164 protein-coding genes, 1 tRNA gene, 1 rRNA gene, 7 pseudogenes and 1 riboswitch (1 of these 174 cut by a window edge) are annotated in these 230,686 nt (G+C 64.5%); of the genes and pseudogenes, 78 read left to right on the top strand and 95 right to left on the bottom strand.

Going from position 1 to position 230,686, the window contains the following annotated elements; translation table 11 throughout:
- Nucleotides 1-281 carry the final stretch of a DEAD/DEAH box helicase gene (locus QM615_RS00865; protein ID WP_149405777.1) on the top strand. Its footprint begins 2,494 nt before the window's first position, so 281 of the gene's 2,775 nt are visible here — the last part of the coding sequence; its start codon lies beyond the left edge, outside the window; its stop codon occupies nucleotides 279-281.
- Nucleotides 282-375: 94 nt separating this feature from the next.
- Nucleotides 376-1,287: a DUF4333 domain-containing protein gene (locus QM615_RS00860; protein ID WP_149405776.1), complete on the top strand. Its 912-nt coding sequence runs from the start codon at nucleotides 376-378 to the stop codon at nucleotides 1,285-1,287.
- Between the two features lie 19 nt (nucleotides 1,288-1,306).
- Here QM615_RS00860 and QM615_RS00855 read toward each other — a convergent pair whose 3' ends face one another.
- A complete protein-coding gene (locus tag QM615_RS00855) occupies nucleotides 1,307-2,284 on the bottom strand; it encodes a 5'-3' exonuclease (protein WP_149406012.1) in 978 nt (325 codons plus the stop codon).
- A 27-nt stretch (nucleotides 2,285-2,311) separates the two neighbouring features.
- Between QM615_RS00855 and QM615_RS00850 the strand changes: the two genes are divergently transcribed.
- Together QM615_RS00850 and QM615_RS00845 are read left to right on the top strand one after the other, a co-directional pair.
- The gene (locus QM615_RS00850) at nucleotides 2,312-3,454 is read left to right on the top strand and encodes a M24 family metallopeptidase (protein ID WP_149405775.1); all 1,143 of its coding nucleotides are present in this window, start codon (nucleotides 2,312-2,314) and stop codon (nucleotides 3,452-3,454) included.
- Nucleotides 3,451-4,047: a nucleotidyltransferase family protein gene (locus tag QM615_RS00845; protein WP_149405774.1), complete on the top strand. Its 597-nt coding sequence runs from the start codon at nucleotides 3,451-3,453 to the stop codon at nucleotides 4,045-4,047. Before QM615_RS00850 ends, QM615_RS00845 begins: the two co-directional genes overlap by 4 nt.
- On the opposite strand, the gene QM615_RS00840 is transcribed toward QM615_RS00845, so the two are convergent.
- Nucleotides 4,044-4,457 carry a TIGR03618 family F420-dependent PPOX class oxidoreductase gene (locus tag QM615_RS00840; RefSeq protein WP_068050764.1) on the bottom strand — a complete coding sequence of 138 codons (414 nt, stop codon included), beginning with the start codon at nucleotides 4,455-4,457 and terminating at the stop codon, nucleotides 4,044-4,046. The two genes, QM615_RS00845 and QM615_RS00840, sit on opposite strands and share 4 nt — an antisense overlap.
- Nucleotides 4,458-4,502: 45 nt before the next feature.
- On the opposite strand from QM615_RS00840, the gene dprE2 reads away from it, so the two are divergent.
- Genes dprE2 through QM615_RS00825 form a run of 3 tightly spaced genes read left to right on the top strand, consistent with a single transcriptional unit; the run spans nucleotide 4,503 to nucleotide 7,212 of the window.
- Nucleotides 4,503-5,261 carry a decaprenylphospho-beta-D-erythro-pentofuranosid-2-ulose 2-reductase gene (gene dprE2, locus QM615_RS00835; RefSeq protein WP_149405773.1) on the top strand — a complete coding sequence of 253 codons (759 nt, stop codon included), beginning with the start codon at nucleotides 4,503-4,505 and terminating at the stop codon, nucleotides 5,259-5,261.
- Complete coding sequence (gene cbiE / locus QM615_RS00830; RefSeq protein ID WP_149406011.1) at nucleotides 5,261-6,484, top strand: precorrin-6y C5,15-methyltransferase (decarboxylating) subunit CbiE; 1,224 nt, start codon at nucleotides 5,261-5,263, stop codon at nucleotides 6,482-6,484. The genes dprE2 and cbiE overlap by 1 nt, the downstream gene beginning before the upstream one ends.
- The gene (locus QM615_RS00825) at nucleotides 6,463-7,212 is read left to right on the top strand and encodes a cobalt-precorrin-6A reductase (RefSeq protein WP_149405772.1); all 750 of its coding nucleotides are present in this window, start codon (nucleotides 6,463-6,465) and stop codon (nucleotides 7,210-7,212) included. Before cbiE ends, QM615_RS00825 begins: the two co-directional genes overlap by 22 nt.
- Here the strand turns inward: QM615_RS00825 and cobJ are convergent.
- From cobJ to cobG, 3 genes are read right to left on the bottom strand one after another with little or no spacing between them, the layout of a single operon-like run.
- Nucleotides 7,209-8,702: a precorrin-3B C(17)-methyltransferase gene (gene cobJ / locus QM615_RS00820; RefSeq protein WP_149405771.1), complete on the bottom strand. Its 1,494-nt coding sequence runs from the start codon at nucleotides 8,700-8,702 to the stop codon at nucleotides 7,209-7,211. The two genes, QM615_RS00825 and cobJ, sit on opposite strands and share 4 nt — an antisense overlap.
- The gene (locus QM615_RS00815; RefSeq protein ID WP_068050694.1) at nucleotides 8,699-9,325 is read right to left on the bottom strand and encodes a precorrin-8X methylmutase; all 627 of its coding nucleotides are present in this window, start codon (nucleotides 9,323-9,325) and stop codon (nucleotides 8,699-8,701) included. The genes cobJ and QM615_RS00815 overlap by 4 nt, the downstream gene beginning before the upstream one ends.
- Nucleotides 9,326-9,379: 54 nt before the next feature.
- Nucleotides 9,380-10,510 carry a precorrin-3B synthase gene (cobG, locus tag QM615_RS00810; RefSeq protein ID WP_149405770.1) on the bottom strand — a complete coding sequence of 377 codons (1,131 nt, stop codon included), beginning with the start codon at nucleotides 10,508-10,510 and terminating at the stop codon, nucleotides 9,380-9,382.
- 247 nt (nucleotides 10,511-10,757) lie between these two features.
- Between cobG and cobN the strand changes: the two genes are divergently transcribed.
- The 3 genes from cobN (at nucleotide 10,758) to QM615_RS00795 (ending at nucleotide 15,273) form a co-directional block, all read left to right on the top strand.
- Nucleotides 10,758-14,363, top strand: a complete 3,606-nt coding sequence (gene cobN, locus QM615_RS00805; protein WP_149405769.1) for a cobaltochelatase subunit CobN — start codon at nucleotides 10,758-10,760, stop codon at nucleotides 14,361-14,363.
- 18 nt (nucleotides 14,364-14,381) lie between these two features.
- Nucleotides 14,382-14,765 carry a PPOX class F420-dependent oxidoreductase gene (locus QM615_RS00800; RefSeq protein WP_149405768.1) on the top strand — a complete coding sequence of 128 codons (384 nt, stop codon included), beginning with the start codon at nucleotides 14,382-14,384 and terminating at the stop codon, nucleotides 14,763-14,765.
- Between the two features lie 82 nt (nucleotides 14,766-14,847).
- Nucleotides 14,848-15,273 (top strand): VOC family protein, encoded by a 426-nt coding sequence (locus QM615_RS00795; protein WP_149405767.1) that lies wholly within the window; start codon nucleotides 14,848-14,850, stop codon nucleotides 15,271-15,273.
- A gap of 43 nt (nucleotides 15,274-15,316) precedes the next feature.
- On the opposite strand, the gene QM615_RS00790 is transcribed toward QM615_RS00795, so the two are convergent.
- Genes QM615_RS00790 through QM615_RS00780 form a run of 3 tightly spaced genes read right to left on the bottom strand, consistent with a single transcriptional unit; the run spans nucleotide 15,317 to nucleotide 18,986 of the window.
- On the bottom strand, nucleotides 15,317-16,684 hold the full coding sequence (locus QM615_RS00790; RefSeq protein WP_149405766.1) for a metallopeptidase TldD-related protein: 1,368 nt from the start codon (nucleotides 16,682-16,684) through the stop codon (nucleotides 15,317-15,319).
- Nucleotides 16,681-18,207, bottom strand: coding sequence for a TldD/PmbA family protein (locus QM615_RS00785; RefSeq protein WP_269594097.1), 1,527 nt, complete (start codon nucleotides 18,205-18,207; stop codon nucleotides 16,681-16,683). The genes QM615_RS00790 and QM615_RS00785 overlap by 4 nt, the downstream gene beginning before the upstream one ends.
- Before the next feature lie 11 nt (nucleotides 18,208-18,218).
- A complete protein-coding gene (locus QM615_RS00780; RefSeq protein WP_094641790.1) occupies nucleotides 18,219-18,986 on the bottom strand; it encodes a TSUP family transporter in 768 nt (255 codons plus the stop codon).
- 17 nt (nucleotides 18,987-19,003) lie between these two features.
- Here QM615_RS00780 and QM615_RS00775 point away from each other — a divergent pair, with 17 nt between their 5' ends.
- From QM615_RS00775 to QM615_RS00745, 7 genes are all read left to right on the top strand, one after another.
- Entirely contained in the window at nucleotides 19,004-20,161 is a 1,158-nt protein-coding gene (locus tag QM615_RS00775; RefSeq protein ID WP_094641788.1) for a sensor histidine kinase, read from the top strand.
- Nucleotides 20,162-20,177: 16 nt separating this feature from the next.
- Nucleotides 20,178-20,834, top strand: a complete 657-nt coding sequence (locus tag QM615_RS00770) for a response regulator (RefSeq protein WP_269594096.1) — start codon at nucleotides 20,178-20,180, stop codon at nucleotides 20,832-20,834.
- A gap of 81 nt (nucleotides 20,835-20,915) precedes the next feature.
- Nucleotides 20,916-21,440 (top strand): FxsA family protein, encoded by a 525-nt coding sequence (locus tag QM615_RS00765; protein ID WP_094641784.1) that lies wholly within the window; start codon nucleotides 20,916-20,918, stop codon nucleotides 21,438-21,440.
- 59 nt (nucleotides 21,441-21,499) lie between these two features.
- Nucleotides 21,500-23,053 (top strand): amidohydrolase, encoded by a 1,554-nt coding sequence (locus tag QM615_RS00760; protein ID WP_502941863.1) that lies wholly within the window; start codon nucleotides 21,500-21,502, stop codon nucleotides 23,051-23,053.
- Nucleotides 23,054-23,111: 58 nt separating this feature from the next.
- Nucleotides 23,112-24,635 (top strand): apolipoprotein N-acyltransferase, encoded by a 1,524-nt coding sequence (gene lnt, locus QM615_RS00755; RefSeq protein ID WP_149405761.1) that lies wholly within the window; start codon nucleotides 23,112-23,114, stop codon nucleotides 24,633-24,635.
- Nucleotides 24,636-25,293: 658 nt separating this feature from the next.
- Entirely contained in the window at nucleotides 25,294-52,131 is a 26,838-nt protein-coding gene (locus tag QM615_RS00750) for a non-ribosomal peptide synthase/polyketide synthase (RefSeq protein WP_149405760.1), read from the top strand.
- 100 nt (nucleotides 52,132-52,231) lie between these two features.
- Nucleotides 52,232-52,828, top strand: a complete 597-nt coding sequence (locus QM615_RS00745; RefSeq protein WP_149405759.1) for a DUF8020 domain-containing protein — start codon at nucleotides 52,232-52,234, stop codon at nucleotides 52,826-52,828.
- A 55-nt stretch (nucleotides 52,829-52,883) separates the two neighbouring features.
- Here QM615_RS00745 and pabB read toward each other — a convergent pair whose 3' ends face one another.
- The 3 genes from pabB to QM615_RS00730 form a co-directional block, all read right to left on the bottom strand.
- Nucleotides 52,884-54,956, bottom strand: coding sequence for an aminodeoxychorismate synthase component I (pabB, locus tag QM615_RS00740; RefSeq protein ID WP_149405758.1), 2,073 nt, complete (start codon nucleotides 54,954-54,956; stop codon nucleotides 52,884-52,886).
- A 10-nt stretch (nucleotides 54,957-54,966) separates the two neighbouring features.
- On the bottom strand, nucleotides 54,967-55,362 hold the full coding sequence (locus QM615_RS00735; protein WP_082898863.1) for a chorismate mutase family protein: 396 nt from the start codon (nucleotides 55,360-55,362) through the stop codon (nucleotides 54,967-54,969).
- A gap of 280 nt (nucleotides 55,363-55,642) precedes the next feature.
- Nucleotides 55,643-55,981, bottom strand: a complete 339-nt coding sequence (locus tag QM615_RS00730; protein ID WP_027497120.1) for an RNA polymerase-binding protein RbpA — start codon at nucleotides 55,979-55,981, stop codon at nucleotides 55,643-55,645.
- 192 nt (nucleotides 55,982-56,173) lie between these two features.
- Here QM615_RS00730 and QM615_RS00725 point away from each other — a divergent pair, with 192 nt between their 5' ends.
- From QM615_RS00725 to QM615_RS00715, 3 genes are all read left to right on the top strand, one after another.
- Nucleotides 56,174-56,506: a hypothetical protein gene (locus QM615_RS00725; RefSeq protein WP_149405757.1), complete on the top strand. Its 333-nt coding sequence runs from the start codon at nucleotides 56,174-56,176 to the stop codon at nucleotides 56,504-56,506.
- A gap of 91 nt (nucleotides 56,507-56,597) precedes the next feature.
- The gene (locus QM615_RS00720) at nucleotides 56,598-57,053 is read left to right on the top strand and encodes a tellurite resistance TerB family protein (RefSeq protein ID WP_032398482.1); all 456 of its coding nucleotides are present in this window, start codon (nucleotides 56,598-56,600) and stop codon (nucleotides 57,051-57,053) included.
- 211 nt (nucleotides 57,054-57,264) lie between these two features.
- Nucleotides 57,265-58,938, top strand: a complete 1,674-nt coding sequence (locus tag QM615_RS00715) for a cation:proton antiporter domain-containing protein (RefSeq protein WP_149405756.1) — start codon at nucleotides 57,265-57,267, stop codon at nucleotides 58,936-58,938.
- 452 nt (nucleotides 58,939-59,390) lie between these two features.
- On the opposite strand, the gene QM615_RS00710 is transcribed toward QM615_RS00715, so the two are convergent.
- The 5 genes from QM615_RS00710 to QM615_RS00690 form a co-directional block, all read right to left on the bottom strand.
- On the bottom strand, nucleotides 59,391-60,230 hold the full coding sequence (locus QM615_RS00710) for an SDR family NAD(P)-dependent oxidoreductase (RefSeq protein ID WP_149405755.1): 840 nt from the start codon (nucleotides 60,228-60,230) through the stop codon (nucleotides 59,391-59,393).
- Complete coding sequence (locus QM615_RS00705) at nucleotides 60,227-60,571, bottom strand: nuclear transport factor 2 family protein (protein WP_262498328.1); 345 nt, start codon at nucleotides 60,569-60,571, stop codon at nucleotides 60,227-60,229. The genes QM615_RS00710 and QM615_RS00705 overlap by 4 nt, the downstream gene beginning before the upstream one ends.
- Before the next feature lie 75 nt (nucleotides 60,572-60,646).
- Nucleotides 60,647-61,798 carry a GNAT family N-acetyltransferase gene (locus QM615_RS00700; protein WP_149405754.1) on the bottom strand — a complete coding sequence of 384 codons (1,152 nt, stop codon included), beginning with the start codon at nucleotides 61,796-61,798 and terminating at the stop codon, nucleotides 60,647-60,649.
- Between the two features lie 47 nt (nucleotides 61,799-61,845).
- Nucleotides 61,846-62,430, bottom strand: a complete 585-nt coding sequence (locus QM615_RS00695) for a hypothetical protein (RefSeq protein WP_149405753.1) — start codon at nucleotides 62,428-62,430, stop codon at nucleotides 61,846-61,848.
- A gap of 185 nt (nucleotides 62,431-62,615) precedes the next feature.
- Nucleotides 62,616-63,089: a hypothetical protein gene (locus QM615_RS00690; protein ID WP_068047269.1), complete on the bottom strand. Its 474-nt coding sequence runs from the start codon at nucleotides 63,087-63,089 to the stop codon at nucleotides 62,616-62,618.
- A gap of 80 nt (nucleotides 63,090-63,169) precedes the next feature.
- Between QM615_RS00690 and QM615_RS00685 the strand changes: the two genes are divergently transcribed.
- From QM615_RS00685 to helR, 4 genes are all read left to right on the top strand, one after another.
- Nucleotides 63,170-63,658, top strand: coding sequence for a hypothetical protein (locus QM615_RS00685; RefSeq protein WP_149405752.1), 489 nt, complete (start codon nucleotides 63,170-63,172; stop codon nucleotides 63,656-63,658).
- A 2-nt stretch (nucleotides 63,659-63,660) separates the two neighbouring features.
- Nucleotides 63,661-64,050 carry a transcriptional regulator gene (locus tag QM615_RS00680; RefSeq protein ID WP_149405751.1) on the top strand — a complete coding sequence of 130 codons (390 nt, stop codon included), beginning with the start codon at nucleotides 63,661-63,663 and terminating at the stop codon, nucleotides 64,048-64,050.
- Nucleotides 64,051-64,653: 603 nt separating this feature from the next.
- The gene (locus QM615_RS00675) at nucleotides 64,654-66,849 is read left to right on the top strand and encodes a sensor domain-containing protein (RefSeq protein ID WP_149405750.1); all 2,196 of its coding nucleotides are present in this window, start codon (nucleotides 64,654-64,656) and stop codon (nucleotides 66,847-66,849) included.
- Nucleotides 66,850-67,074: 225 nt separating this feature from the next.
- Nucleotides 67,075-69,252: an RNA polymerase recycling motor ATPase HelR gene (gene helR / locus QM615_RS00670; RefSeq protein ID WP_149405749.1), complete on the top strand. Its 2,178-nt coding sequence runs from the start codon at nucleotides 67,075-67,077 to the stop codon at nucleotides 69,250-69,252.
- On the opposite strand, the gene QM615_RS00665 is transcribed toward helR, so the two are convergent.
- Entirely contained in the window at nucleotides 69,213-70,112 is a 900-nt protein-coding gene (locus QM615_RS00665; protein ID WP_149405748.1) for a LysR family transcriptional regulator, read from the bottom strand. The two genes, helR and QM615_RS00665, sit on opposite strands and share 40 nt — an antisense overlap.
- 72 nt (nucleotides 70,113-70,184) lie before the next feature.
- Between QM615_RS00665 and dapA the strand changes: the two genes are divergently transcribed.
- The 5 genes from dapA to QM615_RS00640 all read left to right on the top strand — a co-directional run bounded on the left by dapA (nucleotide 70,185) and on the right by QM615_RS00640 (nucleotide 76,606).
- Nucleotides 70,185-71,129 carry a 4-hydroxy-tetrahydrodipicolinate synthase gene (gene dapA, locus QM615_RS00660; RefSeq protein WP_149405747.1) on the top strand — a complete coding sequence of 315 codons (945 nt, stop codon included), beginning with the start codon at nucleotides 70,185-70,187 and terminating at the stop codon, nucleotides 71,127-71,129.
- A 6-nt stretch (nucleotides 71,130-71,135) separates the two neighbouring features.
- Nucleotides 71,136-73,520, top strand: coding sequence for an ATP-binding cassette domain-containing protein (locus QM615_RS00655; protein ID WP_149405746.1), 2,385 nt, complete (start codon nucleotides 71,136-71,138; stop codon nucleotides 73,518-73,520).
- Nucleotides 73,521-73,603: 83 nt separating this feature from the next.
- The gene (locus QM615_RS00650) at nucleotides 73,604-74,281 is read left to right on the top strand and encodes a GAP family protein (RefSeq protein ID WP_149405745.1); all 678 of its coding nucleotides are present in this window, start codon (nucleotides 73,604-73,606) and stop codon (nucleotides 74,279-74,281) included.
- 23 nt (nucleotides 74,282-74,304) lie between these two features.
- A complete protein-coding gene (locus tag QM615_RS00645) occupies nucleotides 74,305-75,105 on the top strand; it encodes a HugZ family pyridoxamine 5'-phosphate oxidase (RefSeq protein ID WP_149405744.1) in 801 nt (266 codons plus the stop codon).
- Nucleotides 75,106-75,202: 97 nt separating this feature from the next.
- Nucleotides 75,203-76,606: an NAD(P)/FAD-dependent oxidoreductase gene (locus QM615_RS00640; protein ID WP_149405743.1), complete on the top strand. Its 1,404-nt coding sequence runs from the start codon at nucleotides 75,203-75,205 to the stop codon at nucleotides 76,604-76,606.
- 88 nt (nucleotides 76,607-76,694) lie between these two features.
- On the opposite strand, the gene QM615_RS00635 is transcribed toward QM615_RS00640, so the two are convergent.
- The 8 genes from QM615_RS00635 to QM615_RS00600 all read right to left on the bottom strand — a co-directional run bounded on the left by QM615_RS00635 (nucleotide 76,695) and on the right by QM615_RS00600 (nucleotide 83,940).
- On the bottom strand, nucleotides 76,695-77,363 hold the full coding sequence (locus tag QM615_RS00635; protein ID WP_149405742.1) for an urease accessory protein UreD: 669 nt from the start codon (nucleotides 77,361-77,363) through the stop codon (nucleotides 76,695-76,697).
- 6 nt (nucleotides 77,364-77,369) lie between these two features.
- Entirely contained in the window at nucleotides 77,370-78,074 is a 705-nt protein-coding gene (ureG, locus tag QM615_RS00630) for an urease accessory protein UreG (RefSeq protein WP_149405741.1), read from the bottom strand.
- Nucleotides 78,075-78,113: 39 nt separating this feature from the next.
- Nucleotides 78,114-78,770: an urease accessory protein UreF gene (locus tag QM615_RS00625; RefSeq protein WP_149405740.1), complete on the bottom strand. Its 657-nt coding sequence runs from the start codon at nucleotides 78,768-78,770 to the stop codon at nucleotides 78,114-78,116.
- Complete coding sequence (locus QM615_RS00620) at nucleotides 78,770-80,491, bottom strand: urease subunit alpha (protein WP_149405739.1); 1,722 nt, start codon at nucleotides 80,489-80,491, stop codon at nucleotides 78,770-78,772. Before QM615_RS00620 ends, QM615_RS00625 begins: the two co-directional genes overlap by 1 nt.
- Nucleotides 80,491-81,123, bottom strand: a complete 633-nt coding sequence (locus tag QM615_RS00615; protein ID WP_149405738.1) for an urease subunit gamma — start codon at nucleotides 81,121-81,123, stop codon at nucleotides 80,491-80,493. The genes QM615_RS00620 and QM615_RS00615 overlap by 1 nt, the downstream gene beginning before the upstream one ends.
- Nucleotides 81,124-81,208: 85 nt before the next feature.
- Entirely contained in the window at nucleotides 81,209-82,489 is a 1,281-nt protein-coding gene (locus tag QM615_RS00610; RefSeq protein ID WP_149405737.1) for a DUF6986 family protein, read from the bottom strand.
- A gap of 5 nt (nucleotides 82,490-82,494) precedes the next feature.
- Nucleotides 82,495-82,911 carry a PaaI family thioesterase gene (locus QM615_RS00605; RefSeq protein ID WP_255183164.1) on the bottom strand — a complete coding sequence of 139 codons (417 nt, stop codon included), beginning with the start codon at nucleotides 82,909-82,911 and terminating at the stop codon, nucleotides 82,495-82,497.
- Between the two features lie 267 nt (nucleotides 82,912-83,178).
- Entirely contained in the window at nucleotides 83,179-83,940 is a 762-nt protein-coding gene (locus tag QM615_RS00600; RefSeq protein WP_149405735.1) for a hypothetical protein, read from the bottom strand.
- A 181-nt stretch (nucleotides 83,941-84,121) separates the two neighbouring features.
- Between QM615_RS00600 and QM615_RS00595 the strand changes: the two genes are divergently transcribed.
- The 3 genes from QM615_RS00595 (at nucleotide 84,122) to QM615_RS00585 (ending at nucleotide 87,560) form a co-directional block, all read left to right on the top strand.
- Nucleotides 84,122-85,597 carry a FecCD family ABC transporter permease gene (locus QM615_RS00595; RefSeq protein ID WP_149405734.1) on the top strand — a complete coding sequence of 492 codons (1,476 nt, stop codon included), beginning with the start codon at nucleotides 84,122-84,124 and terminating at the stop codon, nucleotides 85,595-85,597.
- An 83-nt stretch (nucleotides 85,598-85,680) separates the two neighbouring features.
- Nucleotides 85,681-86,694 carry a FecCD family ABC transporter permease gene (locus QM615_RS00590; protein WP_231893713.1) on the top strand — a complete coding sequence of 338 codons (1,014 nt, stop codon included), beginning with the start codon at nucleotides 85,681-85,683 and terminating at the stop codon, nucleotides 86,692-86,694.
- On the top strand, nucleotides 86,691-87,560 hold the full coding sequence (locus QM615_RS00585; protein ID WP_149405733.1) for an ABC transporter ATP-binding protein: 870 nt from the start codon (nucleotides 86,691-86,693) through the stop codon (nucleotides 87,558-87,560). Before QM615_RS00590 ends, QM615_RS00585 begins: the two co-directional genes overlap by 4 nt.
- 9 nt (nucleotides 87,561-87,569) lie before the next feature.
- Here QM615_RS00585 and QM615_RS00580 read toward each other — a convergent pair whose 3' ends face one another.
- Together QM615_RS00580 and QM615_RS00575 are read right to left on the bottom strand one after the other, a co-directional pair.
- Nucleotides 87,570-90,137, bottom strand: a complete 2,568-nt coding sequence (locus tag QM615_RS00580; protein ID WP_410482234.1) for a bifunctional lysylphosphatidylglycerol flippase/synthetase MprF — start codon at nucleotides 90,135-90,137, stop codon at nucleotides 87,570-87,572.
- 68 nt (nucleotides 90,138-90,205) lie between these two features.
- Nucleotides 90,206-91,507 carry an alpha/beta hydrolase gene (locus QM615_RS00575; protein ID WP_149406006.1) on the bottom strand — a complete coding sequence of 434 codons (1,302 nt, stop codon included), beginning with the start codon at nucleotides 91,505-91,507 and terminating at the stop codon, nucleotides 90,206-90,208.
- A gap of 200 nt (nucleotides 91,508-91,707) precedes the next feature.
- Between QM615_RS00575 and QM615_RS00570 the strand changes: the two genes are divergently transcribed.
- The 4 genes from QM615_RS00570 (at nucleotide 91,708) to gnd (ending at nucleotide 96,711) form a co-directional block, all read left to right on the top strand.
- Nucleotides 91,708-92,124 carry a BlaI/MecI/CopY family transcriptional regulator gene (locus QM615_RS00570; protein WP_094641733.1) on the top strand — a complete coding sequence of 139 codons (417 nt, stop codon included), beginning with the start codon at nucleotides 91,708-91,710 and terminating at the stop codon, nucleotides 92,122-92,124.
- 23 nt (nucleotides 92,125-92,147) lie between these two features.
- Complete coding sequence (locus QM615_RS00565; protein ID WP_094641731.1) at nucleotides 92,148-93,104, top strand: M56 family metallopeptidase; 957 nt, start codon at nucleotides 92,148-92,150, stop codon at nucleotides 93,102-93,104.
- Between the two features lie 277 nt (nucleotides 93,105-93,381).
- Nucleotides 93,382-95,094, top strand: coding sequence for a DEAD/DEAH box helicase (locus tag QM615_RS00560; RefSeq protein ID WP_410482229.1), 1,713 nt, complete (start codon nucleotides 93,382-93,384; stop codon nucleotides 95,092-95,094).
- 165 nt (nucleotides 95,095-95,259) lie between these two features.
- Entirely contained in the window at nucleotides 95,260-96,711 is a 1,452-nt protein-coding gene (gnd, locus tag QM615_RS00555; RefSeq protein WP_094615060.1) for an NADP-dependent phosphogluconate dehydrogenase, read from the top strand.
- A 70-nt stretch (nucleotides 96,712-96,781) separates the two neighbouring features.
- Here the strand turns inward: gnd and QM615_RS00550 are convergent, their stop codons facing one another.
- A complete protein-coding gene (locus QM615_RS00550; protein ID WP_149405731.1) occupies nucleotides 96,782-97,252 on the bottom strand; it encodes a DUF4262 domain-containing protein in 471 nt (156 codons plus the stop codon).
- Nucleotides 97,253-97,316: 64 nt separating this feature from the next.
- Between QM615_RS00550 and QM615_RS00545 the strand changes: the two genes are divergently transcribed.
- From QM615_RS00545 to QM615_RS00505, 9 genes are all read left to right on the top strand, one after another.
- On the top strand, nucleotides 97,317-98,702 hold the full coding sequence (locus QM615_RS00545; RefSeq protein ID WP_262498326.1) for a DEAD/DEAH box helicase: 1,386 nt from the start codon (nucleotides 97,317-97,319) through the stop codon (nucleotides 98,700-98,702).
- On the top strand, nucleotides 98,699-99,598 hold the full coding sequence (locus QM615_RS00540) for a DMT family transporter (protein WP_094671513.1): 900 nt from the start codon (nucleotides 98,699-98,701) through the stop codon (nucleotides 99,596-99,598). The genes QM615_RS00545 and QM615_RS00540 overlap by 4 nt, the downstream gene beginning before the upstream one ends.
- A gap of 11 nt (nucleotides 99,599-99,609) precedes the next feature.
- Nucleotides 99,610-101,046: a GuaB1 family IMP dehydrogenase-related protein gene (locus tag QM615_RS00535; protein WP_149405730.1), complete on the top strand. Its 1,437-nt coding sequence runs from the start codon at nucleotides 99,610-99,612 to the stop codon at nucleotides 101,044-101,046.
- 347 nt (nucleotides 101,047-101,393) lie between these two features.
- A complete protein-coding gene (locus QM615_RS00530) occupies nucleotides 101,394-102,773 on the top strand; it encodes a hemolysin family protein (protein WP_149405729.1) in 1,380 nt (459 codons plus the stop codon).
- The gene (locus QM615_RS00525; RefSeq protein ID WP_149405728.1) at nucleotides 102,766-103,902 is read left to right on the top strand and encodes a hemolysin family protein; all 1,137 of its coding nucleotides are present in this window, start codon (nucleotides 102,766-102,768) and stop codon (nucleotides 103,900-103,902) included. The genes QM615_RS00530 and QM615_RS00525 overlap by 8 nt, the downstream gene beginning before the upstream one ends.
- Nucleotides 103,903-104,817: a 3-methyladenine DNA glycosylase gene (locus tag QM615_RS00520; protein ID WP_068047392.1), complete on the top strand. Its 915-nt coding sequence runs from the start codon at nucleotides 103,903-103,905 to the stop codon at nucleotides 104,815-104,817.
- Nucleotides 104,818-104,882: 65 nt separating this feature from the next.
- On the top strand, nucleotides 104,883-107,057 hold the full coding sequence (locus tag QM615_RS00515; protein ID WP_149405727.1) for a malate synthase G: 2,175 nt from the start codon (nucleotides 104,883-104,885) through the stop codon (nucleotides 107,055-107,057).
- Between the two features lie 67 nt (nucleotides 107,058-107,124).
- A complete protein-coding gene (locus tag QM615_RS00510) occupies nucleotides 107,125-108,783 on the top strand; it encodes a substrate-binding and VWA domain-containing protein (RefSeq protein ID WP_262498325.1) in 1,659 nt (552 codons plus the stop codon).
- A gap of 3 nt (nucleotides 108,784-108,786) precedes the next feature.
- The gene (locus QM615_RS00505) at nucleotides 108,787-109,926 is read left to right on the top strand and encodes a metallophosphoesterase (RefSeq protein ID WP_149405726.1); all 1,140 of its coding nucleotides are present in this window, start codon (nucleotides 108,787-108,789) and stop codon (nucleotides 109,924-109,926) included.
- A 61-nt stretch (nucleotides 109,927-109,987) separates the two neighbouring features.
- On the opposite strand, the gene gcvP is transcribed toward QM615_RS00505, so the two are convergent.
- From gcvP to idi, 12 genes are all read right to left on the bottom strand, one after another.
- Nucleotides 109,988-112,879: an aminomethyl-transferring glycine dehydrogenase gene (gene gcvP, locus QM615_RS00500; RefSeq protein ID WP_262498324.1), complete on the bottom strand. Its 2,892-nt coding sequence runs from the start codon at nucleotides 112,877-112,879 to the stop codon at nucleotides 109,988-109,990.
- Nucleotides 112,880-113,023: 144 nt separating this feature from the next.
- A riboswitch (glycine riboswitch) is annotated at nucleotides 113,024-113,121 on the bottom strand.
- 12 nt (nucleotides 113,122-113,133) lie between these two features.
- Nucleotides 113,134-113,691, bottom strand: a complete 558-nt coding sequence (locus QM615_RS00495) for a MerR family transcriptional regulator (RefSeq protein WP_094642346.1) — start codon at nucleotides 113,689-113,691, stop codon at nucleotides 113,134-113,136.
- Nucleotides 113,692-114,089: 398 nt separating this feature from the next.
- Complete coding sequence (locus tag QM615_RS00490) at nucleotides 114,090-114,563, bottom strand: bifunctional nuclease family protein (protein ID WP_149405724.1); 474 nt, start codon at nucleotides 114,561-114,563, stop codon at nucleotides 114,090-114,092.
- 100 nt (nucleotides 114,564-114,663) lie between these two features.
- Nucleotides 114,664-115,401 carry a transcriptional regulator FtsR gene (ftsR, locus tag QM615_RS00485; RefSeq protein WP_037189245.1) on the bottom strand — a complete coding sequence of 246 codons (738 nt, stop codon included), beginning with the start codon at nucleotides 115,399-115,401 and terminating at the stop codon, nucleotides 114,664-114,666.
- On the bottom strand, nucleotides 115,398-115,895 hold the full coding sequence (gene odhI, locus QM615_RS00480) for an oxoglutarate dehydrogenase inhibitor Odhl (protein ID WP_032377955.1): 498 nt from the start codon (nucleotides 115,893-115,895) through the stop codon (nucleotides 115,398-115,400). Before odhI ends, ftsR begins: the two co-directional genes overlap by 4 nt.
- Nucleotides 115,896-116,108: 213 nt before the next feature.
- Nucleotides 116,109-116,513: a glycine cleavage system protein GcvH gene (gene gcvH, locus QM615_RS00475; RefSeq protein ID WP_068047421.1), complete on the bottom strand. Its 405-nt coding sequence runs from the start codon at nucleotides 116,511-116,513 to the stop codon at nucleotides 116,109-116,111.
- A 41-nt stretch (nucleotides 116,514-116,554) separates the two neighbouring features.
- Nucleotides 116,555-117,304 carry a DUF881 domain-containing protein gene (locus QM615_RS00470; protein ID WP_149405723.1) on the bottom strand — a complete coding sequence of 250 codons (750 nt, stop codon included), beginning with the start codon at nucleotides 117,302-117,304 and terminating at the stop codon, nucleotides 116,555-116,557.
- A 3-nt stretch (nucleotides 117,305-117,307) separates the two neighbouring features.
- Nucleotides 117,308-117,736, bottom strand: coding sequence for a small basic family protein (locus tag QM615_RS00465; protein WP_149405722.1), 429 nt, complete (start codon nucleotides 117,734-117,736; stop codon nucleotides 117,308-117,310).
- On the bottom strand, nucleotides 117,733-118,548 hold the full coding sequence (locus QM615_RS00460) for a DUF881 domain-containing protein (RefSeq protein WP_262498323.1): 816 nt from the start codon (nucleotides 118,546-118,548) through the stop codon (nucleotides 117,733-117,735). Before QM615_RS00460 ends, QM615_RS00465 begins: the two co-directional genes overlap by 4 nt.
- A gap of 56 nt (nucleotides 118,549-118,604) precedes the next feature.
- Nucleotides 118,605-119,207: a CDP-alcohol phosphatidyltransferase family protein gene (locus QM615_RS00455; RefSeq protein WP_149405720.1), complete on the bottom strand. Its 603-nt coding sequence runs from the start codon at nucleotides 119,205-119,207 to the stop codon at nucleotides 118,605-118,607.
- A gap of 61 nt (nucleotides 119,208-119,268) precedes the next feature.
- Nucleotides 119,269-119,904 carry an NUDIX hydrolase gene (locus QM615_RS00450; RefSeq protein WP_188078612.1) on the bottom strand — a complete coding sequence of 212 codons (636 nt, stop codon included), beginning with the start codon at nucleotides 119,902-119,904 and terminating at the stop codon, nucleotides 119,269-119,271.
- A 27-nt stretch (nucleotides 119,905-119,931) separates the two neighbouring features.
- The gene (gene idi, locus QM615_RS00445; RefSeq protein ID WP_149405719.1) at nucleotides 119,932-120,540 is read right to left on the bottom strand and encodes an isopentenyl-diphosphate Delta-isomerase; all 609 of its coding nucleotides are present in this window, start codon (nucleotides 120,538-120,540) and stop codon (nucleotides 119,932-119,934) included.
- Nucleotides 120,541-120,584: 44 nt separating this feature from the next.
- On the opposite strand from idi, the gene QM615_RS00440 reads away from it, so the two are divergent.
- The 3 genes from QM615_RS00440 to QM615_RS00430 all read left to right on the top strand — a co-directional run bounded on the left by QM615_RS00440 (nucleotide 120,585) and on the right by QM615_RS00430 (nucleotide 122,363).
- Nucleotides 120,585-120,743, top strand: a complete 159-nt coding sequence (locus QM615_RS00440; RefSeq protein ID WP_188078611.1) for a hypothetical protein — start codon at nucleotides 120,585-120,587, stop codon at nucleotides 120,741-120,743.
- A gap of 103 nt (nucleotides 120,744-120,846) precedes the next feature.
- Nucleotides 120,847-121,104 carry a hypothetical protein gene (locus QM615_RS00435; protein ID WP_032398144.1) on the top strand — a complete coding sequence of 86 codons (258 nt, stop codon included), beginning with the start codon at nucleotides 120,847-120,849 and terminating at the stop codon, nucleotides 121,102-121,104.
- A complete protein-coding gene (locus QM615_RS00430; protein ID WP_149405718.1) occupies nucleotides 121,101-122,363 on the top strand; it encodes a cupin domain-containing protein in 1,263 nt (420 codons plus the stop codon). The genes QM615_RS00435 and QM615_RS00430 overlap by 4 nt, the downstream gene beginning before the upstream one ends.
- A 3-nt stretch (nucleotides 122,364-122,366) precedes the next feature.
- Here QM615_RS00430 and QM615_RS00425 read toward each other — a convergent pair whose 3' ends face one another.
- A complete protein-coding gene (locus tag QM615_RS00425; protein ID WP_149405717.1) occupies nucleotides 122,367-123,128 on the bottom strand; it encodes an SDR family NAD(P)-dependent oxidoreductase in 762 nt (253 codons plus the stop codon).
- A gap of 26 nt (nucleotides 123,129-123,154) precedes the next feature.
- Nucleotides 123,155-124,951 (bottom strand): acyl-CoA dehydrogenase, encoded by a 1,797-nt coding sequence (locus tag QM615_RS00420; protein WP_149405716.1) that lies wholly within the window; start codon nucleotides 124,949-124,951, stop codon nucleotides 123,155-123,157.
- 316 nt (nucleotides 124,952-125,267) lie between these two features.
- Here QM615_RS00420 and car point away from each other — a divergent pair, with 316 nt between their 5' ends.
- Nucleotides 125,268-128,795, top strand: coding sequence for a carboxylic acid reductase (gene car / locus QM615_RS00415; protein WP_149405715.1), 3,528 nt, complete (start codon nucleotides 125,268-125,270; stop codon nucleotides 128,793-128,795).
- A gap of 42 nt (nucleotides 128,796-128,837) precedes the next feature.
- On the opposite strand, the gene QM615_RS00410 is transcribed toward car, so the two are convergent.
- The 4 genes from QM615_RS00410 to QM615_RS00395 are packed head-to-tail and all read right to left on the bottom strand — an operon-like array spanning nucleotide 128,838 to nucleotide 133,701.
- A complete protein-coding gene (locus tag QM615_RS00410) occupies nucleotides 128,838-130,418 on the bottom strand; it encodes a regulator (RefSeq protein ID WP_149405714.1) in 1,581 nt (526 codons plus the stop codon).
- 8 nt (nucleotides 130,419-130,426) lie between these two features.
- Nucleotides 130,427-131,140 carry a cysteine hydrolase family protein gene (locus QM615_RS00405; RefSeq protein ID WP_149405713.1) on the bottom strand — a complete coding sequence of 238 codons (714 nt, stop codon included), beginning with the start codon at nucleotides 131,138-131,140 and terminating at the stop codon, nucleotides 130,427-130,429.
- Nucleotides 131,137-132,969 carry an allophanate hydrolase gene (atzF, locus tag QM615_RS00400; RefSeq protein ID WP_149405712.1) on the bottom strand — a complete coding sequence of 611 codons (1,833 nt, stop codon included), beginning with the start codon at nucleotides 132,967-132,969 and terminating at the stop codon, nucleotides 131,137-131,139. The genes QM615_RS00405 and atzF overlap by 4 nt, the downstream gene beginning before the upstream one ends.
- Nucleotides 132,970-133,026: 57 nt before the next feature.
- Nucleotides 133,027-133,701 (bottom strand): GntR family transcriptional regulator, encoded by a 675-nt coding sequence (locus QM615_RS00395; protein ID WP_068047468.1) that lies wholly within the window; start codon nucleotides 133,699-133,701, stop codon nucleotides 133,027-133,029.
- A gap of 103 nt (nucleotides 133,702-133,804) precedes the next feature.
- Here QM615_RS00395 and QM615_RS00390 point away from each other — a divergent pair, with 103 nt between their 5' ends.
- Nucleotides 133,805-134,101: a DUF503 domain-containing protein gene (locus QM615_RS00390; protein WP_149405711.1), complete on the top strand. Its 297-nt coding sequence runs from the start codon at nucleotides 133,805-133,807 to the stop codon at nucleotides 134,099-134,101.
- Between the two features lie 16 nt (nucleotides 134,102-134,117).
- Here QM615_RS00390 and QM615_RS00385 read toward each other — a convergent pair whose 3' ends face one another.
- Nucleotides 134,118-134,681, bottom strand: coding sequence for a dihydrofolate reductase family protein (locus QM615_RS00385; RefSeq protein WP_149405710.1), 564 nt, complete (start codon nucleotides 134,679-134,681; stop codon nucleotides 134,118-134,120).
- A gap of 81 nt (nucleotides 134,682-134,762) precedes the next feature.
- Between QM615_RS00385 and QM615_RS00380 the strand changes: the two genes are divergently transcribed.
- The 5 genes from QM615_RS00380 to QM615_RS00360 all read left to right on the top strand — a co-directional run bounded on the left by QM615_RS00380 (nucleotide 134,763) and on the right by QM615_RS00360 (nucleotide 137,508).
- Nucleotides 134,763-135,914 carry an NAD(P)/FAD-dependent oxidoreductase gene (locus tag QM615_RS00380; RefSeq protein WP_149405709.1) on the top strand — a complete coding sequence of 384 codons (1,152 nt, stop codon included), beginning with the start codon at nucleotides 134,763-134,765 and terminating at the stop codon, nucleotides 135,912-135,914.
- A gap of 19 nt (nucleotides 135,915-135,933) precedes the next feature.
- Nucleotides 135,934-136,224 (top strand): hypothetical protein, encoded by a 291-nt coding sequence (locus QM615_RS00375; RefSeq protein WP_149405708.1) that lies wholly within the window; start codon nucleotides 135,934-135,936, stop codon nucleotides 136,222-136,224.
- Nucleotides 136,225-136,274: 50 nt separating this feature from the next.
- The gene (locus QM615_RS00370) at nucleotides 136,275-136,694 is read left to right on the top strand and encodes a hypothetical protein (RefSeq protein ID WP_149405707.1); all 420 of its coding nucleotides are present in this window, start codon (nucleotides 136,275-136,277) and stop codon (nucleotides 136,692-136,694) included.
- Nucleotides 136,691-136,987, top strand: coding sequence for a transcriptional regulator (locus tag QM615_RS00365; protein ID WP_149405706.1), 297 nt, complete (start codon nucleotides 136,691-136,693; stop codon nucleotides 136,985-136,987). Before QM615_RS00370 ends, QM615_RS00365 begins: the two co-directional genes overlap by 4 nt.
- 98 nt (nucleotides 136,988-137,085) lie before the next feature.
- On the top strand, nucleotides 137,086-137,508 hold the full coding sequence (locus QM615_RS00360) for a VOC family protein (protein ID WP_068047305.1): 423 nt from the start codon (nucleotides 137,086-137,088) through the stop codon (nucleotides 137,506-137,508).
- Between the two features lie 18 nt (nucleotides 137,509-137,526).
- Here the strand turns inward: QM615_RS00360 and QM615_RS00355 are convergent, their stop codons facing one another.
- The 4 genes from QM615_RS00355 to QM615_RS00340 are packed head-to-tail and all read right to left on the bottom strand — an operon-like array spanning nucleotide 137,527 to nucleotide 142,486.
- Nucleotides 137,527-138,798: an MFS transporter gene (locus QM615_RS00355; RefSeq protein ID WP_149405705.1), complete on the bottom strand. Its 1,272-nt coding sequence runs from the start codon at nucleotides 138,796-138,798 to the stop codon at nucleotides 137,527-137,529.
- 13 nt (nucleotides 138,799-138,811) lie between these two features.
- Nucleotides 138,812-139,444 carry a GyrI-like domain-containing protein gene (locus QM615_RS00350; RefSeq protein ID WP_149406002.1) on the bottom strand — a complete coding sequence of 211 codons (633 nt, stop codon included), beginning with the start codon at nucleotides 139,442-139,444 and terminating at the stop codon, nucleotides 138,812-138,814.
- A gap of 23 nt (nucleotides 139,445-139,467) precedes the next feature.
- Nucleotides 139,468-140,988, bottom strand: coding sequence for an amidohydrolase family protein (locus QM615_RS00345; protein ID WP_283346912.1), 1,521 nt, complete (start codon nucleotides 140,986-140,988; stop codon nucleotides 139,468-139,470).
- Nucleotides 140,989-141,028: 40 nt separating this feature from the next.
- Complete coding sequence (locus QM615_RS00340; protein ID WP_283346911.1) at nucleotides 141,029-142,486, bottom strand: purine-cytosine permease family protein; 1,458 nt, start codon at nucleotides 142,484-142,486, stop codon at nucleotides 141,029-141,031.
- A 128-nt stretch (nucleotides 142,487-142,614) separates the two neighbouring features.
- On the opposite strand from QM615_RS00340, the gene QM615_RS00335 reads away from it, so the two are divergent.
- Nucleotides 142,615-144,123 carry a PucR family transcriptional regulator gene (locus tag QM615_RS00335; RefSeq protein WP_283346910.1) on the top strand — a complete coding sequence of 503 codons (1,509 nt, stop codon included), beginning with the start codon at nucleotides 142,615-142,617 and terminating at the stop codon, nucleotides 144,121-144,123.
- An 18-nt stretch (nucleotides 144,124-144,141) separates the two neighbouring features.
- On the opposite strand, the gene QM615_RS00330 is transcribed toward QM615_RS00335, so the two are convergent.
- A complete protein-coding gene (locus QM615_RS00330; protein WP_149405701.1) occupies nucleotides 144,142-145,686 on the bottom strand; it encodes an alanine/glycine:cation symporter family protein in 1,545 nt (514 codons plus the stop codon).
- A gap of 92 nt (nucleotides 145,687-145,778) precedes the next feature.
- The gene (locus QM615_RS00325) at nucleotides 145,779-147,032 is read right to left on the bottom strand and encodes an EAL domain-containing protein (RefSeq protein ID WP_149405700.1); all 1,254 of its coding nucleotides are present in this window, start codon (nucleotides 147,030-147,032) and stop codon (nucleotides 145,779-145,781) included.
- Nucleotides 147,033-147,175: 143 nt separating this feature from the next.
- On the opposite strand from QM615_RS00325, the gene QM615_RS00320 reads away from it, so the two are divergent.
- The 5 genes from QM615_RS00320 (at nucleotide 147,176) to QM615_RS00300 (ending at nucleotide 155,419) form a co-directional block, all read left to right on the top strand.
- Entirely contained in the window at nucleotides 147,176-148,534 is a 1,359-nt protein-coding gene (locus QM615_RS00320) for a serine/threonine-protein kinase (protein ID WP_262498322.1), read from the top strand.
- Nucleotides 148,535-148,564: 30 nt separating this feature from the next.
- On the top strand, nucleotides 148,565-149,905 hold the full coding sequence (locus QM615_RS00315) for a flavin monoamine oxidase family protein (protein WP_149405699.1): 1,341 nt from the start codon (nucleotides 148,565-148,567) through the stop codon (nucleotides 149,903-149,905).
- Nucleotides 149,906-150,010: 105 nt separating this feature from the next.
- Nucleotides 150,011-151,477, top strand: a complete 1,467-nt coding sequence (locus QM615_RS00310; RefSeq protein WP_094688591.1) for an alanine/glycine:cation symporter family protein — start codon at nucleotides 150,011-150,013, stop codon at nucleotides 151,475-151,477.
- Nucleotides 151,478-151,564: 87 nt separating this feature from the next.
- Nucleotides 151,565-153,169, top strand: coding sequence for an SLC13 family permease (locus QM615_RS00305; protein ID WP_149405698.1), 1,605 nt, complete (start codon nucleotides 151,565-151,567; stop codon nucleotides 153,167-153,169).
- A gap of 186 nt (nucleotides 153,170-153,355) precedes the next feature.
- On the top strand, nucleotides 153,356-155,419 hold the full coding sequence (locus tag QM615_RS00300; RefSeq protein ID WP_149405697.1) for an AMP-binding protein: 2,064 nt from the start codon (nucleotides 153,356-153,358) through the stop codon (nucleotides 155,417-155,419).
- Nucleotides 155,420-155,422: 3 nt separating this feature from the next.
- Here the strand turns inward: QM615_RS00300 and QM615_RS00295 are convergent, their stop codons facing one another.
- Nucleotides 155,423-156,352 carry an SDR family NAD(P)-dependent oxidoreductase gene (locus QM615_RS00295; RefSeq protein ID WP_149405696.1) on the bottom strand — a complete coding sequence of 310 codons (930 nt, stop codon included), beginning with the start codon at nucleotides 156,350-156,352 and terminating at the stop codon, nucleotides 155,423-155,425.
- Nucleotides 156,353-156,487: 135 nt separating this feature from the next.
- On the opposite strand from QM615_RS00295, the pseudogene QM615_RS22405 reads away from it, so the two are divergent.
- The 4 genes and pseudogenes from QM615_RS22405 (at nucleotide 156,488) to QM615_RS00270 (ending at nucleotide 159,328) form a co-directional block, all read left to right on the top strand.
- Nucleotides 156,488-157,307, top strand: a pseudogene (locus QM615_RS22405) (helix-turn-helix domain-containing protein).
- 401 nt (nucleotides 157,308-157,708) lie between these two features.
- On the top strand, nucleotides 157,709-157,936 hold the full coding sequence (locus QM615_RS00280; protein WP_149405695.1) for a hypothetical protein: 228 nt from the start codon (nucleotides 157,709-157,711) through the stop codon (nucleotides 157,934-157,936).
- A gap of 79 nt (nucleotides 157,937-158,015) precedes the next feature.
- Nucleotides 158,016-158,459, top strand: coding sequence for a carboxymuconolactone decarboxylase family protein (locus QM615_RS00275; RefSeq protein WP_149405694.1), 444 nt, complete (start codon nucleotides 158,016-158,018; stop codon nucleotides 158,457-158,459).
- Between the two features lie 50 nt (nucleotides 158,460-158,509).
- Entirely contained in the window at nucleotides 158,510-159,328 is an 819-nt protein-coding gene (locus QM615_RS00270) for an Fpg/Nei family DNA glycosylase (RefSeq protein ID WP_149405693.1), read from the top strand.
- A 295-nt stretch (nucleotides 159,329-159,623) separates the two neighbouring features.
- Here QM615_RS00270 and QM615_RS00265 read toward each other — a convergent pair whose 3' ends face one another.
- Nucleotides 159,624-160,088: an SRPBCC family protein gene (locus QM615_RS00265; protein WP_149405692.1), complete on the bottom strand. Its 465-nt coding sequence runs from the start codon at nucleotides 160,086-160,088 to the stop codon at nucleotides 159,624-159,626.
- A gap of 274 nt (nucleotides 160,089-160,362) precedes the next feature.
- On the opposite strand from QM615_RS00265, the gene QM615_RS00260 reads away from it, so the two are divergent.
- The 7 genes and pseudogenes from QM615_RS00260 to QM615_RS00240 all read left to right on the top strand — a co-directional run bounded on the left by QM615_RS00260 (nucleotide 160,363) and on the right by QM615_RS00240 (nucleotide 178,003).
- Complete coding sequence (locus QM615_RS00260; RefSeq protein ID WP_149405691.1) at nucleotides 160,363-161,307, top strand: methionyl-tRNA formyltransferase; 945 nt, start codon at nucleotides 160,363-160,365, stop codon at nucleotides 161,305-161,307.
- Entirely contained in the window at nucleotides 161,304-163,016 is a 1,713-nt protein-coding gene (locus QM615_RS00255; protein ID WP_149405690.1) for an ABC transporter ATP-binding protein, read from the top strand. The genes QM615_RS00260 and QM615_RS00255 overlap by 4 nt, the downstream gene beginning before the upstream one ends.
- Nucleotides 163,013-164,773 carry an ABC transporter ATP-binding protein gene (locus tag QM615_RS00250; protein ID WP_149405689.1) on the top strand — a complete coding sequence of 587 codons (1,761 nt, stop codon included), beginning with the start codon at nucleotides 163,013-163,015 and terminating at the stop codon, nucleotides 164,771-164,773. The genes QM615_RS00255 and QM615_RS00250 overlap by 4 nt, the downstream gene beginning before the upstream one ends.
- Nucleotides 164,727-165,767: pseudogene (locus QM615_RS22400) on the top strand (condensation domain-containing protein); the annotation flags it as partial. The gene QM615_RS00250 and the pseudogene QM615_RS22400, both read left to right, overlap by 47 nt.
- 27 nt (nucleotides 165,768-165,794) lie before the next feature.
- Nucleotides 165,795-167,858 (top strand): annotated as a pseudogene (locus tag QM615_RS22395) (non-ribosomal peptide synthetase); the annotation flags it as partial.
- Nucleotides 167,859-167,948: 90 nt separating this feature from the next.
- Nucleotides 167,949-171,602 (top strand): non-ribosomal peptide synthetase, encoded by a 3,654-nt coding sequence (locus QM615_RS22390; RefSeq protein ID WP_502941862.1) that lies wholly within the window; start codon nucleotides 167,949-167,951, stop codon nucleotides 171,600-171,602.
- Nucleotides 171,599-178,003 carry a non-ribosomal peptide synthetase gene (locus QM615_RS00240; RefSeq protein ID WP_188078608.1) on the top strand — a complete coding sequence of 2,135 codons (6,405 nt, stop codon included), beginning with the start codon at nucleotides 171,599-171,601 and terminating at the stop codon, nucleotides 178,001-178,003. Before QM615_RS22390 ends, QM615_RS00240 begins: the two co-directional genes overlap by 4 nt.
- A gap of 66 nt (nucleotides 178,004-178,069) precedes the next feature.
- Here QM615_RS00240 and QM615_RS00235 read toward each other — a convergent pair whose 3' ends face one another.
- From QM615_RS00235 to QM615_RS00215, 5 genes are all read right to left on the bottom strand, one after another.
- Nucleotides 178,070-179,104, bottom strand: a complete 1,035-nt coding sequence (locus QM615_RS00235; protein ID WP_188078607.1) for an ABC transporter substrate-binding protein — start codon at nucleotides 179,102-179,104, stop codon at nucleotides 178,070-178,072.
- A gap of 279 nt (nucleotides 179,105-179,383) precedes the next feature.
- A complete protein-coding gene (locus QM615_RS00230) occupies nucleotides 179,384-180,172 on the bottom strand; it encodes an amino acid ABC transporter ATP-binding protein (protein WP_283346909.1) in 789 nt (262 codons plus the stop codon).
- Nucleotides 180,169-180,909 carry an amino acid ABC transporter permease gene (locus QM615_RS00225; RefSeq protein WP_094614187.1) on the bottom strand — a complete coding sequence of 247 codons (741 nt, stop codon included), beginning with the start codon at nucleotides 180,907-180,909 and terminating at the stop codon, nucleotides 180,169-180,171. The genes QM615_RS00230 and QM615_RS00225 overlap by 4 nt, the downstream gene beginning before the upstream one ends.
- 30 nt (nucleotides 180,910-180,939) lie before the next feature.
- Complete coding sequence (locus tag QM615_RS00220; protein ID WP_149405685.1) at nucleotides 180,940-181,800, bottom strand: ABC transporter substrate-binding protein; 861 nt, start codon at nucleotides 181,798-181,800, stop codon at nucleotides 180,940-180,942.
- A gap of 227 nt (nucleotides 181,801-182,027) precedes the next feature.
- A complete protein-coding gene (locus QM615_RS00215) occupies nucleotides 182,028-183,032 on the bottom strand; it encodes a LacI family DNA-binding transcriptional regulator (protein ID WP_149405684.1) in 1,005 nt (334 codons plus the stop codon).
- A 172-nt stretch (nucleotides 183,033-183,204) separates the two neighbouring features.
- Between QM615_RS00215 and QM615_RS00210 the strand changes: the two genes are divergently transcribed.
- Genes QM615_RS00210 through hydA form a run of 4 tightly spaced genes read left to right on the top strand, consistent with a single transcriptional unit; the run spans nucleotide 183,205 to nucleotide 187,090 of the window.
- Nucleotides 183,205-184,167: a dihydrodipicolinate synthase family protein gene (locus tag QM615_RS00210; RefSeq protein WP_149405683.1), complete on the top strand. Its 963-nt coding sequence runs from the start codon at nucleotides 183,205-183,207 to the stop codon at nucleotides 184,165-184,167.
- Nucleotides 184,157-185,305, top strand: a complete 1,149-nt coding sequence (locus tag QM615_RS00205) for an NAD(P)/FAD-dependent oxidoreductase (protein WP_149405682.1) — start codon at nucleotides 184,157-184,159, stop codon at nucleotides 185,303-185,305. The genes QM615_RS00210 and QM615_RS00205 overlap by 11 nt, the downstream gene beginning before the upstream one ends.
- A 13-nt stretch (nucleotides 185,306-185,318) precedes the next feature.
- Complete coding sequence (locus QM615_RS00200; RefSeq protein ID WP_149405681.1) at nucleotides 185,319-185,705, top strand: allophanate hydrolase-related protein; 387 nt, start codon at nucleotides 185,319-185,321, stop codon at nucleotides 185,703-185,705.
- Nucleotides 185,675-187,090, top strand: coding sequence for a dihydropyrimidinase (hydA, locus tag QM615_RS00195; protein ID WP_262498319.1), 1,416 nt, complete (start codon nucleotides 185,675-185,677; stop codon nucleotides 187,088-187,090). The genes QM615_RS00200 and hydA overlap by 31 nt, the downstream gene beginning before the upstream one ends.
- A 56-nt stretch (nucleotides 187,091-187,146) precedes the next feature.
- Here the strand turns inward: hydA and QM615_RS00190 are convergent, their stop codons facing one another.
- Nucleotides 187,147-187,569, bottom strand: a complete 423-nt coding sequence (locus tag QM615_RS00190) for a phosphate acetyltransferase (protein ID WP_149405680.1) — start codon at nucleotides 187,567-187,569, stop codon at nucleotides 187,147-187,149.
- A 564-nt stretch (nucleotides 187,570-188,133) separates the two neighbouring features.
- Between QM615_RS00190 and QM615_RS00185 the strand changes: the two are divergent.
- Nucleotides 188,134-189,336, top strand: a pseudogene (locus QM615_RS00185) (IS110 family RNA-guided transposase).
- 461 nt (nucleotides 189,337-189,797) lie between these two features.
- Here QM615_RS00185 and istB (QM615_RS00180) read toward each other — a convergent pair.
- From istB (QM615_RS00180) to QM615_RS00110, 14 genes and pseudogenes are all read right to left on the bottom strand, one after another.
- Entirely contained in the window at nucleotides 189,798-190,640 is an 843-nt protein-coding gene (istB, locus tag QM615_RS00180; protein WP_149405679.1) for an IS21-like element helper ATPase IstB, read from the bottom strand.
- A gap of 142 nt (nucleotides 190,641-190,782) precedes the next feature.
- Nucleotides 190,783-192,027 (bottom strand): annotated as a pseudogene (locus tag QM615_RS00175) (IS21/IS408/IS1162 family transposase); the annotation flags it as partial.
- Nucleotides 192,028-192,507: 480 nt separating this feature from the next.
- A complete protein-coding gene (istB, locus tag QM615_RS00165; RefSeq protein WP_149405678.1) occupies nucleotides 192,508-193,362 on the bottom strand; it encodes an IS21-like element helper ATPase IstB in 855 nt (284 codons plus the stop codon).
- Nucleotides 193,359-194,726 carry a Mu transposase domain-containing protein gene (locus tag QM615_RS00160; RefSeq protein WP_149405677.1) on the bottom strand — a complete coding sequence of 456 codons (1,368 nt, stop codon included), beginning with the start codon at nucleotides 194,724-194,726 and terminating at the stop codon, nucleotides 193,359-193,361. The genes istB (QM615_RS00165) and QM615_RS00160 overlap by 4 nt, the downstream gene beginning before the upstream one ends.
- A 433-nt stretch (nucleotides 194,727-195,159) precedes the next feature.
- Nucleotides 195,160-195,915: an IS21-like element helper ATPase IstB gene (gene istB, locus QM615_RS00155; protein WP_149405676.1), complete on the bottom strand. Its 756-nt coding sequence runs from the start codon at nucleotides 195,913-195,915 to the stop codon at nucleotides 195,160-195,162.
- Between the two features lie 58 nt (nucleotides 195,916-195,973).
- A pseudogene (istA, locus tag QM615_RS00150) lies at nucleotides 195,974-197,311 on the bottom strand (IS21 family transposase); the annotation flags it as partial.
- Between the two features lie 75 nt (nucleotides 197,312-197,386).
- Nucleotides 197,387-198,193, bottom strand: coding sequence for an IS21-like element helper ATPase IstB (istB, locus tag QM615_RS00145; RefSeq protein WP_149405675.1), 807 nt, complete (start codon nucleotides 198,191-198,193; stop codon nucleotides 197,387-197,389).
- Nucleotides 198,190-199,741: pseudogene (istA, locus tag QM615_RS00140) on the bottom strand (IS21 family transposase). The gene istB (QM615_RS00145) and the pseudogene istA (QM615_RS00140) overlap by 4 nt, the downstream one beginning before the upstream one ends.
- Nucleotides 199,742-199,840: 99 nt before the next feature.
- Nucleotides 199,841-200,116: an integrase gene (locus QM615_RS00135; RefSeq protein WP_188078606.1), complete on the bottom strand. Its 276-nt coding sequence runs from the start codon at nucleotides 200,114-200,116 to the stop codon at nucleotides 199,841-199,843.
- 685 nt (nucleotides 200,117-200,801) lie between these two features.
- Nucleotides 200,802-205,625, bottom strand: a complete 4,824-nt coding sequence (locus QM615_RS00130) for a hypothetical protein (RefSeq protein WP_149405674.1) — start codon at nucleotides 205,623-205,625, stop codon at nucleotides 200,802-200,804.
- Nucleotides 205,622-208,729: a hypothetical protein gene (locus QM615_RS00125; protein ID WP_283346908.1), complete on the bottom strand. Its 3,108-nt coding sequence runs from the start codon at nucleotides 208,727-208,729 to the stop codon at nucleotides 205,622-205,624. Before QM615_RS00125 ends, QM615_RS00130 begins: the two co-directional genes overlap by 4 nt.
- A complete protein-coding gene (locus QM615_RS00120) occupies nucleotides 208,726-209,550 on the bottom strand; it encodes a hypothetical protein (RefSeq protein WP_149405672.1) in 825 nt (274 codons plus the stop codon). Before QM615_RS00120 ends, QM615_RS00125 begins: the two co-directional genes overlap by 4 nt.
- Before the next feature lie 534 nt (nucleotides 209,551-210,084).
- Nucleotides 210,085-210,540 (bottom strand): creatininase family protein, encoded by a 456-nt coding sequence (locus QM615_RS00115; RefSeq protein ID WP_262498353.1) that lies wholly within the window; start codon nucleotides 210,538-210,540, stop codon nucleotides 210,085-210,087.
- Nucleotides 210,541-210,706: 166 nt separating this feature from the next.
- Nucleotides 210,707-211,237, bottom strand: a complete 531-nt coding sequence (locus QM615_RS00110; protein ID WP_149405671.1) for a hypothetical protein — start codon at nucleotides 211,235-211,237, stop codon at nucleotides 210,707-210,709.
- 121 nt (nucleotides 211,238-211,358) lie between these two features.
- Here QM615_RS00110 and QM615_RS00105 point away from each other — a divergent pair, with 121 nt between their 5' ends.
- Nucleotides 211,359-211,664, top strand: a complete 306-nt coding sequence (locus QM615_RS00105; protein ID WP_283346907.1) for a hypothetical protein — start codon at nucleotides 211,359-211,361, stop codon at nucleotides 211,662-211,664.
- Nucleotides 211,665-212,492: 828 nt separating this feature from the next.
- Here QM615_RS00105 and QM615_RS00100 read toward each other — a convergent pair.
- The 20 genes from QM615_RS00100 to rrf form a co-directional block, all read right to left on the bottom strand.
- Nucleotides 212,493-212,633, bottom strand: coding sequence for a hypothetical protein (locus tag QM615_RS00100; protein WP_188078605.1), 141 nt, complete (start codon nucleotides 212,631-212,633; stop codon nucleotides 212,493-212,495).
- Nucleotides 212,634-212,882: 249 nt separating this feature from the next.
- A tRNA-Pro gene (locus QM615_RS00095) sits at nucleotides 212,883-212,956 on the bottom strand.
- An 85-nt stretch (nucleotides 212,957-213,041) separates the two neighbouring features.
- A complete protein-coding gene (gene der, locus QM615_RS00090; protein WP_149405670.1) occupies nucleotides 213,042-214,490 on the bottom strand; it encodes a ribosome biogenesis GTPase Der in 1,449 nt (482 codons plus the stop codon).
- On the bottom strand, nucleotides 214,487-215,170 hold the full coding sequence (gene cmk / locus QM615_RS00085; RefSeq protein WP_094668760.1) for a (d)CMP kinase: 684 nt from the start codon (nucleotides 215,168-215,170) through the stop codon (nucleotides 214,487-214,489). Before cmk ends, der begins: the two co-directional genes overlap by 4 nt.
- Nucleotides 215,170-216,366, bottom strand: coding sequence for a pseudouridine synthase (locus tag QM615_RS00080; protein ID WP_094668761.1), 1,197 nt, complete (start codon nucleotides 216,364-216,366; stop codon nucleotides 215,170-215,172). Before QM615_RS00080 ends, cmk begins: the two co-directional genes overlap by 1 nt.
- Nucleotides 216,367-216,378: 12 nt before the next feature.
- Complete coding sequence (gene scpB, locus QM615_RS00075; RefSeq protein WP_094668762.1) at nucleotides 216,379-217,062, bottom strand: SMC-Scp complex subunit ScpB; 684 nt, start codon at nucleotides 217,060-217,062, stop codon at nucleotides 216,379-216,381.
- Nucleotides 217,059-217,895, bottom strand: coding sequence for a segregation and condensation protein A (locus QM615_RS00070; protein WP_094668763.1), 837 nt, complete (start codon nucleotides 217,893-217,895; stop codon nucleotides 217,059-217,061). Before QM615_RS00070 ends, scpB begins: the two co-directional genes overlap by 4 nt.
- The gene (locus QM615_RS00065; protein ID WP_068051009.1) at nucleotides 217,892-218,854 is read right to left on the bottom strand and encodes a ParA family protein; all 963 of its coding nucleotides are present in this window, start codon (nucleotides 218,852-218,854) and stop codon (nucleotides 217,892-217,894) included. Before QM615_RS00065 ends, QM615_RS00070 begins: the two co-directional genes overlap by 4 nt.
- Nucleotides 218,855-218,963: 109 nt before the next feature.
- Nucleotides 218,964-219,878: a site-specific tyrosine recombinase XerD gene (gene xerD / locus QM615_RS00060; protein ID WP_094641577.1), complete on the bottom strand. Its 915-nt coding sequence runs from the start codon at nucleotides 219,876-219,878 to the stop codon at nucleotides 218,964-218,966.
- Nucleotides 219,879-219,883: 5 nt separating this feature from the next.
- Nucleotides 219,884-220,516 carry an NUDIX domain-containing protein gene (locus QM615_RS00055; protein WP_149405669.1) on the bottom strand — a complete coding sequence of 211 codons (633 nt, stop codon included), beginning with the start codon at nucleotides 220,514-220,516 and terminating at the stop codon, nucleotides 219,884-219,886.
- A complete protein-coding gene (pyrG, locus tag QM615_RS00050; protein ID WP_149405668.1) occupies nucleotides 220,513-222,243 on the bottom strand; it encodes a CTP synthase in 1,731 nt (576 codons plus the stop codon). The genes QM615_RS00055 and pyrG overlap by 4 nt, the downstream gene beginning before the upstream one ends.
- A 150-nt stretch (nucleotides 222,244-222,393) precedes the next feature.
- Nucleotides 222,394-223,341, bottom strand: a complete 948-nt coding sequence (locus tag QM615_RS00045) for a copper transporter (RefSeq protein WP_149405667.1) — start codon at nucleotides 223,339-223,341, stop codon at nucleotides 222,394-222,396.
- Nucleotides 223,338-224,522 (bottom strand): putative cytokinetic ring protein SteA, encoded by a 1,185-nt coding sequence (gene steA / locus QM615_RS00040; protein WP_149405666.1) that lies wholly within the window; start codon nucleotides 224,520-224,522, stop codon nucleotides 223,338-223,340. Before steA ends, QM615_RS00045 begins: the two co-directional genes overlap by 4 nt.
- A gap of 84 nt (nucleotides 224,523-224,606) precedes the next feature.
- A complete protein-coding gene (recN, locus tag QM615_RS00035) occupies nucleotides 224,607-226,376 on the bottom strand; it encodes a DNA repair protein RecN (protein ID WP_188078604.1) in 1,770 nt (589 codons plus the stop codon).
- Nucleotides 226,377-226,378: 2 nt separating this feature from the next.
- Complete coding sequence (locus QM615_RS00030) at nucleotides 226,379-227,344, bottom strand: NAD kinase (protein ID WP_149405664.1); 966 nt, start codon at nucleotides 227,342-227,344, stop codon at nucleotides 226,379-226,381.
- Nucleotides 227,341-228,162, bottom strand: coding sequence for a TlyA family RNA methyltransferase (locus QM615_RS00025; RefSeq protein ID WP_149405663.1), 822 nt, complete (start codon nucleotides 228,160-228,162; stop codon nucleotides 227,341-227,343). The genes QM615_RS00030 and QM615_RS00025 overlap by 4 nt, the downstream gene beginning before the upstream one ends.
- Before the next feature lies 1 nt (nucleotide 228,163).
- Entirely contained in the window at nucleotides 228,164-228,406 is a 243-nt protein-coding gene (locus QM615_RS00020; RefSeq protein WP_068050998.1) for a hypothetical protein, read from the bottom strand.
- A gap of 77 nt (nucleotides 228,407-228,483) precedes the next feature.
- Complete coding sequence (locus tag QM615_RS00015) at nucleotides 228,484-229,473, bottom strand: HAD-IIA family hydrolase (protein WP_149405662.1); 990 nt, start codon at nucleotides 229,471-229,473, stop codon at nucleotides 228,484-228,486.
- Nucleotides 229,470-230,351, bottom strand: coding sequence for a tetratricopeptide repeat protein (locus tag QM615_RS00010; RefSeq protein WP_094641563.1), 882 nt, complete (start codon nucleotides 230,349-230,351; stop codon nucleotides 229,470-229,472). Before QM615_RS00010 ends, QM615_RS00015 begins: the two co-directional genes overlap by 4 nt.
- Before the next feature lie 72 nt (nucleotides 230,352-230,423).
- Nucleotides 230,424-230,540 (bottom strand): 5S ribosomal RNA (gene rrf, locus QM615_RS00005).
- Nucleotides 230,541-230,686: the final 146 nt, after the last annotated feature.

Here is a 230,686-nt window from a genome sequence, read left to right as displayed (position 1 = left end):
ACGAGGTGCGACACAAGCTGCCGCCGACGAGAGAACCCGACATGGGCTTCGTGAAGGCGATCTACAAGTGGGCGTCGAACCATTCGTTGGTCGATGCGCTCGTCACCGCGGGTGACAACGGCAAAGCACTCTCGGGTGGAGACTTCGTGCGCTGGTGTCGGCAGGTGATCGACCTGTTGGACCAGGTTCGGCTCGCGGCCCCGGAGCCGGAACTGTCGCGAACTGCGGCGCGCGCGATCGCGGCCTTGCGCCGCGGCGTGGTCGCCGTAGATGCCGCATGACGGCACCGAATCGGACTGCCGGGTCGGTACAGCAGAGAGTCGTACGGGCGGGTTACTGTACCCCCGACGAATCCGAATTTTCAGTGGAGGCGAGATGAGCGGCCCATACGGTCCGACCGATCCGGACAACAGCTGGTCGCGCACGCCCGATCAGCAGGACGGTGCCGCGAACGACACACCGGACACGCAGCCTGCTCCTTCCGCCGAGTCACAGACTCCGACGCCGTCGGCGTGGGGTCAGTACGGACAGCCGCAGGCCACGCCGTACGGCGAACCCGGTCAGAGCTACGGGCAGAACCCGCAACAACCCGGCGGCCAGTACCCGCAGGGGCAATATCCTCAGGGTCAATACACACAGGGGCAATATCCTCAGGGTCAGTACCCCCAGGGCCAGTACCCCCAAGGTCAGTACCCACCTGCCGGCTATCCGCAGGGGCAGTACCCCTCGGCCCCGAATGCACAGGGCGGCTACCCCCAGGGGCAGAACCCCACCGCGCACTACCCCGCCGGTCAGCAGTACGGCGCGCCTGCATCGGGCGATGCGGGGTACCAGAATCCGTACGCACCACCGCAATTCGGTGGTGGGCAATACGGGCCGGGTCCGTCCGGCCAGCAACCACAGCAGCCGTGGAGTCCCAACCAGCAGTATCCCAACCAGCAGTATCCGAATCAGCAGGGGCCAGGGCAGGCCGGGGCTCGATCGAAGAAGCCCCTGATCATCGCGGGTGCCGTGGTCGCAGTGCTCGCCGTGATCGCTGTGGTGTCGTTCTTCGCTTTCGGTCGAACGACCACCCTCGATACTGCGGCGGCCGAGGAGGGTGTTCGCACGGTCGTCACCGAGTCCTACGGTGCGTCCGACGTCTCCGGTGTGTCCTGTCCCCAGGACATCGAGGTCGTGGCCCAGACCAGTGTCGAGTGCACCCTGACTGTCGACGGTGCGTTCAAGACCGTGACGCTGACCTTCCTCGACGACGACGCCAACTACGAAATCTCCCTGCCCGAGTAGACCCGCTCAGGTCACACGATCAGGTCGTCGACGCCGTGGCCGCCATCGCAGCGACGAGGCGGGCCACGGCGTTCTCGATGCCGAGAGTCTCGGCGAGCGAGTTCAGTGCATCGACGTCGGCGGGCTCGGCGGGAATCTCGTCGGACTTCGACAGGACGACGTCGGCGTCGGTGACGACTCGGACAACCGGCAGCGCCGCGTCCAGGTAGTCGCTCGCATTGGCCAGTTTCGCGCGGATGCCCTTGGCCATGTCCGACGACGGGTCGAGTGCAGCAGCGCGCAACGCTTCCACGGATTCGTACTGCAGCATCAGCGTCGACGCGGTCTTCTCCCCGATGCCCTTCACTCCGGGCAGACCGTCCGAGGCATCGCCGCGCAGCAGGGCGAGTTCCGCATACGCCGCGCCCGCACGATGGAGCGGCACCCCGTAGCGCTCGGAAACCATTGCGGGATCGAACAGTTCGGCTTTCGCCAGGCCGCGTCCCACATACAGAACGCGCACCTCGTTCGGCTCGTCGGCGGCAACTTGAAGCAGGTCTCTGTCTCCGCTGACCACGACCACCGGGTCCTGACGCTCGCGCGCGGCCAGGGTTCCCAGCACATCGTCGGCTTCGAGACCGTCTGCGCCTGCAGTCGCGATCCCCAACGCGGCGAGCACATCCATGATCATGTCCACCTGTGGTGTCAGCGTTTCCGGCACCTCTTCGCTCTCGGCGACCTCCGGCGTGGCCTCGGCAACACGATGCGCCTTGTAGGACGGCACGAGGTCGACGCGGAACTGTGGCCGCCAGTCCAGATCGAGACACACTGCAAGTCGGCCGGGTTCGGTGCGCGCAATCAACGCCGAGATCATGTCGAGGAAGCCGCGCACGGCATTGACGGGTCGCCCGTCGGGGGCCGTAATCGACTCGGGCAGTGCGTAGTAGGCCCTGAACCACAGGCTCGCACCGTCGAGGAGCAGCAACGGAGACTTTCCGGGGGCGGTCATGGGGCTCATCTTGCCGTACGGCATTAGCCTGAAGGTATGAGTGTCGATTCTTCGGTCAGTTCCTCACGTTTCTCCAGCGATGTCTACGCGTCCAGACTCGCCCGCGCGGCTCGCCTGACGTCGGATGCAGGCCTGGATGCCCTGCTGATCACCCCGGGGCCGGATCTGCAGTACCTGATCGGGTCGAAGGCCAGCTCGTTCGAGCGGCTCATCGCGCTGGTCGTTCCGGCGGACGGCAGCACCCCCACGGTCGTCGTTCCGCGGCTCGAGCTCGCCGCACTGGGCGATTCCGCAGCGCAGGAACTGTCTCTGACTCTCGTCGACTGGGTCGACGGTGTGGATCCGTACGCACTGGTGGCAGCAGCAGTTCCCGGCGGAACGAGAACAGCCGTTGCCGACGCCATGCCCGCCCTGCATTTCGTGCCGCTTGCGGGTGTCTTCGGCACGGTCCCGGTTCTGGCCACCGACGTGCTTCGCGAACTCCGAATGGTCAAGGATGCGGCCGAGATCGACGCGTTGCGGCGAGCCGGATATGCCATCGACCGCGTGCACGCCCGGATGGGCGAATGGCTTCGGGTGGGCCGAACGGAAGCGCAGATCGCCGCGGACATCGCTGCCGCGATCGTCGAAGAAGGCCACACTGCACCGGAATTCATCATCGTCGGTTCCGGGCCGCACGGTGCCGATCCACACCACGAGGTATCCGATCGAGTCGTCGAGGCAGGAGACATCGTGGTGATCGACATCGGCGGACCCGTCGCACCAGGATACAACTCCGACTCGACCCGCACATACAGTCTCGGCGAACCGTCGGCGGAGATCGCCGAGCAGTACGCGGTACTCGAGCGGGCGCAGCAGGCGGCTGTCGACGCGGTGGTGCCCGGTGTCACGGCGCAGTCCATCGACGCGGCCGCCCGCGACGTCCTGGTCGACGCCGGTCTCGGCGAGGCGTTTCTGCACCGCACCGGTCACGGGATCGGCCTGTCGGTACACGAGGAGCCGTACATCGTTGCGGGCAACGACATCACGCTGACCGAGGGGATGGCGTTCAGCATCGAGCCGGGAATCTATTTCCGCGGGCAGTGGGGTGCACGCATCGAAGACATTGTCGTGGTCACCGCAGACGGGTGCGAGTCGGTCAACCTCAGGCCTCACGCTCTGGCCGTCCTGCCGGTGTGACGCGTCCGGGCGAGGACGAGTTCGTCTCGGTCGTCAGGTCCAATCCGGCTGTCGCCGAAATACTGAGGCGCGCGCCGCAACTCGGGCTTCCCGGGTGGTATCTGACGGCAGGTGGCCTCTTCCAGACTGTCTGGAACCACCTGGCCGGCCGGGACCTTCGTGCCGGCATTCGGGACTACGACTTCTTCTACTTCGACGACTCCGACCTGTCCTACGACGCGGAGAACGAGGTGATCGAGCGCGCGGCCTCGGTGTTCGACGACCTCGGGGTGGACGTCGAAGTGCGCAACGAGGCGCGCGTACACCTGTGGTACGAACAGCATTTCGGCACTCCGATCGCGCCGTACCGAAGTACCGAGGATGCGATCGATCATTTCGTGTCCACCACGTGCTCCTTCGGCATCACCACCGACCAGGGCGGAACCGATGTCGTGTACGCACCGCACGGATTCGACGATCTGTTCGGGGGAATCGTGCGGCCGAACCCGCGGCTGCCGATGCGACACGTGTACGAGGCCAAGGCTGCCCGGTGGACGACGGAGTGGCCGAACCTGACGGTTCTGCCGTGGCCGACGGAGCCGACGACGCGCTAGCGGTTCAGCAGAGAACGGCTACCCAATACACGCTGCACCTGTATCTCGATGACGACTCGGGTGGGGTTCTCTCTGGGTACGCGGTAGCGCTGCGCATAGCGGTTCTCCGCATCGACGACCGATTCACGGTCGTTCCGGACCGACGCGGGCCCTTCCAACGTCAGCCAGCGGGCACCGTCGATCTGAGTGACGGCGGCGTAGGCACCGCGGCCGGCGTTGATCGCCTTCTGCGACACGTCGTTGGTGATCACCCGAGCACACCGGGCCTCGGCGTCGTAGGTGAAGCCGACGGCGACGACGTGCGGGGTTCCGTCGGGTCGCAGTGTCGTCAGAGTGGCGAGGTGCCGCTCGGCAAGGAACTCGAATGCGTCGTCGGCGAGGGCAGTCGCGTCTGCGGGGATGGCGGCCATGCCCCGACTGTAGTGAATGCGATTTCATCGGCAAGACTGGTCGTCGTGAGCAGACGAGCAGAACCCGCGGCCGGAACGCTGTTGCTGTTGGGCGGGCGCAGCGAGATCGGACTCGAGGTCGCCACCCGACTCGCCTCGGGGCGAACCGTCGTACTGGCAGCTCGGCGCAGTACCGACCTCGATGCTCAGCAACGACGAGTGGAGCAGGCAGGCGCGGACGCCGTTCACACCGTCGAGTTCGACGCGAACGAGATGGACACTCACGCCGAGCTTCTGAGCCGGGTGGCCGAGCGATACGGCCCGATCGGGATCGTGGTGCTGGCGTTCGGGATCCTCGGGGATCAAGCACGCGCCGAGGACGACGCGCAGCACGCTCTCGACGTCATCACCACCGACTTCCTGGCTCAGGTTTCGGTGCTGACGCACGCATCGAAGATCCTCCGAGCACAGGGGAGTGGCGACCTGGTCGTGTTCTCGTCGGTCGCGGGGGTTCGAGTGCGACGCGCCAACTACGTGTACGGATCCGCGAAGGCCGGTCTCGACGGCTTCGCCAGCGGACTGAGCGACGCACTGCACGGTAGCGGAGTGCACCTCCTGCTCGTTCGTCCCGGATTCGTCATCGGTTCGATGACCGAGGGGATGACCCCGGCACCCATGTCGAGTACGCCGGATCAGGTGGCCGACGGCGTCGTCGCTGCGCTGCGCACGCGTCGGGCCACCGTGTGGATCCCCGGCACGCTGCGACCGGTGTTCTTCGCCATGCGTCTACTGCCGCAGTGGCTCTGGCGCAGGATGCCGCGCTGATGGTGGCACCCGTGCCCACTCCGATCGTGGTCGTGGGAATCGGTGCGGACGGCTGGGACGGACTGCCTCTCGCGTCGCGCAGGGCCGTCGAGCAAGCAGATGTGGTGTTCGGCTCCGCGCGCCAGGTCGCTGGAGTACAGGAGCACTGCAGCGAGACCAGGACATGGCCCAGTCCGTTGGTGCCGAATCTGCGGCCGATGATCGACGCCTGCACGGGTTCTCGCGTGTGCGTGCTGGCCAGCGGGGATCCGATGTTCCACGGCATCGGAGTGACGTTGGCGCGGGAGTTCGGTGCCGAGCGCTTGCGGGTGTACCCGGCCCCGTCTTCGGTGTCGTTGGCATGCGCTCGCTTGGGCTGGGCGCTCCACCACACCACGACGGTGTCGCTGGTGAACAGCCCGGCCGAGACGGTGTTGCCCGAGTTGGCCGACGGTCGTCGGATACTGGTGTTGAGCCGGGGCAGCAGCACTCCTGGTGAGATCGCGGTGATGTTGTCCGCCAACGGTTTCGGGGCGAGCGAGATGACGGTCCTCGAGCAGCTCGGCGGACCGGCCGAGCGGGTCGCCCGCGGGATCGCCGGAGAGTCGACGTTCGAAGGCGTCGATCCACTCAATGTCGTTGCTCTGCTGTGCGTCCGGGATCCCGACGCTGCCCGCCACACCCGCATTCCCGGCCTGGCCGATTCCGCGTACACCGGAGACGGTCAGATGACCAAGCGGGAGGTTCGAGCATTGACGCTCAGCGCGTTGGCACCGGTGCCAGGAGAGCTGTTGTGGGACATCGGGGGCGGATCGGGAACCATTGCCATCGAATGGATGCGGACCGACGAATCCTGTCGTGCAGTGACGTTCGAGAGTTCGCATGCGCGCCGTGAGCAGATCGAGACCAATGCACGGCTTCTGGGAGTTCCGGGCCTCGTTGTCCACGGCGGCGCCCCGGAAAGTTTCGCGGCGGTCTCGGACGCCGTACCCGATGCAGTGTTCATCGGTGGCGGGTTGACCGGTACCGACATGCTCGAGGCCTGCTGGGACGCGGTGCGGAACGGTGGGCGAGTGGTCGCGAATTCGGTGACGGCCGAATCGGATTCGTTGTTGCTGACCGCCGCGGCGAAGTACGGCGGCGAGCTCCGCAGGTTCCAGATCTATCGCGGCGAACCGCTCGGCACGTTCACGACGTGGAGACCGCAGCTGCCGGTCACACAATGGAGTGCGACCAAACGGTGAAGGTCCTGATTCTCGGTGGTACGACGGAGTCGAGGGCACTCGCGGCCGCTCTGGACACGGTGCAGGGGATCGAGACCGTCACCTCACTGGCCGGCCGGGTCGCCGAGCCGAAATTGCCCGTCGGCGAGACTCGCATCGGCGGATTCGGAGGTCCGGATGCCCTTGCAGTGTGGCTGCGAGACAACGCAATCGACGTGGTGGTGGACGCGACGCACCCGTTCGCCTCCACCATCGCCGCTCACGCCGAGCAGGCCACTCGGGCAACGTCGGTCGCGCTCCTGGTGCTGACGCGGCCACCGTGGACCGCGGGCGAGGGTGATCGATGGACCTCGGTTGCCTCACTGCCCGACGCGGCGTCGGCGATCACCCCCGGCAGCCGGGTGTTCCTCACGACAGGCAGGCAGGGTGTTCACCATTTCTCGAGTGTCGATCACTCGTGGTTTCTGGTCCGGGCGATCGACCCTCCGACCGGTGCGGTGCCGCCGCACATGACGCTGCAACTGAGCCGTGGCCCCTTCGACGTCGACCACGAGTCGATGATGCTGGCAGAGAACCGAATAGACCTGCTGATCACCAAGAACAGCGGCGGCGACATGACGCGAGCCAAGCTCGATGCCGCCCGAGCGGCATCGATTCCGGTTCTCATGGTCGACCGTCCCACGCGAACCGGCTCGACACCGACGGTGTTCGACGTCGCAGCCGCCGTGGACCGGTTGACGGATCGCTAAGAACTGCCTGCCGACGGATAACGCCTGGAGGTGAACACCTTCGGCCCGCTTCCCGTCTCGACCACCGTCGTCATCGACGATCCGATGATGAGCAGGCATCGCATGTCGATCGACTCGGGGTCGAGTTCGCCCAGCGCCACGGTGCGAACGGATTCCTGCGGGCTGCCCACCGCGCGTCCGATGACCACGGGTGTCTGTGGCGAACGATGCTCGAGCAGAATCTCTTTCGTTGCCGCAACCTGCCAGGTCCGTGACTTCGACGCGGGGTTGTAGATCGCGATCGCCATATCGGCTCCGGCGACCGCCGAGAGCCGCGCTGCCACGACGTTCCAGGGCTTGAGGCGGTCGGACAGAGAGATGACGGCGTAGTCGTGTCCGAGCGGTGCGCCCACCCGACTGGCGACGGCGTTGGCTGCCGTCATCCCGGGCACCACCCGCACCGGGACCGAGCTCCACTGCTCCTCGGCCGCGACCTCGATGACCGCGGTTGCCATCGCGAACACACCGGGATCACCCGAGGAGACCACGGCGACGCGGCGACCCTGTTTGGCGAGATCGAGAGCGAACGCCGCACGTTCCGACTCGACCTTGTTGTCGCTCGCGTGCCGGATCTGACCGGGGCGCTGCGGTACCCGATCGATGTAGGTGACATAGCCGACCAGATCGGTGGCGGCGGCGAGTTCGGCGCGCACTTCGTCCGTCGTCCATGCATCGTCCCCGGGTCCGAGGCCGACGACCACCACTTCACCGGCGCAAGTAGGTGTTTCGGTTCGATTCGAGGGACTCGGTACGACGATCATCGAGAAGTATGGAACGTTGTCTGCGTCGACGGCGTCGAGCACCCGCTGCTCGGGTGTGCTGGCCCGTTCCACGTAGCGCGCTTCACCCAGCCGACCGGAACGTTCCAGGGCCTCGAGCACCGTCGGGTAGGTCCGGCCCAGTTTCATGATGACGGCCGCGTCGGTGCCGCGCAGTCGCCGAGTGAGCTCGTCTGCCGGCAGCGTGCCGGGCAACACGGTGAACACCTCGTCGCGCTCCACGAGCGGGGTGGCCAGCGCAGCCGAGGCGGCACTGACCGAGGTCACGCCCGGCACGATCTCGACCTCGAAGCGGTCGGCCAACCGCTTGTGCATGTGCATGTAAGAGCTGTAGAACAGCGGATCACCCTCGGCGAGAAGCACTACGGAGCGTCCCGCGTCCAGATGAGCCGCCAACCGCGAAGCGGCGGACTCGTAGAACTCGTCGATCGCACCCTGATATCCACCGGGGTGCGCCGTGGTCTCGGTGGTCACCGGGTAGACCAGATGTTCCTCGAGCTGCCCGTCCCGCATGTACCCGGCTGCCAGCCCGCGGGAGATGCTACGACCGTGCTGTGCACTGTGGAAGGCAACCACATCGGCCTCGGCGATCACGCGAGCGGCCTTGACGGTCAACAACTCCGGATCGCCGGGACCGACTCCGACTCCCCACAGCTTTCCGGTGCCGGTCATTCTTGTTCGCTCGCAATGGCATTGACGGCGGCGACGGTGATGGGGCTGCCACCACGCCTACCGCGGACCACCAGGTACTCGACGCCGAGGCCCGCGGCGATCAGATCTTCCTTCGACTCCGCCGCCCCGATGAATCCGACCGGGCCGCCGACGATCGCTGCGGGTTTCGGTGCCCCTGCCTCCAGCATCTCCATCAGGTGGAACAGAGCGGTCGGAGCGTTTCCGATGGCGACGACGGCACCGCCGAGCTTGTCGCCCCACAACTCCAGTGCGGCAGCGGTTCTCGTGGTGTTCATACTTCGAGCCAAATCCGGTACCCGAGGATCGGACAGGGTGCACAGCACCTCGTTGTCGGCCGGAAGACGGCGACGAGTGATGCCGGCGGCGACCATGTTGGCGTCGCACAGAATCGGCGCGCCCGAGTTCAGTGCCGCGCGAGCGGAGGTCACGACTGCTGGGGTGTAGCCGATGGTCTCGGTCAGATCGATCTCTCCGACCGCGTGAATCATGCGCACGACGACCTGTGCGACGTCCGGTGCGAATCGAGACAGATCTGCTTCGGCTCGGATGGTCGCGAACGATTGTCGGTAGATCTCCGCGCCGTCGCGGACGTAGTCGTGCATGCGTGTCACGATAGGGGAGAGGGACCCCTCAGTCGGAAGCCGGTATCGTTGTGCTCAGGAGACCCGGTAGCCGATTCCCGTGGCGATGACGTCGGTGACCTCGCCCTTGGGTCGCCCACAGCGCCGCTCGCACCCGGACCAGTGTTGCCGTTCGTCGCGCGGGGTCATCCGGGCATCGACCGCGGCGGAGAGGTCGGCTCGTACGTCGGCCAACGACTTCTCGCACCCCGGCGATCCGGTGCATGCGCTCACTCGAATCCACGGCGATGCCGCGTCGAAGATCAGTCCCATCGGGGCGAGCACGCGGACGACCTGTTCGGCCGGTTCCTCGTCCAGATCACACACGATCAGCGATCGCCACGGGGTCATGATCAGCGGGCGGTCGATCGCCGCGAGGAACTCCGCGAGCCGCGCCCCGAGAACACCGTTGGCCAGTCCCGCCGCCAGCGCCACCAGGCCGTCGTCCTGATCGAGCCAACCGATCGGTGGCACCTCCACGGGTGCGGGCATCGGCAGGACAGGGCCGGCCGCGAGACCGAGTCGGTCGAGGATCCGGGCCGGGCCGTCGTCCATTTCGGCTACCCGCCACTGGGACTGCCGAAGTTCCACGAAGGCGCCCGCGCAGTTCAGCAGCATCGACACGACACTGTCGCGGTCCACGCGCACGCCACTGTCCCGGCCTGCCAACAGCAGTGCGTACGACCCGTCGGATTGGGCGTAGGCGCCGAAATCCGATTCGAGTCCGCACAGGTCGCCCCGGCCGTCGTCTAGCGCGAACAGCGTCCTACCCGGCAGGTGTGCCAGATCGGGTCGTGCACACAGGCCCTCGTCCAGCGCACCGACCAGCGCGCGCACGTCGGTGAGACCTCCCACCCGGCCCGAGAGGGGAGAGGCAAGGATGTTGCGGACACGCTCGTGCGTCGAGGACGGAAGCAGCCCGGCGTCGGCCAACCTGCGCGCCAAGTCGTCCGGGTCCGACACCGCCCGCACCTGCATATTGCCCCGCGAGGTCAGCTCCAACGTGCCGTCACCCAGCTCGGCAGCGGCCTGCGCCAACACCTGCATCTGCCCCGGCAACACGACGCCACCCGGCAGCCGGATTCGTGCCAGCGGCCCGTCCGCCGCCAGATGGGTCGTCAGCGCCCCTGGGCAGCCGTCGGGCACCGACCTCTCTGGCGAACTCATGGTCACCAGGCTACAAGCGCAACGGGTGGCCCGATTCCCCGCTCGCCCCGGTAGCATTCGATGTCCACGGCTCCGGCCGAGAGGAAACCGGCGAGAATCCGGTACGGTCGCGCCACTGTGACGGCCTTCGATCCTTCGGGTCGGGGCTGGAGTCAGACCCTCTCTCCGACGAGTCGAAGAGCAGTTTTCACCGATCATTCGAACCACCGAAGTCAGGGGCGCGAAACCCCCGAGGAGGGCGTTACCCGTGTTCTTGTTGCTGTCCACGTCGGACACCGATCTGCTCAGCGCCCGCGCCAGCGGAGCAGACTTCACCTGGGGCAACCCTTCCCGGCTGCTCGCCGCGGACATTCCGGCGATGGCCGAATCGGCGGAGTTGATCATCGTGCGCATCCTGGGGTCGAGGCGATCGTGGGAGTCGGGCATCGACGCGGTTCTGGCCACCGGACTGCCGGTCGTCGTGCTCGGCGGTGAACAGGCACCCGACGCCGATCTGATGGAGATTTCGACGGTGCCTGCCAACGTCGCGGCGCAGGCACACAACTATCTGGCCGAGGGCGGATCGGACAATCTTCGTCAGCTGTACAACTTTCTCTCCGACACGGTGCTGCTGACCGGGCACGGTTTCGATGCACCACGGCACCTGCCGACGTGGGGCCACCTCGAACGAGTCTCCGCTCCGCAGTCCGCGGGGCCGACGGTCGCGATCCTGTACTACCGCGCCCAGCATCTGGCCGGAAACACCACGTACATCGATGCTCTCGCCACGGCTGTGGAGAACGCCGGGGCCACCGCGCTTCCGATCTACTGCGCCTCCCTGCGCACCGCGGAAGCCGATCTGCTCGAGACCCTGAAGTCGGCGGACGCCCTGATCGTGACCGTGCTCGCGGCCGGTGGCACCAAACCTGCCGGCGCGTCTGCCGGCGGCGACGACGAGGCCTGGGACGTCGCCGAGCTCGCCGCGCTCGATGTGCCGATTCTGCAAGGACTGTGCCTGACGAGTTCTCGCGCGACGTGGGCCGAGAACGACGACGGACTCTCCCCTCTGGACGTCGCCACGCAGGTCGCCGTTCCGGAGTTCGACGGCCGCCTCATCACGGTCCCGTTCTCGTTCAAGGAGATCGACGACGACGGCTTGACCACGTACGTGCCGGACCACGAGCGGGCCGCTCGAGTAGCAGGCATTGCAGTACGGCACGCGAGGCTGCGGCACATTCCGGCCGCCGATCGCCGTATCGCCCTGATGTTCTCGGCCTATCCCACCAAGCATGCGCGGATCGGTAACGCTGTCGGCCTCGACACTCCGGCCAGCGCGATCGCGTTGATGTCCGAAATGCGCACCGCCGGCTACGACCTCGGTCCCCTCGACGGCCCGGACTCGGTGCCGGGTCTGGCTGCCCGCGACGGTGACGCCCTCATCCATGCGCTGATCGCCCGCGGCGGCCAGGATCCCAACTGGCTCACCGATGCCCAGCTCGAGGGCAATCCCATTCGTATCTCGGCCGCGCAGTACGGCCGGTGGTTCGAGAAGCTTCCCGCGGATCTGCGCGACGGCGTCGTCGAGCACTGGGGCCCGGCACCGGGTGATCTCTACGTTGATCGATCTGCCGATCCGGACGGTGAGATCGTCATCGCTGCAATGCAATTCGGCAACGTGGTGATCATGGTGCAACCGCCGCGCGGATTCGGCGAGAAGCCGGTTGCGATCTATCACGACCCGGACCTGCCGCCGAGCCATCACTATCTGGCGGCCTACCGGTGGATCTCGGCCACGCAGGCCGACGGCGGCTTCGGTGCCGACGCCATGGTGCACCTGGGCAAGCACGGGAACCTGGAATGGCTGCCGGGCAAGACACTCGGTATGTCCGCTTCCTGCGGAACCGATGCGGCCCTGGGAGACCTGCCGTTGATCTACCCGTTCCTCGTCAACGATCCGGGGGAGGGCACGCAGGCCAAGCGTCGAGCGCACGCCACCCTCGTCGATCACCTGATTCCGCCGATGGCGCGCGCGGAGAGCTACGGCGACATCTCCCGCCTCGAGCAACTGCTCGACGAGCACGCGAACATCTCGGCACTCGACCCGGCCAAGCTGCCCGCCATCCGCCAGCAAATCTGGACCCTGATGACGGCGGCGCAGATGCACAAGGACCTCGGGCTCGAGGAGCGCCCCGACGAAGAAGTGTTCGACGACATGCTGCTGAACGTCGACGGGTGGCTGTGCGAGATCAAGGACGTACAGATCCGCGACGGACTGCACATTTTGGGCCAGGAACCCGTCGGAGACGCCGAGGTCGAACTGGTGCTCGCGATGCTCCGAGCTCGGCAGATGTGGGGTGGAGAACAGACGGTTCCCGGTCTGCGAGAAGCACTGGGGCTCAGCGAGGACGGCGACGAGGACCGGACCCGCGTCGACAGTATCGAGGCCGTGGCCCACGGGTTGGTCGCGGCGATGCAGGCAGCGCAGTGGGATCCCGCAGCTGCCGCACGGGTCGCGGGTGAGCACGGCGGCGTGGTCACCCAGATTCTCGAGTTCGCCGCAGCCGAGGTCGTTCCGCGTCTGCGCGGAACCTCACGCGAGATCGCTCAGGTGCTGCACGCGCTCGACGGCGGGTTCATCGCGGCCGGGCCGAGCGGTTCCCCGCTGCGCGGGCTGATCAACGTTCTCCCCACCGGCCGCAATTTCTACTCCGTCGACCCGAAGGCCGTGCCCTCGAAGTTGGCCTGGGAGACCGGGCAGGCGATGGCGGAATCACTTCTCGCTCGCTACCGCCAGGATCACGGCGAGTGGCCGAAATCCGTCGGACTCTCGGTGTGGGGTACCTCGGCCATGCGCACCTCCGGCGACGACATCGCAGAAGTGTTCGCTCTGCTGGGGGTCTCGCCGGTGTGGGACGAGGCATCGCGCAGGGTGACGCGGCTCGAGGTGATCGACCTCGTCGAGCTCGGCCGTCCCCGCATCGACGTGACGGTCCGGATCAGCGGCTTCTTCCGCGACGCGTTTCCCCACGTTCTCGCGTTGCTCGACGATGCGGTCCGGATGGTCGCCGCGTTGGACGAGCCGGCCGAGCAGAACTACGTGCGAGCCCATGCGCAGGCCGATCTGGCCGAGCACGGCGACGAACGACGTTCCACGACGCGCATTTTCGGATCGAAGCCGGGCACCTACGGTGCCGGTTTGCTCCAGCTGATCGACAGCAAGACCTGGCGCAGCGACGACGACCTTGCGCAGGTCTACACCACCTGGGGTGGCTTCGCGTACGGCCGCGGTCTCGACGGCGTTCCGGCCTCGGACGACATGCGCACCGCCTACAAGCGCATTGCCGTCGCCGCCAAGAACACCGACACGCGTGAGCACGACATCGCCGATTCCGACGACTACTTCCAGTACCACGGCGGCATGGTCGCGACCGTGCGCGCGTTGACCGGAAAGTCGCCCGAGGCGTACATCGGTGACAGCACACGGCCGGAATCGGTTCGTACGCGGACACTGTCGGAGGAAACCGCACGAGTCTTCCGCGCCCGGGTGGTGAACCCCAAGTGGCTCGACGCCATGCGCAGGCACGGCTACAAGGGCGCGTTCGAGATGGCGGCGACCGTGGACTACCTGTTCGGCTACGACGCGACGACCGACGTGGTTCAGGACTGGATGTACGAGAAGCTGGCCGAGACATACGTGCTCGACGAGCAGAACAAGAAGTTCATGCAACAGTCCAATCCGTGGGCCCTGCACGGTATCGCGGAGCGACTGCTCGAGGCCGCGGAGCGAAAGATGTGGGCCGAGCCGAACAAGCAGGTTCTCGACGGCTTGCGCCAGGTGTATCTGGAAACCGAGGGCGAGCTCGAAGGGGAGTAGCGACGTACTCTGAGCGGTATGGCTGCCACCTTCGAAGACATTGCCAAGGGCAAGTACGTACTGCTGACGACGTTCAAGAAGGACGGCACCGGGGTACCGACCCCGCTGTGGGGTGCCCTCGACGGGGATCGGCTGCTGGTCTGGACGGTATCCGATTCGTGGAAGGTCAAACGGATTCGCCGCAACTCCGCAGTCACCCTGGCACCGTGCGACATGCGCGGCAATCCTCAGGGCGAGGCGATCGACGCCACCGCCGAGATCCTCGATGCCGACGGAACCGAGAAGGCCCGGGCAGCCATCGCTTCGAAGTACGGAATTCTCGGGTGGCTCACCGTCAAGGGCAGTGTGCTGCGCCGGGGCAAGAGCGGTTCCGTCGGACTGGCGATCACCGCCGCCAGGTAGCGAAAGTCGGCACCATCGCTAGTATGCGCAGTTCCGAATGCTTCGTGAGGCAGCTTCCCCTGCTGCCGGAATGGAGCACCACGTGCCTATCGCAGTGACCGATTACAACCATGTTCGCCTCACCGTCAGTGACATCGACCGGTCCCGGTCGTTCTACGACTCGGTGTTCGGCTTCGACGTCGCCTACGCCTGGGATCCCGACGCGGACGAAGAGACCAAGAAGGCCCTGTGGTTCCTCTTCGGCGGCGTCATCTACAAGTTCGGCGGCGGGCTGCTCGGGCTGCGCCCGGTCGCACCGAAAGACGACACCTTCGGCGAGGACCGGTGCGGACTGGATCACCTCAGCTTCACCGTCGACACCCGAGCCGCACTCGAGGATGCCGTCAAGACGCTCGACGAGTTGGGCATTGCACACGAAGGCATCAAGGACGCGGGCCCCGGCATGTCCATCGTGGAGTTCCGAGACCCCGACAACATCGCCCTCGAGCTGACCGGTCCCGACAAGTAGGCCGGGCAGGAGTGGAGCCTGCAGGAACGACCAGAATCCGGCCCTACTGTGCCGCGCTGACCGACGACATGTGAAAGTCGGGAACGCGTAGCGGTGGCATCGTCGTGCGAGTGAACCAGTCCTTCCACTCGCGCGGCAGTGTCGCCTCGGTTGCGCCCGCCTCGGTGACGCGTCGCAGCAGATCCAGCGGGCTCTCGTTGAAGCGAAAGTTGTTCACCGCACCGGTGATTCGACCGTTCTCGATGGCATAGACGCCGTCTCTGGTCAGCCCGGTCAGCAGCAGCGAGGTCGGATCGACCTCACGGATGTACCAGAGCGTCGTCAGGAGCAACCCGCGTTCGGTGTCGGCAACCATCTTGTCCAGACCGACGTCCGTGCCGCCCGTCAGAACGAGGTTCTCGCCCGGGACCGCGACGGGAGCTCCGAACTTCTGCGCCGTTGCACGTGGGTAGGCCAGGGCGGAGACCGATCCGTCGCGGATCCAGTCGACGCGCTCGATGTCCATTCCATTGTCGAACACCGACACCGAATCACTCGACGACCCGGCCACCACGAACGGTGCGTACTCGAGTCCGGATGCGTGTGGATCGGAGTACAGGGTGAGCGGCAGGTCGGTGAGTTTCTCACCGACTCGCGTTCCACCTGCCCGCGAGAGTGCGGTGCGACCCTCCTGCGCTCCGCGGCCTTCCATGGTCCACATCAGGTAGATCATCAGGTCGGCCACCGCCGACGGGGGCAGCACAGTCTGATAGCGACCGGCGGGCAGTTCGACGGTGTTTCGGGCCCACTTGAGTCGGGTGGACAGCTCCGCCAACATCGTCTCGGCCGACACGTTCTGGAAGTCGGTGGTGCCGGTGCCCACCCAGGCGCTCGCCCCGGATCGCTTTCCATTGATCTCGACCGATCCGGTGGGCTGTGTGAAAGTACGACGCACACCGGTCGAGGTTCCGAGCCAGACGTTGTCGACGGTGTGCTGCGCGAATCCGTACAGCGCGTCCTCACCATCGAATCCGACGTTCAATTCCGTTGCCAGCGAGCCGAACACGTCGATCGACGTATGTTGTGCTCGGCGGTCCCAGTCGTGCGGGTCCGAGACCGACGCGCGAGGCAGCAAGGGCATCGCGTCCTCGGCGGGCTCTGCCGATCGCGCCGCCGCCTCGCTCGCCCGAACCACTGCCTCGATGTCCTCCGGATCGACACTCGTCGACGACACGGTGCCGACGCGAACGACGTCGGCCTCTCGCACGATCGAGATCACTTCCCAGCGCCTGGAGGTGGCAATTCCGTTGGTGGTCATGGAGTTTCCGGCCCACCGCAGTGTTGCATCGCTGGAGTCGGTGACGATCACGATGGTGTCGTCGACACTCGCGCAGGCGAGTGCACGTTCGATCACGAGCTGCGGCGCGATCATCGACCTGCCTCCGATCGGGTGTTGAGGACGTTGACGCCGCGGAACAACGCGACGGGGCACCCGTGGCTTACGGCGGCCACCTGCCCGGGTTGGGCCTTGCCGCAGTTGAATGCGCCGCCGAGTCGCCACGTGGACGGTCCGCCGAGCAGTTCCATCGAGCCCCAGAATTCGGTGGTCGTCGCCTGGTACGCCACGTCACGCACCTGGCCGTCGAGCACGCCGTTGCGGATTCGGTAGAAGCGTTGGCCGGTGAACTGAAAGTTGTAGCGTTGCATGTCGATCGACCAGGATTTGTCTCCGACGACGTAGATACCGTCCTCCACCTCGCCGATGACGTCGGCGGTGGATCGATCGACATCGGGGTCGGGCTGCAGCGATACGTTCGCCATCCGCTGGATCGGAACATGATGCGGAGAATCGGCGTACGAACATCCGTTGGACCGCTCGAGACCGAGTTTGGGGGCGAACACTCGATCGAGTTGGTAGCCGACCAGTGTGCCGTCGCGGACCAGGTCCCATCTCTGCGACGCCACTCCGTCGTCGTCCCAACCGATGCTGGCCAGGCCGTTGATCTCGGTCCGGTCGGCGGTGACGTGCATGATGGGCGATCCGTAGCGCAGCGTCCCCAACTGGTCCGGGGTCGCGAACGACGTGCCGGCGTAGGCGGCCTCGTAGCCGATGGCGCGATCGTATTCCGTTGCGTGCCCGATCGACTCGTGAATGGTGAGCCACAAATTGGTCGGGTCGATCACCAGATCCGTTGGGCCTGCCACGACGGACGGCGCCTTCACCTTCTCGGCCAACCAGTCCGGGATCCGGGCCAGCTCGTCGGCCCAGTCCCACGTGCTGTGCTCACCCAGGTACTCCCAGCCTCGACCGACGGGTGGAGCGAGGGTGCGCATGGTCTCGAACGCACCGGCAGATCGATCCACCGTGGTGGCCTCGAATTGTGGATGCAGTCGCACCCGCTGCTGAGTGATGCTGCTGCCGGCCAGATCCGCGTAGAACGACTGCTCCTTGACCTGCAGAACCGAGGCGGTCACGTGATCGACGCCGTCCGACGCCGCCAGCCGGGAGGAGTACTCCGCCAGTAGTGCCACCTTCTCGGTGGTGGGTACCTCGAACGGGTCGATGTCGTACTCCGACGTCCACGTCGCGTTCGAGTACACCGGCTCGGCGGCGAGTTCGACGCGTTCACGATTGAGCGCACGCAGTGCCGTGGCCACCTCGACAGCTTTACGCGCTGTCTCGGCCGCTGCGTCCGTGCCGAGTTCGGCGTGCGATGCGAAACCCCAGGTGCCGTCGACCACGACTCGTACGGCGAGGCCAATCTCCCCGGCGTCGATTGCCGATTGAACCGAGCCGTCGCGCAGCGAGATCGACTGAGTCGTCAAGCGCTGCACGCGAACATCGGCATGCGTTGCCCCGGCGGATCGAGCCGTGCTCAGGGCGGCGTCCGCGAGGGCCTGCAGGGGCAGAGCCAGGAAGTCGGCGTCGACCGACCGATCCGATTGTCTCGTCACGCCTGAAGACGCTAGCCGAATTGTTGCCAGCCGAGTCGAACGACCATCCCCACGACCACGACCAGCAGGACGATTCTCACGAATCCGGCACCGCGGGCGACCGCCGTTCTTGACCCGAGGACGGCACCGAACACGTTGCACACCGCCATGACTGCTCCGAGTTGCCAGTAGACGCTGCCGGTGACGGCGAAGAAGGCGAGGGCACCGACATTGGACCCGACGTTGATCACCTTGGCCATCGCGGCGCTGCGCACGAACTCGGTGCCGAGCATCGTGGCGAAGACGATGATGAGGAACGTTCCGGTGCCGGGCCCGAGAATGCCGTCGTAGAAGCCGATTCCGGCGGCTGCACAACCGATGACGATCAGAACCTTGCGATGGGTCGGCGGCGACGGCGCCGCGGTCAGGCCGATGGTCGGACGGCAGGTGACCAGTACTGCCACACCCACGAGAACCACCATGATGATCGGGATGAACAGCTCGCGATCGATCAACGACACCGCAGCAGCGCCGGCCGCCGAGGTCACGGCGGCGAGGACGCCGGCCGGAACGAGCACCGCCCAATTCAGCGAAACCTTCCGTGCGAAGGTCACGACGGCGGCGACGGTACCGAACACTGCAGTCGCCTTGTTCGTCGCCAGCGCTGCCTGCTGCGTCAGCTGAGGTGCCACGAGAAGAATCGCCGGCAACAGGATGAGGCCACCTCCGCCAACCACTGCGTCGACCCAACCGGCGGCCGTGGCCGCGACCATCAGCAATCCCCAGTCGGCGGCAGTCATACGGCAAACTCAATCACATGCGTCGATTCAGTCTGTGGCTCCGTGGGCAGCCGTTCGTGGCCGATGCTCTGCTGGCCGTCGGGCTGTTCGTCGTCGACATTCTGGTGTTCGTCAGCTCGGTCGACGGTCTGAACGGGCCGTTGTTCCTGGTCTTCTCGGTCGTGCTGACGATTCCCGTCGCGTGGCGGCGGCGTCTGCCCCGCACGATCGCAGCACTGACTCTCGTCACCACGCTCAGCTCCGACATAGCGGGCAGCCTGGTGGGCGATGCGTACAACGGTCACCCGGCAGCGCTCGCCCTGCCGATCATGCTCTACACGCTGGTCGCGTACGTCGGTCGAGTTCAGGGCGGCGTCTATGCCGCCGCACTCGCCGTGTACACCGCCGCGAACCTGCTTCTGTTCGCCCAACCGGTGTTCACGACACTGCTGTTCAGCGCGCTGATGTACGCCCTGTCGTGGGTTGCGGCGGAATTTCTCGGTGCCCGCCGGGCGTACGACGAAGCGACTCAGGCCCGGCTCGTCGTGGCCGAGTACGACAGGGACCGACGCGCCGAAGAGGCCGTGCTCACCGAGCGCACTCGCATTGCACGCGAACTGCACGACGTCATCGCCCACAGCGTCAGTGTCATGGTGGTGCAGGCCGACGGTGCCTCGTACGCCATCAGGCGCAATCCCGATCGCGCCGAGCAGGCCGTGGCCAACATCTCCGCAACGGGCCGTTCGGCATTGGCCGAGCTCCGTCGAACGGTCGCGTTGCTGCGAACCTCGCCCGACTCGGACGACATGCCCCAGTACGGCACCGCCGGTCTGGCCCGTGTCGTGGAGATGATGGGTCGCGCCGGATTGAACGTCGAGCTCGAACAGACCGGAAACCTGGACGACATCAGTCCGGCGATCAGCCTGGGAGTGCACCGGTTGGTGCAGGAATCGCTGACCAACGTCCTCCGCCACGCCGGTCATGCGCCACGCGCTGTGGTCAAGGTGGTTCGCGGAGAAGATGCGGTCACCGTCGAGATCTCCGACAACGGCTCCGGCGCACCACCGTCCGAGGACGGTGGTGGACACGGACTTCTCGGAATGCGCGAGCGAGTAGCGGTGCTTCGAGGCACCCTGCACGCCGGGCGGACGCCGCACGGCAATTGGCTCGTGCGGGCAACGCTGCCGATCGAGTGAGGGCTAGGTTGGGTCGGTGCCGATCACCGTTGTCGTCGTGGACGACCAGGAACTCATGCGCATGGGATTGAACATGGTGCTCGAGGCGCAGGACGACATCGAGGTGGTGGGGGAGGCCTCGGACGGGGCGGGTGCCGTCGAGGCCGTCGCCAGACTGGCACCGGCGGTAGTGCTGATGGACGTCCGCATGCCCGGCATCGACGGCGTCGCCGCCACCCGCAGCATCACCGAATCGGGTTCGGACGCCAACGTTCTGGTGATGACGACCTTCGATCTCGACGAACACGTCCTCGGGGCACTCCGGGCAGGGGCCAGTGGATTCCTGCTCAAGGACACTCCACCCGAGGACCTGGTCTCCGCGATTCGCAGCGTCGCCGCAGGCGATGCCGTCGTCTCGCCGAAGGTCACCAAGCGTTTGCTGTCGAGGTTCGTCGAGCAGTCCGTGTCGACCACCGATGCCGCCGTTCTCGATGCTCTCACCGGACGCGAGCGCGAGGTGCTGGTGCACTTGGCTACCGGCTTGTCCAACGCCGAGATTGCGGCCGCCCTGCATCTGTCCGAGGCGACGATCAAGACTCACATCGGCCGAATCCTGACGAAGTTGGACGTCCGCGATCGAGTCCAGGCCGTCGTCGTGGCGTACGAAACCGGCCTCGTCCGGCCGGGTTCCTGAGAATCTGCCGACAAACACGGCAAGTCGGGAGCTATTTCGATGCCCCGCGCGTTGTACCGGTGAAGCGAAGAAAGGACCGTCATGCTCGCTCTGTTCGTACTCTATGTCGTGGTCGAGGTCGCAGCGCTGGTCGCCGTAGGAAGCGCGCTCGGTGTGCTCTGGACCGTCGTGCTGCTGATCGGTGGATCGCTGGTGGGGTCACTCCTCGTGCGATCGCAGGGCAGACGTGTGTTGGACGGTCTGCAGCGGGCATCGCGAGGCGAGCGATCGGCCGGCGGTGCCGTGGCCGACGGCGCTCTCTTCGCCGCAGGGTCGGTCGCGATGTTCGTGCCCGGCCTGGTGACCACGGTGATCGGGTTGCTGCTGTTGATCCCGCCGACCAGGTGGCTACTGCGCCCAGCGGTGATGTGGGCCGCCGCGCGCTGGTTGCCACAGGTCGCTACCGCCACCCGGCGCATGCGCCCCACCGTCATCGACGGTGAGATCCTCGACGACAGCACGCGAGCACCGAATGCATCCGGTTCTGCGCCGATACTCGAGGGACAGGTGATCGAGGCCGACCGCTTCGATCCCGCAGCCGGGGATTTCCGGAAGCCACACCGGTAGGGGCAGACTGGTCGTTCGTGACCACCGAATTGTTCTGCGGCGGACGGATCTACAGTCCGATGGCCTCCGACGCCACCGCCATGGCCGTGACCGATGGAATCGTCAGCTGGATCGGTGAGGACCGCACCGGGCGAGCGCTCCATCCAGGAGTCCGCATCACCGACTTGGCGGGCTCCTTCGTGGCACCGGCGTTCGTCGACACTCACGTGCACGTCACCGATCTGGGTCTGTCGCTGATCGGACTCGATCTGTCCGGCTGCACTTCGCTCGAACACTGCATACGGGTGCTCGCCGAACACGCATCATCGTCCTCGGACGCACTGATCTGGGGACACGGCTGGGACGAAACCGGGTGGCCCGAACATCGTGCACCGTCCACAGCCGACCTCGATGCGGCAGCTCCTGGTCGTCCGGTGTATCTCACTCGCATCGATTCGCATTCGGCCGCCGTCTCGACGCCGTTGCGCGTCGCCGCGACCGGTATCGAATCCGTCACCGGCTTCTCGGAGCAGTCCCCGCTCACCGCTGCCGCGCATCACCTCGCGCGGCAGACAGCGCGGTCGATGATCACGCCCGATACCCGCGCTCGGGCACGAACGGCTGCGCTCGACAGTGCTGCGGCGCAGGGAATCGTCGCAGTCCACGAATGTGCCGGTCCGATCGTGTCGGGTATCGACGACTTCCGCGAACTGATGGCCACCGAACACGGGGTGGAGGTTCGCGGATACTGGGGCGAGCTGGTCGAGACGGCCGAGCAGGCGCGGCAGCTGCTCGGCGACACCGGTGCCCACGGACTGGCCGGCGACATCTTCGTCGACGGCTCGCTGGGGTCGCGGACCGCGTGGCTGTCGTCGCCCTATGCCGACGGCTCCGGATCGGGCGTCCAGTACGAGGACGTCGATGCGATTGCCGCACACATCTCGGCGTGCACGACCGCCGGGACACAGGCGGGTTTCCACGTCATCGGCGACGCGGCTGTGTCGGCTGCCGTCACAGCGTTCGAGCGGGTGGTGGCCGAGCTCGGAACTCCTGCCGTCGCCGCGTGCGGGCATCGGCTCGAACATCTGGCGATGGTCGCACCCGAACAGGCCGACAAATTGGCCTCGTGGGGCGTCATAGCCAGCATGCAACCGATGTTCGATGCCCTGTGGGGTGGTTCGGACGGGCTGTACTCGGCGCGACTCGGCGCAGATCGTGCGTCGGCGCTCCATCCGTTCGCGCGCCTGGCGTCGGCGGGGGTGGCGCTCGCATTCGGTTCGGATGCGCCGGTCACCCGACTCGATCCGTGGGCGACGATCAGAGCCGCGGTCAACCACCGCACGCCGGGCAGTGCCATCTCGCCTCGGGCCGCTTTCTCTGCCAGTACCCGCGGAGCGTGGCGTGCGGGCGGAGTCCGAGACGGATTGGCGGGAACGTTGGTGCCGGGAGCGCCCGCGTCCTTCGCGGTGTGGGAGGTCGACGAACTCGTCGTCCGAGCGCCCAAGGACAGCGTGCAACGCTGGTCGACGGACCCCCGTGCGGGGGTATCTCCGTTGCCGGGTCTCGACCCGTCGTCCACGAGCCCACAGTGCTCGATGACCGTCCATCGTGGGCAGGTCATCCATGAGAACTGAGTCCACCTCGGGTGTCGGGGCCGGGGCCTCGTCGGCGGGGCGACTACGACGAGCCTCGATGTCCACTGCACTCTCCGTTGCCGGTGGTGCCCTGATATTTGCGAGCTTTCCTCCGCGAACCCTGTGGTTTCTGGCACCGCTCGGAATCGCGCTGCTGGCCCTCGTCCTGACCGGCTTCGGCGGCCGAAGTCCGCTGTCGCTGAAAGCGGGATTCGGCTACGGCTGTGCCGCCGGACTCGGATTCTTCGTTCCACTGCTCCCGTGGATCGGTGTCTACGTGGGACCGATGCCCTGGCTGGCGCTCGCCGCCGCCGAGTCCGTCTTCGTCGGCTTGTTCGGAGTGCTCGGTGTGGTCGCAGCACGGAGTGCCTGGTGGCCCGTGTCGATGGCATTGGCCTGGAGCCTGACCGAGTGGCTTCGGTCCAGTGTTCCCTTCGGCGGTTTCCCGTGGGGCCGGTTGGCGTTCGGACAACCCGAGGGCTGGCTGCTTCCCTTGGCGAGCATCGGGGGTGCACCGTTGCTCGGTTTCGGTGTGGCACTGACCGGAACCGGAACGGCCGCGCTGCTGGTCGCGGGCACTCGGCGCGACGGAGTGCGTTCGTTCCTCGGGCCGGTCGCCGCCACGACGGTCGCGTCCATAGCGGCCGTGGCGCTGCTACCCACGCTGCACAGCAACGACGCACCGGAAGGCGACGAACGGACCGTGACGATCGCAGCCGTCCAGGGAAGCGTTCCGCGTCTGGGTCTGGACTTCAACGCCCAGCGGCGAGCGGTGCTGGACAATCACGTCCGTGAAACGATGAGTTTGGCCGCCGACGTCGAGGCAGGCATGCAACCTGCCCCGGATCTCGTCGTGTGGCCCGAGAATGCCTCCGACATAGATCCATTGAGAAATGCCGACGCTGCAACTCTCATCACGCAGGCGTCCGTGGCTGTGGGGGCTCCGATTCTCGTCGGGACCGTACTCGTCAATGCCGATGGCACGAACACGAATTCGGTGATTGCGTGGAACGGTACGGACGGGCCCGGTGAGCGGCACGACAAGAAGATAATTCAACCGTTCGGCGAATACTTGCCATTCCGAAGTTTTTTTCGATTGTTCTCGGAATATGCCGACCGAGCGGGTTATTTCGTTCCCGGTAACGGAAACGGAGTTGTCCGCGCCGGGGGAATAGCAGCCGGAATAGCGACCTGCTACGAAGTCGCATTCGATCGCGCCCTCGAGGAATCGGTCCGATCGGGCGCGGAGTTCATTGCAATTCCAACCAACAACGCGACCTTCGGCGACACCGAAATGACCTACCAACAACTCGCGATGTCCAGGGTGCGCGCCGTCGAGCACGGCAGAACTGTCGTGGTGGCCGCCACGAGTGGTGTGAGCGCGATCGTGGCGCCGGACGGAGAGGTTCTGCAGGATTCGCCGCTGTTCACTCCCGACGTGCTGGTTTCCAGTGTTGTACTGCGACAATCCCTCACCGTCGCGACACGAATCGGCTTCGGATCGGAACTGGTGCTGTGTCTGGCGGCAGTCGGAGCCCTCGGCGCGACGCTCGTGGTCGGGCGCCGCCGCTCCGCCTCCTGAAACAATCGTCGAGTCGGTAAACGGTGGGTCGATCACAACGACAGGTTCGATACGGGTCGGACAATGCTGTGCGACGCGGCGTGGGCAGTCATTCGTTCGACCGAATAGCGCCTGTTCGGGTAGCACTCGGGGTCACTTCTGTAACAGGCTGGAGTTGGCGATCGATGGTTCTTATGATTACCGCACAAAAGAATCCTGCCGATGTTGTATCTTTGTAAGCCGCTGGGATGCTCGACGCTGAATTTCGGGTCGGCTTTCGGCGGTTGGCCGACGGTCTCGCGTGTGCATGTGAGTGCAGCACGAACGCCGACGTGGTCGAACGTGTCGTACGCCTGGTGGGGAGGGGAGTTCATGTCGGACAGGACGTCGAATTCGAGAGTCACCACACACTCGGTTCGCGAACTCGAGGTTGGTTCTCCTCGGTAGAACCGAACCATTTCCCTGTTTCAATCCAGTGGGCCGTGCGCGACGAATCGATACGACGGCATATCACCACCGAACGTGTGTGAATCGACACGAACGCAGACCAGAACGGAAGCCAGAATTGCTCAATCGCGCGCACAGGCCGCCGCGGCTCGACAGTCCGAACCAAACCGAGGTCTCCGGGTCCACCGACCCGATGTCGGCCATCGTGACCGTGCCGTCGAAGGGCAAGTGAATGCGCGCAGCAATTTCCGGTGGATCTCAGACGCCCCCGACAGGCCCCGGCTTCGAGAACGGTTTCCCGCTGTCGTCCGCTCAGCGCGGCATGTGGTTCGCTCAGCAGCTTGCCCCTGACGTCCCGGTCTGTATCGCACAATATGTCGACCTTCGCGGCAACCTCGACATCGGCGTTCTGCAAGAGGCCTCGGCTCAGGCCGGACACGAGTTCCAGTCCGCATATCTCCGACTGGCCGAGGTGGACGGCGAACCCGTACAGCTGGTCGATCACTCCATCGACCAGTCGGTGCACTACCTCGATCTGCGTGATGCCGAGGACCCGATGGCGTCGGCGCTGAGGTGGATCGACGAGAACTACGTCAAGCCCGTCGACATGGAACACGATCCCCTCGTCGACAGTTGGATCATTCAGGTCGAGGACGATCGCAACCTCTGGTACAGCAAGATTCACCACGTCGCACTCGACGGCTACGGTGCCATGACTCTCGTCAACCGGACCGCCGCGTTGTACACAGCGGCCGTCGAACACGTCGAGCCTGCTCCCAACAAGGCGGCCGAGCTTCGCCGACTCTACGAGCTCGATCAGGAATACCGGACGTCGTCGCGCTTCGAGTCCGACAAGGCGTACTGGACTGCTCGCGCCGCGGATATCCAGGACGGAGCTTCTCTGTCCAACACGGCCGGTCGCACGATTGCTGCCAGCAAGTTGCGCAGCGTCGCTCTCCCGGAGGACGTCGTCGCCGAGCTCGAGGCGTCCGACGCGACCAAGGGTGGAACCGCGGCTGCGGTGTTCATCGCCGCTTTCGGCTGCTACCTCTCGCGAATGACCGGCCGAGAAGACGTCTCGGTCAACATCCCGGTATCCGCGCGCACCACCGCGCTGCTTCGCCGATCCGGCGGAATGCTCGTCAACGTCGCCCCCATTTCGATCCACGTGCCCCAGGACGCGACCGTCGGCGAGCTGGTACAGCAGGTGCAGCTCGAACTGATGGGAGCGCTGCGGCACCAGCGCTTCAGCATCGAGGACATTCGGCGCGAGCTGGCGGCCTCGGGTAGCGACAAGCAGCTGTCCGGCCCGATGGTCAACATGATGCTGTTCCATCAGCAGATCGAACTCGGGTCGATCGTCGGCGAGTTCAACATCGTGACCTCGGGTCCGGTCGAGGATCTCCTGGTCAACGTCTATCAGAGCGGATCTCCGGCCCGGACGTTCGTCGATTTCAGGGCCAACCCCAACCGGTACGACGACGACGACCTCACCGCGCACCACTCGAGCTTCGTCGACATGGTGGAAGCCTTCATCGCGGCCGGGCCCGAGACTGCTGTTCTGGACGTCCATCCGGTCAGCGCACGCGAGGGCCAGCGCCGGCGGCGCGCTGCAACCCAGCTCGCCTACTGGACCGACCGGCTCGCCGATGCCCCCGATCTCCTCGATCTTCCGACCGACCGCTCGCGCGCCTCGCACATCGGTCACGTTCGCGCATCCCACGAGGTGACGATCGGATCCGAAACGTGGTCCGGAGTGACTCGATTGGCGGCAGAACGTTCCACGACGCCGTTCGTGGTCCTCGAATCTGCTCTCGCCGTGTTGCTTTCGCGACTGGCGAACACCGACGACCTGGTGATAGCCGTACCCGCGGGTCACGGAAACACCGTCGCGCTAAGAAGCCGACCCGACGTTCGGCAGTCGTTCACCGAATTCGTCGATGCGTCCGCAGCCGACTTCGATGCGGCGATGGCACACGGTGACACGTCGTTCGACGACGTCGTTCAGGCCTTGAATCTGCCTCGAACGGAATCGCACAGCCCCCTCGCTCAGGTTGCGCTCCGGTTCGGTCCGTCCGCACTGCCGCGTGGCGGAGTCGGCATGGATCTGGTCGTGACCGTCGACGAGTCCGATTCTGGCACCGTCGTTTTCGATTACGCCACAGAACTGTTCGATGCCGCGAGCACGGCTCAACTCGCCCGCCGCCTCGTCCGCGTTCTCGACACATCGACCGACGAGCCCGATCTGCCGATAGGCGATGTGGATCTGCTGTCCACCGCCGAGCGAGCGCGCCTGGCTCCGGTTCGTGGTCCTCGGTCTGTGGTGGGTGTGGTGTTGCCGGAGTTGTTGGCTGGTGCGGTGGGTGTTGCTGGTGTCGGTGGTGTTGCGGTTGTGTCGGGGTCGCGGTCTGTTTCGTATGGTGAGTTGGATGCGGCGTCGTCGCGGTTGGCGCGGATGTTGATGTCGTGTGGGGTGGGTCCGGGGTCGTTCGTGGCGTTGGCGTTGTCGCGGTCGGTGGAGTCTGTGGTGGCGGTGTGGGCGGTGGCGAAGGCCGGTGGTGCGTTCTTGCCGGTGGATCCGAATTATCCGGTGGATCGGATCGAGCACATGTTGGTCGATTCGGGTGCTGTGGTGGGTGTGACGTTGGGTGCGGATGTGGGTGCGCTCTCGGGTGTGGGTGGGGTGTCGTGGGTGGTGCTCGATGATCCGGATGTGGTGGCGGATCTGGCGTTTCGGTCGTCTGCTCCGGTGTTGGATGTGGAGCGTTCGGGTGTGTTGCGGCTCGATGATGCGGCGTATCTGATTTACACGTCGGGGTCGACGGGTGTGCCCAAGGGTGTGGTGGTCACTCATCGTGGTGTGGGGAACTTGGCTGCCGAGGAGCGGGTTCGGTTCGGTGTGGGTCCGTCGTCGCGGGTGTTGGCGTTCGCGTCGCCGAGTTTCGATGCGTCGATTCTCGAGTTCGTGTTGGCGTTCTCGGGTGGGGCGACGATGGTGATCGCTCCGCCGTTGGTGTTCGGTGGGGTGGAGTTGGCGTCGTTGCTCGCCGAGGAGCGGGTCTCGCATGCGTTCGTCACGCCTGCGGCGTTGGCGTCGGTGGATCCGGTGGGGTTGGACTCGGTTCAGGTGGTGGTGACCGGTGGTGATGTGTGTGCGCCGGAGTTGGTGGCGCGGTGGGCGCCGGGTCGGCGGATGTTCAATGCGTACGGTCCGACGGAGGCGACGATTTTCTCGTCGATCTCGTCGGCGTTGGTGGTGGGGGAGTCGGTCGATATCGGTTCGCCGACGATCGGTTTCGCTGAGGTGGTGTTGGATTCGCGGTTGAATCCGGTGCCCGTCGGTGTGGTGGGTGAGTTGTATCTGGCGGGTCCGGCGTTGGCTCGTGGGTATCACGCGCGGTTGGGTTTGACGGCGGAGCGGTTCGTGGCCGATCCGTTCGGTGCTGCGGGTTCGCGGATGTATCGCACCGGTGATGTGGTGCGGTGGAATGCCTCGGGTGCGTTGGAGTATGTGGGGCGTAGCGATTTTCAGGTGAAGGTGCGTGGTTTCCGGATCGAGTTGGGTGAGATCGATTCGGTGTTGGCTGCGGTGCCCGGTGTCGATTTCGTGGTCACCATCGGGCGTGAGAGGGCGGCAGGAGCGGAGCCTGCAGGAGCGACCGGAAGAGCCGCCAGTACGGTGTTGGTCTCGTATGTGTTGCCGGTGGCCGGTACGGTTCTCGAGGTCGATGCGTTGCGTGAGCATGCCGGTTCGATGCTGCCTGCGCACATGGTGCCCTCTGCGTTCGTGATGTTGGAGTCCATTCCTCTGACTCCGGCAGGCAAACTCGACCGCACCGCACTCCCCGAACCCGAACTCGGTTCACAGGGTGCATTCGAGGCCGCGGAAACGGAATACGAGGCCGCGGTGGCGTCCGTGTTCTGCGACGTTCTCGAGGTCGATCGGGTCGGTGTCACCGACAGCTTCTTCGATCTCGGCGGAAACTCCCTCGTGGCCACGCGTTTGATCGCACGGGTCAATTCGGCTCTCGGAACCGATCTGAAGGTGCTGGATCTGTTCGAGGCATCGACGGTTCGGACTCTGGCGGAACGTGCCGAAGCCAAGGGCGCGTCGCTGCATCGCCGCCCGGCGCTCGTCCCCGTCGACCGGCCCGATTCCATCCCGCTGTCTCTCGCGCAGCAGCGGATGTGGTTCATCAACCAGTTCGATGTGTCCTCGCCCGCGTACAACATTCCGCTCACCGTGCGCCTGACCGGTCGTCTGGACGTGAGTGCGATGGCTGCTGCCGTCGGCGACGTCCTGTCCAGGCACGAGTCGCTCCGCACGGTGTTCCCGACTGTGGGCGATCTGCCGAACCAGGTCATCGCACCCGTCGAGGACGTCACCGGATCGAAGCTCCCCCTCGACGTGGTCGACGTCGACGCCGGTTCGGTCGATGAGCTCGTCCGTGCTGCTGCGACAACAGGATTCGACGTCACGGTCGATCTTCCGTTCCGCGCGGTGCTGTACCGGACCGGCCCGGAGAGCTTCGTGCTCTCCATCGTCGTCCACCACATTGCGGCTGACGGTGCGTCGATGGCACCGCTGGCCCGAGACGTGATGGTCGCCTACGGCGCCCGCTCCGCCGGTTCGGTTCCGGCGTGGGAGCCACTCACCGTTCAGTACGCGGACTTCGCACTGTGGCAGCACGCCGTTCTCGGCGACGAGAGCGACTCCACGTCGGTGGCGTCGCGGCAGATCGAGTTCTGGCAGACGGCTCTGGCAGACCTGCCGGACGTGCTGCCGATGCCACTCGATCGCCCGCGGCCCACCCGGCAGTCGATGCGTGGCAGCGTCACCCCGTTCACGATTCCCGCCGATGTCGCCGCTCGGTTGAGTTCGGTTGCTGCCGAACACGACTCGACGCTGTTCATGGTCGTACATTCCGCGCTTGCATTGCTGCTCGCGCGGCTGAGCGGCACTCAGGACATCGCTGTCGGCACTCCGATCGCGGGTCGCGGCGACGCGGCCCTCGACGACCTCGTGGGCATGTTCGTCGGGACCCTCGTGCTGCGAACGCAGGTAGAGCCTCGAGCGACCTTCGCCGAACTGCTCGCCGACACTCGTCGCTCCGACCTCGCCGCCTTCGACAACACCGACATCCCGTTCGAGCGACTGGTCGACGTACTCGATCCGGTCAGGTCGACCGACCACTCGCCGCTGTTCCAGGTTCTCCTCGAGTTCCAGAACAATGCAGCTGTCACGTTGGAGCTACCCGATCTCACCGTCGATTTCGAGGAGATCAGCACCGACACAGCCAAATTCGATCTGCAGCTGCGCGTGGATCAGGAGCCCGTGGATCCGTCCGGGGCACTGTCGGCCTCGTTCACCTACGCCACAGATCTGTTCGACCCCGAAACCATCGACCGGTTCGTCGATCGCTTCCTGCGGATCGTGTCGACCATCGGGGCGTCGACGGACGTACGCACCGGTGACATAGACATCCTGTCCGCCGCAGAGCGGGAACTCGTCCTGTTCGAGTGGAACGACACCGCACGGCTGATCGAACCTCCGGTCCACCAGCACATCCCGGCCGGCGACGTCGACATGACGCTCAGCAGTCTGTTCGACCGACAGGTGCAGCGCAGCCCGTACTCGACCGCGTTGGTGTTCGAGGACGAGCACATCACCTATCTCGAACTGGACGAACGTGCGAATCAGCTCGCGCGACATCTGATCTCGCTCGGCGTGACGACCGAATCGCACGTCGGCCTCGCGATCCGACGGTCGATCGACCTGCTCGTCGGCATGTACGCGATCGTCAAGGCCGGTGGTGCCTATGTGCCGATCGACCCGGACCATCCGGTCGAGCGTTCGTCCTACGTCCTCTCCAGCGCCCAGCCTGTGTGCATCCTCACCACGAGCCGCGACTGGATCAACATCCCGGTCGCAACTCCGGTCCTCGCCGTCGATCTGCTCGACGTGTCCGATCGCGACCACACCTCTGTCACCGATTCGGATCGACTGGGAAGACTGCACGGCTCCAACACCGCGTACGTCATCTACACCTCCGGTTCGACCGGTCGACCCAAGGGTGTTGCAGTCACGCACTCGGCCATCGTGAATCGGTTGCTGTGGATGCAGCACGAGTATCACCTCGAGCCTGCGGACACCGTTCTGCAGAAGACACCGGCCACGTTCGACGTCTCGGTGTGGGAATTCTTCTGGCCCCTGCAGGTCGGTGCCAAGCTCGTCGTGGCCGAACCCGACGGACACCGCGATCCGGTCTACCTGTCCCGCATCATCGCGGACGAGCACATCACCACCGCGCACTTCGTACCGTCCATGCTCGCGGTGTTCGCGGCAGGTGGACGAGCTGCGGAATGTGTCTCGCTCCGACTCGTCTTCTGCAGTGGCGAGGCACTTCCGCCTGCCACCGCGGCACAGTTCGCGCAGTTCTCCAACGCAGAACTGCACAACCTCTACGGCCCGACCGAAGCGGCCGTCGACGTCAGCTACTACCACGTGACCGGCCGCGACGCCGTCTCGATCCCCATCGGCGCACCGGTGTGGAACACACGCTTGTACGTGCTCGACGCCTCGTTGCGACCGGCTCCCATCGGTGCTCCCGGCGAGCTGTATCTCGCCGGCGTGCAACTCGCTCGTGGGTACGTCGGTCGCGGCGACCTCACAGCGGATCGCTTCGTCGCGGATCCGTTCGGCGAGCCCGGCGAGAGGCTCTATCGCACAGGCGATCTGGTGCGCTGGCGCGCCGACGGCGAACTCGAGTACATCGGCCGAACGGACTTCCAGGTCAAGCTGCGCGGCCTGCGCATCGAACTACCCGAGATCGAATCGGTTCTCCTTCGATCCGAGTCGGTCGCACAGGCGGTCGCGTTGGTGCACAAGGACCCGAACACCGGTGAGACCCTCGTGGCCTACGTGGTCGGTGCACCCGGCTCCGCCGTCGACCCCGCACAGCTGACGGCCGAAGCCTCGCGCCGCCTGCCGGGGTACATGGTGCCCTCACACGTGGTGGTACTGGACTCGCTGCCGGTCAACGCCAGCGGCAAACTCGATCGCAAGGCATTGCCTGCGCCGGAATTCACCGTCGCCGCGTCGGAGTTCTTCGGCCCGGAGAACCCGGTAGAAGAGATCGTCGCCGGTGTCTTCGGTGATCTACTCGGTATCGCTCAGGTCAGTGTCACGTCGAGTTTCTTCGAGATCGGTGGCAACTCGCTGATCGCGATGCGTTTGGTCGCGCGCGTCAACGCGGCCCTCGGAACGGACATCGGCATCAGGGATCTGTTCGACGCCCCCACGGTGCGAGCGTTGTCGGCAGGCATCGACATCGGCGAGCACGACGCTGCGGCTGCCCCTCGACTGGTTCCGCAGGAGCGCCCGGATGTGGTGCCGCTGTCGCTCGCGCAGCAGCGAATGTGGTTCATCAATCAGTACGACACCGAGTCGGCTGCCTACAACGTCGCATTCGCCATGCGCCTGAGTGGTGTGCTCGATGTCGACGCGATGCACTCGGCCATCGGTGACGTGTTGAGCCGGCACGAGTCGCTGCGCACGATGTTCCCGCTGACCGACGACGTTCCCGCGCAGTCCATCCTCGACGTGGCATCGGCACTGCCGGATCTGACGCCGATTCACGCGAACGACGAGCGTCACGTTCTCGAGTTGATCGCCGACGTCGCCGGCTCGGGTTTCGACGTCGTGGCGGATGTTCCGCTGCGGGTCCGACTGGTTCGGGTTCGCGAGAACGAGCACGTGCTCGTGATGGTGGTGCACCACATCTCCTCCGACGGGTTCTCCAGCGCTCCGCTGGCCCGTGACTTGATGGTGTCCTACAGCGCCCGCGCCGCAGGACACGCACCGAGCCAGGAACCGTTGCCGGTGCAGTACGCCGATTACGCGCTGTGGCAGCGCCGGTTCCTCGGTGCGGAGTCCGATCCCGAGTCGATGATGGCCAAGCAGCTCGCCTACTGGGTCGACACACTGTCCGGCAGCCCCGAGGTCCTGGCGTTGCCGACCGATCGCCCGCGTCCCGCGGTCGCATCCCTGCGTGGCGACAGCGTCTCCTTCGAGATCGACGCCGCAATCCATGCTCGTCTTGCTGCTGTTGCCGCCGAGCACAATTCCAGCGCGTTCATGATCGTGCACGCGGCTCTGGCCGTCCTTCTGGCCCGACTCTCGGGCACCGAGGACATCTCGGTCGGAACGCCGATCTCGGGCCGAGGAGACGCCGCACTCGACGAGCTCGTCGGCATGTTCGTCAACACCCTCGTTCTGCGCACCCAGGTGCCCGGCTCGACACGGTTCGAGGACCTGCTCTCGGAGGTTCGCTCGGTCGACCTGGCCGCGTTCACTCATTCGGATGTCCCGTTCGAGCGAGTGGTCGATGCGGTCGATCCCGCGAGGTCGACTGCCCATGCGCCGCTGTTCCAGGTGATGCTCGAGTTCCAGCAGACCGACCGACCGACGGTGACGTTGCCCGGACTGTCGATCGAGAGCATCGAGCTACCCAACGACATTTCCAACTTCGACCTGCAGTTGACGGTCTCGGAAGAATTCGACAGTTCCGGCGCACCGGTCGGCATGGAAGCCGGATTCCGCTACGCCACAGAACTGTTCGATGCAGACACCGTCCGGGTTCTCGCCGATCGCCTCGTACGGATCCTCGACGCCGTGACAGCAACGCCGTCCATCCGAGTCGGTGACATCGAGATTCTGTCTGCCAACGAGTACGACTCGTTGGCTCCGGTTCGTGGTCCGCGGTCTGTGGTGGGTGTGGTGTTGCCGGAGTTGTTGGCTGGTGCGGTGGGTGTTGCTGGTGTCGGTGGTGTTGCGGTTGTGTCGGGGTCGCGGTCTGTTTCGTATGGTGAGTTGGATGCGGCGTCGTCGCGGTTGGCGCGGATGTTGATGTCGTGTGGGGTGGGTCCGGGGTCGTTCGTGGCGTTGGCGTTGTCGCGGTCGGTGGAGTCTGTGGTGGCGGTGTGGGCGGTGGCGAAGGCCGGTGGTGCGTTCTTGCCGGTGGATCCGAATTATCCGGTGGATCGGATCGAGCACATGTTGGTCGATTCGGGTGCTGTGGTGGGTGTGACGTTGGGTGCGGATGTGGGTGCGCTCTCGGGTGTGGGTGGGGTGTCGTGGGTGGTGCTCGATGATCCGGATGTGGTGGCGGATCTGGCGTTTCGGTCGTCTGCTCCGGTGTTGGATGTGGAGCGTTCGGGTGTGTTGCGGCTCGATGATGCGGCGTATCTGATTTACACGTCGGGGTCGACGGGTGTGCCCAAGGGTGTGGTGGTCACTCATCGTGGTGTGGGGAACTTGGCTGCCGAGGAGCGGGTTCGGTTCGGTGTGGGTCCGTCGTCGCGGGTGTTGGCGTTCGCGTCGCCGAGTTTCGATGCGTCGATTCTCGAGTTCGTGTTGGCGTTCTCGGGTGGGGCGACGATGGTGATCGCTCCGCCGTTGGTGTTCGGTGGGGTGGAGTTGGCGTCGTTGCTCGCCGAGGAGCGGGTCTCGCATGCGTTCGTCACGCCTGCGGCGTTGGCGTCGGTGGATCCGGTGGGGTTGGACTCGGTTCAGGTGGTGGTGACCGGTGGTGATGTGTGTGCGCCGGAGTTGGTGGCGCGGTGGGCGCCGGGTCGGCGGATGTTCAATGCGTACGGTCCGACGGAGGCGACGATTTTCTCGTCGATCTCGTCGGCGTTGGTGGTGGGGGAGTCGGTCGATATCGGTTCGCCGACGATCGGTTTCGCTGAGGTGGTGTTGGATTCGCGGTTGAATCCGGTGCCCGTCGGTGTGGTGGGTGAGTTGTATCTGGCGGGTCCGGCGTTGGCTCGTGGGTATCACGCGCGGTTGGGTTTGACGGCGGAGCGGTTCGTGGCCGATCCGTTCGGTGCTGCGGGTTCGCGGATGTATCGCACCGGTGATGTGGTGCGGTGGAATGCCTCGGGTGCGTTGGAGTATGTGGGGCGTAGCGATTTTCAGGTGAAGGTGCGTGGTTTCCGGATCGAGTTGGGTGAGATCGATTCGGTGTTGGCTGCGGTGCCCGGTGTCGATTTCGTGGTCACCATCGGGCGTGAGAGGGCGGCAGGAGCGGAGCCTGCAGGAGCGACCGGAAGAGCCGCCAGTACGGTGTTGGTCTCGTATGTGTTGCCGGTGGCCGGTACGGTTCTCGAGGTCGATGCGTTGCGTGAGCATGCCGGTTCGATGCTGCCTGCGCACATGGTGCCCTCTGCGTTCGTGATGTTGGAGTCCATTCCTCTGACTCCGGCAGGCAAACTCGACCGCACCGCACTCCCCGAACCCGATTGGTCCGCTCAGGTCACGTCCGGTCGCGACGCGGACAATGCGGTCGAGAAGACGTTGGCCGGACTGTTCGCCGAGGTGCTTCGACTCGACCGTGTCGGCGTCGACGATTCGTTCTTCGCCCTCGGCGGCGACAGCATCATGTCGATTCAGTTGGTCTCGCGCGCCAAGGCGGCCGGACTGTCTCTGTCGCCACGAGATGTCTTCGAGCACAAGACGGTTGCGGCGCTCGCCGAGGTGGTCGCGTCCTCGGACGGCACCGCACCTCTCGTACTGGAAGAGTTGCCCGGCGGCGGCGTGGGCGATGTACCTCTGACTCCGATCGTGGCGTGGATGCTCGATCGGACGGACGTTCTCGACAAGCACACGCAGACGGCGGTTCTCACACTTCCGGTCGACATCGAACTCGATGTGCTCGAAGCCACCGTCCAGACGGTCCTCGATCACCACGACATGCTTCGCGGTGTCCTGCACCGGGGTGAGCACCCCGCGATGGAGGTTCTTCCCGTCGGATCGGTCTCGGCGAACTCGGTCGTGCACCGCGTGACCTCGACAACCGTTCGGGGACAGGAGTTCTCGGAGCAGGCAAACGCCGAGGCAGAAGCAGCAGTCGGCCGGCTGGCACCCGATGCCGGTGTCATGATCCAGATGGTGTGGTTCGACGCCGGCTCCGAGGGGAGCCGTCTGCTCGTCGTCGCCCACCACCTGGTCGTCGACGGCGTGTCCTGGAGAATCCTGGTTCCCGACCTCGCGTCGGCGTGGGCCCAGATCATCGGCGGAAGCACTCCCGAGCTGGCTCCGGTCGGCACCTCCATGCGTCGTTGGTCGCACGGTTTGCGTGAGGTCACCGCCACCCGCGGCGACGAACTGGCGATCTGGCGCGACGTTCTGGCACAACCGGATCCACTCATCGGATCACGAGCACTCGATCGCGAGATCGACGTCTACCGAACAGTGGACAAGGTCGAAATGACACTGTCCACCGACGTCACCGAGGGGCTACTGACGGCACTGCCCGACGCGTTCCACGGCAGCGTCAACGACGGCCTGCTCGCGGCTCTCGCCCTCGCCACGGCGGTATGGCGACGTGGTCGGGGAGTGGTCGTCGACGACGCTCTCATCTCGCTCGAGGGTCACGGCCGCGAGGACCACGTGGTGCCCGGTGCAGATCTCGGCCGGACCGTCGGTTGGTTCACCACGATCTACCCGCTCAGGCTGACCCTCGCCGATCTGGATCTGGACGACGCACTCGCAGGCGGCGTCGACGCAGCGCGTCTGATCAAGTCGGTCAAGGAGCAGCTGCTGGCCGTTCCGGACCACGGTATCGGCTACGGCATGCTCCGCTACCTGGACGAGGACGGTGCCGCTGCACTGCGTGACTTCCCGGCTCCCCAGATCAGTTTCAATTATCTCGGGCGCTACAGCACCGATGTTCCCGACGAGCTTCGCGGACACGGCTGGCTTCCGGTCGACGACTCCGGTGTCGGCGATTCGCAGGACGAGGATCTGCCGGTCGCAGCCGTTCTCGACATCAATGCCGTCACCACCGCAACGCCGACCGGCCCGCGGCTCGAGGCGACGTTCGCTTTCCCCACCGGTGTGCTCGACGCGGACGAGGTCACCGAGCTGGCGGAGCTGTGGCGTCAGGCCCTGACCTCGCTGACGCAGCTGGCCCAGCGACCGGGGGCCGGTGGCTTCACGCCCTCCGACCTCGATCTGGTGCGGCTCGATCAGAGTTCCATCGACGACCTCGAACGGGTCTATCCCACGCTGGACGACATCTGGTCCATGACGCCGCTGCAGGCCGGATTGCTCTTCCACGCCGAGCTGTCGGATCAGTCCGTCGACGCCTACATCGTCCAACTGGTGCTGGAGTTGCGCGGAAGCGTCGACGAGGCGCGGTTCCGGCGTGCTGCTCGGGGGCTGCTGCGTCGACACGCGAACCTGCGGACCGCTTTCGTGCACAACAGCGACGGCGAGTCGATTCAGATCGTCCACCACGACGTGGATGCCCCCTGGTCGTCGATCGACCTGACCGGACTGGATCCGGAGGATCGAGCCCTCGAGCTCGATCGCATCGAACACGAGGACCGTGCCACTCGATTCAACATGGCACAGGCACCTCTGTTGCGCTTCATGCTCATCACCGTGGCACCGGGCGAGTGGCGCCTGGTGATGACCAACCACCACATCCTGCTCGACGGCTGGTCAACGCCGCTGTTGCTCAAGGACCTGCTGACGCTCTACGTGGTCGACGGTGACGAGACCGTGCTCCCACGAGTTCCGGCCTACCGCGACTACCTGTCGTGGCTGGCCAAGCGTGATCGCTCGTCGGCTCTCGAAGCGTGGACGAACGCTCTCGCCGGTTTGTCCGAGCCGACGCTGTTGACGCCGGTCGAGAGCCGACGCCAGGAATCGACGTTGGCGGGCCGCTCGTTGGTCTCACTCGATGTGGAGCAGACGAACCGCTTGCGCAGCGTCGCTCGCGCCCGTGGCGTGACGATCAACTCCATGGTCCAGGCGTCCTGGGCGCTGGTTCTCGGCACTCTGACCGGACGCTCCGACGTCGTGTTCGGTGCCACCGTGTCCGGACGCCCGCCGGAGGTCTCCGACATCGAGTCGATGGTCGGGTTGTTCATCAACACTCTGCCGGTCCGGATCGTGCTCGATCCGTCGGAGACACTCGGTGAGTACCTCGAACGGGTGCAGTCCGAACAGGCCACGCTACTCGATCACCACTACCTCGGCCTCACCGACATTCAGCGAGCAGTCGGACCGGCCGTCTCCTTCGACACCCTGACGGTGTTCGAGTCGTACCCGATGGACCGCGCGGGGTTGTCGGCGGAAACCGACCTCGCCGGAATGCGGGTGCACGACGTACACGACGGAAGCGACACCGCGCAGTATCCTCTGACCTTGGTCGCCATGGTCGACGACCGGCTGCACATCGAGGCGAAGTACCTGCCGGAGTTGTTCGAGCACAGCGTCGTTGCGGCGACGGTCGACAGAATCGTGCGTGTTCTCGAGGCCATCGCAACCGACACCGGTCGACGCGTCGGATCGCTCTCGTTGCTGTCCGAGGACGAATTGCGCCGGGTGGCACCGGTTCGTGGACCGGCATCGTCGGATGCTCGACTGCTTCCCGATATCTTCACCGACGCTGCCGCAGTCGACCCGCAGGGCACCGCTCTGTGGAGCGACGGCCGCACCGTGGACTATGCCGAACTCGACGCGCAATCGTCTGCTCTCGCCCGAACATTGATCGCTCGCGGTGCCGGCCCGGAAACTGTCGTTGCACTGGCTCTGCCACGGTCCGTCGAATCCGTACTCGGCATCTGGGCAGTCGCCAAGACCGGGGCGGCATTCCTGCCGATCGATCCGAGCTACCCGCGCGATCGCGTCGAACACATGCTCGTCGACTCGAACGCGTCGATCGGTCTGACCCTGTCCGAGCACGAGGCCGCGGTCTCCGGTCTCGGCTCTGCTCGGTGGACCGTGCTCGACCACGACGACACGCGCACCGAACTCGCCGGTCACTCGACCGCCCCGGTTCGCGACGGCGACCGAATTCGCCCGACGCACATCGATCAGCTCGCGTACCTGATCTACACCTCGGGCTCGACGGGTGTTCCCAAGGGCGTCACCGTCACCCACCGCGGGCTGGCGAATCTGGCCGAGGAGGAGCGGACTCGCTTCGAGGTGACCCCGGGTGCTCGGGTTCTCGCGTTCGCGTCTCCGAGCTTCGATGCCTCCATCCTGGAACTGCTGATGGTGTTCTCCGGTGCCGCGACCATGGTCATCGCGCCGACCTCCGTCTACGGCGGCACCGAGTTGGCCGAACTGCTCGCAGCACAGCACGTCACGCACGCGTTCGTCACGCCCGCCGCGCTGGCATCGGTGGATCCGGACGGCCTGACCGAGTTGGCCGTGGTGGCCACCGGTGGCGACGTGTGTCCGCCCGAGCTCGTGGCTCGCTGGGCACCGGGCCGTCGGATGTTCAACGCGTACGGTCCCACCGAGGCGACGATCTTCTCGTCCATCAGTGATCGACTCGACGTCGACTCCGCCATCGACATCGGTTCTCCGACAATCGGTTTCAGCGAGGTGGTCCTCGACGCACGACTGCATCCCGTTCCGGTCGGGGTCGTGGGTGAGCTCTATCTCGCCGGCCCGGCACTGGCTCGTGGCTACCATTGCCGATTCGGTCTGACCGCAGACCGTTTCGTCGCGAATCCGTTCGGCGAGAGCGGCTCCAGGATGTACCGCACCGGCGACGTGGTGCGGTGGACCGAGTCGGGAACGCTCGAGTACGTCGGACGCAGCGATTTCCAGGTCAAGGTGCGCGGCTTCCGCATCGAACTGGGCGAGATCGACGCCGTCCTGACCGACCATCCGATGGTCGAGTTCGCCACCACCGTGGGTGTCGACGGTCCGACGGGCAACACCATTCTGGTCGCCTACGTCCTCCCGAGGTCCGGTGAGCAGGTCGATGCAGCAGCTCTGCGCACTCATGTCTCGAGTTCTCTACCGACCCACATGATCCCGACGGCCTTCGTCGCACTGGAGTCGATTCCGCTGACACCGGCAGGCAAGTTGGACCGCAATGCCCTGCCTGCACCCGATCTCCATCTCGGGGGCGACTCGCGTGCACCGCGGAACGACACCGAGCAGGTCATCGCCGATATCTTCGGCGAGGTACTGGGGATCGACGGCGTCGGAATCGATTCGAGCTTCTTCGATCTGGGTGGCGACTCGCTCAGTGCCACCAGACTCACTGCGCGCGTCAACTCCGCCCTCGGCACCACGATCAGCGTCCGCGCATTGTTCGAGGCTCCCACCGTCGAGTCACTTGCGGTGCGAGTGCTCAGCAACCCGGTCGGCACCCTTCGCCGTCCCGCACTCGTGGCGAAGCCGCGACCGGATTCGATTCCGTTGTCGCTTGCGCAGCAACGAATGTGGTTCATCAATCAGTTCGACGTGACCTCGGCGGCGTACAACATCCCGCTTGCGGTGAGACTGACGGGTCGACTCGACATCGCCGCGATGAGCGCGGCCGTCGGGGACGTTCTGGAACGTCACGAGTCGCTGCGCACGGTGTTCCCCACCCGCGGGGATCGTCCTGAGCAGAAGATCCTCGACGTGCAGGCGGCGAGAACCGAACTCGCCGTCGTCGATCTGGACGCCACCGAGGTCGTTGCGGCCATCTCGGCCGCTGCCGCAACAGGATTCGATGTCTCGACCGATCTACCGTTCCGCGCGGTCCTGTACCGGATCGCACCGGACGAGTTCGTGCTCTCGATCGTCGTGCATCACATTGCTGCCGACGGCGCATCCATGGCACCCCTGGCGCGAGATGTCATGGTCGCCTACGGCTCTCGCGCGGCTGCCGGCGCTCCGATGTTGACACCGCTCGACGTTCAGTACGCGGACTTCGCACTCTGGCAACGCACCGTCCTCGGCGACGAGTCCGATCCCGCGTCCCTCGCCGCGCAGCAGTTGGACTTCTGGAAGACCGCCCTGGCGGATCTTCCCGATGTTCTGCCGCTACCGCTCGATCACCCGCGGCCCGCTCGGCAGTCCATGCGCGGCAACAGTGTTCGGTTCGAGATCGACCGCACCACTCATGCCGGGCTGGTCGACCTCGCGCGTGCCAACGAGGCGACCGTCTTCATGGCCGTCCACGCGGCGTGGTCGATCCTGATGGCGCGCATCAGCGGCACCGAGGACATCGCTGTCGGAACGCCGATCGCCGGACGAGGTGACGCCGCACTCGACGATCTGGTCGGCATGTTCGTCGGCACCCTGGTTCTGCGCACGGAGGTGGCACCGCAGCTTTCGTTCACCGATCTGCTTCGGGCCACGCGCACAGCCGATCTCGCAGCGTTCGAGAACACCGATGTGCCGTTCGAGCGGTTGGTCGACGTTCTCGACCCCGCTCGTTCGACCGACCGCTCGCCGTTGTTCCAGGTGCTTCTCGAGTTCCAGAACAACACGTCCGCGACGCTCGAACTGCCGGACCTCACGGTCGAAGCCGTCGACATCGACGCTCACATCGCGAAGTTCGACCTGCAACTGACCGTCGCCGAGGAGTTCGACGAGGCCGGTGCACCGGCCGGGATGAGCGCCGCGATCACCTACGCCACCGACCTGTTCGAGGAATCGTCCGTCGAGGAGTTCTCGGCACGATTCGGTGCCGTGCTCGCCTCCGTGACGAGCGATCCCGAGCGCGCAGTCGGCGATATCGATCTGCTCCTGCCGGGTGAGCTCGACGCCATGACGCATGACTGGAACCACGCTGGCCGGGTGGCATCCGATGCGACGCTGGCCGATCGATTCGCAGCTGCCGCAGCGCGATTCCCCGATTCGCGCGCCGTCGTCTTCGGAGATCACACGCTGACCTACGCCGAGCTCGACGACCGCTCCAGCCGCCTCGCACGGCTTCTCGTACAGCGCGGTGTGACCTCGGAATCGCTGGTAGCGGTCGCGATGCCTCGCAACGAGGAGCTGATCGTCGCGCTGCTCGCGGTGATCAAGTCCGGTGGCGGCTACCTTCCGATCGACGTGTCCTACCCAGCGGACCGGCTGGCGTTCATGCTCGAAGACGCCTCGCCCGTCTGTGTGATCTCCACTGTTGCCGACAGTGCGGCGGTGCCCGCCTCGGATCTCGATGTCCTCGAGATCGATTCGCCCGAGCTGATCGCGGAGCTGGCCGGCATGTCGGGTGCCCCGCTGACCGACGCGGACCGTTCGGGTGGCACCAGCGCCGATTCCATCGCGTACGTGATCTACACCTCGGGCAGCACCGGTCGCCCCAAGGGCGTGCAGATCGCGCACCGCAACGTGGCGACGCTGTTCGCGAACACCGCTGATCTCTTCGACTTCGACGATCGTGACGTCTGGACGATGTTCCACTCGTACGCGTTCGACTTCTCGGTGTGGGAGCTGTGGGGACCACTGCTGCACGGCGGAACACTCGTGGTCGTCGACTACTACACGGCACGCTCTCCGGAGCTGTTCCGCGAGTTGCTGGTTCGCGAGCGGGTCACGGTGCTCAACCAGACACCGACGGCGTTCTACCAGTTCGCGGAAGCCGATCGTGTGGCCACCGGAAACCTCGCCGGCACCACGGACTCCGATCTCTCGCTGCGCTACGTGATCTTCGGCGGCGAGGCACTCGATCTCGGGCAGTTGGCTCGCTGGTACGCCCGGCACGACGAGTCCGCCCCGACTCTGGTCAACATGTACGGCATCACCGAGACGACAGTCCACGTGAGCCACCTGGCCTTGACCGAGCAGTTCGCGGCATCGGCCTCGGCCAGCGTCATCGGTCAGGCCATCCCCGCACTGCGCGTCGCCGTTCTCGACACGCGTCTCAATCCGGTACCACCCGGCGTCACCGGTGAAATGTACGTCTCCGGGGCACAGCTCTCTCGCGGATACCTGGGCCGGGCCGGCCTGTCGGCCACCCGTTTCGTGGCAGATCCGGCCGGAGAAGCCGGTGCCCGGATGTACCGCACCGGTGACACCGCACGGTGGAATCGTGACGGCGCGCTCGAGTACCTGGGCCGCAGCGACATGCAGGTGCAGCTGCACGGCTTCCGTATCGAACTCGGCGAGATCGAAAGCGCGCTGTTGGCGTTCGACGGTGTCGCGGCGTCCGTGGTCTCGGTTCGAGACGACGGATTCGGTGATCGACTGATCGGATACGTCGTCGCCGAGGCGGGCCGAACACTCGACCACTCCGCCGTTCTCGAATTCGTCGGACACTCACTGACGTCGTACATGGTTCCGGCCGCTTTGATCGTGCTGGACGAGCTGCCGCTCACCGCCAACGGAAAGCTCGACCGCCGGGCATTGCCGGCTCCGGACTTCTCCGCCAATGTCACCGAGAGCCGTTTGCCGGCAACCGAAGTCGAGTCCATTCTCGCCGGATTGTTCGCCGACGTCCTCGGCCTCGACACCGTCGGCGTCGACGACTCGTTCTTCGCGCTCGGCGGCGACAGCATCATGTCCATCCAGCTTGTCTCACGCGCCAAGGCGGCCGGTCTGGTCCTGGCTCCGCGCGACATCTTCGAGCGCAAGACCGTCGCGGCATTGGCCGAGGTCGTGGTCCTCGGAGGCGACGTCGTCGTACTGGAAGAACTCGACGGTGGGGGAGTCGGCCCGCTGCCCCTCACTCCGGTCGTGCGTTGGATGTTGGAGCGCAGCACCGACTTCGGGCGCTACACCCAGACGGCACTGCTTCAGCTCCCGGTCGGTATCGAGAGCGTCACGCTCGAGCGCACCGTGCAGGCCGTGCTCGATCGTCACGACATGCTGCGATCGCGACTGTTCCAGGACACGGACGGAATCTGGCACGAGGAAGTAACTCCGATCGGCACTGTGTCCGCCGCGTCGGTGATCCACGCGGTCTCGGTCGATTCCGTGGACGGTCCCGAATTCTCCTCCCGTGCCGCAACGGAACTCGACGCTGCAGCAGATCGACTGGTCCCCGCCGACGGGGTCATGGTGCAGATGGTGTGGTTCCAGGCCCCGAACGGGTCCGGCCGACTGCTCGTCGTCGCACATCACCTCGTGATCGACGGCGTGTCGTGGCGCATCCTCGTCCCGGATCTGGCGACGGCCTGGAGCCAGATCGTCGCGGGCGACACGCCTGCGCTGGCACCGATCGGCACATCGATGCGACGGTGGTCCACCGGTTTGACCGAGGTCACCGCGGGCCGCGCCGACGAAATCGGCCTGTGGCAGCGCATTCTGAACGGTGACGATCCGACGATCGGTTCGCGACCACTGGACAAGCGCGTCGATGTCGACGCGACCGTCCAGCGCCTCCGCACATCGCTCCCGGTCCAGGTGACCGAGCGACTGCTGACAGCGGTGCCGAATGCCTTCCGCGGCAGCGTCAACGACGGTCTCCTGGCCGGGCTGGCATTGGCACTGACGGCGTGGCGTCGCGAACGGGGAGCCTCGGTTCGCAGTGCGTTGATCACACTCGAAGGCCATGGCCGTGAAGACGCCGTGGTGCCCGGAGCCGATCTCGGCAGAACCGTCGGCTGGTTCACCACGATCTTCCCGGTTCGACTCGATCTCGGCTCCCTGGACATCGCCGACGCGTTGTCCGGTGGCGACTCCGCTGGAGCCTTGATCAAGGCCGTCAAGGAACAGCTGCTCGAGATCCCCGATCACGGAATCGGCTACGGCATGCTGCGGTACCTGGACTCCGACGGGACCGAGGCACTGTCCGGTTACGCCGCTCCGCAGGTCAGCTTCAACTACCTCGGGCGCTTCTCGACCGGATCGTCCGAGGGCATGGAAGACGTGGGCTGGATTCCTGTGGCCGACGCCGAACTGGGCGACGCACAGAACCCGGACATGCCGGTACCGGCCGCGCTGGACATCAACGCCGTCACCACCTCGACACCCGACGGGCCCCAGCTCGACGCCACCTTCGCGTTCCCGGCCGGCATCCTGGATGCGGACGAGGTCGATCGGTTGATCGAACTGTGGACGCAGGCACTGACCGCGATCACCGAGCACGCCTCGACCGAGGGCGCGGGCGGCTTCACCCCGTCCGACCTCGAGCTGGTGGACATCGATCAGCGTTCCATCGAGGTGCTCGAGAAGAAGTTCCCCGATCTCGACGATGTGTGGTCGATGTCGCCGCTGCAGGCCGGACTGCTCTTCCACGCCCGTCTCGCAGGCGAGGTCGGCAGCGACAGTGCGGGAGTCGACGCCTACATGGTGCAGCTCGGTCTCGAGCTGCGCGGCGTCGTCGATGCCGAGCGGATGCATTCCGCCGTGAACAAGCTCGTCTCTCGTCATCCGAACTTGCGAGCAGCGTTCGTGCACAACAGCACCGGCGAATCTCTGCAGATCGTGCAGAGTTCGGTCACGGTTCCGTGGTCCGAGGTCGATCTCCGCGGCGAGGCCGATGTCGATGCGGCCCTGGAAGCGGTCCTCGCGGCCGATCGCGGCGTGCGATTCGAGATGGACTCGGCACCGCTGCTGCGGTTCACGCTGATCACCCTCGCCGACGATCACTGGCGACTGTTGCTGACCAACCACCACATCCTGCTCGACGGCTGGTCGACGCCGCTGGTGGTCAAGGAACTGATCACCCTCTACGTCACCGAGTCCGACGATTCGATGCTGCCGCGAGTTCCCGCGTATCGGGACTACCTCGCGTGGATGCGGCAACGCGACGTCGCCATCTCCACCGCGCAGTGGGTCAGTGCGATGGCCGGCGTCGAGGAGCCGACACTGCTCGTCACCGGTGACCGGGGTCGTCAGTTGTCCACTGTCTCGAGCGAGACCGAGCGGTCGTTGTCGATCGAGACCACAGCGGCGTTGCGCGATTTCGCGGCGCGTCGCGGGTCCACTCTGAACACCCTCGTTCAGACCGCGTGGGGCATCGTGCTCGCCACTCTGACCGGTCGCGAGGACGTCGTCTTCGGTGCCACGGTGTCGGGTCGTCCGCCCGAGGTTCCGGGCATCGAAGGCATGATCGGGCTCTTCATCAACACGCTTCCCGTTCGGGTCACGCTCGATCGGGTCGAGACACTCGGCGCTCTGGTCGATCGTGTGCAGGCCGAACAGGCAGCGCTGCTCGATCACCATTACCTCGGTCTGACCGACATCCAGCGCGCGGCCGGAGCCGGCGTCGCGTTCGACACGCTGACGGTGTTCGAGTCCTACCCGGTCGATCGCGCCGGAGCCTCCGCTGCAACGGATTTCGCAGGTATGCAGGTGACGGACATCCTCGGCACCGACGCGGCGCACTATCCGCTGACACTGGTGTCTTCGGTCGACGAGCGCCTGAACCTCAAGGCCAAGTACCTGCCCGAACTCTTCGAGCTAGAAGACGTGCACGCCATCGTCGATCGGGTCGAGCGGGTGCTCGACGCAGTGCTGGCAGACGAGCAGCAGCCACTGGCTCGGCTGCGATTGCTGGCCGACACCGAATTCGCTTCTCTGGCTCCGGTATTCGGCCTCGAAGGCCGATCGACTCGATTGCTACCGGAGATCTTCTCCGACGCAGCTGCCGTCGACCCGGACGCCATCGCAGTGCGCAGCGTCGACGGTGAGTTGACGTACCGAGAGCTGGATCGACAGTCGAACCGGCTCGCTCGCATACTGATCGGCCGCGGTGTCCGCACCGAAACGTTCGTCGCTCTCGGGATCGCACGATCCATCGAGTCGGTGTTGACCGTCTGGGCCGTCGCGAAGTCCGGTGCTGCCTTCGTACCGGTCGATCCGAACTACCCGGCCGATCGCATCGAGCACATGCTGGCCGACTCCGGAGCAACCTTCGGTGTCACCACCCGCACTCACCTCGACGACCTGCCGTCGACCGTGCCGTGGATCGTCCTGGACGACCTCGCCACCGACGGTCCGAACGCGGTGAGCGACGAGCCCGTCGCCGATGACGAACGCCATGGTCGCATCACCCTCGCGAGTGCGGCGTACACGATCTACACGTCGGGTTCGACGGGTGTACCGAAGGGGGTAGTGGTCACCCACTCCGGCCTCGACAACTTCGCGACCGAGCAGCGCGAGCGCTATCGAGTCACGAAAGACTCACGCACGCTTCATGTTTCGTCGCCCAGCTTCGACGCGTCCGTACTCGAGTACCTGCTCGCGTTCGGCGTCGGTGCCACGATGGTGATCGTTCCACCCACGGTGTACGGCGGAGCCGAGCTGGCGTCGTTGCTGGCCGAGGAATCGGTCACTCACGGCTTCATCACCCCGTCCGCCCTCGCCTCGGTCGATCCGGCCGGTCTCGACACGTTCGCCGATGTCGTGGTCGGCGGCGAGGCCGTTCCGTCCGAGTTGGTCACCAAGTGGGCTCCCGGTCGCAACCTGTTCAACGGGTACGGACCGACCGAGGCCACGATCATGTCCAACATCAGTGCACCGATGGTCGCCGGCGAGCCGGTGTCGATCGGTGGGCCGGTGCGGGGTGTGTACGAGGTGGTACTCGACTCGCGACTGCAGCCGGTTCCCGTCGGGGTCGCGGGTGAGCTGTATCTCGCAGGTGTCGGCCTGGCCCGCGGCTACCACGACCGGATGGGGCTGACGGCCGAACGATTCGTCGCCGACCCGTTCGGTGCTCCCGGTGCCCGCATGTACCGCACCGGAGATGTGGTGCGCTGGTCGCCGGATCTGACCATCGAATACGTCGGTCGCAGCGACTCGCAGGTCAAGGTCCGCGGCTTCCGCATCGAACTCGGCGAGATCGACGCCGCCCTCTCGGCACATCCCGCGGTGGATTTCGCAGCCACCTTCGGAACTCCCGGGCCGACCGGTGCCACTGTTCTCGTGGCGTACGTGCGCCTGACGGGGGACGACCCGGCACACGCGGTCGACACCTTCGACACGGCGGTTCTGCGTGACCATCTCGCCGCCGCGCTGCCGTCGCACATGGTGCCCAGCGCCATCGTCGTGCTCGAGTCGATTCCGCTCACTCCGGTGGGCAAGCTCGATCGCGCCGCACTGCCCGTACCCGAGTTCGGCTCGGCCACCTCGTACCGAGAGCCGAGCACGCCGGCCGAGCTGACGGTCGCGGCGGTCTTCGCCGAGATTCTCGAGGTGGATCGAGTCGGTGCCGACGACGGATTCTTCGAGCTCGGTGGTGACTCGCTCAGCGCAACGCGGGTGATCGCTCGCGTCAACGCCGAGTTCGGTACCTCCATCGGTGTCCGCACGATCTTCGAGACCCCGACGGTATCGGGACTGGCGAGCGCAGTCGGCACTGCCGACACTCGCGCGCAGCGCCCGGCTCTCGTTGCGGCGGCGCGCCCGGAGCACATCCCGCTCTCGCTCGCTCAGCAGCGGATGTGGTTCATCAACCAGTTCGACACCTCGTCGGCCGCGTACAACGTGCCGCTGGTCGTCAAACTGACCGGGCGGCTCGACACCGCTGCTCTGGCTGCCGCGGTGGTCGATGTTCTGGGACGCCACGAATCTCTGCGCACGACCTTCCCCGACGGTCCGGAATTCCCGGTGCAGCTCGTGCACCCGGCTGCCGAGGTCGCGCCTGCGGTCGAATCCGAACGGATCGATGCCGCTGTTCTGACCGATCGCGTCGCTCAGTTGGCCGGTCGAGGATTCGACGTCACCACCGAGATCCCGGTGCACGTCGAGCTGTTCGAGGTGCTCGATGCAGGCGTCGACGCGTCCGAGGATCCCGTCTTCGTACTCGCCATGGTGGTGCACCACATCGCCGCCGACGGCGCGTCGATGGCACCTCTCGCTCGCGACGTCGTGCTCGCGTACTCGGCGCGCAGCGCAGGCAAGGCACCGAACTGGCAGCCGCTGCCCGTCCAGTACGCCGACTACACGATCTGGCAGCGTTCGCTGCTCGGAGACGAGCAGGACCCGTCGAGCGTGGCAGCGGCTCAGCTCGAGCACTGGTCCACCGCGCTCGCGGGTCTTCCCGACCTGCTGCCGTTGCCGACGGACCGACCGAGGCCGACCACTCAGGACTTCCGCGGTGGCCGAGTTCGCTTCACCGTCGACGCCGACATCCATCGGACGCTCGTCGACATCACTCGCGAACAGAACGTCAGCATGTTCATGGTGCTGCACGCGGCGTTCGCGGTCGTTCTGGCTCGTTTGAGCGGCACCGACGACATCGCGATCACCACCCCGGTGGCCGGGCGCGGAGACGCGGCTCTCGACGACCTCGTGGGTATGTTCGTCAACACGCTCGTGCTGCGCAGCCGAGTCGACGAGTCCGCGACGTTCGACGATCTGCTGAACCAGGTCAAGGCACACGATCTCGACGCGTTCGATCACACCGAAATGCCCTTCGAGAGAATCGTCGAGGTTCTCAATCCCACCCGGTCGACGGCATACGCTCCGCTGTCACAGGTCGCGCTGTCGTTCCAGAACAACGAGAAGGCCTCGCTCGAGCTCCCGGACCTCCGCGTCGAAGGCTTCGACTTCGACGTTCCCGTAGCCAAGCAGGATCTTCAGTTGCTGCTGTCCGAGACCTTCGACGAGGCGGGACGTCCGTCCGGCTTCGAGGCCGCATTCGACTACGCCACATCGCTGTTCGACGCGGCCAGCGTCGAGGCCATCGCGTCGCGACTGATTCGAGTTCTCGATGCCGTCGGACGCGACCGGCACGCGGTGGTCGGAGACATCGAAATTCTGGGCGCCGACGAGCAGCGCGCGTTGGTGCCGGCGCGAGGAAACCCGGACGCAGCAGTCCGGACATGGCCGGAGTTGCTCGCGGCGGCGGTCGCGCTCGACCCGTACGCAGTGGCCGTCACCTACCGAGGCATCAGCCTTTCCTACGCCGATCTGGACAGCTGGTCCAACCGAATCGCTCGAATGCTGATCGACTACGGCGTCGGGCCCGAGACGTTCGTCGCCTTGGCTCTGCCTCGATCGATCGAGTCGGTGCTGTCGGTGTGGGCCGTGGCCAAGACCGGTGCCGCATTCCTGCCCGTCGATCCGAACTACCCGGCGGACCGAATCGCGCACATGCTCGAAGATTCCCATGCCGCAATGGGTCTGACCGACATCGACAGCAGGGGATCGCTGCCCGACACCGTCCCGTGGCTGGTTCTGGACGATCCGGAAATTTCCGCGGAGTTGTCTCGCTACCCGGCAGACGCGGTGACCGATGTCGAACGTACGGCGACCCTGCACATCGACCACCCCGCCTACCTGATCTACACCTCGGGTTCGACCGGTCGCCCGAAGGGCGTTGCAGTGCGGCACCGTGGCTTGGCCAACCTCCAGGCCGAGGTGCTCGAGCGATTCCGCCCCACTCGGGATTCGCGTGTTTCGCACATCGCATCACCGAGTTTCGACGCATCCATCTACGAGCTGACGATGGCGTTCGGCGTCGGTGCCACCGTGGTGATCGTGCCGCCGGGAGTCTTCGGCGGCGGCGACTTGGCCGACCTGCTCGAATCCGAACACGTCACGCATGCATTCCTGACGCCCGCGGCGCTGTCGTCGATCGACGAGACACGTCTGGGCAACGTTCGGGTCCTCGCCGTCGGAGGTGAGGCCTGTACTCCGGAGTTGGTGGCGAAATGGGCACCGGGCCGCCAGATGTTCAACGGCTACGGTCCGACCGAGACCACCATCCAGGCGAGTGTCGGTGGACCGTTGGTGCCCGGTGGCACAGTGGACGTCGGCAGGCCTGGAACCGGATTCCGGTTCCAGGTGCTCGACGCACGACTGCGGCCGGTTCCGGCCGGAGTGTCGGGCGAGCTCTACATCGCCGGTCCCGGTACCGCCCGTGGATACCTCGGTCGTTTCGGGCTGACATCCGAGCGTTTCGTCGCCGATCCGTTCGGCACTCCTGGCGACCGGATGTATCGAACCGGTGACGTCGTGCGCTGGGGAAGTGCCGGGGCCGTCGAGTTCGTCGGACGCAGTGACTTCCAGGTCAAGGTGCGCGGTTTCCGCATCGAACTCGGTGAGATCGACTCCGCCCTCACCGAGAACGACCAGGTCGGATTCGCCGCCACGATCGGGCACACGGCGGCGTCGGGTGACACCGTCCTCGTGTCCTACGTTCTCGCGGCCGACGGCGAATCGGTCGACACCGAAGCACTTCGAGACCGAGTCGCCAAAGTGCTTCCGCGCCATATGGTTCCGTCGGCGATCATCGAGCTGGACGACATTCCGCTGACGCCTGTGGGCAAGCTCGATCGGCGGGCCCTGCCGGTTCCGGAGCTGACGACGTCGACAACTCCGTACCGGGCACCGGCCACCGACGTGGAAGCTGCGATCGCCGATGCGTTCGCGCAGGTTCTCGGAGTCGATCGGGTCGGCATGGACGACAACTTCTTCGAGCTGGGCGGGACGTCGCTGGTGGCCACGAAGATCGTGCCTGCCATCGAGAACGCCATCGGAGTGCGGGTCCCGCTGCAAGCGCTGTTCGTCGATCCGACACCGGCAGGGTTGGCAGCGCGGGTCGCCGCGGATGCCGAAACCGGGGGCGCGGATCTCGATTCGGTGTTCGGGGTCGTGATTCCGCTGCGCGGCAGCGGGTCCAAGGCACCGTTGTTCTGCGTTCACCCGGGAATCGGGTTGTCGTGGGGCTACGCCGGTCTCGTCTCGCATCTGAGCGACGACCGTCCCGTGTACGGCCTGCAGCTGCCGAGCATCGTCGAAGGGTCGACGTTCGGGTCCATTCGTGATCTCGCGCACCGCTACGCCGACGAGATTCGCGCTGTCCAGCCGGTGGGTCCGTACCACCTGCTCGGGTGGTCGCTCGGCGGCTCGCTCGCTCATGCGATAGCGGTGGAACTGCGCAGCACCGGCAGCGATGTTCGCACCCTCGCACTGTTGGACAGCTACGTCGACGGCCACGACGGCGAAGCGGTCGAGGGAGCGTTGAGCGTCGAGAACCTGCTTGCGGGATTGGGGCTCGATCTGACGGCTCAGCACTCGACCGAGCCGTTGACCTACGAACGGGGCGTCGAACTACTCGACGAGTCGTTGGGACAGACGACCGGCGTTTCCGCCGATCATCTGCGACGTATCAATGCGGGATTCGAGAACTCGACTCGAATAATGGCCGAGTTCATCCCGGACGTGTTCGACGGAGATGTTTTGTTCTTCTCCGCAACGAAGGGTGCGAGCGATGGAATTGTTCGATCCCCGCAGGAATGGCGGCCGTATGTGACAGGAGATATCGTCATCCACGATGTCGACGTTTTCCACAACGAGATGACCAATGCAGATGCAGCCACTGTGATCGGCCCGGTCGTCGATTCTCATCTCGGGAATACACCTGAATAACAATTGATGTGTTCTTCACATCGCAGGGCACATCTACGAATACCATCGGCACTCCAGACGAATGCCGTCGAATACGAATCACTACCATCAGGGGACAGAAGTGAAACTGATCAGAACAGCAACGGTAGCGGTGGCGTTGACCGCTGCGGTGGCCACCGGAGCAGGCCATGCTGTGGCAGACCCGTCGTCGGACCCGGTGAACTACGAGACTTCGGTCAACCCGGACGGCACGGTCACCACCATCCTCGATGCCGGGCAGTTCCGGGTCGACGCCACGAGCGAGAACGTGTCCGTCATCGACCAGGCCGGTGCCACGCTCGCAACTGTTCCGCTGGAATACACCATCAACGGCACCGTCTACTCGATCGCACCGCTGATCGGTGCCGAAGGTCGCGAACTGACGTTGACTCCGCAGACGGTTCCCGTCGCCGAGGTCGCAGGTCCGCGGACCAAGCAGCAGGCATTCGACAACATGGTCAACCAGCTCGCAATCGGCTGGAACAACGGTGGCGGTGTCGGCACGGCGATCGGCGCAGGCCTCGGTTTCGCCATCGGCTGTGTGTCGATCTTCCCGAACTTCATCTCCGGGTGCATCATCGGAACCGTCATCGGTACGGTTGCCGGCGCGGTCATCGGTACGTCCAACGGAAACCCGCAGGCTCAGCCTGCCGTGTTCGAGTACTTCACCACTCCGTAAGGCAGAACGGCCTCGAGCCGACGGAGGTCCGAACAGCGGGTGGAGCGCGTGCGCTCTACCCGCTGTTCGCTGTTCGCCCGGTCAACGCCCGGCGCATCGACACAGCCTTGACCATCGTCTCCTCGAACTCCTCGTCGGGATCCGACAGTGCCACGATTGCACCACCCACTCCGTACGTCACTTCGTGCTCGGTGGCCACGATCGTGCGAATGACGATCGAGAAGTCTGCGGTGCCGGTGATCGAGAAGTAACCGATGGCACCCGAGTACACCCCGCGCGGTCCGTCTTCGAGCTTGTCGATGATCGCCATCGTGCGGATCTTCGGCGCTCCTGTCATCGATCCACCGGGAAACGCGGCACGGATACAGTCCGCCGCGGATGCGTCCTCGCGCAGGCGGCCACGAACGGTCGAGACCAATTGGTGCACAGGAGCGTAGGTTTCGACATCGAACAGCTTCGGTACGTGAACCGACCCCGGCACGCAGACCTGGGCGAGGTCGTTGCGCACCAGATCCACGATCATCAGATTCTCGGCCTTGTCCTTCTCGTTCGCGACGAGATCGGCCTTGAGCGCGTTGTCTTCTTCCGCAGTGGCTCCGCGGGGACGCGTCCCCTTGATCGGCTTGGACTCGACTACGCGGTCGGCGTCGATGCGCAAGAAGCGTTCCGGAGACGCACTCAACACCGACAGCTCGGGAAACTTCAGCAGCGCACTGTACGGAGTGGGGTTGATTTCACGCATGTACGAGTAGGTGGCGGTCGCGTCGATGGAACCGGCTACGGTCGCCGTGTTGGTCAAACAGACCTCGTACGTCTCACCGGAGCGAATCTCGGCGAGGCACTGGGAGATCAGATCGAGGTAGTGGGCACGGTCGTGGCGTAGACGGGGCTCGAGCGATCGATCGGCTCCGAGCAGGGGAGTGCCCGACGCTGGCGCACCCGCACGGTCGTTCGGGACGGCCTTTCGCGACAAGCCACGCAGGGTCTCGGTGACAGAGTCGAACCACTGCGCCAACACAGGATCCCCGGGGGTGGTGGCCAACCCCATCAGATACAGGGTGCCGGCTTCGTGGTCGAACACCAGCGCGCGATCTGCGAAGACCATCGACGCGTCGGGAGTCGAGGCCGTGTGAACCAGTTGGCCACCGGTATCGGCCTTGAGTTCGTATCCCAGATACCCCACGTAGCCGAGTCCGAAAGCAAACGGTAGGTCGTGTCGAGGGGGAGTGGACCGCTCTCGCAATCGCTCGTCTATGTAGTCGAAGAATGTCGAGTGGATGCGCTCGGTCGTACCGTCGGCACCTTGCACGGTCACCGTGGTCTCGGCAACCGAGTAGGTCACGTACTCCGCGTGGGGACCCGAGCAGTCGCCCATGACGGTGAATCTGCAGTCCGGTTCGAGAGCCGCGCTGCCGTCAAGCCAGAAACTCTTCGAGCCGTCCGCGAAGAGAGCCTCGAATACCTGCTCGGAGTCGAAAGCCTCGTCGAGCGAACGTGTTTCGATGGTGAAGATCGAATCCTGAGTCCGTGCGGCGCTCGATGCGGCCGATTGAGCCAGTGTCAGATCGCGGAAGTTGGCGAGTAATTCGCGGCCGTATTCGGTACTGATCGACTCGGGATGGAACTGAACGCCCCACATGGGCTTGCTCCGGTGCCGCACGGCCATGACGAGACCGTCGGGCGTCCATGCGACTTCCTCGAAGTCGGCAGGGGTGCGGGTCACCACGAGCGAGTGATACCGCACCACCGAGTAGGGCGAGGGGATTCCGGCGAACAGGTCAACGCCGGAATGAGTGATGTCGGTGATCCTGCCGTGCATCGGCGCGGGCGCCAGATCGACACTGCCACCGAACAGATGGCACAGACCCTGATGCCCGAGGCACACGCCGAGTATCGGTAGACCGGACTCGAGTATCACGCGAGAACTGATCCCGAAGTCCTGCTCCACATCGGGCCGCCCTGGACCGGGTGAGATCACGACGTTGTCGAAGGCCTCGAAATCCAAGGACGTCCACTCGACGTCGTTCTTGACCACCGTCGGCGGCCGTCCGTTCACCTCGGTGAGAAGGCTGTACAGGTTGTAGGTGAACGAGTCGTAATTGTCCACCAGGAGCGTATGAATCGTCATCGGCGTGCTTCTACCGTTTCCTGTCGAGGCCCGGCCCGGGCGTCGGAGAATCGATGATCGAATCCTCGACGCGACATGCCTCTGCGATCATCGTTCGGTACAGATCTTCGAGAAAGTCGGGGGACATCCCATTCGCCGACGCGAATTCTCTCGCTCGCTCTGTCACCAATCCGACACGGCCTGGTTGCATCATCGGAATAGCGTGTTCTCGTTTTACGTGTGCAACACGTACACACACATCGATGCGGTCTCGAATTGCAGCGCGCAGAACTTCGTCGATTCCGTCCAACTCGCGCCTCAACTCCGCAAGCTTCTGCTCGCCGACTGCGCGATGACCTTCCGATTCCGCTTCGGAGGCCGCCGTGCGCAAAGCGTCGGTCGAGCGCTGATCAGAATCCTGGCTCACGAGTTATTGCCCCCTGATTTTTCGAGTGCGATGCCGCTGTTTATCGGTATTCTCCGACAACTGTTACGGCGACCGTTCACGAATCGTCCACTTGTGTGACAACCGATACTCGATGATGGCACCTCGGACAGCCACCTCGCCACTCGATCGTATTGGAATACCTGGTCAAGCGACAATGAATGCAACAAAGGTCCGCGAAAACATCCGACAAGTTCGATATACATAAAAAAACTGCACCGCCGGATTGTTTCCAATCAGGCGGTGCAGTGAACGGCGACCATCATGCGCCGCGGCGCTTGACCTTCAGCAGGTCCAAACGCTCTTTGAGAAGTTCTTCGAGCTCGTCGACCGAACGACGCTCGAGCAGCATGTCCCAGTGGGTACGGGGAGGCTTGACTTTCTTGGCCTCCGGCGCGGTTCCCTCGATCAGCGACCCTTCCAGACCGTTGCGGCAAGCCCAGGTTCCGGGAATCTCGGCATCGTCGGCGAACGGTACGTCGAACTCCTCGCCGTTGTCGCACCGGTAGCGCGCAACGCGGCGGGGTGCCAGGTCGTGATCACGGTCGGTCTCGTAGCTGACCGCTCCCAGTCGGCTACCTCGAAGTACACGATCTGCCATGGTGAAGTCCTCTCCATCGATAGTAGGTACGTGCGTCGAAGCCATTCGTCGACATCGAACTACACCGTCTACCCACTGATCTACAACGTCGCCGCGCGTCGGTTCGTTCCCGGGCCGATGAGTCCCGGTGCGATCCCATCGGCGCAGCTTATCGGGCGATCTTACCTCGCGGCCGCAGTAGGCTGAACGACCATGTCCGCCAGAACCCGCCGCGACCAGGCATGCGCCTGGTGCGGGCGCCCGGTCGCCGATACAGGAACCGGCCGTAAGCGGCGGTACTGCCGTCAATCGTGCCGTCAGCGAGCCTACGAGCAGCGCAGCGCGACGAAAGGGACGTCGATTCCCGACGACGCCGTCGTGCTGACAGCGGAGGAAGTGTCGGCCGTAGCAGACAGAGCGTTCGAGGTTCGGTGTGCCGCCGAGGACGTCAGCACGGCGGTGGCGGAAGGTGCCGACGCTGCGGAACTGCACCGACTGTGCGCCGAGCTGTTGACCAAAGCTCACGACGCAGAGCGACTGCGCTGAACTGCGGTTCCTTACTCGTCCACCGAGTCCATGGACAATGGTCGTACCGCCCGCGCGACTGCGCAGGCGGTACGACCTAGTGAGGAGCTCCATGGCGTTCTGGGATCAACTCAAATCCAAGGCACAGGAATTGAACGGCCAGCTGCAGACCAAGACCAGCCAGTTCAAGAACAAGGAATTCGCCAACGGCAGCATGGCCATGTGTGCCCTGATCGCGGCGGCGGACGGCACCATCGATCCTGCCGAGCGCCAGAAGACGGCATCTCTGATTGCCGGCAACGAGGCTCTGAGAGTGTTCGAGCCCGACGAGCTTCGGCAGAAGTTCGACTGGTACTGCGACAAGCTGCAGGGAGACTTCGACTTCGGGAAGGTCGAGGCGACAGCCACGATCGGCAAGCTGAAGTCGAAGCCCGACCAGGCACGGGCCGTCATCCAGATCGGCATCATCATCGGCGGCGCGGACGGCCACTTCGATGATCACGAGAAGGCTGCCGTGCGCAATGCGTGCTTCGCAGTCGGAATCGATCCGGCCGAGTTCGAGCTCTGAGTCCTTCCGTACGGAAGGACCGCGGTAGTCGATCGTGCTGACGGCGATCGACGAAGTCATCAGGCGACTTCGTCGATCGCCGTTCTCGTCGGCAGTCGTCCGCTGTGAAATGTGGCGTATGCCGGGATACTAGGGGCACTCCGACGGCATGTGCCGACGTCGAAAGATCCGTTGGAGATCCGGTTGCAGCCCACCAGCAAAGGGACCGTGCATGACAGTTGCCGCGATCTACCTCGTCATCGCCTTCGGTCTGGGCGGACTTGCCATGGTGGTACGGCTACCTCCCTTGGTCGGGTTTCTCGCTGCCGGTTTCGTCATCAATGCGCTCGATGTCGGTGAGGTGCCCCAGCTCGAGCTGATCGCCGACCTGGGTGTGACGCTGCTGTTGTTCGCTATCGGTCTCAAGCTCGACGTTCGTATTCTTCTGCGCCGGGAGGTGTGGTTGACGACGTCGGTGCATCTGGTGGCGAGCATCGTGGTCGGTACCACCGTGCTGTGGCTCGCCGCCGTCGCCGGGTTGGCCATGCTGTCAGGCCAGAGCCTGACGACGATAGCGTTGCTCGCCTTCGCGATGTCGTTCTCGAGCACAGTGTTCGTGGTCAAGGTTCTGGAAGAGCGAGGGGAGTCGCACGCCCTCTACGGACGGGTGGCGATCGGCGTCCTGGTCATGCAGGACATCGTTGCCGTGGTTTTCCTCACCATAACCAGCGGCTCGCTGCCGAGCCCATGGGCGGTGGCGCTCGTACTGCTGTGGCCGGTGACGCGGATCCTTCGGAGGATCTGGAGCGGACTCGGCCACGGCGAGATGCAGTCACTGTTCGGCATCGTGATGGCGCTGGTCCCGGGTTACGCCTTGTTCTCCGCCCTGGGTCTCAAGGGGGACCTGGGCGCACTGGTCATCGGCGTGTTGCTGGCATCGCATCCGGCCTCGTCGGAACTGTCACGATCGCTGTTCCACATCAAGGAACTGCTCCTGGTGGGCTTTTTCGTCTCGATCGGTTTGTCCGGGCTGCCGGACCTACCGAGTCTCGGTGTGGCCCTCCTCATGGTGCTTCTCCTGCCACTCAAATCCGTCTTGTACCTGGCGCTGTTCGCCCTGATGAAGTTGCGGTATCGGACCGCGCTCCTGGCCGGACTGAGCCTGATGAACTATTCCGAATTCGGCTTGATCGTCGTGTCGGTAGGAGTGACGACCGGCCTACTCGCACCGGCCTGGCTGGTCGAGATGTCGATCGCCGTGGCTTTGAGTTTCGTCGCGTCGGCTCTGGTGAACGGCCGTGGCCACCTGATGGTCGAGAAGATCGCGACACGTCTACCCGAGCAGGACGAGTCGAGCCTGCATCCCGAGGAACGCTCCGGCGATGCCGGCGACGCCGAGGTGGTCGTGATCGGAATGGGGCGTGTCGGGTTCGCGGCATATCAGCGGCTCACCGATCACTACGGCCTCGATGCCGTAGGAGTCGACTACGACGGGCCTCGCATTCGTCGCCTGGCCGATCAGGGATTACGAGTCATCGAAGGGGACGCAACCGATCTCGATTTCTGGCATCAACTACGGCATTCCGAGTCGGTACGCATTGCCGTGCTCGCGATGCCGCGTCACGGTGCCAATGTCACAGCACTCGCCTGTCTGCGCGAATCCGGGTTCAGCGGAACAGTTGCGGCAGTGGCCCGCTACGACGACGAAGTGCAGTGGGCCAAGGAGCACGGTGTGGACATCGCGTTCAATGTCTATGCAGGTGCGGGGTTGGAATTGGCGGATCAGGTGGCCACCACTTCGCCCGATCCCGTCGGCGACGAAAGCGACTCCGACCTCGGCACCTCGCAGTCCGAGAAGGTCCCTCGGCCGACCACGAAACCGGTACCGCTCGACGAGCATCCCTGACCGATCCCGCCTGGAATATGGGAAGGCCAGGGGAGAGACACCGACTCGGCCACTGGACCGCGGTCTGCTCGTCCCCGCTCCACCGTTCCGAATCGTCACTGTGACGATTCGGAACGGTGGAGCGGGGACGAGGGGAATGCAAGAGAGTGGCGCAAGCTCCATCGGATCCACACTGTTCATCCGAATCCACACATTTCAATCAACCGTCGCGAGGAGCTGCCCGTTGGACAACAGCGCCGAGTGTCCGCCGCAGCGTTCGTGGGACGTGCACACAGCGTTCGACGCGGAAGCGTTGTGAATAGGTCGGCCACAGGAATCGAACCGCCGCAGCGTCCGTCGACACCCCTGAACTGCTGCTCCATTTTGCCGATAATCAACATTATGTCAACTAGACGGAACTCCCGGCTCTACGTCAGTTGCAGCGCAATACCTCTCTGTTTCAGCGGGCCTGGCTAGGCGGGGAAATCCACGCTGCGAGACAGTGTTTCGTTCGACCGGATGTCGCTCAGATTTTGTTCCAGCGCGTCGATCACGGCGTCGTATCCGCTGTTGCCCAGGATCAGCCGGTGTGGCGGTGGGTTCTGGGCCATCGCTGCGACCACTGCACGGGCACCGCGATGCGGGTCTCCCGGTTGCACCCCGTTCATGTCGACGAAGTCGGCCCGCACCTGTTCCAGCATCTCGCGGTATTCCGGAATGGCCTCCGCGATGGGCTCGTCGGCGAATCCGGCGTAAGCGTTCGTGCGGAAAGCGCCCGGTTCGACTGCCAACACGGAGATGCCGTGCTCGGCAACTTCCTGGCGCAGCGCGTCGGTGACGGCCTCGATCGCGTATTTCGTGGCGCTGTAGTAGCCGAATCCGACCGCCGCCAGAAGCCCGGCCACCGAGGACACGTTGACGATCCACCCGCTTCCGCGAGTGCGCATACCTGGTAGCACTGCGCGCGTGACGGACAGCACGGCGAAGAAGTTCAGCTCGAACATCGCCCGTATCGAGGACTCGTCCATTCCCTCGATCGATCCGTACCAGCCGCGACCGGCGTTGTTGACCAGCACGTCGATACCGCCGAAATGCTCCTCGGCCGTGTGTACCGCGCGGAGCACCTGCGCCGCGTCGGTGACATCCATGGGCACGACGAGAACGCGGTCACCGTAACAATCGGCCCACGACGCCAATTCCTCCGGACGCCGGGCGGTGAGTACCACGCGGTCCCCCGCCTCCAGCGCCACCTCGGCGTACGCCATGCCGAAACCGCCGGGTGTGCCACCGGTGATGAACCATCGCTTGCTCATGGCTCGATCACCAGCCGCTGAATCAGCGCGCCGTCGAGCGTGAAGCGGTAGTGCAGGTCGACGACTCCCCCGGGGAAGTTGCCTTCCAGATGCTGCTCGACGTCGACAGTTGTGCCGGACGTGGTCGCTTCGGTGAACTTGCTCGTGTAGGTGTACTCACTCTCACTGACCGAGGCGATCAGCCAGGCCTCGATCTCGTCTCGGCCCGAGTAGTCGTGGCCCTCATCGGTTACCACGGCATCCGCGGTGAATACGGAGAGCCCGCGAGCGCCTTGCTTGGAGTCGAGTGCGGTCATGAACTTCTTCACGTTGTCCGGGAGTCCATCCCATTGTGTGGTCATGACCCCACGGTGATGCCTCCCCCAAGGGGAGTGTCAACACCAGGTCCACCCGGGTAAAACACTCCTCGCAAATATTCAGACGGATCGTAGAAAACAGCGAGCAGACTCGAGCCGATCGGCGTCGTAGTCCTCCCACTTCGCTGCAGGCACATCCTGATGCCCGACCTCGACGAAACTGCGTTTGGCGAAGAACTCCGCGGCCTCACCGCTGACCGTGACCGCGAACAGGGTCGAGATGCCTTTCGTGCGGCAGACCTCCAACAATCCGTCCATCAACAAGCCGCCTGCTCCCAGTCCGGAGAACTCGGCAACGGTGATCAAGCCGGACACTTCGCCGAATCCGGTTCCGGCGTAACGGTCCACCTCGAGTCCGACGATGCCGGCGAGGTGCCCCGTGCGCAGTACCCGAGCACCGAGCCCACCGACAGCCATCCTGGCAATCTCGATCCGACTGCGCTGCTTGAGAACCCCTTCTCGCACTCCCTGTGCCACCAAAGCCTCTATCGCCGGGAAGTCGTCCACCTGTAGCGAGGCCAAGTGCAGGTAGCGGCCTTGGGTCAGGACGGTCCCTCGGCCGTCGAATGTGAACAGCTCGAATTCGAGATCCTCAGCACGACAGAGGTTTACGCTGTATGCACCACCGGCAAGTGCTGCCTCGGCGGCTGGGGGGAAATTGTCGAGCCCCCGTTCGGCCAGGTGGGCGACCAGGCGCTCGCGGTGCAGGTCGATGTCGGCGAAGCTACGAGGAGGATTACCCCAACCCCCGCCCGGATCGGTCAGGACCATTTTCGATGCCCGCACGCTCGCAGACACGGTGCCGGCAGTGCGCGCGACAGCGGCCGCCTCCGCCCCGATCACGACGCATTCCGAGTCCGCGATTGCGAGCCACAGACGGGCGACGGACTCGTCGTTCCAGACAGTCGCACCGGCCATGGCCACACCACCGACTGCAGCGGTGACTTCCGGAGCATGGTCGGCCGGAACCACGAATATGAATCGCGTGTCGCCAGTGCCGAACTCACCGACCGTCCGTTCCACTGCTTCCAGAGCCGCGACGCTCACCATGGGAAGGGCGATCACGATCGTGACCCCGCGGAACTCCTCGACGAAGAAGTCGCGCTCGGCAACAGGCACCCCGCTGGACGTCAGCTCGACCGCCACCTCGCGCGGGACCGCTGGCCGCGGCCGCAATTTCCGTGGGTTGGCGCGCAGATCGTAGTTCGTCATGGTGGGTCCAAGTGTGGACTGTCGACTCACACCCCGCAACGTCCGAATCAGTAGGTGTAGTTGATACCTCGGGAGAACGTGAATCCGCCCGTGGGTGCGGTACACCCGATTATGTCGTCGGGCCCGGACCGGCACACCACGTCCTCGACCGACAGCACCTGGCCGAACTCGAGTATTGGGGCGTTCGCATCCACGTAGATGCCCTGTGTCGTGCACATGCTTTCCGAGCCCGCCGCGGTTACGCGAACAGCGACCTTGTCGTTCTCGGCGTTCGAGCATTGCGGTCCGTCGAAAGGATTTCTGCCGTCCACGGCCTGACATCCCACTCGCCCCTCGGGCCCGTCGGCGTCCCAGATGCCGCAGTGAATGTTGCCCGTCGGCGACGTGAAGTTGTATTTGTCACTCCCCGTCCGGAACGTCACGGGATCGACGTTGCCTGCTTCGTCTCCCGACGGCTGCAAGATCGCACCACCACCACCCGGCACCAGGTCCGCTGCTTCCTCCGGCGTTCGCGTCGACGGAGCGACTGCAGATTTCTGTGGGGATTCGGCCTCGAGCCGAGTCGGCGGCTCGGCCACAACCGACGACTCGGTGCTCGTCCCCGCGGCCGACGTCGTCGTCCCAGCGGGCACACGTGTCGTGTCCGGCGCGGCACTGGTGTCCGAATCGCCACTCGCACAACCACCTAGGGCCAATCCGCACACAGTCGCGACCAGAACAACTGACTTCCGAGCAATTGTCACGTTTTCTCTTTTCTCTTTCGAGTCGACATGAAGACGTCACGGCTCTCGCCCGCCGGAAGCCGGTTCGGCGCTGTTCAGCGGGCCGGCACCTCGAAGGTGGGGCTCGGTGTATGCGCGGCACTCGTTCTGAAGGTGACCGTAAGCGGCCCCTCCCCTGTCTCGATGTCCACGTAAGGGTTTGCCACATTGGGGCCCTGGAACCGCCAGCTCGCCACCCGCTGCTCGGCGGTTCCGCTGAGTCCTGTGTCGTGGTTACGCCAATCCGCATAGATGCTCAGATAACACTCGTAGTCGGCTGATCCGGCCCATGCCGGGCTGTACAGGTGGGTGGTGAAATTCGCACGAATCTCGTTGGGCGCGTAGCCGCTCTGGACATTCACATCGACGGTACCGCCGAGACATTGGGGAACCTCGGCGAGCGTGTAAATCCGTTGTTGCGGCGAGAAGTATCTCTCCTGGGCACCGGCTTGCGCGGCGCTGGTACCGATCACGGCTGTGAGCGCGCTGGCGAGGACGAGTGAACGAGTGACGACCGGATGCTTCTTCATGACCCTCCATGGATGTGCGCGGTGTACTTTCAGGATTCAACGTAACACTTGCCTAGACGGAAAGTGTTAGAGTTGCCAACATGGAAAGCAATCAGTCGCCGGACGACGTGCGCGATCTTCTGGATGCGCTCCACGCCGATCGCGTCTCCCTCGCAGATCGTCTCGCTGCACCGTCCTGGTTCTACCCGGTCTTCGCCGCCGTGACCGCTCTGCACGTAGGAACGCCGGTATTGCCGGACAGCAACGTGGGTGCCGCATTCGCCGCTCTCCCGGTAGCGGCAGCCGCGACATTGGCTCTGCTCTACCCCCGGATATCCGGGGTGCGACCGGCGGCAGTAGGCATGGTGGGATGGGGTGTTCTCATCGGGCTCCTGGTGAGCGTGCTCGGCTTGTTGAGCGTGTCCTACGGTGTGGTGGCGTCACTGTCTGCGTGGTGGGTACTTGTGCCGCAGGCCGTGTGCTTCGTCGTCGTGCTGTTCGGCGGTCGTCTGTTCGACGGCGTGTACCGAACCCATCTGCACGCTGGAGGCGTCCGGCAGCTCACCGGCCGCCGGTCCAGGAGTAACTGATCGTGACCGAAGATCCCGGTTTCGGGCCGAAATTCGATTCCGTCATACATGCTCCAATCCGCCTGCGCGTCTGCGGAATTCTGCGGCGAATCGACGAAATCGACTTCGCGGTCATACGCGACACACTCGAGATCAGCGACGCGTCGCTGTCGAAACATCTCAAAGCGCTCTCCGACGCGGGCTACGTCTCGATGAAGAAGACTGCGTCGCTGTCACGTTCGGACTCGAGGAGAGTGACGTGGGTGAAGCTGACAGGTGCCGGACGGGAGGCGTTCGATGCTCATATCGCCGAACTTCATGTCATCGCCCACGGCCACCCGGAACCATCGCCGTCGCGACCGCCCCTCATGACGTGGAGTCCGACCTTCGGTGCCACACCCGAATTGGGCTGAACTGCATGTCATCGGGTGCAATTTCCACCACCCAGCATCCGAACGAATCGCCGCTGTACCGGCGACGCCGAGCCTGAATCCGATCACCGCCATCGGCGACAACAGACTGCCCGTTGTCCGACCGACACAGCCATCAGCTGGGGTCGGCCGCACAACGACGAATCGACCTCACTCCCCTGCACTCTGCGCTCACTTCCATCAGATGACCGTAATCATCAACGGCGACAACCATTTTCGGGGACGACGTCGCATCCATTCGTCGGTCGCGTTCGTGCCGGACAGCGTTGGTGCCGGACTGCGGACGGTTGTGCGGTGCCCGGGTTGTTCGGATCGCCAGCGATCGGCGTCGAACAGACGTACAAGGCGTGCGGTGAACGGCGCGACGATCTGCCTGGCTTACGAGAAGTCCTGGCCGACAGATTCGAGCAGGTAGAGGTCACGATGGTGGGAAATATGGCGCTCTTCGTCGCTCGACATACCGTCGAGGCACGACAATGGACAGACTGATACCCGGCACGGGCTGTTCGGGCACACTGGCCACGAACGACGAATAACATGGACCCGGAGCCGCACGTATCCCGGGCGACACGGATCGGAGGGCCGATGTTCGATCTCCCGGGCGATCCGGTGAGTCTTCGATCCTTTCTGGAACGCTCCCCTGATTTCGTTGCGCTGTCCGATTTCACGGGGAAGATTCTGTACATCAATCCGGCGGGTTCGGAGCTGATCGGGGTCTCGGACGTGGCCGATATCGGCCAGCTGTCGGCCTTGGATCTGCTGACTTCCGACGGACTCGATCTCACCGACGACATCGCCGCCGGTCTGCTCTCCGAAGGCAAGTGGGAGGGCTACTGCGAGCTGCGCCACCACGTGACCGGTACCGGCATGCCGGTCGTGGTGTCTTCCTACGTGATCAGTCGTGACGACGGTGGCCCCGACGTGGTCGCATCCACCATCAGGCACCGACACACGGTGGAACAGCGCAGTGCCAGGATGGCGGCCGACGCGGTGATCGCCGGTCGTCACGCGCTGGAGCAGAAGGCTCTCGCCGATCTGAGCCGATTCGCCGTCATCGCCGAGCTACCCAGGTTGCTCACCGCAGCAACCGACACAGCCGCCACCTTGATCGGCGTGGGCAACTCCGCCATCGCCCATCTCGAGCACCCGGCCGATCCGTACTTGACCATGGACGCGGCCAGCGGTGCACTCGGCTTGCGTCAGAACGTTCCGTCCGGGAACGGTTCGTTGGTGGGATTCGTCCTGACGCTCTCGGAGCCTGTCGTGTGCAACGACAGTCACGCCGAAAAGCGTTTCCGTACCGACACGATGATCTCTCTCGGCCTCCGCAGCGGCGTCGGAGTCCCCATCTTCACCGCCGCCGGAAAAGCATGGGGAGTTCTCTCCATCCACAGCGCCGAGGCCCGCCTCTATCGTGACGAAGAAGTATCGTTTCTCAGTTCGGTGGCCGGCATCGTATCCGCGGCGATACGACGCATCGACCTCGAACTCCAACTGCGACGACGTAGCACGCACGACGCCCTGACAGGTCTGCCGAACCGCACCCTCGCGTACGAGGTCATAGATTCGGCGTTGGACCGCGCCAGACAACAGTCAGGCACCGTAGCACTGCTTCTACTCGACATCGACGACTTCAAGATCATCAACGACAGCCTGGGACACGACGCCGGGGACAGAGCGTTGGTCAAGTTCGTCGAACGGCTCGCCTCGGCCATCAGAGACGCCGACACCATCGCGCGCCTGGGCGGAGACGAATTCTTGATCGTCTGCGAAGGCGTCGACAGCGTTGCTCACGCGGAGGAACTCGCTCGACACATCTCGAGTTCCATCGCCGTTCCCTTCTCCGCCGAAGACGTGCCCATCCCCTTGAGCGCCAGCATCGGTATCGCGGTGTCCGAACCGAATTCGAGTCGGCACGAGCTGATCCACCGCGCCGACTTGGCCATGTACCGCGCAAAGGACAGTGGTACCGGTGGGCATGCAGTGTTCGATCCCACCGATCTCTACGACGCGGATCGCATCAGGTCACTGTCGATCGATCTCCGAGCGGCCCTGCTCGCCGATGAACTCACTCTCGCCTACCAACCGTTGGTGGACATCGCCACACGGAAGATCGTTGCCGTGGAGGCGCTCGCCCGCTGGGATCACCGCGAACTCGGGCCCATCGACCCCAGCGAGTTCGTCGGAGTCGCCGAAAGAACTGGTCTTGCAACTCCTTTGGGCGCGTGGGCGCTGCGTACCGCATGCACGGCCGCGGCGCGGTGGCGAACGTTCTCCGACATCGTGGTCCGCGTCAACGTCAGCGCGCTTCAACTCCGCGATCCCGATTTTCCCACCGAGGTCGCCTCGGTACTGAAAGAGACGGGACTGCCCGCCTTCGCTCTCGGCCTCGAGGTGACCGAAACCGTGTGGGTCGCCGACACCGAACGGGTCGCCGACACCGTCTCCGCACTGCACGCCATGGGGGTGGCTCTCCTACTCGACGACATGGGCAAAGGCCACAGCTCCATGTCGTATCTCGACCGCTACCCCATGTTCGAGTGCTTCAAGATCGACAAGTCGTACATAGCCCGGCTGCCGGCCCCTCGGGCACGTGCGATCGTCTCGGCAATCGTCTCGCTCGCCCGCGCGTTCGACGTCACCGTCGTCGGCGAGGGTGTCGAAACCGAGGAGCAACTCGACGCACTGGCCGCCACCGGCTGCGACTTCGCGCAGGGATACCTCTTGGGTCGGCCGGTCGGTGCCGGAGCCATCGCCGATCTGCTTCTCGGCGATCGATGAACCCCGACCACGAGGGCAAGTTCGCCGGACCCGTGGCCTGATCTCGATTCCGAATCACTTGATTCACAGCCGGTTTCGTCGGCACCGATGATCGCGGACGGGATCGAGAGCGACTGTTACTTCTTTTCCCCTTTCAATGTATAGCGCACCCAGGGGCTTGCGGCAAGACCCCGTACAGGGCTCAGAATTGCACGCTGCAGCCACGTAGCAATCGATCGGAGTCCCGTGAAACATGCGTACCCGAGTGTTTTCGACCTACCCGACAATCTCGCGCGCAAGCGTGACTCGGCATTGATCGGCCAAGACGAGCAACACTTTTCAGCTATTCGCTCGAGTATCGAGAAGTCTCGTCTCGACACGTCGGCACGGCTGGAGGCAGCGCAGAAGTCGTCGGGCCGTATGGGCCGAGAAGTGATGGAACGCGACTTCGAGATACACCGCTTGGGCGGCCGTCTCCGTTCACTGCGTCGGTACGGAGTCGATCTGTGCCTGGGTCGCGTCGTGACCACCGACGCGGAGGAGCCGGTATACATCGGACGACTCGGACTGCTGGGAACTGCAGGCGAGCAACTCCTCGTCGACTGGCGCTCCCCCGCAGCCGAACCCTTCTTCGGCGCCACTCACGCCAATCCCATGGGGCTGCGAAGTCGTCGTCGATACAGGTGGACGAACGGCACCATCACCGACTACTGGGACGAGGTGTTCGATCTGACCGAACCGATCACCGAAGCTGCGCTGGACGATCAGTCCGCCTTCATCGCCAGTCTGGGTACGGCACGTTCACCGCGAATGCGTGACGTGCTGAGCACCGTTCAGGCAGATCAAGACGCGATCATTCGAGCGGACGCCCGCGGCGCGCTGGTCGTCGACGGTGGTCCTGGAACCGGGAAAACCGTGGTCGCACTGCATCGCACCGCGTATCTGCTGTATGCGGAGACGCGTCTCGGACACAGCCGCGGCGGCGTGCTGTTCATCGGCCCACACGAGCCGTACCTCGCCTACGTTTCCGACGTCCTACCGAGTCTGGGCGAGGACGGTGTGCAGACCTGTACTCTTCGAGATCTCGTCGCCGAAGGAACGAACGCGATCGACGAGACGAATCCTTCTGTGGCGCAATTGAAGGCGACCGAGAGCATGAGCGTGGCGATCGACGCGGCCGTTGCGTTCTACGAGCAGCCACCGACTCGGACCATGATCGTGGAGACCGAATGGGCCGATCTGACATTGACTGCGGCCGATTGGGCCGAGGCCTTCGAGGCACCCGACCCCGGCACTCCACACAACGAGGCTCGTGAACAAGTTTGGGAATTGCTGCTGACGATTCTGATGGACCGCCACGACGGCGACGAGGCCCCGACCGACATACGAAAGTCACTGCAGAACAACGAGTCTCTACGCGCGGAGCTGCAAAGATCCTGGACGATCATCGATGCTCCCGACCTCGTCGCAGACCTGTGGAGCGTGTCGGCGTACCTTCGCTCGTGCGCACCCTGGCTCGCCCCCGAGGACGTCCACGCACTACAACGACCCGATCCGACGCGATGGACGGTGGCCGATCTCCCGCTGCTCGACGCCGCACGAATGCGGCTGGGAGATCCTGAACATGCACGGCGCACTCGGCGTCGGGATCTGGCAGCTGTACACGAACGCGCGCGAATGGACCGCGTCGTCGATGAACTCATGGCCGCCGACGACGACGAGATGATGGCTGCGCAGTTGCGGCAGGACGGAATTCGCGATGCGCTCGTCGATTCGGCGGGCTTCGAGCAGATCCCGTCGGACCCCTTGGCGGGGCCGTTCGCACACATCGTCGTCGACGAGGCGCAAGAATTGACCGACGCGCAATGGCACATGGTCCTGCGCCGGTGCCCGTCGGGCAGCATCACCATCGTCGGAGACCGCGCGCAAGCGCGTCTGGGATTCGCCGAGTCCTGGCGCGAACGACTTCGACGGGTCGGACTCGACCGGGTCAGGATTGCCACCCTCGGTGTCAATTACCGCACCCCGCAGGAAGTCATGGCCGAAGCCGAGCCGGTGATCCGTGCAGCGCTACCGGACGCGAACGTCCCGGTCTCCATCCGCAGTACCGGAGTGCCCGTCGAGTACGGAGACGCGGCGCAGCTGGCGTCGATACTCGATCGCTGGGTGGAGTCGAACATCGACGGAATCGCCTGCGTCATCGGCGATCCCACGTTTGTCCCGTCGGAGCGCATCCGCTCGCTGACACCGCAGTCGTCGAAGGGCCTCGAATTCGATCTGGTCGTGCTCATCGACCCGGATTCGTTCGGATCAGGAATCGCCGGTGCCGTCGACAGGTACGTGGCCATGACGCGAGCGACCGGCCAGCTGGTCGTTCTGACCACTCAGCGCGAGGCCGCACCGAGGACGCCCAGCACGGCATGAATTGCCGGGCTGGCATCGGCGCTGCGCCGCCACGCGGCCTGCACCTCACGAGCGGGAGCGCGCTCGAGCGGAACCGCGACAAGACCGGCACCGAGCACCGGACGCGCGAGGCGAGGCACGAGAGCGAGCACGTCGTCCGCTTCGACCAGCGAAAGTTGCGTGGAGAAATCGTCGACGAGATGGCGAACATCGATCTCGGCGGATGTCTCGGCGAACAGCCGCCGAAACCACTGGTGACAGACCGTCCCGGCCGGGCTCGTCACCCACGGGTACCGCGCGAGTTCGGCATGGGTCAACGCGGTCTCGCGTCGGGCGAGAGGGTGGGTTCGCTTCATGATCACGTCGCCGAAGTCCAGGTGAATGGGTTGTCGAACGACCGAGGGAGGAGCGGGTGCCGATACCCCGTCTGCATCGTGCACCAGCGCCAAATCTGCGGTCCCGGCATAGACGCTGTGCAGTGCACGATCCGGATCCTCCTCGCTGATGTGCACCGTCAGATCGGGATACCGTCGATCCAGCTCGATCAGCGCGGGAGCCACCAATCCACGCACCGCGGTCGAGAAGCCGACCAACCGAACGACCCCACGAGCGACGCCCCCGTCGGCGGATCGAGCGGCCTCGACGCAGCGTTCCAGAGCGGCGAACACCTCCCCCGCGGACTCGACCACCGCCCGACCTGCGGGGGTGAGCACCACGCCTCTGCCGGCCGGCGCCAGTACCGGGGTGCCGATCTGCCGTTCGAGTCGTTTGATCTGCTGAGAGATCGCCGAGGAGGTGTAGCCGAGCTCGTCGGCGGCCCGCGCAAGAGTGCCGAGTGCCGCCACAGCGCGCAGTGCGTGCAGGGCGCTGGTATCGATCATGAAGGAACAGTACGCAGTAATGCCGCAAATGCATCGCTGGACCTCAGGTATCGAGCGGTCCACACTCGGAGCATGAACACCAATCGGTCGCCGGCCTCGACGATCTTCGGTACGAACCTCGTCGCCATGGCGACCCCGATGCACCCCGATGGTTCACTCGACCTTGCGGGCGTCGATGCTCTTCTCACGCACCTGTCGGCCAGGCGATGCGATGGCGTCGTGATCGCCGGAACAACCGGTGAAGCACCGACCTTGACGGGCCACGAGATCTCGCAGCTGATCGCTCGCGCCTGCGGGCATCGCGATCACGCTCTTCGCGTGATCGCTGGAATAGGCACCAACGACACCTCCACGGGGATGGAGATGGCTCGGTCCGCAGCGGCAGCCGGTGCCGACGCCCTGCTGATCACCGCTCCCTACTATTCGCGCCCCACCCAGGCCGGCATTGCGGAACACATCGTCGCCATCGCCGAGGCAGGTGGGCTACCGGTCATGGTGTACGACGTCCCGGCGCGCACAGGTGTGGCGATCGAGGCGTCGACGCTCGTCGAGCTCTCTCACCACTCCCTCATCGCTGCCGTCAAGGACGCCAAGGGTGATCTGTACGAGGCCATGACCGTCATGTCCTCGACGGATCTCGCCTACTACTGCGGAATCGACGAACTCGCACTGCCCTACCTCGCCTCCGGTGCAACAGGATTGGTCAGCGTCACCGGAAACGTCGTGGCAGACCGCTACGCCGAGCTGATCGCGGCAATCCGCGTCGGCGACCTGGACCGAGCGAACGCAGTACAGCGATCGCTCCTGCCGTTGACCGACGCCGTCATGCGCACGACGCAGGGGGCCATCATGGCCAAGGCCGCGCTCGCCAGGATCGGCGTCATCTCCGACGCGACCGTGCGACGCCCACTTCTCGCATCCTCGGCGGCCGACCTGAGCCGACTCGACGCGGCCCTGTCGGCCACCGGATTCGATCAGGAATCGAGAAGCGAGCACGTTTCGGTACGACTAGCGTGACTGCTCATGGCGACGAAGAAGGTCTCGGAGGGCTCGGCACGGCATGCTGCCGACAGTCACGATTCGATTCGTGTTCAGGGGGCGCGGCAGAACAATCTCCAGGACATCGATGTGGAGCTACCCAAGCGGCGACTGACCGTGTTCACCGGGGTCTCCGGGTCAGGAAAGAGCTCGCTGGTCTTCAGTACGATTGCGGCCGAATCACAACGCATGATCAACGAGACCTACAGTGCCTTCGTACAAGGATTCATGCCCACGCTCGGCCGCCCGGATGTCGACGTCATGGACGGACTCACAACGGCCATCATTGTCGATCAACAGCGCATGGGCACCAATCCTCACTCCACCGTCGGCACCGCAACCGATGCCAACGCCATGCTGCGGATTCTGTTCAGCCGAATCGGAAAGCCGTACATCGGCTCCGCACAAGCCTTTTCGTTCAACGTCGCGTCGGTGTCCGGTGCAGGTGCGTACAAGGTGGACAAGGGCGGCAGGCAGACCACAGAGAAGAAGTCCTTCACCGTGACCGGTGGCATGTGCCCACGCTGTGAGGGCAGAGGCTCCGTCAGCGACTTCGATCTCACTGCTCTCTACGACGCGAGCAAGTCGCTCAACGAGAGCGCGATCACGATCCCCGGCTACAGCATGGAGGGCTGGTACGGCCGAATATTCCGCGGCTGCGGGTATTTCGTCCCGGACAAGCCCATCGCGAAGTACACCAAGAAGGAACTCGACGACCTGCTCTATCGCGAACCGACGAAGATCAAGGTCGACGGCATCAATCTGACCTACTCGGGGCTCGTGCCGCAGATTCAGAAGTCGTTCCTGTCCAAGGACGTCGACGCCATGCAGCCCCACATCCGCGCCTTCGTCGAACGTGCGATCACCTTCACCACCTGCCCGGACTGCCTCGGAACCAGGCTCAACGAAGGTGCTCGGTCGTCGAAGATCAAGGGCGTCAACATCGCCGACGCATGTTCGATGCAGATCAGCGACCTGGCGAAGTGGGTGAGCGGCCTGAAGGAACCGTCGGTGGCACCACTGCTGACCACACTCGGCGAGACTCTCGACTCGTTCGTCGAGATCGGGCTCGGCTACCTGAGCCTGGATCGTCCGTCGGGAACGTTGTCCGGTGGAGAGGCCCAGCGCACCAAGATGATTCGCCACCTCGGATCCTCGTTGACCGACGTGACGTACGTGTTCGACGAGCCGACCACCGGTCTGCATCCCCACGACATCGAGCGGATGAACAACCTGCTGCTTCAGTTGCGCGACAAGGGAAACACCGTACTCGTGGTCGAGCACAAGCCCGAGACGATCTCCATCGCAGATCACGTCGTCGATCTGGGCCCCGGTGCGGGAAGCGCGGGCGGGCACGTCTGTTTCGAGGGCACCGTCGACGGATTGCGGCAGAGCGACACCGTCACCGGTCGGCATCTCGACGATCGGGCATCATTGAAGCAATCGGTGCGCGAGTTCTCCGAAGTACTCGAAATCCGCGGCGCGGACTCCCACAATCTGCGCGACGTGGACGTCGACGTTCCACTCGGTGTACTGGTTGTCGTCACCGGCGTCGCAGGCTCGGGCAAGAGTTCGCTCATTCACGGATCGCTCTCGGGGACAGACGATGTGGTGTCGGTCGATCAGGGGGCGATACGCGGGTCGCGGCGGAGCAACCCCGCGACGTACACCGGGTTGCTCGAACCGATCCGCAAGGCGTTCGCCAAGGAGAACGCCGTCAAACCCGCGTTGTTCAGCTCGAACTCCGAAGGCGCGTGCCCGACGTGCAACGGCGCTGGTGTCCTCTACAGCGACCTCGCGATGATGGCCGGGGTGGCCACGACGTGCGAGGAGTGCGAGGGCAAGCGATTCCAGGCATCGGTACTCGAGTACCACTACGGCGGGCGCAACATCGACGAGGTGTTGTCGATGTCGGTCGCAGAGGCCGAGGAGTTCTTCTCCGACGGGCCGGCGAAACTGCTCCCGGCACACAGGATTCTGCAACGCTTGAACGACGTCGGATTGGGCTACCTGAAGATCGGCCAGCCGTTGACCACGCTGTCGGGTGGAGAACGCCAACGCCTCAAGCTGGCGACGCACATGGCCGACAAAGGCGGGATCTACGTTCTCGACGAACCCACCACCGGATTGCACCTCGCCGATGTCGACAAGCTCCTCGGGCTGTTGGACCGGCTGGTCGACTCCGGCAAGTCCGTGATCGTCATCGAGCATCATCAGGCCGTCATGGCCCACGCCGATTGGATCATCGATCTCGGTCCCGGTGCCGGACACGACGGCGGACTGGTCGTGTTCGAGGGCACGCCGTCCGATCTGGTGGCGGACGGTTCGACCCTGACGGGCAAGCACTTGGCCGCGTACGTGGGGAGCTGACGTGCAACCGATTCCCGGCCGGACCGCCGAGGCCGTCGTCACCGAGAAGGTCACCTTCGACTGACCGATATCCTGGACCCTCCATGGTGACCTTGCTGCTTGCGCTTGTCGGATTTGCACTACTCGATTCACTCGACGTGCTGCTGATCGGCGTGACCGCTGCCATCGCTGTGCATTCGAGAACCACCCGCCGGTCTCCTTTCCGAGCCGGGCTGGCGTTCGTCGGCGGAGTGTTCACGGCAACGACCACGTTCGGCATCCTCACCGTTCTCGGCATCGACTTCTTAACCGATCTGTTCGACATCACCATCACTGCCACGCTCCGGTATCGCACCGAGCTGGTGGTCGGGCTGGTGCTGATCGGTCTCGGTGCTCTGCGCACCGCCGAACGCCGCCCACCGGCCTGGGCCGCCAGAGCCGGCTCCAGCATCCCCGTCGTCGCCCTGACCGGACTGACGATCGGCCTGGTGCAGGGCCCGACGGCCGTGCCGTATCTCGCCGGGCTGACGATGCTCTCGACCTACGATCCCCGCCCGCAGTGGTGGCCGGGCATCGTCGTCGTCTACTGCCTGATCGGGCTACTACCGCCCATCCTCGTGCTGATTCTGGCGTCGAGGAAGAGTCGACGCTCCAGGCGGGCATTCACCGCTACCGTGCGAGCCCTCACCCGGTACGGCCCGCCGACGGTGCGCGTCATCTTCGTCGTGCTCGGTGTCGCACTCGTCGCCGACGCGCTCGTTCATGCCCGAGACCTCCTGTAGGTCATCGTCGTAAGCTTCTGCGCATGGCACTCGATCACGGCGATCCCGGTGACGCCCCGTCCGTCCCTCCTCCCCTGGCACCGGTCGTCGACGACCGCCGGCCGTCCGCGGCCGAGGAAGCACGCACGATCGCGGCGTCGACGAACACCGCAACCCTCGCGAGCCTGACCGCGGACGGCGATCCCTGGGCATCGTTCGTCACGTACGGATTGCTCGACGGCGCTCCGGTTCTGTGTGTCTCGCGCATGGCCGAGCACGGACGCAACCTCGCGGGCGATCAACGGATGAGCCTGTCGATCGTGGCACCGCAATCGCAGACCGATCCGCTGGCGTCGGGCCGCATCACCCTCGCCGGCGTCGTCGAGCGGCCCGAGGGCGATGAGCTTGCGGCTGCCCGCGACGCGCATCTCGAAGCGGTGCCGGCAGCGAAGTACTACGTGGACTACAGCGACTTCACGCTGTGGGTCATGCGCGTGCATCGGGTCCGGTGGGTCGGTGGATACGGGCGGATGGATTCAGCAACTGCCGAGGCGTATTCCGAGGCTGTGCCCGATCCGGTGTCGCCCACCTCGGGGTACGCGATCGAGCACCTCAACGCCGATCACGCGTCGTCGCTGAACGCGATGGCCCGCAAACTGGGCGGCTTCCCCGATGCCACGTCCGCCGAGTGCACGGCCGCGGACCGCTACGGACTGGATCTGAAGGTGCACACGCCACGCGGAATCGCGTACACCCGGGTCGGTTACGCGACACCGATCGACTCGGCTGCCGAACTGCGAGCCGCGACCGTGGAACTTGCCAAGCGAGCAGCAGCCGGTCGATAGGTACCAGAGGCAACCGAGGAGACGACCACCTCGCCGAGACGTCGAGATGGATGGCGACTACCGTTGACCTCACACAGCAATCGTTAGGGAGCAGGTAATGAGCATCCAACCGCTCGAATCGAAGCGTCACCGCGTCGTCGTCATCGGTTCCGGGTTCGGAGGTCTGTTCGGCGTCAAGGCGCTCAAGAAAGCCGACGTCGACATCACCCTCGTCGCCAAGACGACACACCACCTCTTCCAGCCTCTCCTCTACCAGGTCGCGACCGGAATCCTGTCCGTCGGCGAGATCGCTCCCACCACCCGCGTCATCCTGCGCAAGCAGAAGAACGCCGAGGTACTGCTCGGAGACGTGCTGAACATCGATCTCGAGGCCAAGACGGTGACGTCCAAGCTCCTCGAACGCATCACCGTCACTCCGTTCGACAGCCTCATCGTCGCGGCAGGCGCACAGCAGTCCTACTTCGGCAACGATCACTTCGCCGAGTTCGCGCCCGGCATGAAGACCATCGACGATGCACTCGAACTGCGCGGACGCATCCTCGGAGCGTTCGAGCAGGCCGAACTCTCCGACGATCAAGAGGAGAAGGACCGCCTCATGACCTTCGTGGTCGTCGGCGCGGGTCCCACCGGTGTCGAGCTCGCCGGGCAGATCGCCGAGCTCGCCGATCGCACCCTCGACGGAGCTTTCCGCAACATCGATCCGCGTGACGCCCGCGTCATCCTGCTCGACGCCGCGCCGGCCGTGCTGCCGCCGATGGGTGAGAAGCTCGGCCGCAAGGCCGCCGAGCGGCTCGAGAAGCTCGGCGTGGAAATCCAGCTCAACGCGATGGTCACCGACGTCGACAACGACGGCCTGACCGTCAAGGAGAAGGACGGCACGACGCGTCGCATCGAGGCGCAGTGCAAGGTCTGGTCCGCAGGCGTGCAGGGCAGCCCACTCGGCAAGCAGCTCGCCGACCAGTCCGGATCCGAGACCGATCGCGCCGGACGCGTGCTGGTCGAACCGGACCTCACCGTCAAGGGTCACCCGAACGTGTTCGTGGTCGGCGACCTGATGTCGGTCAAGGACGTTCCGGGCATGGCGCAGGGTGCCATTCAGGGAGCGACCTACGCTGCCAAGCTGATCAAGGCATCGGTCAAGGGCCAGGACGATCCCGCGCAGCGGGCCCCGTTCAAGTACTTCGACAAGGGTTCGATGGCGACGGTGTCGCGATTCAACGCCGTCGCCAAGGTCGGCAAGCTCGAGTTCGGTGGATTCATCGCCTGGCTCATGTGGCTCGCTCTGCACCTGTACTACCTCGTGGGCTACCGCAGCCGCATCACGACTGTCATCTCGTGGTTCGTGACGTTCCTGGGCAAGGGCCGCGCGCAGATGGCGTCGACCGAACAGCAGGTGTTCGCGCGATTGGCCATCGAGCAACTCAACTCTCTCGAACGTGCGGGTGCCGTCAAGACGGACGCAGCCGGTCAGGAACAGGAACGCGAGAAGGCCGCAGGCTGATCAGCAGCTGACCCGTCGCTACGACTACGACGCACGGGCCGACGACATACCGTCGGCCCGTGCGTCGTTCGTTTGTCGGGGCTCTGTCTCAGCCGAGCGAATCGACGGGCTGTAGACGACGCCCCACCGACGTACTCAGCGAACCGCCTCCGGCCAGCGACAGCCGGACGCTCCCGTCGGCGAGATCGACCTCGGACGCCCGGGTATCGGGATACCTCAGCGTGCTGGACATCGACAGCGGTGCCGACAATGCGTCGTACGCAACCGATCCCGCGCCCAGTTCCACTCGATGACGCAGCAGCGGGCTGCCTCCGACGTCGCATCGCATCGCACTGCTCCACTGTCCCGACGCTTCCTCGAAGCGGCCGATCTGCGTTCGCTCTCGCAACCACAACGTCGAATCCTGTTCCAGCACAACGGTGTTGATCACCGAGTGCGAGGCGTCGGAGACGACGACCATCGGTTCCGGGTCGAAGACCAGCGACGCACCTGCACCGACCTCGAAGTGCCACTGCGCGGAGGAGTGACGATGCAGCCCACCGGGCATCGCCAACGAGGCTGCGACGCTACGCACCTCCAGGTGCGCGCCGGCCGCCACCGAGATTCTGACCACGATGGTGTCGCCGCCGAGAGGAGTTGCCGCCGTTCCGATCAGGTGAACCGTGTCCGGTCCGGTCTGTCGGCCGGCGAGTCCGCCCACCGAGGTGATGCGTGGGCTGCGGCTGCGGCTCGCGTCGATGCAGAGCTCTGTGTGCATCGACGCTCAGTGTGTGTGGGCGTGCGCGTCGGCGTCGGCGATCACCTTCAGCTGCTCCCGCACCCACTCGAGCACCATGGTCGCCGCCGGATCGTCGGTGAGGGAGATCAGCGCAGTCGGGCGCCCCTCGCGTACCTGAGCCGCGTCCCGTTCCATGACACCGAGATCAGCTCCGACGTACGGAGCGAGGTCGGTCTTGTTGACGACCAACAGGTCGGAGAAAGTCACACCGGGACCGCCCTTACGCGGCACCTTGTCTCCCCCGGCAACGTCGACGACGAATATCTGCACGTCGATCAGACCGGACGAGAACGTCGCCGTCAGATTGTCGCCACCGGATTCCACGAGAATCAGATCCAGGGGCGGGTTGTTGTCGATCAGATCGTCGATGGCGTCGAGATTGGCCGTGATGTCGTCTCGGATCGCGGTGTGTGGGCATCCACCGGTCTGGACCGCCGTGATGCGCTCGTCGGGTAACACGGCGTGCCGACGCAGGAAGTCCGCATCCTCGGTGGTGTAGATGTCGTTGGTGAGTACAGCGAGCGAAAGTTCGTCGCGCAGTTCGCGGCACAGTGCAGCAACCAACGCCGTCTTCCCGGAACCGACGGGTCCACCGATGCCGACGCGCAGCGCGTCACCTGCCACCCGTGCGCGCTTGGGCCGATCCAAACCGTGGTCGTGGGGCTCACCGTCGATCAGGTGCGGGGGCATGTCGAACTCCTTGTCGCTAGAGAAAAAATGGATCCGTACTCAGGATACGAACAACGGCCGATCGCGGACGGCGTGGGCTTCGGCGAACATGTCCAGCAACGGATCCGACAACTCCATCAGCTCGGGCAGGCACTCGCACACCGCCGCGGTCACGTCGTCGCAGAAGTCGCCCAACCGGATGGTGCACGCCGCGACCTCGGCCGGATCGAGCGCGAGCAGACGCTGGGCGGCAATCGCCGACCCGGTCATGGTGATGTACACCTGCACGGCGGCCGTGTCGGTAACCGACAGGCCCGCCGCGAGTCCGACGTGTCCGGCGGCAACGGCCAGATGCGGCTTGCGGCCGATGGCCGCCCAATCATGATGCGGCCAAGCAGATTTGGCCAGCCGAAGCAGTCCGCGGCCCTGAGCACGGGAAGCGGACCTCGCGGCCGGGGACGGTGTTCGTGCGTCGGATTCGGCATCTGCCTCGTCCGTGCTCGACGACCCGTACACCAGCGATGCGGCAATGGACGCCGTTGTGGCCCCGGAGGTTCGGATGCGTCGTCGTAGAAAGGCCTCGAGCGTCGTGATGTCTCGAACGAAGCCCGAGGCGATAGCTTCCTCCACTCCGCCGGAGTGCACGTGGCCACCAGTGGGCAGGCGGGAATCGGCAAGCGAGAGAAGCGTCGTCACCTGCAATCGGGAATCGGGCATCAGAAGAGGAAGTATCGCTGGGCCATCGGCAGTTCGGTTGCCGGCTGCTCCGTCCACACGTCCCCGTCGATACGAACGGTGAACGTGTCGGGATCCACCCGAATATCGGGCAGCGCATCGTTGAGTGCCATGTCGGACTTTCTGACACCGCGCACGTTCTTGACCGGAACCAACCGACGATCACAGTTCAGACGTCCGGCAAGTCCGTCCTCGATCGCCTGCGGGGCAACGAAATGCAGCGACGTCGCAGCAGCAGCCTTCGGCGATGCCCCGAACATCGGACGCGGTAGTTCGGGTTGCGGGGTCGGGATGGACGCGTTGGCATCGCCCATGGCAGCCCAGGCGATCATTCCGCCCTTGATGACCATGTGGGGACGGACGCCGAAGAACGCCGGATCCCACAGCACCAGGTCGGCGAGTTTGCCCGGCTCGATCGAACCGATCTCGTCGTCGAGGCCATGTGCGACAGCCGGGCAGATGGTGTATTTCGCGACGTAGCGCATCACTCGGTTGTTGTCGGCTCCGTTGTCGCCGGCCAGGAAGCCGCGACGAGACTTCATCACGTGGGCCGTCTGCCAGGTGCGCAGAACCACCTCACCTATGCGGCCCATCGCCTGAGCGTCGCTGCCGATCATCGAGATCGCACCCATGTCGTGCAACAGGTCCTCGGCTGCGATCGTCGACGGCCGGATTCGACTCTCGGCGAAGGCCAGATCCTCCGGAATCGATGGACTGAGGTGGTGGCACACCATCAGCATGTCGAGATGTTCGTCCAGGGTGTTGACGGTGTGGGGCCGCGTCGGGTTGGTCGAGCTGGGGAGGACGTATGGCTGCGCCGCCACGGTGATGATGTCGGGTGCGTGCCCGCCGCCCGCACCCTCGGTGTGATAAGCGTGAATTCCGCGTCCCCTGATCGCATCGAGGGTGGTCTCGACGAATCCGGCCTCGTTGAGTGTGTCCGAGTGCAGTGCTGCCTGAACGCCTGCGTCCTCGCACACTCGCAGGCACGCGTCGATCGCGGCCGGGGTCGATCCCCAGTCCTCGTGCAGTTTGAAACCCGATGCGCCGGCGCGCAATTGCTCCCACATCGAGTCCGGATTGACCGTGTTGCCCTTGCCGAGGAGCACGATGTTCATCGACCAGTCGTCCAGCGACTCGAGCATCCGAGACAGGTGCCATGCGCCCGGGGTGACGGTGGTGGCCTTGCTCCCTTCGGCGGGACCGGTACCGCCTGCGATCACCGTGGTGATGCCACCACCGAGAGCCTCCTCCTTGATCTGCGGGCAGATCAGATGGACGTGGCAGTCGATACCGCCTGCGGTGACGATCTTCCCGTTGCCCGCGACGATCTCGGTGGACGGGCCGATGACGAGATCGGGATGCACCCCGGTCATGGTGTCGGGATTGCCTGCCTTGCCCAGCGCCACGATGCGTCCGTCGCGAATACCGAGATCGGCCTTGATGATTCCCCAGTAGTCGACGACGACAACCCCGGTGATGACAGTATCGGGAGCGCCATCGGCGCGGGTGGCTCGGGACTGACCCATCGATTCACGGATCACCTTGCCACCGCCGAACACGGCCTCCTCACCGGCGTTGCCGGGGCCACCACTGCGGTCCTCGGTGACCTCGATCAGAAGATCGGTGTCTGCCAAGCGAATTCGATCACCCGTGGTGGGACCGAACAACTGGGCGTATCGACTGCGACTCATACGCGCCATCAGCTGTCCAACTTTCCGGGAGGTGTCATGCTCAATCCGTGTACCTCGCGCGTGCCACCGAGGGGCACGAGCCGAATCGTCTGTTCGATGCCGGGTTCGAAACGCACCGCCGTGCCCGCGGGGATGTCGAGGCGACACCCGTGCGCCCGCTCGCGGTCGAACTGCAGGGCTGCGTTCGACTGCGGGAAATGCACGTGGCTACCCACCTGTACCGGTCGATCTCCCGCGTTGACGACGGCCATCGAGATCACCTCGGCTCCTTCGTTGATCTCGATGTCGCCTGCGACGGTGATGATCTCGCCCGGAATCAGGTGACCGTCACCGCGCTTCGGCGAGATCGGCTCGTGCACCGTGATCAGTTTCGTGCCGTCCGGGAAGGTCGCTTCGACCATCACCTCGGGGAGCAACTCGGGCACACCGTCGATGACGTCGTCGGCCCCGAGAATCTCACGACCCGAGGACATCAGGTCTGCGACCGACCGGCCGTCGCGGGCACCCTCGAGGAGATGATCGGTGATGACCGCGATCGCCTCGGGGTGATTGAGTTTGAGGCCGCGTGCCTGGCGACGCCGAGCGAGCTCGGCCGCGTAGCTGACGAGCAGTCGGTCCTGCTCGTGCGGAGACAACCGCATTGGAGTTCTCCGTCCCGATCGGTGATGGTGCCCGGCAATTCTGACACGCTTACGACCCGCCGGCAGCGGAGCGCGCCGACACACCTCATCCGAGCGGCACGGTCACCGATCGATCGAGCAGTCCCCGCAGCACATTTCGGTCGATGCCGGCAGCCACGTTCTGCAACTCGGCGATGCCGAACGCGCCCGAATCCAGGCCCCGCACCAGAACGCCTGCCAACGCCTGCGCTGTCGCCGGCTCGTCCATCACCTCACCACCCTGGCGGTCGAGGTAGCTGCCCAGCCGAGCAGCAGCGACCGGCATGGCCTGACGGAAGAAGCCGAATGTCGCCGCCCATCGCGTCACCAGGTGGCCGGGATGCATGTCCCAGCCCTGATAGAAGCCGCGTTCGAGGGATCTGGTCACCAGCTCGAAATGTCGACGCGCGGACGCGGCCACCTGCGCGGAATCGCCCGTCGGCACCACCTGAGTCGAACCGTCGCACACCCATACCCCGGTCTGCGCCGCTGCCGCCAGCATGACGTTCTTCGCATGGTCCGCGACCGGATGGGCCAGTGACTGTTGTGCAGAGGTGATTCCGCAGGCGGCGCTGTAGTCGTAGGTACCGTAGTGCAGGGCGGTGCAGCGGCCGTCCGCCCTGGTGATCGCCCTCGCGAGGGTCGCCGTTCCGTCGGCCCCGATCACCGCCTGCGGGCTCTCGATCTGCAGCTCGAAGCGAAGGGCGCGATCGGGGAGGCCATGCGCACGTTCGAGTTCCTCGCACAAGGCGACCACAGCGGCTACCTGCGAGGCGGCACGGAGCTTGGGTACGGTGAACACGAAGCCGTCGGGTACTCCCCCGGCTCCGTCCAGGACCAGCTCCAGGGTTCGAATTCCACGCCGACGCTCATGTGCGGCAAGCCCTTTGGCACGGATCCCGAGCCACGTAGGTCCGGCCGGATCTTCGGCCAAAGTGGACAGTGCTGCCCCGACTGCGGTCGCGTGGCGGTCCTCGACGGCGTCGGATCGCCATCCGTAACCGTCCTCGAAATCGAATCTGAGGTCCTGGATGGGCGCACTTCCGAGCCGGTCGCGTACGAGAGGTAAGGCGTTCTGGGTGTCGAGTCCGGCGAACGCCTCGGGGTGGGCGTCCAGGATTGCCAGAGCGGCAGCACCCCATTCGGCGGGCACAGCCGCCGACGCATCCGAGGCCGATACGTAGACGGTGTGAGAGGGCTGGCCACCGACTCGGTCACCCGGATAATGCTGCGCGAGTTCGTCGTCGATGGGACCGAACAGTGATTCGAGGCGATCGAAGGCGTCGGCAGTCAGTGAAGTTGCGCCCGGCCGGATGGAAGAGTCGGCGCTGTCGCTGTGTCCCGTCATGGGCATTACTGTCCCAGATGCGCCGTGTTTTCGATATTCGCCAGCCGGACCTTGCCCTGAGCAACCAGGCGTCCACTCTCGTCCGTCATGTCGACCTGCCAGAGCTGCTGGGTACGGCCCCGATGAATCGGATGTCCGTGCGCGGCCAGGGTTCCCGATCGAGTCGCGCGCAGGAAGTCGGTGTTGTTGTTGGTTCCGACCACGTGCCCCCGGGAGCCGAACCAGGCCGATCCACCGATACTCGCCACCGACTCGACCACCGAGCACAAAACCCCACCGTGCATGATTCCGGCCGGCTGATGGAGTTGCGGAGTGACGGTCCATTCCGCGCGCACCTCGTCGCCGGATACCTCGAGGTACCGCAGGCCCACGACCCCGTCGAATCCCCGTGCACACAATTCGGTGAGCTGTTCCGGCGTCATGGTGTCGAAGGAGGTCTCCCCCGTGGTGCCGTTCGAGTCCGTCATAGCTGCGCCTTCCGGTTGCGTCGAGAGGGTGGCCGACTCGGCAGTCGACTCCCGTTCAGAGATACACGACGATCGACCCACAAAAATCGGTGGGCCTCTCGTTCACGAAGAACGAGAGGCCCACCGTGGCAAGGACCGGGAGTCACTGCAGCCCTCAGGACTCCGGCGCGGTCCGTTGGTACGAAGTCAGCATAGGCAAACCTTATTTGTGACGCAAGGCCTTCAGGATGCCCGCAGTCTCGCGCGGCCAGGAACCCCGACGCGTGACCGCACGGGCGCCCCGGCGGCGACCATGGCGTCGAGCAGCATCTGACCCCGGCGCGCACCTGCCGATGCGCTCGCCCCAGCCAGAATCGGTACATACGTCGAGGCCCCCAGGATGGCGTCGCCGACCAGAGCCCAGAAGACACGCGCATCCAGCGGTGCGCGGTCGGCGATCGCGCGGAACACCGCGCCGAGCGACGTGGTGCATCGATGTGCAGTCCAGACCAGCAGAGCCTGTTCGCACGGAAGTGTGACCGTGCCGGGCTCACCCGCGGCGGGATCCTCGGGTAGCACGCGCAGGATCGGCGATGTCACTCCCGCCCAATCGATCCCGCCGTCACTGTCCATGTGGATCCACAGATTGTCGATGCCCGGATCCCAGGCTCGTGCCTCCAACACCAGCAGCGCGGCCACGCGCCCGACGACGGCATGAATCAGAGCCGTAGCGACCTGCACTGCCGCAGCTTCGGGAACATCGAGATCCTCGAGCGATCGTCGGTACATCTGCTCGACGCGACCGTCGTCGAGACCCACCGCCAACTGCCACCAACGGCGCTTGCCCTCGTTCGCCATCGCTGCCACCGCGTACATCCGCGGGTAATCGGGGTTGAGTGCACGCAGGGTCGCACACGAGTCGGCCAACAGCGCCGCCCCGCCGGATCGACTCGAGAATCGATGCACATCGGCCCAACCCGTATACGACGCTGCTGCAACTGACACCTGATCGCTCCTCAGTTTCCCGGCGGGTGCACGCGTCGCACCCCTACCCACTTAATGTAGGTTAGCCTAACCAGATCGTAAAGCGGTCAGGCACCGCTACCCTTACCTCACCTCACGCGCCGAGGAAGGGTTCCGTAACCTAAACCGTGTCCCTTCGAAACAGCGAGGAGTCACGAGCACTGTGACAACAGCTCCGCTACTCGGCCCCCACGGCGCACGCCGGTCTTCCGACGAGCCGTACGGGACCGAGGACGTGCCCACCGGGCCGCCGCCGCGTAGCTCTCTCCTCGCTGCAGCCGCGATCGACGCACTGATCGTGCTGATCCCCCTGTTCGTCGGCTGGTCGATCGTCGACGCGCTTCGTGACGACAACGGTGGCGGCCAGGCGGACCGATTCGTGTTCGGCACCATCGCGGTGTGCGTCGCGGTGGCTCTGTTCGTCTGGAACCGCGGATACCGCGAAGGCAGCGAAGGCCAGAGCACCGGCAAGCGCTGGCTGGGGCTCACGCTGCGAGACACCTCGACCCATGGCCCCCTCGGCGCACGCCGGGCTCTGCGTCGTCAGTTCGGGATCGACACGTCGTCGTCGGAAGTGGTCCGCGACAAAACCGCGGCAGCAGACGGATTCGAGCCCATTCCCAAGGACGGCTCGGTCGCCGCGATCCGAAAGCGCAGGTTGCTCGGCCTGGCAGTCCTGGTCGTCGCGCTCGTGGCCGGCATCCTCGCCAGTATCGCCATCGGCGCGCGGCCACTGACGTTCGCCGAAATAGCCCATGCGCTGCTGAATTCGACGGGCACTGACACCGACATCATCGTGCGCACGTTGCGGATCCCACGCACGGTGCTCGCACTGGTCGTCGGCATCGCACTCGGCATCGCAGGCGCTCTCATCCAGGGGCACACCCGTAACCCGCTGGCAGACGCCAGCCTGCTCGGCCTCAATTCCGGGGCGGCGTTCTTCGTCGTCATGGCCATCTATCTGTTTCGGTTCACCTCGCCGAGTCAGTACCTGTGGTTCGCGTTCGCCGGTTCGGCGGTGGCGAGCATCGTCGTCTTCGGACTGTCGTCGATCGGGTCGGGCAGATCGAGTCCGGTCAATCTCGCCCTGGCCGGAGCAGGCGTCGCATTCTTTCTCTCGGCGATGACCAACGCCGTCGTGTTGCTCGATCAGACCAGCTTGGACGGCTACCGCTTCTGGGTGGTCGGATCCGTTGCCGGACGCGGCCTCGACGTACTGTGGCAGGTCCTGCCGTTCCTGGTGATCGGCGTCCTCATCGCACTGGCGAGCACCCCCGGCCTGAACGTCATGAGCCTCGGCGAGGACGTCGCACGATCCCTCGGGACCAACATCGCGATCACCCGAACCGTCGGCATCCTCGCCATCACGCTGCTCACCGGTGCAGCCACCGCAGCATGCGGGCCCATCGCGTTCGTCGGCCTCGTCGTCCCGCACATCGCCCGCGCGGTGACCGGACCCGACTACCGCTGGCTCGTCCCGTATGCAGGCCTCATGGGCGGAGTGATGCTCATGATCGCCGACGTCATCGGCCGAGTCGTGGTGCGCCCGGGCGAGCTTCAGGTGGGCATCGTTCTGGCACTGATCGGAGCGCCGTTCTTCATCGCTCTCGTCCGACGCCGGAAGTTGGTCGGCCTGTGACCGCCGACCTGCAGTCCCCCACACCGACGCCCGGCCACGGCGGCGTTCGCACCCGGCCGGCGTTCCGCCTCGGTCCGATCTCGATGGTCCGACGGCCACTGATGGTACTGACGACCGTCCTACTGGCTGCGGCGCTGGTGCTGGTCATGTGTGTGAACATCGGCCGAGGCGACTTCCCGCTGTCGATCGTGCAGGTCCTCGACGTGCTGCTCGGCGGCGGTTCGAGGATCGAACGATTCATCGTGATGGACCTGCGGCTGCCCCGATCACTGACCGGGCTCCTGGTCGGGGCCGCCCTCGGTATATCCGGCGCGATCACGCAGTCGATCTCCCGCAACGCCCTCGCCAGCCCCGACATACTGGGCATCACGGCCGGTTCCAGTGCCGCGGCCGTCGCGTTGATCGTGCTCGGCGGTGGCAGCAGCTTCAGCGGGCTGCTCGCCACCCTCGGCCTTCCTCTGGCGGCCTTGATCGGCGGGCTGCTCACCGCCATCGCGATCTACACCCTCGCCTGGCGCAAGGGCGTCGACGGCTTCCGGCTCATTCTGGTCGGCATCGCCGTCAACGCCATGCTCACCGCGGTGATCGGCTGGCTGCTGATCAGCGCCGACATCAACGACGTCTCCCGCGCTCAGGTCTGGCTCAACGGGTCACTCAACGGAGCGGACTGGTCCGCGGTCTGGCCGGTCGCCATCGCGGTCGTCCTCGTCGGTGGCGGCACAGTCGTCGCGACGTTCACTCTGGGTGCCCTGCGACTCGGCGACGACAACGCACGATCGCTCGGTGTCCGTCTGCAACACAGTCAGGCCATGATGCTGCTCGCGGCCGTCGCACTCGCCGCGATCGCCACCGCCGCCGCGGGACCCATCGGATTCGTGGCGCTCGCCGCTCCCCAAATAGCGCTGAGGGTGCTGCGAACGCCCGGCCCGCCGATCATCGCGTCGGCACTTCTCGGTGGATTGCTGGTCGTGGCAAGCGATCTGATCGCGCGCACGATTCTACCGGTGGAACTCCCGGTCGGCATCGTCACCTCGGCCCTCGGTGGACCGTTCCTGCTCTACCTACTCGTTCGCAGTAACCGAAAGGCCTCCGTATGACCACCAGCCACACCTCGCGTCTGATCGCGAACGATCTGAGCCTCGGGTACGGCGACCGCACCATCGTCGAACACCTCGATCTCGAGATTCACACCGGTGTCATCACCACGGTCATCGGACCCAACGGCTGCGGAAAGTCGACGCTGCTGCGTTCGCTCGGCCGCCTGCTCAAGCCCAAGGCCGGCAGCGTGATGCTCGACGGTCGGGCGATCTCGTCGATGAAGACCAAAGAGGTGGCCCGCACCCTCGGGATGCTGCCTCAGGCGCCCACTGCTCCCGAAGGACTGACCGTCGCAGATCTGGTGTCACGCGGTCGTCACCCCCACCAATCGTGGATCCGGCAGTGGAGCTCGGACGACGAGGCAGAGGTCGCGAACGCACTCGAACTGACCGGAATCAGCGACCTCGCCGACAGACCCGTCGACGAATTGTCCGGTGGCCAACGGCAACGCGCCTGGATCTCGATGGCACTGGCCCAGGGCACCGATATCCTGCTGCTCGACGAGCCGACCACCTATCTCGATCTGGCGCACTCCATCGAGGTCCTGGATCTCGTCGACCGCCTGCACGACGAACTCGGCCGCACCATCGTCATGGTCCTGCACGATCTGAACCTGGCAATCAGGTACAGCGACCGGTTGATCGTGATGAAGCAGGGCCGGATCGTCACCTCGGGCAGGCCACAGGACGTCATCTCCGAGCAGCTGCTGCTCGACGTGTTCGGCCTCGAAGCCGCAGTGATAGACGATCCGATGTCCGATCGTCCGCTCATCGTTCCGATCGGCACCCGCCACGTGTACGGGTCGGTCGGTGGACCTGTCCGGGCCGAGAGTCACGCCGCCGCAATCGCATCGACCGAGCGGTAGCGCGGGGTCTCACCGCTCGATCATCGTGCGTACCAGCTTGACGCCCTGGCCGATCGACACGTCGGGCAGATACGCCCGGCCGATCGCATTTCCGATGCTGGGCAGTGCGGCCGGATCCGCGAAGGTCATGTGCATCGGTTCGTAGCGAGGCTGGAACTTCGACTTGAACGCCAGTAGGGAACGGAATCCGTAGACGGGTTCGAGGGTGCGTCCGAGGACGTCGAGCAATCGCTCGAGCAGCCCCGACAGCGTGGACTGCTCGGCACTGGAGACGTGTTCGGGTTGCTTCTCGTCGACCTTGGCCAGGGGTGCGCCCGAGAGGCTGAGGAATCGGGCACCTTCCTGTTCGAGCAGCAGGGCCGCCGATGCGATGAGGAATTCCATCGTGGGCCGAAAGCCCTCTGACCGGCGTCTCATGAAGTCGAGCGTCCATCCGACGATGACGCCGTCCTCGTACACCGGCATCCACGAGGTCACGCCGTGCACGGTCCGGTTCTCGTCGACGGCGATCAGGCACCGCACGTTCTCGTCGTCGACCTCCTCGAGACCGCCGAGGGTGAAGCCCATCTCGGGCATACCCTTGTCCGCGACCCATTCCTCCGAGATCGCAGTGATCTGGTCCGTGATCGCCAGCGGGGCAGAAGGAAAGCGGATCCACTCGGCGACGACGCCGGCTTTCTTCGCTCTGTTCAGCGCAGTCCGCACGTCCTGGAATCGCTTGCCGGTGAACGCAATGCCGTCGAGGTCCAGAACCGTTTCCTCACCGACCTGGATTCCTCCCCAACCGAGGGAGTCGGTGATGCGGCGGACGTCGGGAGTGACGGAGTAGAAGCACGGGATCCACCCGTTCTCGGACGCGAACTCGGCGAACTCGACGACGTTGTCCCGCAGGGACTCTCGCGGACCGACGGGATCCCCGGTGGTCAGTGCCACGCCGGAGATGACCCGGTAGGCGACGTAGCTGCGACCGTCGGAACCGAACCAGTACTTGTTGCCGCGCCAGGTCGTCATCCACGACAGAGCGGATCCGCTGCTCGACATCAGCAATCCGCGCGCCCGTTCGGCGGCGTCGGTCTCGGTGCCGTACACCGGGGTGAGGAAAGTACTCGCAGCGAGCACGCAGACCACCACCCAGAACACCACCCCGGTCCACTCGAAGAGCAGGGTCGTCGGCGTGCTCTGCGGGAGCAGGGCAGGTTCGAGCCATTGCAGGTAGACCGGGGGAACCAATCGTTGCGGGAAGTCCACCAGCAGTCCGCCGAAGGACGGCGAATCGGCGAAGCCACCGCGGGCCAGATACCCACCGATCGAATAGATCAGGCCGAGTCCTACCGCCACCCCGACCACCGAGGCCGCCCATCGACGGTAGGTACCCGAAGGTGCCGACACGTCGAAGAACTTGCGCGTGACGATCAGCACGAGCAACACGATCAGGGGCAGCAGAAACGGTACCGCAGTGCGGTACGCCGTCGGCGATTCCAAGCCGTAGAACAGGGACTGGTCGTCACCGGACTCGAGGAAGCGAATCGCGAAGTTGGCCACCGACAGTGCGAGCAGAATTCCCTGCGAGACCACCGCCATGGCCCACGCGAAACGCCTGCCTCGACGCAGGCCGTCACTGATCACCAGCAGGAACAACGACGGCATGATGCTCAGGATCGTCGGACCGACCCCCCCGAGTCTGAGATCGAGCAGACCACGACGGCATTCGACCGGGTCGGTGGTCGCGTCGGCGCAGATTTCGCGCACCTCCGCCGCCGTGTACGGAACCCCCCGCACCACATCACGAAGTACCGCGAACGGCCCGACAGCGTTGGGGCTCAGGGCCGCCAGTACCGGGCCGAGGGCGCTCGCAGCGACGATCAGCGCAACCAGCACCCGGCCTTCGCGTCGGGTACCCGCCAATCGAGGGCCACGTGCCGATCGGCCGACGATCCATGGGCCCACGATCAAGCCGATCACCGCCGCGGCGAGCCGAACGACGTCCTGCAGGTGTCCACCGAACAATGCCAACGTCACCAGCAAGGCCAGCACGCCGACGCGGATTCGCCTGCGCCACAACGTATCCATTCGCGAGGTCGCGACCAGGACCACACCGAAGATCCAGGTCGTCGGGCCCACAGCGGTTCCGACGTGCAACCGGAATCCCCAGTCCGCGTCGAAGGTCTTGGCCAGAACCGCGAGACCGAGGCCGAACAACGAACCGGCCACCTGCGTCACGAACGCAGCGACGGCGAAGCGACGGGATCCGATACGGCGCTCGATCGGTGCGGCGGCCAGCAGCACTCCGACCGTGGCCACCACACAACCGGCGATGTTGGGCGCCGCCAGACCCGAGGTGAGCGGGGTCCACAGGTGCCAGTGCTCGAACGGCATGATGCCCACGGCGAAGTACTTGTCCATCTCGCCGCGGTTGTCCACGACCGCGGCGACGATGCCCATCACCCAGACGACGGCGAGCAAAGTGAAACTGACCGGTGCTCCCACGGCACCGAACACGATGAGCGCCCACACCCGCCGAAGCTGGCGCATCACTGCAGACGCACCGGACCTCAGGGATTCGGTGCGCGCGGACATCCACGACGGTTCGGCGGGTGTGGATACTTCGGCGTCCGCCGCGGACGGTCGTTCCGGATCGGTCACGTTCACGAAATCAACCCTGTTCTCGTTGCCAACCATGGAAGCTCACGTCGGAGGCCTTCCGACCACACCGCGAAGCTGTGTCCGCCCGGTACTTCCACGTACTGCACGTCCATTCCGGCGGCCTTCGCCGCGTCGTACATCTCCTGTTGGCCCGGTTTGTAGTCGTTGTCGTCGGACCCCACGACGAAAATACCGGCGGAGTCGGGGTACTGACGTGATTTCAGCAGGTCTAGTGGGTTGATGGCGGTGAACGCCGCGGAGTTTCCTCCGAAGGCCTGCTGCACCGTGCGGTCTCGATCGCCGAGAGTCGGCTCGCGCTGGCCGGAGAGGTCGAGGAACGTGGGATAGACATCGGGGTGATTGGTCGCCATCTGAATCGAGCACGTACCGCCGTAGGACAATCCGCCGATCGCCCAGTGTGCGCGATTGCGGTCCACCTGCAGCGCCGAGTCGATCCAGTCGGGAACGTCGCGGGAGAGATACGTGTCCACGTTGCCCAGCGGCGAGTCGACACAGAGCGGATTCGCCATCGACGACCCGGTTCCGTCCGCGATGACGACAACCGGCGCGAGACCGGCATGATCGCGAGCGAAATCGTCCATCGTCTCGGCGAGTTTTCCGCCGTTGAGCCAGTCCTCGGGTGCTCCCGGCTGGCCGGCGAGCAGCACGAGAACCGGAAGGAGCGGGCGAGGATCGGCGAAGTATGCGGGCGGCAGGTAGATCTCCGCATCTCGTGCGGTGAAGTTCGACGCGGTGGCCGGAATGGATGCCGAGGTGATCTTTCCGGCGGTCGCCAGATCTGCCGGTGCTGTCCACACCGACTCCAGAGGCGTGCCCGTAACGGTCTGTTCCACCGCAGTGGGCACATCCGAGAATTGAATGCGCGCCGCCGACTCGGCGCCGAGAGCGTTGCCCACGGTGGGATACGCGTCGAACTCAAGGTTGACGTGCAGGGCCGACGCCGCCACCACGAACACCATCGCCAGCACCGACGCCAGCGTGCCCAGTACCCCTCGGGCGTTCACCGCCCTGGGAATCACCGCGAACAGCGCAGCGAGGCCCACTCCGATCCACACATAGATCGAGGTCTCTATCGGATCAGGGAACGGTCGCCACACCTTCTCGACCACCACGTAGCCGATCGCCGTGACGACGATCGCTGCCGTGACGACGATCGGCACTGCACGTGTGGCGTATCGCCGCGACCTCGAGACGAGCAGCCACAGACCGCCGAGGGCACCGAGAACGGACACGATCACCGGTACCGGACCATCGATCAACGACAGGGAATCGAACCACTCCACGCTATCGTCTCCGCTCACTTCTCGAACGTCGGGCCGAAAGGCGGCACGATCACAGCACAGATTATTCGCCCCGGGAGTCCCGCGGTCGAGACCCGCCGATTCGTCGCGACTGTGACTATGACCGATCCCACACCAGTTGAACGGTCGGTACTACCACGAGTAGTACGCATCCACGTCGGAGTAGCCGTAGACTCGGACGAATGGCTGGTCTTGGTGAACTAGAGCGCGCAGTGATGGACCATCTGTGGGAGTCGTCCGATCCCCAGACCGTTCGACAGGTCCACGAGGCACTTGCGACGCATCGCGAACTCGCGTACACGACGGTGATGACGGTGCTGCAGCGGCTGGCCAAGAAGAAGTTGGTCGTCCAGCAACGCGACGACAGAGCGCACCGCTACGCACCGTTGCACGGTCGCGACGAGCTGGTCGCAAGCCTTATGGTCGATGCGCTGTCGCAGGCACCGGCGTCGGGTGGACGCGCAGCGGCACTCGTGCACTTCGTCGGTCAGGTGGGGGCCGACGAAGCCGACGCCCTCCGTGAGGCGCTTGCCGCGTTGGAAGTGGCACAATCGACATCGAAGTCCCCTTCGGCTGGAGATCGCCGTCCGACGGACTGACGCTCGCGGCAGTAGGTGAGGACATGAACTCGACGACTGCGCTGGTATTCGCAGTACTCGCGCTGATCCTGGCTGGGCCGGTTCCGGCAGTGCTCGCTCGCGCGAGCTGGCCGTACCGGTCACCGCGCGCCGCTTTGGTTCTCTGGCAGGCAATTGCTCTCGCTGCGGTGCTCTCGGCTTTCAGCTCCGGCCTCGCGATCGGCGGACTGCTGCTCGTCCCCGGACCTGACGGTCGTCCCACGACGGCACCGACCGACGAGATCGACGCGCTCGGTCTGCCCCTGTGGACTCTCTACGTCGTCGTGCTCGCCATCACGCTCGGCATCGGTGCCAAGCTCATGTTCTCCGTCGTTCGGGTAGCGGTCAGAACCCGTCGCCGACGTTCCAGGCATCGCGTGCTCGTCGATCTGCTGGATCGAACCGACTTGGGAGAGAACCCTTTTCGCGGCCTTCGCGACGCAGACATCCGGGTACTCGACGCGGCCGAACCGATCGCGTACTGCCTACCCGGTCTGCGTCAGCGGGTGGTCCTGAGTCGGGGAACGTTGGCCAGCCTGTCCGAGGCCGAGGTCACTGCGATCCTCAGCCACGAGCGGTCACATCTACGCGCCCGCCACGATCTGGTTCTCGAAGCGTTCACCGCCGTCAACGAAGCCTTCCCGCGGATCGTCCGTAGCAAGTCGGCGCTCGGCAGCGTGCAGCTGCTGGTCGAGCTGCTCGCAGACGACTCGGCGGTCAAGGTCACCGGACCCACTCCGTTGGCCAGGGCACTGGTCACGTGCGCCGGGTCCACCGCACCGCGTGGCGCGATGGCCGCCGGAGGGCCGCACACCCTCATCCGTGTGCAGCGCTTGAGCGGCCCGGGCAGCGATGTGCGCATCGCCGCGGCGGCCTACGCGGCGGCCGTGGTGATCCTGGTTCTTCCGACGATCTACGTCGCCATGCCGTGGCTGGAGGAGCTGAGCAAGCTCATCGGGTGAGCTCGCACGCGATCGGGGTCGCACAGGTCACATCGACTCGAGTCGAACAATTGGCGGTACGTCCCGTACAGTAGAGACCGGTCGCCATCGCGACCTAGCAATCGAAATGGCACAAACAGCCCCACTTTATGCAGTTCTCATCTGCATTCTGATGGCCAGGTGACAGTGCCCTGGCTCGTATCAATGTGTTCTGGCTGTTTTTCGTGTTTCCCGGTTCTTCGGGTGCTCTCAGCTTCGGGCTTATTGGCGTGCCCGTAATCCGGAGAGGCTTTACTGCGTGACCCACGCTGTTTCCAACACACCCGTTTCCACCATGTCCGACACCACGGCAGTCCCGACGCCCGTAGCGGCACCGGCCTTCACCTTCGCCGATCTCGGACTGCCCGAGGCTGTCGTCGCCGCATTGGCGCGCAACTCGATCACCGTGCCCTCCCCCATCCAGGAGAAGGCGCTTCCCGACGCGATCGCCGGTAAGAACGTCCTCGGTCGTGCGCAGACCGGCTCGGGTAAGACCCTGGCCTTCGGCCTGCCGATCCTGCAGCGCCTGTCGCTGCACACCGATCGCCCGGCCGCCAAGCGCCCGCGTTCGCTCGTGCTGGTCCCCACCCGAGAGCTCGCCTTCCAGGTCGTCGAATCCCTCGCTCCCTACGCCAACGCTCAGGGCCTGCGAGTCATGCCAGCCGTCGGCGGTACCCCGTTCAACAAGCAGGTCGAGCAGCTCCGACGCGGAGTCGATGTCCTCGTCGCCACTCCCGGCCGCCTCGCCGATCACCTCCGCCAGGGCACCTGCATCCTGGACTCCATCGAGATCACCGCCCTCGACGAGGCCGATCAGATGGCCGACATGGGCTTCCTGCCCGAGGTGCGTGCAGTCCTCGCCGACACCCCGGCAGACGGACAGCGCATGCTGTTCTCTGCCACCCTCGACCGTGAGGTTCAGTCACTGGTACGCCAGTTCCTGCCCGATCACGTCGAGCACTCCACCCAGGACGGCAAAGCCAGTGTCCGGACCATGGATCACTACGTCCTCATGGTCGACCGGGGTCAGAAGGATCTCGTTCTCTCCGAGATCGGTGCTCGCGAAGGCGGTCGCACCATCATGTTCGCGCGTACCAAGCTGGGCTGCGACGGGATCACCGATCGCCTCCGTGCGCTCGGTATCGCCGCGGAGTCGCTGCACGGCGGCAAGGCTCAGAACCAGCGCACCCGCGTTCTCGAGCGCTTCAAGAACGGCCGCACCCCCGTCCTCGTCGCTACCGACGTTGCTGCTCGCGGAATCCACGTAGACGGTATCGACCTGGTCGTCCACGTCGATCCGCCCGCAGACCACAAGGACTACCTGCACCGCGCAGGACGCACGGCACGCGCAGGCGAGAAGGGCACCGTCGTCGCGATCGTGCTCCCCAACCAGCGTCGTCAGGTTCTGCGTCTGACCGGTATGGCCGGCGTCAAGGCCACTGCCGTCAACGTCTCGCCCGGTTCGGCCGAGCTGAACAGCATCACCGGGGCGAAGAAGCCGACCGGTGAGCCCCTGCGCGCCGAGTCCGCTCCTCGTGACCGGAACAGCCGTCCCGGCTACCAGGGCTCCAACCCCCGCAGCAGCGGCGGATACCAGGGCTCCAACCCCCGCAGTGGCGGCGGATACCAGGGCTCGAACCCCCGCAGCAGCGAGGGCTACCAGGGTGACCGTCCCCGCACCGGCTACCAGGGTTCGAACCCGCGCAGCAGCGAGGGCTACCAGGGGTCCAACCCGCGCAGCAGCGGCGGATACCAGGGCTCCAACCCCCGCAGCAGCGAGGGCTACCAGGGCGACCGCCCGCGTCGCTCCGAGGGTCGCGGCTACGAGGGTCGTGGATCCGACAACCGTGGCTCCGACAACCGTCGTCCCGCGTCCGGCCCCCGCCAGGACGAGCACCGCTCCGGAGGCTTCCGCAGCCGCACGGAACGCCGTTCGTACGACGGTTTCGACGGTCCGGCTCGCAGCCACTGATCGGTTCGTAACCGTGCGGTCGTAACTCGACCGGAGCATATTTCGACGACATGAGGTGTCGCATTCTTCGCGAATGCGGCACCTTTTGTCGTTGTCTACGGCCAGGTTTGAGTTCTCCTGGGGGGTTGGCTCGCGCGACGCCGCTCGGCAGGGAAAGCTGTCTGTATGACCTCAGCAGCAGAACCGACAGAACTGGCTCAGATCGGAGTCACCGGACTCGCCGTCATGGGCTCCAACATCGCCCGCAACTTCGCCCATCACGGCCACACCGTCGCATTGCACAACCGCAGTGTCGCCAAGACCGATGCCCTGATCGCCGAGCACGGCACCGAGGGCAACTTCGTTCGCACCGAAACCATCGAGGAGTTCGTCGCCGCTCTCGCGAAGCCGCGCCGAGTGCTCATCATGGTCAAGGCAGGCGACCCGACCGACGCTGTGATCGAGGAGCTCGCAGGCGCGATGGAGGAGGGCGACATCATCATCGACGGTGGTAATGCCCTCTACACCGACACCATTCGTCGCGAGGCGGCCATGAAGGAGCGCGGACTGCTCTTCGTCGGTGCCGGCATCTCCGGCGGCGAAGAAGGCGCGCTCAACGGACCGTCGATCATGCCGGGTGGTCCGGCCGAGTCCTACAAGGCCCTGGGTCCGCTACTGGAATCGATCGCAGCTCAGGTCGACGGCACGCCGTGCTGCACCCACATCGGACCCGACGGCTCCGGACACTTCGTCAAGATGGTCCACAACGGCATCGAATACGCCGATATGCAACTCATCGGTGAGGCGTACAACCTGTTCCGCGACGCTCTCGGCTACACGCCTGCTCAGGTAGCGGACGTGTTCACCGAATGGAACAACGGTGATCTGGAGAGCTACCTCGTCGAGATCACCGCCGAGGTTCTTCGACAGGTCGACGCCAAGACCGGTCAGCCTCTCGTCGACGTGATCGTCGATGCTGCCGAACAGAAGGGCACCGGTCGCTGGACGGTCAAGGCGGCCCTGGACCTCGGGGTTCCTGTCACCGGTATCGCCGAGGCGGTGTTCGCTCGGGCTCTGTCGGGGTCACGCGCTCAGCGCAAGGCAGCCGTCGGACTCGCCTCGGGAACACTGGCCGACAAGCCGACCGACGCGGAGCAGTTCACACACGACATCAGTCGGGCTCTGTACGCGTCGAAGATCGTCGCCTACGCACAGGGCTTCGACCAGATCGCCGCGGGCAGTGCCGAATACGACTGGAATCTGCATCCCGGTGACCTCGCCACGATCTGGCGCGGTGGCTGCATCATTCGCGCGCGGTTCCTCGACCGCATCAAGGACGCGTACGACGACAACGCCGAACTGCCGAGCTTGATCCTGGCCCCGTACTTCCGTGATGCCATCGAGAACGCCATCGACAGCTGGCGTCGGGTCGTCATCACAGCGGCCTCGTTGGGTATTCCGGTCCCCGCGTTCGCGTCCTCGCTCTCCTACTACGACGCGTTGCGGGCAGAGCGTCTACCTGCCGCTCTGACACAGGGACAGCGAGATTTCTTCGGGGCGCACACCTACGAGCGAACCGACTCGGAAGGAAAGTTCCACACTCTGTGGAGCGGCGATCGTTCCGAGATCGAAGCCTGACCGACGACCGCCCGCCGGTGGCGCTGCGTGCTTCACGCAGCGCCACCGGTGGTACGTACCGAGAACAAGGTCAGACGGGCACCGGCCCGAGTATCGGTTGGACCACCGTCGACGGGATGCCCTCCCACGGCAGTGCACCTTCCAGGTCCTTCCACACCGCCTGCACCGCACTGAAGCACCCTTGGCCGTACACGTCGGATGCGGTGTACAGAATATCCGCACAGTCCGGTACGTCGATGGTGAACAGATCGAATCCGGCTGCAGTGCAACCGATTCCGGACTCGAGCTCCAGCATTCCCGAGACCACCGATGCGCCGAGCGAATTGAGAATTCTCGAGGACTCGTGCGGCCCGCGCCCCGTCAGGACGATCTCCGGGCTGCCGAAATTCGTGAGACCGACCGTGTAGCAGAACGCCGGATGGATACCGTCGGGATCGACTTCCGATTCGACGTACTGCAGGGCCCAGCCACACCTGTCGATGGTGCGTATCACGCCCTCGATGTACTCGTCGACGCTGTGGCCCTGACACATCTTGCACATAGCTCCCCCACACTCTGCGTGCGATCGCCCCCTCGGCAATCACGGTGTCGAACGCCGATCGAACATGCGTTCTGCCCCGAGTATTGCGCGGGGCACCGACAAGAAGATTCCGACGCACGGCCGACGCAGCGGTATGGTCACAGCCATGCCGGGTCAATCCGTTCGATCGTTCGCAGAACTGGGACTGCCCGTGGTTCTCGTGCACTCGCTCAGGAAAGCGGGTGTCTCCGAGCCGTTTCCGATCCAGTCCGCCGCCCTGCCAGATGCGCTCGCGGGTCGCGATGTGCTGGGCCGTGCTCCGACCGGATCCGGCAAGACTCTCGCGTTCGGGCTTCCGCTGCTCGTGCGGCTTGCCGGCCGACGCAGCGAGCCCGGTGCACCGCGTGGACTCGTGCTGGCTCCCACTCGCGAACTCGCGCTCCAGATCCAGGAAGTGCTCGACGTCCACGGTGCGACGTTCGGCTTGCGCAGCGTCGGCGTGGTCGGCGGCGTTCCGCTCGAGCGCAATGTCAGAGAGATCCAGCGCGGAATCGACATCGTGGTGGCCACCCCCGGTCGCCTCAACGATCTCCTCGAGCGTCGTTCGATCACGTTGAATCGAGTGGAGGTCACCGTGATAGACGAGGCAGATCGCATGGTGGACATGGGATTTCTGCCCCAGGTCGATTCGCTTCTCGCTGCGACACCGACCGGCGGCCAGCGGCTGCTGTTCTCGGCGACCCTGGACGGAGACGTCGACCGCCTGGTCGAGAAGTTCCTCAGCGATCCGGCCGAACATTCCACCGCGGAGTCGGTGAGCGAACCGGACATCGCGCATTACGTGTTCAGGGTCGATGCCGGCCGCAAGACAGAAGTAGCTGCCGCACTTGCCAACAGGGACGGGCGCACGTTGCTGTTCGTCCGCACCACTCACGCGGTCGACCGGCTCACCGACGACTGTCGCCGGCTGGGCGTACCGGTATCGTCGTTGCACGGCAACAAGACTCAGGCGCACCGCACACGTTCGCTGGCCGCTTTCGGCGACGGCGCATCGACCGCGCTGATCGCGACCGATGTCGCGGCACGTGGGGTTCACGTCGACGACGTCAGCCTCGTGGTCCACGTGGACCCACCACTGGATTCCAAGGACTACGTGCATCGCGCAGGTCGCACTGCCCGCGCCGGCTCCAGCGGAACCGTCGTGACGTTGGCTACGGCCGAACAGGTGGATCACGTGTGCGCGATGGCGGGCGATGCCGGTGTCTCGGCAACGGTGGTCGACACCGAGAGCGATCCCACCTCGTGGCGTCGATTGACCGGGGCGCGTACACCCATCGGCAGGCCGCTCCCGGCCGAAGCGGTCGAACCACCGGCACAACGTGGCTCGCGGCGCGGTGCTGCGCCCGTCCGACACGAGCGAGGCGGGCGGGCCGGGGGCAGGCGGGGCGGCAACAGAGGACGACGCGGGTGACCGCGTCGTGGTTGTCGATCGCGCTCGCCCTGGTTTCGGCATTCCTGTTCGCCTGTGCGTCGGTGGCACAGCAGAGCGCCGCGGCGTCGGTCCCCGAGGGAACGTCACTGCTCTCGGCTCTGATCCGAAGCCCCAGATGGTGGGTGGGCGTACTCGGCGACGGGGGCGGCTACGCCGTTCAGATCGCTGCACTGTGGGTCGGTTCGGTCCTGGTCGTGCAGCCGTTGCTCGTCACCGCCCTGCTGTTCGCACTCCCGATGTCGGCGAAATTGGCGGGCCGGGTTCTCCCTGCTTCGACGTGGGTGCTCGCATTCCTGCTTGCCGCCGCCCTCGCGGTGTTCATCGTGGTCGGCGACCCCAGCGAAGGTGACACCGACGCCCCTCTGTCCGACTGGATCGTTCCTCTGATCGTCGCCGCGGTCGTGATCGGCGGCGCAGCAGTGGGAGGTCTGCTCCTGACCGCCCCCGGTGTGCGGGCCCTGTTGCTCGGAGCCGCAGGAGGGTTGCTGTTCGGTCTGGCCGCGGCTCTGACGAAGTTGGTCACCGACCTCGTGGAGAACGAGAGGTTCGGCGCGTTGACGGCCTGGCAGACCTACGCCCTCGTCGGATCGGGAGTTCTCGGCTTCTACCTCCAACAACGCGCGTTTCAAGTCGGTCCGCTGTCCGCGTCCATGCCTGCCGTCACGATCGGCGAGCCCCTCGGCGCTGCGTTCATCGGCATCACGGTCCTGGACGAGCGAATCAGAACCGACGGGGCTTCCCTCGCCGTCATCGCCGTAGCGGTGTCCGTCATGATCGCCGCGACGATTCGACTGTCGCAGACCCAGGCGTCGACTCGCATCGAAAGGGAGACGGTGGACGGGGCGTCGACCCCGCCGATCGCGCCCGACCGGTAGTCTCGATCAACGTGCAGTTCCTCGATGGTCACCGACCGCCCTACGATCTCACCTACGACGATGTCTTTCTCGTCCCCAACCGGACCGACGTCACGTCGCGGTTCGATGTCGACCTGAGTACGGTCGACGGTTCGGGCACCACGATTCCGATCGTCGTGTCGAACATGACCGCGGTGTCGGGACGGCGAATGGCCGAAACCGTCGCGCGTCGCGGAGCGATCGCCGTGATCCCACAGGATCTCCCCACCGAGGCCGTCGCCGAGACCGTCGCATTCGTCAAGAGTCGTGACCTGATCGCGGACACACCGGTGGTCCTCGGCCCCAATGCATCCGTGTCCGACGCCTTGGCGCTGATGCACAAGCGTGCACACGGGTCGGTCGTGATCGTCGAACACGGCAAGCCGATCGGAGTCGTGGCCGAGGGTGCCTGCGCCGACGTCGACCGATTCGCGCGGCTCAGTTCCGTGGCGTCGGCCGATTTCGTGCGAGCCCCTCGCCACGCGTCGCCCAAGGAAGTTTTCGAGCTGATGGAGGCGGCACACGCCCACCTCGCCGTCGTCGTCGAGAACGACGGCTCCCTGGCAGGTGTGGTCACCAGGACCGGCGCGATCAGAACCGGCATCTACGCGCCTGCAGTCGACGCGTCGGGACGCCTCCGTATCGCTGCCGCGGTCGGTATCAACGGCAACGTGGCCGATAAGGCGACCGCACTGGTCGAGGCCGGGGCCGATGTGCTCGTGATGGACACCGCTCACGGACATCAGCAGAAGATGCTCGAAGCCCTCGCTGCCGTGCGCTCCCTCGATCTCGGCGTTCCCCTGGCGGCAGGCAACGTGGTCTCCGCCCAGGGCACGCGCGATCTGGTGCAGGCCGGTGCGGACATCGTCAAGGTCGGTGTCGGGCCGGGAGCGATGTGCACGACACGCATGATGACCGGCGTCGGACGCCCCCAGTTCTCGGCTGTCGCCGATTGCTCCGCTGCGGCGGCCGAACTCGGGGCGTCGGTGTGGGCCGACGGCGGTGTGCGCCATCCTCGTGACGTGGCACTCGCACTGGCTGCCGGTGCCGCCAACGTCATGATCGGCTCGTGGTTCGCCGGCACCTACGAGTCGCCCGGCGACCTGCGAGTGGACGCATCGGGCAATCGGTACAAGGAGAGCTTCGGCATGGCGTCCAAGCGAGCCGTCGCCGCCCGTACCGCTACCGACGGGGCATTCGACCGGGCTCGCAAGGCCTTGTTCGAGGAGGGCATTTCCAGTTCGCGGATGCGCCTCGATCCCGATCGGCCGGGTGTCGAGGATCTGATCGATCACATCTGTGCCGGAGTTCGCAGTACCTGTACCTATGCCGGAGCCCGTTCGCTTCCGGAGTTGGCCGAACGAGCGGTTCTGGGGGTCCAGTCCGCCGCCGGATTCGCCGAGGGTCGGCCCCTGCCCTCCGGGTGGTGACGGTCGGGCACGGTTAGACTCACCCACAGCAAACACAGTAGTTCGCGCTCGCCACTCGTCGGACATTCGAGCTTTCGATTCTCGACAGGTGGCCGAACGGTCGGCTCCTCACGGAGTGGGACCACAGCGCGAACCGGACAGAAGGGAATCAGGTGCCCGAGGCACCCACTATCTCGGTTGCCGTCGCGGCAACTGCGGAACAACACGACGACGGTTCCACTTCGGAGGGATCCTCTATCGAGCCGGGAGAGAAACCCGGCGACACAGATTTCGGCAGCCACGTGCACTCCGGCGGCGCGATGCTCCTGTCCCAGCTTCGACGGTCACGGCTCAGGCGGAGTTGACGCGTGGCACTTCTTCTTACCATCGTCAGCCTGCTCGGTTTCGTCGCCTTGACGGCCGGCACCGCGCTGTTCGTCGCGGCCGAGTTCTCGCTCACTGCTCTCGAACGCAGTGCCGTCGAGTCACAGGCAGCGAACGGCGACCTGCGCTCCCGCCAAGTTCTGCACGCCCACAAGACACTGTCCTTTCAGCTGTCCGGTGCCCAACTCGGCATCACCATCACGACTCTGATCACCGGTTACCTCGCCGAACCGGTACTGGCCGGCTTCATCCGACCCGTGGCCGACGCGCTGGGCGCATCCGAGACCCTCTCCGCAGGCATCTCGCTCGCGGTGGCGCTGATCCTGGCCACCTCGTTCTCGATGATCTTCGGTGAGCTGGTTCCGAAGAACATCGCCATCGCGAAACCGATGTCGACCGCTCGGGTCACCGCCGGCGCGATGGCCGGGTTCTCGCTGGTCTTCAAATGGGCCATCAACGGGCTCAACGGCTCGGCGAACTGGCTGGTACGCCGGCTCGGGATCGAGCCGGCCGAGGAACTGAGATCCGCGCGGTCGCCGCAGGAGCTGGGTTCACTGGTTCGCACGTCGGCACGGCAGGGATCGATCGACGAGAACACTGCCCGGCTGGTGGATCGGTCGTTGCAGTTCGGCGATCGTACGGCCGAGGAACTGATGACGCCGCGAGTCAAGATCGAAACGCTCGCCACCGACGCGACCGTGGCCGATCTGATCGAAACGGCTGCGCGGACCGGCTTCTCGCGCTTTCCGGTGGTCGACGGCGATCTGGACGACACCATCGGCGTCGTTCACATCAAGCATGCGTTCACCGTTGCCGGAGCGCATCGCCGGTCTACGACCGTCGAGTCCCTGGCACGCGACGTTCCTGTCGTACCGTCCAGCCTCGACGGCGACGCGGTGATGGAACGGGTACGCGCCGACGGTATGCAGGTCGCTCTCGTCGTCGACGAGTACGGCGGAACCGCGGGCATGGTCACGATGGAGGATCTGATCGAGGAAATCGTCGGTGACGTGCGCGACGAACACGACGAACCCGAACTCGACGTCTCCAGATCGGGCGACGGTTGGGATTGCGCAGGCTTGCTGCGCATCGACGAGGTCGCGTCGGCCACGGGATATTCCGCACCGGAGGGCGAGTACGAGACCATCGGCGGTCTGGTTCTGACGGAGTTGGGTCGCATTCCGACCGAGGGGGACGCAGTTCTGTTGCCTCCGCCGGCGAACGAGGATCCGCTCGAACGAGACGGCGGTTGGGTGGCACGGGTGATTCGGATGGACGGCCGTCGCATCGACCGGGTGGTGCTCCTGCCCGTCGACGCGGCAGCGGTGGCTCGGATGAGATCGGACGGTGAGATCGATGGGTGATTTCCTCGGAGTCGGTCTCGCCGTTCTACTGCTCGCCGGCAACGCATTCTTCGTCGGAGCCGAGTTCGCACTGATCTCGGCCCGGCGGGATCGCCTCGAAGCGCTGCTCGCACAGGGCAAGAAGCGCGCTCAGAGCGTGATCGAGGCCGGTCAGAACCTCTCGCAGATGCTCGCCGCTGCACAGCTCGGCATCACGATCTGCTCCATTCTTCTCGGTCGTGTGGCAGAGCCTGCAGTGGCACACCTGATCGAGGTTCCGCTCGAGGCAGTCGGCATTCCCGAGTCCTTCCTGCACCCGATCGCCTTCGCCATCGCATTGACGCTTGTGGTCGTTCTGCACATTCTCATCGGTGAGATGGTGCCCAAGAACATCGCGATCGCAGGCCCGGAGAGCACCGCCATGGTTCTGGTGCCCATCCATCTGCTGTTCATCAAGGTGGCACTGCCGCTGATCTCGTTCTACAACATGTGCGCCAACCTCACCCTTCGACTGCTGCGGATCGAGCCGAAGGACGAGCTGAGTTCCTCGGTATCGGCGGTCGAGTTGTCGCAGATGATCGGCGAATCACGATCCGAGGGACTGATCGACGCCGAGGAGCATCGACGACTGCGGCAGGCCCTGGAAACGTCCGGCCGAACGGTGGGTGAGGTTCTGATTCCCTCGCACCAGGTTCGCAGTATCGAGTTGTCCGGTCCCGATCACACCCTCGGACCCACCCTGGGCTCGGTCGAACGAGCCGTCATCGAAACGGGATTCTCGCGCTATCCGGTTCGCGACGCCTCGGGTGCACTTGTGGGCTACCTGCACCTCAAGGACGTACTCGACGACATGGCCGACGAGTCGGCAGGACCGGACACGGTCATTCCCCGCAGTGATGTGCGAGCACTGCCGGTGGTCTCCATCGACACGGTGCTCGACGACGCGTTGACCAAGTTGCGTCGGGCCAGCAGCCACCTCGGTGCCGTGCACGACGCGACCGGTGCCACGGTCGGTATCGTCGCGCTCGAGGACCTGGTCGAGGAGTTCGTCGGTACGGTTCGGGACGGCACACACCGGGTGGCCGGTCCCCGTCCGGGTCAATCGTCGTCCAACTTCAAGCCTGCGACTACTCCCCCACGGAACGCGTGAATGCCCAATTCGACGTTGGTGAGCGAAGGGCAGTGGACCGCTCGTCGTGCTGCGCATACGGCGCGGGTGGAGAACCTCGTCGGTGATTATCTGACCGACCGGGGCCACGGCGGCGTCCATCCGGTGCTCGATTTTCTGTTCACCTACTACAGTCACCGCCCGGGTCAGCTACGCCGATGGAATCCAGGTCACGGCGTCGTACTCACCGGCGATCGTGCGCGTGACTACGCGGAGTTCGCGTCCTACGAGCAGGTGGACACCGCCGACGGCCCGGGTTTTCGGGTGCGGTCGGATCTGGTCGAGCGTCGACGATCGAGCATCGAATTCACCCTCGGCCTGCTCTCCGCCACCCGAGACAGGCCGCCGGTGCTCGGATGTTTCGGACTGCACGAGTGGGCGATGGTCTACCGCGGGGGAACGTCGGCGCAGCGTCACGAGCAGGTGCCACTGCGTCTGGGACACGACGGAACCGATGCCGTGGTCGATTCGATGACGTTGCGGTGCACGCACTACGACGCCTTCCGCTTCTTCACTCCCGATGCTGCGCCGCGCAATGCTCTTACGCTGTCAGCGGAGTCGCGTCTGACATCCGAGCAACCCGGGTGCATTCACGCCTCGATGGATCTGTACAAGTGGTGCTACAAGCTCGGACCGCTGATCGATTCCGAGTTCCTCACCGACTGCTTCGAGCTGGCTCTGCACGCGCGAACGATCGACATGCGCGCGAGCCCGTACGACCTGAGTGACTACGATCTCGAACCCATTCGAATAGAGACCGCGGCCGGACGAGCGGAATATGTGCGCGCGCAGGGAGAGTTGTCGAGCGAAGCGGCACCTCTGCGCTCGGCGTTGATCGCTCGATGCCAGAATTTACTGATCGGCGGCGAGTTCGGCGTCGGACCTACCGCCGAGTAACATCGACAGCGTTGTCGTGGGGACACCGGTCACCGGTGTCCATGACCGGAAAGAGTGAGGAATTCATGACCGATCGTGTGCAGGCTGGTGGACTTCAGGTCGCCAAGGTCCTATTCGATTTCGTCGAGAAGGAAGCGCTGCCGGGTACCGACGTGGATTCGGATGCCTTCTGGACCGGTGCCGCGTCGCTGATCGCCGATCTCGCTCCCAAGAACAAGTCGTTGCTCGCTGTCCGCGACGAGATCCAGGGCAAGGTCGACGCCTGGCACGGTGAGCACGCGGGGCCGAACTACGACCGCGCCGCGTACAAGGCATTCCTGAAGGAGATCGGCTACCTGCTCGACGAGCCGGCCGACTTCCAGATCAGCACCTCCGGTGTCGACACCGAGATCACCACCACGGCCGGGCCTCAGCTCGTGGTGCCGGTGCTCAATGCCCGGTTCGCGATCAACGCGTCCAACGCACGGTGGGGCTCGCTGTACGACGCTCTCTACGGAACCGATGCCATTCCCGAGACCGACGGTGCCGAGAAGGGCACCAGCTACAACAGGGTCCGCGGCGACAAGGTCATCGCCTTCGCGCGGGACTTCCTCGACGAAGCGTTGCCCCTGAGCTCCGGTTCGCACGTCGGCACCACCGGATACGTCGTCGACGCAGCGTCTCTGACGGTGACTCTCGCCGACGGAAGCACCGTCGGGCTGAAGGATCCGTCACAGCTGCTCGGTTACCAGGGCACCCCGGATGCGCCGTCGGCGATCCTGTTCGTCCACAACGGCTTGCACTTCGAGATCCAGATCGACCCCGAGAGCCCGATCGGCAAGACCGACGGCGCGGGAGTCAAGGACGTTCTGCTCGAGTCGGCTGTCACCACCATCATGGACTTCGAGGACTCCGTCGCTGCAGTCGATGCGGACGACAAGGTCCTCGGCTACCGCAACTGGCTCGGTCTGATGAAGGGCGACCTGACCGAGGAAGTCTCCAAGGGCGGCAAGAGCTTCACTCGTGCGATGAACAAGGACCGCACCTACACCTCGGTCGACGGTTCCGAACTGACACTGCACGGTCGCTCGCTGCTGTTCGTCCGCAACGTCGGTCACCTGATGACCTCGGATGCGATTCTCGATGCCGACGGCAACGAGGTGCCCGAGGGAATTCTCGACGCGCTGTTCACCTCGCTCGCCGGTATGCACTCGCTGACCTCGGACAACGTGCTGTCCAACTCACGCACCGGTTCGCTGTACATCGTCAAGCCCAAGATGCACGGACCGGACGAGGTCGCGTTCACCGCGGAGCTGTTCGGCCGTGTCGAGCAGGTCCTCGGCCTTCCGACCAACACACTCAAGGTCGGCATCATGGACGAGGAACGCCGCACGACGGTCAACCTCAAAGCGTGCATCCAGGCCGCATCCGAGCGGGTCGTGTTCATCAACACCGGCTTCCTCGACCGCACCGGCGACGAGATCCACACCTCGATGGAGGCGGGTCCCGTCGTGCGCAAGGGTGCTATGAAGGGCGAGAAGTGGATCGCGGCCTACGAGGACTTCAACGTCGACACCGGTCTGGCTGCAGGCCTCGAAGGCAAGGCGCAGATCGGTAAGGGCATGTGGGCCATGCCCGATCTGATGCACGACATGCTCGAGCAGAAGATCGGCCACCCCAAGGCCGGAGCCAACACCGCGTGGGTTCCCTCGCCTACCGCAGCGACCTTGCACGCCCTGCACTATCACAAGGTCGATGTCTTCGCCCGCCAGCACGAGATCGCACAGGCCAAGCGCGCCACCGTCGACGACATTCTCGAAATTCCTCTCGCGCCGTCCACGGACTGGACCGACGAGGAGAAGCAGAACGAGCTCGACAACAACTCGCAGTCGATCCTGGGCTACGTGGTGCGGTGGATCGACCACGGCGTCGGCTGCTCGAAGGTGCCCGATATCAACGACATCGCACTCATGGAAGACCGTGCGACGCTTCGTATTTCGAGTCAGTTCATCGCGAACTGGCTGCGCCACGGCATCGTCACCGAAGACCAGGTGCGCGAGTCGCTGAAGCGGATGGCACCGGTGGTGGACCGCCAGAACGAAGCCGATCCGACGTACAAGCCGTTGGCTCCCGACTTCGACACCAACATCGCTTTCCAGGCTGCCAGTGACCTGATCTTCCAGGGCACCAGCCAGCCCAACGGCTACACCGAGCCGATCCTGCATCGTCGCCGACGGGAGTACAAGGCCGTCAACGCCTGACGGACTTGTCGATCACGTGGGTGAACATCGGAACACAGGGCGCGGGCGTTCGATAGCCGCCGGACCCGTGATCGTCGTGATCACGATCGTGGTGCTGGTCGCGGCCGTCTTCGGATGGTTTCAACTGCGGGATCGTATCTTCGACCAAGGGGTCGAAGCTGCCGACACATGTGTGGAGGGATCGGCGGTGCTCACTGTCGCCGCCGATCCCGACATCTCCGGACCTGTCGAACAACTGGCTTCCCGGTTCAACGACACCGCACCGGTGGTGCGAGATCACTGTGTGACGGTGCAGGTTCGAGCTACCGCCTCCGATGCTGTGCGGACGGCATTGAACGCCGGTATCGACAACTGGGACGTCGGCGCACTCGGTGCACGGCCGGGCCTGTGGATACCCCAATCGTCGGGTGACGTGGAGGCCGTGACCGACCGCGGAGCAGTCGACGGCACCCCGCGGCCACTGGCGTCGAGTCCGGTAGTGCTCGCAGTGCCGTCTGCCGTGGCCGACGCTCTGGCCACGGCAAGTTGGGCCGACCTGGTCCGCCTGCAACGTGATCCGCAGGCATTCGGCCTCGGCGAGTGGGGCGCACTCCGTCTCGCACTACCGACCGGATCCGATTCCGGCGCAACCACACTGGCGCTCGCCGCAATCGCTGCCGGGATACGCGAAGATCCGACCAGCGAATTGACCCTGGAACAGGCCTCGTCCAGAGAAGTGGTCTCGGCCGTGTCGGAGCTGGCCGTTACCGACACCGGAGCCTCCGCGACGTCCGAATCCACCACCTACGACGCGCTCGCGGCACTGGAGAACGCGCCCGGCTCCGATGCCCCCGTCCACGCGGTCCCGGTCACCGAGCAGCAACTGGCATCGACCGATTCGTCGACGTTGACCGCCGTCGAACCTCAGGGCCCCACTCCCGTTGCCGATCATCCCGCGGCCGTACTCTCCGGCGACGAGACATCGACTCGGGCGGCCGCCGCGTTCGTCGATTTCGTCCGGCAGCCGGACGGTGCGCAATTGCTCACGGATGCGGGCTTCGGCGTCGGCGAGACCCAGGACGCCGATGCCCTCGCTGCGCCCTCCGGATCGGTGGCCGACGCACTGCTGGCCGTGCTGCGAAGCCCGGTCCTGCCGCGCCGCGCCACGGTGCTGCTCGACGTATCCGAGTCGATGGGCACGTCCGAAGGCAGCGCGACTCGGCTGCAGAACACGGTTCGCGCTCTCAGCGAGCAGTTCCAACGAGTGCCCGACGCCACCGAGCTGGGGCTGTGGAGCTTCGGCGAGGATCTGGACAATTCACTCCCCTTCCGGGTCGACGTTCCGACCGGGCCGATGTCGGCTGCGATCGGGCCGACGTCCAGGCGGGCTGCTCTGGAATCCAGCGCGGCCGCGTCGACGCCCGCGGGCGCGTCGTTCACGTTCGCATCCGTACTGGTCGCGTACGCCGATGCTGTAGCCGGATACGTTCCGGGCCGGGTGAATTCGGTGGTCCTCGTCACCGATGGACCGGACGATTCACCCCTGTCCCCCGAAGAACTGCTCACCGACCTGAACTCGGCGTCCGATGCCGCGCGTCCGGTCGCAGTGAACGTGGTGATGATCGGCGACAACCCCAACGCGACTGCGTTCACCGACATCGCGGCCCGTACCGGCGGCACTGCCACGACCGTACCGACGTCCGATTCACCGGAATTCATCGATCTACTCGGAAAGTTGCTGTACTAGAACATGTCTCGTGTAATTTTTGTCGGCGTTTTTCTACTCCTCATCACCCTGTTCCTGCACTGGCGGTTTCTCTCCGTGACCAGGATGCCGACACGTCCCAAACGAGCTGTCGATGCTGCACTGGCACTGCTGTGGCTGGGTGCGGTGATCGGTTTCGGCAGCGGCGTGGAGTTCGATCCGTCCTGGGCACGAGGACCCGCCTTCGTCGGCCTCAGTTGGCTCGCCGTGGTGCTGTACCTGTTCCTGGGAACGATTCTGGTGGCCGTGGTCTGCACCGTCGTGAGAGTGGTGTTCGCGGCTCGTGAACGCGATTCGTCCGCTGTTCGACTGCGGGTGTCGCGGATCGGCTCGGCGGCGGTGGCACTCGTCAGCGTGGTTGCAGTGGGATACGGACTCGTCGAGGCGGCGACTCCGCGTGCGACGAACACCGACGTCGTGCTCGACAGGCTACCGGCCGAATTCGACGGCGTCCGAGTGGCGTTGGTGTCGGATCTCCATGTCGGCCCCTCCCGCGGCGCGGATTTCGTGCAGAAGGTCGTCGATTCGATCAACGACCAAAATCCCGATGTCGTGCTCCTCGACGGTGATCTCATCGATGGGACGGTTGCTCTGGTGGGAGAAGATCTCGAGCCGCTACGCGATCTCGAAGCGCCGCTGGGTGTGTTCGCCGTCAGCGGCAATCACGAGTTCTACGCGGGCGACGGCGGCGAATGGCTCGACTTCTGGTCGACGCTCGGCATCGACGTGCTGCGAAACGAGCGAACGACGATCACTCGTGGCGACGCTGCCATCGATATCGCCGGCATCAACGACGCCACCGCACCGGCTCCGTACGAACCCGATCTGGCCGCGGCATTGGACGGGATCGATCCTGATCGCTTCGTACTGCTGATGGCACATCAGCCGTTGCAGGCGGTGGAGGCATCGGACTTCGGAGTGGACATGCAGGTGTCCGGTCACACGCATGGGGGTCAGATCTGGCCGATCCGCTATCTGGTTCCGCTGCAGCAGCCCAGTGTCGAAGGGCTGGACACGATCGGCAACACCACGCTCTACACCACCCGGGGTGCCGGCGCGTGGGGTCCACCGGTGCGGGTGGCCGCTCCGCCCGAGATCGCGATGCTCGAACTGACTCGGGGCTAGAAGCCTCCGACACCACCACACCAGAGCCCGCCACGTCGCCGTGGCGGGCTCTGTTCTCGGCTCAGGCGAACGCCTCGATCGGTGGGCACGAGCACACCAGATTGCGGTCTCCGTGGGCACCGTCGATGCGACGCACCGCCGGCCACACCTTCGGACGGTCGTAGCCCGCCGGGTAGGCAGCGAGTTCCCGTGAGTACGGGTGATCCCACTCGGCAACCAGACTCCGAGCGGTGTGCGGTGCACCTCGAAGTGGGTTGTCGTCGACCGTCCATTCGCCCGATCCGACGCGATCGATCTCTCCCCTGATGGCGATCATCGCATCGCAGAACGCGTCGATCTCCTCGAGGTTCTCACTCTCGGTCGGCTCGACCATCAGAGTTCCCGGCACCGGGAAGCTCATCGTGGGCGCGTGGAAGCCGTAGTCCGCCAACCTCTTCGCTACGTCGTCGACGGTGACTCCGGTGTCCTTGGTCAGGCCCCGCAGATCGAGGATGCACTCGTGGGCAACCATGCCGTTGTCGCCGGTGTACAGAACCGGGAAGTACTCGTCGAGGCGACGGGCGATGTAGTTGGCCGACGCGATCGCCGTCAACGTCGCCTGCCGGAGCCCCGTCGCACCCATCATCGCGATGTAGGCCCACGTGATCGTCAGGATCGAGGCGCTGCCGTAGGGGGCACCGGACACCGTCGGTCCCGAACCGAGTTGCGGGGCCAGTGGGTGACCCGGCAGGTACGGCTGTAGGTGCGACCGCACACCGATGGGTCCGACGCCGGGCCCGCCGCCTCCGTGGGGGATGCAGAACGTCTTGTGCAGGTTCAGGTGGCTGACATCGCCGCCGAATCGGCCCGGGCGCGCCAGACCGACGAGGGCGTTGAGGTTGGCACCGTCGACGTACACCTGACCGCCCGCGTCGTGGACCGCAGCACAGATCTCGGAGATCTCGTGCTCGTACACGCCATGGGTGGAGGGATAGGTGATCATGATCGCCGCGAGGGTGTCGGCGTGCTCGGCGATCTTGGCGCGCAGGTCGTCGACGTCGACGTCACCGTTGGGACGGCAGGCCACCACCACCACGCGCATCCCGACCATCACGGCCGAGGCTGCGTTGGTGCCGTGGGCGCTCGACGGGATCAGGCAGACGGTGCGTTCGGCATCGCCGTTGCCGAGGTGGTAGCGGCGAATGGCGAGCAGTCCCGCGTACTCGCCCTGGCTTCCCGCATTGGGCTGCAGGCTGACCGCGTCGTAGCCGGTGATATCGACGAGCCACCGTTCCAGGTCGGCGATCACCTTCAGCAGACCGGGCACGTCCGAGGACGGAGCGAAGGGGTGCTGACGGGCGAACTGCGGCCAGGTGATGGACTCCATCTCCGCGGTGGCGTTCAGCTTCATCGTGCACGAACCCAGCGGAATCATGCTGCGATCGAGCGCAATGTCCTTGTCGGACAACGCGCGCAGGTACCGCAGCATGGCCGTCTCGGTCCGGTACCTGGTGAATGCCGGGTGCGTGAGGTACTTCGAGTTTCGAGTCATGTTCGCCGGCAACGACTCGGCCCCGGAACCTGCGGCTTCTGCACCGAACGCGGCGAGCACGTTCGCGATGTGCTCGGGCGTCGTCGCCTCGTCGCACGCGACGGCCACGTGGTGGGCGTCGACAAGCCGCAGATTGATCCCGCGCTGCTTGGCAGCGTCGACGACGGCCTGAGCCTTACCAGCGACGGCCGCCAGGACGGTGTCGAAGAAGTCCGTGTGCACCACCTCGATACCTGCTTTCTGCAGGCCTGCCGCCACGGTTCGAGCATGCGCGTTCACCCGAGTTGCTATGGCACGCAATCCGTCCGCGCCGTGGTAGCTGGCATACATCGCAGCGACGATGGCCAGCAGGACCTGAGCGGTGCAGATGTTGGAGGTCGCCTTCTCACGGCGGATGTGCTGCTCACGGGTCTGCAGCGCCAGCCGGTAGGCGCGGTGACCGTCGGCATCGAGCGAGACCCCGACCAACCGACCGGGCAGCTGACGGGAATGACCCGACCGCACTGCGAGGTAGCCCGCGTGCGGTCCGCCGTATCCCATCGGAACACCGAACCGCTGGGTGGTTCCGAAGCAGACGTCTGCGCCGATCTCACCGGGCGGGGTCACCACGGTGGCAGCCAATAGGTCCACTCCCACTGCAACCAGGGCCCCCCTCTCGTGCGCGGCCTCGATGATCGCCGTGTGATCGACAAGACGGCCCGATGCTCCGGGCAGCTGCGCGAGCACACCGAAGAATTCTCCGTCGGGCAGGCCGTCGGTCAGATCGGCGTAGACCAATTCGATGCCCAGCGGCTCGGCGCGAGTGGCCAACACGGCCTCGGTTTGCGGGAAGATATCGGAATCGACCAGTAGCCGAGGCGACTTCGACGCCCTGTTCGCGCGCCGCATCAAGGTCATGGATTCGGCGGCCGCCGTCGACTCGTCGAGCATCGACGCATTGGCCACGTCCATGCCGGTGAGGTCGGCAACCATGGTCTGGAAGTTGAGCAACGCTTCGAGTCGCCCCTGGCTGATCTCCGGCTGATACGGCGTGTACGCGGTGTACCAGGCCGGGTTCTCCAGAATGCCTCGGGTCAGCACCGGCGGTGTGAGAGTGTCGTAGTAGCCCAGGCCGATCATCGACGTCGCCACGGTGTTCTGCCCGGCGAGGTCGGCCAGTGCTGAGAGCACCTCGTGCTCGCTCAGCGCGGGCGGTAGCGTCGCCAACCCGTCGGGAACGCCGTCGACCACGGTATCGAGGATCGACGAAGGAACGGCCTTGCGGGCCAGCTCGTCGAGACTGTCGACGCCGATGGTGTCGAGGATGCGGACCAACTCGGCGGCGTCGGGGCCGATGTGACGGTCGACGAAAGTGTGTGCGGGCGAGCCGGTTCGGTCGGTCACGATGTGCTCCCAAGACGAGGCGTCGGACGACCGAGGCATGCGCTCCGGCCGCTCCTCCCCCTCTGTCGTGTGCCCGCTGACGCGTGCGCCTGAGAGATTCGGTCGGACACGGCGCGCCAGTGAAGCGCGCCGGCACCTTTCCCCTTGGGCGGGTGGGTGCTCCCACCACTTTCCAGAGTTGTCGAAGCCCACACGGTCCGTGTGCCTGAGAGATTGACGGGGAGGTATTGCTCCTTCGGCGTCCGAGACTGGATGCCTCGGAACTCTCCCGCGCGGGCGCGACGAAAGAAAGTCTAGCCGGTCTTGCGGCTCGCGCGATTCTTGCGGCGCGACGCCAACTCGTCCTCGGGGCTCGGCTGGCTTTCACCGCCGTCGGCTCGTTCGGCCGGGAAGTCGGCGATGGTGCCGGTGAGCTCGCGCATCGCACCGTTCACGGCAATGCCGAACACACCCTGCCCACCTTGGAGCAGATCGACCACTTCTTCTGCCGACGTGCACTCGTAGACGGTGGTGCCGTCGGAGAACAGCGTGATGTTGGCGAGATCTCCCACCCCGCGCTGGCGTAGGTGATCGACGGCGACGCGGATGTTCTGCAGTGAGATACCGGTATCGAGCAGCCGCTTGACGATCTTGAGGACGAGCATGTCCTTGAACGAGTACAGCCGCTGGCTTCCCGATCCCGCTGCGCCGCGGATGGACGGGACGACGAGCCCGGTGCGGGCCCAGTAATCGAGCTGACGGTAGGTGATGCCGGCGATCTGGCACGCACTCGGCACGCGGTAGCCCACGAGTTCGTCGGGCACGGAGTCGTCGGGGAACAATCCCGGTTGAATGTCCTGGGGCGATTCGATTCGGGCGCTCGATGCCTGATCGGGGGTGTCGACCCGAGCATCGGCACCGACCGGCGTGTCCTCGGTCCGGCCTGCGGCTTCGGACTCTCGACGGCCGTGATGCTGCTGCGGCTGATCTCCCACTGACTGCTCCCTCTCGGATGTCTCACTGCGTTCGGATCGAGTCAGTACTGCGATCCGTCCGGGACACTGGAAATGCCTCGGTGTACTCGCGTGAAGTCATACCGTGTACCAGGCCAGAGTACGCCTCGGCAGGTATCGAAGAGGCGTGAACCGAACCCGGATCGGTCCAGCGACGGCGATGAACTTCACTGGCACGAACGTTATGGGGACGTTCGTGCAGATTCAACGCAACGCGCCGTAAACCTGAACCTAAAGTTGAGGTTGAGACTCTTCTGTTACCCGTCGGTGGCCTTGAAGTCGTCCGGAGAAACCGAGTCGAGGAACTCCTTGAACTTCTCGACCTCGTCCTCGCGCTCGTCGGGCATGATCAATCCGGCTTCGGCGAGCACGGGCTCCTCGGCGAAGATCGGCACCCCGGCCCGAAGCGCGATGGCAACGGAGTCCGACGGCCGAGCGGAGACCCTGATGTCCTTGTCGAACACCAGATCGGCGTAGAAGGTGCCCTCCTGCAGGTCGACGATGCGCACCTCCTTGAGCTGGTGCCCGAGCGCCGAGATCAGATTCTTGACGAGATCGTGGGTGAGCGGACGGGCCGGCTGCACACCCTGCTGCTCCAAAGCAATTGCGGCAGCCTCGGTTTGGCCGATCCAGATCGGGAGGTACCGGTCGCCGTCAGCCTCACGCAGCAGCAACACGGGCTGGTTCTGCGGCTGTTCGACACGAATACCGACCACACGCATCTCACTCATCGTGTCTGCCTCTCACCTCGAGAAATTCCGGGCTGCACTGAAAACTTGCTCAGCTCGTCGCTGCCGAGTCTATTGGAAGTCGAAACGACGCGAGCGAGCGTCACCGGTCGAGTGCACCGCGCACCGCGGCTTTGACCAGGCAGGTGTGCAAGGTCAAGGACAGTGCAGCCAATTCGCGAATCATTTCTTCTGCGCGATCGCGTGCACCGGCGTCTCGGCCCTTGGCCACAGGTCCGGCAATCTGCGCTACCAGACCGGCCTCGCGGTCCGCCGCGAGCTTGAAGGCGCGGAGGTGGCGCACCTCGAGACCGAACTGCAACATCGCGTGCGCCGTCCGGGCGAGCGTCACCGCTCCGTCGTCGTAGAAACCGGCCTGCCCCGGAGTGATCAAGCCGGCTCGCAACAGCTCGGTCAGAAACGCATCGTCGATCCCCGCCTGAGCGAGTAGATCTGCCTTGGCGATGCGAACCTCACGATCAGGCAGGAACTCCTCCGGAGAGACCTCACCCGCGGCAACTGTCAGCGACCGCGGACGCTTGACCGACGCATCGGCCCGTTCGACGGTCGCGACCCCGTGGTCGATGGCTTCGAGTTGTTCCTTGATCACCTTGAGCGGCAGGTACTGATCGCGCTGCGCGGTCAGCACGAAGCGCAGACGCTCGCAATCGGCGATGGAGAACCGCCGGTACCCCGACGGTGTGCGTTCCGGCGAGATCAGCCCCTCGGCTTCGAGAAATCTGATCTTCGAGATGGTGACATCAGGAAAGTCGGGCCGAAGTCGATCGAGGACGGAGCCAATCGACATCCCCCCGTTGGACTGCTGCCCGACGGCGGTCACTGGCTTCCTGCACCCGCAGACGCGTCGCCGACCTGAGATCCGTTGCCGCCCCGCGGTCCGGTGAGGAACACCAGCCGGAACTTGCCGATCTGGACCTCGTCGCCGTTGGCCAACACAGCGGAGTCGACCGGCTCCCGGTTGACGTACGTGCCGTTGAGGCTGCCGACGTCGACGACCTGGAAGTCGTCCTCGTCCTGCCGGAACTCGGCATGCCGACGGCTGACGGTGACATCGTCGAGGAAGATGTCACTGTCGGGGTGCCGACCGGCCGAGGTGGTGGGCTGGTCGAGCAGGAACCGTGATCCGGCGTTGGGTCCTCGCTTGACGACGAGCAGCGCGGCACCGACAGGCAACCCCTCGACACCCGATACCGGAGCTTCGGTGCTCTGGGCGGCCGCGGAGTTGTCCAGCTCCTGCAGGAAATCTGCACGGAAGACCGAGGTGGTCTCTGCCGGTGACTCCCCGTAGTTGCTGTCGTTGTCGTTCTGGCTCACCGTTACTCCTTCTCAGTCCGTTCACCCGGGGCAGAGAACGCCGCGGGTAACGCAGTACATGGTCTTCACATCAGGTGTTGCTTGGCGTTCGGTGTTGCGTAGCTTCGTACAGCTTGCTGGACCTTCGCCCCGACAGGGTATTCGCTCGGTGTCGACCGTACCCTGCGCAGTGGTGGCCGTGTGGCCTGTTGGCTGGTGTCGACAGCCGGCCGATCACTCGGCCGTGATGAGAGCATATCCGGCGGCATCGAGCATCTGCGCCAGTGCCGCGTCCAGCTCCTCCGGTGTCGAAACCTCGAGGTCGATCAGCCAGCCTCCGGTGTAGGGTCCCGAGTTCACCTTCTCCGGTTCGCCGTCCAGATCCTCGTTCACGGCAACCACTTTCGCGGTCAGAGGGCTGAACACGTCGGACACGCTCTTGGTGGATTCGACCTCGCCGAGAGACGCGCCCGCGGTCACGGTGTCGCCGATCGAGGGAAGTTGAACGAACACCACGTCGCCCAACTGCGCCTGCGCGAAATCGGTGATACCGATTCGCACCGTTGCAGGCCCCGTGCGCTGCACCCACTCGTGCTCGGGGGTGTAGTACAGATCAGCTGGTGTGTCGATGTCGCTCAACGCGGCATTCCCTTCGATCGTGGCCCGGGGCGAGCGGGCGGTCAGTTACCGGGCTGAGCGTATTGACGCGGGCGCGGGTCCCGCAAGGCGGACACCGTGACCTGGTCCGACTGCGCGATGTTCGACGTGGCACCGTTGCGAGTCACCGTGTCGACGACCCCGCCGGGAATGTTCAGTGCCGACGCGAGAGTCGGCGAATCCCCGATGGCAGTGAAGGTGTACGGGGCACGCAGTTCTCTACCGTCGACCACGATCCGACCCGCGGAACCGGCGATCCACGAATCGACGCCGATGCGCACGGCATTTCCGCCGCCCTCGAGCTGGAGCGCTTCGGCACCTGCTGCACGCAACTCCTGCATGGCGTCGAGCAGCACCTCCGATCCCACGCCCGAGTTCGGGTCCTCGATCACCAGTGTCACCCCCGGCCCCTGTGCCGCGACGGTACCGACTTGAATCGACAACGCGGACAATCGTTCCTGCGCTTCCGCCACCGCCGCCTCCGATCCCGATCCGGACTGACGCAGCGTCGCCAGAGTGGCCTGCAGGGTGCTGATCTCGTCCCGAATCGACGCCTCGCGTCGGGTCAGGGTGTCCAGCACGACCAGCAGGTCCTCGGGCCGAGAGTTCTCCAGGCCATCGGCGGTGCTCGTCTCTCGTACCTGCGTGGCCAGGCCGATTCCCAGGACGCACAACAGCGCGAGCGCGAGAACCCCGAATGCCGCTCCGCGCCTTCGTCCCTGTGCACCGGGACGTCGCGCGCGCCATCCGTGCCGACCGCCGCCTGCCGTCATGATCTAGGCACCGAACAGACGCCTGCGCAGGGCGGCGGCGTTGCCGAAGATACGGATTCCGAGGACGACGACGATTGCCGTGGACAGCTGAGTTCCCACTCCGAGCTGATCGCCTAGCCACACGATCAGAGCCGCGACGAGGACGTTGAAGACGAACGAGATCACGAACACCTTGGCGTCGAAGATGCCGTCGAGGAAAGCCCGTACACCGCCGAACACCGCGTCGATCGCCGCGACTACGGCAATCGGCAGATAGGGCGCAACCACGGCGGGAACCTGCGGGCCTGCAACCGTCCCGATGACGACGCCTACGATCAGAGCGGCGATCGCGGCAAGAGCGTAGACCCCGTGGGTGGGGGTGATCGGCGAGTCGGACGGTTCGTGCACGTCGGACTCCGCCGGGTGGGCACTCGGTGGATCGTGCTCCGTCATCGTCGGCCTACCTCCTCTGCCACGAACGACTCTCTCACAGCGGCGGGACCGAGTTCGAGATCGGTTGCCGGGCGTACCGTGAATCCGACGCCGTACAACTGCGCCACCGTGCTCATTCGCAGATAGGCGTCGCTGACGACGAACTGGACCTGGATGCGTTGGGGCGGCCCTATCGCGTCGATGGCGTAGGGCGAGTCGATCGGGCGATTGTCCAGCAGCATTGCCCCGCCTGCCTGCCGGATGGTCACGTTGGGTCCGACGCGAATACCGTCGACCGACACCGCCTCGGCACCGCTCGCCCACAACGAATTGACGATCGCAGCGATGTCTCGATCCAGCACGGCTGCGCCCGAACCCCCACGAATCGACCGATCCGACGTGGCGTCCTCGGCCACCGGCTCGGTGACGACGACCGAGAGCCCGGGGCCGGTCACCGAATCGATGCCGGCGGCGGATTCGACAGCACTCAACCGGTCCAGCAGGGCACTGCCCGAGACATCGGACTGCAGAGCTCTGTCACGCTCCGAGGACACCTGCTCGACCAGTGCCTGTTGTGTCGCTTCCAATTCGGCACTGCGATCCTGCGCGGCGCGGACAGCAGCCGACGCATCGGAGCCCGCACGGTCCACGTCGGCACCGCCGGAAGCCAGCTGCGAGAACGCGATACCGAAGATCACCCCGACTACGACCGCACCGCCCAACAACCAGAGCGCGGCAGGTACCCGCGGCTTGCGAGTGTGCTGCGCCGTCCGTTCGGCAGCCGCCGCGCCGTATCCCGGGTCCAGATGGTCGGTCAACAAGGACGTCAGCAACGACGGGACGGGATTCCTCTTGACCTGTTTCTCCGGTCGTTCCGCAGGCTCCACCGTCAGGTGCCGGCCACAGTCGGCTCGACTGCCCTGGCGACGGCGATCGCCTTGCCGAGGTACAGCAGACCGGTCCAGATGTACAACGCGGTGCCCCAGATCAGCAACGCGTATCCGAGCGGTCCTGCGGCATCAGCCACCGAATTGCTGCCGGCAGAGACCAGGAGGACCGGCAGCGCGATCATCACCACGAAGGTCGCGGCCTTACCGAGATAGATGACGTCCGGAGGCGGGAGGGATCTGCGGCGATAGACGAACATCGTCAATCCGAGTACGGCATCGCGACCGATGAGTATCGCGGCAACCCACCACGGAATGATGCCGCGCAGCACGAACGCCACCAGGGTGCTGACCACGTAGAGCCGATCGACCAACGGATCGAGAACTGCACCCAGCTTCGATGCCTGACCGAGCATGCGAGCGAGTTTGCCGTCGAGCCAATCGGTTCCACCGCTGACCAGCAGGAGCACCAGCGCCCACCCGTCGGCCTCGGGGCCGAGCATGAGGTAGAGAAACAGCGGAACACCCAACAGCCGGATTGCGCTGAGAAGGTTGGGAATGGTCGCGATGCGATCCGATACCTCGAGCTCACGGTCGTTCGTCATCGGCGATCACCTCCTTCTCGTGCCGCTTGTCTCGCTCTGCCCGCTCGGGCTTGCGGCCACGTTAGCGCCACGCGAACACCGGCTGCTCGAAGTCCGCGACTCGGGTGTGTCGACCATGCAGCGCCACTTCACGGAACTGATGGACGATCGCCCCGGTCGGAGCATGGATGGCACCCGTTCGGTACGGCCACCGGATAACCGGACGCGTCGATTCGGGTATCGACACGAATTGGGCGTCGACGTCGAGTTCGTCGACCGTCACCTCGAACACTTCGGCCACCTCGTCCTCGCTGGGCAGCAACGTGGACGAGTAGTCGCCGACCCACACTACGAACGGAGTGATGACGTACCCGGATCGGGTGACGTAGTCGTCCAACCTACCGAGCACGTCGGTCTCGTCGGCGCGAATCCCCAACTCCTCGGCCAATTCCCGCAGACAGGCCTGCACCCGGGACTCCCCCGGGTCCACACCTCCGCCGGGCAACGCGTACTGGCCCGGATGTGCGCGCAACCGATCCGGCCTCCTCGTCAGAAGCATGCGCCTGTCCCCCGGCGGTCCACCGACCGCAACGGCAACGGCAGCGGCGCGGAGTCCGGCCGTTTCGGCGGTGCGGTGGGAGAAGCGGGCGAGTTCGCGCGCGACGGAGGCACGATCGAGCAGGTCCTCGTTCGGCCTGTCGGAATTGTCGACGGTCACAGCACGAACCCTAGAGGCCGGGCAGGATCAGCGGGTGTCGGCAGGACGGGCAGCGGGGGGAAGCATGTCGTCCGGCGATTCCGGCCAGCCGAGTGGCTCGTCGGCCAGAGCGGTCAACTGCTCCACCTGCGTTCTGCACCAGGGTGATACGTCGATGGTGCCGCCCCGCACCCCCGCGGAGAACTCACGCCACGACACCCATCGAGTCTCCTCCACCTCGGCCGGGTCGGGATCGAGTGTCGCGTGCTCGTCGACTCTCACGCGGTACACCGGACAGATCTCGTTCTCCACGATTCCGTTGTCCATGACGGCCCGGTACCGGAAGTGCGGCAGCACCAACTCGGCGGATTCCGCATGCAGGCCCAATTCTTCACCGATTCGGCGCAGTACGGCGTCGTCGAGCTTCTCACCGGGTGCCGGGTGGCCACAGCACGTATTGGTCAGCACCCCTGGCCACGTCGTCTTGCTCGACGCTCTGCGTGTGAGAAGAACTGCGCCGTCCGATCTCACCACGTAGCTGGAAAATGCCAGGTGCAGTGGCGTGTCCAGTGTGTGGACGGTGGTCTTGTCGTGCGTGCCGACGGCGCGGCCTTCGTCGTCCAGCAGCACCACGTGCTGCGCTCGGGATCGATCCATCGTTCCATCGTCCCACGGCCTGCGCGGCGGTCTACTGTCGAACCATGGGACGTGACGAGAACACCGACAGCGAGAACCCGCCAGACTCCGAGAAGGCATCGGACACGCCGAAGGGCGGCCGACCAGGACCGGTGGACGGCGGCGGCGGAGGCGGAATGGCGACCCGGGAGAACGCACCCGAGATCGCCGAGGACTCTGCCTGAGATTCGCCACACCACCGCTGTTTGAGAAACAGAGTTTGCGTCAATACCTCCGATGTTCTCGCGCTGCGCGGGTACACGAACCTCCACGACCGGAAGGACTTCGATGAGCATCAACGACGACGACATCACCACCACGGGCGGAGCCGCAGGCGAAGGACCCGCCGACGGCGGATCGAACCCCGGTGGCCATGACGGCGGAGCAGACGGCCCCGCCGGAGCCGGTGAAGGACCCGCCGACGGTGGATCCAACCCCGACGGTCACGACGGCGGAGCAGACGGCCCCGCCGGAGCGGGCGAGGGCCCGGCCGACGGTGGATCGAACCCCAACGGACACGACGGCGGTGCGGACGGTACCGCTTGAGCACTGAGTCGAGCGGCGAGCGCGGATCGGATAATCGGTCCGCGCTTCGTCGTCTCACCGGTACCGACTTCAGGACGTTCGCGGACCGGTTCTGGGGTACAGCTCCCAAACTGACCCGATCCGCCGAGCTGTCGGACTCGTTCGACGATCTGATGACACTCGACGCGGTCGACGAGCTGATCTCGGAACGCGGAGTACGCACTCCCTTCGTGCGGATGGCCAAAGACGGTCGGTTGCTGGACAAGTCGCAGTTCACGTCGTCCGGCGGGTTCGGTGCCGAGATAACGGACCAGGTCGACTCCGCAGCGGTGCTGGCAGCCTTCGCGGCCGGAAACACGCTGGTACTTCAGGGCCTGCATCGACTGTGGCCGCCGCTGATTCATTTCGTCGGTGATCTCGTTCGCGAGCTGGGCCACCCCGTGCAGGTGAACTCGTATGTGACACCGGCTGCATCGCAAGGATTTTCACCGCACTACGACGTACACGATGTGTTCGTCGTGCAGATCGCGGGCACCAAGCGGTGGAGCATTCACTCCCCGGTGCACGTGCATCCGCTCAACAATCAACCATGGTCGGACCGACGGTCGGCCGTCGAGGACCACGCATCGAACACTCCCGAACTGGACGTTGTCCTCGAGCCCGGCGATGTGCTCTACCTGCCGCGCGGGTGGATCCACTCGGCGCAAGCGCTCGGTGACACAACCGTGCACCTGACCATCGGCGTGGCGTCGTACAACGACTACGACCTCGCCCACCACGTGCTGAAGTCGCTGGGCGACGTCGAGAGTCTGCGCGCTCCCCTTCCCGCCGGCCTCGACCACTCCGACCCGGAGTCCATCGCTGCGCATGTACACCGAGTCGTGGACGCCATGCGCGCCGCGCTCGACGAGATCGACCGAGACCCCGACGCGATACGTCGATTGGCCGAACGCGTCGCTGATCGTCACGACGAGCTTGTCCGACCGGAACCGGTGCGCCCACTGGCAAGCGTCGCTGCGATGGGAGCGTTGCGGGGCGAGGATTCGATCCGACTACGGTCCGGCGTGTTCGCCCGTGTCGTGCGATCTGCCCACGCAGTGTCCGTGGTCGTGCGCACCAAGACCGTGACAATGCCGCCCCAGTGCGCAGACGCTCTCGACCTGCTGAACCAGGGCGCACCGTGCCGCCTCGATGCCCTGCCCGGACTCGACACCGACGACGCGTTGGTGGTTGCGCGCAGACTGATCCGCGAGGGCATCGCCGTGCCGGCCGAACGATAGCCGTCAGGTGATCGTGATTCCACCGTCCACCGCGATGGTCTGACCCGTCACGTATCCCCCGGCGTCCGAGGCGAGCCAGATGGCAGTTGCGGCCAGTTCTTCGGGATCGCCTTTGCGTCCGAGGATCATTCGCGGAGCCATCGAGTCGAGGTATCCCGGCTGGTACGAGTCCGTCATCTCGCTCTGGAAGAAACCTGGCGCAATAGCGTTGACTCTGATGCCTTTTCGCGCGCCCCACTGCTGCGCCAGATCGCGGGTGAGGCCGATGATCGCTGCCTTGCTCGCGCTGTAGGCCGCCTGCGGAAGGCCTGCGGTGGTCAGCCCCAGAATGCTGGAGATGTTCACGATCGAACTGCCGGGTGCCATCACCCGTCCGCAGGCCTGCGCTGCCCAGTACGACCCGTTCAAGTTGATGTCGATCACCGAGCGGAACTGCTCGGGTGTCTCACGGGTTGCGGGGTAGGCCGTGCCTACCCCGGCGTTGTTGATCAGAATGTCCACTTTTCCGAACTCCTTCACCGCGGCCTCGACCATCGCGGTGCACTGGTCCGGGTCCACCACGTCGGTGGCGACCGTGATCGAACGCCCTCCGACGCTGTCGATCAACTCTGCGGTCTGCGCCAACTTGTCCACTCGTCGTGCGGCGAGCACCACGTCCGCTCCTGCCTCGGCGGCTGCCTTGGCGAATGCCACGCCCAGTCCGGAGGATGCACCGGTGACGATGACGACGCGTCCGTCCAGGCGAAATTTTTCCAAGATCGACATGTTCGATGAATCTCCTTGTTTTCGACTCAGAACCAAGCGGGTGACATATCGAGGGTGGTGCGGTCCAGTCTCGCCAACAGATCGAGCTGCACGTCCACCTTCGGCAGTTCGTAGACGTAGAAGTATTTAGCTGCAGAACGCTTTCCGTCGTAGAAGTCTCCGGTTTTCGTGCCGACCGCCAGCAACTGCTCGAGCCACATCCAGGCGATGACAGTGTGCCCCATCGCTTCGAGGTAGGCCGTGGAGTTCGCCAGCGCCACGGCGGCGTCGCCGGTACCCCACACTGCCGCGGTGACCTCGACGATTCTGTCGAAGCGCGCGTGCAGTTCGGCGGCGTATCGAGCAGCGTCACCGCCTGCTGCGTGGGCCCGCTCCACCGTCTCCGCGACATGTTCGGCCAGCAGAGCCAATCCCGCGCCGCCCTGCATGATCACCTTGCGCCCGAGCAGATCCAATCCCTGAATGCCGTGTGTGCCTTCATGAATCGGGTTGAGGCGATTGTCGCGGTAGTGCTGCTCGACGTCGTAGTCGCGGGTGTATCCGTAGCCGCCGTGCACCTGAATGGCCAGGCTGTTGGCTTCGAGGCACCACTGAGACGGCCAGCTCTTGGCGATGGGGGTCAGTACGTCGAGCAACAGTGTCGATCGTGCTGCTTCGGCATCTTCGGATGCCGAATCCTGATGGTCGACCAGACGCGAACAATAGAGTCCCAGGGCCAGCGCGCCTTCGACGTACGACTTCTGCGCCAACAACATTCGACGAACGTCGGCGTGTTCGATCAGCGCGACAGGGGGTGCTGCCGGATCTTTCGCGCCGAGCGGTCGTCCCTGAGTACGCGTCTTCGCGTACTCGACCGACTTCAGGTAACCGACGTACCCGAGCGCGATGGCCAGGAATCCGACGCCGATCCGGGCCTCGTTCATCATGTGGAACATGTACGACAAACCGCGGTTCTCCTCGGCGACGAGGTAGCCGACAGCTCCGGATTGCCCACCGGGAGAGTGGGTTCCGTCGCCGAACGCCAGCAGGGTATTGGTGGTACCGCGGTTGCCCATCTTGTGATTGAGGCCGGTCAGCACGATGTCGTTGCGCTCGCCCGTACCGCCGTCGCCGTTCGGGAGGAATTTGGGAACGATGAACAGGGAGATTCCCTTGACTCCTGGCGGTCCTCCCGGGGTCTTGGCGAGCACCAGGTGGACGATGTTCTCGGTGAGTTCGTGATCTCCACCCGAAATCCACATCTTGGTACCGGTGATGCGGAAGCTACCGTCGTCCTGCGGCACTGCCTTCGTCGTGATGTCCGCCAGTGACGATCCGGCCTGCGGTTCCGACAGACACATGGTTCCGAACCAGCGCCCTTCCAGCATGGGCCGGACATAATCTTGCACCTGATCCGGCGTGCCGTACGTCGCGATCAGGTTGGCGTTGGCCATGGTGAGGAAAGGGTACGAGGAGGTCCCGGCGTTGGCGGCCTGGAAGAACGCCATCGCTGCCCGAGAGACGGTCGCAGGCAGTTGCATCCCGCCTATCGACTCGTCGAACTGCCCGGCGATCAGACCCGCGGACGCATAGACATCGAGCGCTTCCTTGACTTCGGGTATCAGCTCGACCGAACCGTCCGCATTCATCGTCGGCTCCTGCGCATCCGCTTTCTTGTTGTGCGGCGCGAAGTGTTTGCGGGCGATGTCCGCACTGAGGTCGAGGACCGCGTCGAAGGTCTCCTTCGAGTGCTCCGCGAAGCGCGGTCGAGCTGTCAGTGCCGCCACGTCCAGCCATTCGTACAGCAGAAAATCCAGGTCGCGTCGCGAGAGGACGTCCGACATTCACTTCTCCGATCGCGAGGGGTGACACGTGCGCGCGACGGTGACTAGCACTGTGACGCACATGACTGTGGTTTCACCATACAAGTCTCGATCTCCCGCTTTCACCGAGTACCCACGGGAGCTGCCACCCTAAATCAGCGTTGCCGATCCGGGCCCCAAAAGTGCAGCGAGCCAGACTTTTACGACTTATCGGACTATGAGGAGCGTCACGATTGGCGAGAGGCCCGACGGCATATACTTACCTTTGATAACGATATTGAGCGACAATCGCGAGGTCCCCCGAACAGTAGGCGGGCTTCGTCGGAGGGAGTCGAGCATGACGCACACACTGGACGTCGACAGCCGACAGGATCGACAGAGCAGGCAACGCAGCCGATTTCAGGAGCTGCACGAGACCGACCGGGAGTTTCGAGCCGCAGAACCGGACAGCGCCGTGGCCGATGCCGCTCAGGAGTTGTCGCCCAACCTGGCCCGAGTGGTCGCCGAGATCATGACGCGTTACTCCGATCGGCCGGCCCTCGGCCGCCGAGCTCGAGAGATCGTGAAGATCGACGACGTCGACACGTTTCACCTTCTCCCCCGGTTCGACACCATCACTTACGGCCAGGCATGGCGCGACGCCGGCGCACTGGCCTCGGCGCTGACCCACGACGCGATCGGCATCTCTTCGGGAGACTTCTTCGCAACCCTGGGATTCGCGAGTGCCGAGTACGTCGTTGCGGAACTGGCCACGATCCGACTCGGCGCGATTGCCGTTCCGCTGCAGGCCGGTGCCACCGCAGGCCAGCTCTCGACCATCGCCGACGAGGTCGAACCCGTCGTCCTGGCAGCCGATGTCGACAACCTGTCCGCCGCGGTCCAGGTTGCCACGCACTGTCGGTCCATTCGTCGAATCGTCGTTCTCGACTACGACGGTGCGATCGACGCGCATGCACGGACCATGAGATCCGCGCTGGTCGACGCCGAACCGGTGGGAGTCGTCATTCGGCCACTCACCGAGCTGGTTCGCGACGGCGCGCGACTGCCGGAGATCCCGCTCCCCGACGGCGAGGATCCCGAACGACTCGCGACGCTGATCTACACCTCCGGCAGCACCGGAACTCCCAAGGGAGCGATGCACACCGAACGAATCGTGTGTGGAGCCTGGACCGGTGCCTGGCACCACACCGGAGCTTCCTCCGAATCCGCGGACCGGCCGGCTTTCCCTGTCATCACTGTCGACTATCTCCCGATGAGTCACCTGGCCGGGCGTGGTCTTGTCTTCTCGACGCTGGCGGCCGGCGGCACCGTCCACTTCGCAGCGGCGAGTGACCTGTCCACCCTGTTCGAGGACTTCGCGCTCGCTCGGCCCACGATGGCCCTGCTGATTCCGCGGGTGTGCGAGATGATTCGGCACAACGTCCTCGCCGAGATCGACCGAGAGGTCGAACGCTCTGCAGGTGGCGATGCCGACAGGACGCGTCGAGAGGTTCTGGAGCGCAACAGGATCGAGCAATTCGGCGGTCGTGTCCTTGCCGCAATGGTCGGCACCGCACCGATTGCTCCCGAGGTCAAGGACTTCGTCACGGAGCTGCTCGATATCGAGGTCCGCGACAACTACGGCTCCACCGAAGCCGGGATGGTGTTGCACGACGGCGTCGTGCAACGTCCACCGGTGATCGAATACAAGCTCGACGATGTGCCCGAACTCGGTTACTTCTCCACCGACACACCGCATCCACGCGGTGAGCTCTTACTCAAGACCGCGTCCATCATTCCCGGTTACTACAAGCGCCCGGACGTCACGGCCGAGGTCTTCGACTCCGAGGGCTTCTATCGCACCGGTGACGTCGTCGCCGAGATCGAGCCCGACCGACTCGCCTACGTCGATCGACGCAAGAACGTTCTGAAACTGGCTCAGGGCGAGTTCGTCGCACTGGCGCGCCTCGAATCCCTGTTCGGTACCAGTGAGCTGGTCGATCAGATATTTCTCTACGGCAACGGCCAACGGGCGTATCTGTTGGCGGTCGTCGTTCCGGCCCACCCGGACACCACCGCGGGTTCGGTCATCGAATCGCTGCAACGGATCGCACGCACGGAAGCGCTGAACTCGTACGAGATTCCACGTGAGGTCATCATCGAACACGAGCCGTTCACACAGGAGAACGGACTGCTGTCCGGTGCGGGCAAACAACTGCGGCCCAAACTCGTCGAACGTTACCGAGACGAACTCGAGCGTCGCTACGCAGAACTCGAATCCGGTCAGAACGACCGGCTGCGCGAGCTCAGGCGCAGTGGTGCCGATGCCCCTGTCCTGACCACGGTCGGCGATGCCGCCCAAGCCCTGCTCGGATGCGCCGGGTCCGATGTTCGCCCCGATGCCCACTTCAGCGACCTGGGCGGAGATTCGTTGTCGGCGTTGACGTTCTCGACGCTGCTCCGTGAGATCTACGACGTCGATGTTCCGGTCGGTGTGATCACCGGGCCCGCCATGGACCTGGCAGCGCTGGCCGATTACATCACGTCTGCCCGCGACAACGATTCCGACACGGCCACTTTCGAATCGATCCACGGCCGCGGCGCAACAGTCGCCGAGGCGTCCGACCTGCAACTGTCGGCATTTCTGGACGACACCCTCCTCGACGCCGCGCACCACATTCCAGGCCCGCGGGAACAGACGAGCACGGTTCTGTTGACCGGGGCCAACGGATACCTCGGTCGCTTCCTCTGCCTGGAATGGTTGGAGCGCATGGCCGAGATCGGCGGAAAGGTGATCTGCCTGGTGCGCGGACGCTCCGATTCCGATGCGCGAGCTCGACTCGATGCGGCCTTCGACAGCGGCGATGCAGACCTGTCGGAGCGCTATCGAACCTTGGCCGACGCTGCGCTCGAGGTCGTGGCAGGCGATCTCGGGTCACCTGGGTTCGGCGTGGACCAGGACGTGTTCGAGACGCTGGCCCAACGGGTGGATCGCATCGTCCATCCCGCAGCGCTGGTCAATCACGCGCTGCCGTACGAGCACCTCTTCGGCCCCAACGTCGTCGGCACCGCCGAGGTGATTCGGCTGGCGCTCACCGACCATGTCAAGCCGGTGACCTACCTGTCGACGGTGGCCGTCGCAGCGGGCGTCGAGAACTTTCGGGAGAACGGCGACATCCGTGTGGACAGCCCGTCGCGAGCTGTGGACGATTCCTACGCCAACGGCTACGGAAACTCCAAGTGGGCCGGTGAAGTGCTGTTGCGCAACGCGTTCGACGAGTTCGGCCTACCGGTGTCGGTCTTTCGCTCGGACATGATCCTGGCGCACAGCAGATGGACCGGTCAGCTCAACGTTCCGGACGTGTTCACGCGCCTGATCCTCTCGGTCGTCGCAACCGGTCTGGCTCCTCACACGTTCTACGCCACCGACGCCGGGGCACCGACCGACGAGAAAGGGCGACCGCTGGCCCACTACGACGGTCTGCCTGCCGATTTCAGTGCTTCGGCCATCACGTCGATCGCGGGCGGGGACACCTCTGGCTACCGAACGTTCGACATCCTCAACCCACACGACGACGACATCTCGCTGGACAGGTTTGTCGATTGGATCCGTGACGCAGGTCGCGACATCGAGATCGTCGAGAACTACGACGAGTGGTTCGAACGGTTCGGTGCCGCAGTCGAGGCGTTGCCGGAGAAGCAGCGTTCGCACTCGCTGCTCCCCCTGATCGACTCGTACGCACACCCGCAACACCCGTTGTCCGGGGCGATGCTGCCCGCCGACGAGTTCGCCTCGGCCGTCGGGGACATTCCGCACCTCGGGCGCGAGTTGATCGAGAAGTATCTCTCCGATCTCGTGGCGCTCGAGCTCGTGAACGCGCGCTAGAGCAGTTCCCGATGCGGGCCAGGCGGCCCGCATCGGGACGCTCTACTCCCCGACCGGTTGTGGTTCGCTCGTCTGCTTCGGGGCGGGAATCAGCCGCGAGTACGCCAAACACACGAGCCCGAAGAACAGATAACCCAGGGCCACTTGGGGGTTGGCTGCCCACCCCACCTCGTGTGAATGGATCAGACCGACCCACGACAGTGCCGCGGCCACCCCACCCGCTGCTGCGGCGGCGAGAAACCGTTTGTCGAGAACGAACGTGACGATGGTGCCCAACATCAGTCCGGCGAGTACCGCTCCCGATCCGAACGTCTTCAGCCCGTCGTAGACGACACCCGCCTGACCCAGTGCCTCGCTGCCCACTTCGGTAGCCGATGTACCTGCCGCGCTGAGTGCGTTGTCGATCAGACCCACCGCCCACTCCGCGAGGTTGGGAAGCAGCGCCACCACCACCGCGATGGCGTGAAGCTTCGGCACCGACTGGAATGCCTGGGCACCGATCAGCAGTCCGATGTACAGCAGAATCGGAACGATCGCGGGAATCGGCAGCAACGTCGCCAGCAATCCGAACAACCCGAGAAAACACATCAACCCGATCGCGACGCCCGATGCGACCGAGTATCCGGTCCGGCCACCTGCGTCCTTCCAGCCGGGATGGCCGATGTAGACCGCGGGCGGGAACGGCGATCCGAACGCCGAGCCGACGACCGCACCGAAGCCGTCCGCGAGCAGCACACTGCGCAGGTTGTAGTTGTCTCCGGCAGCGGACGCGCTTTCGACGTTGCTCATCGCCTCGGTGAAGTTGTAGACCCCCAACGGAATTGCGGTGGCGAGCAGCGGTGCCAGGTTACCGAGACCGTCGAGCAGGAGATCGAGGCGCAGATCCGGAAGGCCGAGCGCGATATTGCTCGCGGCCTCGGTCACGTCCGGCACGGACATGTATCCGCCGATCCAGCCGATCGCCGTGCCCACCAGAAGCGCCGCGAGACCGACTGGAATGTTGCCGGGCAACTTCACGTCTGTGAAGAAGCCGATGAGAATGATTGCGAGAACGGGCAACCCGATCCAGGCGGCCTCCCACATCTGCGCCGCCGGGCGCATCGCGATGAACGTGATGGAGATGCCGGCCAACGTACCGAGCATCGCCGCGCGCGGGGTGATCCTGCGAATGTAGGGCCCGACGAACGCTCCGATCATGACGATGATGCCGATCATGAAGGCCCAGGCGAGTCCCGCCGCCCACGCCTGAACCGCGTCGCCCGTCGCCAGGTAGACCGGGAGCATGACCACGAACACGACGATGAACATGTGCGGCACGCTCGGACCGTAAGGTAGCGCAGTCACATCGGTTCGGTTCTCGCGCTTGGCAAGTCGACGAGCGAGAACCATGTAGTACAAGTTTCCCAGGATCAGTGCGATGCCGAGAGCAGGCAGCAGCGTCCCGAGGACGTCGCTTCCCGGAATACCGACCACCGCGATGCTCAATGTGGTCAGAGTGAGAACGTTGACGAGGATGTTGAAGCCGAGTCCGAAGAATGCGTTGGTGTCGCCTTTCGTCCACCACGAGAGGGTGAACGAGGGCGACGAGCCTGCAGCGGGTGAGTCTTTGACGTCCATGGTCATTTCTGGTCCTATCGGCTCGCAGAAGTGGGAACGAACGCAATCAACGCGGCCACGACGTCCTCCGACGGCGCGGTCCACCCGAAAATCCCGCCTTGAGCCGAGATCATCTCGAGGCCCACTCGCTGGAACTCCGGGAAGTACGAACCGACACAGTCCGTCACCACGAGGCATTCGTATCCTCGATCGTTGGCCTCCCGCACCGTGGTGTGCACACACACCTCCGTCGTCACACCGGTGACGAGCAGGGTGGTGATTCCGGCGCTCGTGAGAACCTCGGAGAGCTCGGTGGCGTAGAACGCCCCTTTGCCGGGCTTGTCGATGACGGTCTCGCCTTCGAGCGGTGCCAATTCGTCGACGATGTCGTGGCCGTACTCACCGCGAACGAGTATGCGGCCGAACGCTCCCCGATCACCGATGCGCTGAGAGGGCGCGCCGCGGCGCAACTTCGCCGGCGGGCAGTCCGACAGGTCCGGCAGATGCCCCTCCCTGGTGTGGATCACCGGTATCCCGGCATCCCTGGCCACGGCGATGAGACTCGCGAGTGGCTCGATCACGGTTCGGAGCTGGCCTACATCGTTGCCGAGGCTCTCACCGAACCCTCCTGGAAGCAGAAAGTCCCTCTGCATGTCGATGACGAGCAGTGCCGTCGTCGACGCGTCGAGAGTGAACTCCGATGGCGACGCCGACGGTATCGATGCTACCGGGGTGTGTGCTGAGGTCATGAGATCTCCTGTGCTGCAATGGAAGTGTCGTGAGCAGATTTGATCGCCCGGGAATATGCCCGCCAGCCACCGAACTCGCTGATGTCGTCGACGGTGTGTCCCTCCGCGCCGGTCTGCACAGTGGCATCGCAGACGTAGCCGAGAACGTCGGAACCGTCGGCCAGCAGCACTCGTCCCAGAGCGAGCACCGCTGGCATTCTGCCCGCGAGTACCGCAAGAGAAGTAGCGGGCAGTCGCCACCTCTCCACGTCGATTGCGCTGCCGCCGAATGGAACTCGCAGCAGGCCGGGAGTCGGATCGGCGGTTCCGATCCGAAGCAGTGTGTACGTCGGCGCGGTGCATGTGGCCTCGACCAGGGACCCGCCGAGCTCGACGAGCTGCGAGTTGGCGCGCTCTCCTGACAGATGGTGCCCGGCAACGACGATGTCGATGGTCTCGACCGCCGACCCTTCGACGGCGAGAGGCGGTGAGACGGCGCGCCCCTCTCCGAGCAACCGGGCCGCGACTGCGAGAATCGTATCGTCGGCCAGCGCAGGCCCGATCACCATGAGGCTGACCGGTCGACCGTCCTCGGTGAGCCCGGCGGGAACCGCTACGGCGGTCAGGTCGAGAAGGTTCCCGAAGTGGGTGTAGTGGCCGAGCTTCGTGTTGCACGCGATGGGGTCCGCGAGTACCTCGGGCACGGTGAAGGTGGTACCGATGGTCGGCACGATCATCACGTCCATCGAGGTCCAGAGTTGCGCTACGCGAGCGCGGAGGTCTTGTAGCGTCTGCAGGGCACGGAAGGCATCGACGGCGTTGTAATGCCGTCCACCCAAGAATATCTCGCGGACGACCGGAACGATGGAATCGGGCTTGTCGGTGAGGAATTCGTCGAACTCGACCAGCCGCTCGGCGACCCACGGTCCCTGATACAGCAGCGATCCGGCATCGAGAAACGGAGTGAGATCGACTGCGGTGGTCCGTAATCCATGCTCGGGAAGCGACCGGCGCGCGACCGAATGTGCATCGAACATGGCTGCGTCGCCGAAAAAATCCAACTGCTGCAGGTCCGGTAGGCCCACAGTGACCTCGTGCCCGTCGAACTTCTCTCCGCGGCGACGCGACCAGCCGTCCGCTGGATCCTCGGCGCACATGACGTCGAAGACGACATCGAGATCCTCGACCGTGGTCGCCATCAGGGTGATGCAGTCCAGCGACTTGCACGCGGGGACGAGTCCGACGGTGCTGATCAGGCCGCGTGACGGCTTGTACCCGACGATGCCGTTGAGCGCTGCGGGCACTCGCCCCGATCCTGCGGTGTCGGTGGCCACGCAGAACGGCACCTGCCCGAGGGCGACGGCCAGTGCCGAACCGGAGCTGGAGCCGCCCGAGATCATGTCGTTGCCGTAGACGCTCCGCGGAATCGGGTGCGGCGTGCGCGTTCCGTTCAGCCCGGTCGCGAACTGATCGAGGCTGGTCTTGCCGACGAAGATGGCTCCGGCGTCGACCAACGCCTGCACTGCAGGGGCCGTCGAATCCGGCGTGTACGCGTAGTCGGGACAGGCGAGAGTGGTCGGGTATCCGGCTACGTCGATGCTGTCCTTGACGCCGAAGGGAATTCCGTACAGGGGTAGCGACACCGCATCGGGTCGCGCTTCCAGAGCCGCGGCGGCCGCGAGCAGTTCCGAACGGGCCACGACGGTGATCCACGTTCCGTCGTCGCCGCGCGCAGCCACGGCGGTCGAGAAGGCCTCCACCGTTGCCGTGGGAGTCGAGGCGCCGGTTCGGTACGCCGCGAGCATCTCGGCAACGGTCGGGCCGGGTACCGGTCCAAGGTCTGAATTCATACCGTCGATTGTCGACAGTTTTCTGTTACTGCAGGTTGTTGCCGTGTTTCGAGTCTGTTAGGAAGTACTCTCGAGATGCAGGTAGGTCAGCTCGCCGTGCTGCTTCAACGCAGCGAGCGCCACCGACAGATCGTTCGATTCGATGGCGTCGAGCAACCATTCGTGACGCCGGATCCCGTCGACCGGATTGGCCACTCGGGCTTCTTCCCTGAGATTGCGGGCCATCGGTAGCTGCAACTTCAGCAGGATCGGTGCATACGCCACATCGAGTTGGCGACTGCCTGCCAACGCCACGATGGCTTCGTGGAAACGCCGGTGGGCGTCGTCCTTGCCGAGGGTGTCGCCCCGCGCATCGGCGTCACGCATCTCGTCGAGCGCCGTTCGTACCGGCGCGAACGCACCGTCGCGAGACGAACCGAGCGGGAGCGCGCGCTCGAGCGCATGCCGTTCGAGGACCTGACGCAGCTCGAAGAGTTCGAGAATGTCCACTGCCGACCACACCGTCACTCGGAACCCGCGACGTGGAAGATGTTCGACCAGACCCTGCTGAGCCAACAGGCGCAACGCCTCACGTACCGGTGCTCGGCTGATCCCGAGGCGCGCGCACAGGGTTTCCTCGACCACTCGGGATCCGGGCTCGAGCGCACCGCTGAGCACCTCGGATCGGACCTGACGGGTCGCCATTTCGACAAGGCTGGGCGGCAAGGAGCCGTGTTCCGCCGGTGCAGCCATGCCGCCAGTGTACGAACATGTTCGGCGAATGGTGCGCATCCGAAGCATCGCCGAGTCGAATCCCGAGTGCTCGGGTATCCCCCAGCGTTAGGATGGTCGGCATATGTGGATTGGATGGATAGAATTCGACTTCCTTCTCGGAGATGTTCACTCACTCAAAGAGAAGCGCTCCGTGATCCGGCCGGTGATCTCCGAAATGCAACGTAAGTTCGCGGTGTCGGCCGCGGAGACCGATCATCGCGAGTTGCACCGACGAGCAGGTGTCGGCGCGTCCGTCGTAGCAGGCGGTCGCGACCATGTCACCGATGTTCTCGACCGAATCGAGCGCGTGGCGGCCTCACGTCCCGAGCTGCAACTCGTCTCCGTGCGGCGGCGCACCATCCGAAGCGACGACGTCTGAGGCCTGCCCCGCCCGGTCATCGACGTACGTCGAACACCTGCTTCTGAATTCCGTTGCCGTAGACCTCGTGTTCGACCAGTTCGAGATGCGTGGTGTCCTTGTCGGCCTCACTGAACAGTCGCTTTCCCGCCCCGAGCAGGAGTGGAAAGACGAGCAGGTGGTACCGATCGACGAGTCCGGCGTCGGCGAGACTTCGCCCCAGAGTGGCGCTGCCGTGGATCGAGATCGGCCCACCATCGGAGTCCCTGAGCTCTGCGACGTCGTCGATTCCACGCAGAATGGTTGCCGGCCACCGTGAGTCGTCCTTTTCGAGCGTTGTCGACACCACGTACCTCGGCATCGCGTTGTACCCGGCGAAATCGTCCATGGTGGGCCAGATCGGCGCAAATGCCTCGTACGAGGTGCGGCCCAACAGCAGCGCCGTGGCCTCTTCCTGCTCGCGCCCCTTGATCTCGTACACTGCCGGGTCGAATTCTATGCCCTGAAACGTCCACCCCGAGTTGCGATAACCCACCTCGCCGCCGGGTCCTTCCATGACGCCGTCGAGCGAAACGAACGCGGTCACGATCACAGTGCGCATGGACGGTCCTTACCGGTGCTGGGATGCGGGTGCCGGAATCGTAAACCATCCGCCCGCCGAATCCGTCGATACGATCGACCGATGAGTGTCAGCGCGACGTCCCGCCCGGCATGGGACGACGACCCGGTCGTGTCCGGCTGGGCGGGGTTACCCGCACTGGAGCGTGGGAGTACCGCGGACGTCTGCGTCGTCGGCCTGGGAGGCTCGGGTCTGGCCGCTGCAGCCGACCTCGTAGACCGTGGTCTCGATGTGGTCGGAATCGACGCAGGACGGATCGCTGCCGGTGCCGCGGGTCGCAACGGCGGCTTCCTGCTCGGTGGTCCGGCGACCTTTCTGCACACTGCGCTCGCAACCTGGGGCCCGTGTGCGGTGGATCTGTATCGAGCGACTCTGGCCGAGATCGACTCCCTGGAAGGGCTTCTCGGATCCGACGTCGTCCGCCGCACCGGATCCATCAGGCTCGCGGGAGTGCCCGGCGCGCCGGTCGAGCTCGCCGATTCGGAGGATTGCGATGCGCTGGCACAGTGCCTGCGCGAGAACGACATTGCCGTCGAGCAGTATTCCGGCGAGTTGGGGCGCGGGATCTTCCTACCGGACGACGCGGTGATGAATCCTGCGCGTCGCGCGCTGGGGTTGGCGTCGATCCTCGCGGGCCGCGCCCGGTTGTACGAGCACACGCCCGCAACCGCCATCGGGCCAGGAGCAGTCACGACGCCGAGTGGGGTGATTCGGTGCGGCCTGGTTCTCGTTGCCGTCGACGGTCGGCTCGAACAGGTACTCCCCCAGCTCGACGGCCGGGTTCGGACCGCGCGTCTGCAGATGCTCGCCACCTCGCCCGTCACGCCGAGACGACTGCCCTGCCCCGTGTACGGACGATGGGGATACGACTACGCGCAGCAGGACGCGTCGGGACGGCTGTATGTCGGGGGCGGTCGTGACCTCTTCGTAGACGACGAGTGGACACCGTCCGACGAACCGACCGCCCAGGTGCAGGACTACATCGAATCTGTCGCGACATCGTTTGCAGGAGAATCTTTTTCGGTTGTTGCGCGTTGGGCTGCATCCGTGGGATTCACCGCGGACGGGCGCCCGCTGTGCACAGTCGTCGACGACACCGTGGTCGCATTCGGCGGCTACAACGGGACAGGCAATCTGGTCGGCCCGGTCACCGCTCGTGCCGCCGTTGCGCTCGGGCTCGACGGGATTGCAGTACCGCAGTATCTGAGCAGCTGACGCATGGCAGTGTGGACCCATGGCCGAAGAACCGGAACGCACCGAGGACGGTCGCTACATCGTCATCAAGGGTAGACGTTGGCGCGCAACGGATCCTGACATCCCCGAGGATCGCAATACCGAACTGCGGTCGATTCTGATGGCGTGGCGCAGGGAGGTCAAACGTACGTCGGGCGCACCCGAATCTCGCGCAGGCGTGCATGCCACCAAAGTCGCCCTCGGCGAGCGAGGAACGCCGTGGTGGGAGCAGTCCGACGACGAACGACGAGCCCGCTGGGAATCGGAAGTATCGCGGCCTGCCGACACCTGACCCTCGCCAGATGGTTGCCATGATGGAAACTATCCAATACAGTTTCCACCATGGAAAGCATCGGAAGACCCACACCTGCCGAAGCACGAACAGCTCTCGACGACATCGACCGAGTTCAGCGCGCGGTACGAGACACTCCGTGGCCGGTGTGGCTGTATCCGGTCAACGCCGTGCTGCTCGCAGTCTTCGCACTGACCGCCCTTGTCGACAGCCGGGCCGCGTTCCTCGGGGTCGCCGCGGTGATCATCGCGGTCAACGTCATCACCGGATATCGGATGGGGACGCCGTGGGCACTACCCACCAACAGAGGCTTCCTCACCTGCGTGGCGCTCTCGGCGCTCTGCGTCGCACTGGCGCAGGCTGTCGGGAATCCCGGCGGACCGGCCTGGCCTGTGCTTCTGCTCGCCATCGCAGCTGCGTCGATCTACTCGATCGGATCGATCCTGCACTACCGCAGCACACGTCGATGACGAGCGATCTCGATCCCATCATTCATCCCGCACACCGGCTCCGAATCTGTGCCCTTCTGGCCGCGGCCACGACGGTGGAACTCTCGATCGTCAAGGAACACAGCGGGTTGAGCGCATCGGCGCTGAGCAAGCAGGTCGCCGCTCTGGTCGATGCGGGATACGTCGAGCAGCAGCGATCACGCACGGACTCGCGTCGACTGTGGTTGTCGTTGACGAAGGACGGTAGAACGGCGTATCGACGCCATGTGGCTGCACTCCGCACCATTCTGGCCGATACCGACGCCTCCATCTGATCTTCTGCGGTGACTTTCCGTCGTGGTGCGTGTCTACTGTTTCGACGGATGCCGTCGACGTAGTTCAGCCCGCTCGTTCAGCGAAGAAGGAGACTTCGATCATGTCCATTCTCAATCCCTACCTGTCGTTCCGAGACAATGCCCGCGAGGCGATGGAGTTCTATCGGTCGGTCTTCGGTGGCGAGCTCACCGTCACCACGCTCGGCGAGGCCAACGCCAGCGAGGATCCCGCCGACCAGGACAAGGTCATGCACGGCCAGCTGACAACCTCGAACGGCTTCACTCTGATGGGAGCCGACACGCCGTCGTCGATGGAGCACACCCCCGGCAACACCATGAGCGTCTCGCTCAGCGGCGACGAGGAGGACGAACTGACGGGTTACTGGAACAAGTTGGCCGTCGACGCGCAGTTCACCATGGGTCTCGAGAAAGCTCCGTGGGGCGACACGTTCGGAATGTTGACCGACAAGTTCGGAGTTCAGTGGATGGTCAACATCGCAGGATCCAACACTGGGAGCTGAGCGCCGACGCAGCCGCTCCTACACGACGACGGTCTTCGGCGGGATCACCTGTCGGAGACCTTCGGGCCCCCAGCCCCGATCGAGTGCCAGCAGCAACAGTGCACAGCCGATACCGGACAGGACGAGCGCGGAACCGAACATCGCCGTGTATCCGAACAGATCGCCGACCACACCGGCGGCGATCCCGGCGGCACCCTGCGCGAAGACGATCGCGCACGCCATCAGCGTGTAATCGCTTCCCGCGAAGCGCTTCTCGGACGCGTCCATCATCAGCGCGAACACCGCCACGGTGGCCGCACCACCGAGCACATGTTCGGTGATGTTGGCGGTGACCAGAAGCGGAAAGCCGCCTACGCCCAGCGACGCGACGACATACAGGGCAAGGCTCAGCGTTTGGCTCACTCCGCCCACCAGCAGTGCCCGACGACGTCCGTACCGAAACGCCAGCCATGCCCCGAGTACGGCTCCCCCGACCGCAGCCACCGAAGACAGACCGCCCTCGACCAGCGCTATCTGGGGCAGCGACAGACCGCTGTCCGACAGGAACGGACCCACGAGTGCCGATCCCATCGAGTTGCCGAACTTGAACCCGATGATCAGCAGAATGAATGCCACCATTCCGGGTCTGCGAAGCCGCGACCACCAGGCACCGGCCAGCCGCCCCGGCCTCGGTCGCTCGGCGTGCGGATCGGAGTCCGCGTCGGCCGCGTCGAGTTGTCTGCGCATCCACCACACGGGGAGCGTCGTCAGCACGATCAGTAGTGCCATCGCAACGAACAGCGCCCGCCATCCGGCGAAGGTGAACAGCCACAACAGCAGTCCGCCACCGCACACCATGCCGATGCGGTAGGCACCGACCTGGAGTCCGTTGCCCAACCCGCGCTGCGCCGCGGTGAGCGTACGCACCGCGATGCCGTCGGTCGCGATGTCCTGCGTCGCCGACAGAGCATTCATGACGAAGATGCCGACGAACAGCCAGCGCAACGTCGACGACAGATCGAGGAACGACAACGCCAGTGCCACCGCTGCGGCCGAACACTGCAGCGACAGCAGCCACCGCCTCCTGGATCCGTACCGATCGACGTACGGTGCCCAGAGAAACTTGAGCGCCCACGGTAGGAACAACACACCGGTTGCGCTGATCTTCACCAAGGAGAACCCCGACTCCCGGAGCACCACCGGCAAGGCCTGGGTGAAGAATCCGAACGGCACTCCCTGCGCGAAGTAGAGCGCCCCCAGGAGAGTGAGGGTCCCGGCGGTGAACGACGCCGGGCGCACCGCGTTGGTCATGACGGCCATCGTGTCAGAGCGACGCCGACTCCGCTGAATGCGCTACCGGCTGGCGAAGGATGGTGCGCAGCTTCGCAGGTTCGACCCGGCGCGGATCGCTCAGATAGATCTCGTGATGTCTGCCCGTCATCGTCAATCCAGAACTGGGGATGTATCGATGATGGAGCTCGTCGAGTACCGACGTCTCGTCGTCGTAGGACCCGATGTGCAGTGTCTGTACGCACAGTCCCTCGTCGAGAGTCTCCAACCGAACCCTGCTCGACGCGTCCGAGTTGCTCTTCGAGGCGGCGGTCGCCACTGCCGTCTCGAACATCGGACGGTCGATCCAGTCGGGCACCATGATCATGGCGGTCCAGCTCCACTCGCTCTTGTCCCTCTCGGTGGTGAACGAGTTCATGTTCTCGGCCCACCACAGAGCCTCGAGCGGCGGGACGACGTAGTCCCGTTCGAGATCGTTCTTGCTCGCGAACTTGACTGCATAGGCCACGGGGTAGAGCGCCCCGATTGCTTCGGCATACTCCGGCGCGGTGTTCGGATCGCCGTGTCCGTCGAGCATCAGGTAGGTCAGCGGCGGAACGACGAGGGTACGAAAAATGTTGTGCCGTGCCGAATATGCGTCGAGCGTCTTCTTGAAATCGACCTTCATGACACCCGCTCCGGCACCGCCGTTCAGACGAGCCACGCGCGTTCGTCGTCGCTGAATCGGTTGACGGTGCCGCGGGTCGCAACCGCTCTGTCGTACATGGCCGCCAGCGCATCCAGTAGGGGCTTGTTCAGCGATTCGAGTGCATTCTGGCGTGCCACGATCTCGTCGAGGCGCTCGGCAAGTTCGGCCAGCACCGCCGACCGGTCGACCGTGGTGACGCGTCCGCCCTGGACGACGATCCGGCCCGCCACGATCACGACATCGATCGAGGAGCCGTTCTCGGAGTACACCAGTTGCCGGTCGAGCTTCTGCCGAGGCGTGAAAGCCATGGTGTCGAGGTCGAAGATCACCAGGTCGGCCTGCATCCCCACCTCCACGGTGCCCACTGTGTCCTGAAGGAGCGCACTGCGGGCCCCGCCGACGGTGCCTGCGTGTAGTACCGCGTCCACCGTGGGCCAGGTGGTGAAGTCCGGGTTGGTCACCTTGTGCAGCAGCGCAGCAGCTTTCACGACGTCGAGCATCCGGGGAGAATCACTGCTCGAGCATCCGTCGGTTCCCAGTCCGAGGTTCACGCCCGCGGCACGCAGGGCATGCCACGGGGCGATTCCCGATCCGAGCTTGAGATTCGAGATCGGATTGTGCGAAATCGACGTACCCGCCGCGGCGATCATCGACATATCGTCTTCGGTCAGCCAAATGCCATGCGCCAGGGTTGTATTGGGTGACAGTGCGCCGATCCGACCCATGTATTCCACCAGGGAGCCGCCGTACATCTCCGTTCCCGTGACCAACTGAGTCTTGGTCTCGAGGACGTGAATATGGCATTCGGCGTCGAATTCGGCCGCCAACTGCGTGGCACCGACCAGAAGCTCCGCACCGCACCGTTGCGGTGCGGACGGCGCGACCATGTATCGCAAGCGCCCGTTGCCTCGACCGTGATACTGCTCGAATGCTTTCCTGCTGAATGCGAGGTACTCCTGCGTGGTGGGAACCGGATGCGACCGAATCTCGGCCGTGGCCTCCGGCGACAGATGATCGACGATGAACGGCACAGTATCGACGAACGGCTTGCTGATCACGTGTCCGGAGATGTTCGCTCGGATGCCGATCTCTTCGTAGGCGTCGAACACCGCCGACAGTTGCGCCCAATCCTGAGTCGGGTTCTCGAGAACGTCGTCGACGATCGTCGTCACGCCCGCTTCGAGGGACTCGATTGCGAACAACGTGCTGCGCAGACGAACCAGATCGGGTTCGACGCGACTGTCGCCGAGGATCGGATACGCCATGGCCATCCACATCTCGAGGGGCATGTTGTCGTATCTGCCCTTGTAGAACGTCTCCCACGAATGGGTGTGTGCGTTCACGAATCCCGGTGTCACCAGCCTGTCGCGGCCGTCGATGATCGTATCGCCGTCGCCGGGTTCGAGATCGGCGGCGATTGCAGTGACGACGTCGTTCTCGATCCGGATGCTGCGAACGATCGGTTCGGATCCGGTGGATGCGTCCATGGTGATGACGTGCGCGTTCCTGATGAAGATTCCCATGTTTCCTTCCTTGACTGCGCGGTGCGATGACGGCTACGAGCTATTCGACCGGCTGTGGTGTCGGAACCTGCTCTTCGGGCTGTTGCTGACGAATCATCCACTGCCGATGAGATTTTCGGGCGAGAAGGTAGTAGGTCGATGCTGCAGCACTACCGCCGACGAGCCACGAGATGTCGAGACCGCCGAGCGCCTGCGAACCGAACCCCTGCAATGCCGGGACCATGCCGTTGAGAAACATCCAGGTGCCGAAAATTCCCACGGCGAACGCCGCGAGTGCACGCCAGTTGACGTCCTGCATCCTCGTCGAGCCCACGTCGTCGAACAGATGGCCGTAGCGGGTGCTGGCGCGCTCGAAGACGTAGTAGTGCACCAGCATGATCGCGCCCCACGTCGCCACCCAGCCCACCACACCCACGAGCCAGGCGTCGAGGGTCTGCGCCGCATCTTCCTGGAAGACGAAGAACACGCTCGCGGCCAGTGCGAGAACGCCGACGACAAGGTTCAAAGTGCGCCGACTCAACTTGATATCGAGGGCCTGCGCCGTCACACCGAAGCTGTAGACGTTGAGAACGTTCGTGGCGATGGGGCCGTGCAGAACCAACAGCAGCACCGGGATGGCGAGCGCACCGAAGTTCTCCACGATGAGCTTGCCCGGATCGACGGAACCGTTGGTGGTGGCCAACGTCGCGCCGAGCACACCGAGCCACACGACGGGAATCAACTGTCCCAGTGCACTGACCAGGTACAGCTTGCGTCGCGGAACACGCGTACTCACGAAGCGGGAGTAGTCGGCGGCGTAGGTCAACCACGTCAGTCCCCAGCCGATTCCGATGGCCGTCATCACGGCCGACATGGCGACGATGCGCTCGGTGCCGGCCAGCGCAACTCCGTCCGGACCGGAGTAACTCCAGTCGATGTCCAGGTGGAACCAGGCCACGATCGACATCAGAACCAGCACCACGACGGTCGGCGGAACGGTCCAGCGCTCGAATGCCGCGATCGCCCGGTATCCGGCCATGGAGATACCGACCTGAATCGCCATGATGACTGTGGCCACCGCGACCTTCCATCCGACGTTCGCGGCGTCCGGGTCGACCCAGCCGAGTTCGCCGAACAGAGCCATCACCAGGTCGAGGACGATCCAGGTGTTCACCGCGCACCAGCCGACGACCACCACGGCCTGGACGGCGGAGGGAACGTAGTTGCCCCGACGACCGAAGACCGAACGGCCCAACAGCATTCCGGTCGTTCCCGTTCGTTGTCCGAGTAGAACGAAGAATCCGAAGATCGCCATTCCGATGACGTTTCCGAGGACGAGCACAGTCAGGGTATCCGCCAGGCCGAGGCCCATGCTGACGCCGAGCGCGCCGAGCACCCAGTTGATCGGCGCGATGTTCGCACCCGCCCATATCCAGAACTGACCGGACAGCGCGGTGGTTCTCTGGCTGTCGGGAATCGGCTGGAGCGAATCCTCGACGTCGTGGGAATGTGTGGTCACCGTGAACTCCTCGGTATGCGGTCGACCGGCGGTTCGGTCGGCCTCGTGAGAAGCCTGCTGCCCGTGTGTTTCCCGAACCCTTACGCAATGTAAGCCACTCGTAACAGCGGGTGGACAGAATGTCACCTATGAATGTGCTCGACGCCTTCGATGACGTCTATCTTTCTGCGGCGCGACCCGAGCTCGTCGCGGGAAGGCGTTCTGTGACGCGGTCTCTGCGGTGGGTTCATGCCAGCGAGCAACTCGACATCGCACCTCTCTTGCGCGGTGGGGAGCTGATTCTGATGGAGGGTGTGTACTTCGGCGGGTGTTCCGAAGCCGATCTGGTGACGTACCTCGAGTCGATGAATGCCGCGGGAGTCGTCGGTATCGCGGTGGAGACGGGGGGAATCCTCGACGTCGTTCCGCCGCTTCTGGTCGAGCATGCCGAACGGATCGGCTTTCCGGTGGTGCATCTCCGACGCCGTGTGCCGTTCGTACAGGTATGCGAGAGCATCAACAGCCAACTTGCCGACTCCGCTCTGCGTCGGCTGCAGATGGCAAACCGTATGTCTCGGTTGTTGTCGGCCTCGATCGAAACGGACGGGGCGGTGGACGCCGTTCTCGATGTGCTCGGTGTCGAGACTCGGTCGTCGGTGACGCTGCATTCGGCGTCGGGAGATCTGATCGGGCAATCCGGGCTCGTCACCGAGCCATCGGATTTCACCTCGTTCGAGGTGCCCGTCACCAGTGGTGGTCGGGACGTGGCGGTGTTGACCGTGGCTCCTGGACCGGATGCCGACATCTATTCGATAAACGCCGGACTGGAGAGAGCTCCGGAAATCCTGTCGATTGCATTGCTCAGTTCACGCCCGGCCAGGGTGGAAGACCGACTGCGTACCCGCTTCTTCTCACTGTTGTCGGCGACGAATTACCCCGCCTCCGATGTCACCGACCACCTCGACGGCGTCGCCGAGCGCATGGGTATGCCCGAACACGACGCCTACCTGACGGTGTCGGTCGAATTCGACCACGACCCGGCCGCCGGCACGTGGCAACGCACAGTGGGGTCGGTGTCGCCGCACAACTGGTGCGAGAAGATCGGCGACCGACACGTCGCTGTTCTCGGTTTCGCCGACCAGGAGATGCTCGATGCCCGACGGCCGGTTCTGCTGTCGATGTTGCAGGCGACGCAGTTGCGTATCAGGCGAGCCGGTGTCGGTCCGGGAGCCTCCGATCGCCACGGTCTGCGCCGGTGTTTCGACACCGCCACAGCTGTGCTCGCGCTGGACCTCGGCCCTCACGATCGCATCCGCGATGCCCGCAATTTCGCACTTGCCCTACTGGTGGAGTCGATGTCGGGAAAATCCACGGTCGAGAAGTTCGTCCACGATCAGATCGGACCGTTGCTCGCACACGATCGGGAGCGGCACGGAGAGTTGTACGCGACCCTGCTGGCGTACATCACCCACTGGGGTAGCAAGACCGAGACCGCGAAAAGCCTTCGGATACAGAGGCAGACGCTCTATCAACGGCTCGACAGGCTGTTCGACGTTCTCGGTCCACTACCGGCAGGCTCCCCTCGATTCCCGGGGATCGCCACTGCGGTGTTTCTCGAACAGGCCCGCCGCCAGGGCTGTACCGTCCCCGGCGGCTGACCCGTCTGCGGATCCTTCTCACACCTCGGCGTCGACCTTGTCCGACTCGCCTCGACGCATCGCCAGGTACTCGGAGAGTTCGCGTTTGACTACGGGCAGCAGCAGGTACAGGCCGGTGATGTTCACCAATGCCAGCAGGAACAAGGTGGCGTCGGCGAAATCGAGCACCGAGCCGAGGGACAGTACGGTTCCGATGACGGTGAACATGCAGAACATCACGTTGAAGAAGGTCCGCGAGAAGCGGCTGCGTCCGAACAACGACGTCCACGCCTGCAGTCCGTAGTAGGCCCAGGTGATTGCGGTCGAGAGCGCGAACAGAGCCACCGCGAGAGTCAACACGTACGGGAACCACGGGAGCACGGTCTCGAAGGCGTCGGAGGTGAGGGTGACACCGCCGGCGGGAAGCTCACCGGTTTCGGCGACGATAGCGCGCTGATCCTGCCAGGTGACGGTGTTGGCGATCACGATGGTCAGTGCGGTCGCGGTACAGATGACGACCGTGTCGATGAAGGGCTCGAGCATGGCCACGAAGCCCTCGGTGACCGGATGCCTGGTCTTGACGGCCGAGTGCGCGATGGCCGCCGAACCCAGTCCTGCCTCGTTCGAGAACGCGGCGCGCTGGAATCCGATGATCATGACGCCGAGTACGCCGCCGGCCACACCCTCGGGCGAGAACGCACCTTCGAAGATCGCCGTGAACGCCGTGGGGACGGAACGGAAGTTGACGGCGATGACGACGCCGCACGCGACGATGTAGATCAGCGCCATCGTCGGGACGAGCTTGGCGGTCACCGCCGAGATCGACTTCATGCCGCCGATGATGACCAGTCCGATGATCAGCGCGACGACGATGCCGAACACTGCTTTGGCTCCGTCGGAAGCGAGGAATCCATCGTCACCGCCGGTGACGGAGCGGACCTGCGCGTACGTCTGATTGGCCTGGAACATGTTGCCGCCGCTGATGGCGAAGAACGTGATGACGATGGCGTAGAAGACGGCCATGACCTTGCCGACCTTGGCCAGTCCTCGCTCTGCGAGACCCTTGGTCAGGTATTTCATGGGTCCGCCGGAGACGGTGCCGTCCTCGTTGATGTCTCGGTACTTCACGCCGAGCGTGCACTCGACGAACTTCGATGCCATGCCCAGCAAGCCGGCGAGGATCATCCAGAGGGTGGCACCGGGTCCACCGAGCGTCACGGCGACGGCGACACCGGCGATGTTGCCGAGACCGACGGTTCCGGACACCGCGGCGGTGAGAGCTCTGAAGTGGCTGACTTCGCCGGGCGCGTCCGCCTCGTCCTCCTTGCCGCTGACGAGAATCAATGCACGCTTGATTCCGCGGACCTGGATGAACTTGAACGCCACCGTGAAGACGACGGCACCGACGATGAGCCAGAGGACGATCAGTGGAACAGCGGCTCCGCCGATGTTCACGGTGAAGAAGACGAGATTCGACACGGCAGCGGAGATCGGATCGAAGGCATTGTTGATCGCCGTCTCGATGGAGCTGATCGTGCCTCCGTCCGCGGCCAGTACATCGGTTGCGAGGGGGTGAGAGCTCATGGCTTCGAGTGAACAGCACGTTGACCGCAGAAGACGCCATTTACCGAATTTCGAGCAATAATTTACGCGATCTTGACGAGACGCTCGCGGGCTCAGACCGCAGATCTGGCCGGTATTCGTCTCAAAAGCACTGTTGCAGCATCCAGTACGACATGACGGTCGTAGGTGAGGCGGTAGTCGTACATCGGGGTGCCGTCCTCGGCCGTGCCTCGCTCCACCGCAATGAGCGCCACACTCGACATCGGAGCAAGAATCACGATCGAACGCTCCAACGCCAACGGTTCGTCCGCGCCCACCACCACAGCACGAAAGCTGGGCGCAGGCGGCGCGGCATGCGAGTCGAAGACAGCCGTCAGCGCGGTCCGTGTGGCGAGGTCCTCGAACATCGCCTCGCGTGCAGGCGTCAGGCCGGTGGACGCGCTCACCGTCGCCAGTACGACGGTCGAGGAACCGGTGCCGTATGCACTGTGCAGCAAACTGTTCTCGATGGCGTCGAGCAGTGTGGAATCCGCGTGCCTGCGGGCGCCGAGCGAATGGGTGAGCCCGTACGGCGTGACCGCCACGGGGGCGCGCACGGTGACCGTTCCATCCAGGTCGAGCGAACGGACGGGTTCGGGTACCTCACCGAAATCCGGGAGAGGGGCCGGTGTGCCGTAGAGGTATCCCTGCCCCAGAACGGCCCCCATCGCGCGCGCATAGCTCTCGTGCCGCTCGGTTTCGATCCCCTCGGCCAGGACCAGGGCACCGGTACGTTCTGCCTCGGCGGCAACGGCAGCGACGATGGCGGCGGTCTCGTTGCTCGAACGCCCCTGCACCAGAGCCATGTCGAGCTTGATCACGTCGGGACGCAGCAGCGGGATCAGCGCCAGGCTGGAGGAATCTGCCCCGACATCGTCGATGGCGACTCGCCACCCCAGGTTTCTGGCGTGCTCGGCCGCCCTCAGCAGACCCGCCGGATCACCCATCAGATCACGCTCGGTGATCTCGACGATGATCGACAGCCGCGACGCGTCGGCGAGCATCGGTAGGTAGTCCCGAGGAGGAGGTGCATCGAGGGCAACAGGTTCGGCATTGACGAACAGCGCGAGCTGATCGGGATAGCCGGACTCGACAGCACCGCGGAGCGCGCTGAGTCTGCACCGCCAATCGAAATCGGCGGTGACGCCCTGCGCGCGTGCCACCCCCAACAGTTCCGGTGGCGGGATCGGCGGACCTTCTCCGCAGGTCCGCACCAACGCTTCGTACCCTACGACGGCGCGCCCGTCGAGCAAGACGATCGGCTGATAGACCGACGTGATGTCGATCGACACCGGCGAAATTGCGGCACTCGTCGAGCCTCGACGCATGGGTGGACCCTCCCTCGATACTGATCGATCGGTCCCCACCCGGGTCATCATCTTGCCCGACTGCACCGTGATGTCCACAGCCGACTGCGGTCTGCACGTCGATCGACTGGTTATAAGGTGCTCGAAGGACTCGACGAACGGCGGTGACGACAGTGGGAGCGGACTCTCGTCCTCTTGCCCCTCACGACCGCCTCTTCGCGGACCGATACCGACTGGGCACCGTGTTGGGACGCGGCGCAATGGCCGACGTCGTGCACGCCGACGACGACGTTCTCGGCCGGTCCGTAGCGGTGAAGATATTTCGCCACGGTGAGCCGGCGGACTCTGCACAGCGCATCGATGCAGAAATTCGTACTCTCGCGTCGCTGTCGCACCCGGGTCTGGTGACGCTGTACGACGCGGGCACTGCACTCGACGACAGCGGGGTGCCGGTTCCGTACCTGGTGATGGAGCTGATCGACGGTCCGACTCTGAGTGCGTATCGCCGGAGCCGATCGATGAACGCCGCACACGTCGCGCGGATCGGTTACGAGTTGGCGGAAGCTCTCGCCTACATTCACGACCGGGGTGTGGTCCATCGGGACATCAAGCCGGCCAACATTCTCGTCGCGCAGGCACCGGAGGTGGGCGTGGGGCAATGCGCCAAACTTGCCGATTTCGGCATCGCCCGTATCGTCGACGCCGAACGACTCACCGAGCACGGCACCACAGTCGGTACTGCGCACTACCTCAGCCCGGAGCAGGCAACAGGTACGTCTGCGGGCCCACCGACGGACATCTATACGCTGGGTCTCGTTCTCATCGAATGCCTTACCGGCACAATGGTATTCGAGGGAAGCGCCGTGGCAGCAGCGGTGGCGCGCCTGCACCGCGATCCCGACGTCCCCGAGGGGCTCGGACCGGACTGGCACGCGCTGTTGACGGAGATGACAGCCAGACGCCCGGAGGATCGACCGGACGCAGCTGCGGTTGCCCACCGACTGCGCGGGCTCTCGCGCAGCACAACACCTCTTGCTCACACTGCCGTGATGCCAGTCGAACCCATCGACACGGCTGCGCCCTCAGCATTTCCCGCGTCGGCTACGGCCGAATCTCCCCGCCGCCGATGGATGATCCCGGCGGCAGCGGCTCTGTTCGTTTCGCTGGGCGCAGCGATCGTCTGGGTCGCAGTGGGCACGGGTGACGAGCCGGAGCCCATGTCACCTGCGACACCGACTCCGACAGTCGTGGAGTCGCCGACCGTTGCGGCCACAACACCTGCACCTGAGCCCGCACCTGCGACCTCGATCCCGGTCTTCTCGAACCCGCCCGAGCCTGCACCCGTCCCCACGTCGAATCCGGATCCGATCGAACCGGCCGCGCCTGCACCGCTCCCGCCGGGAAACGGCAACGGAAATCCAGGGAACGGCAATTCGGGAAACGGCAACGGCACCAGCGGGAACGGCAATTCAGGAAACGGCAACAGCGGGAATGGAAACGGCAATTCCGGCCGAGGGAACTGACCCCACGGCCGTCGGCGGACAGGAGTGACGGTGACACACGTCGATACCCTCGTGGTCGGGGCAGGTATTTCCGGCTTGGTCGTTGCGAGACTCCTGCATCGTGCCGGTCAGCGAGTCGTCGTTCTCGAGGCCAGAGACCGCGTGGGCGGTCGGGTCTGGACGATGCGCACCGCCGACGGCATCCTCGATGTCGGAGCGTCCTGGATTCACGGAACGGACGACAACCCTCTCGCCGATGCCGTAGACGCCTTCGGAATGCGGACCGTCGAGCTCACCGTCGGTAGCTACCAGCCCGACGGCAGGCCCATCGCGTACTACTCCCCCACCGGGACCAGGTTGAGCGATGAGTCCGCCGCGCAGTTCGGCGCCGACGTTCACCACTTCGACGAACTGTTCGCCGCGACGGTTGCAAAGTCGTCCCCGGGGACATCGTTCGGAGACGCAGTGGAAGCAACTCTGACGCAACTGGATTGGAACATCGACCGACTCGAACGAGTTCGCGAGTTCCTCGGACATCGAGCCGAGGAACAGTTGGGAGTAGGAAAAGACCTCCTCGACGCGCACGGTTTGGACGACGACGCCATCGAGGGCGACGAAGTCGTGTTCCCCGACGGTTACGACGAGCTGGCGGTTCGATTGGCCGTGGGGCTCGACGTCCGGCTCGAACACGTGGTGAGGCAGGTCCGTTGGGGTCGAGACGGAGTTGGGGTCGACACCGGATCCGGGACGTTCTCGGCCGAGCGCGCTGTGGTGACGGTGCCGATCGGAGTACTGAAGTCGCCGACGTTCACCGTGGAACCGCCTCTACCGGAACCTGTTTCGGGTGCACTGGAACGACTCGAGATGAATGCATTCGAGAAGGTCTTCCTTCGGTTCCCCACCAAGTTCTGGGACGAGAACGTCTATGCCGTTCGGCAGCAGGGCGAAGCCGGGCGCTGGTGGCACTCCTGGTACGACGTGACCATGCCCCAGGGACGTCCGACGCTTCTGACGTTCGCAGCGGGTACCTGTGCGCAGCAGACTCGGCACTGGTCGGACGCGCGCATCGCGGACTCGGTTCTCGAGGCGCTGCGTGGCCTGTACGGCGACCGGGTCGTTGCACCGGACCGCGTGTATGTCACTCGCTGGCAGGACGATCCGTTCTCGTACGGTTCGTACTCGTACATGACGGTGGGTTCACGTACGCGCGATCACGACGACCTGGCCACTCCGATCGGCGATGTACTTCATGTCGCCGGTGAAGCGACCTGGACCGATGATCCGGCAACGGTCACAGCGGCGTTGAAGTCGGGACACCGTGCAGCAGAACGTATTTTGGGACGATCGATACCGTTCGACGACATCTGGGGCACCACGGAGCACCGGCAGTAGGTTCCGAACCCACCTCGCGCGTCTGTAGTTGGGTGCAAACTTTCGACCATCTGCGAGTAATGTGCTGTCGACGCACCCACACACCGAGCACTCCAGGATGGCACCGTGGATACCGTCAGTTCGATAATCGACTTCTTGGCAGATCGTCTCTACAGCGTCTTCCTGATCTACTTGTTGATCGGCGTCGGACTGTACTTCACCGTTCGCACCAAATTCGTTCAGATTCGACTTCTTCCGTCGATGTTCAAGGCAATCGGCGGATCTCGGTCGAATGCCGAGGGCGGCATCTCGGCGTTCCAGGCCTTCTGTGTCGGCCTGGCGTCCCGGGTGGGTACGGGAAACATCGCAGGTGTTGCCATCGCGATCACTCTCGGCGGACCGGGTGCAATCTTCTGGATGTGGCTGGTCGCGGTGGTCGGCATGGCGACGGCGTTCATCGAGGCGACTCTGGCGCAGATGTACAAGGTGCGCAATCCCGACGGCAGCTTCCGGGGCGGTCCTGCCTACTACATCCAATTGGGTCTGGGTTCGCGTCGATGGGGAATCGTCTTCGCGTGCCTGCTGATCTTCGCTTTCGGCTTCGCATTCAACATGGTTCAGGCGAACACCATCACCGAATCGTTCTCGTCCACGATGAACATCGATGCCGGGTGGATCGCAGTGTTCCTGGTGGTGCTGTCTGCTCCGATCCTCTTCGGTGGTGTCCGGCGAATCGCGCGGGTGGCCGAGTACCTGCTCCCCGTCATGGCTCTGGTGTACGTCTTGCTCGCATTGGTGATCGTGGCGATGAACATCGGCGAGATCCCGACGGTCTTCGGTCAGATCGTCTCCAGCGCATTCGGTTTGAACGAGGCGATCGGCGGCACGACGGGCGGAATCCTGGCCGCCATGCTCAACGGTGTCAAGCGCGGACTGTTCTCCAACGAGGCAGGTATGGGCAGCGCGCCCAACGCCGCAGCGACCGCGACGGTGTCCCATCCGGTGAAGCAGGGTCTGATCCAGTCGCTCGGAGTCTTCTTCGACACCATCGTCATCTGCAGTGCGACAGCGTTCATCATCCTGGTCTCGGGCGTGTACGACATCAGCAACCCGAGCGGAGTGGCGGGCGCGGTTCTGACTCAGGACTCGATCTCAGCTCAGCTGGGCACGTGGACCACGATTCCGATGACACTGTTGATCTTCACGTTCGCGTTCTCCTCGATCCTGGGCAACTATTCGTACGCCGAGATCAATCTCAATTTCCTCGGAGTCGAGGGCAAACTGCTGAACCTGTTGCGCACCATCGTCCTTGCAGCCATCGGCTTCGGCTCCCTGTCCGCGCTGACGACGGTATGGGCACTCGCGGACGTCGCCATGGCGGCAATGGCAACCGTGAACCTGGTAGCCATTGCGCTGCTGGGCAAATGGGCCTTCGGTGCGCTGGCGGACTTCGAGGCGATGCGGCGCGAAGGTCGCGACGACAAATTCGTCGGACGCGGAAACAGCCATCTGCCGGGCGACCTACCCGGCGACGTGTGGGATCCGGTGCTCGACAACGATCCGGCGGCGAACAAGCCCGACGTCGCGCGGTAGTCGAAGCGAGCGTCGACACTGTTCGATTCGGACCTTCCGGACAATTCACACGTTAGGGTGATGAAACGTCCACACCGAGGAGGTTCCATGACGCAGGTCGGCGACGACGAGAAGGCCGGTCGCGCATCCGAAGGCCACGACTTCGACGAAGTGGATCGGAGATCGGCCGGAGAACGCGAAGACGAAGTGCAGCCCGGTCGCCGCAAGCGGCAATGGGTCGGACTCGGCGCAGGCGTCCTGTTGGCACTTGTCGTCTATCTGGTTCTCCCGGAGGACGTGGCGCACCCGGCACGGCTGACGGCAGCCACCGCGGTATTGATGGGCATCTGGTGGATGACCGAGGCGGTGCCCATCCCGGCGACCGCACTGCTACCCCTTGTCATCTTTCCGGTATTCGACTCCGGCGTCGTCGTCAACGACGTGGGTGCCTCGTACGGCAACAACATCATCTTTCTGTTCATGGGCGGCTTCCTCCTGGCGCTGGCCATGCAACGGTGGAATCTGCATCGCCGTATCGCGCTGCTGACGGTCAACGCCATGGGCACCAAACCGACCATGGTGATCGCCGGGTTCATGATCGCGACCGGCTTTCTGTCGATGTGGGTTTCCAACACGGCCACCGCTGTGATGATGATTCCGATCGGTGTCTCGGTCCTCGTTCTGGTTCTCGACATCGGCAGGAAGGCCGGAGCTGTACCCGGCTCCGACGGTGAAGCGAGCCCGGACGCCGAGACCATCACACAGGCCGTCATCAAGAGCAACTTCGGCACCGCTCTGATGCTCGGTATCGCCTATGCGGCATCGATCGGCTCACTCGGAACGATCATCGGCACCCCGCCCAACACCTTGCTGGTCGGCTACCTGGAGGGGCAGGGAATCACCATCGGATTCCTGCAGTGGATGATCGCCGGCGTTCCGCTCGCCGTGATCCTGCTCGTGATCGCCTGGTTCCTGTTGACCCACGTGATGTTCAAGCCGGAGATCGACGACATACCCGGCGGCAAACAGCTGATCAGAGGTGAACTGGACGCCCTGGGCAGGATGTCGCAGGGAGAGATTCGGGTCGCGATCATCTTCTGCCTGGCGGCCGCTTCCTGGGTGGGGGTTCCGTTGCTCTTCGACAGCCCGCCGATATCCGACACCGGCATCGCCATGACCGCAGCTCTCCTGCTGTTCCTGCTTCCCAGCGGCAGCAAGAAGGGTGTGCGTCTGATCGATTGGGAGACCGCCGTCAAACTCCCGTGGGGCGTGTTGTTGCTGTTCGGCGGCGGGCTCGCCCTGTCGGCACAGTTCGAGTCCAGCGGCCTGACGGAGTGGATAGGTAGCGTCGCAGGCGGTCTCGACACGATTCCGGTGGTCATGTTGGTCGTCGTCGCCACGGCCGCGATCATCTTCCTGACCGAGATCACGAGCAATACCGCGACAGCGGCGACTTTCCTCCCGGTAGCAGGGGGCGTCGCGATGGGCATGAACATCGATATTCTGGTCCTGACCGTCCCCGTAGCGCTGGCCGCGACCTGTGCGTTCATGCTGCCGGTCGCGACTCCACCGAATGCGGTGTCCTATGCCAGTGGATACATCACGATCGGTCAGATGATGCGTGGTGGTTTCTGGCTCAATCTGATCGCCATCTCGTTGATCACCATCGCCGCGTACACGGTGTTCGCATGGTCGCTGGGCATCCAGTTCTGACGCGCTGGACAGGAAAAATCCACGATCGAAGACCGACTTCGGCTGATTTCGCCCAGACAAGCGTGCTTCGGGTTTACGATGACGACTTCATCCAGGCGGATGACCCGTTCCAGGTGCGCGCCGCCATCCCCTGGTCGGTGTTGAGTCGGCGTCCCTGCCGGCTCGGCAAGGTACGGGGGGTGGGGCATGGTCTCGGACGTCATCGACTGCAGCACGGTCTTCGCACACGACATCGAGCAGGTCTGCGGGGTCTTGAGCGCGGTCGAGCTGTTCCCACGCTACTTCCCCGGGCTCGACTACTGCGTGCTCCGTGAATCCACGGCCGGCTACCGGTGCGGAGTCGGCGGTGTCGAGCACGCCCTCGACCTGGTGGTGAACAGACGAAACCGGCCGATCATCACCATCGAGCACGTCGAGTCCGGCGGATTCATCAGATTCACCCTCACTGCGCGCTCGGCAGGCGAGACGAAGATCGATGTCACCGTGTTCAGAGCGGGCCTCGGCGGGTCGTACTCGCCCCAACCCGAGCACAACCGCGCGGTGGTCGATTGGGTGATGGGTGGTCTACGCCGACTGGACAACTGCCTGTCCGGCACCTCGACGTCGATCGTGTCCAATACCGGCGATTCTCGGTCACTCCCGTTGGCAATCATGAAGACGATGGTGGGAACCGGCGTCATTCGTGCTGCACGTCCCGACCGCGCGTACAAGCAGCTGAACTCACTGGCGAAATGGGGCTTCACTCTGGGCGGAGGCTTCGCGGCCGCAGCAGCGAAGTCGCCGAACGCGATTGCCTTGATCGACGACCGAGGGACTCGCACTTTCGCAGAGATCCACCAGCGATCGCACCGCATCGCCGCAGGTCTCGATGCGGCCGGAATCAGTCCCGGTAGCACCGTCGGCATTCTGGCCCGAAACCACTCCGGGATGATCGAGTGCACCGTCGCGTGCGGCATGCTCGGGGTCGAGGTGGTCCTTCTCAACACCGGTCTCGCTGCCCGCCAGATCGAGACCATTTCCGCCCGACACCAGCTCCGAGTGCTGTTCGTCGACGACGAGTTCGACTCGATGGTTCGCTACCTGCCCGACGCCGTCACTCGTGTGAGCCTGTCGTCTCATACCGCCGTTCCGCGTCGACGCACCCTCGAACACTTCGTCGCAGCACCGTCCGCGACGTTCACGAGGCCGGACAGACCCGGTTCGGTGGTCGTGTTGACCTCGGGAACCAGCGGGTCACCGAAGGGTGCGGTTCGTCCCACACCGAAGGGCTTCGGAACTGTTGCAGCCATGCTCTCTCGCATGCCCCTCCGGATGAACGAGACGATGTTGATCGCGGCACCGATGTTCCACAGCTGGGGGTTGGCGGCACTGCAGATCAGTACGCCGCTGCGCGCCACGGTGGTTCTTCAGGATCGATTCGATCCGGAGGACTGCTTGCGGGCTATCGAGGCGCACCGTTGCACCTCGCTGATCGCAGTTCCGATCATGCTGCAGCGGATACTCGACCTGCCCGACGAGGTCCGATCACGCTACGACACTTCGAGCCTGCGCGTCGTCGCATGCAGTGGGTCGGCATTGACCGGATCGACCGTGAGCCGCTTCATGGACGTCTTCGGTGACGTCCTCTACAACTTCTACGGTTCCACCGAGGTCTCGTGGGCAACGATCGCCACCCCCGAAGACTTGCGCGCCGCCCCCGCCACTGCCGGGCGCCCTCCGCTGGGTACGACGGTCGCGGTACTCGACGCGGACGGTACTGCCGTTCCGGTGGGAACCCTCGGCCGAATCTTCGTCGGCAACGACATGCTCTTCGACGGGTACACCAACGCCCAACCGCCGTCGACGGCGTCCGCCCGCGGAGCTGCGCTGATGGATACCGGCGACCTGGGGTACATCGACTGCAACGGGCGGCTGTTCGTCTGCGGCAGGGACGACGAGATGATCATTTCCGGAGGCGAGAACGTCTTTCCCGGCCCCGTCGAGGATGCCATCGCCAATCTTCCTCAGGTCGGCGAGGTCGCGGTCGTCGGTGTGCCCGACAGCGAATACGGGCAGCGTTTGGCCGCATTCGTCGTCGGCCGCGGATCAGCGGGCCTCGATGCGGACATGGTGCGCGCCTACATCCGAAACCGTTTGAGCCGCTTCTGCGTTCCCCGTGACATCACATTCCTCGACGAACTGCCCCGAACCGCGACCGGCAAGGTGATGAAGAGGATGCTGATCGAGCCGCCTACCGCCGCTGGGATGTAATCGTCATTCGACGGCACGGGCAGCAATGGCCCAGAGCCGTTCGGCGACATCGAGATCGAGGGCGTACGAGGCCACGGAGTTCGCCAGTTCGGTGATGTCGGTAGGTCTGTGATCGACGGCGATCGCTTCCCGATTGTCGTTGAAGTACCGGCCACCGATGCCATCCAGTTGTCCACTGGTAGCGACCATCACGGATGTCGACGCGCCTTGCGCCGGGGTCTTCTGCAGTTCGATGGGAGTGGCGAGCGTGCCACCGACATGGCGTTGCAGAGAGGTCGCGATTGCTCCCGGGTTCACAGAGTTGACCGTGATTCCGTCGTCCGCCCACCGTGAGGTCGCGGCCACTCCGAACAGAACGACGGCAGTCTTGGACTGACCGTAGGCCTGCAGCGGGTCGTAGGGCCGGAAGCGAAAGTCGATGTCGTCGAACACTATCGGCGAGAACAGGTGAGCCGAGGAAGCCACCGACACCACGCGCGCGCCGTCGGCGAGCCGCAGGGCGTCGTGAAGGCCTGTCGTGAGGGCGAAGTGGCCGAGGAAATTGGTCGCGAACTGCCTTTCCCACGTGTTCTCGACCAGGGTCAGCTCTTGGATGGCCATGACACCCGCGTTGTTGACGAGCAGATCCAGGGGCTCGTCCCACGCGTCGACGAATGCTCTCACCGATGCGGTGTCGGTGAGGTCGAGCTCGCGTACGTCTATCTCGGAATATTCGGTGTCGGCGACGATCTCCGCGGCAACTCTCCTGGCGGCGACGACGTCGCGGACAGCGAGGGTGACCCGTGCTCCGCGGCGAGCGAGCGTCCGAGCGGTCTCGATCCCGATGCCCGACGCGCCCCCGGTGACGATGGCGCGATTGCCTGACAGATCGATGCCTTCGCTGACCTCGTCGGCGGTGGCGTCGGCACCGAACGGTGTGACGATTCTCGTCATTTCGCACTCCTTCTCGTGAATCCGCTGTGTGCGGCACTCCCAGAGTGAGGTACTCCCAGGAACCATCACGAGCCCGCGGCATCCTGGGTTCGTGCGGGCTACTCATCACCCAGGTTCCGGATCTACGGTGGAGCGATGGACAACCACGAGGCGCTCGGTGGGTACCTTCGAGCGCGCCGCGAGCAGCTCGAACCCGAGGATGTGGGCCTCATCGGTGGTGGGAGGCGTCGCATTCGCGGTCTGCGCCGTGAGGAGGTCGCGATGCTCGCGGGAATCAGCACCGATTACTACGTTCGGCTCGAGCAAGGCCGCAACCAGACTCCGTCGACGCAGGTGCTCGACGCCCTGGCCGCGGTGTTGCGTCTCGACGCCGACAGCATTGCATACCTGCACGCTCTGGGCACTCCCCCTACATCGTCTCGCCGTCCAGCGAGGAGGAGGGGGCGAGTGTCGGCCGGAACTCTTCGGTTTCTCGACGCGTTGCCGATGCCGGCGTTGATTCACGATCGCCGCTTCACGGTGTTGGCCGCGAATCGAATGGCAACGGCCCAACAACTCCCCTGGGATCAACCTGCTCCGTGCGGTATTTCTCGATGCCGACGAGCGAGAGTTGCACCGCGACTGGAGCCGCGTCACCACCGACGCCGTGGCTGGAATTCGGGCTGTGTCGGCGACGCATCTCGACGACGAGGTCCTCACCGCACTGGTCGGCGAACTGTCGATCGCGAGCGCGGTGTTCAGGCAGCTGTGGGCGCGCCATGACGTACATCTGAGAACGGGCGGCACCAGCCTTCTCGATCACCCCGAGGTCGGACCCCTCGACCTTCGGCACGAGAAACTGACCGTTGCGGGTACCGATGGCCAGACCCTGGTTGCCTATCACGCCGAACCGAACAGCCCCTCGGCCGATGCATTGCAGCTCTTGGGCACCCTCGCCGCCCACGCACACCGTTAGTAGCCGCTCGGTCGCCGCATTTCGCCGATCGTTCACTTGGTGCCGCGCTTTGTATCTACTATCTCAGTTGCTTGACTATTCAGAATCTGAGATTGTTGATCGCCGACACGGGAGGAACGCGAATCGATATGTCGAAGGCATCGGAAGGCCCCCGAGTGGGAAGGCCCTCGCAGGAACGGGGCGAGCATTCTTCCTTTCTTCAGCTGTTCCTCGAAGCAACTCGTGCAGAACAAGTCTCCGACGACACACAACCTGCGCGGGACGACCGTGACGGAGGGACAGTTCCTCCGCGCTGAGCGGAGCGAAAGACACCTACGTCCCGGTTCCACCACCCGAGCAGGTCCCAGGTCTCATAATCGACAGAGGCCGGTCGGGTTTCGGAGATGAGGATCGGAGACATCATGGACACATCGTTGGCAGTCTTTGCCGTGGTCGCAGGCTTCGCCGTCGTTCTGGGTGCCTTCGTACTGATCGCACGCATACTTCGCTCGCGCATGCGGCGCGGCCGTTTTCACGGAATCGAAAGCGCTGTCGGAGGATCGGCCTTCATGGGCGCGCCACGCGAGCGGGGGATCACTCCACCTGATCACGGTGATCCACGAACGAACGCCGAACAGAGCGAGCCGTGACCGACTTCGCTTCCGCCTGCGGTTCCGCTGGAACCCCTGCCATGATCTGTCGACACGCAGACGAAGGAGAGAAACCACCATGATCGACGACGAGGCCACGAGTCGAAACACGGGGCCGCGCTTCGAGGACGGGCTCGAGGTCCGTCGAAACGTGATGGGCCACGAGTACGTCGAGAAGGCGTTTGCCAGTGCCGCCGACACCGACTCCGCTGCCCTGCAGGACTTCGTCACCGACACCGTGTGGGGCGGCGTGTGGACGCGGCCCGGCCTCGACAACCGCAGTCGGAGCCTGCTCAACCTCGGCATCCTCATCGCGCTACGCGCCCACGAGGAACTCGCAGGACACGTACGCGGAGCTCTCCGCAACGGCCTCACCCGAACTGAAATCACCGAAACTGTCGTCCACACGGCGGGGTACTGCGGTGCGCCTGCGGCGCTGGCTGCGATGCGCGTCGTGCAGAATGTGCTCGATGCCGAACTGGGTCCGCTGGTGCCCGTGAGGGACGACGAACGAGCCGAATGACCGATGGCGGCACCCGCGCATAGTGTCGACGAAGTGGGTACACCGGATGCATGCCGGAACTACCCGAAGTCGAAAACGCCCGACAGGTCGTCGAGAAAGCTCTCGGTCGCGTCATCGTCGACATCGATGACACCGATACGTTCGAGTGCCGACCTCATATGCCGGGCGATATTGCCGGCGCACTGATCGGCGGGAAACTCACCGAGGCGCGTCGACGGGGTAAGGCGATGTGGTGCGAGACCGTCACGGCCGACGGCTCGAGCGGGCCGACCCTCGGCATACACCTGGGCATGGGCGGACGCGTCATCGTCACCGCTCCCGACGGCGAGCGGACGTCGCAGTACGGAGGCGGCGATCCCCATGTCGGCGACCGCCCGACCGACAAGCCGGAGTGGACTCGGTTCTCCATGACGTTCGACGACGGTGGACAGCTCCGACTCTTCGACAAGCGCCGACTCGGCCGGGTTCGACTCGAACCCGACATCGACGCTCTCGGTCCGGATGCCGCGGAGATCACGCGCGACGATTTCCGCCACCGAATCGGTTCCAGCGGTGCACCTCTCAAGGCACGCCTGCTCGATCAAGCGGCGATAGCGGGGGTCGGCAATCTACTGGCCGACGAGGTGCTGTGGCAGAGCGAGCAATCACCGTCCAGGCGGGCCAACACGCTCACGACGGAGGAGCTCGACGAGCTTCGTGTTGTTCTGCGTCGCGCTGTTCGATCGGCCACGAAGAAAGGTGGAGTGCACACCGGGGAGATCATTCCGTTCCGAAAAACCGATGCGGCGTGCCCGCGATGTGGTGCCCCGATGGCACGCGGAACGGTGGGCGGTCGCACAACCTGGTGGTGTTCTCGTGAACAATCCTGATCCGATCCATCGTGCGGGACGTGCTCGATAATGCTGTGAGACCGCATTTTTCGGCATTGTCACACGAGATCGCATGCAGCGAAGACTCACCGGACGCCGACCTCCCCGACGAGGCGCGCACCGAACTCGTAGCGAACAAGCTGCCGCCGGTTCCCGCGAGCCTCGCCGTGGAGTCGACCGCACGGCCACCTTTACGTCGACGGACTCCCCGCGGCGTTGGATGCCGATAGAGAGTGTCGACGCCACAGCGTTCTACGGCTGAGCTGAGGCGGTGCGTCCCAGAAGAGTCGTTGGGTCAGGACGTCGCTTCGACCGCGAGGCGAGCCAGTGTGTCGTTCAGCTGATCCTCGGTGACCAGAGGGAACTTGATCTGCTCGAGCAACTTCTTGTCGGTGACCTTGGACCAGTCGTAGGTATGACGGACCAACGTCTCGTTCGGGCCCTGAGACTCGAGCTCCCACAGCCACTCCCAGCCGGGAGGCTCGTTGCCTGCGGGTGCCGTCGTCCATGCGACCAGCTTGTCCTTGATGTAGCCCGTCACATGGTTGTCGGTCTGGTACTCGCCGCCCATGTGATCGCCCTGCATGTTCATCGTGAACTTCTCGCCGACCTTCTGAATCCGGTCGGCGTGGTCGACACTTCGTACGAAGCCTGATCCATCGAGCGCCTGATGCCGCTCGGGGTTGGTCAGCACGTCGAAAACAGCGTCGACGGGAGCTTCTATGGTTCGTTCGACTGTGACTTTCGTGTTGTCGGTCATTCTTCCTCTGTGCCCAGAGTTCGACACATTCAATCGCGGCACCGCCGAAAGATTCGATCGAACCGTCGTCACACCGCGTCCCAACTGGGCTTTTTCGTCGACGTCTCTGCAGTTCGGGGCCACTTCGCCCACCCACCTGACCCTTGGGTTGATGGTAGGCTAGCCTAACTATCGGCTCGGGGTGATCGATCGCGTACGACGTGAATCCTCGGTGGCCACCTACAAGGCGAGGCACTGTGCCACTTCGTCGGAGCAGAGACATGGAGATGAGCCAATGCGGGTAGTGCTGTTCGGTTTCCAGACTTGGGGTCACAAGACGTTGCAGACGCTCGTGGACTCACGCCACGACGTCGTCGCGGTAGTGACGCATCCGGTCAGCGAGCAAGCCTACGAGAGCATTTGGTCCGATTCCGTCGAAGATCTCGCACGCAATCACGGCATCGAGGTGTACTTGGCGAAGCGTCCCGACAAAGCGCTGGAGGAACGTCTGCAGCTGTGGGCACCGGACATCATCGTTGCGAACAACTGGCGGACCTGGTTGCCTCCCGAGATTTTCGCGATGCCTCCGCACGGCACGGTCAACCTGCACGACTCATTGCTTCCCGCCTTCACCGGATTCTCTCCGGTGATCTGGGCGCTGATCAGTGGTGCCGCCGAGACCGGACTGACGGCGCACCGAATGGACGGCGAACTCGACACCGGCGATGTCATCACCCAACGAGCGGTTCCGATCGGACCGAGGGACACCTCCACCGATCTCGTCGAGGCGACGATCGACTTGATCCCCGAGGTGCTGCTGGACGCACTCGAGAGTATCGAGAACGGCACGGCCACATGGACTCCGCAGGATCTGACGAAACGAACGTTCTTCCACAAACGACACGAGTCGGACAGCTGCATCGACTGGACCTGGCCTGCCGAGGACCTGGACAGATTGGTTCGTGCGATGTCCGATCCCTATCCCAACGCCTACACCTTCCACAAAGGCCGAAAGCTTCGAATCATCACCGCTCACGTCTCGGACGGCATCTACGGCGGAACACCCGGTCGGATATTCATCAGGGAGGGCGCGGGAATGGTGATCGTGTCCGGCCCCGACGCCCACCGCGGCACCAACCACGGACTCGTCATAGATCGCGTGCGCACCGAAAGTGGGGACGATGTCGATGCGCTCGATTACTTCGTGACCGGCGGCGGCTACCTCACGCCCACGGCATGAGGGACGACGTCACAGGCGGGCGAATCGTCCGTCTAACACTGACGCGCAACAAGCGCAGAGTGAGCATCGGAACACTGCTCATCTGCATCCACCAGCTTGCCGAGACTGCAGTTCCGATCGCGTTGGGGTGGATCATCGACTCGGCGATCTCCTCGGGCGACGTCCCCTGGTTCGTCCTCTCGATCGTCGGACTTGCAGCGTTGTTTCTCTGTCTGACAACGGCTTACCAGTTCGGTATGCGGTTCCTCAACGTCGCTCTGCAGCACGAGGCGCACCGCATACGAATGGAGGTCACCGGTCGAATTCTCGATCCGCGTGGCCTGGACACAACTCTGCGGGGTGGTGAGCTACTGACCATTTCCAGTACCGACGCCGAACAGTCGGCATGGTTCCTGGATCTGTTCCCGCGCATCGCGGCCGCTGCCACCGCCGTCGTCGCCACGGCCATTGCGTTGATGGTCATCGACGTGCCGTTGGGACTCGCCATCTTCATCGGCACCCCGATCTTCGTCGCCGTGCTTCAGCTCGTCGCACCGCGGGTGACCAGGCGGGCGGCCGAGCAGCAGCGAACGGTCGCCGAGGCGACTGCGCTGGCCACCGACCTCGTCAGCGGGCATCGGTCGATCGAAGGTATCGGCGCGGAAACCGTAGCGGCGACGCGCTATCGACAAGCGAGCGCGAAAGCCCTCGGTGCAGCACTGCTCACGGCGAGATCGCTGGCGACGCAATCGGGGATCACCACCGGCGTGAGCGCGGTGGTTGCTGCATCCGTCGCGGGGCTTGCCGGCTACTTCGCTCTCATCGGACGCATCACCGTCGGAGAATTGATTGCCGTCGTCGGTCTGGCGCAATTCCTCATCGAACCACTGGGTGTCTTGTCCTCCACCCCGGCGATCATCGCGCGGGCGCGGGCGTCCGCCGATCGCGTCGCCCTGGTACTGGGAGCGGATCGAATTCTGCACCACGGCAACCAGCACATCACCGGCAAGCGGCTCGATCTCGGACTCCGCGGCGTCACGCACCGGTCCTTGCAGAAGATCGACCTCGACATCGCGGCTGGGGAGACAGTCGGAATCCTGGCGTACGGGTCCGAGGACGCCGAGTCGATCGTGGCCGTTCTGTCCGGGCAGGTTTCGGCTGCCGACGTCAGCGGCGATGTTCTGCTCGCAGGCACGCCCACCCGCGACATCGAACTCGCGCAGGTCCGAGCGGCAATCGTGGTCGAACCACACGTCTCCGACCTGTTCGCCGACACGGTGAAGAACAACATCACTGTCGGACGCGAATACACCGACCGACAGCTCGATGGAGCGCTTCGCGCTTCGGGCGCAGACCAGATCGTCGACAGTCATACCGACGGTCTCGAACAGCGGCTGACCGAGAGGGGCGCCAATCTGTCCGGGGGACAACGACAACGCATCGCGCTGGCACGGGCCCTGTTCGCCGAGCCTCCCGTACTGGTGCTGCACGAACCGACCACCGCAGTCGATTCGGTCACCGAACACACCATCGCTCGGGGCATCGCGACTCTTCGTCACGGGCCCAACGTACGGACCCCGAAAACGACGATCATCGTGACCAGCAGTCCTGCATTGCTGTCCGTGGCTCACCGGGTAGTGGTGATACGTGACGGCCGAATCGCGGCGGACGCACCCCATTCCGTTCTTCTCGAACGGGCCGAGGGCTATGCCGAGGCGGTGCTGCGATGACCGACGACACCCGTCTGCCCATTGCAACCGCCGGACGATCGTGGTCGTGGCTACGCGGACAGCTCGCGGCCAGGCCAGGGCTCGTTGCAGTCACTCCGTTCGTCGGCATCGTCTCCGCCGTATCGGCTCTGGCACCGATCCTGATTCTCGGTCGCCTCGTCGACGAGGTCGTCGCGGGCGCGCCGCCGGGCCGGATCGTGATGGTGGTGGTTCTGGTCATGATCGCCGCAGGCGTCAACGGGGTGTTCGCCGGACTGATGGCTTACCTCGTGGCGAAGCTGGGCGAAGGCGTGGTGGCACAGCTGCGCGAGCAGGTGGTGACCCGAGTTCTCGCGCTCCCCACCCGCACGGTGGAACGGGCGGGACGCGGAGATGTGCTCTCGCGCATCAGCGATGACGTGTCCCAGGTGACCCGCGCCGTCAACGGCGTACTCCCCGCCGTGGTGAACGCGGTGTTGTTGATCGGGGTGTCCGTCGTGACGATGTACGGCATCGACTGGCGTCTCGGGCTGGCCGGCAGTTTGGCACTACCGTTGTACGTCACCGCTCTTCGGTGGTATCTGCCGCGCAGCGGCCCTCTCTACGCAGCCGAACGGGCCGCGATGGGCGACCGTTCGCAGGCGCTGATCAGCAACATCCAAGGCGCGCGCACGGTGCGCGCGTACCGCCGCGAAGACACAGCTGTCGCGTCCGTGGAGACGGAATCCGAACGGGCCAGGGACTTTTCCATCGCCACGTTCACACTGCTGACTCGCTTCGTCGGCAAGGAGAACCGCGCAGAACTGGTGGGTCTCACCATCATCCTGAGTACTGGGTTCTTCTTGGTCAGAGGCGATCTCGTGACTCTGGGCGCAGTCACCGCTGCAACGTTGATGTTCCATCGACTGTTCAACCCGCTCGGTACGGTGCTGTTCCTGTTCGACGATATCCAATCCGCCGGTGCCAGCCTCGATCGTCTCGTCGGCGTGGTCGACATGGCATCGACGCGAACGACAGGGATCGACGCCGAACCTGTCGACGCGACGTTGGAACTATCCGACGTCACGTACGCCTACGCCACCGGGGGCGACGTTCTGCACGGCATTTCGCTCAGCGTTCCCGCCGGAAGTACGGTGGCGGTGGTCGGCTCGACCGGTGCCGGAAAGACGACTGCCGCGCTTCTCGCAGCGGGGTCCCTCGAGCCCGACCGCGGCTCGGTCACGTTGGGCGGCATTCCGTTACGTGATCTCGGTACCGACCGACTCAGGCGGCACATCGCGATCCTCTCGCAGGACGTCCACGTCAGTGCCGGCCCTCTTGCCGACGATCTGAGGCTCGCGGACCCGGATGCCGACGACACCGCTCTGTGGGACGCCCTCGATCGGGTCCGAGCTGCCGACTGGGTCCGGGCTCTGCCGGAGGGCCTCGACACACGCATCGGGGAGAACGGGCATCCGCTCAGTGCATCCCAAGGGCAGCAGCTCGCACTGGCGAGGCTGATCCTGTCCGATCCCCCGGTCGCAATACTCGACGAAGCGACCGCGGAGGCCGGCAGTAGCGGAGCCCGCCTGCTCGAAGACGCCGCATCGGCAGCGACCGAGGGCCGGACCACGATGATCGTGGCGCACCGGCTGACACAGGCCGTGGCAGCAGACACGGTCGTGGTGCTCGAGCACGGCCGTGTCGTGGAATCCGGCACCCACGCCGATCTCGTGACGGCAGACGGCCGATATGCGCGTCTCTGGTCGGCATGGTCGGGCAGAACAGATGTCGAGTAGACGCACCCACGACGAGGAGACCCGGATGACCATGCTCGACGCACCTCGAATCACCCCCGCACAGAGAGCCGTCTGGACCGCCGCGCAGATCGACGCCGGCGAGGGCACGTACTCGCTGGCGTGGCGACTCGAGCTCCCCACGACCACCGACCCCGGGCGTCTTCACAGTGCGGTGTCAGCCACTCTCGCCGGGTTGCCGCATCTCGATCGCGCATTCACGCCGTCCCCGGACGGTGACCTCGACATCGTCGATGCGGTGCCCGGACGCATCGAGACACATGCGACGTCCGGATCGGACACGCACATCGATTCCCTCGTCACCGAGGCTCGGTCCAGGATCGGGTCGTCGGACACCGGCCCGATGCATCACCACATCGTCGCCGCCGCAGAAGACGGGCGGCTGTGGTGGATCCAGGCCTACCACCACGTCGTGATCGACGGCCTTTCGGTCGCCGCACTCACAGAACGGGTCGCCGACGTCTACAACGATGTTCGGACGGACCGATCCACGCGTCCTCGCACCGACACCGCCTCACCGAACGACGACCGCGACTACTGGGATGCGGTGATCGCGAGCCTGCCCGAAGATCAGGGTCTGCTCGAGCACACAGGACTGACGGTGTCGCACATCGCGGTCGAGCTACCGGAGAACGTCGTCGACCGCGTGCTCGCGTTGGCCGATCGCTCGCGCACGTCGCCGCGCCGCACGCTCGTCGGTCTCCTCGGTGCATACGCCGCAACGACGAGACCCGCAGGGCGGCAACCCATCCGCTTGGCAATCGCCGGCCGTGCCCCGGCGGAATCTCCGATCGCAATGACCTCGACCGTCGTGCCGTTCGTGCTCGAACACGGGGGCAGGACCGTCGTCGACGTGCTGGCGAACGTCGATTCCACCTTGACGCGGATGCGACCTCACACCGCGGTCGCACCCGATGTGGTGACCGAGCTGCTCCGGCTGCGGCGAGGAGACTCTGCGCTGATCGCTCCGGGAATCAATGTTCTGGTGGCCGAACGTGACTCGATGTTCGGCGGCGAGCGCGCGCGACTGCGTCAGAACTGGCTCGGGCCTGTGACAGACCTCGAGTTCGTGGTCGAGGGCACCATCGACCGTGCGAACCCTCGAAGCTCGTGGCTGGCAATGGAGCTACGAGGTGCCGGCACAGAGACGGAGATCCGAGCCCATGCGCACGCGCTGGCGGTCTTTCTCGATGCCGCGACCACCGCACCGGATGCTCCGATCGACTCGTTGCCCCTCGCCTCCTCTCAGCAGCTGCAGACGCTCGTAACCGACGTCAACCAGACCGGTCACTGCCTCGCCGACCAGGACGTCGTGCAGATGTTCGAGGCGTGGGCGGAGCGGACAGGTGACGCGACCGCCGTCGTTGCCGGCCCAACCCGTCTGACCTACGCCGAGTTGAGCCACCGCTCGAGCCAACTCGCGCACTCGTTGGTGGCGGCGGGAGTCGGACCGGAAGCACGTGTGGCCATCGACATGACTCGGTCCGCCGAGATGGTCGTCTCCGTCATGGCCGTTCTCGCGGCAGGAGCAGCGTTCGTCCCCTTCGACCCGCAGTGGCCCCAGGCCCGCAGGGCTGCGGTGGCCCGTGACGCGAACATCGGCGTGGCATTGCGCGGCCCAGGAAGCTCGGAGTCGAACGAGGACACGGAGGTGCTCTCGATAGCGGTGGCCCTCGACCGATGGGAGCACGAGAGCCGACCGGTCACCCCGCCGTCGGGAGTGGTCCGTCACGGAGCCGGCCTGGCATACGTCATCTTCACCTCGGGCTCGACGGGTCGGCCGAAAGGTGCCATGATCCGGCACGAGGCCATCGCCAGCCGGATGAAGTGGCAGATCGAGCACATCCTGAAGGTGGGCCCGGGTGATGCCAGCCTCTTCAAAGCTCCACTCGCATTCGATATTTCGATCAACGAGCTACTGCTCCCGCTGTGCTCGGGAGGGACCGTCGTCGTAGCGGGACCCGGCGAGGATCGGGACCCGCAGCGATTGCTGGAGTTGATATCCCGTGAGCGAGTGACCTTCGTATATCTCGTCGCCTCCATGCTCGACGTTCTCCTCGAGACCAGCGCCGGGACCGACGCGATGGCTGGGGTTCGTCACGTCTGGTGCGGCGGCGAAGTTCTCACGCCGGAGTTGTTCTCGCGGTTCCGGTCTCGCATGACCGGGACCCTATATCACGGGTACGGGCCGGCCGAGGCGACGATCGGGGTCTCGCACGTGGTGTACGACGGGACCGGATCGGACCGAATCTCCACCTCGATCGGACAACCGAATCCGGGTTGCCGGTTGTATGTGCTCGACGACCGCCTGCGACCACTCCCCGTGGGCATGGGCGGCGAGCTCTACGCGGCAGGTGACCTGCTCGGGCGCGGCTACGTCGGCGCATCGGACATGACTGCCGCGAGATTCGTCGCAGACCCCTTCGCGCTCGAGGTCGGCGGCCGCGCCTATCGAACGGGTGACCGCGCTCGCTGGACGGAAGGTGGAACACTCGACTTCCTCGGCCGAGCGGACAACCAGGTCAAGATCCGCGGCATGCGGGTGGAACTCGAAGAGATCGAAGCCGCCGCAGCCACTCATCCCCAGGTTCGCGCTGCCGTCGTGCTCGTGCACGCAGCGGCAACACCCGTTCTGTGCGGCTACGTGGTCCCCACGGACGACGCGAACCCGAACTCGGACAACCTTTCTCGCAGTGTTCTCGCGCATCTGACGACGTTGCTGCCCCAGCACATGATTCCCGCGCATCTGATTGTGCTCGAGGCGTTTCCCACGACCGTCAACGGTAAGGTCGACCGCCGCGCCCTGCCCGTCCCGGATGTCGGAGGTGCGCCGGCGGGCCCGCTGACCGACGGTCAACGGCGATTGGCCGAACACATCGCGGCCTTGCTCGGTCGCGAAGCCGGCTCGCAGGCGCTCTTGGATTCCATCGGACCCGACAGCGGTTTCTTCGACCTCGGCGGAGATTCGCTGGCCGCGATGCGTCTGGTGACCCGGGTCAATCGGGATCTGAACCTACGGATATCGGTGCGAGCGGTGTTCGATCACCCGACGGTCGCGACTCTGTCTGCCTACATCGACGCAGCGGAACAGCCGCCGTGCGCCGACAGTGAAACGAATATCGACGAGACGGTCTACATCGATACGCGCACCCGGCCGATGAACGCCGGAGAGCGACGAATGTGGTTGGCGGACAGACTCAGTGGACACGGCGGAACCTACACGGTACCGCTGGTGTTCAGGGTCGCCGGTCCACTCGACCACTCCGCTCTCGAACAGGCACTCGCCGACGTCACCGCACGTCATCGATCTCTGCGGTCGTTGTACGTCGAGAACGACGGAGCACTGACGGTCGAGATCCTCGACCCGAGTGACGAACGCTCGGCCCCTGCCCTGCGACGTCACGCCCTGTCGTCCTCGAAGTTGGCGCAGGCGATCGAGCAGTTCCTGCAGGAACGATTCGATCCCTCGGAGTCGATAGCGCTGCGCGCCGGCGTGTTCGTTCACGACGACGAGCAGGACTGCACGACGCTCGTTCTCGCCGTGCATCACATCGCGACGGACGAATGGTCGGAACCGGCTCTGCTGCGCACCCTCTCGCGTGCCTACGCTGCGCGCGGTGCCGGCCGGACACCACTCGACCTGGGTACCGCGCCGCCCCCGACGGCGGTGTTCGAGGAGGATCATGAGTCCGAGATCGCCTCGTGGCGAGCACATCTGACTCCACTACCGCCGGTCCTGGACGTACCGGGCTGGCGCGCTGCCCGCCATACCGGCGCACGGACCGGGCGGACGATCAGACGCGTCGTTGCCGACGACGTCGCAGCGGCTGTGCGGTCCACGGCGCGCGAGTGCGGGGCGAGCATGTACATGGCCACTCAGGTTGCGACGGCGATCGCACTGCGCGCGTGCGGATCGGGTGAGCAGTTCCTCACGGCGTCGCCGATGTCGATCAGGTCCCCGCAAGCAGGCCGCGACGACGCGAGCGACGAAGTCGGTTTTCACCTGAACACCGTGCTGCTGCGAGCAGATCTACGCGGAAACCCCACGCTACGAGAAGTGTTCGCGCGTACCCGGGACCAGACGCTGCACGCGCTCGCGCATTCGAGGGCACCGTACGAGGAGGTCGTGGCCGCGGTGCCGGCGCTGCGCGAGCAGCCTCCGGTGCGCGTGATGGTGGTGCACCAACCACACCGGGACGGCGGGGGCACTCTGACTCTCGGCGACCTGGTCACCGAACGGCTGCCCGTCGACACCGGTACGGCCAAGTACGACGTGAGTATCACTCTGTACGAGAACGATTCGGCCGTCGGTCTTGCTGTCGAGTACGCAACCGACGTCGTCGACACCGACGCCGCCGACGCACTGATGCGGCGACTCGAAACGGTGTTGCAGCGTATGCCGGCCTCGCTGGACCTGCAGGTCGACGCGGTGGATCTGCTCGACGCCCAGGATCACACCACTCTGTCGCGACTCTCCGGCGCTCGACGTGACATCGAACCCGGCCTGACGCTCGACCGAATCATCACTCGCGCATCCGCGGTGGACGGCGCGGCGCTGATATTCGAAAATCGTCGCCGAGACCTGAGAACAGTCCTCGGCGAGGCGTCCGCATTGGCACGGTTGATCATCGACTCCGGTCATGGACCCGAGGACGTCGTGGCGGTCGCACTCGATCGGTCACCCGAGCTGATCGTCACGATCCTCGCCGTGACCTTCTCGGGAGCCGCCTACGTGCCACTCGATCCAGCACTGCCCCAAGCACGGCTTCGCTACCTGCTCGAAGACTCCGGTGCCGCCGCCATCGTCACCACCGCCGACATCGCTGCACGTTTCTCCGATTCGGATGTGCCCCTGATCGATCTCGCCGACCCAGCGGTGGCCACTCGGCTGGCCGAACTTCCTACGCATCCGGTCGTCGACAACGAACGCCGACGCCCACTGCGCGGTGATCATCCGGCGTACGTTCTCTACACCTCGGGTTCGACCGGACGACCGAAGGGCGTCGCGGTGTCCCATTCGGCCATCGTGAACCGCGTTCTTTGGGCCGCAGAACATCACGAGATCACCGATACGGACGTGTTCCTTCAGAAGACGCCCGCGTCGTTCGACGTCTCGGGCTGGGAGATCTTTCTGCCGTTCGTCACCGGAACGTCGGTCGTCGTGGTGGAAGACGGCGGCCACCGAGATCCACGGCGGCTGGCGGACCTCATCGCGACGCACGGAGTGAGCATCGTCCACTTCGTTCCCTCGATGCTCGGCGAATTCCTCACCACGGCGACGTCCGAACCTGCGAGCCCTGTCCTCGACGCCAGCGCGCTGCGGCTGATCGTCTGCAGCGGCGAGCCGTTGACTGCGCAGCATGCGCAGTCAACGGCCACGGTCTTCCCGCGGGCGACCCTGCTGAACCTGTACGGCCCCACCGAAGCGGCAATCGACGTGACCGCCGAGAACGTCTCGGCGCGCGGACCGGTCGCAGGGCTGTCCGTCGCGATCGGCACGCCGGTGTGGAACACCTACTGCCGCATACTCGATCACACGCTCGCCGAGGTGCTGCCCGGTGCCGAGGGAGATCTCTACCTCGGGGGAACGCAACTGGCCCGCGGGTACCACGACAAGGCCGCGCTGACCGCGAGCAGGTTCGTGGCCGACCCCCGGGCCGACGTCCCCGGTGCCCGCCTCTACCACTCCGGCGACCGTGCGCGGCAACGACGTGACGGCAGTATCGAGTATCTCGGCCGCACGGACGGCCAGATCAAGCTGGCCGGCCAACGTATCGAATTGGCCGAGGTGGAGGCCGCGCTTCGCGCCCATCCCGGCGTCCGGTCGAGCGCCGCGGCCCAACAGATCACGGCAGCCGGGCCGCGACTCGTCGGATACGTCGTCGCAGATGCCGGAACGGCTCTGCTCGAGAACGATATTCGCCTCACGGTCACCCGTATCCTCCCCGCGTCGTGGGTTCCGGCTCGTATCGCAATCCTGGACGAGATCCCGCTGACCTCGAGCGGAAAGCTCGACCGCAACGGCCTTCCCCCCATCGAATTCCATGTCTCGCCATCGAGTGATCGAGTACCGACAACCGACAGCGAGATCGCGATCCGTGCCTCCTTCGCCGAAGCCCTGGGACTCGAGGCCGACGACATGGGAATCGACGACGACTTCTTTCGAGTCGGCGGCGACAGCATCAGCGCAATTCGCACGGTCACCCTCGCGCGCAGACGCGGCTGGCGTATCACCGAGATGCAGATCTTCGATCTCCGCACGGTAGCCGCACTCGCCGAGGCCGCGGTGCACGACGCGGCGACGAAAGATGCCTCCCACGAGCATGTTTCGCGTGCCGATATCGCTGTGCCGCTGCCCGATCTCGCCAGGACCGCGGTGAAGTCGGGCCTGGACATCGACGACCGTATCGAGACGGTTCGGGTCGAGATCGACGTCCGCTCCGATCTGACCGCAGTAGACCTCGACAGGGAGGTGCGCCGGTCGACAACAACGCTGATGGAAACGTTCCCGGCGCTGCGCACCCGCATCGACCGCTCCCGGCGCAGGTTGTGGAGAGCCTTCGAGATGCATCCCGACGCGGTGAACCTCGAGACCGTCGTGCACGTTGCAGGTGAAGAGAATTCGGCGAGCGTCGCGAACGGGATCGATGTCGACACCGGCCCGTTGCTCCACATCCATGTCGAAAAACACGAGAGCGACGGATGGTCCGCCTTGCTGTCCGTGCATCACCTCGCGCTCTCGGACACTCTCACCGCGTCGACAGTGGCGGAACACTTTCTCGGCACCCTCGCATCAGGAGTTCACCGATGACGAACACCCACACGTCCGCACGTACCGGGCCGGCGTCGACTGCACAGCAGCGGATGCTGTTCCTCGATCAGATGGAAACGGACCGCCATGCGTACACCATGCCGGTCCACCTCGATCTGACGTCGGATCCGGATCTGGACGTCCTGGCCCATGCACTGGCAGATGTGGCAACACGCCATGCGTCGCTGCGCAGTGTGTACTCGAACGACGACGGCAGGGTGCTGCGCCACCTGAAACCCACTGCCGCAGTGGAGGTAGCGGACCGTCGAGGTGAGCCGTACAGCCCCCGCACATTCGACCTCGGCACCGAGATCCCCTTCGCTGCAGATCTCTACGACCGGTCTCGCTTGGTCCTGACCGTGCACCACATCGCCGCCGACGGCGGTTCGGTGCCGATCCTGTTGGAAGACATCCGGATCGCGTACGACGCGCGTGCGCGAGGCGAGGATCCGATCTGGCCGGCGTCGGCGGTGGACTACGCGCAGTATGCGGAGGACGAAGGCTCCATCGACGTCACGACAGATCGACCGTTCTGGACGTCCACTCTTGCACCGTACGTCGAGCCCGTCGCTCTCCCGCTGGATCACGCCCGCAGCGAAGTGCCGTCCACCGCGGGGCGGATCATCGAAACGGTGCTGCCCGCATTTCTCGCCGACGACATCGAGCAGTTCTGCACGACGAATCGCATCAGCCGACTGGTCTTTCTCCAGATCGTCACTGCTCTCGCACTGCGTGCCCACGGCAGCGGCGACCTGATTCCGATGGGCACGGCCGTCGATACTCGGCCACCGGACGCGCTGACCGATGCGGTGGGGCTCTATGTCAACACCATCGTGCTGCCCACCGACCTCAGCGGCGACCCCACCGTGACCGAATTGACTGCGCGGACCAGGACTTCGATGCTCGACTGTGTCGACCGTCGCGCCACCCCGTTCCACGAGGTCGTCGAGTGGCTCCGGCCCGCGAGGACGCCTGGAGTGCATCCACTGTTCCAGGTGATGATCGCCGAGGTGGACACGCGACCGAAACCGGTGTCGCTGGGGCCCGTAGACGGAGTCCTCCGCCCACCGGACGACGCGTCGGCAAAGTTCGATCTGATCGCCGCCATCGGTCCACGAGGCGAATCAGGTCGACTCGGATTCGACGTCCTCTACCGCCGGGAACTGTTCGAGGACCGAACTATTCGGACGATTCTGGACGACATGACACTGATCGCAGCTCAGGCGGTCGCAGATCCGAACCGGCGTATCTCCGAACTGGTCACCAGTCCGAACGACCCGGCCCCGCAACGGATCCCGATACCCGCTCGGCCGCGCCCCGGCCGGTGGTCACGCACACTCCCCCTGTCCGAGAGGCAGATCCGCCGTGCCCAGGCGACACTCATCGGCCTCCACCTTCGGCACGACATGCTTTCCCGCGGACCAGACACCGACGGTGACACGCCGGTGCGTACCTCTCTGACTGCAACGGAGATTCTCGAGCGGTCTCGGATCCACAGTGCAGAAACCGAATTCGGGGCTGTCGCGAACGGGGGTCTTCGGGCCGGTTGGACGGGCGAAGGTGCACTGCGAGTGGAGATGACGCACGCGGCGGTCGACGAGGAGTCGTGGCCGTCCGTTCTCGATGCGTTGACGAGTGATCGATCGGTAGTCGACGTGGCGGTCGGCTCCTCGGCACGATGGGCACGCCTCGATCAGGAACTGGCAGAAGACCTCTCGATCGTCGACCACGCCGAGACGTGGCTCGATGTCGTGGATGCGGCCGTGGATGTGATCGACCGGCGAGAAACAGCGTCGCCCCTCTTCTCCGTCCCGACAGGACCCACGATTGGTGGTGCCGAGAGTTCTGCACCACTGACCACGACCGAACTTCCCGGCGTCGTCGAGACTCGGACGGCTGTCCTCGAGTCGGTGCGCGAGGTGATCACGGAGGTCGCCGAACACGAGTCGATGGTGCTGTGGGTCGACGAATCCGACCGAGACCGAAACGTCGAACACGGTTCCCGAACAGTGGGTTGCCTGCGCCGCGGGCTACCCGTCGTGATCGACGCGGGCACCCTGCTCGGCGCAGATGCCGACCCCGAGCACGCCGCCTCCTTCGGAGTGGCCGCACACCTCAGCGCACACACCCCCGGCGTGTTCGACGACCTACCGACTGCCGATCTGCAGGTCCGCATCCACATTTCGAGTGCCGAAGGGCATCACCTCGTACAGAGTGACACCGAGCCCGCGATAAACGTCAGGTTCCTCCGAACCGACTCCGGATCGTGGTCGTGCGCATGTTCGGTGTCCGCACTCGCCGACATCGACGTCGCCCACGTCGCCAAGCGCCTGGCGACGGCTGTCGCGACCAGGGTGAACGCAGTGGGTTCCGGAGTCAATCAAGTGGTGGACAGCGCCTTCGCGGACGGCGTCGATCGCAGTACCGACATGGCCGGACTCGACCCGCGGGAGCGTCGATCAGTGGAGTCGATTCTCGGCCCGCTGCGAGCGATCTACCCGACGACGTCGTTGCAGGACGGGCTCCTCTTCCATCAGCAGCTGGATGGACAGGGCGAGGGGATCTACCTGTCGCAGACGGTGATGCGACTCTCCGGCTCGCTCGACACGGATCTGTTGCGACGTGCCGCGGACGCCGTGCTCGCCGCGCACCCGCAGGTCGGTGCGGGATATGTCCAGCTCGGTGAGCGCACCGTTGCCGCAGTGCCGCGGACGGTCCGGATGCCCTGGGCGACGACGGATCTGCGACATCTCGACGCCGATGCGGCTCAGGTGGAGCTGTCACGCTTCGAAAGGCGCGAGGCTGCACAGGGATTCGATCCTGTGCAGCCGCCGCTCGTCCGACTGGGCGTGGCGCTGCTCCCCGAGGGCCGGAGTGCACTGGTGTTCACCATCGAACATCTCGTTCTCGACGGGTGGTCCATCTGGAGATTCCTACGGGCCGTTCTCGACGAATACACCCGGCCCGGCCGTACCGAGTCGAGTCACCGTGCGTCGTACGACGACTACGTGATGTGGCTGAGAACTCGTGATCGCGATGCGGGCCTGCAGATATGGCGACGCCAGCTCGCAGGCACGCCGGGGCCGACTCTGCTCGCTCCCCGGCGCACCGCGGCATCGGTCGATCCGGCCGGCACGGCGGAGACGGTCTTCCATCTCGATCGCTCACTCACCCGAGAGGTGAAGGAACTCGCTGCGCAGACCGGCGTAACGACGAGCATCGTGTACGAACTTGCGTGGGCGCTGACTCTGCAGAAGTTCACCGGCCAGGACGATGTGGTGTTCGGCACCGTGGTGTCCGGTCGTCCGGCCGAGATCCCCGGTATCGACGAGCTTCTGGGGTTGCTGTTCAACACGGTCCCGCTGCGGGTGCGCATCGATCCTGCTCTCGCCGTTCGTGACCATCTGGCCCGTATTCAGGACGAGCGACGCCCGCTGCTGACCCATCCGTATCTCGCGCTGTCCGACCTGGAGGAGTGCGCCGGGCACCGTGGATTGTTCGATACGTTGTTCGTCTTCCAGAACATCCCGGTCGTCCCGCCCGACGAGCGTTTGGGTCCCGATGGCGCACTTCGGGTGATCGACCAGAAGCTCAGCGATGCAACGCATTACGCACTGACGGTGGTTGTCGCGCCGGTGGAGTCCGGTGCCCGGGTACGAATGATGCATCGACGGGACGCTCTCGACGATGCCCGGGCAGCAGCGATTGCCGACACCTATCGGGCGGCGTTGGCCGCGCTGACCGCGGCACCGGACGAGACGGCGGCGAGCATCGCTCTGCTCACCCCGCGCGAGCTCGCGTGGACGCAGCAACACTCGGGCAAACTCGGCTCGGCTGTACCCGAGCACACGGTGTGGGACCTGTTCGCTGCACGCGCTGCCGACCGACCGAACGACCTGGCACTGGTGGCCGGGGATGTTCGGTGGAGCTTTGCCGAACTGCATTCACGCGCACTGAATCTCGGTGCGCTGCTGCGATCGAACGGCGGCGTCGGGGAATCGCGGGTCATGCTCTTCCTCCCCCGCACCGAGCTCATGGTCGAGGCGCTGTTCGGTGTCTTCGCCGCAGGAGCTGCCTACGTTCCGGTCGATACCGAGATGCCCGCCGACCGCATCGAGTACATCGTGCGCGAATCGCGTCCGCACGTCGTTCTGACGACGCGCACGCTGGCGGAACAGCTGCAGAGCGTCACGACCGAACAGTCCGCTGCCGTCATCGAACTCGACGTCGACGGTGTCGGAAACGGACTGCCGGCACCCGGCGATGTCGCGCGGCGACTCGACCAGCTTGCCTACATCATCTACACGTCGGGATCGACCGGGCGTCCCAAAGGGGTTGCAGTCCCATACAGCGGGTTGACGAACATGTTCGTCAACCATCGCCAGGAAATTTTCGAGCCCGTCGTCGCCCGGGCCGGGCACAGACAGTTGGCGATCGCGCACACCACGTCGTTCTCGTTCGACGCATCGTGGGAGCAGTTGTTCTGGCTGTTGGAGGGCCACACGGTGCACGTGATCGACGAGCAGACGCGACGCGATCCGGCGATTCTCCTCGACTACTTCGATGCGGAGAGAATCGATGCCTTCGACGTCACACCGACCTACGGTGAACATCTCGTCGATGCCGGTCTGCTGGCCCGCCCGCGGTGCCTGAACACGTCCCTGCAGGACGACGACTCCGCGGGTCTGGTGTTCGTCTCGCTCGGCGGCGAAGCGGTGGGAGACCGTCTGTGGTCCGACCTACGAGACGCACCAGGAACGGGCGGGTACAACCTCTACGGGCCCACCGAGTACACGATCAACGCGCTCGGTGCCGACGTGCAGGACCGATCGACGCCGACACTGGGTCGGCCCATTCTGAACACCACCGTGCATGTGCTCGACACCGCATTGCGACTGTCGGCACCCGGCGTCATCGGCGAGCTCTACCTGTCGGGCGCAGGCCTCGCGCGTGGATACGACGGACGGCCCGGGTTGACTGCGGAACGTTTCGTGGCAAACCCGTTCACGGACAACGGTTCTCGAATGTATCGAACCGGTGACCTGGTATCGCGCGACGCGGACGGGTTGATCTCCTATCACGGCCGCGCCGACAATCAGGTGAAGATCAGGGGCCATCGCGTCGAGACCGGGGAGATACAGGACGCGCTGCAGCGGCTCCCTGGCATCGTGCGCGCCGCGGTGACCGTGTTCGAGCGGGCAGGCGGTACGGAACTGGCCGCGTACGTCCTCGTCGACGGCCCGGAAGCGTCGGACATCACCGCGTCATCGGTCAAAGACGCTCTACGGGAACTGATTCCGAGCTACATGATCCCGGCATCGGTGCAGGTGGTCGACAGGCTGCCGCTGACGGTCAACGGCAAGCTCGACGTCGCGGCGCTGCCTGCACCCTCCGAAAGTGCCGAGCCGGTGGACCGTCCGCGAGGCGATGTCGAATCGTTGATCGCCGATGCGGTCCACGACGTGTTGGGCGTGGCCGAAATCGGCAGAGACGACGACTTCTTCGCGTTGGGTGGGCATTCACTGGCTGCTGTCCGGTTGGCGTCTCGTCTGCGCGCGGTGGATCTCGAGCTCGGTGTGCGTGACATCTACGCGCGACCGACAGTCGCGGGTCTGGCACGTGCGGTCATCGACGGTGGCGGAGACGGCATGCTCGCACCGGTGGTGGAGTTGCGTCGAGCCGGCGATCCCGCTGTGTTCTGTCTGCAGCCTGCCGGAGGTCTCAGTTGGTCCTACATCGGAGCCTTGCGGTTCCTCGATCCCTCGATATCGGTATACGCCATCCAGGACCCGGCGCTGCAAAGCGGCGACGACGCGATCGAGTTGACGTCGATCGAGGCCTTGGTCGACGACCATGTCGAGCGGATCCGAGCCGTCCGACCACACGGTCCGTACCACCTGCTCGGATGGTCTTTCGGCGGGCAGCTCGCACACGCGATCGCCGCGCGTCTGCACGAGCGGGGCGAAGAAGTGGCGTCGCTGGTCTTGCTCGATTCCTACGCAGACGTCGCCGGCGCAGACACGGCCGAACGTGAGGATCTGTCTGAGATTGGCATAGAGGAGGCGCAGAACAATTTTCGGCGTCACATGCAGACGGATCCGCTGCTGTCGAGCTTCGCTTCCGAGGTACAGGACCGGTTGGTGCGCACCCTCGGTCGGCACCTCGCTCTGTCGATACCGCCGACGTTCGGCCGCCACGCGGGCGATGCGCTGCTGATCGGAGCTTCTCGTGGAACGCCCCTGGAGATGCAGCGTCGCCGAGACCGCCAGTGGCAGGACAGAATCACCGGGACCGTCCACGTGCACTCCGTCGACCTCGAGCATGCACAGCTAGGTCAGGCGCACAACTGGTCGGTGTTCGGGCAACGAGTGGCCGACTACATCTGGGCTCGCATCGAATGACGTACCCCCACCTCGGGGTTGCCGAGGTGGGGGCAGCGGCTCGGTCTTCGATCCGAAGTTGTGGATCTAGACGGTCGTCTTGTCGATCGCCGCCGTCAGATCGACGATCTGCGCGGTGTAGCTCGCATAGTTGTTGGTCGCGTCGGTGGTCCAGTCGGCGATGTTTCCGGCCTCCGCAGCGTTGACCAGGGCCCAGGTCGGACGGTCGGCTTCCAGTTCCGCCAGCGGGGTCGAGTACGAACGAGTATCCAGCAGAATGAGATTCGGCTGATACTGACCGACATTCTCCCAACTCACGGGCGTGAAGGATCCCGAGTCGGCGGCGCGTGGAACGTCGGACTCGAGAAGCGTCAGACCCCAGTTCTGGTAGTCACGCAGTTCGGGAAACTCGTCGTTGATCGCGACGTAGTACTGGTCCGACGGGGAGATGGCCATCGCGGTCAGACCCGGCTTGGCAGCAATTGCTTCCTTCAGGTCGGCGACAGCGGAGTCGTAGGCCTCACGGTCGGCCCGGTTCGCGTCGGTATCGACGTCGGCACCGAGTTCGGTGGCCAGTGTCTCGTAGTCCTGCAGGGTCTCGGAGGAGGGCTTCTGCGCGGAGACAGCAAGGAGCGGTGCGACCTGCTCGAGTTGGTTGGCGAGGTCGGATGTTTCGAGACCGAGGCCGCCGTAGGCGTCCCCGGCGTACCAGCCGGTGATGAGCACATCGGGATCGAGGGCCGCGACCTGTTCGACGTCGATGTCGCCGTATGCCTGTCCCACGCTTTCGATGCCGTCGAGATCGAGTCCGCGCAGCGGGATCGACGACTCGAAGGAGCTCCCTCCCCAGATGCCGACCGGCTTGATGCCCAGCGGGATCAACGCTGCGGCAGCCTGTTCGCTGGCCACGATGCGCGACGGCACCGCGTCTAGTTCGACGGTTTCGCCGCGGCCGTCCACGTAGCTGAAACCGGACTCCGAACTGGTCGTGTTCGACTCCCCCGGCTCGTTGTCCGAAGAGGAACATCCGCTCAACGCGGTGACGCCCACCATCGAGAGCACTGCGAATGTCGTCGCCAGCGTGCGCCGAGATCTCCGCGTTCGAGTCGTTGAAATTCTCAAGGTCCGCATTCTTTCCCCATCATCCAAGTTAGGCAAACGTTGCCTATGTTGGGATAGACTAACCAACACGACGGGGGTTCGGTGCAGTTGGTTCGCCTCAGTGGGTCCGGTCAGTCGACCACGGTGTCGACCGATGACGTTCCCGGTGCCGACGGGACCCATGGCTTCAGAGGTTGGACGACATCGCGATAGAAGGCGTCGACGGACCCGACAGCGTGCCCCCCCCAGCTCGACATTCATTCGACCTACGGCACGCATGGTCGGCACCACCTACGCCCGTCAGAGAATGCGACTCAAGAATTGTTGTGTACGAGCGCTTTTGGGATTGTCGAAGAACTCACCGGGAGGTGCCTCTTCCACGATCTTCCCGTCGCTCATGAACACGACCCTGTCTGCGGCCGCCTTCGCGAAGCCCATTTCGTGGCTGACCACCACCATCGTCATGCCCTCGTCGCGCAGTCGAAGCATGACGTCGAGGACCTCGTTGACCATCTCGGGATCGAGGGCAGACGTTGGCTCGTCGAACAGCATCACTTCGGGCTTCATCGCCAACGCTCGGGCGATCGCCACGCGTTGCTGCTGACCACCGGACAGTTGTGACGGGTAGTTCTCCCCCTTGTCCGACAGGCCGACGAGGTCGAGCAGTTCCTGAGCTTGCCTGCGCGCCTTGTCCTTCTGCGTACCGAGAACATGACGCGGACCCGATGCGACGTTGTCCAGCGCCGTCATCATGGGAAACAGGTTGAAGCTCTGGAACACCATTCCTGTGTGGTGCCGCTGCTTGGCGATCTGCGCCTCCGACAGCGGCGTTCGCTTGGCCCCTTCCGAGAAGCCCATCATCTCGCCGCATACTCGGACGGTCCCGGATTCGATCGTCTCGAGGCAGTTGAGCGTGCGCAGCAGGGTGCTCTTTCCACTTCCCGACGGCCCGAGGAGCAGGACCACTTCCCCTTTGTCCACCGTGAAATCGATGTCGTCGAGGACGACGAGATCGTTGTAGGCCTTCGTCATATTCCTGACCTCGACCATCGTCGTGGCCTTTGCGGTCGCAGACGTCGCACTCGTCATCGGTTCACAGCCTCGGCTTTCATCGCGCTGTCGTCGAGCTTCGGACTCGACGGGCCGCCCTTACGGCGGTAATTGCGGTCGTATCCACGTCCTACTCGTACTTCGATCATCTTCTGAATCAACCCCCACAGAGTTGTCAGCACCAGGAAGTACAACGCTGCCGCGCAGAGCCCTTCCAGCACTCGGAAATTCACCTGCACCAAGAACTGCGTCCGACGCAACAGTTCCTGCACCGAGATGACCGATACCAGCGTTGTGGTCTTGAGCAATCCGTTGAAGCTGTTTCCGAGTGGAGGAATCATCACCCGCAGCGCCTGTGGAAGAACCACCACGCGGAAGACCTTCGTGGGTGACATACCGAGGGCCCGTGCCGCTTCCGTTTGTCCGGTGGGAACCGACAGCAATCCGGATCGGACTATTTCCGACAGGTATGCGGCTTCGTTGAGAACCAGGCCGACGAGTGCCGCCTCGATCACACCCAGTTTGATACCGACCTGAGGCAGTCCGGTGTAGATGATCACCAACTGCACCAGTAGAGGCGTGCCACGCATCAGCCACACGTAGAACCCGGCGACTATCCGCAGGGGTACGAGCTTGGACGATCGCGCGGAGGCCACCACCACTGCGAGAGCGAGTCCGAGGATCATGCTGACTACGGTGAGCCAGATAGTGACCCACGCGCCTTCGAGCAGCTGGGTGCTCGTCAGGATGGAGAAGAATGCGTCCCAGGACCACATGGGGGTGCCTTTCGACTTGCGTTGGTCGGATCAGCTGTCGAGAGGACCGGTGCTGACGGCGATATCGCCCTCGTATCCGGTGACGTCGTACTGCTCGAACAGATCGGGCAGATATCCATCGCTCCTCATCTCCGAGAGCACACGCGCCACCTCAGCGGAGGATTTGCTGCCCTTGGCGAATCCCATGGCAAGGGGTGCCTCGTTGATTCCACCGACGGCTGTCTCGAAGCGTCCGTCTTCCTGGTAGAACGACGTGACCGACTCGACGATGGAGGTGCCGTCGAGCTGTCGCGCCGAAAGCGCTTGATAGGCATCAGCATTGGTCTTGAACGTCTGCACCGTCAGCGCCGGCTTTCCTTCGGCCGCAAATTCCTCGGCCATGGCGGTCAACGTGTCGAACTCGTATCCGGGCGCTTCGACCCCGATGGTCTTGCCCGCCAGATCGTCCACGCTCGAGATCGATTCGGGGTTGCCCGAGGGCACCGAGATCGAGACTGCCTGCACCTCGTACGGAACGAGATCGATGGTCTCGGCGCGTGCGGGCGTGTAGAACATGCCGGTGTCGATCATGTCCCAGCGGCCGGCCTGCACACCGGGAATCTGCGCCTCGAACTCTATGTTGACGAACTTCGGCGTCAGACACAGGCGCTTGGCGATCTCCTTACCGAGGTCGACGCGCATGCCGATCACGTCCCCGTTCGGATCGACGTACTGCATGGGCGGAAGAGTTGCGTTGGTGGCCATCGTCAGTACGCCTTCCTCGGCGAGGTCCGAAGCACCGAGCGTGGGTGTGCAGTCCGTCGGCGCGGCTACGGAATCGTCCGAGGAACTACAGGCAGTGAGGCCCGCTACCACAACAGCGATAGCGGCGAGTCCTGTTAACTTGCGCATTGAGCGAGCCTTTCGATATCGACTGCAGCACTACACGTTCGAGGACGGGGCGGCAGCGACGATGATGGAGTGGTTCGAGAAGAGTCGATCCTTTGGGATCGATTGCACCAAGCGTCGCAGACGAATTCGGAGGCGTCAACGCGGTTAACACTGCCGACACGCGGTACATCAACTGTTAACCGTTCGCACGTGATCGCGATCCCGATTCCTGCAATCGAAAACTTCTTTCACAGCTCGGCACACGACGCCCGCTCCACCAGACGAGCGCCGATTCGATACGTACGCCCGTCGGGTTCGGCCGAGTCCTTGATCTGCTGGAACAACAGGTCCATGGCCACGTTGGCCAATTGGGCCGCGCCGTTGTCGACGACTGTGATTGCCGGCTGCCACATCGCGAGCCACGGCATGTCCTCGTGGCAGATCAGCGACAACTCGTCCGGCACCGAGACACCCCTGCCGACGAGCGTGGGCAGGATGCCGAAGACAGCCTCGTGATTGGCTGCGTACAGAGCGGTCATCGCCTGGGGTGCATCCAGTAGCGAGTTGATCGCTTCGGCGCCGAATTCGGTGGTGAACGGCCCTTTTCGGACGATCGTCTCGTCGACCGGAATACCTGCGTCGGCCAACGCCAGTCGATAGCCCTCGTAGCGCTCACGTCCGGACGTCGCATCCTCGTTTCCACCGATGTAGCCGATCCGGCTGTGCCCGAGCTCGACCAGGTGCGCCGTCGCGTCGCGAGCACCCGTCACGTCGTCTGCCAGCACCGTCGACGCCGAGCTCCCCTTGACCGAACGGATCAGGTTGACCACCGCACGGCCCTGTTCCAGAAGCGCATTCGACGCCGCCGCACTCCGTCCACTGCCGATCACGATCGTGCCGTCGACGTTGTGCTCGCCCAGCATGGCCAGGACGTCGTTCTCACGCGCCGGATCGGCATCGGTGATGCAGAGCAGGACCTGAAATCCGCCGGCTGCCGCCCTCTTCTGGACCACCTCGGCGACTGTGTGAAAGGTCGCGTTGAGCAGGTTGTTCATGACCAGACCGATCAAGTGCGATCTGTTGGAGCGCAGCGCGCTCGCAGCCCTGTTCGGCCGATATCCGAGAACCCGGGCCGCATCCTCGACCGCTGCACGGGTCTCCGCAGAGATCAGTGACGATCCACTCAATGCGCGTGATGCCGTGCTGCGCGAAACCCCTGCAGCGCTCGCAACGTCGATCAAGGTGACCGCCATCGGTTCTCCGTTCTCTTGCTTCACGCCTCGGACAGACATATTCGACAGCGGTCGCGTTACAAGTACGTTTCCGGCTTGACGACTCGACCACCCCGAAGGCAGTCTATGCAATCGATCCCACAAATGCGGGTACGACGCGTCGTCGATCGTCCCGAGCCCGAAAGGCACTCCTATGAATCGCGATGATGTCGCGTGGTCCGGTTACTGGCCCGCTGCTCCCACACCGTTCACGCAGTCGGGTGAAGTCGACACCGAGGCAATTTTCGACCTGATGAATCTCTACGCGCAGACGGGTGTTCACGGTGTACTCGTGAACGGCAGCACAGGCGAATGGTTCAGTCAGAGCGACAACGAACGAAAGATCGTCGCGGAAGCGTCGATCGAAGCAGTTTCAGGCCGCTTCCCTGTCGTGATCGGTGTCAGTGCGTACACAGCTGCGCAGTCCTCCGCACTTGCCAAGCACGCTGCTTCCGTCGGCGCAGACGGCATACTGGCGACACCTCCGCCCTACGTGCACACGTCGGCGGAAGAGACATTCCAGTACTACCGAAGCGTCAGTACCGCAACATCGTTGCCGTTCATGGCCTACAACTGGCCACGTGGCGTTTCGGTCGACATGGGCACCGCACCCGGCCTGTTCTCTCGACTGGCCGACCTGGAGAACGTCGTCGCGATCAAGGACAGCACCGGTGATTGGCTCGCCATGCTCGACACCGTCGAGGCCGTGTCCGGCCGCGTCCGTGTCTTCGGGAGCTTCCTGCATCGACGCGGCCTTGCCACGCTGCTCGACCTTGGTGGGGACGGCAACATCGACGGCGGTGGGGTGGGCGCGCCCTTCGCGGTGCCGTTCTACGAGGCGGTCGCTGCACGTGACGCCGACACCGCGCGCATGTGGGTCGATCGTTATCGCGCGTTCTCGGGCCGGCTCATCGCGTCCGACTACAGCGGCGTCTACGCCTCCCCCATCCCCCAGTTGAAGGCCGTGATGAACCTTCTCGGCCAACCGGGAGGCACCGTGCGCGAACCGCTGTTGCCGGTCACCGACGCCGACACGCTTGCCGCGCTGCAATCGGTCATCGTCGAATCGGGTATCGACGATGCCTACGCGACCGTAGGAGCTGTCCATGCGGTCTGAGGTCGACGTCGTTGTCATCGGAGCCGGAATCGTCGGTGCAGCAACGGCTCTCGCCCTCACCCGCGCGGGATCCCGCGTTGCTGTGCTCGATCGCACCCTACCCAACACCGCCGGCTCCGGTACGACTGCGGGCAACCTGCACATCCAGACCATTCATACGCGCAGGCCCGGGCAGGGCACAGCCGTCGACGTCGAACAACTGCTTCCATTGCAAAAGTCGACGAGCTCGCTGTGGAACACACTGGACGAGACGGTGCCCGGTCTCGGGCTGAACCGATGCGGCGGGTTCATGGTGGCCGAAACCGAGGAGCAGGTCCACGCCCTCATCGCGAAGCACCGATGGGAACGAGCTGCGGGGATCCCGACGGAGGTACTGAGCGGCGAAGACGCTCGGCAGGCGCTGCCTCTGTTCGGCCCGAGCGTTCAGGCCGCAACCTGGTGTCCGTGGGACGGATTCGCAGAACCCGACCTCGCCGGTCCTGCCCTGTTGCGGCAGGCCGCGGTCGAAGGAGCGTCTGTACATCCGTCGACACCGGTCACCGGATTGACCCGCGACGGTGATGTCTGGACAGTGCGCACCAACGGTGGAACGTGGATTGCACCCGTAGTGATGGACGTTGCCGGTCCGTGGATGGCTCCGATCGCGGCTATGGCAGGGGTATCGCTCGATCTCGTTCCGACCTCGTTGCAGATGCACTCGCTCGATGCCGCACCTCGGACGCTCGAAGTGCTGGTGCAGCACGTCGGCGAGGGAATGTCGATCAAGCAGAACCGAACGGGACGCCTCGTCCTCGGCGGCGGTTGGCCTGCAGGTGCGTTCCACGACAGCGAGAAGGCCCCGAGCAGATCCGACAGCACCACAGGAAATCTGGAGCAGGTTCGACGGCTTCTGCCTGCGCTTGCCCAGAATGCGCTCCTCGATACCTGGACCGGCCCCGTGGTCACCACCCCCGACGAGATGCCGGTCATCGGCGAACTCGCTGCAGCCCCAGGCCTCTTCGTGGCCGGCGGCACCTACTCCTTCACTTTCGCGCCACTGTGGGGGCAGGTTCTCTCGGCCCTTTCGCGAGGCACCGAACCCGAGGTCGACGTATCCGCGTTCTCCCCCGACCGTCTCGTCCGTCTTCACACTCACTGAAAGAGGGCTTCACATGGCACTGGTCACGATGTTCGTCAACGGACAAGCGATGTCCGGCGGCACCCTGAACGACGCATTGCACAAAGCGCGATTGGTCGGGAAAGTCGACACCGCCCCGAAATACCGCTTCTTCTCCGTGCGCGACGAATTTCCCGGTTTGCACCCGGTCTCAACCGATGGATTCGTAGTACCGGGCGAGCTGTACGAGGTCGAGTACGACGTACTACGCGACGAGCTCCTTCCCAGGGAACCGAAGGAACTCGAACTCGGCGTCATCGAGTTGGCGGACGGCTCGGGCTCCCTGTCGATGCGAATGCGTGAGAGCTATCTGACGGCCACGGGTGTCACCGACATCAGTGACCGCGGCGGATGGCTGACCTACCTCGCGAGCACACGATGAAGGTCGTGCGCGGCGGAACGGTCGTCGAATCCCATTGGGCGGCTCCGGCAGACCTGCTCATCGACGACGGCAGGGTCGTTGCGGTGCTGACCCCAGGGAGCGAGGTCGACGCGGCTGCGGAGGTCATCGATGCAACCGGCAAGCTCGTCATGCCGGGTGGAGTCGATCCACACTGCCACGTCGGGTTCACCTCCGGCGAATTCACCTCGCTCGACTCGTATCTCGAGTGCACGACGGCGGCCGTGTTCGGCGGTACCACCACGATCATCGACTTCGCTATCCCCCGTCCCGGTCAAGAGCCGCTCGACGCTGCCGAGGTGCAGCGAGCGAAAGCGTCGAGCGGACTGTGCGATTCGGCTCTGCACGCCTGCGTCGTCGAGTGGACCGACACCACCGCCGACCAACTGAAAACACTGGCGGACGGCGGTATTCGGACGGTCAAGATGTTCACCACCTACGCCGGTGAGACGATGGCGAACGAACACACCATCCTCAACACGATGCAGGCTACTCGCGATCTCGGCGGAATGGTCATCATCCACTGCGAGTCCGACGCGATCGTCACCGACGCGCAGAACCTCGCAGCCGCATCCGACGGAGTCGATGCCGCACACATGTCGCAGACGCGGCCGGAGCTCGCCGAGACTGCCTCGGTCGCCGCCATTCTCGCGATCGCCGAATCACAGAGTGCGCCGGTCTATTTCGTGCATCAGTCGACTCCGGCTGCCGTCGAACTGGTCGCGGACGCTCGTAAGCGAGGGCTCGTCGCCTTCACCGAATCGGTCGCCCACCATCTGATCCTCGACGACTCGGCCTACAAGGGTGAACAACCCGAACGTTTCGTCTGCTGCCCACCGCTGCGCTCGGCCGAGGTGGTCGAGGAACTCGGGCGACACCTGTTCACCGGGCACATCACCACCATCGGTTCCGACCATTGCTGCTACGACACCGCACAGAAGCAGGTGCACAGCCACGACGTGCGGCACATGCCCAACGGACTGCCCGGAGTCGAGACGCGTCTTCCCGTGATCTACTCGCACTACGTCGACGGATTGGGTCTGACTGCAAGCAGATTCGTGGAGTTGACCTCGTCGAATCCAGCGCGCACCAACGGCTTGTATCCCCGCAAGGGATCACTGATGCCGGGGTCCGACGCCGACATCGCGATCTGGGATCCCGAACTGGAATGGACGGTAACCACCGAAACACTGCACATGGCGACCGACTACACCCCCTACGAGGGACACCGACTTCGAGGAAAGCCGGTCACCGTGATGGTGGGCGGCGAGATTGTCGTCCACGACGGCGAACTCGTCGACGCCACTCCCCGCGGCCGACACCTCGAAGCGGCACCCCTCGACTTCAGCGGGGCATTCAGCATGTGAGGCCCGGACTTCTACCGTCGACGGGTTCGGCTGCCTCGACGTGCTACCCCTTCGGACTACTTATCGGCGAGAGCTACTGCCGCCGCCAAGTATTCACGTGAGTCGCGAAACGTCTGTGCGACCCCACGTCCCGCAATGGCGTGATACCGACTGATTCGGTCGTCATCGAGAGCCTCGAGGACGGTGGTGGAATCCGCGTGCATCCAACCACCGTCTCGGACCAGTTCGTGGGCACGCTTACCGTGCAGGGCAGAAATTCCCTCGACCCTGATCCCCTTCGGATCGGTCGACGCCGCGAGGTAGTAGGCCTTCTTGCCGGAGTAGCCGGCCTTGACCTTCTCGCGCAACCGGAAGACGGCATCGGCCGCATCGTCGATAGCCGATGCCTGTTCGTCAGAGCCTGATTCGGCGGCAGAGATTCGCGCGATCTCCCCATCGATCGCAGAAAGCAATGTGGCGAGGTATTCGGGATCGCTCATAGGCCCATGATGCCCTAGAGCAGTGACCTCTCGAACCAGCACCCGACTGGAGACTATCGACACCCGTACCGCTCGGGGGTCAACCTGACCGACTGCGCAGTTCAGATGCCTGCCGGCAATGTCATGGGCCACTGACGAGGCGGAGCTGTCCGAACGGTTGCCCGCACCACCTGCAGCTTCCATCCAAGTAGTCGTGGCGTCTTCGACCTGCAATGTGTCGGGCTAACAGGATTGAACCTGCGACCACTTGACCCCCCAGCTAGATCGACGATACTTCGATGGTCCCGCCCGGACGCACCGCACTGGCCTGAACAGGCATTTTTGTCCGAACCGGTTCACGTCGTTCCCCCAGCCCGTTATCTTTTAGCTGGTCCTTAAAACCGAGGGATACGGTCGCCAGACCCGGTATGACTTCTCGCCCCTGCCATCAATGATCCGGGGGTGGTGTCGCCGAGTGTGGTGGCGTCGACGGACCGATGATCGTGAGCAGGTCTCTTCATAACATGGGTGTCGGGTGTTGACGTCGGATCGGCGACCGGAGGTAACCGGACGAAGGACTGCTTCATGGACACGAGTTGCGCCGTGTTTTGCGGCTTCGACGTGGGAAAATCCGAACATCACGCCGTCGGTCTCGCCGTCGACGGAACCCGTCTCTACGACAAAGCCCTACCCAATGAGGAGGCCCGCCTGCGCGCAGTGTTCGACCGCCTCGCCACACGCGGGTCGCTCTTGATCGTCGTCGATCAGCCCAACACGATCGGCGCCCTGCCGGTCACCGTCGCCCGCTCCTGCGGGCACCAGGTCGCGTACCTTCCAGGTCTGTCGATGCGCCGAATCGCAGATCTGGATTCCGGGCAAGCCAAAACTGATGCGCGGGATGCGTTCATCATCGCCGACACGGCCCGGACCATGCCCCACACGCTGCGGCAAGTCGATACCGGCGATGACACACTCGCCGAGCTGGATGTGCTGATCGGTTTCGATGACGATCTCGCCGGTGAAGCAACCCGCATCAGCAACCGAATCCGCGGACTGCTGACCGCCCTTCACCCCGCGCTCGAAGGAGTCCTCGGACCGCATGTGACACACCCGGCAGACCCGGCAGTGCTCGAGATCCTGTCCCGCTGCGGTGGCCCCGCCGGCATCCGCACTGCTGGTAAACGGAAACTGACCGCTATCGCCGCCAAAAACGCACCCAGGATGGGGGCAAGACTGGTTGCGGAGATCTAGGCCGCACTCAACGCTCAGACGGTAGTGGTGCCCGGGTCCGCGGCTGCCGAGACTGTTCTACCCAAACTGGCGGACTCGCTCAAAGAGACACTGCAGCAACGGAAAACAATCGCTGTGGACGTGGAGAGGATGCTCGATGCCCACCCTCTTTTCTCGGTCCTGATCTCGATGCCAGGCATCGGAGTCAGGACAGCAGCACGCATCCGTCTCGAAGTCGGTGACGGTTCGGCATTCAAATCAGCAGGACACCTCGCCGCGTACGCGGGCATCGCACCCGTGACCCACCGATCCGGCACCTCGATCCGAGGTGAGCACCCAGCGAGATCAGGAAACCGCAAACTCAAACGCGCGTTGTTCTTTTCGGCCTATGCCGCATTGCACGACCCCACCAGTCGCGCTTACTACGACCGCAAACGAGCCGAAGGCAAGAAACACAACGCAGCCCTCATCTGCCTCGCCCGCCGCCGATGCGACGTCCTGTCCGCCATGCTCGAGGACAAGACCCTATTCCAAGCGCCCGCAGCTCACGCAGCTTGACTGACACCATAGGGACACCCCCCAGTTCAACCGAGTAGTGACACGCTCGAGGCACGCTTAAACACCGAATGCATCGGCTGGATGCACCGAAGTCCCCACACCATACGGGTCCACCATTGCGAAAAGTGACCGAATCACCGACCCACGACGGTCTCATACCCAGACCGCCGGGGGGCCACGCAAAAGACGCCCCTCTTACCTACGTTTCCGCTGGCGAGGGGATCGTTTTTGTGCGCCATCAGGGACTCGAACCCCGGATGATCTGTACAAGAGATGACAATTCAACTGGATGCACTCAGGTCCATCATTGGCCTCTTGAGCCGGGTGTTCTGCGAATCGCAGTGAACCCCGTGTCCGCTGTTCACCGGCCCACAGGTACATGTTCTGAAATCGATTCTGTGACGAGGCTCAGCGAAATTCCCCAACCGCGCTCACCGAAATTCCCCACTCGTGAGCGGTCTTCACTGTAGTGGTTGGCGGGTTCCGGTGGTGGCTTTGCGGAGCTTCTCCGATCGGGCGTTGTGGTCTCGCAGCCGGTAGGAATCGCCGTCGAGGTTGAGCACGACGGAGCGATGCAGGAGCCGGTCGAGCATCGCTGCTGCGACGGTGTTGTCACCGAGCACCTCGCCCCACGATCCGACTCCACGGTTGGTCGTCATCACGATCGATGTCTTCATATACCGTTGCGAGACAACCTGAAACAGCGCCGATGCAGCCTCACCGGGCAGTGGAAGGTAGCCGAGTTCGTCGATCACCAACAGGGTCGGGCCGGCATAGAAACGCATCGTCGTCGCCCACCGGCCCTCCAGCGCAGCTCGATGGCAGCGGGCAGCGAGATCAGCAGCGGTAGTGAAATATGTTCGATACCCGGCATGCGCAGCAGCCCTCGCGAGCCCGACCGACAGATGCGTTTTCCCGACTCCGGGCGGGCCGATGAGCAGCACATTCGTCGCCGTCTCGAGGTATCGGCAGGTCGCGAGCTCGTCGATGAGCTTGCGATCGACACCCGCGGCGGCGTCGTAGTCGAAGTCCTCGAGCGACGCCGGTGTCGGCAAACATGCGAACCGCAGTCGTCCGGTCAACCGGCGTACCTCGGTGGCCTCGACTTCGATCGAAAGCAACCGGTCCAACGCCGCGGTCATCGACAGCTCCTCCGCTGCTGCTTGGTCGAGGACCGAGGGTAACGCTTCGGCGGCATCGTGGAGTTTCAGGACCGCCAGATGCCCGCGAAGACGTTGATAGAGACTCGCTGCTTCGGCTGTGTTCGGTGCCGGCATCCGGTCGCCTGTTTTCTTGTCGGCCATAAGAGGGTGTTCCTTCCGTGTGCGGCCCGTTCGTAGATCGACAGGTCGTAGATGACCGCGGCTGTATCAGTGGATTCAGCTGCATGACAGCCGCTTTCGCGCCGTCCATCTCTGGAGGACAGTGTTGATTCGGCCGAGGTTCGGAGCTTCTCGGCGGCAGCGAGAGCGTCGGGTCCGTGGGGATTCGTTCTTTGAGGCGGTGCGGACGGCCGGTGTTCGCACCCGCCATCGCTGCTTGTTCGAGGGCGTAGATGTGGCCGTGGTCGCGGACCATCGCCCCGGTGCCATCGGCAGCGAGACGATGTCGGGCGATGGTGATGCCGGATGTGGTGACGATGTCGATGACATCGGAGCCCAGGACGTGCGTCACTGTCACAGCGGCACAGGTAAGTTCGGGTGGGACCGAGTAGCGGTTGCCGCGATAGGAGACCAGCGCTTGGCGCGAGACGACGCGGTCGGTGGTCAGGATCGCTGGATATGCAGCCGCGGGCATCGGATGCAACCCCTCGGTGGTGGCGATCGTCGCCACCGACGCCTTCCCGTCTTTCGTGGGTCGCAGCCGGGTGTCACTGCGCAGACTGCAGAACCGGTCGAGGCTTGCTTGGGCTTGCTCGACGGTCAGATCGTCGGCGACTGTGCGCCACCACCGTTGGGCTGCAGTGTGATTGGACTTCTCTACCGCACCTTTGCGGTTGCCGCGGCGGGGTGGGCAGATGGCAACGGAGACACCGTAATACTTGGCGACGCCCGCGAAGCTGGCCGTGATGCGACCGGAGTCGGGGTGGCAGACTGTCGCCATCCGATCGAACCGCCAGACTCGGCTGACTCCGCCGAGGCCCCGGCAGATGCGGTCGAGTCCGTCGACGACATGCGGTTGGGTCATGTTCGGTGCGAGGACCCCGCGCCATTTGCCCGAGCACGCCAACGTTCCAACGAACAGATGCGCCATCGAACCCCACCCCCAGGAGGCGGGCGGGTTGGGTAGATCGACCCAATCCCATTGGGTCTCTTCACCTGGCGGGTGATCGATGACTGCGTTGGGTCTTTCGGTTGCGGTCAGGCAGGCTTTGCAGATCGGACGGAGTTTGAGCTCGCGGATCTTGCGGTGCAGCGTTTGATACGACATCGAATATCCGAGGTCTTCGAGCTCGTCGCACAACGTGCGAACCCACAGGTGCGGGTCCTCGGACAGGCGTGCGATGACGTAGGCCAGGAACACCTCGAACGGATCCGGGATGCTGCGTTTACGCACTCCGGGGGTGGTGGTCCCGTTGAGGTAGGACCGGATGGTCTTGCGGTCGCGGCCGGTGTGTCTCGCGATGTCGGCGATCTTCCAGCCTCGTTGATGCAGGGCGTGTATTTCCACGTCTTCCTCCCGTGTAAGCATGAGGAGCGGGTCTCCTTCGGGTAGCTGGTGTGTGGTCAGAGACCATCAGCATCCGGGGAGACCCGCCCTCGTTGGCGGTGCCACACGGGTGGGGAATTTCAGTGAGCGTCAGTGGGGGATTTCGATGAGCGCCGTCAACAGCTGCGATCACCTCATCGCTCACCGCGTCGGCATCGTCGGTTCTGGTCAGGCCGGCTGCTTGGGCTGCCTCGACGTAACGGCGGACCGTCTTACGATCCACACCGGCATGCTCGGCGATCGTGCGCAGCCCCGGAGCTGGCAGTGCCGCCGTCCCGAGCCACAGCCGTAGTACTTCTCTGATTTCGTTCACACTGATCTCCCGAAAAGCCATGCTCACCGACCTCCGTGACGGACTTTGTGCTGTCACAGACGATCGAACGAGCAAACGACGGGACCATGATGGCGCTCGTCGAAAGTGCTCAACTTCGCTCAGCGAAAGTGCTCACCCGGTAGCGGTGATCACTGTAGCGGTTGACGGGTCCCGGTGACGGCTTTGCGGAGCTTTTCCGAGCGTGCGTTGTGGTCGCGGAGCCGGTAGGAATCACCGGACATATCGAGGACTACCGACCGATGCAGGAGACGGTCGAGCATGGCTGCTGCGACGGTGTCGTCACCGAGAACCGTTCCCCACGAACCGACACCACGATTGCTGGTGATCACGATCGATGTCTTCATATACCGTTGCGAAACAACCTGAAACAACGCCGACGCCGCCTCTCCCGGCAAAGGCAGATACCCGAGTTCGTCGATCACCAACAGTGTCGGCCCGGCATAGAACCGCATCGTCGTCGCCCATCTACCTTCGATCGCAGCCCGGTGACATCGAGCGGCGAGATCGGCGGCGGTGGTGAAATACGTCCGATACCCGGCATGCGCAGCAGCCCGCGCCAGCCCGACCGACAGATGCGTCTTCCCGACCCCGGGCGGGCCGATGAGCAGCACATTGGTCGCGGTCTCCAGATATCTGCAGGTCGCGAGCTCATCGATCAGCTTCTTGTCGACCCCGGCGGCATTGTCGAAGTCGAAGTCCTCGAGCGATGCCGGGGTCGGCAGGCACGCGAACCGCAACCTGCCTGCCAACCGCCGCGCTTCGGTGGCAGCAACCTCGATCGAGAGCAACCGCTCCAACGCCGCCGTCATCGACAGCTCCTCCGCCGCGGCCTGGTCGAGGACCGCCGGCAACGCTTCGGCGGCGTCGGCGAGTTTGAGGACCCCGAGATGCCCGCGCAAACGTTGGTAAAGGCTCGCGGCTTCCGCGGTGTTCGGTGCGGGAAGATGATCGGCAGCGGTCCGTGGTGTCGGTGTGTCACTCATGTGAGAGTGTTCCTTCCCCGTGCAGCCCGCTCGTAGGTCGAGAGGTCGATGACATCCGATGGTGTTGCCGTAGAACTGGATTCGGCATCCGAGGTGAGCGAACTCTGAAGGTCTCTGCCACGCAACGCTTCCGCTGCGTTCAGCGCATCAGGACCTGGCGGTATCCGTTCCTTGCGGCGGTGCGGTTTACCGGTGTTCGCGGTCGCCATCGCGGCCCGTTCGAGGGCGACGACATGACCGCTGTCGCGGACGATCATGCCGAGACCGTCGGCTGCGACCGCATGCCTGGCGACAGTGATGCCGGAGGCAGTGACGATGTCGAGATGACTACCACCGACCGGGCGGGTGACGGTGACCTGCGCGGACGCCAACTCCGGAGGCACGGAGTACTGGTTGCCGCGGTAGGACACCAACGCTTGCCGCGACGCCGTCCGACTGTCGCCGAGGATCACCGGATACGCGGTCGCCGGCGGTGCCTGCAAGGGTTCGGCCGCTGCGAGGTCGGCGACGGTGCTGGTCCCGTTCGGGGTGTGGCGGGTGCGACTGTCGGAGATGACGGCACAGAAGTTGTTGAGATGAGCTTGGGCCTGCTCGACGCTCATGTCCGGTCGCGATCTCCACCATCGCTGCGCTGCAGTGTGATTCGCTTTCTCCACGACGCCTTTGCGGTTCCCTCGCCGCGGAGGGCAGATCGCGACCGAGACCCCGTAATGCTTCGCGACGCCGGCGAAGCTGGCGGTCACCGCACCGGACTCTGGGTAGCAGACCGTGGCCATCCGGTCGAAACGCCAGACTCGGGTGATGCCGCCGAGAGCGCGGGAGACGCGGTCGAGATTGTCGACCAGATGCGGTTGATCCATCGACGGGGTCAACACCGCCCGCCACTTACCCGAATGTGCGAGCGAACCGACCCACAGGTGTGCTGTTCTGCCCCAACCCCATTCAGTCGGCGGGTTCGGGAGATCGACATAGTCCCATTGCGTTTCTTCACCCGGTGGGTGGTCGATGATGGCGTTGGCTCGGTCGGTTGCGGTCCTGCAGGCCAGGCAGATCGGGCGTAGTTTCTGTTGCCGGACCTTGCGGGTCATCGTCGGATAGGACAGTGCGAAACCCAGGGCCAACAGTTCGTCGAACAGGGCGACCGCCCACAGGTGCGGGTCCTCGGTGAATCGGTAGCGGATGTAGTCGACGAAGTCCTCGAACGGGTCCGTCGTGGACTTTCGTCGCACACCTGGGGTGGTGGTGCCGTTGATGTAGTTGCGGACGGTGCGGCGGTTGCGGCCGGTGTGGCGGGCGATGTCCGAGATCGACATGCCTCGTTTGTGCAGTGCGGATATCTCCATGTCCTCTTCCCATGTAAGCATGAGATCGCGGGTCTCCTTCGGGACGCTGGTGTGTGGTCAGAGACCATCAGCATCGGAGGAGGCCCGCCCTCATTGGCGGAGCCACACGGGTGAGCACTTTCAGAGATCAGATCTGGGCACTTTCACTGAGCGCCGTCAACCACCGGCAAGGCGCGCCGGTGGTCCCATAACTGGCAATCGAAGTGGTCCCATCACCCTGGCAGAAATCAGGTCACGCTGGTCCCATGCTCATGGCAGACGACACGACCGAGACGTGGTCCGGTTGCCGCCGCCGGACTCTGTAGCTGCTTGACTGCGAACCAGCTGAATCAAGTGGCTCCGTCCGCTCAGGTCCATTCGTGTCGACGGTCTCGTAATTCCCCAGGGGTAGTTGTCACGTAATTCCCCAGGTCCGGAGCTACTGAGGTGAGGATATCGGTGACGGACTCGGTTGTCAGGTGGTCTTGGTCCCGGGTCGTTTTCGGGGTCGATACGACGGCCCGTCCATGAGGACTTGGTGGCTGGTGTTGATGAGTCGGTCCAGGAGAGGTTCGGCGACGACGGGGTTCGGGAACAGTGGGTACCAATCTTTCGGGGCTCTGTTGCTCGTCAGGATCAGGGGTTTGCCGGCGATGGCGCGATCGGAGACGAGGTCGTAGAGATCATCGGATTGGGTGGTGGTGTGCTCGCGCATCGCGAAGTCGTCGATGATCAGTACGTGGGGCCGGGTGTATTCGCGCATGCGTTGCCCGATGGTGCGGTCTGCGTGTCCGCCCGCGAGGTCGGCGAGCATGCGGGAACATTTGACGAATCTGATGTCTCCACCGCGTCGGGCTACTTGATGGCCGAGTGCCTGTGCGACATGGGTTTTCCCGACACCGACCGGTCCGTAGAGGATGACCGATTCGCCCGCGTCGAGCCACCGCAGAGCGGCGAGGTCGCGGAGCATCGCTGCGGGCAGTTTCGGGCTGACGGTGAAGTCGAAGTCCTCGAAAGTGTTGGCCTGCTCGAACTTCGCTCGCCGTACTCGTCTGGTCAGGGCGGCGGATTCGCGGCGTGCGATTTCGTCTTCGCAGAGCACCTGCAGGAATTCCAGGTGTCCGAGTTGACCGTCGCGGGTTTGAGCGAGCCTGGCGTCGAGTGTGTCGAGCATTCCGGTGAGTTTCAACGTTTTCAGTGCGGTCCGCAGGGATGGGTCGTGGATGGTCATCGCGGTGTCCTTCCTATCGAATATTGTTGCAGTGCAACAGAAGTAGATGACGGCATGGTCATGCGCTCTGCGCGGTGTCGAACGCGTCGGGTCCGCGGAGCAGCGCAGGCGGTGGTGGTACGGAGGGTTGATCGGCGGGCCGGTCTCCGTGTTCGGTTCCGGCGACGAGGAGTCCTTTGATGGTGCGGTAGTGCACGTCGTCGAGTTCGAGTGCCCGGGTGCATGCGGCATCGAGACGGTCGTCGGGATATTTGTCGCGGAGCCGGATGATCGCTTGGATGGCGCGGAGCCGGTGGATGGCATTGACCGAGGACAGCTCCTCGATGACTTTCGTTGCCCCGGGAACGATTTGCTCGGCTTGACTGCGGCACCAGGTGACACTGCGCAACGTGTGCGCGACCTTGTGTGGTGGGTAATGCTCGAAGTTCGTCGACCGCCCGCTCAGATGCAGAACGTGGGTGGCGGCGACAGCGTCGCCGTGAAAGACCTGGACGATGTCTCCGGCGGTGCGGACGGTGACCTTCTGTCCGAGCAAGCGCCACGGCACCGAGTAGAACGCTTTGCCTGCTTTGACGTGGCAGTCCGGTGCGACGGTGCCCACCGAGTACTGCACGGTCTCGAACGGGCGCGCCGGGAGTGGGGCGAGAGCGGATTGTTCGACCGCCTCGAACATCGCCGACGGCGTAACCCCGTCGAGTGAGCGGTGCCGGTGGTGCCCGTATACCTCTGTGGCCCAATGCAATGCCGCGCTCTGCATCTGCTCGAGTGAGGTGAAGTCGCGGCCCGCCCAGAACGAGTCACGAATGTAGGGCATGGGCCGCTCCACGCGGGGTTTGTCCTTGGGTTTGCGGGCCCGGGCGGGATCGATGAGGGTGCCGTAGAAGCTCGCCAGCTCCTGGTAGGCGGGGTTGATCATCGGGTCGTAGAGATCTGGTCGTTCCACACCGGTTTTGAGGTTGTCGCAGACCAGCCGGGCGGGGACGCCGCCGAAGTACTCGAACGCCGCGACGTGGGAGGCGTTCCAGGATGTTTGATCCATCCGGAACACGGGTTGAACGAACATCTTCCGTGAGCACGCCAGGATCATGACGAACGCCCACACGGTGATGCGGCGGCCCAGGGCCGGGTCGAACCACATACCGAGTTTGCCGTAGTCGATCTGCGCTTCACTGCCCGGTTCGACAGCCCCGCGTGGGACGGTGACCTTCTCTTCGAGCCGTTGCTCGGCGAATGTTGTTGCAATGTAGCGTCGTACGGTCGACTCGGAGACATCGACGTGGTGATCGTCGCGTAGACGCTGCGCGATGGTCGCGACGGTGACCGGGACCTCGAGTTGTTCGGTGATCCACTCGTGGTGCGGTGCGATGTGTTCCCACGTCAAGGCGCGGGCTGCGGGATGTCAATGGCCAAGTTGAAGTCCCCGGTGGTGGCCAGGTGAAAGTCCCCACCCCGTGTTGATGTTTCGGGTTTTTCAGGGGCGGTCCTTTCGGTGTTGTGCGTCTTTCATGCGGTAGGACTCGCCGTCGGTGACGACGATGGTGGCGTGGTGGAGCAGCCGGTCGAGGATCGAGGCGGCGGTGGTGTGTTCGGGCAGGAACCGGCCCCATTGCTCGAACGGCCAGTGCGATCCGATCGCCAGCGAGCGGCGTTCGTAGGCACCGGCGACGAGACGGAACAGCAACTGGGTGCCGGTGTCGTCGAGCGGGGCGAAGCCCATTTCGTCGATGATGATCAGGTCGACCCGCAGCAGTGATTCGATGATCTTGCCGACGGTATTGTCGGCCAATCCGCGATACAGGGTTTCGACGAGATCGGCGGCGGTGAAGTAGCGGACCTTGTGTCCAGCGTGGACGGCGGCGACACCGAGTCCGATCAAGGTATGCGACTTGCCTGTCCCGGCAGGTCCGATCATCGCCAGGTTCGATTGTGCCCGAACCCATTCCAGGCTGGACAGGTAGTCGAACACCTTCGGCTGGATCGACGACGCTGCGACGTCGAAGGACTCCAATGTTTTCGTCACCGGGAACGCGGCTACTTTGAGTCGGTTGACGATGTTGGAGGCATCACGTGCGGCGAGTTCGGACTCGATGAGCGTCCGCAGCACTTCTTCCGGGGTCCAGCGTTGCGTCTTCGCGGTGATCAACACCTCCGGTGCGGTCCGGCGGATCGCAGCCAGTTTCAGGCGCCGCAGTCCGGTGTCGAGATCAGCAGCGAGCTCGGGAACATGCTGGGGCGCAGCAGTCTTCGGAGAGCGTGCAGTGGTGGTGGTGTCGGTCATGACGGCACCTGCGTATCGGCGGCAGGGGTCCGGATGGCGTAGGCATCGAGGGAGCGTGTCGGTGCGGTCGGCAGGTCCAGAATCAACGCGTCTCCGGCTGGCCTGGGCTGTGGCGCTCCGGCACCGGCAGCGAGAATCGATCGGACGTCCGCGGCCCGGAATCGACGGAACGCCACCGCCCGGGTCAACGCCGCCACCAACAGTTCGGTGCCATGTGCCGCACCGAGTGCCAGCAGGATCTCGAGCTCGGATCCGAGCCTGGTGTTGCCGATCGCGGCGGCTCCGACGAGGAATGCTTCTGCTTCGGGTCCGAGTGCGCAGAACTGTTGCTCGACAGTTGTTCTCGGCCTGGGACCGCGATGGGGTGCGGGGCGGGCACCGCCGTAATGCTCGTCGAGGACCGACGCGGTGCCCGGCTGGCCCAGGTTGTGTTCGGCGACGACCTCACCGGTGGCCGGCTCGACAACCACCAACCGTCCCTCGGTCTGGACGAGGGTGACCGTCGCGCCGATCAACCGGACCGGCACGGAGTAGCGTGCGGACGCGAACCGCACGCAGGACAAGCGATCGACTTTGCGGGTCACCGGCGGTGGGCCGATCTCCAGTCGGAGTGATGGCAACGGTGACAACAACTCTCGCGACGCCAAGGCGAAGTTGTTGGTTGGCGACGCTCTCTTGGTCGAGTTTGTCGTTCGGGATCGCGCATATCTCCGAATGCACCCTGGCGTTGACTTCCGTGCACCACACCCTGGCGGCGGCGTTGGCTGCGTGGACATCGACGGTGGTGCCGGCGATGGCTGCTTCGGTGAGCACCGGGACAGCGAGATCGCGTTGGGCGTAGCCGACGAGGTTCTCCACGACGCCTTTCGATTGTGGGTCGTTCGCGTGGCAGAAGTCCGGTGCGAACCCGTAATGAGCAGCGAACCGGACGTAGTCCGGGGTGGGAATGACGACGTTCGCAACGACCCCGCCTTTGAGGCATGCCATGCGGTCGGCGAGGACCTTGCGCGGGACACCACCGACAGCGTCAAGTGCGTCGGCGATCAATGCCATTGTGGTGGTTGCTTTCTCGTCCGTGGCGAAGGCAGCAAACCGCCATCGCGAGTAGGCCATGACGGCGCAGAACAGGTGCAGTCCGCCGACAGTGGCCCAGTCGATGATCAGGTAGTCACCCGGTGCCCATACCGCGGGCCGTCGGCCGCGGTGATGGTCGGTGCGCCACCGTTTCTTCTCCTCGGCGACCAGGCGGCGGAAGTTGCGGTCCGATCCTGCATAGCCGGCCTTGCGGGCGATCGGCAGGATCCGTTTCGCGGAGATTCGGCCCTGAGATTTGTCGACCCGTTCGGCTACCAGGTCGGTGACGGCGGCGTAGTTGCGTTCACGCTCGGCCCGCGGCGGTGGTGTGGCGCCGGCCTGGTCGGCTTCGAATTTGTCGATGGTGCGTTTGACGGTCTTGTGGGTGGTGCCGACGAGTTCGGCGGCTCCTCGATACGACCCGACTTCGCGGTAAGCGGAAATGATGTCCATGCGTTCCTTCGCAGACTTCAATGGAACTCCCCGGGCGGTGCGGTGTGTGGTTGGCACCTTCACCGTCACCGCTCGGGCCTCGAGTTCCTGATCGACACGACGAACACGGGGTGGGGACTTTCAGTTGGCCACCAGTGGGGACCTCGACCTGGCCACCAGTGGGTACTTTTTCATGGCCACGGACACGGGATCGGACGGTGCCGGGAACCAGCGGTCGATGCGTTCACGCCAGAGCTGTTCGTCGAACACCTCTTCCGGTGTCGGTTCGATACCGTCGCGCACTGTTGGTTGAAGGTACTTGCGGATGGTTTTGCGGTCGATGCCCAGCGCCTGATGGATCTCGACTTGGGATCGGCCGGCGTTCCAGTGTCGGAACATCTCGATGAGATCGTTCACGGTGAATGACTTCCTTGCCACCTCAGGCCCCTTCCACGAGCCCTTGGTAGGACCCGTGTCAGGAGCGAACCTGAGCAGCACCCGAACCCCGCACCGACACGCCCCAGGGTGGGGAATTACGTGACAGCGGGTGAGGAATTACGTGACGGACACCCCCTCAAGACTGGGGAATTACGTGACCGCTGACAATTCGCTTTACACACGCAGATTTCTGGACGCCAGTGGACACAGTCTGGCCACCGCCTCAGCGTCAAGTTCGACCGTTTAAGAAACGAGTAGTGACACTCCCTCGGCACTCAGACAGAATAGATTTTCCGGAGTTCTCCGAAACCGCCTCTGAACTGCATATAGGTGTCGGGTTGACAGGACTTGAACCTGCGACCACTTGACCCCCAGGAAGCGAAGGTAGCGCGTTTGCCCAGTTCGTCGGTGTTTCCGGCGCTGCGAGCATCGTGCGCAACGTTCACGGACGCGCAGGTCGCGCGGCAACGCTCATTACGTGTGGTCCCAGCGTGGTCCCGGCGTAATCGAAGTAGCCGGTATCTAGCGAACAAGGGCTCGAATTGATCACAAAGCTGCGCGGTGACTGTACAAAGGCGCAGATGTGACTTTGGATTCACTCGACTGCGCCGGTCAAGCGCAGCGGCATCACTCCCGCGTTCAGACATGTAACTTGATGCAGAACCTATTCAGCATGGGCGGCCCGCCGGAAGTCGCGCCCGCTGAGGTTCAAGCGAACGTGAAAAGCATCCCAATCTGGGCGGGCGACACCCTGGTTCACCCTTTCGCGGATCCCGGGCTCGGCGGCAGTGAGCAGGCGGTCGATCTCCAAATCGTTGGTGGCCTGTTGGTAAAGCAGGCGCAGCATCCAGAACGGAAGTCCCGCCAGGCTAGTAAGACCGGCCGCGGTCCGTAATTCGGGTGACCATCCGTCGACGGTCGCCAATAGCAAGTGAGCCTGATCAACGGGGCTGAGTATGGCTTGCCGCCGAATCAGCCGATCCTGAACTCGCCCAAGCGCGTCGCCTCCCCACCCCGGCTGGTTAACTTGTGCTGCGACCCACGCGACCACCGAACTGTGCGCTGCATTCGGATGGATCTGTGGCTCACCGATCGGGTGGGCGAACGCACGACCTCCCGGGGTGTGCCGCAATATCCAAAGCGCGTGTCCTACCTCTTGCCAGAATTTCCGCTCGTCAATCAGGACAGACCGCTCAACGCTTCGATCTACTTTGTCGCGCAGGATACGCATCATCCGCGGCGTAGCGTCTGGCTTCAGTCTGTTCACGACGTCGGCCAGTTGACTTAGCGTCGTTAAGCTAGCAGGCCGTGCGATATCCGCCAGGTCAGCCGCCAGTAGATCGTCAAGAATCTGCGCTGCGGGGGCAATTCGGCCCAGCGCGCATAGCGTTCGCAATAGACGGACGCTGGGTGCGAGGTCGCTGGACTTACCGAGCCGGATACGACGACCGAGTCGGCCAAGATCGATGTTGTTGGCAGACGCTGCACCCCAGTGGGTGTCCCACGTTTCAAGCATGCGCACAATGTCGGCCACGCGTTGCGGCGATGCGAAAAGCCCAATGGTCTGCACCCTCGCGTTGTAGATGGCATTGATCCACTTGCCGTGGGGACTGCCTCGAGTCAAGCCCGCAAGCGCAAAGTTACGTGCCGCAATGGCTTGATCCACCGGATCTTGGAGACTAACGAGTTGGCCGTTGACGACGTACATCAAGTGATCGTCCTCGAAGAGTTCGTCGAACAGCCCCTGTGAAAGTTCGGGTTTGACCATGTGGATCGAGCGAACAATTCTTGATCCAGCGGGTGCGTCGTTCAGCAGCGCGAAGCGCACCTGCGCAGCGAGTGCATCGAGGTTGTGGTCGCGGATACGGAAGCGGCTTGGCTTCGCGCCGAGGCGGTCGACCACCTCGCGAGCGCCGACGGGGCTGAGGGCGATTATGTTATCTAACGACTGGGCGAATCGGCCGGGATTCCGTTCGTGTGCAAGACGATTGGCCCACACGTCGGCTCCACCGCTCGCTTCGAATATCGCGGGACCCGCGTCTGGCACATCGGCGTCGAGGAGGGTCTTTGCGACCTCGGCACAAACCGCCAGTGCGGCAGCGGGTGCCGGCGTGCTGAGACCGTCCACGAAGGCGTGCATTTCCCACTGATCGCGATACATCGCCGGTACTTCCGGATGCAGGACACGGCCAAGACGGTGAAACATCACCCGGCTTTGAGCTGTGCTGCCGCGAAACATTCCCTGCACTATCACTTCCGACGGCGTCTGCTGTCGAATGCGCTCGAAGGCCGACTCACCGAACTCCTGGTCGGCGGCGAGCAGAAGAGCAATCTCCGCCCCCCAATGCTTTCGACCGCGATGGATCGATCGCACAACTTGCTCGATGACGACGTCCAGGATCTCACCGCGGTAGCTTGCCCCGGCGACCCATACGCCCTTCACAAGGTAGTAGCCCGCAGACAGACGTGGGTCGCCAGCCATCTTCCGAACAGTGTCCACGCCAATCTCCTCCGCCAGCTCAGTCGCGAAAGAGCTTTTCCAGGAGTAGAAGTCGCTGCCGATAGAGTGCGTCACGGATAGCAACAGGCCCGTGCCAAGCGGATCCCTGGTTGCGACGATGTCGCGAGCGAAACGGCTCACCAACTGGAGATCGATTTCTCCACCGGTGCCGCACAAACAGCGTGCCGCGATCAGCGATTGTGCATTTGAGATTGCTCGTAGCAAGTTTGCGGCGTCCATCGGTCCCGATCGACGCAGGAGGCCATTGGCAAGACGTGCAAAGTTCGGCCACCTACTCAGGATCCGGTTGCAGATAAATGGGCTGGTTGCGCGGACGCTGTTCAGCGCATCAGTCAATTCAGCGGCGCTGGCAAATCTCATCGCCGCTGTCAGCGCCACCTCGTAATCGGGCAAAAGGAGGTCAATGTCAGCTCTTTCGAGGTGTTGGCGTAGGCACATCGCTTCGATAAGCCCCCCGACACCGGTTTTTTCGGCCGGCTCCTTTTGCAGCAGTTGCTGCACCGCGAGCTCCTGGGCGATCGGAAAGTCCTGAGTGTCCTCGGGTGCCTTCCAAAGCAGCCTGCGCTGCATGATCTCTACGTTTCGGACAAGCCGGTAACTCGACACAGCTTCAGCCCGCAATCCACCCAGGACATCGAGGATACGCTCGGCGACGACACGTTTGACCGCGTCACTGTCGAATCTTTCCAATTCGACGAGTAGGGCAAAGCGCTCCTCCGGATGACCGACCTGCTTAGCGAGGATGTCGTCGACGGCCCTGACAATCCATCGAGCGAACTCGTCCAGCGCCTGTTCGGAAACGGGGCATGAGCTACTCTGAACGGCCCGTACCAAGGTGAGCAGACGTGTCGGTTGCCAGAGCTCCGAACTGGAGTCGATGCGGGCCAACAACCTTTCCAGTAACGTCTGTTCTGATTGTTCGGGTAGTTCGACTAGTTCCAGCACTCGCACAACAGACAACAGCGGCGCCGCCGAACACCACCCAGCCAGCAGATCGTCGTCCTCCAACTGCAGCAACAATTGCTCGCAAAGTGCGCGGTGGTAGAGACGTGACCCCAGCAGCAGCGAGGCCACCTCACCGCTACTCTCGCTAAGAGCAGATACCAGCACCGGTACGAGTAGACCGGACATCGTCTCAATTCGTTGTTGCACTTGCGGTTTGGTCTGTGCCGGCGGATCGTTCACTTCATCGCGATACAGGTCGAGCAGCTGATGACAGTCGTCTGTCCCCGCAAGCTGGACGGTGAAGGTCGACGAGTCAGTCTCGAGCCCGAACATCGTTCGATCGTTGTGATCCAATGTCTCGAGTTGGTCTGCGGCTATCCTGCAGCGGATCAGGCTCAGGGCCGCCGCCAGCACTAGCGGGTCGCGCTCGGAATTAGCGAGTTGGGCGAAGCGCTCAGCCAGCCGGGCGTCGGGTTGTTGCCCAGCCATCACCTGGGTGATCCGCCTGAGGTCACTGCCACGGTCGTCTGCAAGCAGAGTTCGGCCCGCGTCAGGGTCGAGCGAGCCGTCTGCTCTTGTCAAATCCTCCACGAACCGGCGCCGCGCGACCGTGCCTACGACCGATGTCGCGACGAATACGCCCTGCGAGTTCCAGTCAGTCGGGGAGTCCTCGCTGTCCTGTACGACGGCCAGGACAGATATACCAAGCTCGCGTGATACGTGCCGCAGAACCTCGCCGACGTCGCCTGCGCTGATTGGCTGGAGATTCTCGAACACCAGCAATGGGTGCTCAATCCGGCCTTCGAGCAGACCTACAGCGTGCGTCGCCACCGTTGCCGCTTCGAATTTGTCTGGTAGTTCGTGGTTTTCGCTGTGCTCGATCACCTGAACCACTCGGGCGTTTCTCTTGCTGCTAGACAGGCTGGTGGCGAGTCGACGGACGATGGTGCTCTTGCCGCTCCTCGGCGTGCCGCCCAAAATGGCAGTCTTTGGTCCCAGGCGGCCATCGCTGAAATGCTGCTTGAGCGCAAAGGTCTGGCTGGTATCGATATCACGGAGTGCGGGATGACCGGGCACTACGCGCCAATCGATCACCCGCCAGCCCGCGGCTGACAACTCCTCGGCATGTCGGTCGCGCTTCCACCGCAACCATTCCTGGCCCCAGACTGCTGCCGCCGCTGAGTCGAGAGAGAGCGAACCATCTAGCGATGTTTCGGTTTCGTTTGAGAGGAAGAGCCGCCAACCGGATTCAGTCGGAGCGAGGAAAGGTCGGCCCAGCGCCTTGGCGGCGCGCACTTTCGCATGCAGGGCGCGCCCGACTACTGGGTGACACAAATCAGAGCTTAGGTCGCCGGCACAAAGCACCTCTGGCTTGCCGAGTCCCGCGATTTGACCGATGTGCCATAACGCGATTGGCAGCGCAACCGCGGGAGCGGCGAAGGGGATGCCCGGCGCCCAGCACACGGACGGGGGACCCTCAGCGTCGCCAACCCAGTCCGCCGGAAAGACGGATGGAAACGGCGACAGCGTCGCGCGGAGTGCAGCCTTTACGGCGCGGTCTACGGATTCCGGCAGCTGCTCACTCCATCCCCGGCCGCCATCCTGTACTTCGAGTAACACGTATTGGCCGTTCGGCTGCTCGACGAGAATGTCGGGGCCTGTGGTCGGTGGAGTCACCAATGAGGTCGCCGCCCCAGCCTTCACCAGGTCAGCCAGCTCCCAGAGGCCAAAAAGCACGTCCTCTGGCACCGTCTCGGCATCCAGCACATCCGTAATGTCGTCGATTTCGTTGATGTCTGCCGCCGCGCAGCACCAGGCGATCAGTTCCTTGACGCTGGCATCGGGTGTGTCGCCTTCGAGAAGCGGTTGTACGACGGTCGAGTAGAAGTCGGCGATAGCCGGCCAGGCCACATCGTAGCCGACATCGCCAGCGACGAGTGCCCGGATGAGCATAAGTCCGATCGTCACTTGGTCGCGCGGAACTTTGGCTGCAGCGCTCCGCGTCGGCTCCGTGGCGATCATGTTCGGCTACCGATTCCGCTGACATCGCTAGACAGAGGCAGAGGACTCTGCGTGCCAGAAGAGTTCAACGCGACGGTGAGCAATCCAGACGGGCGAGCAACGAGGAGGTCACCCTGTTTCAACACAGCAACTCCGATGGGCGGCTCATCGAGTGGGACATTGATTGTTCCCTCCGATCCAGACAATGAGTGAACCTGCATCCATCCGCGACCTCCGATGGGGCCCCCTGCAACGACGGCCGATGAAGGTCCGACCGCGGCTGCGCGAATGTTCCGCGGGCGTGCACCGTCGAGAGGCAGAGCGTCCTGGTCCGCGCTGTACACCCGCATACCGCCTGCTGCGTCAACCACCAACGCCTTCGCTCCATCGCGCGAGGCCGCAGCCAGCAGCGGACTATGAAGCATCGGGAAGTGACTGACCGGGGGTTCGACCTCGCTTCCAATTTGCAGTCGTCGGATGCGCCCGGTGTTTGTCACTATCCATGCAGACGGGTCTTTCGTCGATCCAGCCGCGACAATGGAGTGGAGATCGGATTCGATTCTGGCGACGGACCGCAAGCGCTCCCTTGTATCGATCGTGGTGCTCCATACCCGACCACCCACTGCAATGAAGACGGTGCCACCGTCGTGCAGCGCAAGCTGGAGTTGACTTTGCCCTGTATGTGATTTTCGTTGCGGGACGAGTTCATCCCTGAGGATGGGCTCTTCTTGTCTGTCACACGCGATCGACCAAATCTGGCCTTGCCATGTCGACACGAGCGCTACGACCCCGGAGGAGAGGCGCGCGACGCTGATCGAGAAGGGAACTTCGGCCAGCCGCACAGGTGGCCGCAGAGACTGTCCAAATTCGGTATCCCAGAATTCGAGCGTGTCGTTCTCGTCGACAGTCACCGCCACGGAAGCGGTCGCATCGGTGATGAGTGTCGCGAAGTGCTTGGCGCGGGGGCGGCCGGATTGCATCCATCCGATTTCGTGGGAAGGTCGATACCTTGCTTTCATAGCCGCGGAAACGACGGGCAGTTCGAAACGATGTGCCCCCATGTCGAGGAGAAAGGCACGGTCAATGAGGTTGCCCGTCGGTGGTACTACGCGCGCGAGAAGTGATCGCCGAGTACGGTCGGCGATGTCGCCCAGTCTGCGAATGGCAGCGGAGACAACGTAGGCCGGTGCATTAAGCAGAAAATCGGGGTCGTCAAGGAGTCTGCCACTTCCCGATTCCAGCGCTGCGACCCATGCGACTAATAGCTGAACGGACGGGTCGACTCGGGACCAATCAACATGCGTCAGGTCGTGCAGCTGGGGGAGCTTGGCGAGAAAGTACTCGGCTCGCTCCATGTCCGCCAACCCACGTCGTTCCGTCCAATGATACGGATTGGACATGCTTCGCCAACGATCAATCCCGTCAGGTCCTGGTGCGTGTTCAACGTACGGAGCAAGTCGCGACCCGGCAGCGGCAACCGCCTCGGTAGTGATTGCCGAGCCAGACGAAGCAGACGCCACGGCCGCCCATTCTCGCGCCGGTACGGCGATAGAGTCGTCGAACGAGCACAACGCCGCCAATGAATCAATCACGATTCCACCGTTTTCCCCGAAGTCCGGGCGCAAGATGGCGCGGCAGATCTTGCGGGCCGCGTTGGTAGCCGCGGACATCGCAGCTCGTGCGGCTGCTTTGTGCGAAGCGGTCGAGAGGGTGTCGACGTAGGCTTCGCATCCCGCGACTGCGACGGCGAAACCCGGGCCCCACCCCTCGGCGTCGTCAACGAGTCCTAACAGCGTCGACTCCGACGCGTCGGGGTGCGCGAGACGAAATCGCAACTCTAGATATGCGCGGACGTCGGCCCGTGTGCTGGCGGCATGTTCGTCGAGATCGATGACGTCTGCAGTGTCGTCAGGATGTAACGCCGAGCCTATTGGCACGCCGAGAACCATGCGAACATCGGGAAGGGCCGCAAGTGAGATGATTTCGCCCCAGGAATCGTCGCGGGACTCAGCAAGTTGATCCAGCACAAGAGTGATCGGCTCGCGCAGAGTCTTCAGTGTCGAGGCCACGTCACGAATGGAGCCGCCTGGCACCCCGAGCTGCACAGCGAGCCGTCGAATGACAGCGCTAGGTGTACCCCATCCGGTGATGAATTGGGTCGAAAGCTTTGGCCATATTAGTCGACTCGCGCTGGTCAGCGCCGTTGAGCCGGTGGCGGTGAGGACCAGATGCCCCAAGAGCGCGCTCTTACCTGAGCCGACCGTGCCGGTGACGACCACGGCCGATCGGGCGTCGGAACCGCTGACATATTGCCGCAACGTGTGTAGGGCCTCCTTACGGCCCGTGAAAAACGCGCCTGCCCTGCTCGCTGTCGAGACACCGCGCGCCAGGCCCGCCCAATCACTGCTCATAGGCAGACCTACTGGCACATCTGATGGTTGGTGGGACGGGTTGGGTAGCGCGCGGCATCCGTCCGACGAGTGTGCAGCAGCAATCCACACTGATTGTTTGTTTCCTAGGGCGCTGTTGGCCGTCGAGGCAAGGTCGGCAGGATTCAAAAACTCGACAGACCACGATGGGATGGCATGGCGTTGCAACGCCTGCACAAATGCGTAGGCGAAGGTGCGTTGCGACGCAATTTGTAGACGCTGACTCGACGCGATCGCCCAGAACTCGACTCGCGATGTAGTGGATTGCGACTTTCGCATGTGGGAAACGGACGAGTCAGCGCCCTGGCCAGCGAAGCAAGCGTCCAGAATGAGCACAATCTGGGCCAGGGACGCGCGTTCGGCCGCTGCGGTCAGCAGGAGTTCAGGCGAATACACGTTGCCATTTGGCGATACGAGGTGGAAGTCAGTCTGGTTGGCAACCATGCCGTGGCCGGTGCAGTAAATCACCAGGGTTTCGCGACCAGTCGAGTCGCCGTTGCGTGCCCATTTATGGAGTGCAGTTTGGAGTGCCTGATGGCTACGCTCCTGTCCGGTGAACGGTGCAAGCTCTGTCAAACCGAGGCCGGCCAGGGCCTTCCGCATCGCGTCAAGTTCTTCCGGCACCCCGTCGAGGTTGTCGATGGCCTCCGAGGTGTAGGTCTTGACTCCGGACAGGCAAAAAAGACCTGCCGTCATTCGAGAGCCTGGTGGATAGCACGCGCGGTTTGCACATTCGTCAGATAGTTAAGGGCCGAGTGGGCGCCGCGGCGGGGATTGGTGCACGGTTGGTCGTCGATTGCCGGATGGCAGGTCGGTCCGAGTTCCTTGACCATCGCGACCGCGTCATGCTCCGCCGCAATATTTGTCCAAGATCGGACGTTTCCTGGCCATCGTGGCTCCACCAGTGGCGGACGGAGCCGTCTACGAATGCTCGCAAGGCCGAGTGGAGAACCTATCGTCAGCAAAGCCGGTGGATTCTTGACCGAATTACGTTGTAGCCAGTCGTAGGCGATGACACTGCCGAGCGAATGACCGACGACGAGACGAGGCGACTGTGACATTGCCTGTTCGACCTCAGCGGCGACCATTGATTGAAAAACAGGATCCTCGAGGTAACGACGTACCTGTTTGACGTAAGAGATCAGTAAGGTATCGAGACCTTCGAAGAGGTTGGATGCCTGGATGGCCGCGAGTACCCGCTGCAACGAACCGGGCAAGTAGAGCTTCGGGTCTTGCGCTGATGCGTCGCCATCGTCGTTCAATGCCTCCGCGATCGCGAACGCGAGCTCCGATTCGAATCCGCAATGCAAGTCCACCGCACCGTAGTGCAGTTCGCCGAGCAACTTACCGTCATTGTATTGGTGACCGTAGAAGGCACATTCGAGAGTCAACGAGTCCGCGTGGCGGCTCCTGATGTTTCGCAATCCCTCTACTGCGGCCGTCCGCCATGCGTCGTGCATTGCGGTACGAGACGAGCGGTGCTGGCTAATGCCATGTATCGCGACAATATCGACCATTCTTCCCCTGTCCTCAAGTCTGTCGACCGAATCGTGCGCTGACCAAATCGCGGTCACAGCCAGTCCGACAAGACGTAACCACCGCTGTCTCAGCGAACGACAACCGCTACCCCTTTTCTGACGGCAGCGTCCTTCAAGCAGTTGTAGCCCGATTGGTAGCGACTGCACTACCCGACACAGCCATGCATTCGACGCCAACAATCACCTTCGCAGCCGCTGGAAAGACTGTCGCAAAAGACTAGCGCCTAGTGTGGCCAATTGGCGTCATCAGCGCATCGTGGCGGACAGCGGCGGCTACATTCTTGATCCCAGTAGAGAAAATTCTCACCACGGTCGCCAGCCGACGTTCGGAACCGGTCTGCTCCCAGCCATGACAAACCTGCCCGTGACGGCGGACGGGAGCCGCCACGACGTTAACGTCAGCTTCGCGGCTCGGAAAGCACAGCGATCAGTTCGCCAGCTGCTTTGCCGAGATGGTCGAGGACCGTGTGGCCCTATTCGGCACTGGCTAGCGAGTGGTAGCCCTTCACACCGCTATCGGTGTACGCGCCCATGCCGAGGGTGGCTAGGTGCCGACGGTCGGGCGCGCTGTGATCGGCGCTCCGCCATCCGTCGAAGACCTGGCCGGATGCATGGCGAGCAGGATTGACGTTTCGAGTTCGCCGGCGTGCATGTCGTCATGATTCGTGCTGGTGATACCGGCCGCTTCTCGCGCTTCTGTCCAGTCTTCGCGACTCGGAAACAACCCGACCCGGATCCCGACTTTGGTGTTGGCCTGTTGGACGCATTCGTCAGCTCATAGTTGCCGCCGTGTGCGTTGACAATGACGAGGCCGCGGGTTCCCTGGCTGTTGAGTGCGTCGATCAGGTCGATGACGATACTGTTCAGCGTCGTCGCGGCGATGCTCACCGTCCCCGAAATGTCCGCGTGCTCATGCGAACATCCGAAGGCCGACACGGGAAGCTGAAAAACGTTGTGCTGGCTACTGATCGAATCGGCGTTGCCTGTCGCAATCAGCGTGTCGGTAACAAGGGGAAGGTAGGGGCGCCATGCTGCTCGAATGATCCGATCGGAAGCAGCGCCACTGAGGCCTTTGTCCTGCGGTCCTCAGTTGTCGTAATCGGCATGTCCAACCCGAACTCTCCTTGGTTGTGAATCACGGGTTTAGGTTCCGTCGCAAAGTATCCTCGACTCTTCTGCGCAGTGTTTGCACAGGCAGAGTCGTTGCCGCTCTGGATCGGTCACGAATTAGCTTGCGGCACTCGCGTAGTTCGCGCCGTGTCCGGTCTGACGGTGCCGACAAGTCCGCGCTGATCGTCCGCGGAAGCTGTTCGACCGCACTGTTGTAGTCGCCGACCACGATCGTGGCTCGCAGCAACCGAGCCGAGGACACGGCGAAATCGCCGCGCTGGCTGCCAGGCCAGCTCCGGTGGTGTTCGCGGTTAAATTCCAATGCACTCGCCGCATTCCCGAACATCATGAGCCCCGAGGCGACCTCGCCAGCAACGTAGGTAGGCGAGGCATAAATCTCATGATCGTCCGTAATCGGCTCGGTCTGTGCGATCTGAATCGCGTGCGCTGAAAGCCGGGCAAAGGTCTGCCGGTCGTGATCCGCAGCAGCCGCCAGCGCTTGCTGGCGCGCGATGTAGCCGCGACCCGCCCTGCGGAGATCGCGCTGATGAGTCATGCCGCGGCGTCTGCCAGTTCGACCGCGAGGCCTGGATCGGATTACAGCACGATGTCGGAGAGCCGCATGAGGATGGTCGCCTGCAACGACGGGTCCGCAGACCGGAGGTGATCCTCTGCTCGTGTCGTCAACTCCAGGGCTCTCGCCCATCACCGCTGTCCTGGGTTATCCTGCCACCAAGCTCAGCGATGCGCCCCGCGGCCCGGCGCATCTCGGGGCGTATGGCTGGCGGAGCCGTGCGGATGAGTTCCTAAATCGTGGTCAAATCACGGTCCACCAGTTCACGGGCGTACGCGGGACCGAACAGGTGCTCAGCCGTAATGTGCGCCGCACGCTGTTTCAAGATGACGGCGAGCAAGTCGCTGTCGAATTCCGTTTGAACCAGCAGCGGACGCGGAAGATTCGTGTCGACGGCCAGACTGAATAGCCGGTCCTCATTATCCTGGAGCGCTTCGGCCAGGAGCCCCCTCCAAAGTGGGTCTGGCAGGACGCCCCCGTTCGAAGTCGACGATCTGCCGTCGGAGCGAATCAGGGGTCGATGGGCTCCAGCCGTTGTTTTGCCCGAACCCGCGCAACTTCAACGGTTAGGTCGTTCTGACTGCAGCCCAATCAGCGCGCAGCACGAAGTCGCTGTGCGCTTGCTGGCGTGAAGCTGCGGCGTCGGCCACATTCCGATTTTGCCTGATCCACCAGACAGCTAGCTGCACCTTTGCGCGTGGTTTCGGTCTCCCCCCGTCTCCCTGCAGCGAGCAGCCCTTGCATGACACTTGTCGGAAGCTCGCCGAGGTTGCGGACGAACAGGTCGCCAAGGCGGAGACGGTCACGACTGCGTACGGCAACGCCAACTTGGTGTTGGAGGAGATGCAGCGCTGCGCGGCGCTCGTGGAGGACCTGATAGATAATGTCGCACAAATCGCAGAGCGAAAGTCGGTCTTGGATGCGCGCTTGAAAGAGGCGTAGCGCCGCCAGTCCGTAGCAAAAGCGGTACTAGATGCGGCATCGAAGGCACGTACCGAAATTGTGCGCCGCGTGTTCACCGAATCGCGCTGAACGAAGTTTGGCGGAGTCTGTTCACACGATTAGCGCCACGCGAGTACTTCGTTCCCATGTTTCGAATCCCCACCTTGTCGAGCACTGCGCTTGAATTGACCCTAGAGACGGTCCACAGTTCCGGAACTACCGGCGGATCACCCCAGCTGATGCTCTGTGCAGGGAACTTGAACACTGCGCACCGTCCCTTTTCGTTGCGTTGCACCTAGCGGTTGAGCCGCTGGTGCCATGCCTTGTCTTCGACAACCCGGTGCAATAAATGGAGAATGTTCACATCACCCAGTTCGCCGGCCTGATAAGAGTTCTGTCGCAGCAGCACGGCCGCCAGATCATTATCGCCGTCCATGAGCGAGACTCCTAGAGTATCTCGCTCTCGAACTGAGTCCTGTGTTCGAGGGGACGGGATCATAACGATCGAGCTCGGGGAACCGCCGGAAGACTCCGGCGCATCATTTCGACACCGGGTCGAGCGATTGCCATCTGAATAAGGTGAGGTCATGACTCGCCCGCGTGGCCCCAATTTGGTCCCAGATCGCCTCCGCCCCCAAAAACAGTGAAACCCGCTCCGACACTGGTCAGAGCGGGTTTTTCTGTGTCGGGCTGACAGGATTTGAACCTGCGACCACTTGACCCCCAGTCAAGTGCGCTACCAAGCTGCGCCACAGCCCGCCGCGCCTCGAAAGGCGCTTGCTGAGATTACCCCAGCCCTACCCCTGAGAGGAAATCGCCTGCTCAGGGGCGGGGTCGGGCTACATCAGCGGTTGTTGCCCTTGCCCGGCCGTTCCCGCTTCTCGCGGATACGTACCGAAACACGGACGGGGCTGCCGTCGAAGTTGAACTCTTCACGCAGACGCCGCTCGATGAATCGGCGGTAGCCGGCCTCGAGGAAGCCGGTGGTGAACAGCACGAACGTCGGCGGCCGGGTGCTGGCCTGCGTCGCGAACATGATGCGCGGCAGACGTCCGCCTCGCATCGGCGGCGGAGTGGCCGCCACGACCTCCTTGAGCCATGTGTTCAGCCTGCCGGTGGGGACACGCTTGTCCCACGACTCCAGAGCCGTCTCGAGAGCGGGCACGAGTTTCTGGACCGCACGGCCCGTCTGCGCCGAGATGTTCACTCGCTGTGCCCACGGCACCCGAGCGAGATCGCGATCGATCTCCTTCTCGAGCTGCTGACGACGATCGTCGTCCACCAGATCCCACTTGTTGAACGCCAACACCAAAGCGCGGCCGGCATCGGCGACCATGCTGAGCACACGCATGTCCTGTTCCGAGATCACCTCGGAAGCATCGAGAAGCAGAATCGCGACCTCGGCGGCCTCGATCGCGGACTTGGTGCGCAGCGATGCGTAGAACTCGGCACCACTGGCATGACTGACGCGCTTGCGCAGTCCGGCGGTATCGACGAATCGCCATGTCTTGCCGCCCAATTCGACCAACGAGTCGACGGGATCGACGGTGGTGCCGGCAACATCGTGCACCACCGAGCGCTCGTCACCCGAGAGCTTGTTGATCAGCGAGGACTTGCCCACGTTCGGCTTACCGACCAGAGCAACACGCCTGGGTCCCCCACCGGGGATTCCTTCGCGCGGAGTCTCGGGCAACGCCTCGAGAACCCGGTCCAGCAGATCACCGGTACCGCGGCCGTGAGTCGCGGAAACCGACAGCGGCTCCCCCAGACCCAGCGACCACAGTGCGGCGACCTCGGACTCGGTGCGGCCGTCGTCGACCTTGTTGGCCACCAACAAAACCGGAGTCTTCGACCGGCGCAGCACTCGTGCGACAGCCTCGTCCGTCGTCGTCGAGCCGACTCGCGCGTCGACGACCAACAGGATCGCGTCGGCGGTGTGCATGGCCAACTCGGCTTGGCGCGCAACGGATGCCTGCAGACCCTTGGCGTCGGGCTCCCAACCGCCGGTGTCCTGCACCAGGAAGCGTCGACCACTCCAGTTGGCCTCGTACGACACCCGGTCGCGGGTGACGCCGGGGACGTCCTCGACGACGGCTTCGCGTCGTCCGATGATGCGGTTGACGAGCGTCGACTTACCGACGTTCGGACGACCCACCACGGCGAGAGTCGGTACGGCAACGGCGTCTTCGCCGTCGTCGCCCTCGTTGAGGTCGACGTACTCCCACTCGCCTTCGTCACTCCATATTCCGTCGCCCGCGGTTTCCGCTGCGCCGGAGAAGAATTCTTCACTCACTGCACTGCTCCACTTCTGTCGTTCACCACGAGCAGCAAACGCTCGATCACGCCGTCGAGATCCAGCTCGCTGGTATCGACGATCACCGAATCCTCGGCGGGACGAAGCGGTGACACTGCTCTCGTCGAATCTGCATGATCGCGGCGTTGCACATCCGCGAGCACGGATTCGTAGTCGTCGTCGCGACCCTGTTCGATGTTCTGTTTGTTGCGACGCTCTGCCCGCGCCTCCGGTGAGGCAGTCAGGAACACCTTCACGTCGGCGTCGGGAAGAACGACGGTGCCGATGTCGCGGCCCTCCACGACGATTCGCGTCGACGAGCTCGCGAGGTCGCGCTGCATCTGCACCAACAACTCGCGCACCGCAGGCACTGCGGACACCGCAGAGACGGCCTTGGTGACTGCGTCGCCGCGGATTTCGCCGCTGACGTCCTCGCCGTCGAGCAACACGGTCTCGGACAGCGGGTCCTTGCCGATCTCGAGGGGAAGCGCCGCAACGGCTTTCGCGACCGCATCCGCATCGGTGGGCTCGACGCCCGAACGGAGAACCCATACCGTCGCGACGCGGTACATCGCACCGGTGTCGAGGTAGCTGGCTTCCAGTGCCGACGCCAGTCTGCGCGATACCGACGACTTACCGGTGCCCGAGGGACCGTCCATCGCCACGACGAGCGCACTCATCACAGGCCTACGGATTCGTAGAGCTTGCCGATCTCGCCGCGACCGAGAACACGCAGTGTTCCTGGACGCTGATCGCCGAGCACGATATTGCCGACATCGGTACGCACGAGGCGCCCGACCGGGAATCCGACCTTGTCGAACAACCGACGCACGATGTGCTTGCGGCCCTCGTGCAGGGTCACCTTGACGAGCGACTTGCCGTCCGAGATGTCGAGCAGCTGGAAGCCGTCGACCTTCACCGGGCCGTCGTCGAGAGTGACGCCCTCGCGCAGCTGCTTGCCGAGCGTGCGGGGAATGGTGCCCGACAACGTCGCGAGGTAGGTCTTCGAAACCTCGAACGACGGGTGCATCAGGCGGTGAGCAAGATCACCGTCGTTGGTGAAGAGCAACAGTCCCTCGGTGTCGGCATCGAGACGGCCGACGTGGAACAGTCGCTGCCCCGCCTGGACCCGCTCGGAGACGATGTCGCCGACGCATGGGCGTCCCAGATCGTCGGACATGGTGCACTGCCATCCACGCGGCTTGTTCATCGCGAGATGAACCAGCTCTTCCTTCACCACCACGCGGGTGCCGTCGACACGGACCACGGCGATGTTGGGATCGATGCGGATGCCCTGTTCGGTGACGATGCGTCCGTCGACCTCGACGCGGCCGTCGGCGATCAGTTCCTCGGCGGCGCGACGCGATGCGACGCCGGCCTGTGCGAGCACCTTCTGCAACCGAACACCTTCACCGGCGGGTACGTGCTTGCGCGGTGAGGAATCGGTGTGCTGATGCTTCGCCGGCTTGGCGTTGCTGATCGTGGTCGACGGAACCTGCTTCTTCTGCGGCTTCGGCGGCTTGGGACGCGACGGCTTCTTGCGAGGAACAGCGTCGTTGCTGCGGTCGTTGACGCCGGTCTCGACGGGCGTGTAATCGGTCGATTCGTCCTGCTCGACGCCACGGCGAGGGGCAGGTCGGGCTCCTGTGCGAGGAGCTCCGGTACGGGGCGCGCCTGCGCGAGGTCCTCCAGTGCGAGGAGCTCCTGCGCGAGGTCCTCCGGTACGAGGAGCGCCGTCACGGGGCGCAGCGTCGCGGGTGCGATCTCCGCGGCGCGCGTCACGCGGAGTGTCCGACCTACCTGCGGTCGGCTTCCTGCGTGGATCTTGTCTCTTGTTACGGTCCGGTGTGCCATCACGGCGAGCGGGCTTGTTCACTTGTCTTACCTATCAGTCGTCCGAGTCGAGCTCGGCTGCCGGATCGGGTTTCGATCCGCGGTTCTTGGTGGAGCGGGTCATTCTCGGGTCGGTGTCCATGCTGTCACTGATCTCGTCGATCAGGTCCACACCCGGCAACAGCGGTGCCAGTTCGGGTAGATCACCGAGCGATGCGAGCCCGAGCCGTTCGAGGAACAGCTCGGTGGTGCAGTACATCGTGCCGTTCGTCTCCGGGTCCGTTCCTGCTTCGGAGATCAGTCCACGGGCGAGCAACGTACGCATCACTCCATCGACGTTGACTCCTCGCACGGCGCTGACTCGTGCGCGGGTCAACGGTTGACGATATGCGATCACGGCCAGGGTTTCCAATGCCGCGCGTGTGAGCTTGGACCGAGCGCCGTCCAGAAGCAGCCGTTCGACGTACGGCGCATAGGCGGTTCGGGTGTAGAAACGCCATCCGTCACCGGCGTAGCGAAGGTCGATTCCGCTGGTTCGTTCGGTCAGTTCGGCGGCCATCGCTGTCAAGGTCGCGCGCACGCGGGCCACCGAGGCACCCACGGCGGAGGCGAGCTGCTCGTCCGAGGCCGGTGTGTCGACGATCAGCAACACGGCTTCGAGAGCCGACGCGAGAGTGGTGTCGTCGAGCTCCTCGGAATCGTCGACGTCCTCGAGCTCGAGTTCGGGGTCGGCACTCATGCGTAGTCCTCTTCCGTTACCACGATGGGTCCTTCGTCCTTACCGGTCCAACTCACTCGAAGATCGCCGAGCGGCTCGGGCTGCTCGAACGCGATCACCTGTTGCCGGAACAGCTCCAGCAACGCCAGGAATCGCGCGATTATTTCCACCTGCACCTCGCAGTCCTGCACCAACTCCGAGAACGACGCCCACTCGTTCAGGCCTCGCCCCTGCAGATTCTCGAGCAGCCATTCCGCCTGCTCGGGAATCGAGACAGCGTGCTGATGAATGTGATCGAGTCCCACCTGGGGAATCGGCTTGGGCCTGAACGCCGCTGCGGCGATGTCTGCGAACGTGGCCGGGTCGACGCCGAGCAGCACCTCGGGAATCAGGTCGGCGTACCTGTCCTCCACCGACACCGATCGCGGATAACGCCGCAGCGCAGCAGCTTCCAGCTCACCGAACAGCAGAGCGACCTGCTTGTATGCGCGGTACTGGAGGAGTCGAGCGAAGAGGAGATCTCGCACTTCGAGCAGCGCCAGGTCCTCGGCGTCCTCCACATCACCCGAGGGCAGCAACCGCGCCGCCTTGAGATCGAGCAGAGTCGCGGCGACGACGAGGAATTCCGTCGTCTGATCGAGGCCGACATCGGCACCGAGTGACTTGGTGAACGAGATGAAATCGTCGGTGACGGTGTGCAACGCCACTTCGGTGACGTCCATGCGGTGTTGACTGATCAGTGACAGCAGCAGATCGAACGGTCCCTCGAAGTTGAGCAGACGCACCCGAAATTTCGACGGATCCGCGTCGGCGGGAACCTCGATCGGGGCTTCGTCAGCAGCGTCGACGGTCACGGACCCGACCGGTAGATCACCTCGCGCGCCAGGGCGCGGTACGCCTGTGCGCCGCCGGATTTCGGAGCCCACGTGGTGATCGGCTCACCGGCAACGCTGGTCTCGGGGAACCGAACCGTGCGTGTGATCACCGTGTCGTAGACGACGTCGCCGAACACCTCGACCACTCGCGTCATCACCTCACGCGAGTGCAGTGTGCGGGCGTCGAACATCGTCACCACGATGCCGGCCAACTTCAGCCGCGGATTGAGACGATCGCGCACCTTCTCGACGGTGTCGTTGAGCAGTGCCAGGCCGCGGAGGCTGAAGTACTCGCACTCCATCGGAATGAGTACTTCGTCGGCGCATGTGAGCGCATTGACAGTCAGCAGACCGAGCGACGGCTGGCAGTCGATGAGCACGTAGTCGTAGCGATCCAGAATCGGATGCAGCACCCGTCCGAGCGTCTGCTCACGCCCCACCTCGGTCACCAGCTGAATCTCGGCGGCCGACAGGTCGATGTTGCTGGGCATCAGATCGAGGTTCTCGACGCGAGTCCGCATGATGATGTCGTCGGCGGAGACCTTTGCCTCGACGAGAAGGTTGTAGACCGTCAGATCGAGTTCGTGATGTGCGACGCCCAAGCCCGCGGAGAGTGCGCCCTGCGGGTCGAGATCCACCAGCAGCACACGACGGCCGTAGCCGGCCAGCGAGGCACCGAGATTGATGGTCGACGTCGTCTTGCCGACGCCACCCTTCTGGTTGCACATCGCGATGATCTTGGCCGGGCCGTGATTGGCCAACGGTTGCGGATCCGGGACGGTCCGAGTCATCCGACCGGTGGGCCCGAGCTCGTTCGGAGCAGGAATGATGTCGCGTGTCTCCCGACTGGATTCCGGTTGACGCGTCTGGAACAGGCCACCGTCGAGATGTGGATGATCCAAAGCTGACTCCGCCGCTGGCGGCTGCGGTGTCGACACGTTCCAGCGCTCCCCTGTCCCGTTCGTCTTCGAGTAGTTCTGAGAACGCTACCGCTTGGTGCGCCGGCAGCGTCATCGGACACGCTGACGCACGGCCGCCGGCCCCGTGCTATCTCGCCCGCGGATGCGCGCCGGCCCACACTTCGCGCATCGTGTTCACGGTGACGAGGGTGTAGATCTGCGTCGTCGTCACCGACGCATGTCCCAACAGCTCCTGCACGACGCGAACGTCGGCACCACCGTCCAGCAGATGCGTAGCGAAAGAATGCCGAAGAACGTGCGGTGAGACCCCCGCGGTGATCCCGGCCCGCACGGCCGAATCCTGCAACACCTGCCACGCACTCTGCCGAGACAACCTGCCGCCTCGGACGTTGAGGAACAGCGCAGGATTCGAGCGCGAGACCAGCCCCGGCCGTCCACGCACCAGGTAGGCGTCGACTGCCTCGATCGCGGGTCGCCCGACCGGGACGATGCGATGCTTGCCGCCTTTGCCGCGCAGCAGCACCGAGCGAGCTTCGGTGTCGATGTCGTCGACGTCGAGCCCCACTGCCTCGGAAATTCGAGCCCCGGTGGAATACAGGAGCTCCAACAACGCTCGATCCCGCAGTCCGCGCGGGGCATCGGGACCGGCAACCGAGGCCGATTCGAGTAGCGCCACCACCTGATCGACGGGCAGCGACTTCGGCAACCGCTTCGCCGGCTGGGGCGGCTTGACCTCGCTCGCGACGTTGCGCTCGACCATCCCTTCCGCGAGCGCGAACCGGTGCAGACCGCGCACAGCAATCAGCGTCCGAGCTGCCGAACTTGCTGCGAGAGCAGGGAATTCGTCATCACCGCGCCGCAGATAGAGCACGAACTCGGTGATGTCGTTCTCCGAGACCTTCGCCAGATCGGTGATGCCGTAGCCGCCGAGGAACCGCTCGTACCGCACCAGGTCGCGACGGTAGGACGACACCGTGTTCGGCGCCGACCCACGCTCGACCACCAGATGGTCGAGGTAGGTCTGAATCTGCTGGCCGATCACGGTGACTACTTTCGTGAACTCTTCCGCTTCTCGAATGCTGTCGGCAGATCGGGCCACGGGGCATCGGCGGGGCGCAGTTCGGTGCCGGCAGCGCGCGCCGCAGCGAACGCGAGCACGCCCGCCACAGCGGACGCATTGACGATCTCACCCGACAGCGCCCGCCGGACGGCCTCGTCCATCGGCACGAAGGAGAGTTCGATGTCTGCTTCCTCGTCGTGTGCCTCCGGCCGATCCACTTCCGTCAGGTCCTGTGCCAGAAAGATCCGTACGGCTTCGTCGGTGAACCCGGGCGAGGCCAACACGTCGACCAGCACCGACCATGTGCCGGCGGCAAGCCCGGTTTCCTCGGCGAGCTCACGCTGAGCTGCCAGCACCGGCGGCTCCCCCGGCGCGTCCAGCAGACCGGCGGGCAACTCCCACAGTCGACGACCGACGGGATGCCGGTACTGCTCGATCATCGCCACACGGTCCTGATCGTCGACGGCCAGAATCCCGACCGCGCCGTGATGCTCGATCACCTCACGCTCGGCCTTGCGGCCGTTGGGCATAGCGACCTGATCGAGCCGGAGGGCGAGGATGGCACCCGAGTACGGCACCGACGACTCGAGAGTGGTGAACTCGTGCCGAGGCTCGCTCATCCGACGGTCTCGGCCGCGTCCGATTCCTCTGCCACCACCGTGTCACCGTGAATGTCGACCGGCAGACGCTCCGCAGCCTTGTACTTCAGCGCCGCATTGATCAACGACGCGAACAGCGGATGCGGACGGGTCGGCCGGCTCTTGAGCTCCGGATGCGCCTGAGTGGCGACGAAGAACGGGTGCACCGACGCAGGCAGTTCGACGAACTCGACCAGGTGCCCGTCCGGAGATGTACCGCTGAAGACCAAGCCGCTCTTGGCAATTCGATCCCGGTAGTCGTTGTTGACCTCGTAACGGTGACGGTGGCGCTCCGAAACGTTCTCGGTGCCGTACGACGCCGCGACGACCGAACCCTTCTGCAGGGTCGCCGGGTAGGCACCGAGGCGCATCGTGCCGCCGAGATCGGCGTCACCGGCGACGGCGTCTTCCTGATCGGCCATCGTGGAGATCACCGGATCCTTGGTCTCCGGGTCGAACTCGGCGGAATTGGCATCGGTCAGGCCGACCGAACGAGCCGCCTCGATGACCACACACTGCAATCCGAGGCACAACCCCAGCAACGGAATCTTGCGTGTACGGGCGAATTCGATGGCCCCGAGCTTGCCCTCGATACCGCGGATACCGAAACCGCCGGGAATGAGCACGGCATCGACGTCGCCCAACGCGGCCTGTGCCCCCGCAGGCGTAGAGCACTCGTCGGATGGCACCCACTTGATCTCGACCTTCGCGCGATGGGCGAATCCTCCGGCACGCAGCGCCTCGGTGACCGAGAGATACGCGTCGGGCAGGTCCACGTACTTGCCGACCAGGCCGACGCGCACGGTTTCGCGCGGCTGGTGGACGCGCTCGAGCAGGCCACCCCAGATGGTCCAGTCGACATCGCGGAACGGGAGACCGAGCTGACGGACGACGTACGCGTCCAGGCCTTCCTTGTGCAGCACTTTGGGAATGTCGTAGATCGACGGCGCGTCGGGCGTGGAGATGCAGCCGTCGACGTCGACGTCGCACATGAGCGCGATCTTGTTCTTGAGCCCCGGCGGCACGTCGCGATCGCAACGCAGGATCAACGCGTCGGGCTGGATACCGATGCTGCGCAGTGCTGCGACGGAGTGCTGGGTGGGCTTGGTCTTGAGTTCACCGGACGGAGCCAGGAACGGAACCAACGACACGTGCAGGAAGAACACGTTGTTGCGGCCGACGTCGTGGCGCACCTGACGCGCTGCTTCGAGGAACGGCTGCGACTCGATATCGCCGACGGTGCCGCCGATTTCGGTGATCACGACGTCCGGCTGATGACCCTGCAGGTCCGGGCCGTTCATCGCGAGAATGCGACGCTTGATCTCGTCGGTGATGTGCGGGATCACCTGAACGGTGTCGCCCAGGTATTCACCGCGGCGTTCCTTGGCGATGACCGTCGAGTAGACCTGGCCGGTGGTGACATTGGCGAACCCGGACAGATCGCGGTCGAGGAATCGCTCGTAGTGTCCGACGTCGAGGTCGGTCTCGGAGCCGTCCTCGGTGACGAAGACCTCACCGTGCTGGAACGGGTTCATCGTGCCGGGATCGACATTGAGGTACGGATCGAGCTTCTGCATGGTCACGCGCAATCCGCGTGCGGTCAGTAGCTGGCCGAGGCTGGATGCCGTCAGGCCTTTTCCGAGTGAGGACGCGACGCCCCCACTGACGAAAATGTGCTTGGTGTCGGAACGCGACTGAAGGCGTGACAATGAGGCTCCCGTGACGAGTCTGCAGGGCTTGCTCCTATCAGGGGGCTGATAAGAGAGGTGAAGCGTGGAAATTGGGCCTGCTACCCACGGGACTTCACGGTAACACCAGTACCTACCTCACCGCCAACGACACGCTCGTTCCGACGACGATCAGCTCGCCGGCGCTCCGACGGTCACGGCGTTCGCGTTCGCTCCGGTGCCGTAACGGCCCGAGGCACCGTCCAGTTGCTCCGCCAGAGCGAGAACCGTGGTGATTCGCCCTGCTTCACGGTCGACGTTGTCGACTGTGGTGAGAGCGGACGACAGCGCCGAATCTGCTCGCACGACGGCGATGGAACCGTTGCCCTCTGCCGCGCCGGATCGGCCGGCCAGTACCGCGCCTGCACCACGTGAATCGAGAGCGCCCGCGAACCGCGCAACGATGGCACCGCGGTTGCCGTCCTCCACGTCCGAGGTGCCGGAACCGGTGACGACCACTGCCAACTGAGCGGGCGCGACGGCACCGTTGTCGTACGCGATGAAGCCGCCGCTGCGCAGTGTCTCGAGCGCCAGCGAGAGTTCCTCTGGAGTCGACTGCGGCTGGGCGGTCTCGGCGTTGAGCAGCAGAACCGAACCCAGCAGGTCTCCGGCGAGACTGCCTTGGTCCACCGCGCCGGTGCGCAACTGCACGCCGGCCGGAATGACATTGGTCAGGCGGGTACGAAGATCGTCGCCGTTCGCAGCGGAGACGAAGGAATCGGTCAGCGACACCCTGCCGGTGACGGTGGCACCCGAAGCCCCGATCGACCGCGTGACTCCGTCCACGTCACCGGGATCGGCATCCGGAGTGGTGATGACCACGACGCTGCGATCGACCAACGTGTCTCGCAACACCCGGCCCGATACCGCAGCGTCGAATCCGTCGGCCGAGTTGAGCTGCTCACCGAGCTGATTGTTGGTCGCCTGCAGATCGTCCACCTGAGTTTCGAGACCGGTCTTGTCGTCTCGGAGGCCCGATACCAGCCCGCTCGAGAGCAGACCCGAGCCGAGCACGATGCCGATGGCCAGTGCCACGAAGACCGCGGCCAGCGAAATGGCATGTTGGCGAAGCGAAATCACGAAAGCAACCCCTGGAACCACAGAGCGAACCGGTTCCACAGATCGATTGCCCAATCCAACGCTTCACCGCCGATGTTGGACACGGCCAGCGCCACGATCACGGCAACGAGCGCAGCCAGAATCAACAGCGCGATCGCACCGCCGGACACGCGGCTGCGGTAGAGCGTCGCAACAGCTTTGGCGTCGACCAGCTTGGCCCCGACCTTCAGACGCGTCATGAACGCGGCCGGATTGGTGTTGCGTCGACCGCGATCGAAGAACTCGTCCAGGCTGGCCGGGCTACCGACCGACACGATGAGTGACGCCCCGTGATGATCGGCCAACAACAGCGCGAGATCGGCAGCGGCACCGGTGGCCGGGAACGTCATGGCACCGATACCGAGATCCTGAATGCGCTCGAGTCCTTGCGCGTGGCCGTCGGAATCCGCCGGAAGCACCACCTCTGCACCGCATTTGAGCGTCTGCGCAGTGACGTCCTCGGGATCGCCGACGATCAGATCGGGGCGATGACCTGCCTTCATGGCGGTGTCGGCACCCGCGCCGACACCGATGATGACGGGCGAGTACTCCTTGATGAACGGCTTGAGGTTCTTCAGATCCTCTGCATGCCCGGGACCGTCGGCGACGATCACGACATGGCGACCCTTGAGATCGATGTCGATGTCCGGCACACCGACGCCGTCGATGAGCAGCGGACTTTCGGTTCGGATGAACTCGATCGTGTTGCCCGAGAACGCTTCCAGATGGTCGACCAGACCCGTCTTGGCCTCGATCATCTTGTCCGAGATCTCGGCTTCGCTCTGCTCGTCGCCCTTCGCGAGGCGCCGATCACCGGTGTAGACACCGCCGTCGTTGAGACGAACCTTGGTTCCGTCCTTGATCTTCTTGAAGACCTCGGTGCCGGCCGAGTCGATCAAGGTGATCCCGTTGGCCACGATGGCCTCGGGCCCCAGGTTCGGGTAGCGCCCGGAGATCGAGGGCGACGCGTTGACGACCGCGAGCACCCCTGCCTCAACGAGAGCATCAGCGGTCAGGCGGTCCAGGTCGAGCTCGTCGAGCACGACGATGTCACCGGGGCCGACCCGTTTGAGCAGCTTGGCCGTGTTGCGATCGACTCGCGCGATCCCGGTGATTCCGGGCAGCGAATCCTGACTACGTGACAGCAGAGCCGGCATCTTCATGAGAACCATGATGACCCGATCGACACGCCCGACGACGGAGGCGCGCCGAAACAACTACCACACTGATCACATCAGCACCAAAAGTTACAACGCTGCCCGATCGGCGTTTGCGGTGGCCAGCAGCTCCTCGGCGTGCGCGCGACCGGTTTCCGTGTCGTCCAGACCCGCGAGCATTCTCGCGAGCTCGACGACGCGTTCCGACGACGACAGCGTCCGAACCCCACTGTTCGCCGCGCCCTTCTTCGCATCGGTCTTGTCGACCACCAGGTGTGTGTCGGCGAATGCTGCGACCTGAGGCAAGTGGGTGACCACGATGACCTGGTGCGTGCGCGCCAACCGGCCGAGTCGACGCCCGACCTCGACGGCCGCGCGACCACCCACTCCGGCGTCGACCTCGTCGAACACCATTGTCGCGCCCTTGTCCGAGCCCGCCAGCACCACTTCGAGTGCCAACATCACCCGCGAAAGCTCACCGCCCGACGCACTCTTGCTGATCGGAAGAGCCTGGGCACCGTCGTGCGCGGACAGCCTGAACTCGACCTCGTCGACGCCACTGCTGCCCGCATGCAGTTCGGCCCCGTCCACGACGATCGGAGCCGTGTCGGACGGACCGGCGGGAAGTGCGCGAACATCGATCTGCAGCTTGGCTTTTCCCATGGCCAAACCCGCCAGCTCGACGCTGACCGCCTTCGAGAGCTTCACAGCGGCCTTGGCCCGAGCCGCACTGAGCTTCGACGCAGCTGCCGCGACGTCGACCGCAGCCGCGTCGACCTTGGCGCTCAACTCGGCGAGCGCGTCGGCCGAGGTGTCGATGTGCGAGAGCCGCTCACGGGCGTCCTCCGCCCAGGCGATGACGCCGTCGACATCGGCGGCGTACTTGCGTGTCAACGACTTCAGCTCGGCCTGCCGGTTCAGGATCGAGTCGAGCGCGCCCGGATCGGACGGCAGATCCGTCAGGTAGGAGGTGAGGTCTGCCCCGATGTCGCCCACGATCGCCATCGCGTCGTTCAGTCGCGGCAGCAGCTCGGTCAGTGCCGCGTCCTCGGCATGTTCGAGGCGAGAGCGAGCCTCGCCCAGCAGATACAGCGCGGACGCCGTGTCCGACGCCTCCTCGGTACTCCCGACGAGCGCCGCCGAGGCACCTTCCGCGGTCTCACGCAGTGAATCGAGATCCCCCAGCCGACGCACATCCTCGGCCACGGAGCGATCCTCACCCGGCTCGGGGGCCAGGGAGTCGATCTCCTGGAGGCCGAACTGCAGTCGATCGGCTTCCTGCGCCAGCTCGCGACTGCGTTCGGTCCGGTCGATCAGCTCGTTGCGCGCGTCGAGCCACGTCTTGCGCGCGGTGCGGTACTTCGAGACGAGGGACGCCACCGCATCCCCGGCGAATCTGTCCAGCGCGCCGAGTTGCTGATCGGGACGCAGCAGACGCAGCTGATCGTTCTGACCGTGCACCGTCAACAAGGAGTCGGTGAAGTTCGACAGCACCGATGCCGGCACACTGCGCCCACCGAGGTGCGCACGAGAACGACCGTCCGAGTTGACGGTACGCACGGCGATGATCGAGTTGTCCTCGTCCCGTTGACCTCCCGAGGACTCGAGCACCCTGTCGACGTCGTCGATCACCTGCTCCGACGCGGTGTCGGTACTGAATCGCCCCTCGACCACAGCACGCTGAGCGCCGAGCCGAACCCGGCCTGCGTCGGCGCGGGCACCCGACAACAGGTGCAGACTGGTGACCACCATGGTCTTTCCGGCACCCGTTTCGCCGGTGAGTACGGTCAGCCCCTCGTGAAACTGTGCGCTGGCACCGGATATGACTCCGAGGCTGTCGATCCGAATCTCTTCGAGCATCCCTACCTCGCTCTCCCCCGCCACCCGGTCACGGGCAGTTCGAATTTCTTGACCATGCGATCGGCGAACGGTGCCGAATCGAGCCGAACCCACTTGATCGGTGACGCTCCCCGAACCACCTCGACGCGAGCGCCGGCAGGCAGGCTCAATGTGCGCCTGCCATCGCAGAATACGAATCCCGCGTGACCGCCGGCATCGATCTCGATCGCAACGATCGACTCGGGACTGGTGACCAGTGGACGTGCGAACAGAGCATGTGCGTTGCTCGGAATGACCAATATCGCTTCGAGCTCGGGCCAGACCACAGGCCCTCCGGCCGAGAACGCGTAGGCCGTCGAGCCCGTAGGTGTGGAGACCAGGACGCCGTCGCACCCGAAAGCCGACACCGGTCGACCGTCGACTTCGAGGACCACCTCGAGCACTCCGAGCCGTGACCCGTTCTCGATGCTGGCCTCGTTCAGTGCCCAACCACGATCGACCACCTGGTCGCCGACGCGGATCGCAATGTCCAGTGTCATGCGTTGCTCGATGCGGTAGTCCCCGGCGATGACGCGGGCCAGGGCATCTTCCAGATGGTCGGCTTCGGCCTCCGCCAGGAACCCGACATGGCCGAGGTTGATGCCGAGCACCGGTATGGACGCTCCTCGCGCGAGTTCGGCTGCGCGTAGGAAGGTCCCGTCACCGCCGAGAACCAGGACCATTTCGCAACCGGCGGCTGCGTCCGGTCCGAACTCGACGACGTTCAGTTTCATGTCCGCGACGAACACGTGGTCGTGTTCCTCGGTATCGGAGGCTTCGATCTTCGACGGCTCGACCTCGTCCACGAGCACGCGAAGACAGATGCCCGCTTCGTCGAACACCTTGCCCACGCGGCGCGCGGTTTCGGCGATGTCCGGTCGACCAGGATGGGCGACGAGAAGAATCTCTCGAGTCGACTCCCGTTCCGGTGCTGCGTGGGACGGAGTCACTGTGGTCCTTCCTCGATCGCGAGCCGGACGAGATCCGTGATGTCTGCGCGAGGCGAGTCCTCGTCTGCACCTGCCCTCAGCCACAAAAAGTACTCGACGTTGCCCGACGGCCCCGGCAGCGGGCTCGCCGCCACCGCGCGAACACTCAGATCCAAGCCGACGGCCGCGTTCGCAACATCCTCCACTGCCTCGGCTCGCAAAGCTGGATCTCGCACCACGCCACCGGAACCCACGCGATCCTTGCCGACCTCGAACTGCGGTTTGACCATCAACACCATGTCGGTACCCGGCTTCGAGCATGCGACGAATGCGGGAAGAACCAGCTTCAACGAGATGAACGACAGATCCGCGACGATGACGTCGACAGGTCCACCGATCGTGTCGGCGTCGATCGACCGGACGTTGGTGCGGTCGATGACGTGAACGCGGTCGTCGGACTGCAGACGCCACACCAGCTGCCCGTATCCCACATCAACGGCGACCACCTCACGCACCCCTCGACTGAGAAGAACGTCGGTGAACCCGCCGGTGGATGCACCGGCGTCCAGGCAACGAGCCCGCTCGACGGTCAACCCGAGCGGCTCGAAGGCGTCGAGGGCACCGAGCAACTTGTGCGCCCCGCGGGAGGCCCACGAGATCTCGTTGTCTTCTTCGGCCACCAACAGCGGTGTGCCCGGCTCCACCGCGGTAGCGGGCTTCGAGGCCACCGTCCCGGCGATCTTCACCCGGCCCGCTTCGATCAACTCCGAAGCGTGCTCGCGAGATCGGGCAAGTCCACGACGAACCAGTTCGGCGTCGACACGTGCGCGACGAGCCATGTCAGGTCTTGTCGACGGTGTTCAGGGCACGAACGAGTACCTCGTGCGCTCGGTCGAGCAGACTCGCATCGCGTGCCAAGGCCTCGGAGTCCACGGCTTCGGATCCCTCGTCGTCCGCCGACTCGATGGTGAGCTGATTCAGCAGCGAACCGACCTCGGTGCGAATAGTGTCCGGATCTGCCGACGACTCGTCGACGACACCGCTCGGCCGGTGCTGTCCTGGTAGTGGAATAGGCGCGCTCATCGCCACTCACGCTATCGGATGGGTCCGACGAACGCCCGATCGCCGCCGCTCGCCGAACCCTGCTGTCGAACGCAGCCTCAACAGCCGAGGAGCGAACGCAGATCGCCGAGTCGATCTCCCTCGAAGCGAACGTCCGAGAACGTCGAACCGGACCAGGCGACGTGCAGTGTGGCGAGCGCCCCCTCGAACGCATCCGGCACACCGTCCCCGCTGTACTGCACGGACAGCACCTCGTTCTCGATGCCGACCGTCCAACCGGTCTTGCTGCCGACGCTCGACGACATCTCGTCCTTGTTGAGGACTCCGAGATCGGGGCCGATGTGAGTGGGGCGCAAATGCCGAGGAGCATGCAACAACTCCGCAGCGGTACTCACGCCGGTCAATACCAGCAGCGACGGCAGATCGATTTCGTTCGCTCCGGCGATGTCGGTGTCGAGTCTGTCTCCGACGACCAGTGCCGAACGTGCTCCGCTGCGCTCGATGGCGTCGTGCATGATCGGGGCGGCGGGCTTGCCTGCCACGATCGGCTCGATCTCGGTGGCGTTGCGAACCGCTGCGACCATCGAGCCGTTCCCCAGAACGAGTCCCCGCTCGGTCGGCAGGGTTGCGTCGATGTTCGTTGCCACCCACAGTGCACCTGCACGGATGGCGAGGACAGCCTCGGCAAGAATCTTCCAGCCTGTATCGACCGAATGCCCCTGCACCACCGCGACCGGATGGTCGTCGGCAGATCTGACCGGCTCGAGACCTACCTTGGTGATCTCGTTCGCCAACGCGTCGGTACCGACGACGAGCACGCGGGAACCTGGATCCAACTTGTCCGCCAACACACGGGCGCCGGCCTCGGAACTGGTGACGACGAACTCTGCCGTGGTGTCGAACCCGAGACCACGCAGATGTTCGGCAACGTCCTCGGGGGCACGACTGGCATTGTTGGTGACGAAGTACTGCTCTTCCGTACCACCCGACAACGCCTCCACTGCACCGGGAATGGGGTCCTTGCCTGCGTACACGGTGCCGTCGAGGTCGAGCAGCAGAACGTCATGGAGGTCGCGCAGCGCGGTCACTGACCGCCTCCGGACAACTCCTCGACCCGCTCTTCTGCGTCGGTCTCACCATCGACATCGGCTGCAGCGGCATTGAGGAACCACTTCACACCTTCGTCGACGCGACCTGCCGCAACCAGCGCATCTGCGTAGACGTAGAACAGGCGAGCGGCAGCCGTGCCCGAGCGCGACGCGTCGAGATCGGGGGTCTGCAGTGTGACGACGGCCTGGTCGTACTGGTTCAGATCCATTCGGGCACCTGCCACGACGATCCGAAGCTCCGACGCTTCCTCGCCGGTCAACTCACGAGCCTCGTCACTGCGACCGAGCTCGATGGCGCGCTCGGGGCGTCCGAGTCCGCGCTCGCAGTCGGCCATCACAGCGATCAGGCCCGGTCCGCCAGCCATGCGTCGGGCGGCGCGAAGCTCGGACAGCGCTTCGGCCCACTCACCGGCGTGGTACGCCGCGATACCTGCGGTTTCACGCACTACGGCGATGCGGCCGGCGCGCTGACGAGCAGCGCGCGCATGCAGCAGCGCCAACTGCGGATCGTCGTCCAGCAGCCTGCTGGTCATCACGAGGTGACGCGCGACGGCGGTTGCGTTGTTCTTGTCCAAGCTCAACAGGTCCCGACGCACCGCTGGCTCGAGCTGTCCGGCCTCGACCTCGTCGGGCAGATCCGGCTCTTCTGGACGTGGTGGTCGACGGTCGGACGGTGCGCTGTTTCCGCGACGATCGCCGGAGAACCCACCTTCACCGCCACGTCTGCGGGGAGGACCGTCCGAACGACGCGGGTCTCCGCGGCGGTCCTGAGCGCGGGGGTTGCGGTCTCGGGACTCGCTCGGGCGGTTGCCGCCGTCCCCACGGGACGGGCGACGATCGTTGTTGTCTTCCGACACGGGCGTCCTTTCGGATTTCGGTACAAACGCAAAAAGGGGACCCACCAAGTGGGTCCCCTTCTTACAACGGGTGTTCGGCGGTGTCCTACTCTCCCACACCCTGTCGAGTGCAGTACCATCGGCGCTGGAGGGCTTAGCTTCCGGGTTCGGAATGGGACCGGGCGTTTCCCCTCCGCTATGGCCGCCGTAACTCTGCGAAACAAAGTCACACGGAACATCAGCGGTGCCACCTGATCAAGATCGGTGACGTACTGGTTCATTCAATTGTGTTGTGCTGAAACGTGTGTTGTTTCAGATATTGCACAGTGGACGCGTAGCTTCTTTGTGGTAAGTCC

The organism is Rhodococcus sp. IEGM 1341 (assembly GCF_030056895.1).
Classification (GTDB): Bacteria; Actinomycetota; Actinomycetes; order Mycobacteriales; family Mycobacteriaceae; genus Rhodococcoides.
Note: the sequence above shows the minus strand (reverse complement) of the source record. Positions and strands in the feature narration are given on the sequence as shown.

What these genes read in the sequence shown, in the direction of transcription:
- QM615_RS00640 (WP_149405743.1), top strand. Translation starts at nt 75,203, where the DNA reads ATGAGCATCCAACCGCTCGAATCGAAGCGTCACCGCGTCGTCGTCATC.
- QM615_RS00580 (WP_410482234.1), bottom strand. Translation starts at nt 90,137, where the DNA reads ATGTCCGCGCGCACCGAATCCCTGAGGTCCGGTGCGTCTGCAGTGATG.
- QM615_RS00665 (WP_149405748.1), bottom strand. Translation starts at nt 70,112, where the DNA reads ATGATCGATACCAGCGCCCTGCACGCACTGCGCGCTGTGGCGGCACTC.
- QM615_RS00390 (WP_149405711.1), top strand. Translation starts at nt 133,805, where the DNA reads ATGTGGATTGGATGGATAGAATTCGACTTCCTTCTCGGAGATGTTCAC.
- istB (WP_149405679.1), bottom strand. Translation starts at nt 190,640, where the DNA reads ATGGCCGACAAGAAAACAGGCGACCGGATGCCGGCACCGAACACAGCC.
- atzF (WP_149405712.1), bottom strand. Translation starts at nt 132,969, where the DNA reads ATGAATTCAGACCTTGGACCGGTACCCGGCCCGACCGTTGCCGAGATG.
- QM615_RS00230 (WP_283346909.1), bottom strand. Translation starts at nt 180,172, where the DNA reads ATGACGAGTGCGACGTCTGCGACCGCAAAGGCCACGACGATGGTCGAG.
- cobJ (WP_149405771.1), bottom strand. Translation starts at nt 8,702, where the DNA reads ATGACCGGCACCGGAAAGCTGTGGGGAGTCGGAGTCGGTCCCGGCGAT.
- QM615_RS00825 (WP_149405772.1), top strand. Translation starts at nt 6,463, where the DNA reads ATGGAGTGCGACCAAACGGTGAAGGTCCTGATTCTCGGTGGTACGACG.
- QM615_RS00190 (WP_149405680.1), bottom strand. Translation starts at nt 187,569, where the DNA reads ATGAGCGATCCCGAATACCTCGCCACATTGCTTTCTGCGATCGATGGG.
- QM615_RS00425 (WP_149405717.1), bottom strand. Translation starts at nt 123,128, where the DNA reads ATGTCGATCTTGGAAAAATTTCGCCTGGACGGACGCGTCGTCATCGTC.
- QM615_RS00305 (WP_149405698.1), top strand. Translation starts at nt 151,565, where the DNA reads ATGACGCAGGTCGGCGACGACGAGAAGGCCGGTCGCGCATCCGAAGGC.
- QM615_RS00725 (WP_149405757.1), top strand. Translation starts at nt 56,174, where the DNA reads ATGTCCGCCAGAACCCGCCGCGACCAGGCATGCGCCTGGTGCGGGCGC.
- QM615_RS00365 (WP_149405706.1), top strand. Translation starts at nt 136,691, where the DNA reads ATGACGAGCGATCTCGATCCCATCATTCATCCCGCACACCGGCTCCGA.
- QM615_RS00605 (WP_255183164.1), bottom strand. Translation starts at nt 82,911, where the DNA reads ATGACGCCGGAACAGCTCACCGAATTGTGTGCACGGGGATTCGACGGG.
- cbiE (WP_149406011.1), top strand. Translation starts at nt 5,261, where the DNA reads ATGGTGGCACCCGTGCCCACTCCGATCGTGGTCGTGGGAATCGGTGCG.
- QM615_RS00275 (WP_149405694.1), top strand. Translation starts at nt 158,016, where the DNA reads ATGATCGACGACGAGGCCACGAGTCGAAACACGGGGCCGCGCTTCGAG.
- QM615_RS00435 (WP_032398144.1), top strand. Translation starts at nt 120,847, where the DNA reads ATGAGCATCAACGACGACGACATCACCACCACGGGCGGAGCCGCAGGC.
- QM615_RS00345 (WP_283346912.1), bottom strand. Translation starts at nt 140,988, where the DNA reads ATGGGAATCTTCATCAGGAACGCGCACGTCATCACCATGGACGCATCC.
- QM615_RS00410 (WP_149405714.1), bottom strand. Translation starts at nt 130,418, where the DNA reads ATGACCATGGACGTCAAAGACTCACCCGCTGCAGGCTCGTCGCCCTCG.
- QM615_RS00780 (WP_094641790.1), bottom strand. Translation starts at nt 18,986, where the DNA reads ATGACTGCCGCCGACTGGGGATTGCTGATGGTCGCGGCCACGGCCGCC.
- QM615_RS00370 (WP_149405707.1), top strand. Translation starts at nt 136,275, where the DNA reads ATGGAAAGCATCGGAAGACCCACACCTGCCGAAGCACGAACAGCTCTC.
- QM615_RS00765 (WP_094641784.1), top strand. Translation starts at nt 20,916, where the DNA reads ATGCTCGCTCTGTTCGTACTCTATGTCGTGGTCGAGGTCGCAGCGCTG.
- QM615_RS00860 (WP_149405776.1), top strand. Translation starts at nt 376, where the DNA reads ATGAGCGGCCCATACGGTCCGACCGATCCGGACAACAGCTGGTCGCGC.
- QM615_RS00705 (WP_262498328.1), bottom strand. Translation starts at nt 60,571, where the DNA reads ATGACCACACAATGGGATGGACTCCCGGACAACGTGAAGAAGTTCATG.
- QM615_RS00405 (WP_149405713.1), bottom strand. Translation starts at nt 131,140, where the DNA reads ATGACCTCAGCACACACCCCGGTAGCATCGATACCGTCGGCGTCGCCA.
- istB (WP_149405676.1), bottom strand. Translation starts at nt 195,915, where the DNA reads ATGACCATCCACGACCCATCCCTGCGGACCGCACTGAAAACGTTGAAA.
- QM615_RS00525 (WP_149405728.1), top strand. Translation starts at nt 102,766, where the DNA reads ATGGGTGATTTCCTCGGAGTCGGTCTCGCCGTTCTACTGCTCGCCGGC.
- QM615_RS00515 (WP_149405727.1), top strand. Translation starts at nt 104,883, where the DNA reads ATGACCGATCGTGTGCAGGCTGGTGGACTTCAGGTCGCCAAGGTCCTA.
- QM615_RS00255 (WP_149405690.1), top strand. Translation starts at nt 161,304, where the DNA reads ATGAGGGACGACGTCACAGGCGGGCGAATCGTCCGTCTAACACTGACG.
- QM615_RS00790 (WP_149405766.1), bottom strand. Translation starts at nt 16,684, where the DNA reads ATGATCGCGCCGCAGCTCGTGATCGAACGTGCACTCGCCTGCGCGAGT.
- QM615_RS00395 (WP_068047468.1), bottom strand. Translation starts at nt 133,701, where the DNA reads ATGGCTGCACCGGCGGAACACGGCTCCTTGCCGCCCAGCCTTGTCGAA.
- cmk (WP_094668760.1), bottom strand. Translation starts at nt 215,170, where the DNA reads ATGAGTGCGCTCGTCGTGGCGATGGACGGTCCCTCGGGCACCGGTAAG.
- hydA (WP_262498319.1), top strand. Translation starts at nt 185,675, where the DNA reads ATGGCTGACCTACCTCGCGAGCACACGATGAAGGTCGTGCGCGGCGGA.
- QM615_RS00655 (WP_149405746.1), top strand. Translation starts at nt 71,136, where the DNA reads ATGGCGACGAAGAAGGTCTCGGAGGGCTCGGCACGGCATGCTGCCGAC.
- QM615_RS00440 (WP_188078611.1), top strand. Translation starts at nt 120,585, where the DNA reads ATGGGACGTGACGAGAACACCGACAGCGAGAACCCGCCAGACTCCGAG.
- QM615_RS00815 (WP_068050694.1), bottom strand. Translation starts at nt 9,325, where the DNA reads ATGCACGACTACGTCCGCGACGGCGCGGAGATCTACCGACAATCGTTC.
- QM615_RS00265 (WP_149405692.1), bottom strand. Translation starts at nt 160,088, where the DNA reads ATGACCGACAACACGAAAGTCACAGTCGAACGAACCATAGAAGCTCCC.
- QM615_RS00685 (WP_149405752.1), top strand. Translation starts at nt 63,170, where the DNA reads ATGGAAAGCAATCAGTCGCCGGACGACGTGCGCGATCTTCTGGATGCG.
- QM615_RS00700 (WP_149405754.1), bottom strand. Translation starts at nt 61,798, where the DNA reads ATGACGAACTACGATCTGCGCGCCAACCCACGGAAATTGCGGCCGCGG.
- gcvP (WP_262498324.1), bottom strand. Translation starts at nt 112,879, where the DNA reads ATGCCTCGGTCGTCCGACGCCTCGTCTTGGGAGCACATCGTGACCGAC.
- QM615_RS00455 (WP_149405720.1), bottom strand. Translation starts at nt 119,207, where the DNA reads ATGACGAACGACCGTGAGCTCGAGGTATCGGATCGCATCGCGACCATT.
- QM615_RS00585 (WP_149405733.1), top strand. Translation starts at nt 86,691, where the DNA reads ATGACCACCAGCCACACCTCGCGTCTGATCGCGAACGATCTGAGCCTC.
- QM615_RS00615 (WP_149405738.1), bottom strand. Translation starts at nt 81,123, where the DNA reads ATGCGGTTGTCTCCGCACGAGCAGGACCGACTGCTCGTCAGCTACGCG.
- dapA (WP_149405747.1), top strand. Translation starts at nt 70,185, where the DNA reads ATGAACACCAATCGGTCGCCGGCCTCGACGATCTTCGGTACGAACCTC.
- QM615_RS00270 (WP_149405693.1), top strand. Translation starts at nt 158,510, where the DNA reads ATGCCGGAACTACCCGAAGTCGAAAACGCCCGACAGGTCGTCGAGAAA.
- QM615_RS00200 (WP_149405681.1), top strand. Translation starts at nt 185,319, where the DNA reads ATGGCACTGGTCACGATGTTCGTCAACGGACAAGCGATGTCCGGCGGC.
- istB (WP_149405678.1), bottom strand. Translation starts at nt 193,362, where the DNA reads ATGAGTGACACACCGACACCACGGACCGCTGCCGATCATCTTCCCGCA.
- QM615_RS00520 (WP_068047392.1), top strand. Translation starts at nt 103,903, where the DNA reads ATGCCCAATTCGACGTTGGTGAGCGAAGGGCAGTGGACCGCTCGTCGT.
- QM615_RS00240 (WP_188078608.1), top strand. Translation starts at nt 171,599, where the DNA reads ATGACGAACACCCACACGTCCGCACGTACCGGGCCGGCGTCGACTGCA.
- QM615_RS00800 (WP_149405768.1), top strand. Translation starts at nt 14,382, where the DNA reads ATGGCTGCCACCTTCGAAGACATTGCCAAGGGCAAGTACGTACTGCTG.
- QM615_RS00280 (WP_149405695.1), top strand. Translation starts at nt 157,709, where the DNA reads ATGGACACATCGTTGGCAGTCTTTGCCGTGGTCGCAGGCTTCGCCGTC.
- QM615_RS00470 (WP_149405723.1), bottom strand. Translation starts at nt 117,304, where the DNA reads ATGACGGCAGGCGGCGGTCGGCACGGATGGCGCGCGCGACGTCCCGGT.
- istB (WP_149405675.1), bottom strand. Translation starts at nt 198,193, where the DNA reads ATGACCGACACCACCACCACTGCACGCTCTCCGAAGACTGCTGCGCCC.
- QM615_RS00730 (WP_027497120.1), bottom strand. Translation starts at nt 55,981, where the DNA reads ATGGCAGATCGTGTACTTCGAGGTAGCCGACTGGGAGCGGTCAGCTAC.
- QM615_RS00545 (WP_262498326.1), top strand. Translation starts at nt 97,317, where the DNA reads ATGCGTTCTGCCCCGAGTATTGCGCGGGGCACCGACAAGAAGATTCCG.
- QM615_RS00055 (WP_149405669.1), bottom strand. Translation starts at nt 220,516, where the DNA reads ATGAGCGAGCCTCGGCACGAGTTCACCACTCTCGAGTCGTCGGTGCCG.
- QM615_RS00645 (WP_149405744.1), top strand. Translation starts at nt 74,305, where the DNA reads ATGGCACTCGATCACGGCGATCCCGGTGACGCCCCGTCCGTCCCTCCT.
- QM615_RS00490 (WP_149405724.1), bottom strand. Translation starts at nt 114,563, where the DNA reads ATGAGTGAGATGCGTGTGGTCGGTATTCGTGTCGAACAGCCGCAGAAC.
- QM615_RS00565 (WP_094641731.1), top strand. Translation starts at nt 92,148, where the DNA reads ATGAACTCGACGACTGCGCTGGTATTCGCAGTACTCGCGCTGATCCTG.
- QM615_RS00840 (WP_068050764.1), bottom strand. Translation starts at nt 4,457, where the DNA reads ATGGCCGCCATCCCCGCAGACGCGACTGCCCTCGCCGACGACGCATTC.
- QM615_RS00355 (WP_149405705.1), bottom strand. Translation starts at nt 138,798, where the DNA reads ATGACCAACGCGGTGCGCCCGGCGTCGTTCACCGCCGGGACCCTCACT.
- QM615_RS00380 (WP_149405709.1), top strand. Translation starts at nt 134,763, where the DNA reads ATGAGTGTCAGCGCGACGTCCCGCCCGGCATGGGACGACGACCCGGTC.
- QM615_RS00610 (WP_149405737.1), bottom strand. Translation starts at nt 82,489, where the DNA reads ATGACGGGACACAGCGACAGCGCCGACTCTTCCATCCGGCCGGGCGCA.
- QM615_RS00505 (WP_149405726.1), top strand. Translation starts at nt 108,787, where the DNA reads ATGTCTCGTGTAATTTTTGTCGGCGTTTTTCTACTCCTCATCACCCTG.
- scpB (WP_094668762.1), bottom strand. Translation starts at nt 217,062, where the DNA reads ATGAGTGCCGACCCCGAACTCGAGCTCGAGGACGTCGACGATTCCGAG.
- QM615_RS00385 (WP_149405710.1), bottom strand. Translation starts at nt 134,681, where the DNA reads ATGCGCACTGTGATCGTGACCGCGTTCGTTTCGCTCGACGGCGTCATG.
- QM615_RS00550 (WP_149405731.1), bottom strand. Translation starts at nt 97,252, where the DNA reads ATGTGCAAGATGTGTCAGGGCCACAGCGTCGACGAGTACATCGAGGGC.
- QM615_RS00215 (WP_149405684.1), bottom strand. Translation starts at nt 183,032, where the DNA reads ATGGCGGTCACCTTGATCGACGTTGCGAGCGCTGCAGGGGTTTCGCGC.
- QM615_RS00760 (WP_502941863.1), top strand. Translation starts at nt 21,500, where the DNA reads ATGGCCTCCGACGCCACCGCCATGGCCGTGACCGATGGAATCGTCAGC.
- idi (WP_149405719.1), bottom strand. Translation starts at nt 120,540, where the DNA reads ATGGATCGATCCCGAGCGCAGCACGTGGTGCTGCTGGACGACGAAGGC.
- QM615_RS00120 (WP_149405672.1), bottom strand. Translation starts at nt 209,550, where the DNA reads ATGGTCGATATTGTCGCGATACATGGCATTAGCCAGCACCGCTCGTCT.
- QM615_RS00020 (WP_068050998.1), bottom strand. Translation starts at nt 228,406, where the DNA reads ATGAGCGCGCCTATTCCACTACCAGGACAGCACCGGCCGAGCGGTGTC.
- QM615_RS00375 (WP_149405708.1), top strand. Translation starts at nt 135,934, where the DNA reads ATGGCCGAAGAACCGGAACGCACCGAGGACGGTCGCTACATCGTCATC.
- QM615_RS00570 (WP_094641733.1), top strand. Translation starts at nt 91,708, where the DNA reads ATGGCTGGTCTTGGTGAACTAGAGCGCGCAGTGATGGACCATCTGTGG.
- QM615_RS00710 (WP_149405755.1), bottom strand. Translation starts at nt 60,230, where the DNA reads ATGAGCAAGCGATGGTTCATCACCGGTGGCACACCCGGCGGTTTCGGC.
- lnt (WP_149405761.1), top strand. Translation starts at nt 23,112, where the DNA reads ATGTCCACTGCACTCTCCGTTGCCGGTGGTGCCCTGATATTTGCGAGC.
- QM615_RS00850 (WP_149405775.1), top strand. Translation starts at nt 2,312, where the DNA reads ATGAGTGTCGATTCTTCGGTCAGTTCCTCACGTTTCTCCAGCGATGTC.
- QM615_RS00625 (WP_149405740.1), bottom strand. Translation starts at nt 78,770, where the DNA reads ATGCCCGATTCCCGATTGCAGGTGACGACGCTTCTCTCGCTTGCCGAT.
- QM615_RS00100 (WP_188078605.1), bottom strand. Translation starts at nt 212,633, where the DNA reads ATGGACGGCGATAATGATCTGGCGGCCGTGCTGCTGCGACAGAACTCT.
- QM615_RS00350 (WP_149406002.1), bottom strand. Translation starts at nt 139,444, where the DNA reads ATGAAGGTCGATTTCAAGAAGACGCTCGACGCATATTCGGCACGGCAC.
- QM615_RS00205 (WP_149405682.1), top strand. Translation starts at nt 184,157, where the DNA reads ATGCGGTCTGAGGTCGACGTCGTTGTCATCGGAGCCGGAATCGTCGGT.
- QM615_RS00130 (WP_149405674.1), bottom strand. Translation starts at nt 205,625, where the DNA reads ATGATCGCCACGGAGCCGACGCGGAGCGCTGCAGCCAAAGTTCCGCGC.
- QM615_RS00160 (WP_149405677.1), bottom strand. Translation starts at nt 194,726, where the DNA reads ATGCTTACATGGGAAGAGGACATGGAGATATCCGCACTGCACAAACGA.
- QM615_RS00220 (WP_149405685.1), bottom strand. Translation starts at nt 181,800, where the DNA reads ATGCGCAAGTTAACAGGACTCGCCGCTATCGCTGTTGTGGTAGCGGGC.
- recN (WP_188078604.1), bottom strand. Translation starts at nt 226,376, where the DNA reads ATGCTCGAAGAGATTCGGATCGACAGCCTCGGAGTCATATCCGGTGCC.
- QM615_RS00210 (WP_149405683.1), top strand. Translation starts at nt 183,205, where the DNA reads ATGAATCGCGATGATGTCGCGTGGTCCGGTTACTGGCCCGCTGCTCCC.
- QM615_RS00775 (WP_094641788.1), top strand. Translation starts at nt 19,004, where the DNA reads ATGCGTCGATTCAGTCTGTGGCTCCGTGGGCAGCCGTTCGTGGCCGAT.
- QM615_RS00750 (WP_149405760.1), top strand. Translation starts at nt 25,294, where the DNA reads ATGCGCGCAGCAATTTCCGGTGGATCTCAGACGCCCCCGACAGGCCCC.
- QM615_RS00650 (WP_149405745.1), top strand. Translation starts at nt 73,604, where the DNA reads ATGGTGACCTTGCTGCTTGCGCTTGTCGGATTTGCACTACTCGATTCA.
- QM615_RS22390 (WP_502941862.1), top strand. Translation starts at nt 167,949, where the DNA reads ATGAACGCCGGAGAGCGACGAATGTGGTTGGCGGACAGACTCAGTGGA.
- QM615_RS00025 (WP_149405663.1), bottom strand. Translation starts at nt 228,162, where the DNA reads ATGGCTCGTCGCGCACGTGTCGACGCCGAACTGGTTCGTCGTGGACTT.
- QM615_RS00690 (WP_068047269.1), bottom strand. Translation starts at nt 63,089, where the DNA reads ATGAAGAAGCATCCGGTCGTCACTCGTTCACTCGTCCTCGCCAGCGCG.
- QM615_RS00110 (WP_149405671.1), bottom strand. Translation starts at nt 211,237, where the DNA reads ATGACTCATCAGCGCGATCTCCGCAGGGCGGGTCGCGGCTACATCGCG.
- QM615_RS00635 (WP_149405742.1), bottom strand. Translation starts at nt 77,363, where the DNA reads ATGCACACAGAGCTCTGCATCGACGCGAGCCGCAGCCGCAGCCCACGC.
- QM615_RS00590 (WP_231893713.1), top strand. Translation starts at nt 85,681, where the DNA reads ATGGTCCGACGGCCACTGATGGTACTGACGACCGTCCTACTGGCTGCG.
- QM615_RS00420 (WP_149405716.1), bottom strand. Translation starts at nt 124,951, where the DNA reads ATGTCGGACGTCCTCTCGCGACGCGACCTGGATTTTCTGCTGTACGAA.
- QM615_RS00675 (WP_149405750.1), top strand. Translation starts at nt 64,654, where the DNA reads ATGTTCGATCTCCCGGGCGATCCGGTGAGTCTTCGATCCTTTCTGGAA.
- QM615_RS00720 (WP_032398482.1), top strand. Translation starts at nt 56,598, where the DNA reads ATGGCGTTCTGGGATCAACTCAAATCCAAGGCACAGGAATTGAACGGC.
- QM615_RS00715 (WP_149405756.1), top strand. Translation starts at nt 57,265, where the DNA reads ATGACAGTTGCCGCGATCTACCTCGTCATCGCCTTCGGTCTGGGCGGA.
- QM615_RS00125 (WP_283346908.1), bottom strand. Translation starts at nt 208,729, where the DNA reads ATGACGGCAGGTCTTTTTTGCCTGTCCGGAGTCAAGACCTACACCTCG.
- car (WP_149405715.1), top strand. Translation starts at nt 125,268, where the DNA reads ATGACGCACACACTGGACGTCGACAGCCGACAGGATCGACAGAGCAGG.
- QM615_RS00260 (WP_149405691.1), top strand. Translation starts at nt 160,363, where the DNA reads ATGCGGGTAGTGCTGTTCGGTTTCCAGACTTGGGGTCACAAGACGTTG.
- QM615_RS00620 (WP_149405739.1), bottom strand. Translation starts at nt 80,491, where the DNA reads ATGGCGCGTATGAGTCGCAGTCGATACGCCCAGTTGTTCGGTCCCACC.
- QM615_RS00300 (WP_149405697.1), top strand. Translation starts at nt 153,356, where the DNA reads ATGGTCTCGGACGTCATCGACTGCAGCACGGTCTTCGCACACGACATC.
- ureG (WP_149405741.1), bottom strand. Translation starts at nt 78,074, where the DNA reads ATGCCCCCGCACCTGATCGACGGTGAGCCCCACGACCACGGTTTGGAT.
- QM615_RS00335 (WP_283346910.1), top strand. Translation starts at nt 142,615, where the DNA reads ATGAATGTGCTCGACGCCTTCGATGACGTCTATCTTTCTGCGGCGCGA.
- gnd (WP_094615060.1), top strand. Translation starts at nt 95,260, where the DNA reads ATGACCTCAGCAGCAGAACCGACAGAACTGGCTCAGATCGGAGTCACC.
- QM615_RS00325 (WP_149405700.1), bottom strand. Translation starts at nt 147,032, where the DNA reads ATGCGTCGAGGCTCGACGAGTGCCGCAATTTCGCCGGTGTCGATCGAC.
- pabB (WP_149405758.1), bottom strand. Translation starts at nt 54,956, where the DNA reads ATGACGATTCATACGCTCCTGGTGGACAATTACGACTCGTTCACCTAC.
- QM615_RS00295 (WP_149405696.1), bottom strand. Translation starts at nt 156,352, where the DNA reads ATGACGAGAATCGTCACACCGTTCGGTGCCGACGCCACCGCCGACGAG.
- QM615_RS00465 (WP_149405722.1), bottom strand. Translation starts at nt 117,736, where the DNA reads ATGACGGAGCACGATCCACCGAGTGCCCACCCGGCGGAGTCCGACGTG.
- QM615_RS00225 (WP_094614187.1), bottom strand. Translation starts at nt 180,909, where the DNA reads ATGTGGTCCTGGGACGCATTCTTCTCCATCCTGACGAGCACCCAGCTG.
- QM615_RS00855 (WP_149406012.1), bottom strand. Translation starts at nt 2,284, where the DNA reads ATGAGCCCCATGACCGCCCCCGGAAAGTCTCCGTTGCTGCTCCTCGAC.
- cobG (WP_149405770.1), bottom strand. Translation starts at nt 10,510, where the DNA reads ATGAGTTCGCCAGAGAGGTCGGTGCCCGACGGCTGCCCAGGGGCGCTG.
- steA (WP_149405666.1), bottom strand. Translation starts at nt 224,522, where the DNA reads ATGAAGATGCCGGCTCTGCTGTCACGTAGTCAGGATTCGCTGCCCGGA.
- QM615_RS00250 (WP_149405689.1), top strand. Translation starts at nt 163,013, where the DNA reads ATGACCGACGACACCCGTCTGCCCATTGCAACCGCCGGACGATCGTGG.
- QM615_RS00330 (WP_149405701.1), bottom strand. Translation starts at nt 145,686, where the DNA reads ATGAGCTCTCACCCCCTCGCAACCGATGTACTGGCCGCGGACGGAGGC.